The organism is Paraglaciecola sp. IT1134 (assembly GCF_058068185.1).
Window position 1 is genome coordinate 1,960,340 of record NZ_CM176486.1, and the last position, 230,686, is coordinate 2,191,025.

183 protein-coding genes and 3 pseudogenes are annotated in these 230,686 nt (G+C 44.5%); 100 read left to right on the forward strand and 86 right to left on the reverse strand.

What is annotated here, in order from left to right; genetic code table 11:
* Window positions 1-352 precede the first annotated feature (352 nt).
* Window positions 353-1,210, forward strand: a complete 858-nt coding sequence (locus AC3RV5_RS08660; RefSeq protein ID WP_489731525.1) for a helix-turn-helix transcriptional regulator — start codon at window positions 353-355, stop codon at window positions 1,208-1,210.
* A gap of 406 nt (window positions 1,211-1,616) precedes the next feature.
* Window positions 1,617-4,469 carry a TonB-dependent receptor gene (locus AC3RV5_RS08665; protein WP_489731526.1) on the forward strand — a complete coding sequence of 951 codons (2,853 nt, stop codon included), beginning with the start codon at window positions 1,617-1,619 and terminating at the stop codon, window positions 4,467-4,469.
* Window positions 4,470-4,921: 452 nt separating this feature from the next.
* Here the strand turns inward: AC3RV5_RS08665 and tnpC are convergent.
* Window positions 4,922-6,398: pseudogene (gene tnpC, locus AC3RV5_RS08670) on the reverse strand (IS66 family transposase).
* Between the two features lie 360 nt (window positions 6,399-6,758).
* On the opposite strand from tnpC, the gene AC3RV5_RS08675 reads away from it, so the two are divergent.
* The 5 genes from AC3RV5_RS08675 (at window position 6,759) to AC3RV5_RS08695 (ending at window position 17,497) form a co-directional block, all read left to right on the forward strand.
* Window positions 6,759-9,893: an FG-GAP-like repeat-containing protein gene (locus tag AC3RV5_RS08675; RefSeq protein ID WP_489731527.1), complete on the forward strand. Its 3,135-nt coding sequence runs from the start codon at window positions 6,759-6,761 to the stop codon at window positions 9,891-9,893.
* Between the two features lie 91 nt (window positions 9,894-9,984).
* Window positions 9,985-12,540, forward strand: coding sequence for a glycoside hydrolase family 2 TIM barrel-domain containing protein (locus AC3RV5_RS08680; protein ID WP_489731528.1), 2,556 nt, complete (start codon window positions 9,985-9,987; stop codon window positions 12,538-12,540).
* 263 nt (window positions 12,541-12,803) lie between these two features.
* Window positions 12,804-15,110, forward strand: a complete 2,307-nt coding sequence (locus AC3RV5_RS08685; protein ID WP_489731529.1) for a carbohydrate binding domain-containing protein — start codon at window positions 12,804-12,806, stop codon at window positions 15,108-15,110.
* Window positions 15,111-15,201: 91 nt separating this feature from the next.
* Window positions 15,202-15,780, forward strand: coding sequence for a hypothetical protein (locus tag AC3RV5_RS08690; RefSeq protein ID WP_489731530.1), 579 nt, complete (start codon window positions 15,202-15,204; stop codon window positions 15,778-15,780).
* A gap of 112 nt (window positions 15,781-15,892) precedes the next feature.
* A complete protein-coding gene (locus AC3RV5_RS08695) occupies window positions 15,893-17,497 on the forward strand; it encodes an alpha-L-fucosidase (RefSeq protein ID WP_489731531.1) in 1,605 nt (534 codons plus the stop codon).
* 13 nt (window positions 17,498-17,510) lie between these two features.
* On the opposite strand, the gene AC3RV5_RS08700 is transcribed toward AC3RV5_RS08695, so the two are convergent.
* Both AC3RV5_RS08700 and AC3RV5_RS08705 read right to left on the reverse strand, forming a co-directional pair.
* On the reverse strand, window positions 17,511-19,844 hold the full coding sequence (locus tag AC3RV5_RS08700; protein ID WP_489731532.1) for a beta-galactosidase: 2,334 nt from the start codon (window positions 19,842-19,844) through the stop codon (window positions 17,511-17,513).
* Window positions 19,845-19,899: 55 nt separating this feature from the next.
* Entirely contained in the window at window positions 19,900-22,185 is a 2,286-nt protein-coding gene (locus AC3RV5_RS08705; protein ID WP_489731533.1) for a CRTAC1 family protein, read from the reverse strand.
* 508 nt (window positions 22,186-22,693) lie between these two features.
* Between AC3RV5_RS08705 and AC3RV5_RS08710 the strand changes: the two genes are divergently transcribed.
* Together AC3RV5_RS08710 and AC3RV5_RS08715 are read left to right on the forward strand one after the other, a co-directional pair.
* Entirely contained in the window at window positions 22,694-26,023 is a 3,330-nt protein-coding gene (locus AC3RV5_RS08710) for a TonB-dependent receptor (RefSeq protein ID WP_489731534.1), read from the forward strand.
* Window positions 26,024-26,245: 222 nt separating this feature from the next.
* Window positions 26,246-26,722 (forward strand): hypothetical protein, encoded by a 477-nt coding sequence (locus tag AC3RV5_RS08715; RefSeq protein ID WP_489731535.1) that lies wholly within the window; start codon window positions 26,246-26,248, stop codon window positions 26,720-26,722.
* A 50-nt stretch (window positions 26,723-26,772) separates the two neighbouring features.
* Here the strand turns inward: AC3RV5_RS08715 and AC3RV5_RS08720 are convergent, their stop codons facing one another.
* From AC3RV5_RS08720 to AC3RV5_RS08740, 5 genes are all read right to left on the reverse strand, one after another.
* Window positions 26,773-28,029, reverse strand: coding sequence for an NAD(P)/FAD-dependent oxidoreductase (locus tag AC3RV5_RS08720; protein WP_489731536.1), 1,257 nt, complete (start codon window positions 28,027-28,029; stop codon window positions 26,773-26,775).
* Window positions 28,030-28,039: 10 nt separating this feature from the next.
* A complete protein-coding gene (locus AC3RV5_RS08725; RefSeq protein WP_489731537.1) occupies window positions 28,040-28,348 on the reverse strand; it encodes a 2Fe-2S iron-sulfur cluster-binding protein in 309 nt (102 codons plus the stop codon).
* Between the two features lie 47 nt (window positions 28,349-28,395).
* On the reverse strand, window positions 28,396-29,553 hold the full coding sequence (locus AC3RV5_RS08730) for a cytochrome P450 (protein ID WP_489731538.1): 1,158 nt from the start codon (window positions 29,551-29,553) through the stop codon (window positions 28,396-28,398).
* A gap of 114 nt (window positions 29,554-29,667) precedes the next feature.
* Window positions 29,668-30,471: an alpha/beta hydrolase gene (locus tag AC3RV5_RS08735; RefSeq protein ID WP_489731539.1), complete on the reverse strand. Its 804-nt coding sequence runs from the start codon at window positions 30,469-30,471 to the stop codon at window positions 29,668-29,670.
* Window positions 30,472-30,477: 6 nt separating this feature from the next.
* Window positions 30,478-31,596, reverse strand: a complete 1,119-nt coding sequence (locus tag AC3RV5_RS08740; RefSeq protein WP_489731540.1) for a Zn-dependent alcohol dehydrogenase — start codon at window positions 31,594-31,596, stop codon at window positions 30,478-30,480.
* A gap of 156 nt (window positions 31,597-31,752) precedes the next feature.
* Here AC3RV5_RS08740 and AC3RV5_RS08745 point away from each other — a divergent pair, with 156 nt between their 5' ends.
* The 3 genes from AC3RV5_RS08745 (at window position 31,753) to AC3RV5_RS08755 (ending at window position 33,897) form a co-directional block, all read left to right on the forward strand.
* A complete protein-coding gene (locus AC3RV5_RS08745) occupies window positions 31,753-32,610 on the forward strand; it encodes an AraC family transcriptional regulator (RefSeq protein ID WP_489731541.1) in 858 nt (285 codons plus the stop codon).
* A gap of 857 nt (window positions 32,611-33,467) precedes the next feature.
* The gene (locus tag AC3RV5_RS08750; RefSeq protein ID WP_489731542.1) at window positions 33,468-33,716 is read left to right on the forward strand and encodes a type II toxin-antitoxin system Phd/YefM family antitoxin; all 249 of its coding nucleotides are present in this window, start codon (window positions 33,468-33,470) and stop codon (window positions 33,714-33,716) included.
* Window positions 33,703-33,897 (forward strand): type II toxin-antitoxin system RelE family toxin, encoded by a 195-nt coding sequence (locus AC3RV5_RS08755; RefSeq protein WP_489731543.1) that lies wholly within the window; start codon window positions 33,703-33,705, stop codon window positions 33,895-33,897. Before AC3RV5_RS08750 ends, AC3RV5_RS08755 begins: the two co-directional genes overlap by 14 nt.
* 32 nt (window positions 33,898-33,929) lie before the next feature.
* Here AC3RV5_RS08755 and istB read toward each other — a convergent pair whose 3' ends face one another.
* The 3 genes from istB to AC3RV5_RS08770 all read right to left on the reverse strand — a co-directional run bounded on the left by istB (window position 33,930) and on the right by AC3RV5_RS08770 (window position 38,686).
* Window positions 33,930-34,706 carry an IS21-like element helper ATPase IstB gene (gene istB / locus AC3RV5_RS08760; protein WP_489728390.1) on the reverse strand — a complete coding sequence of 259 codons (777 nt, stop codon included), beginning with the start codon at window positions 34,704-34,706 and terminating at the stop codon, window positions 33,930-33,932.
* On the reverse strand, window positions 34,699-36,192 hold the full coding sequence (gene istA / locus AC3RV5_RS08765) for an IS21 family transposase (RefSeq protein WP_489728391.1): 1,494 nt from the start codon (window positions 36,190-36,192) through the stop codon (window positions 34,699-34,701). The genes istB and istA overlap by 8 nt, the downstream gene beginning before the upstream one ends.
* Window positions 36,193-37,190: 998 nt before the next feature.
* A protein-coding gene (locus tag AC3RV5_RS08770; protein WP_489732115.1) for an IS3 family transposase occupies window positions 37,191-38,686 on the reverse strand; the annotation gives its coding sequence in 2 pieces (ribosomal slippage) (window positions 37,191-38,266 and window positions 38,266-38,686; 1,497 coding nt in all).
* A 727-nt stretch (window positions 38,687-39,413) separates the two neighbouring features.
* On the opposite strand from AC3RV5_RS08770, the gene AC3RV5_RS08775 reads away from it, so the two are divergent.
* The 3 genes from AC3RV5_RS08775 (at window position 39,414) to AC3RV5_RS08785 (ending at window position 40,112) form a co-directional block, all read left to right on the forward strand.
* Complete coding sequence (locus AC3RV5_RS08775) at window positions 39,414-39,659, forward strand: type II toxin-antitoxin system ParD family antitoxin (RefSeq protein ID WP_489731544.1); 246 nt, start codon at window positions 39,414-39,416, stop codon at window positions 39,657-39,659.
* Complete coding sequence (locus AC3RV5_RS08780) at window positions 39,652-39,942, forward strand: type II toxin-antitoxin system RelE/ParE family toxin (RefSeq protein ID WP_489731545.1); 291 nt, start codon at window positions 39,652-39,654, stop codon at window positions 39,940-39,942. Before AC3RV5_RS08775 ends, AC3RV5_RS08780 begins: the two co-directional genes overlap by 8 nt.
* A 104-nt stretch (window positions 39,943-40,046) precedes the next feature.
* Window positions 40,047-40,112 carry a hypothetical protein gene (locus tag AC3RV5_RS08785; RefSeq protein ID WP_489732122.1) on the forward strand — a complete coding sequence of 22 codons (66 nt, stop codon included), beginning with the start codon at window positions 40,047-40,049 and terminating at the stop codon, window positions 40,110-40,112.
* A gap of 171 nt (window positions 40,113-40,283) precedes the next feature.
* Here the strand turns inward: AC3RV5_RS08785 and AC3RV5_RS08790 are convergent, their stop codons facing one another.
* The gene (locus AC3RV5_RS08790) at window positions 40,284-40,571 is read right to left on the reverse strand and encodes a HigA family addiction module antitoxin (RefSeq protein WP_489731546.1); all 288 of its coding nucleotides are present in this window, start codon (window positions 40,569-40,571) and stop codon (window positions 40,284-40,286) included.
* A gap of 8 nt (window positions 40,572-40,579) precedes the next feature.
* Window positions 40,580-40,795 carry a type II toxin-antitoxin system RelE/ParE family toxin gene (locus AC3RV5_RS08795; RefSeq protein ID WP_489732123.1) on the reverse strand — a complete coding sequence of 72 codons (216 nt, stop codon included), beginning with the start codon at window positions 40,793-40,795 and terminating at the stop codon, window positions 40,580-40,582.
* A 247-nt stretch (window positions 40,796-41,042) separates the two neighbouring features.
* Here AC3RV5_RS08795 and miaE (AC3RV5_RS08800) point away from each other — a divergent pair, with 247 nt between their 5' ends.
* The 9 genes and pseudogenes from miaE (AC3RV5_RS08800) to AC3RV5_RS08840 all read left to right on the forward strand — a co-directional run bounded on the left by miaE (AC3RV5_RS08800) (window position 41,043) and on the right by AC3RV5_RS08840 (window position 46,035).
* Window positions 41,043-41,195 (forward strand): tRNA isopentenyl-2-thiomethyl-A-37 hydroxylase MiaE, encoded by a 153-nt coding sequence (miaE, locus tag AC3RV5_RS08800; RefSeq protein WP_489731547.1) that lies wholly within the window; start codon window positions 41,043-41,045, stop codon window positions 41,193-41,195.
* Between the two features lie 108 nt (window positions 41,196-41,303).
* Complete coding sequence (locus tag AC3RV5_RS08805; protein ID WP_489731548.1) at window positions 41,304-41,534, forward strand: type II toxin-antitoxin system CcdA family antitoxin; 231 nt, start codon at window positions 41,304-41,306, stop codon at window positions 41,532-41,534.
* Window positions 41,531-41,830 (forward strand): putative type II toxin-antitoxin system PemK/MazF family toxin, encoded by a 300-nt coding sequence (locus tag AC3RV5_RS08810; RefSeq protein WP_489731549.1) that lies wholly within the window; start codon window positions 41,531-41,533, stop codon window positions 41,828-41,830. Before AC3RV5_RS08805 ends, AC3RV5_RS08810 begins: the two co-directional genes overlap by 4 nt.
* Before the next feature lie 21 nt (window positions 41,831-41,851).
* Window positions 41,852-41,980: pseudogene (gene miaE, locus AC3RV5_RS08815) on the forward strand (tRNA isopentenyl-2-thiomethyl-A-37 hydroxylase MiaE); the annotation flags it as partial.
* A gap of 159 nt (window positions 41,981-42,139) precedes the next feature.
* Window positions 42,140-42,397, forward strand: a complete 258-nt coding sequence (locus AC3RV5_RS08820) for a type II toxin-antitoxin system Phd/YefM family antitoxin (protein WP_489731550.1) — start codon at window positions 42,140-42,142, stop codon at window positions 42,395-42,397.
* A gap of 668 nt (window positions 42,398-43,065) precedes the next feature.
* A complete protein-coding gene (gene miaE, locus AC3RV5_RS08825; protein WP_489731551.1) occupies window positions 43,066-43,824 on the forward strand; it encodes a tRNA isopentenyl-2-thiomethyl-A-37 hydroxylase MiaE in 759 nt (252 codons plus the stop codon).
* Between the two features lie 82 nt (window positions 43,825-43,906).
* Window positions 43,907-44,623, forward strand: coding sequence for an ABC transporter permease (locus AC3RV5_RS08830; protein WP_489731552.1), 717 nt, complete (start codon window positions 43,907-43,909; stop codon window positions 44,621-44,623).
* A gap of 116 nt (window positions 44,624-44,739) precedes the next feature.
* Window positions 44,740-45,360 (forward strand): HvfX family Cu-binding RiPP maturation protein, encoded by a 621-nt coding sequence (locus AC3RV5_RS08835; protein WP_489731553.1) that lies wholly within the window; start codon window positions 44,740-44,742, stop codon window positions 45,358-45,360.
* A gap of 123 nt (window positions 45,361-45,483) precedes the next feature.
* Window positions 45,484-46,035, forward strand: coding sequence for an NAD(P)H nitroreductase (locus AC3RV5_RS08840; RefSeq protein ID WP_489731554.1), 552 nt, complete (start codon window positions 45,484-45,486; stop codon window positions 46,033-46,035).
* A 127-nt stretch (window positions 46,036-46,162) separates the two neighbouring features.
* Here the strand turns inward: AC3RV5_RS08840 and AC3RV5_RS08845 are convergent, their stop codons facing one another.
* The 3 genes from AC3RV5_RS08845 to AC3RV5_RS08855 form a co-directional block, all read right to left on the reverse strand.
* Window positions 46,163-47,491 (reverse strand): DEAD/DEAH box helicase, encoded by a 1,329-nt coding sequence (locus AC3RV5_RS08845; RefSeq protein WP_489731555.1) that lies wholly within the window; start codon window positions 47,489-47,491, stop codon window positions 46,163-46,165.
* Between the two features lie 77 nt (window positions 47,492-47,568).
* Entirely contained in the window at window positions 47,569-48,225 is a 657-nt protein-coding gene (locus tag AC3RV5_RS08850; protein WP_489731556.1) for a 3-oxoacid CoA-transferase subunit B, read from the reverse strand.
* Window positions 48,226-48,234: 9 nt separating this feature from the next.
* Complete coding sequence (locus AC3RV5_RS08855; RefSeq protein ID WP_489731557.1) at window positions 48,235-48,951, reverse strand: CoA transferase subunit A; 717 nt, start codon at window positions 48,949-48,951, stop codon at window positions 48,235-48,237.
* A gap of 113 nt (window positions 48,952-49,064) precedes the next feature.
* On the opposite strand from AC3RV5_RS08855, the gene AC3RV5_RS08860 reads away from it, so the two are divergent.
* On the forward strand, window positions 49,065-49,949 hold the full coding sequence (locus AC3RV5_RS08860) for a LysR family transcriptional regulator (protein WP_489731558.1): 885 nt from the start codon (window positions 49,065-49,067) through the stop codon (window positions 49,947-49,949).
* A 21-nt stretch (window positions 49,950-49,970) separates the two neighbouring features.
* Here AC3RV5_RS08860 and AC3RV5_RS08865 read toward each other — a convergent pair whose 3' ends face one another.
* Together AC3RV5_RS08865 and AC3RV5_RS08870 are read right to left on the reverse strand one after the other, a co-directional pair.
* Window positions 49,971-50,738, reverse strand: a complete 768-nt coding sequence (locus AC3RV5_RS08865; RefSeq protein ID WP_489731559.1) for a hypothetical protein — start codon at window positions 50,736-50,738, stop codon at window positions 49,971-49,973.
* A gap of 85 nt (window positions 50,739-50,823) precedes the next feature.
* Complete coding sequence (locus AC3RV5_RS08870; protein ID WP_489731560.1) at window positions 50,824-51,519, reverse strand: sensor histidine kinase; 696 nt, start codon at window positions 51,517-51,519, stop codon at window positions 50,824-50,826.
* Window positions 51,520-51,738: 219 nt separating this feature from the next.
* Here AC3RV5_RS08870 and cysB point away from each other — a divergent pair, with 219 nt between their 5' ends.
* Entirely contained in the window at window positions 51,739-52,713 is a 975-nt protein-coding gene (gene cysB / locus AC3RV5_RS08875; RefSeq protein ID WP_489731561.1) for an HTH-type transcriptional regulator CysB, read from the forward strand.
* Window positions 52,714-52,806: 93 nt separating this feature from the next.
* Here the strand turns inward: cysB and AC3RV5_RS08880 are convergent, their stop codons facing one another.
* The 3 genes from AC3RV5_RS08880 to pabB all read right to left on the reverse strand — a co-directional run bounded on the left by AC3RV5_RS08880 (window position 52,807) and on the right by pabB (window position 56,335).
* The gene (locus AC3RV5_RS08880) at window positions 52,807-54,180 is read right to left on the reverse strand and encodes an L-serine ammonia-lyase (protein WP_489731562.1); all 1,374 of its coding nucleotides are present in this window, start codon (window positions 54,178-54,180) and stop codon (window positions 52,807-52,809) included.
* A 156-nt stretch (window positions 54,181-54,336) separates the two neighbouring features.
* Entirely contained in the window at window positions 54,337-54,906 is a 570-nt protein-coding gene (locus AC3RV5_RS08885) for a CoA pyrophosphatase (RefSeq protein WP_489731563.1), read from the reverse strand.
* Window positions 54,899-56,335 (reverse strand): aminodeoxychorismate synthase component I, encoded by a 1,437-nt coding sequence (gene pabB, locus AC3RV5_RS08890; protein WP_489731564.1) that lies wholly within the window; start codon window positions 56,333-56,335, stop codon window positions 54,899-54,901. The genes AC3RV5_RS08885 and pabB overlap by 8 nt, the downstream gene beginning before the upstream one ends.
* A gap of 162 nt (window positions 56,336-56,497) precedes the next feature.
* Here pabB and AC3RV5_RS08895 point away from each other — a divergent pair, with 162 nt between their 5' ends.
* The 11 genes from AC3RV5_RS08895 (at window position 56,498) to pnp (ending at window position 69,903) form a co-directional block, all read left to right on the forward strand.
* Complete coding sequence (locus AC3RV5_RS08895) at window positions 56,498-58,024, forward strand: fumarate hydratase (RefSeq protein ID WP_489731565.1); 1,527 nt, start codon at window positions 56,498-56,500, stop codon at window positions 58,022-58,024.
* A 126-nt stretch (window positions 58,025-58,150) separates the two neighbouring features.
* A complete protein-coding gene (gene rmuC / locus AC3RV5_RS08900; protein ID WP_489731566.1) occupies window positions 58,151-59,623 on the forward strand; it encodes a DNA recombination protein RmuC in 1,473 nt (490 codons plus the stop codon).
* A 301-nt stretch (window positions 59,624-59,924) separates the two neighbouring features.
* Window positions 59,925-60,326 carry a hypothetical protein gene (locus tag AC3RV5_RS08905; RefSeq protein ID WP_489731567.1) on the forward strand — a complete coding sequence of 134 codons (402 nt, stop codon included), beginning with the start codon at window positions 59,925-59,927 and terminating at the stop codon, window positions 60,324-60,326.
* 154 nt (window positions 60,327-60,480) lie between these two features.
* Window positions 60,481-60,927: an HAD family hydrolase gene (locus tag AC3RV5_RS08910; RefSeq protein ID WP_489731568.1), complete on the forward strand. Its 447-nt coding sequence runs from the start codon at window positions 60,481-60,483 to the stop codon at window positions 60,925-60,927.
* A gap of 408 nt (window positions 60,928-61,335) precedes the next feature.
* Entirely contained in the window at window positions 61,336-62,364 is a 1,029-nt protein-coding gene (locus AC3RV5_RS08915) for a DUF2157 domain-containing protein (protein WP_489731569.1), read from the forward strand.
* An 18-nt stretch (window positions 62,365-62,382) separates the two neighbouring features.
* Complete coding sequence (locus AC3RV5_RS08920; RefSeq protein ID WP_489731570.1) at window positions 62,383-62,961, forward strand: dienelactone hydrolase family protein; 579 nt, start codon at window positions 62,383-62,385, stop codon at window positions 62,959-62,961.
* A gap of 466 nt (window positions 62,962-63,427) precedes the next feature.
* Window positions 63,428-63,790, forward strand: coding sequence for a DUF4398 domain-containing protein (locus AC3RV5_RS08925; RefSeq protein ID WP_489731571.1), 363 nt, complete (start codon window positions 63,428-63,430; stop codon window positions 63,788-63,790).
* A gap of 24 nt (window positions 63,791-63,814) precedes the next feature.
* Window positions 63,815-64,726 (forward strand): OmpA family protein, encoded by a 912-nt coding sequence (locus AC3RV5_RS08930; RefSeq protein ID WP_489731572.1) that lies wholly within the window; start codon window positions 63,815-63,817, stop codon window positions 64,724-64,726.
* A 143-nt stretch (window positions 64,727-64,869) separates the two neighbouring features.
* A complete protein-coding gene (locus AC3RV5_RS08935; RefSeq protein ID WP_489731573.1) occupies window positions 64,870-65,541 on the forward strand; it encodes a pseudouridine synthase in 672 nt (223 codons plus the stop codon).
* Between the two features lie 454 nt (window positions 65,542-65,995).
* On the forward strand, window positions 65,996-67,438 hold the full coding sequence (locus AC3RV5_RS08940; protein WP_489731574.1) for a pectin acetylesterase-family hydrolase: 1,443 nt from the start codon (window positions 65,996-65,998) through the stop codon (window positions 67,436-67,438).
* A gap of 353 nt (window positions 67,439-67,791) precedes the next feature.
* Window positions 67,792-69,903: a polyribonucleotide nucleotidyltransferase gene (gene pnp, locus AC3RV5_RS08945; protein ID WP_489731575.1), complete on the forward strand. Its 2,112-nt coding sequence runs from the start codon at window positions 67,792-67,794 to the stop codon at window positions 69,901-69,903.
* Window positions 69,904-70,061: 158 nt separating this feature from the next.
* On the opposite strand, the gene AC3RV5_RS08950 is transcribed toward pnp, so the two are convergent.
* Both AC3RV5_RS08950 and gap read right to left on the reverse strand, forming a co-directional pair.
* Window positions 70,062-70,901 (reverse strand): D-hexose-6-phosphate mutarotase, encoded by an 840-nt coding sequence (locus AC3RV5_RS08950; protein WP_489731576.1) that lies wholly within the window; start codon window positions 70,899-70,901, stop codon window positions 70,062-70,064.
* Window positions 70,902-71,023: 122 nt separating this feature from the next.
* Window positions 71,024-72,019 (reverse strand): type I glyceraldehyde-3-phosphate dehydrogenase, encoded by a 996-nt coding sequence (gap, locus tag AC3RV5_RS08955; protein ID WP_489731577.1) that lies wholly within the window; start codon window positions 72,017-72,019, stop codon window positions 71,024-71,026.
* A 203-nt stretch (window positions 72,020-72,222) separates the two neighbouring features.
* On the opposite strand from gap, the gene malQ reads away from it, so the two are divergent.
* From malQ to msrB, 5 genes are all read left to right on the forward strand, one after another.
* A complete protein-coding gene (gene malQ, locus AC3RV5_RS08960; RefSeq protein WP_489731578.1) occupies window positions 72,223-74,418 on the forward strand; it encodes a 4-alpha-glucanotransferase in 2,196 nt (731 codons plus the stop codon).
* 52 nt (window positions 74,419-74,470) lie between these two features.
* Window positions 74,471-76,657: a 1,4-alpha-glucan branching protein GlgB gene (glgB, locus tag AC3RV5_RS08965; RefSeq protein WP_489731579.1), complete on the forward strand. Its 2,187-nt coding sequence runs from the start codon at window positions 74,471-74,473 to the stop codon at window positions 76,655-76,657.
* Between the two features lie 8 nt (window positions 76,658-76,665).
* The gene (gene glgX / locus AC3RV5_RS08970; RefSeq protein ID WP_489731580.1) at window positions 76,666-78,747 is read left to right on the forward strand and encodes a glycogen debranching protein GlgX; all 2,082 of its coding nucleotides are present in this window, start codon (window positions 76,666-76,668) and stop codon (window positions 78,745-78,747) included.
* A 226-nt stretch (window positions 78,748-78,973) separates the two neighbouring features.
* Entirely contained in the window at window positions 78,974-80,500 is a 1,527-nt protein-coding gene (gndA, locus tag AC3RV5_RS08975) for an NADP-dependent phosphogluconate dehydrogenase (protein WP_489731581.1), read from the forward strand.
* 88 nt (window positions 80,501-80,588) lie between these two features.
* On the forward strand, window positions 80,589-80,978 hold the full coding sequence (gene msrB / locus AC3RV5_RS08980) for a peptide-methionine (R)-S-oxide reductase MsrB (protein WP_489731582.1): 390 nt from the start codon (window positions 80,589-80,591) through the stop codon (window positions 80,976-80,978).
* A gap of 98 nt (window positions 80,979-81,076) precedes the next feature.
* On the opposite strand, the gene AC3RV5_RS08985 is transcribed toward msrB, so the two are convergent.
* Window positions 81,077-81,868 (reverse strand): DUF2989 domain-containing protein, encoded by a 792-nt coding sequence (locus tag AC3RV5_RS08985; RefSeq protein ID WP_489731583.1) that lies wholly within the window; start codon window positions 81,866-81,868, stop codon window positions 81,077-81,079.
* A 188-nt stretch (window positions 81,869-82,056) separates the two neighbouring features.
* Here AC3RV5_RS08985 and AC3RV5_RS08990 point away from each other — a divergent pair, with 188 nt between their 5' ends.
* The 7 genes from AC3RV5_RS08990 (at window position 82,057) to AC3RV5_RS09020 (ending at window position 91,174) form a co-directional block, all read left to right on the forward strand.
* Entirely contained in the window at window positions 82,057-83,508 is a 1,452-nt protein-coding gene (locus AC3RV5_RS08990) for a glyceraldehyde-3-phosphate dehydrogenase (protein WP_489731584.1), read from the forward strand.
* Between the two features lie 347 nt (window positions 83,509-83,855).
* The gene (locus AC3RV5_RS08995) at window positions 83,856-84,989 is read left to right on the forward strand and encodes a M14 family metallopeptidase (protein ID WP_489731585.1); all 1,134 of its coding nucleotides are present in this window, start codon (window positions 83,856-83,858) and stop codon (window positions 84,987-84,989) included.
* 68 nt (window positions 84,990-85,057) lie between these two features.
* Window positions 85,058-86,731 (forward strand): alanine/glycine:cation symporter family protein, encoded by a 1,674-nt coding sequence (locus AC3RV5_RS09000; protein ID WP_489731586.1) that lies wholly within the window; start codon window positions 85,058-85,060, stop codon window positions 86,729-86,731.
* An 88-nt stretch (window positions 86,732-86,819) separates the two neighbouring features.
* Window positions 86,820-87,146, forward strand: a complete 327-nt coding sequence (locus AC3RV5_RS09005) for a zinc ribbon domain-containing protein (protein ID WP_489731587.1) — start codon at window positions 86,820-86,822, stop codon at window positions 87,144-87,146.
* Window positions 87,146-87,427: a YeaC family protein gene (locus AC3RV5_RS09010; RefSeq protein ID WP_489731588.1), complete on the forward strand. Its 282-nt coding sequence runs from the start codon at window positions 87,146-87,148 to the stop codon at window positions 87,425-87,427. The genes AC3RV5_RS09005 and AC3RV5_RS09010 overlap by 1 nt, the downstream gene beginning before the upstream one ends.
* Window positions 87,384-90,218: a DUF349 domain-containing protein gene (locus AC3RV5_RS09015; RefSeq protein WP_489731589.1), complete on the forward strand. Its 2,835-nt coding sequence runs from the start codon at window positions 87,384-87,386 to the stop codon at window positions 90,216-90,218. Before AC3RV5_RS09010 ends, AC3RV5_RS09015 begins: the two co-directional genes overlap by 44 nt.
* 173 nt (window positions 90,219-90,391) lie before the next feature.
* The gene (locus AC3RV5_RS09020; protein ID WP_489732124.1) at window positions 90,392-91,174 is read left to right on the forward strand and encodes a pseudouridine synthase; all 783 of its coding nucleotides are present in this window, start codon (window positions 90,392-90,394) and stop codon (window positions 91,172-91,174) included.
* 111 nt (window positions 91,175-91,285) lie between these two features.
* Here the strand turns inward: AC3RV5_RS09020 and AC3RV5_RS09025 are convergent, their stop codons facing one another.
* From AC3RV5_RS09025 to putP, 7 genes are all read right to left on the reverse strand, one after another.
* Window positions 91,286-93,013: an SLC13 family permease gene (locus AC3RV5_RS09025; protein ID WP_489731590.1), complete on the reverse strand. Its 1,728-nt coding sequence runs from the start codon at window positions 93,011-93,013 to the stop codon at window positions 91,286-91,288.
* 18 nt (window positions 93,014-93,031) lie between these two features.
* Window positions 93,032-94,441, reverse strand: coding sequence for a sulfate adenylyltransferase subunit CysN (gene cysN / locus AC3RV5_RS09030; RefSeq protein WP_489731591.1), 1,410 nt, complete (start codon window positions 94,439-94,441; stop codon window positions 93,032-93,034).
* Between the two features lie 3 nt (window positions 94,442-94,444).
* The gene (gene cysQ / locus AC3RV5_RS09035) at window positions 94,445-95,233 is read right to left on the reverse strand and encodes a 3'(2'),5'-bisphosphate nucleotidase CysQ (RefSeq protein ID WP_489731592.1); all 789 of its coding nucleotides are present in this window, start codon (window positions 95,231-95,233) and stop codon (window positions 94,445-94,447) included.
* Window positions 95,233-95,829: an adenylyl-sulfate kinase gene (gene cysC / locus AC3RV5_RS09040; protein ID WP_489731593.1), complete on the reverse strand. Its 597-nt coding sequence runs from the start codon at window positions 95,827-95,829 to the stop codon at window positions 95,233-95,235. Before cysC ends, cysQ begins: the two co-directional genes overlap by 1 nt.
* Window positions 95,829-96,743, reverse strand: coding sequence for a sulfate adenylyltransferase subunit CysD (gene cysD / locus AC3RV5_RS09045; protein ID WP_489731594.1), 915 nt, complete (start codon window positions 96,741-96,743; stop codon window positions 95,829-95,831). Before cysD ends, cysC begins: the two co-directional genes overlap by 1 nt.
* A 133-nt stretch (window positions 96,744-96,876) precedes the next feature.
* Complete coding sequence (locus AC3RV5_RS09050) at window positions 96,877-98,097, reverse strand: EAL and HDOD domain-containing protein (protein WP_489731595.1); 1,221 nt, start codon at window positions 98,095-98,097, stop codon at window positions 96,877-96,879.
* Window positions 98,098-98,153: 56 nt separating this feature from the next.
* Entirely contained in the window at window positions 98,154-99,671 is a 1,518-nt protein-coding gene (putP, locus tag AC3RV5_RS09055) for a sodium/proline symporter PutP (protein ID WP_489731596.1), read from the reverse strand.
* 95 nt (window positions 99,672-99,766) lie between these two features.
* On the opposite strand from putP, the gene AC3RV5_RS09060 reads away from it, so the two are divergent.
* Entirely contained in the window at window positions 99,767-100,219 is a 453-nt protein-coding gene (locus AC3RV5_RS09060) for a GNAT family N-acetyltransferase (RefSeq protein ID WP_489731597.1), read from the forward strand.
* 60 nt (window positions 100,220-100,279) lie between these two features.
* On the opposite strand, the gene AC3RV5_RS09065 is transcribed toward AC3RV5_RS09060, so the two are convergent.
* The 8 genes from AC3RV5_RS09065 to AC3RV5_RS09100 all read right to left on the reverse strand — a co-directional run bounded on the left by AC3RV5_RS09065 (window position 100,280) and on the right by AC3RV5_RS09100 (window position 108,762).
* Window positions 100,280-100,987 carry a DUF3379 domain-containing protein gene (locus AC3RV5_RS09065; protein ID WP_489731598.1) on the reverse strand — a complete coding sequence of 236 codons (708 nt, stop codon included), beginning with the start codon at window positions 100,985-100,987 and terminating at the stop codon, window positions 100,280-100,282.
* Window positions 100,980-101,537 carry a sigma-70 family RNA polymerase sigma factor gene (locus AC3RV5_RS09070; protein WP_489731599.1) on the reverse strand — a complete coding sequence of 186 codons (558 nt, stop codon included), beginning with the start codon at window positions 101,535-101,537 and terminating at the stop codon, window positions 100,980-100,982. The genes AC3RV5_RS09065 and AC3RV5_RS09070 overlap by 8 nt, the downstream gene beginning before the upstream one ends.
* 142 nt (window positions 101,538-101,679) lie before the next feature.
* The gene (locus AC3RV5_RS09075; RefSeq protein ID WP_489731600.1) at window positions 101,680-103,416 is read right to left on the reverse strand and encodes a BatD family protein; all 1,737 of its coding nucleotides are present in this window, start codon (window positions 103,414-103,416) and stop codon (window positions 101,680-101,682) included.
* Between the two features lie 2 nt (window positions 103,417-103,418).
* Window positions 103,419-105,350 carry a vWA domain-containing protein gene (locus AC3RV5_RS09080; RefSeq protein WP_489731601.1) on the reverse strand — a complete coding sequence of 644 codons (1,932 nt, stop codon included), beginning with the start codon at window positions 105,348-105,350 and terminating at the stop codon, window positions 103,419-103,421.
* Window positions 105,350-106,351 carry a vWA domain-containing protein gene (locus AC3RV5_RS09085; RefSeq protein WP_489731602.1) on the reverse strand — a complete coding sequence of 334 codons (1,002 nt, stop codon included), beginning with the start codon at window positions 106,349-106,351 and terminating at the stop codon, window positions 105,350-105,352. The genes AC3RV5_RS09080 and AC3RV5_RS09085 overlap by 1 nt, the downstream gene beginning before the upstream one ends.
* Window positions 106,344-106,847, reverse strand: a complete 504-nt coding sequence (locus AC3RV5_RS09090) for a DUF4381 domain-containing protein (RefSeq protein WP_489731603.1) — start codon at window positions 106,845-106,847, stop codon at window positions 106,344-106,346. Before AC3RV5_RS09090 ends, AC3RV5_RS09085 begins: the two co-directional genes overlap by 8 nt.
* A complete protein-coding gene (locus tag AC3RV5_RS09095; protein ID WP_489731604.1) occupies window positions 106,847-107,794 on the reverse strand; it encodes a DUF58 domain-containing protein in 948 nt (315 codons plus the stop codon). The genes AC3RV5_RS09090 and AC3RV5_RS09095 overlap by 1 nt, the downstream gene beginning before the upstream one ends.
* An 11-nt stretch (window positions 107,795-107,805) precedes the next feature.
* On the reverse strand, window positions 107,806-108,762 hold the full coding sequence (locus tag AC3RV5_RS09100; protein ID WP_489731605.1) for an AAA family ATPase: 957 nt from the start codon (window positions 108,760-108,762) through the stop codon (window positions 107,806-107,808).
* Between the two features lie 367 nt (window positions 108,763-109,129).
* On the opposite strand from AC3RV5_RS09100, the gene fadI reads away from it, so the two are divergent.
* The gene (gene fadI, locus AC3RV5_RS09105) at window positions 109,130-110,440 is read left to right on the forward strand and encodes an acetyl-CoA C-acyltransferase FadI (RefSeq protein WP_489731606.1); all 1,311 of its coding nucleotides are present in this window, start codon (window positions 109,130-109,132) and stop codon (window positions 110,438-110,440) included.
* A 10-nt stretch (window positions 110,441-110,450) separates the two neighbouring features.
* Window positions 110,451-112,598, forward strand: a complete 2,148-nt coding sequence (gene fadJ, locus AC3RV5_RS09110; protein ID WP_489731607.1) for a fatty acid oxidation complex subunit alpha FadJ — start codon at window positions 110,451-110,453, stop codon at window positions 112,596-112,598.
* 345 nt (window positions 112,599-112,943) lie between these two features.
* Here the strand turns inward: fadJ and AC3RV5_RS09115 are convergent, their stop codons facing one another.
* The 3 genes from AC3RV5_RS09115 to AC3RV5_RS09125 form a co-directional block, all read right to left on the reverse strand.
* Window positions 112,944-113,090, reverse strand: a complete 147-nt coding sequence (locus AC3RV5_RS09115) for a hypothetical protein (protein ID WP_489731608.1) — start codon at window positions 113,088-113,090, stop codon at window positions 112,944-112,946.
* Window positions 113,091-113,312: 222 nt separating this feature from the next.
* The gene (locus tag AC3RV5_RS09120) at window positions 113,313-117,827 is read right to left on the reverse strand and encodes an EAL domain-containing protein (protein ID WP_489731609.1); all 4,515 of its coding nucleotides are present in this window, start codon (window positions 117,825-117,827) and stop codon (window positions 113,313-113,315) included.
* A 191-nt stretch (window positions 117,828-118,018) separates the two neighbouring features.
* Complete coding sequence (locus AC3RV5_RS09125; protein ID WP_489731610.1) at window positions 118,019-120,712, reverse strand: insulinase family protein; 2,694 nt, start codon at window positions 120,710-120,712, stop codon at window positions 118,019-118,021.
* Between the two features lie 197 nt (window positions 120,713-120,909).
* Between AC3RV5_RS09125 and sixA the strand changes: the two genes are divergently transcribed.
* Together sixA and AC3RV5_RS09135 are read left to right on the forward strand one after the other, a co-directional pair.
* Window positions 120,910-121,383: a phosphohistidine phosphatase SixA gene (gene sixA, locus AC3RV5_RS09130; protein ID WP_489731611.1), complete on the forward strand. Its 474-nt coding sequence runs from the start codon at window positions 120,910-120,912 to the stop codon at window positions 121,381-121,383.
* Window positions 121,384-121,444: 61 nt separating this feature from the next.
* Complete coding sequence (locus tag AC3RV5_RS09135) at window positions 121,445-121,627, forward strand: hypothetical protein (RefSeq protein WP_489731612.1); 183 nt, start codon at window positions 121,445-121,447, stop codon at window positions 121,625-121,627.
* A gap of 89 nt (window positions 121,628-121,716) precedes the next feature.
* On the opposite strand, the gene AC3RV5_RS09140 is transcribed toward AC3RV5_RS09135, so the two are convergent.
* Both AC3RV5_RS09140 and AC3RV5_RS09145 read right to left on the reverse strand, forming a co-directional pair.
* Window positions 121,717-123,006 (reverse strand): HlyC/CorC family transporter, encoded by a 1,290-nt coding sequence (locus AC3RV5_RS09140; protein ID WP_489731613.1) that lies wholly within the window; start codon window positions 123,004-123,006, stop codon window positions 121,717-121,719.
* Window positions 123,007-123,117: 111 nt separating this feature from the next.
* Window positions 123,118-123,906 (reverse strand): cytochrome C assembly family protein, encoded by a 789-nt coding sequence (locus tag AC3RV5_RS09145; RefSeq protein ID WP_489731614.1) that lies wholly within the window; start codon window positions 123,904-123,906, stop codon window positions 123,118-123,120.
* A 255-nt stretch (window positions 123,907-124,161) separates the two neighbouring features.
* Between AC3RV5_RS09145 and ffh the strand changes: the two genes are divergently transcribed.
* The 4 genes from ffh (at window position 124,162) to AC3RV5_RS09165 (ending at window position 129,007) form a co-directional block, all read left to right on the forward strand.
* Window positions 124,162-125,538 carry a signal recognition particle protein gene (gene ffh, locus AC3RV5_RS09150; RefSeq protein WP_489731615.1) on the forward strand — a complete coding sequence of 459 codons (1,377 nt, stop codon included), beginning with the start codon at window positions 124,162-124,164 and terminating at the stop codon, window positions 125,536-125,538.
* 205 nt (window positions 125,539-125,743) lie between these two features.
* On the forward strand, window positions 125,744-126,955 hold the full coding sequence (locus AC3RV5_RS09155; protein ID WP_489732125.1) for a GAK system CofD-like protein: 1,212 nt from the start codon (window positions 125,744-125,746) through the stop codon (window positions 126,953-126,955).
* A 71-nt stretch (window positions 126,956-127,026) separates the two neighbouring features.
* Entirely contained in the window at window positions 127,027-127,581 is a 555-nt protein-coding gene (locus AC3RV5_RS09160; protein ID WP_489731616.1) for a GNAT family N-acetyltransferase, read from the forward strand.
* Between the two features lie 427 nt (window positions 127,582-128,008).
* Window positions 128,009-129,007, forward strand: a complete 999-nt coding sequence (locus tag AC3RV5_RS09165; protein ID WP_489731617.1) for an NADP-dependent oxidoreductase — start codon at window positions 128,009-128,011, stop codon at window positions 129,005-129,007.
* A gap of 64 nt (window positions 129,008-129,071) precedes the next feature.
* Here the strand turns inward: AC3RV5_RS09165 and AC3RV5_RS09170 are convergent, their stop codons facing one another.
* The 4 genes from AC3RV5_RS09170 to AC3RV5_RS09185 form a co-directional block, all read right to left on the reverse strand.
* The gene (locus tag AC3RV5_RS09170) at window positions 129,072-129,965 is read right to left on the reverse strand and encodes a LysR substrate-binding domain-containing protein (protein ID WP_489731618.1); all 894 of its coding nucleotides are present in this window, start codon (window positions 129,963-129,965) and stop codon (window positions 129,072-129,074) included.
* A gap of 83 nt (window positions 129,966-130,048) precedes the next feature.
* A complete protein-coding gene (locus tag AC3RV5_RS09175) occupies window positions 130,049-130,747 on the reverse strand; it encodes a pirin family protein (protein ID WP_489731619.1) in 699 nt (232 codons plus the stop codon).
* Window positions 130,748-130,773: 26 nt separating this feature from the next.
* Window positions 130,774-131,223: a DoxX family protein gene (locus tag AC3RV5_RS09180; RefSeq protein WP_489731620.1), complete on the reverse strand. Its 450-nt coding sequence runs from the start codon at window positions 131,221-131,223 to the stop codon at window positions 130,774-130,776.
* A 329-nt stretch (window positions 131,224-131,552) separates the two neighbouring features.
* Window positions 131,553-132,944, reverse strand: coding sequence for a M28 family metallopeptidase (locus AC3RV5_RS09185; RefSeq protein ID WP_489731621.1), 1,392 nt, complete (start codon window positions 132,942-132,944; stop codon window positions 131,553-131,555).
* 665 nt (window positions 132,945-133,609) lie between these two features.
* Between AC3RV5_RS09185 and AC3RV5_RS09190 the strand changes: the two genes are divergently transcribed.
* Complete coding sequence (locus tag AC3RV5_RS09190) at window positions 133,610-138,148, forward strand: EAL domain-containing protein (protein WP_489731622.1); 4,539 nt, start codon at window positions 133,610-133,612, stop codon at window positions 138,146-138,148.
* 35 nt (window positions 138,149-138,183) lie between these two features.
* On the opposite strand, the gene AC3RV5_RS09195 is transcribed toward AC3RV5_RS09190, so the two are convergent.
* On the reverse strand, window positions 138,184-138,849 hold the full coding sequence (locus AC3RV5_RS09195; RefSeq protein WP_489731623.1) for a DUF4097 family beta strand repeat-containing protein: 666 nt from the start codon (window positions 138,847-138,849) through the stop codon (window positions 138,184-138,186).
* A 352-nt stretch (window positions 138,850-139,201) separates the two neighbouring features.
* Between AC3RV5_RS09195 and AC3RV5_RS09200 the strand changes: the two genes are divergently transcribed.
* The gene (locus AC3RV5_RS09200) at window positions 139,202-140,032 is read left to right on the forward strand and encodes a phytanoyl-CoA dioxygenase family protein (protein WP_489732126.1); all 831 of its coding nucleotides are present in this window, start codon (window positions 139,202-139,204) and stop codon (window positions 140,030-140,032) included.
* Here AC3RV5_RS09200 and AC3RV5_RS09205 read toward each other — a convergent pair.
* Both AC3RV5_RS09205 and AC3RV5_RS09210 read right to left on the reverse strand, forming a co-directional pair.
* A complete protein-coding gene (locus AC3RV5_RS09205) occupies window positions 140,029-140,304 on the reverse strand; it encodes a peptidylprolyl isomerase (protein WP_489731624.1) in 276 nt (91 codons plus the stop codon). The two genes, AC3RV5_RS09200 and AC3RV5_RS09205, sit on opposite strands and share 4 nt — an antisense overlap.
* A 14-nt stretch (window positions 140,305-140,318) precedes the next feature.
* Complete coding sequence (locus AC3RV5_RS09210) at window positions 140,319-141,428, reverse strand: Gfo/Idh/MocA family protein (RefSeq protein WP_489731625.1); 1,110 nt, start codon at window positions 141,426-141,428, stop codon at window positions 140,319-140,321.
* Between the two features lie 194 nt (window positions 141,429-141,622).
* On the opposite strand from AC3RV5_RS09210, the gene AC3RV5_RS09215 reads away from it, so the two are divergent.
* The gene (locus tag AC3RV5_RS09215; RefSeq protein ID WP_489731626.1) at window positions 141,623-142,390 is read left to right on the forward strand and encodes a class II aldolase/adducin family protein; all 768 of its coding nucleotides are present in this window, start codon (window positions 141,623-141,625) and stop codon (window positions 142,388-142,390) included.
* 51 nt (window positions 142,391-142,441) lie between these two features.
* Window positions 142,442-143,617: a mandelate racemase/muconate lactonizing enzyme family protein gene (locus AC3RV5_RS09220; protein WP_489731627.1), complete on the forward strand. Its 1,176-nt coding sequence runs from the start codon at window positions 142,442-142,444 to the stop codon at window positions 143,615-143,617.
* A gap of 86 nt (window positions 143,618-143,703) precedes the next feature.
* On the opposite strand, the gene htpX is transcribed toward AC3RV5_RS09220, so the two are convergent.
* From htpX to AC3RV5_RS09240, 4 genes are all read right to left on the reverse strand, one after another.
* Complete coding sequence (htpX, locus tag AC3RV5_RS09225) at window positions 143,704-144,579, reverse strand: protease HtpX (protein WP_489731628.1); 876 nt, start codon at window positions 144,577-144,579, stop codon at window positions 143,704-143,706.
* A gap of 261 nt (window positions 144,580-144,840) precedes the next feature.
* Complete coding sequence (locus AC3RV5_RS09230; RefSeq protein ID WP_489731629.1) at window positions 144,841-147,096, reverse strand: acyl-CoA dehydrogenase; 2,256 nt, start codon at window positions 147,094-147,096, stop codon at window positions 144,841-144,843.
* Between the two features lie 262 nt (window positions 147,097-147,358).
* The gene (locus AC3RV5_RS09235) at window positions 147,359-148,177 is read right to left on the reverse strand and encodes a M23 family metallopeptidase (protein WP_489731630.1); all 819 of its coding nucleotides are present in this window, start codon (window positions 148,175-148,177) and stop codon (window positions 147,359-147,361) included.
* Window positions 148,178-148,320: 143 nt separating this feature from the next.
* Window positions 148,321-150,327, reverse strand: a complete 2,007-nt coding sequence (locus AC3RV5_RS09240; RefSeq protein WP_489731631.1) for a sialate O-acetylesterase — start codon at window positions 150,325-150,327, stop codon at window positions 148,321-148,323.
* A 324-nt stretch (window positions 150,328-150,651) separates the two neighbouring features.
* Between AC3RV5_RS09240 and AC3RV5_RS09245 the strand changes: the two genes are divergently transcribed.
* The 6 genes from AC3RV5_RS09245 to feoB all read left to right on the forward strand — a co-directional run bounded on the left by AC3RV5_RS09245 (window position 150,652) and on the right by feoB (window position 156,598).
* The gene (locus tag AC3RV5_RS09245) at window positions 150,652-151,149 is read left to right on the forward strand and encodes a low molecular weight protein-tyrosine-phosphatase (protein WP_489732127.1); all 498 of its coding nucleotides are present in this window, start codon (window positions 150,652-150,654) and stop codon (window positions 151,147-151,149) included.
* Window positions 151,150-151,213: 64 nt separating this feature from the next.
* Window positions 151,214-152,122: a FecCD family ABC transporter permease gene (locus AC3RV5_RS09250; protein WP_489732128.1), complete on the forward strand. Its 909-nt coding sequence runs from the start codon at window positions 151,214-151,216 to the stop codon at window positions 152,120-152,122.
* 1 nt (window position 152,123) lies between these two features.
* Window positions 152,124-152,864 (forward strand): ATP-binding cassette domain-containing protein, encoded by a 741-nt coding sequence (locus tag AC3RV5_RS09255; protein ID WP_489731632.1) that lies wholly within the window; start codon window positions 152,124-152,126, stop codon window positions 152,862-152,864.
* Window positions 152,865-153,028: 164 nt separating this feature from the next.
* Window positions 153,029-154,375 (forward strand): class II 3-deoxy-7-phosphoheptulonate synthase, encoded by a 1,347-nt coding sequence (locus AC3RV5_RS09260; protein ID WP_489731633.1) that lies wholly within the window; start codon window positions 153,029-153,031, stop codon window positions 154,373-154,375.
* A 79-nt stretch (window positions 154,376-154,454) separates the two neighbouring features.
* Complete coding sequence (locus AC3RV5_RS09265; protein ID WP_489731634.1) at window positions 154,455-154,688, forward strand: FeoA family protein; 234 nt, start codon at window positions 154,455-154,457, stop codon at window positions 154,686-154,688.
* A 92-nt stretch (window positions 154,689-154,780) separates the two neighbouring features.
* A complete protein-coding gene (gene feoB / locus AC3RV5_RS09270) occupies window positions 154,781-156,598 on the forward strand; it encodes a ferrous iron transporter B (protein ID WP_489731635.1) in 1,818 nt (605 codons plus the stop codon).
* 76 nt (window positions 156,599-156,674) lie between these two features.
* On the opposite strand, the gene AC3RV5_RS09275 is transcribed toward feoB, so the two are convergent.
* Window positions 156,675-157,148: an NYN domain-containing protein gene (locus AC3RV5_RS09275; RefSeq protein WP_489731636.1), complete on the reverse strand. Its 474-nt coding sequence runs from the start codon at window positions 157,146-157,148 to the stop codon at window positions 156,675-156,677.
* 356 nt (window positions 157,149-157,504) lie between these two features.
* On the opposite strand from AC3RV5_RS09275, the gene AC3RV5_RS09280 reads away from it, so the two are divergent.
* Window positions 157,505-157,672, forward strand: coding sequence for a hypothetical protein (locus AC3RV5_RS09280; RefSeq protein ID WP_489731637.1), 168 nt, complete (start codon window positions 157,505-157,507; stop codon window positions 157,670-157,672).
* A 146-nt stretch (window positions 157,673-157,818) separates the two neighbouring features.
* Here AC3RV5_RS09280 and AC3RV5_RS09285 read toward each other — a convergent pair whose 3' ends face one another.
* Both AC3RV5_RS09285 and AC3RV5_RS09290 read right to left on the reverse strand, forming a co-directional pair.
* Window positions 157,819-159,408, reverse strand: a complete 1,590-nt coding sequence (locus tag AC3RV5_RS09285; protein WP_489731638.1) for an ABC-F family ATPase — start codon at window positions 159,406-159,408, stop codon at window positions 157,819-157,821.
* 336 nt (window positions 159,409-159,744) lie between these two features.
* Window positions 159,745-162,930, reverse strand: a complete 3,186-nt coding sequence (locus AC3RV5_RS09290; protein ID WP_489731639.1) for a response regulator — start codon at window positions 162,928-162,930, stop codon at window positions 159,745-159,747.
* Between the two features lie 589 nt (window positions 162,931-163,519).
* Here AC3RV5_RS09290 and AC3RV5_RS09295 point away from each other — a divergent pair.
* Window positions 163,520-163,756 carry a hypothetical protein gene (locus AC3RV5_RS09295; RefSeq protein WP_489731640.1) on the forward strand — a complete coding sequence of 79 codons (237 nt, stop codon included), beginning with the start codon at window positions 163,520-163,522 and terminating at the stop codon, window positions 163,754-163,756.
* Window positions 163,757-163,844: 88 nt separating this feature from the next.
* Here the strand turns inward: AC3RV5_RS09295 and AC3RV5_RS09300 are convergent, their stop codons facing one another.
* The 4 genes from AC3RV5_RS09300 to nadK all read right to left on the reverse strand — a co-directional run bounded on the left by AC3RV5_RS09300 (window position 163,845) and on the right by nadK (window position 169,923).
* Complete coding sequence (locus tag AC3RV5_RS09300) at window positions 163,845-166,163, reverse strand: methyl-accepting chemotaxis protein (RefSeq protein ID WP_489731641.1); 2,319 nt, start codon at window positions 166,161-166,163, stop codon at window positions 163,845-163,847.
* Between the two features lie 646 nt (window positions 166,164-166,809).
* Entirely contained in the window at window positions 166,810-167,166 is a 357-nt protein-coding gene (locus AC3RV5_RS09305; protein WP_489731642.1) for an outer membrane protein assembly factor BamE, read from the reverse strand.
* Window positions 167,167-167,280: 114 nt separating this feature from the next.
* Window positions 167,281-168,954, reverse strand: a complete 1,674-nt coding sequence (gene recN / locus AC3RV5_RS09310; RefSeq protein ID WP_489731643.1) for a DNA repair protein RecN — start codon at window positions 168,952-168,954, stop codon at window positions 167,281-167,283.
* A gap of 93 nt (window positions 168,955-169,047) precedes the next feature.
* A complete protein-coding gene (gene nadK / locus AC3RV5_RS09315; RefSeq protein ID WP_489731644.1) occupies window positions 169,048-169,923 on the reverse strand; it encodes an NAD(+) kinase in 876 nt (291 codons plus the stop codon).
* Window positions 169,924-170,114: 191 nt separating this feature from the next.
* Here nadK and nagZ point away from each other — a divergent pair, with 191 nt between their 5' ends.
* The 4 genes from nagZ (at window position 170,115) to AC3RV5_RS09335 (ending at window position 174,925) form a co-directional block, all read left to right on the forward strand.
* Window positions 170,115-171,125 carry a beta-N-acetylhexosaminidase gene (gene nagZ / locus AC3RV5_RS09320; RefSeq protein WP_489731645.1) on the forward strand — a complete coding sequence of 337 codons (1,011 nt, stop codon included), beginning with the start codon at window positions 170,115-170,117 and terminating at the stop codon, window positions 171,123-171,125.
* 131 nt (window positions 171,126-171,256) lie between these two features.
* On the forward strand, window positions 171,257-172,633 hold the full coding sequence (locus AC3RV5_RS09325; protein ID WP_489731646.1) for an SLC13 family permease: 1,377 nt from the start codon (window positions 171,257-171,259) through the stop codon (window positions 172,631-172,633).
* A 336-nt stretch (window positions 172,634-172,969) separates the two neighbouring features.
* Complete coding sequence (locus tag AC3RV5_RS09330) at window positions 172,970-174,337, forward strand: rhodanese-like domain-containing protein (RefSeq protein ID WP_489731647.1); 1,368 nt, start codon at window positions 172,970-172,972, stop codon at window positions 174,335-174,337.
* A gap of 261 nt (window positions 174,338-174,598) precedes the next feature.
* Window positions 174,599-174,925, forward strand: coding sequence for a YunC family protein (locus AC3RV5_RS09335; protein ID WP_489731648.1), 327 nt, complete (start codon window positions 174,599-174,601; stop codon window positions 174,923-174,925).
* 4 nt (window positions 174,926-174,929) lie between these two features.
* Here the strand turns inward: AC3RV5_RS09335 and AC3RV5_RS09340 are convergent, their stop codons facing one another.
* Window positions 174,930-175,928 carry a LysR family transcriptional regulator gene (locus AC3RV5_RS09340; RefSeq protein WP_489731649.1) on the reverse strand — a complete coding sequence of 333 codons (999 nt, stop codon included), beginning with the start codon at window positions 175,926-175,928 and terminating at the stop codon, window positions 174,930-174,932.
* 286 nt (window positions 175,929-176,214) lie between these two features.
* Between AC3RV5_RS09340 and AC3RV5_RS09345 the strand changes: the two genes are divergently transcribed.
* From AC3RV5_RS09345 to AC3RV5_RS09360, 4 genes are all read left to right on the forward strand, one after another.
* Window positions 176,215-177,804 (forward strand): flavin monoamine oxidase family protein, encoded by a 1,590-nt coding sequence (locus tag AC3RV5_RS09345; RefSeq protein WP_489731650.1) that lies wholly within the window; start codon window positions 176,215-176,217, stop codon window positions 177,802-177,804.
* Window positions 177,794-178,408 carry a c-type cytochrome gene (locus AC3RV5_RS09350; protein WP_489731651.1) on the forward strand — a complete coding sequence of 205 codons (615 nt, stop codon included), beginning with the start codon at window positions 177,794-177,796 and terminating at the stop codon, window positions 178,406-178,408. Before AC3RV5_RS09345 ends, AC3RV5_RS09350 begins: the two co-directional genes overlap by 11 nt.
* Before the next feature lie 17 nt (window positions 178,409-178,425).
* Window positions 178,426-178,917 (forward strand): RidA family protein, encoded by a 492-nt coding sequence (locus AC3RV5_RS09355; protein ID WP_489731652.1) that lies wholly within the window; start codon window positions 178,426-178,428, stop codon window positions 178,915-178,917.
* 100 nt (window positions 178,918-179,017) lie between these two features.
* Window positions 179,018-181,618 carry a TonB-dependent receptor plug domain-containing protein gene (locus AC3RV5_RS09360; RefSeq protein WP_489731653.1) on the forward strand — a complete coding sequence of 867 codons (2,601 nt, stop codon included), beginning with the start codon at window positions 179,018-179,020 and terminating at the stop codon, window positions 181,616-181,618.
* A 60-nt stretch (window positions 181,619-181,678) separates the two neighbouring features.
* Here AC3RV5_RS09360 and AC3RV5_RS09365 read toward each other — a convergent pair whose 3' ends face one another.
* From AC3RV5_RS09365 to AC3RV5_RS09380, 4 genes are read right to left on the reverse strand one after another with little or no spacing between them, the layout of a single operon-like run.
* Complete coding sequence (locus AC3RV5_RS09365) at window positions 181,679-182,203, reverse strand: cob(I)yrinic acid a,c-diamide adenosyltransferase (RefSeq protein WP_489731654.1); 525 nt, start codon at window positions 182,201-182,203, stop codon at window positions 181,679-181,681.
* A 15-nt stretch (window positions 182,204-182,218) separates the two neighbouring features.
* On the reverse strand, window positions 182,219-183,583 hold the full coding sequence (locus AC3RV5_RS09370; RefSeq protein ID WP_489731655.1) for a CsiV family protein: 1,365 nt from the start codon (window positions 183,581-183,583) through the stop codon (window positions 182,219-182,221).
* Window positions 183,583-187,065, reverse strand: a complete 3,483-nt coding sequence (gene mfd / locus AC3RV5_RS09375; RefSeq protein ID WP_489731656.1) for a transcription-repair coupling factor — start codon at window positions 187,063-187,065, stop codon at window positions 183,583-183,585. Before mfd ends, AC3RV5_RS09370 begins: the two co-directional genes overlap by 1 nt.
* Before the next feature lie 2 nt (window positions 187,066-187,067).
* Window positions 187,068-187,667, reverse strand: a complete 600-nt coding sequence (locus AC3RV5_RS09380) for a PilZ domain-containing protein (protein WP_489731657.1) — start codon at window positions 187,665-187,667, stop codon at window positions 187,068-187,070.
* Between the two features lie 275 nt (window positions 187,668-187,942).
* Between AC3RV5_RS09380 and AC3RV5_RS09385 the strand changes: the two genes are divergently transcribed.
* The 4 genes from AC3RV5_RS09385 to AC3RV5_RS09400 all read left to right on the forward strand — a co-directional run bounded on the left by AC3RV5_RS09385 (window position 187,943) and on the right by AC3RV5_RS09400 (window position 192,349).
* Window positions 187,943-189,151 carry a lipoprotein-releasing ABC transporter permease subunit gene (locus AC3RV5_RS09385; protein ID WP_489732129.1) on the forward strand — a complete coding sequence of 403 codons (1,209 nt, stop codon included), beginning with the start codon at window positions 187,943-187,945 and terminating at the stop codon, window positions 189,149-189,151.
* Between the two features lie 157 nt (window positions 189,152-189,308).
* On the forward strand, window positions 189,309-189,866 hold the full coding sequence (locus AC3RV5_RS09390) for a phosphoribosyltransferase (RefSeq protein WP_489731658.1): 558 nt from the start codon (window positions 189,309-189,311) through the stop codon (window positions 189,864-189,866).
* 335 nt (window positions 189,867-190,201) lie between these two features.
* The gene (locus AC3RV5_RS09395) at window positions 190,202-191,815 is read left to right on the forward strand and encodes an FMN-binding glutamate synthase family protein (protein ID WP_489731659.1); all 1,614 of its coding nucleotides are present in this window, start codon (window positions 190,202-190,204) and stop codon (window positions 191,813-191,815) included.
* 174 nt (window positions 191,816-191,989) lie between these two features.
* Window positions 191,990-192,349, forward strand: coding sequence for an MmcQ/YjbR family DNA-binding protein (locus tag AC3RV5_RS09400; RefSeq protein ID WP_489731660.1), 360 nt, complete (start codon window positions 191,990-191,992; stop codon window positions 192,347-192,349).
* 36 nt (window positions 192,350-192,385) lie between these two features.
* Here the strand turns inward: AC3RV5_RS09400 and AC3RV5_RS09405 are convergent, their stop codons facing one another.
* Window positions 192,386-192,946, reverse strand: a complete 561-nt coding sequence (locus AC3RV5_RS09405) for a hypothetical protein (protein ID WP_489731661.1) — start codon at window positions 192,944-192,946, stop codon at window positions 192,386-192,388.
* Between the two features lie 266 nt (window positions 192,947-193,212).
* On the opposite strand from AC3RV5_RS09405, the gene AC3RV5_RS09410 reads away from it, so the two are divergent.
* The 6 genes from AC3RV5_RS09410 to AC3RV5_RS09435 all read left to right on the forward strand — a co-directional run bounded on the left by AC3RV5_RS09410 (window position 193,213) and on the right by AC3RV5_RS09435 (window position 199,436).
* Window positions 193,213-193,338 carry a hypothetical protein gene (locus AC3RV5_RS09410; protein WP_489731662.1) on the forward strand — a complete coding sequence of 42 codons (126 nt, stop codon included), beginning with the start codon at window positions 193,213-193,215 and terminating at the stop codon, window positions 193,336-193,338.
* A 131-nt stretch (window positions 193,339-193,469) separates the two neighbouring features.
* The gene (locus AC3RV5_RS09415; RefSeq protein WP_489731663.1) at window positions 193,470-194,267 is read left to right on the forward strand and encodes a glycoside hydrolase family 75 protein; all 798 of its coding nucleotides are present in this window, start codon (window positions 193,470-193,472) and stop codon (window positions 194,265-194,267) included.
* 278 nt (window positions 194,268-194,545) lie between these two features.
* Complete coding sequence (locus AC3RV5_RS09420) at window positions 194,546-196,873, forward strand: efflux RND transporter permease subunit (RefSeq protein ID WP_489731664.1); 2,328 nt, start codon at window positions 194,546-194,548, stop codon at window positions 196,871-196,873.
* Window positions 196,842-197,642, forward strand: a complete 801-nt coding sequence (locus tag AC3RV5_RS09425; protein WP_489731665.1) for an outer membrane lipoprotein-sorting protein — start codon at window positions 196,842-196,844, stop codon at window positions 197,640-197,642. Before AC3RV5_RS09420 ends, AC3RV5_RS09425 begins: the two co-directional genes overlap by 32 nt.
* 24 nt (window positions 197,643-197,666) lie before the next feature.
* Entirely contained in the window at window positions 197,667-198,851 is a 1,185-nt protein-coding gene (locus AC3RV5_RS09430; protein WP_489731666.1) for a hypothetical protein, read from the forward strand.
* Window positions 198,852-198,905: 54 nt separating this feature from the next.
* Window positions 198,906-199,436: a peptide-methionine (S)-S-oxide reductase gene (locus tag AC3RV5_RS09435; protein ID WP_489731667.1), complete on the forward strand. Its 531-nt coding sequence runs from the start codon at window positions 198,906-198,908 to the stop codon at window positions 199,434-199,436.
* A 54-nt stretch (window positions 199,437-199,490) separates the two neighbouring features.
* Here AC3RV5_RS09435 and AC3RV5_RS09440 read toward each other — a convergent pair whose 3' ends face one another.
* Entirely contained in the window at window positions 199,491-200,609 is a 1,119-nt protein-coding gene (locus AC3RV5_RS09440; RefSeq protein WP_489731668.1) for a zinc-binding dehydrogenase, read from the reverse strand.
* A 176-nt stretch (window positions 200,610-200,785) separates the two neighbouring features.
* Window positions 200,786-200,857 carry a hypothetical protein gene (locus AC3RV5_RS09445; protein WP_489732130.1) on the reverse strand — a complete coding sequence of 24 codons (72 nt, stop codon included), beginning with the start codon at window positions 200,855-200,857 and terminating at the stop codon, window positions 200,786-200,788.
* A gap of 322 nt (window positions 200,858-201,179) precedes the next feature.
* On the opposite strand from AC3RV5_RS09445, the gene adhP reads away from it, so the two are divergent.
* Window positions 201,180-202,202, forward strand: coding sequence for an alcohol dehydrogenase AdhP (adhP, locus tag AC3RV5_RS09450; protein ID WP_489731669.1), 1,023 nt, complete (start codon window positions 201,180-201,182; stop codon window positions 202,200-202,202).
* Window positions 202,203-202,393: 191 nt separating this feature from the next.
* On the opposite strand, the gene fghA is transcribed toward adhP, so the two are convergent.
* From fghA to rimO, 7 genes are all read right to left on the reverse strand, one after another.
* On the reverse strand, window positions 202,394-203,260 hold the full coding sequence (gene fghA, locus AC3RV5_RS09455; RefSeq protein WP_489731670.1) for an S-formylglutathione hydrolase: 867 nt from the start codon (window positions 203,258-203,260) through the stop codon (window positions 202,394-202,396).
* Window positions 203,260-204,378: an S-(hydroxymethyl)glutathione dehydrogenase/class III alcohol dehydrogenase gene (locus tag AC3RV5_RS09460; RefSeq protein WP_489731671.1), complete on the reverse strand. Its 1,119-nt coding sequence runs from the start codon at window positions 204,376-204,378 to the stop codon at window positions 203,260-203,262. Before AC3RV5_RS09460 ends, fghA begins: the two co-directional genes overlap by 1 nt.
* A gap of 15 nt (window positions 204,379-204,393) precedes the next feature.
* Window positions 204,394-204,852, reverse strand: a complete 459-nt coding sequence (locus tag AC3RV5_RS09465; protein ID WP_489731672.1) for a hypothetical protein — start codon at window positions 204,850-204,852, stop codon at window positions 204,394-204,396.
* A gap of 116 nt (window positions 204,853-204,968) precedes the next feature.
* The gene (locus tag AC3RV5_RS09470) at window positions 204,969-205,838 is read right to left on the reverse strand and encodes an amidohydrolase family protein (protein ID WP_489731673.1); all 870 of its coding nucleotides are present in this window, start codon (window positions 205,836-205,838) and stop codon (window positions 204,969-204,971) included.
* Entirely contained in the window at window positions 205,835-206,581 is a 747-nt protein-coding gene (locus tag AC3RV5_RS09475) for an SDR family NAD(P)-dependent oxidoreductase (protein ID WP_489731674.1), read from the reverse strand. Before AC3RV5_RS09475 ends, AC3RV5_RS09470 begins: the two co-directional genes overlap by 4 nt.
* Window positions 206,574-207,023, reverse strand: a complete 450-nt coding sequence (locus AC3RV5_RS09480; RefSeq protein WP_489731675.1) for a DUF2721 domain-containing protein — start codon at window positions 207,021-207,023, stop codon at window positions 206,574-206,576. The genes AC3RV5_RS09475 and AC3RV5_RS09480 overlap by 8 nt, the downstream gene beginning before the upstream one ends.
* 6 nt (window positions 207,024-207,029) lie before the next feature.
* Window positions 207,030-208,511, reverse strand: a complete 1,482-nt coding sequence (rimO, locus tag AC3RV5_RS09485; RefSeq protein WP_489731676.1) for a 30S ribosomal protein S12 methylthiotransferase RimO — start codon at window positions 208,509-208,511, stop codon at window positions 207,030-207,032.
* Between the two features lie 379 nt (window positions 208,512-208,890).
* On the opposite strand from rimO, the gene AC3RV5_RS09490 reads away from it, so the two are divergent.
* Window positions 208,891-209,466: a PEP-CTERM sorting domain-containing protein gene (locus AC3RV5_RS09490; protein ID WP_489731677.1), complete on the forward strand. Its 576-nt coding sequence runs from the start codon at window positions 208,891-208,893 to the stop codon at window positions 209,464-209,466.
* Between the two features lie 449 nt (window positions 209,467-209,915).
* Here the strand turns inward: AC3RV5_RS09490 and AC3RV5_RS09495 are convergent, their stop codons facing one another.
* Window positions 209,916-210,101, reverse strand: coding sequence for a hypothetical protein (locus tag AC3RV5_RS09495; protein ID WP_489731678.1), 186 nt, complete (start codon window positions 210,099-210,101; stop codon window positions 209,916-209,918).
* A 371-nt stretch (window positions 210,102-210,472) separates the two neighbouring features.
* On the opposite strand from AC3RV5_RS09495, the gene AC3RV5_RS09500 reads away from it, so the two are divergent.
* Window positions 210,473-211,765, forward strand: a complete 1,293-nt coding sequence (locus AC3RV5_RS09500; protein WP_489731679.1) for an O-acetylhomoserine aminocarboxypropyltransferase/cysteine synthase family protein — start codon at window positions 210,473-210,475, stop codon at window positions 211,763-211,765.
* 525 nt (window positions 211,766-212,290) lie between these two features.
* On the opposite strand, the pseudogene AC3RV5_RS09505 reads toward AC3RV5_RS09500, so the two are convergent.
* Window positions 212,291-212,458 (reverse strand): annotated as a pseudogene (locus tag AC3RV5_RS09505) (IS110 family transposase); the annotation flags it as partial.
* A gap of 176 nt (window positions 212,459-212,634) precedes the next feature.
* On the opposite strand from AC3RV5_RS09505, the gene AC3RV5_RS09510 reads away from it, so the two are divergent.
* Together AC3RV5_RS09510 and AC3RV5_RS09515 are read left to right on the forward strand one after the other, a co-directional pair.
* On the forward strand, window positions 212,635-214,707 hold the full coding sequence (locus AC3RV5_RS09510) for a cytochrome D1 domain-containing protein (protein WP_489731680.1): 2,073 nt from the start codon (window positions 212,635-212,637) through the stop codon (window positions 214,705-214,707).
* A gap of 15 nt (window positions 214,708-214,722) precedes the next feature.
* Window positions 214,723-216,912 (forward strand): TonB-dependent hemoglobin/transferrin/lactoferrin family receptor, encoded by a 2,190-nt coding sequence (locus tag AC3RV5_RS09515; RefSeq protein WP_489731681.1) that lies wholly within the window; start codon window positions 214,723-214,725, stop codon window positions 216,910-216,912.
* Between the two features lie 313 nt (window positions 216,913-217,225).
* On the opposite strand, the gene AC3RV5_RS09520 is transcribed toward AC3RV5_RS09515, so the two are convergent.
* Window positions 217,226-217,585 carry a phage integrase N-terminal SAM-like domain-containing protein gene (locus AC3RV5_RS09520; RefSeq protein ID WP_489731682.1) on the reverse strand — a complete coding sequence of 120 codons (360 nt, stop codon included), beginning with the start codon at window positions 217,583-217,585 and terminating at the stop codon, window positions 217,226-217,228.
* A gap of 618 nt (window positions 217,586-218,203) precedes the next feature.
* Here AC3RV5_RS09520 and AC3RV5_RS09525 point away from each other — a divergent pair.
* A complete protein-coding gene (locus AC3RV5_RS09525) occupies window positions 218,204-219,433 on the forward strand; it encodes an MFS transporter (RefSeq protein WP_489731683.1) in 1,230 nt (409 codons plus the stop codon).
* A gap of 358 nt (window positions 219,434-219,791) precedes the next feature.
* Here the strand turns inward: AC3RV5_RS09525 and AC3RV5_RS09530 are convergent, their stop codons facing one another.
* Window positions 219,792-220,691, reverse strand: a complete 900-nt coding sequence (locus AC3RV5_RS09530) for a LysR family transcriptional regulator (protein WP_489731684.1) — start codon at window positions 220,689-220,691, stop codon at window positions 219,792-219,794.
* 105 nt (window positions 220,692-220,796) lie between these two features.
* Between AC3RV5_RS09530 and AC3RV5_RS09535 the strand changes: the two genes are divergently transcribed.
* Window positions 220,797-221,297, forward strand: a complete 501-nt coding sequence (locus AC3RV5_RS09535) for a lactoylglutathione lyase family protein (RefSeq protein WP_489731685.1) — start codon at window positions 220,797-220,799, stop codon at window positions 221,295-221,297.
* 74 nt (window positions 221,298-221,371) lie between these two features.
* Here AC3RV5_RS09535 and AC3RV5_RS09540 read toward each other — a convergent pair whose 3' ends face one another.
* Window positions 221,372-222,256, reverse strand: a complete 885-nt coding sequence (locus AC3RV5_RS09540) for a LysR family transcriptional regulator (protein WP_489731686.1) — start codon at window positions 222,254-222,256, stop codon at window positions 221,372-221,374.
* Window positions 222,257-222,409: 153 nt separating this feature from the next.
* On the opposite strand from AC3RV5_RS09540, the gene AC3RV5_RS09545 reads away from it, so the two are divergent.
* The gene (locus AC3RV5_RS09545; RefSeq protein WP_489731687.1) at window positions 222,410-223,084 is read left to right on the forward strand and encodes a type 1 glutamine amidotransferase domain-containing protein; all 675 of its coding nucleotides are present in this window, start codon (window positions 222,410-222,412) and stop codon (window positions 223,082-223,084) included.
* Between the two features lie 80 nt (window positions 223,085-223,164).
* Here AC3RV5_RS09545 and AC3RV5_RS09550 read toward each other — a convergent pair whose 3' ends face one another.
* The 3 genes from AC3RV5_RS09550 to AC3RV5_RS09560 all read right to left on the reverse strand — a co-directional run bounded on the left by AC3RV5_RS09550 (window position 223,165) and on the right by AC3RV5_RS09560 (window position 225,636).
* Window positions 223,165-223,821 (reverse strand): energy-coupling factor ABC transporter permease, encoded by a 657-nt coding sequence (locus tag AC3RV5_RS09550; protein WP_489731688.1) that lies wholly within the window; start codon window positions 223,819-223,821, stop codon window positions 223,165-223,167.
* Between the two features lie 14 nt (window positions 223,822-223,835).
* Window positions 223,836-224,651: an exodeoxyribonuclease III gene (gene xthA / locus AC3RV5_RS09555; RefSeq protein WP_489731689.1), complete on the reverse strand. Its 816-nt coding sequence runs from the start codon at window positions 224,649-224,651 to the stop codon at window positions 223,836-223,838.
* Window positions 224,652-224,811: 160 nt separating this feature from the next.
* Window positions 224,812-225,636, reverse strand: a complete 825-nt coding sequence (locus AC3RV5_RS09560) for a winged helix-turn-helix domain-containing protein (RefSeq protein ID WP_489731690.1) — start codon at window positions 225,634-225,636, stop codon at window positions 224,812-224,814.
* Window positions 225,637-226,177: 541 nt separating this feature from the next.
* On the opposite strand from AC3RV5_RS09560, the gene AC3RV5_RS09565 reads away from it, so the two are divergent.
* The 4 genes from AC3RV5_RS09565 (at window position 226,178) to AC3RV5_RS09580 (ending at window position 229,283) form a co-directional block, all read left to right on the forward strand.
* Window positions 226,178-227,662, forward strand: a complete 1,485-nt coding sequence (locus AC3RV5_RS09565) for a dentin sialophosphoprotein (RefSeq protein ID WP_489731691.1) — start codon at window positions 226,178-226,180, stop codon at window positions 227,660-227,662.
* Window positions 227,663-227,739: 77 nt separating this feature from the next.
* Window positions 227,740-228,084, forward strand: coding sequence for a hypothetical protein (locus tag AC3RV5_RS09570; RefSeq protein ID WP_489731692.1), 345 nt, complete (start codon window positions 227,740-227,742; stop codon window positions 228,082-228,084).
* Window positions 228,085-228,107: 23 nt separating this feature from the next.
* The gene (locus AC3RV5_RS09575; RefSeq protein WP_489731693.1) at window positions 228,108-228,779 is read left to right on the forward strand and encodes a C39 family peptidase; all 672 of its coding nucleotides are present in this window, start codon (window positions 228,108-228,110) and stop codon (window positions 228,777-228,779) included.
* A gap of 21 nt (window positions 228,780-228,800) precedes the next feature.
* Window positions 228,801-229,283 carry a hypothetical protein gene (locus tag AC3RV5_RS09580; RefSeq protein WP_489731694.1) on the forward strand — a complete coding sequence of 161 codons (483 nt, stop codon included), beginning with the start codon at window positions 228,801-228,803 and terminating at the stop codon, window positions 229,281-229,283.
* A 24-nt stretch (window positions 229,284-229,307) separates the two neighbouring features.
* Here AC3RV5_RS09580 and AC3RV5_RS09585 read toward each other — a convergent pair whose 3' ends face one another.
* Window positions 229,308-230,624 carry a transporter family protein gene (locus AC3RV5_RS09585; RefSeq protein WP_489731695.1) on the reverse strand — a complete coding sequence of 439 codons (1,317 nt, stop codon included), beginning with the start codon at window positions 230,622-230,624 and terminating at the stop codon, window positions 229,308-229,310.
* Window positions 230,625-230,686 lie beyond the last annotated feature (62 nt).

The following is a 230,686-nucleotide window of genomic DNA, read 5'->3' on the forward strand; positions in this document are numbered from 1 at the left end:
GTGACTTATTTTTCTAGCAATTCAAATTCAAATTTATCATTTGTTAAATTCTGGGCCGAGCTATAGGACTAACTTACAAAAATCCCGCCTTTTTTCATCCTGTAAAATGGCAACAAGTTGATGACTTTTTCTTTGCTGGCATTATTTGATATTTCTCAGTACCTAGAGCTCATATTTAACTTATATTCATATAGTCCATTACAAAACGCGTAATTCTGCGAGGCTAATTGGAGCATTAATTTAAATCTATAAATGTTAATTAACTGGCATAAAATGTTAAATATGTGCTGTTTATTACCAATAAATCATGGTAATTGTAGGTTTAGTGTTAGATATATGTGGTGGATGGGCTATGAGAAAAGGACAGGTTTATTGCGAACCATTTTGCATTGAAGAAAGTTATCAGTTTGAAATTCATAAAGTTCAATACCAAGAAGAAGATGCCTATTCGTGTTTTATGCACTTTCATGAAGTTCACGAATTTATCATTTTTGAACAAATTGATGGGAGCTATTATTACAATCAGGGGGAATCAAAATTAGTCGATAACGACATCGTTTTCACCCCTGCTTTGGAAACCCATAATTTTGAGCTGAGTGAGCGTCCAAAGTCTTGGTATATCATTCAATTTTTACCTGAATTATTTAATGAAGCCGAATTGCAAAAAATCAGTTCGGTGTTTCAGCAGGGCCAGCATTTACGGCTACAACAAAAAGACATAGAAATCGTACAACAGCAGGTAAGTTGGTTGTATGACTGTTATCAAGATAATCCTCTAAGCGGAAAAAGCTTAACGCTGCTAAGACTGCTTATTTTGTGGATTGCTGAGCATTCCCAACCGGTGATTTTGCCGAATAGTGTGCCTATTACCTCAAGTATCGGTTATGGAAAACTGTCAACAGTTATCGATTTGTTCCGACAAAGTAAGTCGGTAGAGCTGACATTAATTGAGGCTGCCGAATTGTGTCACGTTTCACCCTCACATTTTTCGCGGATGTTTAAATCGATATTTCGCTGTAATTTTTCTGAATACAGCTTACGTCATAAGCTTTACAGCGCGGCGCGGCTTATCAGCCAAACCGAGAGTTCAATTACCACTATTAGTTACGAGTTAAATTTTTCTAGTCCGTCCCACTTTATTGCCCAGTTCAAAAAACAATTTAATACCACGCCTTATAAGTATCGCCTAGATGTCAAAAAGAGGATTTAGCCGTAGTGCTTCAGCATAAGTTAAGCCCTTAGCTGATGGGTAAATGACTCCATAAGTGGATGTTTATGGATCGGTGGCACATAGTTTAATAGTGTTAAAATCAAATAACATTTTACGCTCAATTAGTATCAAAAATTTGTTAAAACACTCATCTTTATCGCTAGGTTAGTTTCAAATTAGCATCAATAATAGCGCGTATCATTTAATTAAAGTCTATAAGATTCAGATAATTAATGGTTTTTTTCTGTCATATTAAGCACGACCCTTGTGGCTTTACCTTAGTTGTATATTTTATTTACATAAGTATTACATTAATAAAAATTATTTTAACAAATGAGTGTTAAGTGCTGTTTGTTGCTGAAATCTTGTTAGTTTCCCGCTCACTACTTCAATAGCATAGATATAAGTGCCCAGCGGCATTTGTAGTGGCATCACTCAAAAATATAAAGTCAAAACCAGTGGGATTCATATGAAGATTAATAAAAAGTTCACACTTTTATCACTTAGCATCGCCGTTTCATCTGCGCTATCTGCAAATTTTGCCGTTGCGCAAGAACAACAAGCAGGTGCTGAAAACGATATTTTGGAAGTCATTCAAGTTAAAGGTATACGCAGTAGTTTAAAAGAGTCGATGGAGTTGAAGAAAAGCTCTGCTTCCATTCAAGACAGTATTGTTGCTGAAGATATTGGTAAATTTCCTGATCAAAACGTCGCCGAGTCTTTGCAACGTATTAGTGGTGTGATGATTTCACGCACTAACGGAGAAGGTACAGCGATTACTGTGCGTGGCTTGGGTCCAAAGTTTAATACCGTAAAACTGAATAACCGTACATTGGCGACGTCAGAACGTGGCAGAGAGTTCGACTTTCAAGTATTACCTTCGGAACTGATTTCTGGAGCTGATGTAATAAAAGCCTCTCGCGCCAATATCGCAGAAGGCGGCATTGGTTCGTATGTCACCATTAATACGGCGCGTCCACTAACGAGTCCGGGTGAACATATCGCAAGCTCAGTTAACTTAAAATATAATGATTTAGCTGAAAAATTCACTCCAAAAGTTTCAGGTATTTATAGTAATACCTACCAAGATAACAGCATTGGATTTTTAATTGGGTTTTCACAGATAAAAACTGAAAACCGCATCGATGCACATGAAACAGCCTTTTGGGATAACGTACAAGCAGATGATACTCAACGGGCACCTGGCCCTATTGTTGATGAAAGTGGTAATGCGGTTACGTCTGGTACCCTATGGTATCCAGGTCGTGCGCAATTTATGACAGATAACGAAGACCGCACAAGAACCAGTGCTAATGTCACTCTGCAATATGCACCAACTGAAGATACTACCCATACATTAGATGTTTTTTATACTGACTTTGAGCGGGATGCCTTTAGTAATGGTATGCAGGCGCCATTGCATCGAGACGGCTTTGAAGATGTCATTGTTTCAGCAAACAATACTATTTTATCAGCGCGTAAAAGTGCAGATCCCCTCGATGGTTTATTTCAAACTCGTGCCGAATCCTCTAAGACATTGGCGGTTGGCTATAATGCTTTTATTTATAAAGGTGACTGGACTTACGAAGCGGATGTTGCATATTCAAAAGCTGAATCTGCGCCTCGCCTTGAGCAATATGTTCCTAATATTATCAACGCGGCCGGTTTAATCGATTCAGACTACATCGCATTCGATAGCCGTGGCTCTGATGTTATTAATATCGACTCGAGTATTGCGTGGAATGATCCGGCTGGGGTAAAAGCCCATTGGAATCGTCGCTCACGTGATGAATTAGAAGATAAAGTGTTAGAAACTAAATTTAATGCAAGTTACGAATTAAATTCAGGGTTAATGCGTAGTGTTGATTTTGGGGTGTCATATACTGACCGCACAAAATCATTACAGCAATATAATTCAGATAGTACCCAATGCGGTTCTGTTGTTAATACCTGCGGCACATTGTTAGATATGGATGATAGTTTATTCTCTATTAATAAAAACAGTGATTTTTTATCTGAGGTCAGTGGTAACTTTCCGCGTAATTTCATTTTCATCAATAGTGTGGCTGATTATACAGCAGCAATGCAGAGCATTTCTCAAGATAACGCTTGGGGAGCAAACGAATTAGTGCCCAATGCCTCGGTAGAAAATAGCGAAAAAATAATGGCGCTTTATTCTCAGTTAAACCTTGAAGGTGAATATGCCACCTTTACTTGGGCTGGTAACGTTGGTCTTCGTTATGTCGACTCAAAAAACACTTCCGAGGGTTTTGCCATACAAGTGCTTGATATTGAGATGGATGACTCAGTCCAAGATGATGGAGAGTTAATTAATATTACCACTTCAGATCCTGTTCACACCGATGCTAAAACCTCTTCTCAAGAGTTATTACCCAGCGCTAATATTAATTTAGATTTCAATAACGGATTTTTTGTTAAAGGCTCAGCTGCAAAAGTATTAACTCGTCCCGCGTTGGAAGATGTTGGGGTTAATATGTCAGTCTCTGGTGTTCGTTTGACGGAATATAGTAGAAGCCAAGGGAACCCTTATTTAGAACCATATTTAGCGACTCAATTTGATTTGGCCTTTGAGTATTATCAAGACAATGGTAATACCTACAGCCTTAACTTTTTTAACAAAGACTTTAGCAGTTGGATTTCAACTCAAACCTTTGCACAAGATTCAGGCTTTGATGTTGACCGTAATTTTGATGGCACCAACGATTGGGATGTTAAAGAAACCGTCACCCAAAAGAGCAACCGTAGCGGCGTTAAATTAAATGGTGTGGAACTAGCGGCACTGCATTATTTTGACTACTTGCCAGGCTGGATTAGTGGTTTGGGTATCCAAGCTAACTACACCTACACAAACAGTAGTGACAGTGATGCCGATATATTTGAACAGCCAGGCGTCACAGCTCCAGGCAGCGGTGTTGAAGGTTTCTCAAGTAATGCCTATAACATCATCGCTTTTTACGATAGAGATGGTTTTCAAGCACGTTTAGCCTATAACTGGCGTGAAGCTTTCCTCATGCAGCGTCAAAGTGATGTGGGTGGTGGTTTACCTAAACATGCTGATGATTATGGCCAGTTCGACTTCAGTACCTCGTATGATATTAATGACAATTTTACGCTTAATGCTGAAGTGATTAACGTAACCAATGAAAATATCCTCGAGTACGCCGACGTACGTGAACGTGTGACTAAACTGCAATATACGGGTCGTCGTTTCCAAGTGGGGGTTTCTGCTATATTCTAATATTTGGCCGGTTTAAGCACCGCTCAGTAGCAATGCAGTGATAAATATAAAGCGCGCTTATTGATAAAATAAGCGCGCTTTTTTGTTTGCCCAGCGAAGCTGGCAAACCCGTCCACTTGAAAGATAGTGGAGTCACCCTGACTAAGGGGAAGATAATCTGAATGGCAAGTGCGCCACTGGCTAACGGTGGGGTGTGAAGGAAGCCATAGGAAGTTAGAGGTACACAACTAACCGTAACCTGTTTCGGCGGTATTGGTGGGTAAGCGTCCAAAATAGCGCGAAGCCCAATACTTAGTCAGACCAATGCTGTGATTGAGGGTGGGATTTCTAACAGGGAGTCAGTGCAGTAACTGGGGAAGCCTGGCATCTAAACTTACTGTAAGTAAGTGGTCTAAATTCAAGGGGAAACCCAAGGTTTATGGTCGGTGTGAGGGTAACCGTTCACCGGGGAGCTATTGACTTAAGGCCGTTAGTTCAGGCAGTGCCGGATATTCCGAGCGAGTGATGACCCCGTGGACGATTTGCCTTAGCCAGTCCAGAGGATTGGCCCCCAGCTTGCGGCAGCTTTCTACAATGGTGAGAATGCGTTGCCGAAATTGCTCGCCCCGGTGTGAGTACACGCCATAACTGCCTTTGCGCCACAGTACATAGCTGCGCAAGGAGCGCTCTGCCTCGTTGTTGGTCAGAGGAATATCCTTATCCGTCAGAAATGTCCAACAGCTTTCATCGTGTTTGAGCAATAATCCGCAGCGGTTTCGATACCGCGGGGTAACACAAGCTTCGGTGGCATGTTCCAGGGTGGCTTGCCAACGTTTGCGTAGTTTACCCATACGCTTTTGATACAAATAAGGCGATAGCTCCCCTCGCTCAAATCGGTGGCGGGTACGAAAGATAAGATGGATCAAGGTTTCTAATCGCTGCCCTATGGGTTTATTCGGCCCCCAACTATCTGCTATTGCCCCCACATTACGTAAAATATGGGCCCAGCAAAATTGCCGCTGAGATGGGGGGAGATAATGGTAGCCCGCATATTGATCGGTAACGATCACGGCTTCAGTGACGTCGCCTAATAATGCCCGGGCGGCATGTTGCGCCCGGGAGTAGTGGATCATAAAACAGGATAATTCATCGGTGCAGGCCAGCCACATCCAGCGGTTTTCGTTCTCACGCTTGTGCCGGGTTTATTCACCTCATCCCTGAGGCTCACCGTTTCACGGCACGCTGAAGCGGTTCAAATGCTTTCCCGAAGCATTTGTCGTCAGCGTGGACAACGGTAGGATCCTGGACTAGCTGTTTGATCTGCTGATGAACGGGCGTGAGCATCGCGCTGACCTTGCCTTGGGCTTCAGATATGGCACCTCGGCTAAAGTACACCCCGAAGTTCTGCTGCAACTGTTGCTGGATTTGGCTAATACTCTGATGGAACTGCCCGGCCTGTATGGCGATAAAGGCCAACATGTTGGCCCCCATCTGACCATTGTTGACGGTTTCGGGCAACGTCGCCTGAACAGCCTCCCCACAGCGGCAACAGCTACCTTGATAAAGCGGGTGCTCCGTCACGTTGTAGGCTTGTTGAGGGATATCAAACACCTGATGACGATAATAAGGCGTGGCATTGGATACCACTTTCCCCCCGCATGCACATTCGCCGGGAGGATAATAGGACAGTGTCACATCCACCTCATCTACTCGCGCGCGATTGCTGCCCTTATGCCCCGGCTGGGCGCCTCGCGGTTTGCCGCTACTTTTACGCGGGCGATCTACAGCCGCTGGGCCATCGGAAGAAGGCGGGCGAGAAGAGTTGCGACTGGATTGTTTCAGCCGGTCTTCAATGTCATTGAGCCTATCCCATAACGACTGAATAAGCGCATTGGCTTGTTCAAGCGTGTCGGCTTTAGGGGCGGCTGGACGGGATTTTTTGCGTGTCATGTTGACACCATGCCACATGGGCGGGATCGCGCAATAGGATCATCGGGATCATGCAAAATAAATATTTTTACATGTCAATACCTGTCCGGTGAACGGTTACCTAAATGAGCTGCATAGTAATACCGATATTAAGCCAGATTTACCCATTATTTATTCTCTTATTTTTTTACAAAGCAAAAGTGCTTATGGCTGTAGTCTAATAACTCATTATTAGAACCCTATCTGATTAACATAGATCTAACCTGTAAAGTGTAAATTGTCAACAAAGTAACGTTAACAATATTGTTTTGCTCAAACTTTCATGCTAAATTTTCATCTAACCTAATGCCGTGTTTTTTAAACTATGCTGGAATCTTTAATATGGAACTTAATATTGGTAATCGTCTATTTGTCACTCTAACTCGGTTTGCACTTGGGATATTTTCGATACTTTATTTTGTGGGCTGTTCTGAATCTGATTTCTTTTCGGGTCCCACTAAGGTTGCTTCAGCGCAACCCGTTAACTTTGAGTATGTAGTGACTGGAACACTTATTAAAAAATTGATTATTGATGTAGATAATCCAAAAAGTTATGCCCGTTTGAGCGTGTTTTCTAATGAAGAAATTTTAGTTGATAACCTGAATGTATCGACACTTGGTCCCCAAACAGTCAGTACATTGGTGCGTTTTAAGGAGTTGGGGAAGGTCAAATTAATTATCAAAGCGATCGACGCAGACTTAAGCATTACCGGTTTTACATTTGAAGACATTACTGATTTAGATATTCCTCAATATCAGGACATTTCGGTTATGGCTGGTTTGGATAAAGTGAATTCCATTAAGTACGGCGGCCCAACTATCGCTGATTTGGATAACGATGGTGACTATGATTTTATCGTAAACAACCACAACGAAGCAGATAGTAAGTTGTATTGGAATAATGGCGACGGCACGGTTACCGCTCATGATAAAAACCTTTCAAGGTGGTTTATGCATGACTTACACGGTACTGCGGCAGGTGATTATGATAACGACGGTGATCTTGACCTTGTAGTCACCCAAGGCGGCGGCAACGGCGAAGATCCCTCTACCGCTAATTTTTATCAAAATAACAATGGCAAATTGGTATTAATGACCGGTGACGTTGGCATTGACAAGGGCGGTCGAGGTCGGGGCGCTCGTTGGTCAGATATGGATTTAGATGGTGACCTTGATTTAATGTTAATTAACGAACTCGGCCTTAAAGGTGAAAAACCACAGCATTTTTTCTATGAAAATCTCGGTGACAGCACATTCAAATATCGGCCTATTATTGGTTTGCAGGATGTCCATCCCTCACGGGCACTGGTGACCGATATCAATAATGATCACATTGACGACATTATTCTTTATGGTCCACTTTCTGTGTGGATAGGTAACGGTGATTTCACTTTTACCGATATATCAGCACAATTCCCAGCGGATATTTTAGGGCTTGCAAGTATCATGGCAGTTGCCGATATTGACATTGATAATGACGGCGATCTAGATCTCTATCTTGCCAGAGGTAAAGAATTTGAGGGGGGGAAAGGAGAAACGCCATCGATGGATTTTGATCCCATTAGCAAAGAATTTTCAATTAAGCCAAGGGGCTTTAAAGGGGTCGACAAGTTTGATTTTAGTGCTGATGGAGCGATTAGACTGCATAGCTACACATTTTTAGCCCAAGGCATTTATCGCGACAAAGATTATCCTTTATTTTTAGGCTCAGCAAAGTCTGCAGCGGTATTGACTAGTGGCGACGAAATGGATATTCAACCTGCAAAGGCAGAAGGATGGCCTGAAGATATCTCCGCTAATGGTATGTATTTTGGTCATCTAGGTAACGGGCAGTGGAAGGCTGCGTTGGTGCGTGATGGGGATATATTCTGGGGCTTTAAATTTAGCCTATCAGGCGTCAACGACGTCGAACCAGCGTTCGTGCCGCAAAACAGAAATGAAGCCGATGTACTGCTGCGAAACGATGGTGGTAAATTTACTGATGTGTCTAAACAATGGAATATTCAACCTGGCGCTAACTCTTTAGGTGTGACAGTAGGGGATTTTAACAACGATAGTTTCCAAGATATCTTTGTATATCGCTGGGGCTTAATTGGTGCAAAAACTTCGGATTATATGCTGCTTAATACCAGAAAAGGGCAGTTTGAAACAGTCACAATGCACGGTGCTAATGATATTGGCGGACCCGGTAACGGCGATATGGGGCAAGCGTTTGATTTTGATTTAGACGGCGGCGTTGATTTACTCAATGGTAGTGAAGGTGGGCAGTGGTATCTGTATGCAAACAAACAGCCAGAACAAAGTCGTTACGCTTTAATTAGAGTTGGCTATTCTCCGGATTCACATGTTGATGCTATCTCGGCTGAAGTGATTGTTAAGACAGCCAAACATACCTATCGAAAACGAGTCGGTTCAGCAGGTGAAATATTCTCACAAAGCTTACTCAATATTGTACATTTTGGCCTTGGTGACGAACAACAAATAGAGAGTATTAACGTTAGATGGCGTGATGGCACTTCGGTAGAGTTTAAAGATAAGGTCGCAAATAATCTCTACGATACCGATAAATTTGATCCTAGCGATCTTACGTTTAACCCAGTTATAAACGTCATAAGGCAAGGTACGTCAGTACAGTTCTTAGCGCAAGTTAGTCCAGACAAGGCGGATAGTACACTGATTTGGTCAAGCACCGATGAGTCAATATTAACCGTGGATGAACAAGGAATAGTTAGCGCGGTTGGTGAAGTTAATCAAAGCGCTACGATCAGCGCGACAAGTCAAGTAAATGGCGTAGCAGCGTCAAGCCAAGTGACAATTGGCGAGTGGTTTGCGCAGCCTATTGGATCAATTTCAATTTCTACAAGCACTAGTGAATTGATAGCCGGTCAAAGCTTAGTCTTAAAAACCAACATACAACCTGCATTGGCAGATGACAAAGGCGTAATTTGGTCGATTAGCAACCCTGTTGTGGCAAGTGTTGATGCTAACGGAATGGTAAATGCCAGACAGGCAGGCAAAGTCCTAATCAAGGCAGTATCCCAAACTAATCAGGCAGTTGGTGATGAAATTCCATTAATTGTTAAACCTTTAGTAAAGCCGTTTATTCAAATTGCTGATGCAGAAAAAATTGCTAATACCGAATTTACTGTTGGTGACAGCATTACCCTAAATGTTAACTATCATGCTGGCACCGGTAACAAAGTGATTGCTTCTGATGAAGGTGGGATTCGGTTCTGGTTCCGTCATTTCAAAAACGAATGGATCCCAGCAAAAGATGTAGTTTTAACCGACGCTAGCGCTCTAAAAACCGAATCAGGTTCATCATCGATGACATTTTCGCTAGACGGCGTAACACCGACGGCAGAATTACCTGAAAATCACTTTTATTACTTCCGTGCCTCTTTTACTTCTAGCAACGGCGATGCCTACGAATCAGCGGTATATCCTATCAATATAGTGGCTAAAAAAACTGATTAGAAAAAAGATTACGAGATTAGTGAGGCACCTTGATACTAAAGCGCAAGGTGAACCACGCAAAAACTTAACGCAATTCAGCAGGCACCAAAGAATGAATAAAAAAACACTTATTGTCTTAGTCTTGGTAATTTTTAATATAATCCCATACACGGCTATTTCTAAAATAGACGAACTAACAGAACCCGCTGTGACACGTGAAAGTGACTTCAATTTTGACTGGAAATTCACCCTTGTTAGCGAAACTACATTACCCAATCAAATACCACTAAATGACACCGGATGGCGCAGTGTTCGGCTCCCTCACGATTGGAGTGTAGAGCATTCTTTCAGCGAGTCTTTAGAAGGTGCAACAGGTTATCTTCCTGGTGGCGTAGGCATATATCAAAAGCATTTTAGAACGCCAGTCGCCCCATCAGATAAGAGTACTTTTATACTTTTTGATGGTGTTTATAACAATACTACATTATGGCTCAATGGTCAGCCGATTGGCGAAAACCCCTATGGCTATTCACCATTCTATTTTGAATTGACGGATTTTTTAAAAACGGATGATACTGAAAACGTATTGACGGTGCATGTTGACCATTCACGTTATGTTGATAGTCGTTGGTATACCGGTAGCGGTATTTATCGAAATGTGACACTGGTAACCGTTGATAAATTACACATTCCAATTTGGGGGACATTTGTAACAACACCCGAAGTCTCGGAAAAAGAGGCGAGAGTTAAGTTAGAAATTAATGTGCTTAATCAAGCCTTAAGCGCCAGAGAATTTCAATTATCGACGAAAATATTTGATGCGACTGGCAATGCCGTTTCCCAAACTAAACAATCTCTTTCAATGCCAGAATTAGGTGATACGACTTTTACCCAGAAACTTAAGGTTACTCATCCTAAGCTTTGGGATATTGAAACGCCCAATTTGTATAAAGCCGTCACAACCATTAGCTATAACGACCAAATAGTGGATAGCTACACCAGTACATTCGGGATCCGCGATATCAAATTTATCAATAATAAAGGGTTTGAATTAAACGGTAAGCTTACTCAAATTAAAGGAGTCAGCCTGCATCATGATGGCGGCTTAGTTGGGGCTGCAGTGCCAAAAGGTGTTTGGAAACGTCGCCTACAAAAACTCAAAAATGCCGGGGTGAATGGCATACGCACTGCCCACAATCCCTATTCCCAAGAGTTTTTAGACCTATGTGATGAGATGGGCTTTTTAGTACAAAACGAGTTCTTTGACGAATTTGATTACCCCAAAGACAAACGCTTAAACAAACATGAGCGCCATGATGATTATATTAGCCGAGGTTACACCGAGCACTTTCAAAAATGGGCGAAAAGTGATCTGACTCGAACCATGCTACGAGACCGTAACCATCCCAGCATAGTGCAGTGGAGTATTGGTAACGAAATTGAATGGACCTATTTAAATTATCGCGAAGTCACAGGCTTTTGGGATCCAGATGCAGATGATATTTCGGGGAATTTCTGGGGCGGAGAGCCTAAGTTTAGTGTTGTGGAACTTAGACAACGCTACAATGAAATGCCTAAAAAAGAGTATGTTCTAACTGATACTGCAAAAAGATTAAGTGAATGGTCACGGGCATTAGACTCAACTCGCCCAATCACTGCAAATATGATTATTCCTCAAGTGAGTTTAGTCAGCGGGTATGCTGATACTGTTGATATTGTTGGTTTTAGCTACCGCAATGTAACCATTCCATGGGCACTCAATAACTTTCCCGAGAAGCTAATTACGATTAATGAAAATCCCGGAACTTGGGATGACTTACTCTATGTGTATCAATATCCAGAAGTCTTCAGTCAATTCATGTGGACAGGTATAGATTATATGGGAGAGCGCCATCAAAAATGGCCTCACAAGAGCGGCTGGGGCGATATTCTTGACCTAGCGGGTTTTGAATTACAAGGGTACAACTACTTCAAAAGTGTGTGGGTAAACGAGCCACATCTTTCGCTAGGGACATTGCCATTAAGCCAATCAGGTTTTTCCTTAGATAAAAAAGCAGGCTTTGCGCTTGCAGACAATGACAGAAGTTACTGGTGGCGTGACTCCAATACGCATTGGAATTATGAAAAAGGCGAGCCAGTTTTGATTGAAGTGGCAGGTAACCACGCCATGGTTGAATTATTGCTCAATGGGCGTTCTTTAGGTTTTCGAAGTTTGACGAAAAGCCCTGATCGCTTACTTCGTTGGGTAATACCTTTTGAAGAGGGGGAGTTAGTCGCTCGAGCCGGTTTTAATGGGCAAGAGCAAAGTGCAAAAGTAGTGACGGTCGATAGAGCAACCATTTTAAATATATCCACTGATAAAACTGAATTGCTTGCAGATGGTTATGATGTGGCACATATAGTTGTTCAACTGCAAGATGATTTGCACCGCAACGCCACTACTGAAAATTTTCGAGTAACGTTTAATATTGAGGGAGAAGCACGTTTGCTTGGTGTCGACAATGGTGCACCAGATAATATCCAAGACTTTCAATCTGCAAGCCTAGTTACACATAAAGGTCGTGCCTTGGCAATTTTGCAATCTATTAAAGGAACATCAGGAATAATAAAAGTTACTGCTAAAGCCAATAGCATTTATGCTGGCGAAGTCAGTATCAATCTTAAATAACCCTAGTACGGGCTGAGTTTCAAGTAAAAAATCACTCCTAAGCAGAGAAGCATCATTCAGTATTATTGTAAACAATATGCATTTAATGATTTACATTATGTGTTAGGTGTAGGATTATTGTCTCATTAGAATGTTGATTCGAATATTTTTTTCGTTTGATAATATATGAATATAGTTAATTTTCTATCGAACGTTTGTTTGTCTATTTAAGTCATCGTTTTGATATTTGTTTAATATTTAGCCAAACGAACGTGAGAAAATTAATGAGTAAAAAATATAAGTTTTGTAAGGCGGTTATGTTAACTATGACTGCAACTATTGCTGCAAATGTTTTTGCCGCTCCTCCAGAGCCTGAACCAGGTAAACGATGGGTAATTAATCCATTATTTTCAGATGAATTTAATAGTGATGAACTAGATAACTCTAAATGGTTTGATCATCATCCATTATGGAAGGGTCGAGCACCTGCCAAGTTCGATCCATCAACTATTTCTTTAGTAGATGGTAATTTACAAATTCGTAATAAATTGCTTGAGGAAGTTGATGGTGACTTTACTATCGGCGGTGGAGCCGTGCGATCAAAGAGTGATCAAGCCTCATTTGGTTATTATGAAGCAAAATTCAAAGCCTCACAGCTAACAATGTCAACTACATTCTGGTTATCTAACCCAAGAACTAAACTTGTTGGCTCTAATAATGTTGGTGCTGATTGTGAAAGTGATACTTGGTCAATGGAATTAGATATTGCTGAACAACTTGGAGCGTTAGTTGATGCAAATTGGGCCAGTAGTTTCATCAACGCCCAGCAGTATAATACGCACTTCTTTTATAATGATTGTGATGGTGCGTTATCTGACTATAAAGCAGGCGTAAATGCTGCAGAGGGTAACGGTGATGTTGGTGTTGATAACTCACTACCTAATGGTACTGAGTCATGGGAACAGTTTAATACATATGCAGCTTGGTGGAAGAATGAAAATGAAGTTGAATATTACTTAAACAATAATTTTTCGGGCAAAGTACAAGTTGCCACAGATGTTCTTGATAAGCCATTTAATAGAACAATGTCAATGAACATGGTAACTGAAACCTATAATTGGGGAACACCATATCCTACGGCTGAAGAGTTAAATAACGAGAGTAAAAATACATCTTACTATGACTGGGTTAGGTCTTATATATCGATTGATGTGGATGCAGATAAACCTAGCTTTGGCGAGAGTGAAAACGAGAATGAACAAATCGTTAAAAATGGAAATTTTGAAACGGGTGATTTTAGTAGCTGGGTTGGATGGGGCCCAAATACACGAGAAGTTTCAAATGTAAGTGCTAATACGGGTGGGTATGCTGCTCACCTTATAGGCCCAGGTGCACATGAACAAGCGATTATCTTAGAAAAAAATACGGACTACCGACTTACTGCATACTTGAATGTTCTATCAGGTGCGGTTCGTTTAGGTGCCAAAGTTAATGATAGCGTAGGTACTGTTTATGGTAATACTGAACAAGGTTTAACTGCTGGAGAATTCACTAAAGTAGAATTTGTATTTAATACTGGTGATCAAACCAATATTAAAATATTTGCTTGGGGACTCAACCCTTCTGAATATTACTTAGATGATGTTTCTGTTGAAGTCATCAACTCAATTGTTAGTAATGGAAATTTTGAAGCGGGTGATTTAAGTAGTTGGGTTGGATGGGGTCCAAATACAAGAGAAATTACAGATGTAAGTGTTAGTACGGGTGAATATGCTGCCTATCTTGTAGGGCCAGGTGCACATGAACAAGTGATTAACCTAGATAGAAATACTGATTATCGTCTAACGGCTTATTTAAATGTACTCTCTGGAAATGTACGCTTGGGCGCTAAAGTTAATGATAATGAAGGAGCTGTCTATGGTTACACTGAGCAAGGATCAACTGCAGGGAAATTCGCTAAAGTAGAATTTGAATTTAATACTGGCGAACAAAATAGTATTAAATTATTTGCTTGGGGTCTTAACCCTTCTGAATATTATTTAGATGATGTTTCTGTAAATGCGCTAAATGTGAGCAATGAAGACGAAGGAGATGTCATTGCTGCTGATATTTTTGATGATTTAGTGACATTCAAATCTCAATCTTATGAAGATAACATTTTAAATTTTGCTTTCTTGTATAGCACTGACGAAGATCGCAACGCAAATGTAGTGTTGTTGGACGGTGATAGTGTTGTAAAAGTTGAAGCTATTTCGTTAAAGGCAGGTTATGGACATATGTTAGCCGCTATAAATATTGAGCAAGCTAACTCATATGGTGCACTAGCCATTCGTATTGACTTATTGTCTGAAGATGGCGTAACTGTGGTCAATACTACAGAGCTTACATCAATCGACCTTGGTGGATTAAAAGGTGACTGGGATGGTGATGGTGATATCGATATGGATGATGTTAGAGCTTTGGTCGGCGCTATTCAGACACGCCAAAATATTGATTTAGCTTTTGATATGAATAGTGACGGCGTGGTGAATATATTTGATGCCCGCGCGATGATGGCTGTTTGTACTAATGCACGTTGTGCTGTTCAATAAACATTTATATTCAATCTCAGTTCTGGAAAACCGCGCTAATGAGAGGCCGCACTTATCCAGAACTGAGGTTATTTAATTTATAGGAAAAAATATGAAAATTTTAGTCGCGTCATTATTCTTTTTACTTAGCATTCAGGCATCGGCCGGTATTATTAGTCTTGAACTTGATGATACTAATTTAGCTATTGGAGATAGCCTACAGGTGAGTGTTTTAGGGACTGGATTTAATGCTTTTGATACGTTGGATCTTTCTATTGAGTTTGATACTAGCTTATTCTCTTTAGATTTATCTTCTGTTAGAGGTGCTTTATTTGATGTGCCAGGAGCTTTTTTCTCTGTAACAGAGCAAAGCTATGGCGTAGCCGTTTCATTTCTGGACTTTTTTCTTTTTTCTGGAGGGGCATTTTCAATTGCGACGTTTAATTTGAATGCAATAGCAGAAGGGGGGTCTTCCTTTGAATTGGTAAACATTTTGGCAGGAGCCTTTGAGCCACTCACATTAACTACTAATACAATTGTGGCTACAGCAGCAAATATTGATGTTAATGCATCAGTTACTTCTGTTTCTGCTCCACCAATATTAGGCATCTTTATAATGTCAATTTTGGTAATTATGGGCTTTCGTCGTAAGGCACAGTTTAAGATAAAATTAATAAAGGAGGTGAACTAAGCCCTCCTCCTTTTTATCCAATGGTTATATAACCATTTTTTATGTAAATAATAATTCCATTGTTTAGCGCGAATTAAATAAACGCCAATCCTCGCTGGAGAAAATTGAAATCATGAAGTTAATTCAGAAAAACACCGTATCCTTCATTGTATTATTAAGTTTAATTTCCTGCGTCGATAGCTCTGATAGTGCTTCAAACATTAATATGCTCAACTTAGATACAAAGCACAAGGGGCAGAAAACGGCAGATGATCGCAATAAAAAGCTAAAACAGATTGAACGCGTTGCCAATTCAGGCCCGTTCGCACCTAATTGGGCGTCTCTTGCCGATTATAAAATTCCTGCTTGGTACCAAGACGCAAAATTTGGCATTTTTATTCATTGGGGTGTGTATTCGGTACCTGCTCACAATGGAGAATGGTACCCACGCAAAATGTACATGCAAGATGAAAAAGAGTTTACCTATCACAAAGAGAATTTTGGTGATCAACAGTCCTTTGGCTACAAAGATTTTATTCCTCAATTTAAAGCTGAAAATTTTGATGCCGAGACTTGGCTAAAAATAGTCAAAGATTCAGGTGCAAAATATGTTGTTCCAGTTGCCGAACATCATGATGGATTTTCATTATATGACAACTCATATACGCGCTGGGATTCAGTTGAGATGGGGCCAAAACGGGATGTCATAGCAGAACTAAAAGCCGCCGCCGAGAAAGCCGATATTTATTTTGGTGTTTCAAGCCACCGCGCTGAAAACTGGTGGTTTTTTGCAGGAGGGCGAGAGTTTCCTTCGGATGTTCAAAATGATGAGTTTCGTGACTTATATGGCCCAGCAGTAAATCGAAAGTCTTCTGAAATTGGTATTACAGCTCCTTCAAAAGCATTCATGGATGATTGGTTGTTGCGCACTGTAGAGATTGTCGATAAATATCAACCTGATCTTATTTGGTTTGATTGGTGGATGGCTTCAGAGCCGTTTCATGAACATGTTCAAAAATTCACCAGTTATTATTATAATGACGGTAGTAATAAAAGCCGAATGCCGGCGCTAAACTATAAAGATTTAGGTGATTTACGTTCATTTAAGCCTGGCAGTGCTGTTCTTGATATTGAACGAGGACAAATGTCTGAGACTTACCCGCATTTCTGGCAAACAGACACCTCGGTATCGCTTACTTCCTGGGGATACGTTACTAATCATAGCTATAGAGATGCCAACTCACTGGTTGACGATTTAATTGATATTGTCAGCAAAAATGGTTCTATGCTGCTGAATATTGGGCCTAAATCTGACGGCACGATCCCGCAAGCTGAAATTGATTTATTAGCCGAAATAGGTACATGGTTAGCATTAAATGGTGAAGCTATTTATGATACTAGACCTTGGGTTACATTTGGTGAAGGCTCAACTGACGTTGTTGATGGCACCCACTCAAATGATGGTGAAAAACATCGCACAGACTTTAATAGCAGTGATATCCGATTTACCAAAAATGGTAAGACCCTATATGCCATTATGATGGCTTGGCCAAAAAATCGAAGCACATTAATTATTAAAAGTATTAACCAGCAGAATCAACCTACCAAAATTAGACGAATTACCATGATAGGCAGTGATGAAGTCATATCCTTTGTGCAAACTAAGCATGGATTAGAAATATCACTGCCCTCTGTCTCCCCCTCTAAGTACGCTCAGGTAATTAGAATAGAGCAGTAAAACTACTTATTCATTATTGTTTAGCGTTTGCGCCGCCAAACCGGCGAGGGTAAAGCGTTTTATTGACCTCGCGCGCTGCCTCAACCATTTCATAATAGGGTACGTCTGCGTTAGTCACAAAACCTACGTTGTAGTTTTCACCATCGTAGGCGCGCCCGGTAACCGGTGAATCAGTATATTGAAACCAATGTGCACCGACCATATATGGGTCATCAATCACTTTTGCCATGTAGTTTTTGTACATGCGAGCGCGATCTTGTTGGTCAGCAGAATGAATCAAACCAGGGTGATATAAGCCCGAGTCGACTGTTCCAAAATGGTATTCGCCTATTATACTGGGCATATCCAATTCCGGTAATATATGCCATGTAGAGTCGTGCATACCTTCTCGGTAATAGTTGTAACTCATAACATCTACATATTTTTTGGCGGCTCGAATGCCTTCAGGATTTATACTCCATGCTGCCATGCGTACACCCATATACAAATGATTAGGCATGACTTTTTTGAGTTCACCCTGCACCACCTTAAAGTACTGGGAGGTGTATGCTTCTAATATTGCCGATAAGTCTGGCACCATTTTTTCTTTCACATTTTCGATTTCAAATGGTTTAGCAAACGCTTCCCAAGAGGGTAAATTCATATTCCAAGCTCTATTAAGTTTGTCGATACTGGTATATTTGTCTTTCATCATGCCCATGAATATGCGTTTTGCTGGGCTGGTGTCAGCATCCATCATAAAATTTTGTACCGGAATACGATAATGAGCATTCAGTGAGTCGGTAGTTCCCCAGCTTTTTTCATTATCGATAAATACACCAATACACCAGGGATTGTTTTGCACTTCTTTGGCAACAACCTCTACCGTTGCTTTAGCTCGTCTTGCAAACTCAGGGTCGTAAGGGTCGGGCATAGGTGACCAACCGTGGCCATCGGCGGTTACAGTTTTAAAATCACCAATAATCCAACCGTTTGCAAAGTAGGGAAACTGATTTTTTTGGTAAAATTCTACATCAACCCAGTTACCAAAAGATGTCATTCCCCAGCTTCGCATGCGCTTAATAGTCACATCTTCCCAATCGTCAATAAAAGATTCTGGATAACGTTCACCATATCGTCGTTCTAAATTTGCTTGGTAAAAGCTATAGGTTTCGCCATGACTTAATGGCCCTATGTGGGTGCTACGTCGATAGCTGTAATGGTTACCTAGTTCATCGTCATATTCAGGTAGCCAATTAAACATGTTATGCCGAAGGCTTGATGAAATATAACGGGTTTTCTGCGCTTGTTCAGAAACCGGGCGTATGCCTAGTGAATCCTCGGGCGTAACATCTTCTGGATCACGGTAACGAACCGAGTCATCTTTAAAATCAACACCGGTTAATGTAGTGGTATTGGCAATGCGAATATTGGCTATTCCTGAGGAGAAAAATAAGTATCCTTCGGGATCAACTAACGCCCATTTACCGTCCACTTTTTCGGTTCTAAAGTATCCTGTGGCATTTAATTGAGGTCCATTTTTCCAACCTCCAAACTTAGAGCGGTCATCTAATACAGGGTTAGCGTTGAGGTCAGCGAGTTCTTCGGTAGCTAGTTGTTGCAGATGTGCTAGGGATTTTACTTTATTACGATAGTCAGTTTTGGCAGGTTGACCAAACTTATCGACTAAGCCAAGCAAAAACGTAGGGTCAAGCGCTGGGTTTGTGCGTGCCTGAATATTGTCGAGGATCAGTTCTTTATCGACTATATTGGTTGATATAAAGAAGGAAATCCCTTGGATACCCGAGAGATCTAGTAATTTCGCACCAGTCATATATGGCATTCTATATTCGTCGGAAGACCAAGCGGCAGGATCGGCCCTTAGACCACTATCTACGCTAATTTGTTTACCACTCAAATCGATATAATAAGTCTGCTGTGTGCCAGCAGGTATACTGATACTTCTGTTTTGCAATTCACCATGTATGTCTGTTATGCGCACATATAGTTGGACTGACTCGCCTCCGGTATTGGTCGCGTCAAACGCAATATTCATTTCACCAAGATTAGTAAAATCCCAAGGTGAGTTTGGCGATAAATCAAGTGCAGAATATTCATATTTAGCATTAAAATGTAATTTAAGTGCGGTATTGCCTTCTGTTACTCCTAAGCCATTAACCAGCGAAGCTTTTATATTTCGCTCGTTAGCATCTGAGGGTAATGAGTCGGATTCGAAACTATAAAGAATTCTTGTTTCTTCTCTGCTGATAGGTGAGTCGGGCTTGGCAAGGGAAGCACGATTGTTACAAGCGCTAAGCGTTGCTAATACTGCCATAGCTGACACAATTACAGATAAGTATTTTGACATGATAAGCATACCTTTTTATTAAAAAAATGAGCTGGGTTCGAACTTGGTTTTACCTTTACTGCTTTTTAGTGCTGTGCATTTTATTCGCTTCAATATCAGTTAAGACAACGGTTTCACCATTTCTCCATCGAACTTCAATTCGTTTAATTTGGGATTCTTGACCAAGACCAAAATGGACTTTATTGAGCATGCTTTGCGAAAAGGATTCGCCCGCTGAGCCCACCCGTTTTTTGTATTGTTTACCTAAAGCTGTGGTTACTGTGACTAGCGCAGAATACGCGTCAACTTTGCTCACAGGGCTATAATTAACATCGATTAATACAAAATTATTATTGTTATCGGTTACGTTTTTATATAGATACCAATGACCTTCTTCTTCACTGCCATTAAGCATGTCGAGTTGACCATCTAAGTCAAAATCAAAGGCTTGACCCATATCGCCATGCCCGGGATCATTTGGAGTTAAAGCGCCATGTTGAGTGGTCATTTCAAAGCTGTTGTTACCTGTATTGAGTAAGACTAAATCTGCGATGCGTTCTTTTAAGAATCCATAACGATATAAAAATACGTCTTCAAAGCCGTCATTGTTTAAATCTCCGTGGGTGACTCCCCAGTGATCTCCTCCAGGAGGTAGATTCCAATCTTCAGAGGAATCAACAAAATGATCCCCTTTATTGATTAACAACACATCTTTTTCGTTACGGTAGTTAGGTGTCCAGTCGTGACTCACATTACTTATACCCGTCAATGAAAAAGATATTCCCCAATAAACATTTTGATCCCTAACCCATTCAGCTTTCCATTTTCCGTTTCCTAGGTAGCCAATGTACATGCCATTGATTTCTCTTTTTTCTGGCCAACCTTTAGCCATTTCTGGACTAATACGTAGAGTTTTGTTTGCCGATTTCATTTCTTCTGGGCGTTGGTGATTTTGAAAGCCTTTTGCGTTGACGATTTTACGCTCTTTGTTTTCACCTAAAAAGATTGCCCATCCACCATCATATAAACGATAAACAAGCTCCATATCAGATAGGGTAATATCGCCGTTGGCTGCAAAGTCGATCAGTGTTTTGCCGGTTTCACCGTCGTCACGAATGTCGAGCTTTTTGTTTGTAGGGTTAAAATCGATGGATTTTCTTGAAAGTTGATAATGGGTTTTGCCACGGGCAAAATATAAATCAAATAAGCCGTCGTTATTCACATCAAGTTGCGCCGCATTGATAATGTGGTTTTGCCCATTAACATGTTCAGGCAACCATTGTTTTGAAACGTCGGTGAAGGTCCAATCGCCATTATTGAGCCACATTGATGCAGGTGAGAATAGCAAAAAATCATCCTTGCCGTCGTTGTTAATGTCGGTCACTAAGGCACGTTCAGCATAAGCATCTTCTAAACCAACAATATTTACGTTAGTAAAGGTGCCTTCTCCATTATTTTTATAAAAAATTTGTATTGGCCCATCATAATTGGGTCTTTGAGCATTGAATAATGCAATATCTAAATCGCCATCAAGATCAATGTCAACCCACCTAGGCGCTCGTCCCCTTGAAGGAATATTAATGCCCGCCGCAGTGGATACATTAGTAAATTCACTGTTGTCATTTCTATACAATTCATAGGAGGTTGGGTTACTGCCACTTCCTCCCCCTAGTGCAACTAACAAATCTAAATCGCCATCATTGTCATAGTCACCGAAGCTCGAACCGTGTAAATCTCTAGGACTGGAAAATAGGCGTTTGATATTAACATTACCTTTGTTATTGGTAACAATTTGAGTGGGGACATGATTATGATTGTTAAGGGCAAAATCGTAATCACCATCTTGATCATAGTCGGCAATAGCAGGTCCGCCGTATTTGTAAGTTTCTTCGGTATCAAGGCCAATTTCTTTGGAAATATTCTGGTAACTAGGCAAGCTAAGTCCGTTTATATCTTCAAAGTAAGCACTGTTAATAGTGATGTTATTGCTTCTGCCGGAAAATTTTAAATCATATTGGCCTAACGCCTTAAAGGGTACCAATACATTTAGCGTATGCTCGCCTGCGCTAGGAATATCGATATTGTCTACCACTAATTCGTCGTTTGCGGACAAACTTAAGCTACCGTAATGTTTGTCTAACGTTATCTTTAACGTTAGCTTTTTAAGTAAGGTACCTTTTACCAGATACACGGTTTCAAAATCTTTTTGACTATTAAGCAATACGGCGTGACTAATTAAATCATGTGTTTGCAACACGTATTGTGATGAAAGTTTATCTGTAGAAGTGCTGCAACCATTGACAGCGAGGATGGCTGCTAGGCCTATAGCGCATGTTTTGAGGGCGAAGTTTAGTTTTTTCATGACTAATTGTTCCTTTATCGTAACTAAGGTTGATTCACTCCAACTATATAAGTTAAGCGTTAAGACTAACGACATTATTAAGCGAAAGTTCAAAAAAATGTTTCTTTATTGTATGTTGTAGGTTGTATATTGTAAACAATATGTTGTTTCATTAGTTAAAACTTATGTCATACCCCTATATTTTAAAACGCTAAATTAACAAAGCCTGTAGACAGGTTGCCAATGTTTAACAACGTGTATTGCAGACTGTTCCAATTAATTTCAATCTGTTTCGATATGTCTTTACACATTTCGATTTACGTATTTACTGCCCTTTATTTTCTGGATATTTCTAACAATGCTTAATGATTGAATGTTAATTGTTGACAATATGGCCAAAGTGTCGCATTGTTAAGGGAATGTAACAAGAAGTAAAATTGCACTTATAAATGACGATCAATCACACTGCTGTCGATGACATGGTTTACTTGGCTTAACATAACGATGGCGCAGAACAAAGGATCCAAACATGCCCAATCAATTTAAATTACGACCTATAGTTATCGCTATGATCCCAGCGCTTTTCATGGCGCATTCGAACCTAGCTCTTTCACAAGAGGATAAGTCAAACTCCGAAAATGAAGAGTTAGAAATAATAGAAGTCACGGGTTTTAAAGGTAGTTTACTGCGGTCTTTAAATAATAAACGTACTGCTGATTCTGTTACTGACTCAATATTTGCAGAAGATATTGGCAAATCGGCTGACCAAGATATCGGTGAAGCATTGCAGCGAGTAACTGGTGTATCAATTCAACGCGGCGAAGGCTCTGGAGAAACTGAAGGTACAACTATTACCATTCGCGGTGCTGGGCCAAATCTTAACAATATTTCATTAAATGGTATTTCGTTAACCAGCAATACTGAAAACCAAGCCGTTGATTTAAGTGCTTTCTCATCAGATATTTTAAGCTCTTTAGAGGTGATGAAAACCTCAAGTGCTGACCAAGATGAAGGCAGTTTAGGTGCCAATGTTGAGTTAAGGACCTTCAAACCTTTAAATGTAAGTAAAAACAGACGAGTACTTGAAGTTCAGGGCCGTTATGATGACTACGTTGAAGGAAATGACTTTAAAATATCTGGGTCGTTTTCGGAAAAACTTTTCGATGACAAACTCGGTGTCTACATGACAGCGTTTAAAGAAACACAAGCTTCTCGTCGAGACATGTATTCAACCAATCAACTTGTAAAGTTCAATGCACCCGACGCTATTGACTCGCTTACTGGGGAAAGAACTGGGCCAGTTACCGGTTTTATGAATGGCCAAAATGGTTTTACGCTTTTCCAGAACAACTTGGAGCGCCAAGGTCTTACCACTACGGTACAATGGGCCATTAGCGATGCTAGCGAATTAAACCTCAATCTCACGTATTCAGACCAATTAAGACAAACTGACGACAACAGTATTGTTTCGATTGGTGACCAAGAACCCTATGCCGATCAAGATCTTGCGAGAATATATAATCCTGATGATCCTTGGATTGTTTATGATTCACAAAGCGAAAGATTCATTAAAAAAGTTGATCGCGGAGCACGTGGTCGCACTACCAGCGAACAATCGGGTATTAATACTAAAAATACGATTTTAAACTTAGAATTTAGCCATTATTTTACTGATGATTTTAGTATGAGACTTCGTTCAGGCTATTCTAAAACTGTTGCTGATGACGAATATTTTACACGCTTTAATACCAACAATTATCGAAATGTGCCAGACGATTTACTTGCTGCAGTAGCACCCGAACTCATTCAACCAGCAGGATACGACTGTACTACAGGTGTATGTTACAGCGTAACAGGCACTGGATTGGTTGATTTCGGCCCAGATATTGATGGTGTACCGCAAACCGGCGTAGGCACTGAACCCAATGGTGATAACATCGTTGTTACTGCATATAATCCCGACGATTTAGCGGCTATACACTTACAACAAGCATACACTCGCGACAGAACCTTAGAAGACAAACAAAAATCGATTTATCTCGATTTTGATTGGAATGTCGAACTAGGTCCAATTACCTCATTTGAGTTTGGTGGTAAGTATCAAGAACGTGATAAAGATGTATTTAACCAAGAGTTCTTCTGGCAGGGAATTCCGCAACCTCAAGGTGTTGAAGCCTTAGGTATTGCGATTGACTCAATTCGATTAACTGATGTTACCGACGGCGAAACACCTTATGGTGATAATTTCTTAAAAGACTTAGGTTATGACCGCACAAATACTACTGATGGTTGGTTTACCTTAAATGCGCGAAAAGCACTGGATGCCGTATTTGGCAATGAAAATATAGTGGGTGTGCCAGATTTATCCAACGATAGGGTTATCGGCTTAAAAAATTCCGCTTTTTATATTAAATCAAATTTCGAATTTTTAGATGGTCAATTAACTGGTAATGTCGGTTTGCGTTATGTTGAATCAAAAGTAGAAGCCTTAGGTTATTCATCGGTTAATTTTCAGAATCTCAATTTAGTGTCGTATGATTTACTTAAAATCGCTACCGATAGTACTTTAGCGACCTGTACAAATGAGCAGCTATGGATAAATGGCACACCCGGTGGTGGTACAGGTAACGTCAATCTTGCTGGTGAAATTGATGCAAATGGAAATGTTGTACCGATTGCTAGCCAAAGCTGTTTTGACCCAGGGTTTAACGCTAATGGCGTATCACGATCGCGTTATGTTGATAATTCAACCCCTGCTGACCCCGATCAATTTAGTTCAACAGCAAGCAATACAGAAAAAAATTGGTTACCGAGCTTTAGTTTAAATTATGCATTAAACGAAGATACCGTAATACGATTTGCCGCTTCAAAAACCATGGCAAGACCAAGAATCGATTCATTAAAACCAAGTTACAAATTTAATGAAACGGTGTTTGGCTCAGGCGATTCGTTTGCGACAATTAGCAATCCATTCTTAAAGCCACTTGAATCCAAAAACTTAGATTTATCTTACGAATGGTACTTTAACGAAGGAGGTGCACTAACGGTTGCGCTATTCAACAAAGATATGAGTAACTTTGAAGAAAGTGCATCAATCAGTGCGCATTGGCAAGACCTGCGGGGATTAGATGCCGATGCATTATCAAAGCTAGACCCTTTTACCGACATACTTATTGAAAAACCTAGCGGCGAAACGATAAGACATGATGCCTCACAAGCTGACGGTTCAAATTGTATTATAAATCGTCTACATAGATTCCAAAGTAACGCGATAGATCTGCAAGGAGATTGTGACACCATATCCGTAACGTCAATTCGAAACGGTAGTGGTGGTAGTAATAGAGGAATTGAAATTGGATATAACCAAAATTTTGATTTTCTACCAGGTGTTTTTAGTGGTCTAGGTACAGCAATTAACTATACTTATTCAGACTCGAAAACAGAAGAAGAAATGGGGCAATTGGGTAGCACCCTTGCGGCCTTACCATTAGAAAATATTTCTAAACATATCTACAACATTTCTACTTTCTGGGAAAACGAAGGAAACCTAATCCGTTTAGCTTACAACCATCGTACAGACTCACTAGCCCGACGTTCATTTGAATCAGGTGCTCTATGGAATGAAGGTGGTGGACAGTTAGACTTATCAGCAACCTACAAGATAAATGGTAACTTTTCTTTAACCTTTAATGCGGTGAATCTAAACAATAGAGAATACCGCCAGTATTACACTAACTTACAAGACTCTGATTTCGCGATTGAAGGCAACGCGCTAGAAGGTGAAGCGAATAAATCAAGAACTATTCGCCAATGGGTTTCTGGCACTATTTACCGCGTAGGTATTAGAGGTACTTTCTAACACTTCATGCTATGTCTCAAATTTGCGTGTGTTAAATACTTTAATTGGGAATACATAACAGTACCTTAGACGAAATCTAATTATTACCCCCGCTAAATAGCGGGGATTTTTTATGCCTCAACTAAAGCTTATATGACAGTTTCTCTTAGGTGAATTAATACCAAGTAACGAGCATCCTAATAATATTTTTTATACAATGGACGTTCATTAGGTTACTGAAGTTTGACTGAGAGTTCCGATCGTTTGCTTCGCTGGATTGCACACTTTGAAGAAGGTGAATTGATTGCTCGCGTAGGCTTTAAGGGCCAAGAGCAAGAGGCAATATTGACCACAGTTAGCAAAGCGGTCGCTTTGAATCTATCCACAGAGAAAACTGAAATGATTGTAGATGGATATGATGTGGCACACCTAGTTGTTCAACTCCAAGATAGTTTAGGTCGTTTAGTCAACACAGAAAATACTTGGGTGACCTCTAGTATTAAAGGAAATGCGCGTTTACTTGGCGTTGACAATGGTGCGTCAGATAATATTCAGCACTTCCAATCTAAAAGTTTGGTAACAGATAAGGGGCGCGCGTTGGCAATAATACAACCTTACAGAGGTGCATCAGGAACAATAAATTTTTCTGTTATGGCAAATGGATTTGAGACGACAGAAATGACAATTAATCTTAATATAGAATGTTTGCGCACTTGTTAAATACATAGCTTGTGCGCAATTTTGATAGGTTGGAGTTAACAGGTTTGGGATTAAACAAGACTAACTGGGTGTAGGGTAATGGTGTTATCAATAAGCTTGTTTTGATCAATAACAGCACCGCTTTTAATTAATTTGGTGCCAATAACATACGCTTTTGCATTGTTAACTGCATCTACGGCCAATAAGCGCTCATCGTTAAAATACCAGATTGAAAATTTGTGCTCAGATTCGGACACTGGCTCTTTTCGCACAACAACATTATTGAAGCCTGTTGATAAACCAACCATCTGCAGTTTGACATCATATTGATCTGACCAAAACCATGGCATGGTATCGTAAGTATGGTCCTTACCACATATCGAGGCTGCCGCTACCTTCGCCTGATCAACTGCATTTTGTACAGATTCCAATCGAATCATTCTATTGTAATGGGGGTTGTGATGATAACTGCAATCACCGATTGCATAGATATCACTATCATTAGTGCGTGCGTTGCCATCAACAACGATACCATTTTCAATCTTTAGATCAGCCGCAGAGGCCATCTCAGTATTTACCAGAATGCCCACACCCACTATGATTATGTCCGCTGGATATTGTGTACCATCGGCGCAAACTATGGTGTTGCTGTTGTTGTTCGATTCGATAGCAACAACATCTTTCGCGGTAAAAACATCTACTCCATGTTCACTATGTAATTGTTCGAAAAAATCGGACATTAGGGGCGCTGTTACCCGGGCCAAAATTCGCGACTCACGTTCTAATACGGTAACGCTGGCGCCCATTTTTCTCATGGATGCGGCGGTTTCAAGACCAATATAACCGCCTCCAATAACGACCACTCGTTTGCTATCACTTTGCAGCAACGCTTGACGTATATGATTGACATCTTCTGCAGTGCGCAAGGGATAAAGCTGGTGGGCAGAGTCGATACCGCTAATGGGCGGAATAAAAGGCCGGGCACCCGTGGCGATAATCAACTTAGTGTAAGGGTGCTGAACGCCGTCATTGGTGCTGACTGTTTGTTGTTTTCGATTAATCGATTTAACGTTGATCCCCAGATGCAGGCTGATATCACTTTTTTGATAACTCTCTGCAGATTTCAGTAGGTTTTTTTCAATTCCATCATTACTGGTTAAGTATCCTTTCGACAAGGGAGGTCGGTGGTAGGGTAGGTTGACGTCTCCATCAATCAGTTTTATTTCACCCTGCCAACCTTCTTTACGTAAGGCAAAAGCGGCATTGACGCCAGCGTGACTGGCCCCAATGATAATGCAACAACCATTAAGATAATTATTTTCGGACATCAGCTTAACCCTAATTGGCAACAGTTAAAATCAGGCCATCAAGATCGTCACTGATCTCGATTTGGCAACATAAACGGCTGTATTCGTTGACATTATCATCCAGTTCTAACATGTCCTTTTCAATTTCACTGGCTTCACCAGTTTTGCTTACTTGGTCTGGATTAACGTGTACATGGCAAGTAGCGCAGGAACAAACACCACCGCAATCACCGTCGATGCCGCTGATGCCGTTTTCTACAGCAAGCGCCATTACAGAGCCTGACTGGCCTTCGAGTACAATATTGTCGTTGTCTTGGGTGATAAAAGTAATTTTTGCCATGTTATTTACCTCGTTTTTAGGGATGTTATAATTTGCTATGCATAGACTTATGCAGGGTTGAATCGAACATTTAAGCTGCGGTAACCAACCTTACGTTTGAATTCATCCCACTCTTCAATATTCTCTTCGCTGTCAAGCAAATCGATAGACTGTACTTTTTCACATAGCACATTGATTAACGTGCTTAATATTTGTCTGGCATGAGTCGCCCCCAGGCAATTATGGTGACTAAAACCAAAACCCACATGTGGATTCATTTTACGGTCAAGCACAACTTCATTGGGATTTTCAAATACCGTTGCATCGCGATTGGCCGAAGCCCAGCACAGAGAAATGCGCGAATCGCCTTTGACGGCGTGTTCACAAACTTGGGTATCTTCAGTCACTACCCGGCCCATATGGGTTAAAGGTGAGAAATAGCGTACAAACTCTTCAATGGCGCGGCCGCGTATTTCGGGTTCCTCCCGTAAGCGTTGCAGAGATGCCGGATGTTCGGAGAAATAGGCGATAGTATTAGTGACGGCATTGATAACGGTATCGCGGCCGCCGGCAAAGGTAAGGATCATCACGCCCTTTACTTCTTCTTTGCTCATGCGTTTACCATTAACTTCTGCGGCCAATAACATGGAATACAAGTCATCACTTGGATTGGCAATGGCGTTGTCTATTTGTGTTTCAATGTAGTTATATAGAATTGCCGCTTTATCGCCATCGAGCGCCTCACTTTCACTGCGAAATACATGCGTACCCCATTTGATCCAGGTTTCTGCTTCGGAAAAAGGAATATTCAATAACAAAGTTAGCGCTCTGGATTGCAGAACTAAGGCAAATTGCTCAACAACTTCAATATTTTGACCCTGCAAAAAACTGTTAGTTAAATTGCTGATTTGCGCATTTAACTGTTGCTGATACTCACTTTGTAATGGGCGCTTAAACCAAGGTTCCAATAACGAACGATACTCTTTGTGCAACGGAGGATCGACCTCAAAGGGGATTTGCCGGGTACTGCGAATATTAACTTCAGAAGGGACAACAATTCGGCCAGGTACAGCACCAGATTGAAATGTTTGCCAATTATGGGCACACTTTCTAACATCTTTGAGCCTTAATACCATAGTAACAGGATCATCTTGATCACTGACTTGTGCATAGCCTTGCTGAATTCTTGTCTGCTCAAAAGGGTCATTAAGTTCACTTTTTTTCACGTCATTTCCGCCGTCAATTGAAATTAGGTTTCAAACATTTTTTAATAATGTTATTTTAATGCGTATTAATTGTAATTAATGATAAAAAAACGGGTAAAAATGGCATATTTATGCTCAATCTAAGCCTCGTTCAATGCCATTAAAAAAGCCTAATGTGGTACTTAAGTGTTGGTGCCAATAGGGCCATTCGTGACCACCATCATATATGTCGAATTGATGGGGAATCGATGACCTGGTCAAAGCGGCGGCTAAGTTTTGGTTACTGCTTAACAGTTCATCTTTGTTACCACAGTCGAACCGCAGGGGAGGAAGCTTGGCTCTATTGTTTTCGCACCAATAAATGATGTTGGTCTCGTCTTGATCTTGAGTCTGATAATTGCTCAACGGCGTTGTAGTAAATTGCGCCATATCTGCAATTTGGGTGATAGATGAATGAGCTGAAATGCCGCTAAATTTTTCGGCATATTTGCTGCCAAGACGCAGGGCCCCATAACCCCCCATCGATAATCCGGTTATATACAGGTTGCTCGCGCGACTGACTGAAGGAACTGTTGTCCCAATGGCACAGATAACATCCTCTATAATCCAGCGTTCGAAATCACCGTTATCTTGTAGTGGCAAATAGGCCGAGCCATCCCAGATGCCGCCATCGGATGGCATCACCAAAACAAACTCAGATAGCCCTTGCTGGCGTAATTGTTCATAAACAAGGTGGGCGCCACCGAGATCCATCCATACCCAGTTATTCCCATAAACCCCATGTAATAAAATAATCACGGGTAGATCCCTGGCTTGACTATAAGGATTGTAAACCGTGACATCCTGACGCCCGCCAAGATGAGTGGAGTTCAGGGTGAGCGTTAAAGTATTTGCTCGCGCATACTCTGGGTTAGATTGTTCTATTCGAATGATGGTCATAATGGCTTATATCTCACAGTGGTCGAAAATTACCACGCCTTTAGCTATACGGCCGTTTAACAGGTCGTCGAAGCCTTCAGCAATATCTTCAAGGCGATAGGTTTTGGTAACGAGTTCTTCCAGTTTGAGTTCGCCTTGCTGATGAAGGTCGAGGATGCGTGTAAAATCACGTTCGGGATTACACATGCCATAAAGAGGGTTAATGTAAATTTTGTCCCATTCAAACAACTCGCAATCAAAATCAATGCGTTGCTCAATACCGCTGACTTGTACGGCTGTACCCGCACTTCTGATCAGGGCTAAAGGGGCTGAACCCAAAGCCGGTATTGCTGTGCACTCAAATGCATAGTCGGCTCCTCTGCCATTGGTTAAGGCTTTAACTTGTTTTTTTACTTTAGTAAAATCAATATCATCTTTGCTGGCAATAATACCGTGAGTGGCGCCGAATTCTTTTGCCTGGGCTAATCGATCATCACTAATATCAATAGCAATAATTTTTGCGGCACCAGAGTTTTTAGCCCCTTGGATTGCGTTTAAACCTACACCACCACAACCAATGACACACACAGATGAACCGGCTTTCACATTGGCCGCATTGATGACAGAGCCCCATCCGGTCATCACACCACAGCCGATAATGGACGCGGCTGCAAAGGAAATCTCATGCTCTAATTTGACTACCGCCGCTTGTTTTACCATGGCATATTCACTCATGGTGCCTAAATGAAAAGAGCGTTCGATAGGTTGGTGGTTATATGTGGAAGATCCGATTTTTGCATGACCGGCTAATCCGCAGCCAGATACTGGGGAGTTGATTTCACAGATGTGTAAATTGCCTAATTGGCATTGGAAACATTCACCGCAGGGGATCGCCCAGTTCAAAATGACTTTATCGCCGACGGCAACTTGGGTTACTTTGCTGCCAATCGCATATACCCAACCGGCACCTTCGTGACCGACAATAAAAGGTTTGTTCCAATTTTGGATAGAATCCCAATCGGTATGGCATATTCCTGCGGCGGCTATTTTAACTAATACTTCATCCTCAGCACATTCGCCTACCTCAATATTATCAACGTGATAGTGCCCGTTTCCGTCTGAAATTACCGCTTTAGATCTCATCATGTCTATAACTTCTAGTGTGTTAAATAAAAGTTAAATTTAAACGTAAAAGCAGCATCATTACTGTCAGTTATCTATCAAGAAATAGCATTTATATGCTGATGAATCGAACTTTATTGTGATAAATTACGGAATTAGTGTCATAAATGAGTGATTTGTATGAAAGGTCAGCAAGCTTATTGTGAACCATTTTACATTGAAAAAAGCCATCTATTTGAAATTCATAAGGTTGGATACACTGAGCAGGATCCTTATTCCTGTTTTATGCATTTTCATGAGGTGCATGAGCTCATTATTTTTGAAAATATCAGTGGTCGTTATTTTTATAGTCAGGGGGAATCTCAGCTGTTGAATAATGATCTGGTATTTACACCGAGTTTAGAAACTCATAATTTTGAATGTGTAGAAGGCGCGAAATCCTGGTATATCTTGCAATTTTTACCGGTTTTATTTGAAACAGAGGATATGCAAAAAGTGGCTGAAATGTTTGCGCACGGTGTCCATCTGCGCTTGAATCAGGAGCATATCGCTATTGTTCAACAGCAAGCGAAATGGCTGCACCTATGTTTTGAACAGGATCCCCATAGCCCACTCAGTATGAGTTTGTTAAAAACCCTTATTTTGTGGGTTGCAGCGCATGCTCAGCCGGTTAATGTACCTAATAGTCGGCCTATTGCCGTTAGTTTGGGCTATGACAAGCTCAAACCCATTATGGATGTGTTTAGACATCAAGCCTGTGTCGGCTTGTCATTAAATCAGGCGGCGGATAAGTGTTTTATCTCACCGGCGCATTTTTCCCGGTTGTTTAAGCGGGTCTTCCGTTATACCTACTCAGAATATAGCCTCAGGCATAAACTTTACAGTGCTGCTAGATTGATTACTCAAACGGATAAAAGCATTACTGAAATAAGTTATGAGTTAAATTTTTCCAGTCCATCGCATTTTATTGCTCAATTTAAAAAGCAGTTTTTAACGACCCCCAAGAAATACCGTAACGAAATACAAATTTCAGGTTAAACATATTGGCAGGGGGATATTTCCAGTAGAAGTAATTATTTGTGGGGATAAATAGGCATGATGAAGAGCAAGGCGCATTGTAATCATATACAAAATATTGTTAACAATGAGTTGGTGAGGTAGGTTCTTGGTTGTTTTTGTTACCAGTAACGGAATATCTCTTTGCAAAATCCATTTCTGCTCATATTGGTTGCGTTGTTAACGGCTTGTTCCTCTAATCTACTTTTTACGCAAAGCATCTCGTGGGAGTGTTCACTTAAAGTGTCCGGTTGGAGTTGACCAGAACAATTGCCAGTGGCTGCATATTAGTTACTAACAATACTAATGAATTTGAACGTGTGACTGATCTAATTATTGAAGATTGGACGCAGTTATAATTGGAAAAAACAGTTTGAACAATCTACTTGACCCCATTAATGCATTCTTACAATGTGAAACACCAGCAAAGCTGGATTGATGAGGCGATTAAACCAGACAAACTCCCCAATTTGTTACGGTATCACTGTAATTGTCAGCTGAAGGCATAGGTGTGCAACTGTATAAAAAATCAGGGCTTGAAGCCGTCGGTCTAACTTGCCAGTCAGCCATCGCTATAAGATTAAATGTGCCATTGGACGTCAGTGAAATCGTACCTTCATCTCAAAATTTGAAAAAGCGGTTGTCCGAAATCTAACCCGAACTATGACTCCTTAAGCTAAAAACTATTTAGTAACCTAACGTCAATGTTTTTTATATCTGAGGAAAATAACGAGCAATATCAATAGTTATACTGCATTGATGTATTTATTTTTCTTGATTATTAAATTATTGAGACCTAATATTAGTGCTTTATAAAGGTCTTTCTTGGAGTGATGATTATGATTAGACCAATATTGGCGGACAATGCAACTAGTATTTCTGAATTGAAAAAGAATCCTATGGCTGTCGTTGATCAGGCTGATGGCTTTCCTGTTGCAGTATTAAACCGAAATCAACCTGTATTTTACTGTGTCCCTGCTGCCGCATACGAGGCTATGCTCGATAAATTAGAAGATATCGAATTGGCACAAATTGTCAGGGAACGTCAAGGGCAGGAAGAAATCGAGGTAAACATTGACGACTTATAAACTCGTATTCAAACGTGATGCTGAAAAAGAGTGGCGAAAGCTTGATGGGGCGATTAGGGAACAGTTTAAAAAAAAGCTAAAAGAAAGAGTAATTAATCCTCGTGTCGAATCCTCACGACTCAGCGGTATGGAAGACTGTTATAAAATAAAGCTACGGAGTGCAGGATATAGGCTTGTATAGAGCGTCAACTACTTTGACCGGTTGAGCGTCAATTAACTTGACCGGTTACTTCTGCTTTCTTCGTCTTCTTTCATGGCCGCTTTTCTTCTGTAACTTTCTCCTACTAATTGAATAATGTGTGCATGATGAACCAGCCTATCTATGGCGGCTACGGTCATTGCGGTATCGGTAAACAGCTCATCCCAATCTTCGAATGATTGATTTGAGGTGATGATTAGGCTGTGTCTTTCATAGCGGTGGGCAATTAGTTCAAACAGAACACTGGTTTCTTGTTCGGTTTTTTTAATATAGCCGATATCGTCAATGATAAGTGCTTGGTATTTATCGAGCTTGTTTAATGCATCCTGCAATTTCAGTAGTTGTTTTGCTTCTTGCAGATGCTGTACAAGGGCTGTGGCTGAGTAAAATTTGATACGGATACCTGCTTCAATCAGGCTATAACCTAGACTACTGGCTAAGTGTGTTTTGCCAACGCCACTGGCACCGAACAATAATAAATTGGCTCCTTGTTTTACCCAGTCATGATTGTCGGCCAGCTCATACATACGCGCTTTATTCACCCCTTCGATGGCAGTAAAGTCGAAGCCGCCTAAGTGCTTTCCTGATGGCAGGTTCGATTCTTTTACATAACGTAATTGTCGCTTGTCGGTGCGACTCGCCAGCTCTATGTGGCACAACTCGCTTAAGTATTGTTCTGGCCGCCATTGGTCATGTAACGCTTTTTCTGCGATGGTTTCCCATTGCTCTCTAAACACACTTAGGCGGAGGCTTTTTAGCATCAACGGTAATGAAGCGGTTGCACTATTCATGATGACTTCCTTGCGATAGCGATTGATATTGGGATAGTTTGTGTTGCATCACGTTGACTTGTGGAATGTCTTTGGGCTTGGTGCTAAAGCGTTCTTGGCAGTCAAACAAGCTGGGTAAACGGCTTATGCTTAACTGGTGAGTAATAAAGCGACCTAGCCGCATTTCATTATCTGCTTTACTCGCTAAATGCAGTATTCTAACCATGTAATGGCTGGCATCATCGGCTTTCATTGTCGCCTCAACATACTGCCATATCGTTCGGTAGTCTTCGTTAGGCAGTAACTCATCTCGCCATTGTGAACATCTAAATGCTCTGGGCTTTTTAACGAGCGCGTCAATAACATGTTTGTAATTGACGCTGCGTTTACGTGAAGAGCCTGGCGCGTAAACGCGCTCTAAACGGTAGGTGAATTCTTGGCCTAAGAGTAAATCGATATGATCATCATATACATGCACTTTCAGTCGACTATCCACCAGTCTAGACGGCACCGTATACATGACTCGTTTGATATTGACCGTGCTTGTGCGCGTAACCCGCACGTATTCTTGCGAGTAATTGACGCTCTTATAGGCAGGTAAGGTGTGTAATTGTCGCTGCTCTTGTGCGAACTTGGCCGCAATGCGTTTGTTGCGACGACTGGTCACGCCTTCAATGAAGGTCTCGTAATCGGCGCGACAATTAAAATCGAACGAGCCTCGCACTCTTAGTGCCTGTTCAACTTGCGATTTAATATGACGGTTGGGCGATTCAATGGCACCATTTTCATGAGCAACACCGGTATTATTTCGTGTGCCAGCAAATCCATAATGCGTCATCAACTCTTGATAGCGCTGAGTAAAATCCTCAACCGTACCATTATTCTTGTATGCCGCGCTTAAGCTGTCGGTGCGCACCTCAGCAGGTACGCCTTTGCTTTTAGCGAATGCATTTTGCAAACCATCGGAGAATGCCGCGAAGCTTTCACCACCATAAATAACTTGCGAGAATGTCCAACCACTAGCGGGTAGCCGGTAATTAAACAGCATATGTTTAAAGGGTTTTGCATCAATCGTGACGGGGCTTGTAACATGTGTGAAGTCGCATATACCTAGCTTTCCAAGCTCATGATGTTGCATAAACATCACGTCCTTAGCTGCGCCATGTAAATGACGCCATTGCTTGATCCTGCGCTCTAGCGTGCGTCTCGATGAAGAGCTAAATACATCCGCATGAAACTCGCACAAATGATCAAACACGCCAACAGGACTTATTTCGGCGTCTTGTTTTAACAATGGCAACACAATGAGATCCCATATTGGTGCAAGCGGATCTGCTCTAGTTCGCCAATCTCGTTTATCTTTTTTAGGTTGGTGCCGTTCTTTTTCAATTCGGTGTCCGGTGCTAACTGACATGCCGACTTTTGCTGTAGCCACTTCTTGGGTGAAATCCTTACGTAACTTCATATATAACCTGATTTGTCTTTCTGTGATGTGATTACCCGACACTAAATCCCCTCCGAATTTCAGTGTCGAACCTTAACAGAACGACCGGTCAAGATAGTTGACGCTCAACCAATCAAGTTAATTGTCGCTTAATAGGCTTGTTTATCAAGTTCGAGATTTAGAATTAATCGTATCGGTTGTTGCGGTTGGTAAGCGCGAACGAAACCAAGTCCATAAAGCAGCGGTCAAGCGAATATAACGAAATACAACAGTTGTTCTTTGGGGGTAACTTAAGCCGTATTCGAGCGGACATATTGTACCCATCGAGCTAATACCACATATCCTCTTGGTTAATCGCATATTTTCGAATTCCAATATTCAACATACGAGTAATAAGCTTTTTTATCAATCAGAAAAGGCAAATGTTTTTCGACAGTTAGTTTATAGCAAGTTAGCGTTCTTATACCCACTCGTCTCGCTTTCTCTACCCTATGGTTTCCATCAATAATATTATACCTATTCGGTGCAATTTCTGAAATTATGACTGGTTTATTGACATCAACAGAGTCAATATGAGATCCGTTAATTTTGGAGGAATCGGTATGGAATGTCGCTGACATTCATGATGCTTAAGGCTGTATCTGAACTTTCTGAATCCAAATGACAAATGAGCTTCGATATATTGAATTAGAAGATTCCATTTCTAAATATTTAATCGCCACTAGAGACCTCACAGGGGATAAGCGTTTTGTTAAACTTCAATTTTTTAGCCCATGCTCTTTCTCTTGACAAAGTTAACGGTTAATTACCCTGACTTCTCGATAAATTCAAGATACATTTCAAGTTTTCATGCTGAACCCCCAGCTTTTCTGGGATATTTTACAAAGAAATTGAGGTATGTGTAATTAAGATTGTTTACTTATTTTTTTGATGGAATACTACGCTCAGTATAGCTGTTGCATATTCCGGCGAAGCTGAACACCTATTCCCCCGCTATGTCAGGATAGTTGTTCACGTTCGTCCGGAACGCCATTTTTCAAGGTAGTTGTCGCATTTTGTTGCTAAGCAACGTTCTTACTTTCAGGATTTAAAAACACTTCATCAATATAGTCCCAATTTCTAATATTATTTCGCCATCTAGATGGATTTGCTTGCTGTGCTTTCAAATATGTTTCTTTTCTATTTAGTAGTAACTGGGTATCTAGCCCATTGTGCCGCTGCTCGGGTGTGACGTATTTAATGCCACTATGTTTGTGAATTTTGTTGTACCAGTTAACGAAGTTTGTGACCCACTCCCTTGCTTCTACTAAACTTTTAAAGCCATCTTTAGGCCATGAGTGATGATATTTAGTGGTTCTAAACAGTGATTCAGAATACGGGTTGTCATTGCTTACTCTTGGCCTTGAGTATGAGCTGGCAACGCCTAAATCTCGCATTTTTGCCTGCATAGTAAAACTTCTCATTGGTGCACCGTTATCAGAGTGTAAAACAGTATTTTTGTTGATACATTTCTCACTCCAAATGGTGCGCTGAAGAAAGTCTGCGGCAAGCTCACCCAACTCTTGCTCATATACATCTGCGCCCACAATTTTACGACTAAATATATCGACAATCATATATAAATAGTAATGCTGCCCCCTTGTTTGGGTGGCTAAATAACTAATATCCCAAGTCCACACTTCATTGGGTTTAGTGGCTATCTGAGCACCTGGTTTTGTTCGTTGATGCTGCGATTTAGTCAACGAACGGTCAGCTAGTTGCCCCGCATTCTTAAGTGTTCTATAAAATGTTGATTCAGAGCCAATATAACAACCGTTATCAGCCAGTGTAGGCACAATATAACCTGGTGGGTAACTGGCAAATTCAGCTTCGCTACAGGTCTTAAGGATAAGCGCAGTTTCCTCGGATGATAGTTTATTTGTAGGTGTCGGCCTAATGGCGTTAGGTCTTGCATCTTCAAATAATTGTCCGCTTTTCTCGTGATACCAACGCTGAATAGTGCGCACGGATAATCCAAGCGTTTTGCACGCTATCGCTTTTCTAGCGCCGCTTAATACCGCTGAATCAATCATCTTAATCATTTTATGCCGCTCTAAGGGAGGAGTTAATCTTCCTCGCTGTTGTCCCAGAGGGCATTGTACTTTTCCCGCAGTACCAACAATGCTGCGGTTTCCGCCAGTGCTTTATCTTTTCTATTCAACTCTTTTTCTAACGATTTGATTTTCTTCTTATCAGCTCGTCGAGCAGTATCTAGCTTATATTGGCTATCCTGCGAAGGTTTGTGAGCAGCGATAGATAAAGCCTTCCACGATTTAATTTGCTCTACAAACAAACCATGTTCGCGGCAATAACTTGCTAATTCATGTTCAGACATAACGGCCGTTGCAATGACGGCTGCAAACTTCTGGTCGGCTGAATAACCACTGCCCTCTGATTTATCGCTTTCAAATTGATGTCCATTATCAACCAATTCCTGTCTCCACTTTTGAACCGTACCTAAGCCAACATCTAATTCACTTGCGATTTGCCTAAGTGAATAAGAATAAGGCGGTAACAACCACGTTTGACCTTGTTGTTTAGTGTCCAAGTCTACTGCATGTGCCGGCATTATTGTCTCCATTGATTAAAAAATGAGGCGACAACTACCCTGACATAGCGGGGGAATAGGTGTTCATGTTGGGCCAGAATATGCAAGTGATACCCGACGTGCTATTTCGCTACAGCCTTTGGCACAATAGCGATGACCGCGATCACAACGATGACAAATAATGACTTGCGCATGACAACGAAGGCAATGGTAGAGACGACTGGATGTTTGCATCGACAGTAAAGGTCGATGAGGGCTGGATTAAATCCCAAAACGTGTAACAATTAATGGGTCGTGCACCTGCACGGTTTTCTGGGGGGATGGCGTCAGCTTAGACCGTCAAATCAGTGGTGGCGTCATACCTTTCTCAAAGACACTCTTTTTATAGCTCTAGCATAACGATCTTGCTTGGTTTTTACTCACGGTCACTTAAATACACAGTTTCAATTGAGCTATTTCTCATGAAATGTTGATCTGAGAATAGATCTGATTATTTCAATATTCGGCAAATAACTGCACTTTTATAGTGGTGTTTACAATTAGCGATATTTAGCTCGCTACTCCTTTCCGAAAAGTATTTCTGCTCAAGAATCCAGAATAAAATCAATTGCATACTTGATATCGGCATTGATTTAACGGTAAAAAGAGATCTATACTCTCATCAATAGTATGAATATTTCATATTTTTGGAGCTGTTATGTCAACAATCCGTAAAACTATTACTGTTACAGACCAACAAGATGAATGGATAAAAAACCAAATTCAATCTGGACGCTACACAAATGATAGCGAATATATTCGTGCATTGCTTCGTCAGGATCAGGAACTCAATAGCTACAATGATGCTATACGAAAAGCACTTATAGAAGGCGAGGAGAGTGGTGAAGCGAAACCACTCAATGCTAATGAATTCAAACAAAGAATGGCAGCTAAGCATGCCTGAATTTCGCCTTGCACCAAAAGCAGAGCAAGATTTGGAATCAATTTGGGTTTATTCATTTGAACAATGGGGTCAAGTGAAAGCCGACCAATACACCGATAGTTTATTTTCAGCATTTGGTGCTCTGACGAACTCTTCTAAACTGGCAATTTCATGTGACTATATTAGGGTAGGGTATCGATTTTGTAGAGAAGGTAAGCATGTTATCTATTTCAAAGTAACTGATTATGGCATTGCGATTATCCGAATTCTGCATGAGCGCATGCTACCTTGTCTTCATCTTTAACTTTTAAACTCACACTGGAAACGCCTTCTTGAATATTTCAGAACTACTTTCTCCGATAAACTTTTTTTCTACAATGTGAAACCTCACAAAGCTGGATTGATAAAGTGATCAAGCCTGAAAACTTCGCAGCACTAATTATTGAACATGCTAATTGCGAGGCAAAAGCATAGGTGTGCAACGGTAAAAAACATACTGCACTTAGCGCTCTGAATTTACCCACGCAAATAATGGATTAATCGGATTTGCTAAGCTCTTATCAATATTAAAAGACTTTCCAGTCGCACTTTGGGAAGAATGTGTAAAGTTCTAGGCTAATGGTTATCATATTCTTTTTATATGCCTTATGTAGCACAAAGTGGCTTAACTTGCAGTTCACTGCGATGAGCTTCTGCTTGCCATAAATCATATTGGGTTTGTTGATTTAACCAACTCTCAGAAGAGGTGTTAAATGCAATGGATAACCTTACCGCCATTTCAGGACTAATCCCTGCTTTTCCATTAATAATGCTTGATAAAGTTTTTCTACTTACACCCAGAGCTTTGGCTGCTGCCGTGACACTTAGTTCAAGAGGCTCTAAACAAAGTTCTTTAATAATTTCACCCGGATGCGGGGGATTGTGCATAAGCATATGTCACCTCAGTGATAGTCTTCATAGTTAACGATTTCTGAATTCTCCCCGTCAAAACGGAAAGTCACTCGCCAATTACCGCTTACCCGAACAGAGCATATGTCGGCTCGATTATCAGATAGTTGATGCAAGTACAGACCAGGTAGATTCATATCACTAGGCGCTGAAGATGCGTTTAATCGACCCAAAATCAGCTTAAGTTTCTTAGCATGTTTAGTTTGAATACCTAAAGTTTTGCCAGTCTTAAAAAAACTTCGAGACCTTTATGTTTAAATGACTGAATCATGGAAAAACTGTAACCTGTAACCACTCAGGTGTCAACTGGCGAAGGAGAAAGCTAATGGTAAAACGGGTCTAGCAAGGCAACATGCTTCGACAGGGCACGACCGAAGTCGATTTTAGATAATGGTGCACAATCATCATGAGATCAGATAAAATCCTGCGCAGACTATCTGAACCCTTCTTTTTAAAGTGACCAAAAATTTGAATGTAGCTACGTTACTCAAGCCAATCCACCAATTCCTTAAATGCCAAACCCCACAAAGTTGGATATATGAGGCAATCAAACCAGAGAACCTGCCAAATTTGCTACGGGATCACGCTAATTGCGAGCTGAAAGCATAGGTGTGCAACTACATAAATAAATCGATTACATGTGACAGGAGAAATTAATACTTGTTTGCGCATGAAAAGTGCGCATAATTAAGGCGTGTATTGTATCGAGGAAGTCGCATGTCAGTTAATCACAAAATATCTTGTAATACGTCCATTAACGCACAACTAATAAGTGACGCAAAAGAACTTAAGTTAAGTCCGTCTGCAATTTTAGAAGAGGCATTAAGCAAAGCTGTGAAAGTGGCTAAATATGAGCGTTGGCAGCAGGAAAACAAACATGCAATAGCAGAACATAATCGTAGAGTTGAGGAACAAGGTACATTTTCTGAGAAAATTGGACAACTATGAGTTTTCAGCAGTTTTCAGTATGTGAAGCATATGGTCAAAAGCTTGTTATTCTTACTAATACTTTGTTTAACGAAGTAGACAGTATTCTAGTTGCAACTATCCAAACTTGTTCACAGGAAAGTCTCATCAAAGGTCTGCAAATTCCAATCATGCTTGACGAAGAGGCTTATTACGTTGACCTACTAGACATAGCTACGATCTCTAAAAAACAAATCAAAACACTCTCCAAAAAAGATTTGCAGCTTTATCGTTCTGAGATCAAATCGGGGTTGGATTTATTAATTGATGGTTTTTAAGTGAGTGCCGTTTTGAATGTTATGAAGTTATTAGATCCAATTAATTATTTTCTTAAATGTGAAACCCCTCAAAGCTGGAGCGATGAAGCGATCAAGCCTGAGAATCTGCCAACTTTGCTGGTGGACCATGCTAATTGTGAGCTGAAGGCGTATGTGTGCAACTATATAAAAATGCAGGAATTAGTCGAAGAAATTTATATCTTATAGGTCTTTTTTAGTTGTTGCATAAATGGCACTCATTAGAACCCCACTTGCAACAGGTCTATACTTGGTCTATATTTGGACCAAGAAAAGTTCGGAGAAAAAGTCATGCGTATAGAAACTATTAGCTTTATCAAGAAACATGTAGCTGATCTACCTGTCGAAGAACCTATTATTGTTACTCAGAACGGTTCTCCTGCATATGTAATTGAAGATTATGCGCAACGCAAATTTCGAGATGATGCTATTGCAATGCTAAAATTAACTAGCTTCGCAGAGATTGAATTAAAAAGAGGGAATGGAGTCACTAGTGATGAATTAAAATCCCGTCTAGTGAATCGTCTCAAAAAAGCAGAAACTAAGTAGTCATTATATGCATTTCTGCCCTCATTATGACAGAGCTTACCATTCTTGATAGTTAACATGATCTACGCGTCAACATTTGATAACTTAGTTGACTTGAGCATTGACTATCTGTCCCCTTTTTCTTCCGAAAAGCTCGTAATTAAGCGCGTTCTTGATATCATTAATAAGTTTGAAAAAGCCGTCAGTGAAAACCCTAAATCACTGCATATATCACCCCACCTGTCTTCTTTAGGGATGACGAATTATCGCGAATTCACTGCAAACGGCTTCAGGATATTGTACCGTTTCGAAGAGGCTTCAAATACCATTAACGTAGTTGTATTCTGCTCTCAAAAACAAGATCTTGCTCAAATTCTAATTGATTATTGTCTTCTTTATAAGTGATTTAATATTCAGTCAACTATTCGTCAAGAATCATAGTTAGTCCAAGCGCCGCGTTATTTTTAACTAAACGCAAGCAATTCATCGTGATTGCAATCATCACTTACAGCATTCAATTGATCATTTTCTATATGGCACTGATGCTGGTCTAATTTGTGTAGAATTTTTATTAGGAATTTGAAGCACAGGAATTAATTTTGTTCACTCTTTTTTTGATAGAATATTACGCTTAGTATAGCTGCAATTAATTTCACTTATTTTAACCAAATTGAAAAGAGAATCGATAGTTGAACGAACTTTTAAAACCAATTAATGCTTTTTTACAATGTGAAACCCCGCAGTCTTGGATTGACGAGGCCATCAAGCCAGAAAATCTTGAAAATCTACTCATAGATCATTGCAATTGCGAGCTGAAAGCTGCGCAGACGGCAATGCTGCTTATTCGTAAATATGCAGTGGATAAAGTCAATGCAGCCGAGTTACTTGCCTGGCTAAAACCATACGAAGACTTTGTGTATCGCCGGGATTTTGTCGGTAGCTTTAATGGTAAACACGCAGGTTTGAGTAAAGCCTTAGTAGCCCGGGACGATGTCAGTTTCGGTGCTGAACTGGCAGATAAGATGGTGTTGCTGATAAAAGAAGAGTTGCATCATTTTCAGCAGGTACTGGATATTATGACGGCCAGAGGCATCGAATACAAAAATGTCAGGGCAGGGCGCTACGCCAAAGGCATGATGAAACATGTGCGCACCCATGAGCCTAAGAAGTTAATCGATACCTTAATTTGCGGGGCCTATATTGAAGCCCGTTCATGTGAGCGTTTTGCTAAACTGGCACCTAATCTTGATCCTGAATTAGAAAAATTCTATATCTCGTTATTACGTTCGGAAGCCCGTCATTATCAGGATTATTTATCCTTAGCCCAAATTATTGCCACAGAAGATATTAGTCCCAGGATTAACTATTTTGCTGAAGTGGAAGCACAACTTATTCAGGTAGTCGACCAAGAGTTTAGATTTCACAGCGGTGTGCCGCACGAGTTGTAGGCCGTTCTTAATGTTTTGAAATTATAAGTATAGGCTGTACTCTTTTGTTCAGACCTGAAACGAAAGATGCACGTGCCACGCTATGCAAACTATTCCCCTAAGTAATTTAGTGATAAGTGCTATTCCAGCCTTGCTGGTGATCGGCATCATGCTCAAGTGGTCATTAGACGCTAAAAATGCGGCCTGGGCCATAGTGCGCATGCTCACTCAATTGCTCTTCATTGGTTATTTTTTGGCTTACATTTTTGCATCGGACAGCGCTATGATGGTGTTGCTTGTGCTAAGCGTGATGTTATGTGCGGCGAGCTGGATTGCCCTGGGTACTGTTCGCAAATTGCGCAGGCATTTATTTTTCTATGCATTGCTTGCCATATTGCTGGGAGGCGGCCTGAATTTGCTGATAGTCGGACAGGGGGTTTTGGCATTGTCTCCCTGGTACTTACCGCAATCCATCATTCCCTTGGCGGGCATGATTTTCTCTAGTGCGATGAATGCTGTTAGTTTAGCGGCTGAACGCTTAGTCAGTGAACTCAAACATGACATTGGTTTCGTTCGAGCACGCAATCAGGCATTTCAGACATCAATGATCCCCATGCTTAATTCGCTTTTTGCGGTGGGTTTAGTTGCGCTTCCAGGCATGATGACAGGGCAAATTTTATCTGGGGTATCGCCGCTAATTGCAGTGCGTTATCAAATCATGGTTATGTTTATGACCTTCGCGGCCGCAGGTATTTCATCAGCACTATTTCTGGTTTTAAGTCAAAGGATCGGCTTGGCAGAGATGGATTATAAACCTTAAATAGTCTAGGGCGGGTAGCAACTTATGCTTATCAGGTTTTTATCGTTGTTAGGGTTTTGAAAGTTTTTCCTTATATAACCTATCTATAGAGGAATGGATCTATAGATGGTTGTAATATGAGCATTGTGAAACTTTCCAGGGACTGTCAGGCCTTACTCAATAAGACGTCTGTGGTAGACGGTATAGCGCCATTATTATTGCGCTTGTATCTGGCACCTGTAATGATCCAGGCGGGCTGGACCAAGTTGGGCAGTTTTGATAATACCGCGGACTGGTTCGGTAGCCCGGACTATGGTTTAGGTTTACCCTTTCCTGCATTCATGGCTTCCTTGGCTATTGCTGCTGAACTGTTAGGAGGGATCTTGATTTTAATTGGTTTGGCTACTCGCTGGGCTTCGATCCCTTTAATGATCACAATGTTAGTCGCAATATTCTCCGTGCATTGGCCCCATGGCTGGACAGCCATTGCCGATGCTTCAAGTTGGTTTTCCGACGGTACACTATTTTTAAATGAAAACGTGATGAGCGCGCCGGAAAAATTATCCGCTGCCAGAAATTTATTAGAAGAGCATGGCAATTACACTTGGCTGTCCTCTAGTGGCAAATTTGTTGTGCTCAACAACGGCATTGAATTTGCGGCGACCTACTTTATTATGCTGCTGTCGTTATTTTTCACCGGCGGGGGCAGGTATACCAGTTTTGACCACTATATTAAACAGAGGTTTATGCCTGCTTAAAATTATAATGGTCAGATCCTGATTAACAAGGGCGCACAGTGCGCCTTTTTTTATTGCTCAAGGAAATAATTGTCGCCATACTGGATTGCAAATCGTCATTCTAAACCGAGGTATTGTTATTCAATGGACGCCTTAAACTTATTGCTTAACCGCAGTTCTCAACCCAGATTAAAAGCACCAGCCCCTGAAGGTGAAACACTGCAAAATATTATGCAAGCAGCGCTGCGCGCACCGGATCATGCAGGGTTAACCCCCTGGAAGTTTATCGTTTGTCAAAAAGCAGGCCTGACACGTCTAGGTGATATATTTGAACGGGCGGCCATCGATGCCGATATGTCAGAAAAAGAAATAGAACGTGCACCGCAGCTAACCACGCGGGCCCCTATGGTGATCGTGGCAATCAGTAAATTTGTTGATCATCCTAAAGTGCCGTGGATAGAGCAGATTTGTTCTGCATCCTGTGCGGTGCATGCCATGCAAATGGCTGCTGTGGCTCAGGGGTTTAGTGGCATTTGGCGCACCGGCAGCTTCGCCCAGAATGAAGGTGTGAAATCTGCATTTGATCTTAAAGAGCAGGACGAAATTGTTGGGTTTTTATATATTGGTACCCCCGTGACACAGGCCAACCCTAAACCCGAAAAAGCCATAGATAACTATTTCGAATTCTGGTTCTAAAACGAATTAAATGATCGTATTTGAGCTGTTATCAAAAGCCAGTCAGTGTGCCTGGCTTTTTCATTTTGAGACGGAATAGTCTGTCAGCTTCTTTTGACTTAAGCGTCGGGCCGAGCGTCTGGTGTGTTTATTCGTCTTCGTCATTTATCACCACACGCGGCTTGCGTTTCATAGGCCTATCACCCACATCTGTACCTTGCATGGGTTTGATTCTGCTTGGCGCCGCTGGCGTTGCAGTGGCACCCACCTTGCGTTTATGCGAGCCTGTTTTAGCCGGAGCAGTAAACTTAGGCTTAGGTGGACGTAATCCTTTAAATTTAGCAGCTAAACCGTCGATGATGCTAAAGCTGATTTCCTGCTGTAAAAAAGATTTAATCGATAAAAAGCTGGCCCAATCTTTGGGACCAACAAAGGAAATCGCCTCGCCTTTATTGCCGGCGCGACCAGTGCGGCCAACCCGGTGTACGTATTCATCGGCAAGTTTAGGTAAATCAAAATTCACCACCAGGGATACATTTAGTAAATCTAAGCCACGGGAGGCAATGTCAGTGGTAACCAGTATATGCTGCTGACCCCGGCCAAATTCACTCATAATATTATTGCGCTGGCCCTGGGTTAAATCTCCACTTAAAGCAATACTATACAGACCTTGGTCTTTGAGAATAGTCGACAGACGCTCGGTGTCCGCCCGGGTGGCAGTAAATACGATGATTTGCCGATGTTCTTTTTCGTTGATGACCGCTGCCAGCATTGCTTCTTTGTGCGTAACATTATCGGCGAGATAAAAACGTTGGTTAATGTCCTTATGCTCTTCACTTGAGATACCAATGCTGATGCGCTGGGGTGCCTTGAGCATGGATTGGGTTAAATAATGTAGGGCTGCGTTATCCAAAGTGGCCGAAAACATCATGGATTGACGTTTTCGATGGTCCGCCGCCGCATTGATTTGTTTGAGCTGAGCAGAAAATCCCAGATCTAACATGCGATCCGCCTCGTCCATGATCAGCAGTTCCAAGCCATTTAAATACAAAGACTTACCGGTCAAATGATCGGCTATTCTGCCGGCCGTGCCGACTACAAATTGGGGAGAATGGCGCAGGGCTTTTACCTGATCGTTAAAATTCTCGCCACCCAAAATAAGTGCTGCTTTAAGTTGTTGTTTGGATATTAACCATTTAAGTTGTAAAAATACCTGTTTGGCTAGTTCCCGGGTCGGTGCCAGGATCAGCACTCTGGGGTCTTTGCGGCTCAGAGGTTGTTTGGTTAATACGCGATGTACGGCTGGTAACAGAAACGCCAGCGTCTTGCCTGAGCCGGTCTTGGAGGAAGCTATAAGATCCTTGCCCAGCATAGCGTAAGGAATGGCTTGGGCCTGAATGTCGGTCGCTTCACTAAAGCCTTTAATTTCTAGGGCTTTACCAAGACGATGGTCTAAGGGGAGATCGCTGAATTGCAAAAAAGAGTACTCAAAAAACTAGATTAACCCATTATACAATTGCAGCGAATTTTATGGAGGTTTATTTTACGTCCAGGCTAAAACTGCATTTCCGGGATTTCTCCTTCGGCCATAAGTTTACCGGCCGTTTTGTCGATGATTTCATTTACCGAAACACCTGGTGCTCGCTCTACTAGATGAAATGCGCCGTCTTTTACCTCGATAACGGCCAAATCGGTAATGATGCGATTGATGCAGTTCACTCCGGTCAATGGCAACGTACAGTCTGTCAACAACTTGGAATGCCCGTGTTTATCGGCATGGGTCATAGTGACAATAATGTTTTTGGCTCCTGCCACTAAGTCCATTGCGCCGCCCATGCCTTTGATTAATTTACCCGGGATCATCCACGAAGCGATATTCCCGTGGCAGTCAACCTCGAATGCACCCAACACAGTAACATCCACATGGCCACCACGGATCATGGCAAAACTTTCTGCCGAATTAAAAATAGACGCCCCCGTGGCTGCGGTGACGGTTTCCTTACCGGCGTTGATCATGTCGGCATCTACATGCTCTTCAGTGGGATAAGGCCCCATGCCTAACAAACCGTTTTCCGATTGCAACATGACTTGCATGTTGGATGGCACATAGCTAGCTGCCAGGGTAGGGATACCTATGCCCAAATTAATATAATCACCGTCGTGAAATTCCTGGGCCACGCGCATGGCGATTTGCTCTCTGGATAATGCCATGGTTATCTCCTATTTTTGTTCGTTAGCGGATTGAGACAGAACTTTGCGTTCGATACGTTTTTCAAATTGTCCAAGTATGACGCGATCCACGTAGATTCCCGGGGTATGGATCTGACTCGGTGGTAATTCTCCCGGTTCGACTATCTCTTCCACTTCTACAACGGTTATTTTACCGGCAGTGGCCGCCATAGGATTAAAATTTTGCGCAGTATGGCGATAAATACAGTTACCGTAACGATCGGCTTTCCAAGCTTTAATTATGGCAAAGTCGCCGGTTATAGATTCTTCCAATATGTAAGGGCGGCCATTAAATTCGCGTACCTCTTTACCCTCACCCACTGGGGTGCCATAACCTGTGGCGGTATAAAATGCCGGGATACCGGCTCCGCCGGCTCGCATTTTTTCTGCCAGCGTACCTTGAGGTGTCAACTCAACTTCTAACTCACCGTTAAGCAATTGTTTTTCAAACAGGGCATTCTCGCCGACATAAGACGAAATCATCTTTTTAATTTGTTGCTCTTCCAGTAATAAACCCAAACCAAAACCATCTACGCCGCAATTATTTGAAACCACCGTCAGTCCGGTGGTGCCCATAGCCTTTATTTGCCCTATCAGGCCCTCTGGAATACCGCACAGGCCAAAACCCCCGGCGATCACTGTCATGTTATCTTCTAACCCCTGCATTGCTTGTGCATAGTTGGTGACAACTTTATCAAAACCCGCCATAAGACTTCCTCGTTTACCTTTAGTTAACATTAATATAGAGACTATCTTTTCATAGTAAAATTGAATTAATATCTGAATTGATAAATAAAATTTATGAATAGGTTGAAAGTTGCATGCCAAATGTTTCCTATAGACAGCTGTTAGCCTTTATTCGCGTGGCGCAGTCGACAACGTTTGCCGAAGCGGCGGAAAAAATGTGTGTATCACAACCGGCCTTGTCCACTGCGATTAAAAAAATGGAAGGGCAACTTGGAGGGGCATTGTTTTCCCGAACCACACGTAAAGTGCAGATGACGCCGGAAGGAAGGGAATTTTTGCCTGTTGCCCAGCGCTTACTCAATGATTGGGACGACGCCTTTAGTGATTTGCAAAACGTGTTCTCTATGGGCCGGGGGAAATTGTCCATTGCCGCCATGCCATCTTTTGCCGTAGGTCAGTTACCGGGAATTTTGCATCAGTTCCAGTCACAGTTTCCAAATATCAAAATAAGTGTAGCGGACATCGTAATGGAGCAGGTGATTAAATCTGTTTCCCAGGGACGAGTCGAATTAGGTTTTACCTTCGAAACGGAACAATTGGACGGTATCGACTTCCATCCTATGTTCACCGACGAGTTTATCGCGGTATTGCCGACGAGCAGTCCGCTGGCAACACATAAATTTCTTCACTGGCGAGAGCTAAATACCCGCCCTTTTGTGGCGATGAACAGAGGCTCCGCCATACGTGGCTGGGTAGATGATTATTGTGGCCAACTGGGTTTTAGCCTGAATATTGTGGCCGAAGCCTCGCAGCTTGCCACTCTTGGCCAGTTTGTGGAGCACGGGCTGGGGGTGTCTGTGGTGCCCGGGTTATGCCGGGCGCAAATGACTCGCCTGGGATTAGTCTGTTTACCCATTAAAAATGCCGAATTGAGCAAACGCGTGGGAATGATAAAACAGACCCGTAGCAACATGTCGGTGTCGGCTCAGTCGCTTTGGGACTGGGTAGTGAGTCACTAATGGCTCAGCAAACGTCGTGCTTTACCATTTTTTCTTTTCGGCAAACAGTTCATCGAGTTCATTGCGCTCCGATTCTTTACGTTTGTTCACATCTTCGGTATTGGCCGATTTCAAACTATCCTGGATGACGCGTAATTGTTCTTCAAGCTGTTGTTTGCGCATGAGAATATATTCGTCAGGCTGTGATTGAGTCGCCAAAGCCGTTAAGGCTTTTTCTACGCATTGACGTGCAGAGCCCATTTGGTTGGCCTTTAGGGCTACCTCCCCCCGGCGCATCAGGGTTTCAACATTGGCACGCAATTGCAGGCGCTCCAGATACTTGTCTTCAAGTGAATAGGCACTGCTGTCTACTCGGCCTTTAGAATATTCAGAGCGCAACAAACTACGCATTTTCTTAATCGATTTAATAAATTGAATCACTTGCTTGTCATTACCGGGTAGCAAAAAAGTATCTTGCGAGGGAGCGTCCTGGTTGACTGCATAGCTTTTTAGTTTTGTTGCGGCGGTTTGGATCCTGTTGCGTATATCCAAAACACTAGGATTAACCTGAGCCATAATTTTTAGGGCACTTAGGATGCGCTGTTGCAGAATAAACTGTAAACGCTGGCTGATTGGGATGTGTTCGGTGGTCAGCAAAATTTGTTCGGTTTCATCAATTACCAATTTTTGTTTGGCGACTTCAGCGCGTTTTTCCCCTTCAACTTTGTTCTTGTGCTGCTGCACGGCATTAACAATTATCGCTATGACAATTAGGGATACTATTAATACAATTATTATCGGAAAAACCATTTTTTATCTTATCCTACTGGCCATATTTGTGGGCGTATACATTGTGTACAAACGATTGTTAGCAACATTTATTTGAAAATATTGGTTACACGGGTAATTTTAAGGTAAAAACACTTCCGCCTAATGCACCACCGTTGGCTAAGGATATTGATCCATCACTATTTTGGGCTGTGTGTGCTTGGGCAATTAATCTAGCAAAAAATAAGCCAAGTCCCGTCCTCCCTTGGCTTATATCATAGTTTTGCATAGTGATAGTGTGTGCATCCAGCATACTTTGCGGGTAGCCCGGACCGTCATCCTCTACTTGAAAAACCAAGAAATTATTTTGCTGAAAGACTCGTAATAATATTTTGTGATTGCTGTAACGCATGGAATTTATCAACATATCGTTTAATAATAAACTCACTAAATCTGCGTCGAAGTATCCCACTAAGTCAGGCTCTTGCTCAACCTCTAGGGTGATTTTTTTGTGGGTAATGTAATTTTCGTTGGCAGCCAGAATTTCATCCACTACATCTTCCACATAATGTTCATCAACGTTCAACGGCAAACTGTCCATACCTGCCCGATAGAGTGAGAGTAATTGCACTAAACCCGTATTCAGGCGAGAGGCCTCATAATGAGCAGAAGCAAAGTGTTCTGCTGACGCGGTATGTTCAGCCGGTAAAGTATGCCCCAAACTTTCAATTGACTGGATCAGCAGGCATAGTGAGTTTTTCATGTCATGCACGGCCGAAGCCAGCACTGTGGCGAAGTCAATTTGACCCTTGTCGTTATTCATATAAAACCATGGTGTTTGCCGGTACTCGGATACACTAGCATAAAATTATAGTATCCTTTAATTTACAATGATTTACTGACCACGTCACATCATTAATGGAAAAGGTATAACCGTAGACAAATTTAAATAGTTTTAAAAATGTTATGGAATTAATTCCCCTCTCGGTATATAAGAAATTAATATATATACATCTTTGAATATAACAATCAAGGCTTTGCCATGAAATTACAACAGCTTCGTTACATTGTTGAAGTGCTCAACAACAATCTTAATGTGTCGGCGACTGCCGAGAGTTTATACACATCACAACCGGGGATCAGCAAACAAGTGCGTATGTTGGAAGACGAACTGGGTGTGCAGATTTTTGGACGAAGTGGCAAACATCTTACCCATGTCACCGATGCTGGACAGGATGTGATCAACATTTCTCGGGAAATTTTGGCGAAAGTGGAAAGTATCAAAGCCGTTTCCCGAGAGCATACCTTACCGGATCAGGGCAAACTGAATATCGCTACCACGCACACTCAAGCTCGCTACGCGCTGCCGGATGTGATCAAGGGCTTTATGCGCAAATATCCTAAGGTGTCATTACATATGCATCAGGGAACGCCTTCACAAATCAGTGATCTGGCGGCCAAAGGAGAAGCGGATTTCGCCATTGCCACTGAAGCTTTGCATTTGTATAACGATTTGGTGATGCTGCCTTGTTATCACTGGAACCGCAGTATCATCGTTAACCGTGATCACCCCTTGGCAAAAAATACCTCTATTACCATAGAAGATATTGCCCAGTATTCGCTGGTGACCTATGTATTTGGTTTCACCGGACGTTCTGAGTTAGATCAGGCCTTTAGTCGGGCCGGTCTGGAGCCTAAAATTGTTTTTACCGCCACAGATGCAGATGTAATTAAAACCTATGTGCGTCTTGGTGTGGGGATTGGCGTGATTGCCTCAATGGCAGTCGATGACAAGCTGGATGGGGATTTGGTTAAAATTGACGCTAGTCACTTGTTTGAATACAGCACCACTAAAATCGGTTTCCGTAAAGGATCCTTTTTACGCAGTTACATGTACGATTTTATCGAGCGCTTTGCCCCGCACTTAACCAAGCCGGTGGTTGAAAAAGCCATGATGCAGAAAAACAATGAAGAAGTTGAGAAATTGTTTAAAGGTTTAACCTTACCGGTTAAATAAAGACTTTTACTTTGTCAACGAATAGCAAAAAAGAGGCAAATGATTGCCTCTTTTTTATTACTACCGGTAATGTTCGTGCAGCGATGTGCGGTTTCAACACTCGATAATATTAACCGCCAAGCCGCCTCGGGCTGTTTCCTTGTATTTTGATTTCATGTCGTTGCCTGTATCCCACATGGTCTTGATCACTTTATCTAACGATACTTTGTGTTGGCCACTGCCACGTAAAGCTAAACGAGAGGCGTTGATGGCTTTAATCGCCCCCATGGCATTGCGCTCTATACAAGGCACTTGGACTAAGCCTCCCACAGGGTCGCAGGTTAACCCCAGATTGTGTTCCATGCCGATTTCAGCTGCATTTTCCACTGCATCAACTGAGCCGCCGATAATTTCTGTCAAGGCACCGGCTGCCATCGAGCAGGCTACTCCCACCTCACCCTGGCATCCCACTTCGGCACCGGAAATCGAGGCGTTTTTTTTGTACAATATGCCAATAGCTGCGGCGGTCAGCAGGTAGCGACAAACTATATCTTCATCCACAGGGCGCACGAACTTGTCGAAATAACACAATACCGCCGGCAAGATCCCTGCCGCGCCGTTGGTCGGGGCGGTGACCACTCTGCCGCCAGCGGCGTTTTCTTCATTAACCGCCAGGGCAAACAAGTTAACCCAATCCATGGCGACCATAGGATCGGCATTTTTTTCGCTTTGCAGGCGTCTATATAAATCTGGTGCGCGGCGGGTCACTTTGAGGCCACCGGGTAAAATACCTTCGGTGCGAATGCCGGTTTGCACACACTCTTGCATTACCTGCCAAATATGCCAAAGCTTTTCTGTAATGTCTTTTTTGGGTTGGAAGACCTGTTCATTTTTAAACATTAACGCACTGATGCTAAACCCATTTTCTTTACATAAACTGACCAGTTGATCCGCGCTTGAAAAGGCAAAGGGAACGGGTTTTTCCACTAGATTCAGGGCGGCAGTTTTTTGGGTGAGAAAATCTTCGGCGCGGATAATAAATCCTCCGCCGATAGAATAATACGAATGTGAGGCAATGATTTCACCGCCTTTTAATGCATGTAAGGTCATGCCATTGGCGTGATGGGGCAGGGTTTTACGCCGGTGAAAGATTATGGCGTCTTTGTTGGCAAACCGAACGATTTTCTCGTCGTCCAATAACAGGCTTTGCGTGTCATGCACCCCGGCTAATATTTCATCTACTGTACTGGCATCTATACTCTCGGGGGCGTGTCCGAGCAACCCCAGAATAACCGCTTTACCCGTGCCGTGGCCTTTGCCGGTTTGCCCTAAAGATCCAAATAATTCGGCGCGCACTTGGGTTGTTTGTTCGAACAAATTATCTGCTTTGAGGCGTTGGCAAAATTCCTTGGCGGCGCGCATGGGTCCCACTGTGTGGGAACTTGATGGGCCAATACCCACACTGAACATATCAAAAACACTGATCATAAAAATGGATGCTAATTATTTGTTAACTTAGTGGTTGATTGTGCAGGTTTGCACGGGGTTGAACAACTGATTCTTTGGAATATTTAACCAGGGGAGATGTAAAGATTTATTGCAACGGGTCAGAGGATCCCCAGACTGACCTACACAAGCGGCTTATTACAGTAGATGGTTTGACAGGGTGCGCACAAAAGCGGCCGTCGCTCCCCAGATGACGTTGCCCTGCCAGTTCATAAAGTAGATCGGATGTTGCATGTTGTCGCGTTTCACCCAGTGTATAAAGTGGTTGCGCCGCTCGAGCAGAAAGGTCAGGGGCACTTCAAAGACCAATTCTACCTCATTGGTATCCAGCTTGAGGTGCATAGGCTGTTGCACAAAACCGATAAAAGGGGTTACCTCAAAGCGACTCACTGTGCGGTAGCGGGGCAGGTTGCCAATAATGTCTATGCTGGCTGGGGTCAGTCCAATCTCTTCATGGGTCTCCCTTAATGCTGTGGCCAGCAGATTGTGGTCATACGTTTCCTGTTTACCGCCAGGAAAGCTGACTTGTCCCCCATGGTGTTTTAGATGCCGAGCACGCAGGGTAAACAACATACTTAAGACACCGTTATGTTCAGTGATCGGCAGTAACACCGCCGCTGGTCTTCCCGTGGCTTCAAGAGGGAAATCTCGCTCGGGGGTGATAACCCGCGCATGATGGAAGCGGGCCAAAAACTCGAATTTAGTCATCGTTCGTCATCTGTCGATCGCTTAGCAGAGGTAAAATTTTGCATACCTTATCCAGGCTTTCCTGATACTCTTCTTCGGCTACTGAATCCATTACTATGCCTCCCCCAGCCCAACAATAGATAGTGTGGTTTTCACACAATAAGGTGCGAATGCAAATACTGGTGTCCATATCGCGATTTAATCCCAGGTAACCGATACTGCCACAATATATAGTGCGTCTGTGGGGTTCAAGTTCTTCGATGATTTCCATGGCGCGGATCTTTGGTGCGCCGGTTATCGAGCCCCCGGGGAAGGCCCCGCGTAGTAAATCGACCAGGTTAACATTTTTGGCTAGGGTGCCGGTCACTGTACTGACTAAATGATGCACTGCGGCAAAACTCTCAATTTGGAACAATTGTGGCACATCCACTGAGTCTGGTTGGCAGCTTTTACTCAAGTCATTGCGTAATAAATCGACTATCATCAAATTTTCTGCCTGGTCTTTTTCAGATACTCGCAACGCCTCTTTATTTGCCTGGTCCTGGGCAGGATCTGCTGACCGGGGACGGGTGCCCTTAATGGGTTTAGTTTGCACCTTATTGTCTTTTACGGCTAAAAATCGCTCCGGTGAAATGCTCAAGATCACGTGATCCGGAATGCGCACAAAGGCGGAAAATGGCGCCCGATTGGCGAGACGCAAACGCAGGTAAGCCTGATACTCGTCCCCCCGATATTGCGCCGCAAAGCGCTGAGCCAGGTTTACTTGATAACAATCCCCAGCGCGCAAATATTCACTTATCCTGTGCAGTTTTTGCATATATTCAGCTTGCTGCATGTTTGCCTGCCAATGACTGAGTAAGGCAAAACTATCTGCACCCTTGTTCATGCCAGCCAAGCTGTTCATAAATTCAGCACCTGGGCCTGTGGTAGGGTCAATGGAGCAATAATAAAATAACCCGCTGTGGTTGTCTTTGATCACCGACCAGCTATAGATGCCAAACGCCATGTCGGGGACTTGTAGATGATCATCTGCGGATCGCGGTAAAATTTCAAAACGACGTCCTAAATCATAAGCAAAATACCCCATGGCACCGGCTTTAAAGGGTAACTGCACATGGGGATCTGGCTGAGGCTTGTTGTCGTTACTTTCGGTCGGTGGAATAAGGTCCTCCACTAATTTGTGCAGCAAGATAAGTGGGTCGGCCGTGCTGGTATGCCGGCGGTCATCTTGTCGATACCAGATGGAACTGGTGTCGCCTCTTGTTATTAAGGTGGCGCTAGGGGCGGCTACCATAATGTCAAAACGACCATCCTGATGCTGGCTATTAGCCGAATCGAGTAACATAGCCCAGTCTTGGTCTGCGTAATGCTGAAATAATGTGGCCATATCGTAATCGCCAGGCAGGGATAACAGAGTGACGGTGAGTTCGCTTGATACTGGGTTATTCATCGAATTGGGCTTTTCGTTATTGTTATAATTTTGTCGCCCAGGTGACTTTCATTGGCGACCCGGGTAATTTGTCATGGAGCAATTGGGATCCGCAGGTTATCATAGCGGTCAATACCGGACGACATTTGTCGTTACATTGTGGATCATCTGAAAGAGGCAACTATGGCTGTTATCCGTCAGCAGGACTTTATCGATAGCATTGAAGACTCATTGCAATTTATCTCTTATTACCATCCGTTAGATTATATCAAAGCAGTTGAAAAAGCGTACTTCAAAGAACAAAGTCAGGCAGCCAAAGATGCCATGGCGCAAATTCTCATAAACTCTCGTATGTCGGCTGAGGGTAAACGCCCACTTTGCCAGGATACAGGTATAGTGACCTGTTTTGTCAAATTAGGCATGGCTGTGCAGTGGGACAAAACCGATATGACGGTGCAGCAAATGGTGGACGAAGGCACCCGTCGCGCCTATGGCAATACAGACAACCCGCTGCGGGCCTCTATTGTTTCTGATCCTGCCGGTACCCGTAAAAATACCAAAGATAATACACCAGCCGTGGTGCATATAGACACGGTGGCGGGGGATCAGATTGACGTGATGATTGCGGCAAAAGGCGGCGGTTCTGAGAATAAGTCGAAAATGGTGATGCTTAACCCCAATGACAGCATTGCCGATTGGGTAGTTAAAACACTGCCCACCATGGGTGCAGGCTGGTGTCCTCCTGGTATGTTGGGCATTGGTATAGGGGGCACGGCGGAAAAATCTGCGGTGCTGGCCAAAGAAAGTCTGATGGATCCTGTGGATATTCAAGAGTTGATGGACAGAGGCGCGCAAACTACCGAAGAGAAACTGCGCCTGGATATTTTCAAGCGGGTTAATGATTTAGGTATAGGTGCCCAGGGCTTAGGCGGATTAACCACAGTAGTAGACGTGAAAATTATGTCGCTCCCCACTCATGCGGCTTCGTTACCTGTCACCATGATCCCCAACTGCGCCGCGACGCGCCATGCCCATTTTCATCTGGATGGTAGCGGGGCGGCAGAATTTACGCCTCCTAGTCTTGAAGATTGGCCAGAAGTCACCTGGGAAGTGAGCAAAGATACCCGGCGGGTAAATCTGGATGAGGTTACCAGAGCCGACATTCAACAATGGCAGGTCGGCGAGACAGTATTATTGTCAGGTAAGATGTTAACAGGTCGGGATGCGGCCCATAAACGTATTCAGACTATGCTGGATAACGGCGAAGGTTTACCGGATGGCGTGGATTTAACCAACAGATTTATTTACTACGTGGGGCCAGTTGACGCCGTAGGGGATGAAGTTGTGGGGCCTGCAGGCCCCACGACAGCCACACGTATGGACAAGTTCACCGATATGATGTTAGAAAAAACCGGCTTGATTGGCATGATAGGTAAAGCAGAGCGTGGCCCCGAAACGGTTAAGAGTATCGCCAAGCATAAAGCGGTGTATTTGATGGCGGTGGGCGGCGCCGCCTATTTGGTATCTAAAGCCATTAAAAAATCTCGGGTAGTGGCGTTTGAAGATTTGGGCATGGAAGCCATCTATGAATTTGAGGTGCAGGACATGCCGGTCACAGTAGCTGTGGACAGCACAGGCGCTAACGCCCATGAAACAGGCCCGGCTATTTGGAAAGTAAAAATTGCCGAACTCAATGTTGAACCAGTATAAGCCGACTCAGCAATGATACCGTTAAAAGGCGCTTAGGTTTTGAGCGCCTTTTTTACATGAGTTGGCAATACATGAAAAATCGTCACATTATTGTCAATTATTTTAGCAAGGACATCCAGTAGCGATATGAGCCAATTTGACGATCCGAAAATGTTAGGCCTAGCAGCAGGTCTGTTTATTACTGGCATGTTACTAGGCTGGTTCTGGGCCAAACTGCGGGGCGCAAGGCAATATAGTGCAGCGTCACAGCGGCTTCAGGATAGTTTTACCCAAACCGAGACTTACCTGCAACAGCAACTCCTGGATACCAAGGTCGCCTTACAGGAATCAAATGGCGAAGCCTATCGCCTGCGGGAGAAACAGCTTGAAAGCCAGAATCGACTGGGGCAATTGTCCCAACAAGTTGAGCGAATTGCCCATATCGAACAAGACAGCCGTCGTTGGCAGCAGCATTATCAGCAAGCTCAACAGCTAATCATAGAGTTGCGCACCCAAGTGGCAAGGTTTGAGCAAGAGCAACTGGCTAGTCGTGAAAAATTGGCCCTACTGGAATCATCTGAACAACGTTTGCACCAGCAATTTGAAAACTTGGCAAATAAAATTTTTGAACAAAAACAGAGCGCTTTTGCCCAGTCCAGCAAAGCAGGTCTGGATGCCTTGTTATCCCCATTGAAAGAGCAGATCGAAGGGTTTAAAAAACAGGTTAGCGATCAATATGTGCGGGAGGGCCAAGAACGTGCATCCCTTAAAACCGAGATCATGGGCCTAAAGGAACTCAACCAACAAATCACCCATGATGCAGCGGCGTTAACCAAGGCTTTAAAAGGGGACAACAAACAACAGGGCAACTGGGGCGAAGTGGTACTGGCCCGGATTTTACAGGACTCGGGGTTACGGGAAGGTCATGAATTTGATACCCAGGTGGCACTTAAAAATGCCAACGGCAAAAGCTATCAGCCGGATGTGGTAGTGCATCTGCCCAATGACAAGGATGTGGTGATCGACTCCAAAGTGTCTTTGGGTGCCTATGAGCGCTATTTTAACGAAGAGGACGAGACCGCACGCCAGGTGCACCTCAATCAACATGTTAGTTCGTTGCGTAATCATATTAAAGAGCTGGGCAAAAAAGACTATCAAGATCTAAAAGGCATCCGTACCCTAGATTACGTATTGATGTTTATTCCTATTGAACCGGCCTTTTTACTCGCAGCGGAACAAGCCCCGGAGCTGGTGAAATTGGCGTTTGATCACAACATCATGCTAGTTAGCCCCACCAACTTACTGGTGGCCTTGCGTACCATTAACAATATCTGGCAATACGAATACCAGAACCAAAATGCGCAGAAAATTGCTGAACATGCAGGCAAGTTGTATGACAAATTTCATGGTTTTGTCAGTGACATGGAAAAAGTGGGTAAGTCTTTGGAGTCGACCCAGAAAAATTTTGACGGGGCGATGAATAAATTAACCACGGGCAAAGGTAATCTGGTGCGTCAGGTCGAACAGTTTCGTAGCTTGGGGGTACAATCCAACAAAAAACTAGGAGGCGCATTGCTGGACGTTGCCGGGTTAGAACAGCCCAATGAGCAAAATGAATAAGATGTCGCCCAACTTTGCGCCAGCACATTTTGCCTAGAGGAATAGATAGAATCGACCGATATTTATGTCTCCGTTGTAAACAGGCGGGGGCAGCAAATGGCAAATATCGGTAAATAGCTGAAATGATATTTCCAATATGACTTTAACATTCGGGCCATGTTACTTGTCTGATTATAAAATTATCAATTGATGGTCTTGGTATCCGATTTTTTTGATTTATTGAGAGTTTAGGTAATCAGTTGGGGATAGGGACGACAACGTGCGCTCTTGCATCGGTTGCAGAAATGAATGAGGTTTTCCAATGAATGAGGTTCAACATATAAGCATCTATATTGCTCGCCAGCCCAGTGATATCTACAAATTCGCATCCAACCCAAAAAACCTGACTCTGTGGGCAGCGGGATTAGCCAGCTCTGAGGTTAAAAAGCATGGAGATACCTGGGGCGCTGAAGCACCATTTGGTATGGTAAAGATCCGCTTTGCCCAGAAAAATACATTCGGCGTTCTGGATCACACGGTTGAATTTGATTCAGGGACCGTCGTTTATAACCCTATGCGAGTTGTGCCCAACGGTAATGGGAGCGAGTTCATATTTACGTTACTGCGGCAACCGGGAATGTCCGACGAGCAATTCAAAGTAGATAAACGGGCAGTTGAAAAGGATTTGAAAACCTTAAAAGAACTCCTTGAAAGTCGTTCTTAAATGGGCTCTATTGAGAACTAACAGCGCAGACAAAACCTGAAACTGCGATAACTTTTTTCGCTGTTGCTTTGCCAACGCACCTCTTAAGGCGAAGCGTTATCTGTATGGGGGCAATATGGGAAAGGTTTATCTGTTTGATTGGGGGGATACCCTGATGGTTGATTTCCCAGATGCACAAGGCAAAATGTGTGATTGGCAAACGCTACAAGCTGTAGATGGGGCGAAAGAAACGCTAGCTGCTTTATACCTAAAAGGTTATGCGTTATATGTTGCAACAGGGGCTGAAGATTCTAGTGTGCAAGATATTCAATTGGCTTTTGAGCGAGTAGGGCTTGCCCAATTTATATCAGGTTATTTTTGCAAATCGAATATTGGTATATCAAAAGGCAGTGCTGAATTCTATCGACGGATAATAGCTAAACTGGACGTACTGCCAAGTGAAGTCACTATGGTTGGTGATTCATTTGAAAAAGATATTGTTAACGCACTAGAGGCTGACTTAAATGCGATTTGGTTTAACTCTCAGGCGTTGAAACATGCACGTCGCTCTGATGTAAAAACGATCACTGAGCTTAATGAGTTAAGTAGCAAAAATTACTAGCTAAACAGACACCGCATAGCTAAAAATTTGTCCAACCGTAGCGGCAACGATCTCGGCTGCTACTGATTAGTTTTTCATTTAGACTATGATGGTATTAGTTTGAGTATTGACTTCAAAAAAGATAAATCTGGTCAGTCAATCTAGCACTATGTCTAAAAAAATAAGCAATAGCCCCTACCTTTTTGGCAAGGGGCGTCGTTGGAACAGGTATTTTAGCGTTGATATGGAGAAGTGCATACTATCTTTATGGTCTACTATCATTGCTCACTCTGTAGCTAATTCGATTGGTTTTATCTCAACCTTTAATCGTTAATAATTTACATCCCTAATCAACATAAACGGCAAGCCTTGCTATCTCTAGCCGTTTAAAGTGGCTGCGGATGCATTCAAAGGACAAAAGGGCACAGAATGAGAATAACCAGAGGATCTCTGCAATCTGCGGTCGATCAGGACATATTATCTTCTGAACAAGCGAAAAATTTAATTGCGCATCTGAAACGTCAGCCCACCACTGGCCCGACGTTTGAATTAACCCATGTCCTATATTATTTTGGTGGCCTAATAGCCATTGGTGCCATGACTCTGTTTATGGATCTGGGCTGGGAGTCATTTGGCGGGTTTGGCATAGTCGTTATTTCATTAATTTATGCTGGTATTGGTATTTTACTGAGCAACAAATTTCAAGTAAAAGGATACGCCATACCTGCGGGTATTTGCGCTACCTTTGTTGTTGCATTAACACCACTTTGTATTTACGGATTGCAACAAACACTTGGTGTCTGGCCTGATGAAACTACTTATCAAGAATATCACCGTTATATTCAATGGCACTGGTTGTATATGGAGTTGAGCACATTGGCGGTAGGCGCCATCATTGCCTGGAAATACAAATATCCTTTTCTAATCCTACCCATCGCAGTAACGCTCTGGTATCTAAGCATGGATATTAGCGCAATGCTTGCCGGCGGCGACGTCACATGGGACTTACGTAAATTGGTCTCTTTGTACAGCGGCCTATTGATGGTTGGTTTGGCATTCTGGGTCGATGTTAAAACAAAGCAGCGTGCAGATTATGCATTCTGGCTCTATCTGTATGGCGTATTCGCCTTCTGGTGCGGGTTATCTCTGCAGTATTCTGACAGCGAAGTGTCTAAATTATTGTATTTCTGTATAAATCTCATCATGATCGGAGTTGGGCTTCTCTTAGTGCGACGTGTATTTGTTATTTTTGGTGCCCTAGGATGTTGTGCTTATTTGGGCCATCTTGCAGCAGGCTTGTTTCAGGATAGCTGGCTTTTCCCCATTGCTTTGACTGCGATAGGTTTGTCAGTCATCTATCTTGGCGTGCTTTGGCAAAAAAATGAGCAGGCGTTTACTAGAAAAATTCGCAGTTTGCTGCCTATGGCTTTAAGAGAGCTGCTTGAAGGCAGATCATGAATATAAATGTATAACATTATGCATCGCATCATAGTTTCAGATATTTTCGGAAAGACAAAAGCATTAGAAAAAATCGCTGATAGGATTGCCGGAATTGTGCAAATATTTGATCCCTACAACGGTAAAAACATGGAATTCAAAAGAGAGGCGGATGCCTATGCTTACTTTTCTTCCGAAATTGGAATTGATACCTATGCCCAGAAGCTATCAGAAAAAATAAAGGCTTTAACTGGGCCGGTCGATCTTCTTGGTTTCAGCGTTGGTGCTTCGGCAATTTGGCAAATATCCCAATATAGTGACTTGAGCAATATTGTTGGTGCCACATGTTTTTATGGCGCGCAAATACGGCACTACAAAGACGTGAGCCCATTATTTCCAGTGTTATTAATCTTTCCAATAACGGAACCACATTTCTCAATTCCAGAGCTAATTGAAGTTCTCGAAAAAAAAGAAGAGGTACAAATTATAAAGACTGCTTTTTTTCATGGTTTCATGAATACTCTTTCTCAACATTTTGATCAAGATGCGTACTGCGAATTTATGCAGCTACTACACAATACGCCTTTAAACAGGCCCATTCATGTTGCCTACGTATAGATGTTTCAAAATTCTCCTTAAAATGTCTTACTGATCTTATTTGACCCGGTAAATATTACCGGGTATGTAAACAAGTTTCTCAAAGTAAAGTGCCCACTCAAAGTTCCCTGTTAGTCTTGCCGGCAGGATTGGCTGAGCCAATGCATATTTTCTTGCGGATCGCTTTCTGATGCCTACACAGCACTGTTTTGGAACGGCATTTTATCTTGCAAAGCCCAATATCATTGGCCTACACAGCCCTTGTAGAAGCAATGTTCCTGCGCGTACGACCAAGTAAGGTTGTCAATCTGGCTAGCTAGTTTCAAGCAATTAGGCTTGTGAACTGAGTTTTTTGGTGACCCCCAAGTTGAAACTTACTCGTGGCGCAAATCTTGCTTTTACCCGTTGAAAGCATTCGAACCCTGATTTTTCTATTAGCAATTTACTGCTGAAAAATCACCACTCATACCAGTTTAAGGAGAGCATTATGATTAAACGTTGGAGTTATATACCCATAGCCGTGGTTACGTCGATAATCTTGGCCGCCTGTTCTAGTAGCCAAAAAGCCCCGACTTTACTGATGTCCCAAGCTCAGCAAAAGATCGAACAAGCCCAGAGCCAAGGAGCACCAGAAGCTGCTCCGGTAGCGTTTAAAGCGGCTGAGGAACATTTCCAGCAAGCACAAGCCGCTAATAATAGCGGAGACTACAAAAAAGCCACTTCTTTATTGCAGGTCTCTATGGCTGAGGCGGAATATGCGATCGCCAAATCTGAAGCTGATCAAGCGCAAGAGGCTGCCGAGCAAATTTCCCAAGGGCTGCAGCAACTTGAGCAAGAAGTGAATAAATAATTTAACCAAGGGACAGAAATAATTATGAAAAACTTACAACTAACAATTCTACTTTCGGGTGTCTCACTAGTGACGGCCTGTGCTACTGCCCCCGACAACGTGGCCATGGTTGACCAGTTACAGGTGCAATACGACAGCCTGGCGCGTTCTGGCGATGCCCGTGAATATGCACCTGTTGAATTAAATGAAGCACAAAGTTCTTTAAACCAAACCCAAGCCCTGGTAGCTAAAGGCGTGCCCCTTGAAGACATCACACTTTCTACCCAGATCACCAAACATAAGTTGGGCATAGTCGAAGAAAAAATTCGCAAGGGGCAGGCTGAAAAATTGGTCAGTGGCGCCGAACTCAAACGTAAAGATATTATGCTCGATGCACGCACCAACGAAGCAGAGCGAGCTGAATTCAATGCCCAGCAGGCCTTGTTAGCCGCAGAGATGGCGAAAGACGAAACCCAGTCGATGCAGGCTAGAGCCCAGAACGCTGAACAGCGCGCCCGCGACATGGAGGCCAAAGCCACAAAATTAGAACAGGAAGTGACAGCTATATCTGCCAAGAAAACTGATAGGGGACTAGTGTTGACCCTGGGGGATATTCTATTTGAATTTGGCAAGGCACAGTTGCTATCTGGGTCTGAGCGTAGCTTGAAGCAAGTGGGTGACTTTTTAACCAATTACCCAGAGCGCACAATCGTCGTCGAAGGACATACGGATTCAGTGGGAGATGCATCCTTTAATCAGAATTTGTCAGAACAACGGGCACTTTCGGTAAAAAATGCATTGATAGCTAACGGTGTGGCATCGGGCCAGATACAGAGTAAAGGCTTGGGGGAAGAATTTCCCGTTGCTAACAATGAAACGGATGCAGGGCGTCAACAAAATCGTCGGGTCGAAATCATCATTGAAAATCCGGTAGAAAAAGGCGACGCACAAGAGTAATAGTCGTTACTTACTTGGCTATCCCCCCAGCTAATCTTGCCATAGGGCGGGGGGATATGAACACTATAGTGTAAGAAGAATTGCTGCGGTTGTTTTCCCTTAATAACAATAATCTGCTGTTAGTTTAACCGAGGAAAGCCTCCATGAGCGGTGTCTTCGATACCTTTGTTGCGTCCTTTTGTGAAGAGCAAATAGAAATCCTCTATCAGGATCCACATCTATTGCTAATTAACAAACCCAGCGGCTTGTTGAGTTTGTCGGGCAAAAATCCTTTGAATCGGGATTCAGTGCATTTTCGGCTGGTCGCACAATTTCCAAATGCGCTGATGGTCCATAGACTGGATTTTGGCACGTCGGGTATTATGGTCGTGGCTTTAAACAAGGCGGTAAATCGCGCGCTGACCAAACAGTTTCAGGAGCGTCAAATAGTTAAAACTTATGTCAGTTTGTTGGATGGTCATCTTGAGTTAGATGAGGGAGTTATCGATATTCCATTGGCCAAGGACCCACCGAATTTTCCGTTGCAAAAGGTCTGCTTAGCCACAGGAAAATTGGCCCAGAGTCACTATGAAGTTCTGGCAAGGTTAGATAATCCACCACGTAGTCGGGTGCTTTTTGAGCCTATTACCGGTCGCACCCATCAATTACGAATTCACAGCCGTGAGTTGGGGCACGCTATTTTAGGCTGTGACTTGTATGGCAGTCCGCGCACCCAACATATGGCAAAACGTTTGCTATTGCATGCGCTGACGCTGGATTTTGAACACCCAGTAACCGGCGAGCATATTAGTGGCTATGCCCCTTGCGCGTTCTAGCGGCCAATATTAGGTTGTAAGCCCTTTTATACCTTATCGAGGGTTTATAAGCTTGGCGATAAATAGGGTTTTATGCCTCAATAGCAAAAGTTTCAAGGCTACGTTGAGGTTTTCTATCTGTTATCGGCTATTAAAATATTTACCGGGCATAACGAGGTCCATAGGGGGATCGCAGCGGTACACCGTTTTAAGGAATGTTAGTGAAAGGAGAATCAAAATTGTAAAAATTATGAAGAGGTTTGTATCTAATGCGCTACAATTATTTGGGGTATTTAGTTGCCGCATTATGTTCGTCTGAGGCAGGTTTAGTGAGTTAATTAACCGGCTTTCTTCGCAATTCGCAAAGTGTGTAATGGATCCTGGGGTCGTTTTAGTGCAAGGCGACTAATCCGTTAGTTCTCAAATAATATAAATTAATAGTTTACATATAATTTTTAAACATGGAGTACAGATAATGAAAACAAAATACCTTTTATGCGGTCTTTTGCTAGCCAGTTCTTTACCGCTAATGGCCCACAATCAGGAGGGGGAGTGGCAAACCCAAAATGGGGAGTGGCAAAACCAAGATGAGGAGCGGGAAACCGAAGATGATGAGCGGGAAACCGAAGATGATGAGCGGGAAACCGAAGATGATGAGCGGGAAACCGAAGATGATGAGCGGGATAACGAAGATGATGAGCGGGATAACGAAGATGGGCAGTGGCAAACCATCCCGGTCGCTGCACAAATGCAAATAACAGATGATCAGGGGCAACCAAGAACGATCAACCCGGCTTGCGCCTTTGATACCGTGCCTAACCCTGTAGATGGTACACCGGTGGATAACTCCTACCAGTTCTATTTCAAACAGGGCGAAAGTAAAAACTTACTGGTGTATTTCAACGGCGGCGGCTCGTGTTGGAACGATGCCACCTGTGTCGCTTCCCTGGGGCTTGCCAACGTCCCCGGCGCTAGACCAACCTATAATCCATCGATGTTAATAGAAAACTCCCCAGTCGGAGCGGGTGGGGTGTTTGATGATGGCAACAAAGAAAATCCATTTAAAGACTGGAGTAAGGTCTTTATTCCCTATTGCACCGGTGATCTTCACTCTGGATCAAAAGACGTTGCCTATACCGATGTAGATGGATCGATAACTGGCTATCCAGGTGCGCCTGTGGTGGTGAAACATCGCGGCTTTGACAACTTTATGGCGGTGCGTGAATGGATGAAAAACAAGTTTTCGGATAAAAAATCCAAAGTCAAGAAATTGCTGGTCGCTGGTTCAAGTGCCGGAGGTTATGGTGCGACCCTTAACTTCCCTTATGTGCAAGCGGCCTTTCCAAAAGTCGATGCCGCTTTGTTTTCCGATTCCTCGGCTTCTATTGGCACAGAGGGGTTTGTGAATGACGTATTTGTGTTAGGCAGTAACTGGAACCTGGAGAATACACTGCCGCCTATTTTCGCCAGTACCTTAGGTACCTTCTCTGCAGCGGGATTAAATATTGATTTATTCCAACGTTTAAGCCAAGCCTACCCCCAAAACCGCTTTGCCCAATATAGCACCGCACAAGATGCGATCCAGGTGTTCTTCCTGAAAATAATGGATCAAATGGACCAAGGCAATACCAATCCTTATAGTTGGGATCTTGGCCCGGCTGATTATCTGTATTTTGCCGAGTGGAATGCCAGGATGACGGCATCTTTTGATTATCTGTCAGACAACACGAACAACTACCAGTATTATATTGGCGCTGGCAGTGTGCATATCGTACTAAATGATGACTTTGCGACTGCAGCGTTCCCTCATCCGTTTTACGATCAACATAGTGCGCAAGGGGTTGTTTTTAGTGAATGGCTGGCAGAATTTGCTAATGCCAAAAAATTCAAGGACCAGAGTGTAAAATATGTGCAATAGCGGTACTTGTTGCTTGGGATAATCAACTAAGCAGGAGACCTTAGCTACAACCTAAATACAAAAAGCTCAGTTCACAACTGAGCTTTTTTTTGTCTTTTCTACAATTGCATACAGGTGATCTGGTATTGGTTCCCTGTGGTAGGGCTACTAATGAGTTCTCTGTAAGACAGAGCACGGCGATGTAGGCTTTGGGGCGGGTATATTCCTATTTAGAATTTTTTTGTTAACGCTGTCAAGGCAAAATGAATTTCCAATTTTATCAGGCCTCATGCTGTTCTTAGGGTGGTGTAGCCGCTATACTATGCGCCGCATTTGAAAGCGATATAGAAAATAAAGCTAAATAAAGGAAAAAAATGACTCCTATTACTAAATCATTCCAGTATGGTCAACATACTGTCACGCTAGAAACCGGTGTAATTGCTCGTCAGGCCACAGCGGCTGTTATGGCCAGCATGGACGACACCGTGGTACTGGTTACCGTTGTGGGTAAAAAAGATACTAAATCGGGTCAAGATTTCTTCCCGCTTACGGTAAATTACCAAGAAAAAGCCTATGCTGCGGGTAAAATCCCCGGTGGTTTTTTCAAACGTGAAGGCCGTCCCGCTGAAAGCGAGACGTTGATCGCCCGTTTGATCGATCGTCCTATTCGTCCGTTGTTCCCTGAAGGGTTCATGAACGAAGTACAGATCATTATCACGGTAGTTTCGGCTAACCCGGAAATCCCTACTGATATCATTTCTCTTATAGGTACCTCTGCTGCCCTTGCCATCTCTGGCATACCCTTTAGCGGTCCTATTGGCGCTGCGCGCATTGGATACATCGATGATCAATATGTGCTTAATACGCGCAATTCTGAGCTTGAAACCAGCAAATTGGATTTAATTGTTGCCGGTACCCAAAGCGCAGTACTGATGGTTGAATCAGAAGCTGAGGTGTTATCAGAAGAAATCATGCTTGGTGCCGTAATGTATGGTCATGAGCAAATGCAAACCGTGGTTAACGCGGTATCTGAGTTTGCTGCTGAAGTGGCTACTCCTAAGTGGGATTGGCAACCAGAGCCAGCTAACGTCGAGCTTAAAACCAAGATCAAACAATTAGCTGAAGCCGGGATCACCGAAGCGTACCAAATCTCCGATAAAATGGAACGTAAAGACGCTATCACTGCTTTGACTGATAAAACAGTTGCCCAGATTGTTGCTGCCGATGCTAATCAAGATGCTAAAGAAGTATCTGAATTGTTGCATGAAGTGGAAAGTGATGTGGTTCGTTCACGCATTCTTGCCGGTCAGCCGCGAATAGATGGTCGTGATCCAGCGATGATACGCGCACTTAATATGGCTACTGGCCTGTTGCCACGTACTCACGGTTCGGCAATATTTACCCGTGGTGAAACTCAGGCAATTGTGGCTGTCACTTTAGGTACAGAACGCGATGCCCAGATGATCGACGGTTTGAATGGCAAAACGGACAGCCGTTTCATGTTGCATTATAACTTCCCTCCTTATTGCGTCGGGGAAACCGGTTTTATCGGCTCACCTAAACGTCGTGAAATTGGGCATGGTCGTTTGGCAAAACGTGGTATTCAAGCGGTCATGCCGACTGAAAAAGAGTTCCCGTATGTGGTACGCGTGGTATCAGAAATCACTGAATCAAATGGTTCGTCTTCCATGGCGTCTGTTTGTGGTACATCTTTGGCATTGATGGATGCTGGTGTACCTATTAAAGCTTCTGTTGCGGGTATCGCCATGGGCTTAGTCAAAAACGAAGATAACTTTGTAGTCTTGTCAGATATTCTGGGCGATGAAGATCACTTGGGCGATATGGACTTTAAAGTGGCCGGTACCACTGGCGGTATCACTGCTTTGCAGATGGATATCAAAATTGAAGGTATTACTCAAGAAATCATGCAAATCGCCCTTAAGCAGGCTAAAGAAGCACGTTTGCATATTCTCAACGTCATGGATCAAGCGATCGGTGGCCACAGAGAAGAAATGTCTGAGTTTGCCCCGCGCATTTATACCTTGAAAATAGATCAAGACAAAATCCGTGATGTAATCGGTAAAGGTGGCGCCATGATCCGTTCGATCACTGAAGCTTCTGATACCAACATCGAAATCGAAGACGACGGCACAATCAAGATTTTTGCTACCGAGCGGGCCAAGGCCGATATCGCCATCAGCAAAATTGAGCAGGTAACGGCCGATGTTGAAGCAGGAAAAACTTACCAAGGTAAAGTGACGCGTATCGTTGATTTTGGTGCCTTTGTGGAAATATTACCTGGTAAAGAAGGCCTGGTACACATTTCTCAAATCGCCCACGAGCGTGTAAACAAGGTTTCTGAGCATTTATCTGAAGGTCAAATCATCGACGTGAAAGTAATGGAAATCGACCGTCAAAACCGCGTTCGTTTGAGCATCAAAGAGTTGCTTGAAAAACCTGAAACCGGTGCTGAAGGTAACGAATAAGGTTAGATAACCTGCTTTAGGTTGTTACAACCGTGTTTTACAACCGTGTTTTACAACCGTGTTTTACAACCGTGCAGTGATACTTAAATAAAAAGGGAGCCTCGGCTCCCTTTTTTAATGGCTGGATTTTGTCCTGACCCAGGTATTAAGCCTGTTTGTTATGCAATAATTTGTTGTAGGCTGTGTGACTTGCCAGGGTTAACGACTTGCCCCTGGGTGATCGCGGTTTCCACACATAACATATTTTTGTAGCCGTCACTCTGCATGTCTCGCATGGCCTTAGCGTTATCTGCCCAAGGATTCCACACTACTATACTGTCATGGCCGCTTGAGAGTATCTCGGTATTGCCTACATCTTGTACTATGCACAATTTGTCCGGGGTAACCAAATGCACCCGGTCGGTTTCAGCGCTGAATTGGTAGGGGGATGGGGTAGGGAGCAAGGCATAATCTTGCAGCTTGTCTTTGTACTTGCCGGATAATCCTGTTAGTTCACAGGTTTTGATATCGTCCACCTTAAAATAGCTGTGCAACGCCCCGTTATAGGTAAAGGCAGTCTGGCCAATATTTTGTGTCACCAGGCGGATCTCAAGCTTGTCTCCCACTGTGATCACTAATGTTAGTTGGGCCTGGCCATTAAAGCCGCCCCCTTGGCAGGTTCCAGGCTGCAAGCGTATTACCGTTTTTCCGGCAATATCTTCACAGTCGAGGATATGCCACTGCTGAGTGCGTACGTAACCATGGGAGGGATGGGCCGCCCCTTCACTATGTGCACCAAACCAGGGCCAACATATCGGCACACCACCGCGAATAGCATGTTTGGCATCCAAGAAGGCATTTTCACTTAGCCACAAGCGTGGACGTTTATCCTGTATGGGCATAAAACTCAGTACATGCCCCCCATACAAAGAGATAGTGCTATGGGCATACTCATTGTCGATGATGAGAAGTTGCAAGGCGTCTTGATTAATAAGCGAGGCGGAATGTGACAGCTGCATAGGTATCCTTGGGATCAAAAAAGGCGGTTATCTACTGTAGATAACCGCCTCGTTAGCATATTAGATTAACATTAGCCAAGCTAGCGCAACATGTATGTTGCATTAGCTAATTTAATGATTAACTATTTGCTGATGTGTGCTACCAAATCCAACACTTTGTTTGAGTAACCAATTTCGTTGTCGTACCAGGATACCAATTTGACAAAGGTGTCAGTCAGTGCGATCCCGGCGGTGGCATCAAAAATGGAGGTGCGAGTATCACCAATAAAATCTTGAGACACAACTGCATCTTCGGTGTAACCCATAATGCCTTTCAACTCACCTTCAGAAGCGGCTTTCATCACTGCACAGATTTGTGCATAGGTGGCGGGTTTAGCCAAGTTCACCGTTAAATCCACTACCGATACGTCTGCAGTGGGGACGCGGAACGCCATACCGGTTAATTTACCGTTCAATTCAGGAATGACTTTGCCAACAGCTTTCGCTGCACCCGTTGACGAAGGAATAATATTCTGTGACGCGCCACGACCACCGCGCCAATCTTTGGCTGAGGGGCCATCGACGGTTTTTTGGGTCGCTGTAGTTGCATGCACTGTGGTCATCAAGCCGTCTACGATACCGAAATTATCGTTCAGTACTTTGGCCAAAGGGGCCAGACAGTTAGTGGTACAAGAAGCATTGGAGACAACCGCTTGTCCGGCGTAGCTTTTATGATTAACACCCATTACAAACATAGGTGTGTCATCTTTAGAAGGGGCAGATAACACTACCTTGCTGGCGCCAGCCTGAATATGTTTACGGGCAGTTTCATCGGTCAAAAACAAACCTGTGGCCTCGACCACTACCTCGGCTCCGATGTCGTTCCATGCCAGGTTGGCCGGATCACGTTCAGCACTCACCCGTATGGTATTACCGTTTACGATAAGTTGACCGTCTTTAACTTCTACCGTACCTTTGAATTGACCATGGGTTGAGTCGTACTTGAGCATGTACGCCATATAGTCTGCATCTAGCAGGTCGTTAATGCCTACTACTTCAATGTCGTTACGTTCGCATGCGGCGCGAAAAACAAATCTGCCGATTCGGCCAAAGCCGTTGATGCCAATTTTTATAGCCATTACTAAATCCTCTAAGCTGATCGTATTATGAAATATAATTACAAAATTATGGACTAAATAGCCAAATAAGGCAAAATAAACCCTCAAAAATGTCATTTAATTACATTTTAATTTAATGCAAACGTATTCAACTTCGCCTGCCTTAAACTTTGCTTAATAATAGCCGATCAAAATATTGTTAAATTTATAGGAATCAAACGTTAATGACTTCATCACTGATTGACCACCTCGTCGAATATCGTGGCATCGAGTCAAACTATACTGACGCTTGGGGCAATCCAGCGACCATAAACCCCGATACCAAAAGTAAATTGCTCGGCGTAATGGGTTATCACGTTGAAGATCCACAGCGCTTAGAGGAACAGGTCAAACAAAGTGCAGCCACAAATTGGTCAACGCCTCTGGATCCAGTTCAGGTAACACATGTTGATAAACCGCTACAATTTACCCTACGGTTGCCAATCGAACTTGTCACGGATCAATATATTTGCCAACTAAGCCTGGAGAGCGGCGAAGTATTTACCCATCTATTTGAGCCGCTCGATGGTCAACTAATTAATGTGACCCATATTGATGAAGTGGAGTTTCAGGAGTATTTAATTGATGTTCCCCAATCCCTGCCGCTTGGATACCACAACCTCGATCTGATTATTGACGACGAAACCTTGTCCAGCATGCGTCTGATCATTGCACCCAAAGCCTGTTATCAGCCCCAAACCCTCCTGCAAGGGAATAAGGTCTGGGGCTTGAGTGTGCAGCTTTACTGCCTGCGCAGCGAAAAAAACTGGGGAGTAGGGGATTTTACTGATCTTGCCTACCTAACCCGGGAGGCGGCCCTCAATGGCGCACATTTTGTAGGGCTCAACCCTATTCATTCTTTGTATCCCGCCAACCCTGAAGCCTGCAGTCCTTATGGCCCCTCATCCCGTCGTTGGCTAAACTTTATTTATATCGATGTCACAGCAGTTGATGGTTTTGACTCGCCACAGAGCCAAACCTTAGTCAACAGTGATGAATTTCAAACTACGCTGGGGGCCGTGCGCAGCGCCGAGTTAGTCGATTATCCCAGAGTAGTCAAACTTAAGTTGGATGTCTTAGGCAAAGTATTTGACTATCAAAATAAACAATATTTGTCGAAAAATACTAAGGTCAATAAAACGTTTAAAGTCTTTGTAGAAGAAGGTGGGGAAAGCCTGCAGACGCTGGCCGTATACGATGCCTTACAAGAAAGTTTAGCTGCAAAAGGCAAACCCTCCTGGGGCTGGCCGGTCTTTCCAAAAGAATATGCCGATTTTCATTTGCCAGCAGTGGCCAAGTTTGCCAAGGCCAATGCCAAGAGAATTAAGTTTTTCCTGTGGTTGCAATGGCAAGCCGCGCTGCAATTGGAAAAAGCCAATCAGGTTGCCCAAGAATACAAGATGAGCATTGGTCTGTATCGCGATTTGGCAGTGGGGGTGAGTGAAGGCAGCGCAGAAATCTGGGGGAATAAGGAATTATATTGCACTGAAGCAAGTGTTGGCGCGCCACCAGATGTATTGGGCCCTCTTGGTCAGACATGGGGCTTACCGCCTATGGACCCTATTAAATTATTTGAGCAAAAATACCAGCCTATTATTGATTTATTCAGTGCCAATATGCACGCCACCGGCGCCTTACGCATCGACCATGTGATGGCGTTGTTGCGATTATGGTGGGTAACTAAAGGTGACACCGCCAAAGAAGGTGGGTATGTTTATTATCCGGTCGATGATTTGTTGGCTATTTTAGCCCTTGAGAGTCACCGTAATCAAGCTATGGTAATCGGAGAAGACTTAGGTACTGTACCAGAGGAAATTCGCAGTAAATTAGCGGACAACGGCGTATATTCCTATCGGGTATTCTTTTTTGAACAGGCTGAGGATGGCGGTTTTTTCGCTCCCTCACATTATCCGGTGCAGTCAATGTCTACTCTGACAACCCATGACATGCCGACGTTGAGCGGTTTTTGGCATTGTTATGATTTGCAGTTGGGACAGGAATTAGGCTTGTATCCAACTGAAGAGATACTATCTGTACTCTATGAGAGCCGACATGACAATAAGCAGGCGATTTTAGATACTTTGCATGGTCATCATTCTATCCCTGAACATATTGGCCATAATGTGAATGATGTAGGCATGAGCAAGGAGCTTAACTATGGCATGCAACTACATATGGCCTCTGGTTCCAGCGCGCTATTAAGTCTACAGTTAGAAGATTGGTTAGAGATGGACAAACCGGTTAATATTCCAGGTACGTTCAACGAATATCCTAATTGGCAACGTAAGTTAAGCCGCAATTTGGAGCAAATTTTCAGTGACGCTGATACCAAAAATCTTGCTCTTAGGTTGACTGAGGCACGGCAAAAAGCTAAACAATAATGCAGACTAGGGCGGTTCAAAACTTGAACCGCCAACACCGTAAGGCGACAACATGCAGCTAGCCCAACAATTACAACAAGCAAAATGTGCTTTTCCCTTCTCTCATCTAGGTCCACATTCAACTCAGGACGCCATAACGATTACCGCTTGGGTACCCAATGCCCTGGCTGTTGAGGTAATCGATCTCGCCACGGGTAAAAAGGTCGGACAGTTACGCAAAGACCAGAGCAGTGATCTTTTTAGCGCTGATTTTAAACTTAAACACCCGTTGTTGGCTTATGCCCTTGATGTTTCAAATGCCCGAAGTGAATATAGAATCATCGACCCTTATCAATTTCAGGATCAAGCGTACCACGGTGTGCATTTTGTCGAACACGCCCCAGAAAACATATACAAGCAACTGGGTGCTCAGTTAGTTAGTTTAGACCTTGGCTTAGCTGACACTATAGCGGCTACACGCTTTAGTGTCTTTGCTCCCAATGCCAGTTCTGTGGCGTTAATTGGCGATTTCAATTATTGGGACGGCTCCTGCATGCCGATGCAGAAAACTGATTCTGGTTATTGGGTATTAGTTGTGCCGGGCATTGAAGCTGGAGCCAAATATAAGTATCAAATTAAGGATTCGTCGGGCAGTGATTTACCCCATAAAGCGGATCCGGTTGGCTTCTATGCCGAGCAATATCCTTCACATGCTTCAATTGTCTACGATCATCAGCAATACCAATGGCAAGATCAACAGTGGCAGCAGACAGTCAAGCAAGACAAATACAGCCAGGCCATGAGTATCTATGAATTGCATCTTGGTTCATGGAAACGCCCAGATAGTGGTTCTGCTCAACAATTTTTGACTTACCACGAGTTAGCCGAACAACTTATTCCGTATATCACAGACATGGGTTACACCCATATTGAATTATTACCCATTTCCGAATTTCCCTTTGACGGCTCTTGGGGCTATCAGCCCGTTGGTTTATTTTCACCTACCAGCCGTTTTGGTACACCGGATGATTTCAAGTATTTTGTCGATCAATGTCATCAAAATAACATCGGCGTTATTATCGATTGGGTACCGGCGCACTTTCCGGAAGATGGCCACGGCTTGGCCAGATTTGACGGTAGCCATGTATATGAATATGAAGATCCACGCAAAGGCTGGCACCCCGATTGGAATTCCTGCATTTATGATTTTGGTAAAGATACGGTTCGCCAGTTTTTAGTGGCCAATGCGTTATTCTGGTTGGATAAATACCATATAGATGGTCTGCGGGTAGATGCGGTAGCCTCTATGTTGTATCTGGACTATTCCCGTGAAGATGGGGAATGGATACCCAATGTCGATGGTGGCAACCATAATTATGAATCTATCAGTTTATTGCAGTGGATGAACAAGGAGGTTTACGCCAAATACCCCAATGCCATGACCATAGCAGAAGAGTCCACTTCTTTTCCCAAAGTATCACGCCCAGTATTTGAAGGCGGATTAGGGTTTGGCTTTAAATGGAATATGGGCTGGATGCACGATTCCTTGCATTATATTTCTAAAGATCCGTCATATCGTCGTTACCACCACAATGAGATCACGTTTAGCATGGTGTATGCGTTTGATGAGAGTTTTGTGTTACCTATTTCCCATGACGAAGTGGTACATGGGAAAGGCTCCTTATTACGTAAAATGCCCGGTGATGAATGGCAACAAGCAGCGAATTTACGTTGTTATGCCGCCTTTATGTTTGGCCACCCTGGAAAGAAACTCAATTTTATGGGCAACGAAATCGGCCAGGTAGCAGAGTGGAATCACGATAGCTCGATCAACTGGCATCTGCTTCAGTTTGATAAACATCAGGGCATACAAAACCTGTACCGGGATTTGAATCATCTCTATCAGGATCACCCAGCGTTACATGAACTGGACCATCAGCCCAGCGGATTTGAGTGGATCGATCATGGTAACGCCGGCCAGAGTGTATTGTCGATGTTACGCAAATCCCAAAATGGCGCACAAAAAGTCTACATGATCAGTAACTTTACCCCGGTTCCCAGAACTGATTTTCGCCTGGGCGTACAAGACAAGGGTGAATATCAAGTCATTCTCAACACCGATGATAAAAAGTATTGGGGCAGCGGTCTTGATGCCAGTGCTAACTTGCATGCTGACGCGCAACCTACCCATAATCAAAACTATTCTATTAGTCTGATGCTGCCGCCTTTGGCGAGTGTATTTATCTTGTTTAAGGGGTAATCAAGTTAGTGGAAAATTTACAGGTGACGACAGGCTCTGGGATATATTTGGGGGCCATATTGGATACTCAAGGATGCAATTTCGCTGTGCATTGCCCCAGTGCCGTTAGTGTGAGTTTGTGTTTGTTTGATCGCAATACAGAAGAGCAAGTGACTGTTATTCCTATGCCGGCTAAAACCGGTAAGGTTTGGCATTGTTATGTGCAAGGTATTAAAGCCGGACAGCTATATGGTTACCGTACCAGTGGCGAAAACCAGTCGCATATGGGGCTAAATTTCGATGCTAATAAGTTATTAATCGATCCTTATGCTAAGGCGATCAATCGCCCTTTGGTATGGAATGCCAAGCAATACGCTGGTGACAGTCAGTTTATGATTTCCAAATCTGTGGTGGTAGAAAATACCCCCACCACGCAACGCCCGTTCAAACCCAATACTTTGCTTGAAAATACTATTATTTATGAAGCTCATGTTAAAGGGGTAAGCCAACTGCATCCTGATGTGCCGGCGGCTTACCGGGGCAAATTTTTGGGGCTCTGTGAGCCTGCAATAATTCAACATTTACTGACCTTGGGCATTACTGCCGTGCAGTTAATGCCGGTCGCCGCCTTTATGCCCGAAGCCTATATTAGTCAGAAAGGATTGACTAATTACTGGGGATATAACCCGATCAACTATTTTAGTCCGGATCCTCGATATGTGGTCGCAGACGGGATCGGCGAATTCAGGACTATGGTGGATTGTCTGCATGAGGCCGGGATAGAAGTGATCCTGGATGTGGTCTATAACCATACCGCTGAAGGTGGCCAGGACGGTCCCATGTTGTCTTTTAAAGGTTTTGATAATTCGTCATTTTATCTATTTGATCGTGACGAATACGGAGCGGTGGATTACCACAAATATGTCAATAATTCCGGTTGTGGCAACAGTGTCAATACGGCTTTTCCTTATGTGTTGAAAATGGTCATGGATGCGTTGCGTTATTGGGTGCAGGATATGGGCGTTGACGGATTCAGGTTTGATTTGGCCGCCAGTTTGGGCCGAGATCCCTATGAGTTTTCTTCATTGTCGGGTTTTTTCAGAACCATACGTCAGGATCCCGTATTAACGGGTATCAAGTTAATTGCCGAACCCTGGGACATCGGACACGGTGGATATCGCCTCGGACAGTTCCCGTCAAATTGGTTGGAATGTAATGACAAATACCGGGATACGGTTAGAGAATTTTGGCGCGGCGACAAAGGCACAACCAGTGATTTTGCCACCCGGTTGTTAGGCTCCAGGGATGTTTTTCCCAAAGAAAGCCGCTCCATTTTAACCTCAGTGAATAATATCAGTTATCACGACGGTTTTACCTTACAGGATTTAGTCAGTTACGCAGAGCGTCACAATGAAGCCAATAGAGAGCAAAATCGTGACGGCCACGGGCATAATTTATCCGCTAATTATGGTGTGGAAGGGCCCACAATCGATACGGCTATTTTGGCCATGCGAGAGCGTCAGAAGCGTAACTTGTTTAGCACTTTGCTTTTTTCTCAAGGCATTCCGCATGTTTTGGGCGGGGATGAATTAAGTCGTACTCAGCAAGGCAACAATAATGCCTACTGCCAGGACAACGAAATAAGCTGGTTAAATTGGGATTTAAATCAGAGCAAACAGGATTTTTTATCTTTCTGCCAAAATATAATCAGCATTCGCAAACACAGCATGCTACTTAGGCACTTACAATTACAGGACGATAACTTCGATCTTGTCCATAATGTGGCAAAAATCTATTGGTATCGCCCAGACGGTGCACGCAAATTGGAAGATGATTGGCACGACAATAATAATCAGGCTTTCGCGGTTGAGTTGCGAGGTGAAGAGTCAAGCACAAAGGAGGCCACAGAACACTGGCTGTTAATATTTAACGCCAGTGATCATGACGTACAATTTGAATGCCCTTCTTATGCTCAGGACCAGCAATGGGAACTGCTGGTGGATACTCGTTATGCCAAACTTGACGAACAACCGAAAACCCTGGTGACTGGCAGCTATCAACAAGCTCACAACAGTTTTTGTTTATTTCGGGCCGTAGAGAACATCAGTTAATTAAGCCCGCCAAACATCTACTAGGCACATGGAAGTGCGATTCATGGATGGGAAACCCGCAAAGCTCCTCCCTACATTACCCATATCTCTATACTCTGCAAAGGTCTCACAAGCACAATAGGTCTGTCTGTTAGCAAGAGAATTAATGCACGGTACATGCAATTTCAAGGCGATTGGGTATAATCGCCCAGTATTAAATAATCTTGGTTTTTATTAGGACGTCTCAATGGCTAACGCTGAAGTAATGTGTGATATCGGGTTTATCGGGTTAGGCGTGATGGGCAAAAATCTGACATTAAATCTTGCTGACAACGGATATAAAATAGCCTGCTACGATTTAGATCGTCGAAAAATCGACGATCTATTAAGCCAGGATCAAGCTGAACGTGGAGCAAAAGCACCACGAGTGATCATGTGTGACTCTTTTTCTGACATACTTAAGCAAACCCAGTCCCCCAGGTTAATCATTTTATCCATACCTGCGGGCGATCCCGTGGTACAAGTGTGTGACCAGCTAATTGAAGCCGGTATAGAGCCACAGGATATAGTAGTCGATACGGGTAACAGTTTGTGGACCGATTCTATTGCCCGAGAAGCACACTACCGAGGTAAATTCATTTTCTTCTCTACGGCAATTTCCGGTGGTGAAGTAGGGGCCAGATTCGGACCTTCCTTGATGCCTTCTGGTGATCGACAGGCCTGGGAGCGTATAGAGCCTGTATGGAATGCGGTTGCCGCAAAAGTGGATGCCAAAACCGGTAAGCCTATCGAAACCTTCACCCCAGGTGAGCCCGTGTTGGAAGGCGAATCGTGCTCGACTTATATTGGCCCGATCGGCTCGGGACATTATGTGAAGATGGTGCATAACGGCATTGAATATGCCGATATGCAATTGATCTGTGAAGCATATCAGGTTATGCGCCAAGCACTGCATATGAGCCCAGCCGAGATTGCGGTTATTTTCAGGCTTTGGAATAAAGGCGAGCTAAATAGCTATCTGATCGAAATCAGCGCCGAAGTACTGGATGAAATCGATACAGAAACGGGTTTGCCCGTAGTCGATGTGATCATGGATAAAGCAGGGCAAAAAGGCACCGGGCTGTGGACAGCAGTGGCAGCTTTACAAGTAGGCAGCCCGGCACAAACCATTGCCCAGGCGGTGTTCGCCAGAAGTCTCTCCAGTTTGAAAAATGAGCGGGTTGTGGCGAGTAAAATTCTAACCGGCCCCACACCGCAAATTTTAACCGACCAACAAAAGAAGGTGGCCATAGACGCTCTGCACGATGCGCTATATTGTTCAAAAATTTGTGCTTATGCCCAGGGGTTTCAACTATTGCAGATGGCGTCAGTTGAGCAGAAGTGGCAACTGGATTTCGCGGAAATCGCTAAAATTTGGCGCGCTGGCTGTATTATCCGTGCGGCCTTTTTACAATCCATTACCAGCGCTTACCAGCAGGATCAACAATTAGCTAACTTGCTTCTTAACCCGTTTTTCTCCGATAAGATTAATCGCTACCAAGATCACTGGCGTCAGGCCATTGCCAGCGCTACATTAAATGGTATTCCGTCACCGGCCATGTCATCTGCATTGAACTATTATGATGCGTACCGGGCTGAGACATCGGCAGCCAGTTTGTTACAGGGACAACGCGATTTCTTCGGTGCTCATACTTTTGAGCGAGTTGATAAGCCTGAGGGGGAGATGTATCACATTGAGTGGAGTCTACCGGGACGGCCACAAGCTAAGTTATAATATTGTGGCTAGCGGGTGTACAGGGGGATCTCCTGGTCCCGAAAAGCACTATACTCGTTAATATTAGTTCTGACCCAGAGGCCAATATATGAAATTAACCGAACAGCAATGGCAAGAAAAACTGTCCGCAGAAGAATACCGAGTAACAAGGTTAAAGGGAACTGAGCGCCCTTTTAGCGGCGAACTATTGGACAATAATGCTCTGGGCGAATATGTCTGCCGTTGTTGTGGTGAAAAATTATTCGACTCCAAAGACAAATTCGATGCTGGCTGCGGTTGGCCATCCTTTTCTGCGGCTAGCCCTGAGCAAAATGTTGAATATCATAGTGATACCAGCCATGGCATGCAGCGTATCGAAATTGTCTGTCGGCATTGTAATGCTCATTTAGGCCATGTGTTTAATGATGGACCCACGGCTAGCGGTCAGCGCTATTGTGTAAACTCTGTGTCGCTACAATTCACGCCCAAACAAAAATAATCGCATTAAATGCTGAGCTTAGGTGTTTAATGCGGCAAACTGATAAAAAAATCATTTAATTTCTGAAAGTTTGTTTCACTATTTGTTTGTTTTTTGCGCTATATAGGTGCTTTGAATTCCCTGTCCTGGATTTGTTCAATGTACCTTTTGGCCACTTTTTCCAAGGTTTGTATCTTATCTGTGGACTTAAGCCTTCGGGTGATCTGACCCAAATCAATGTCCGCAACATCGAAATCTTTGGCCACATAAGCCCAAATGTAGGCATCCTTATAATTATCCTGTTTCATGTTGATGGTGCTTAGACTGCTGAAAATCTCACTATGCATTTCAGTCTTTGCAGGCGTGAGTTCTATTGCCTTGTATAGGGCCTGTTTGGCCTTGTGCTGATTAAACTTCACATAATAAGAAGCTAATCCTAGCTGCAAGCTGGGGGTATTAAGCTTGTCTTGGGATTCCAGGGCCAGAAATTTTGTCAATGCAGTTTTATCCCCATAACGTGACCAGTGGTACAGTAATAGGTGGGGTTCGGATGAATGCCGGGTTTTGCGGGTTAGTCGTTTCAGCTCACGCTCAGCTACCATAACCGCTTGCATACGCCTGGCCTGTTTGTCGTTTTGACTAATATGTTCGATTTGTGCGGCCCTACTAATGCAAACCTTATACCTCTCAAAATCCTCCAGTAAATAATAATCCAGCAACTCACTCGGGGCCAGCTGGTACTGGTAGCGATGTTTGATGATTTGGCTTTTCTGAGCCAGACACCAACCATCCGGATTTAGGTCGGAACAGAATTGCACATGTTCATCACAAATTCTGGTGGCGGTCATGGGGAATAATGAATCGCAGCCACCTAACATCGCTAATAGGGCAAAAAGTGCAATACAACGCATAAATTTCCTTGTAGTTAAATTACTAATATATCGTCTGTTTTTACCGCAAAATGACTTAATCAGTAAATTTTCAACAATTTGGCGGGAGTAGGTACTTTGATTAGAATACCGGCCAATTTGACTGGATCCAAGTAATCTTGTCACTTTTTATGACCTAACCCCCCCAGACACAAGAGTTTAAATAGATTATGAATGAGCAATCTGAACAAGCATTACTAACCAGTTGGCAAGAAAGACAAGAGTATGCAGAACAAATGTTGCCACTGTTGGGCAACCTGTATCGCAATAAAGCGGTAGAGGTATCTGTATACGGTAGACCGCTATTGGGTGCAAGTACGATTGATATCATTAAGGCGCACCGCACGGTTAGATTAAAAGAAGGAAACAAATTACGGTTGCGCGAAAGTTGGCCCTTACTCGAACAGCTCAGTCAGCTTACATTAGCACCGGCCCACGTCGATTTGGGGAAACTGGCCTACGCCTTTCACTACCAGGAGCAACACAAAGGTAAGAGTATCGAGCAATACTTGCGTGAAGAATTAGTGGATATAGTGGATATTAAGGATGAACATCCGACTCAGGATGTCGTATTATACGGTTTCGGTCGGATCGGTCGCCTGTTGGCCAGATTGTTAATCGAACGCCAGGGGAAAACCAATAAGCTCAGGTTAAAAGCCATAGTCGTTCGGGGCGGCAAAGAAGGGGATCTGGAAAAACGTGCCAGTCTGTTACGCAGAGATTCAGTGCATGGACCCTTTAACGGCAGTATTACCGTGGATAAGGAGCGTAACGCCATCAAAGCTAACGGTTCCTATATCCAGGTTATTTACGCCAACTCACCCCAAGAAGTTGACTACACCCAATATGGTATCCAAAACGCCATAGTAATTGACAACACGGGCATGTGGCGGGATGAAGAAGGGCTGGGCCAGCACTTGTCTTCCAAGGGAGTCAAAAAGGTCCTATTGACCGCGCCGGGCAAAGGACATATTAAAAATATTGTTTACGGCGTCAATCATCAGGATATACACGGGCAAGACACAATACTGTCAGCCGCTAGCTGCACCACTAACGCTATAACCCCGGTACTGAAGGTTCTGGATGAACAGTTTGGGATCAACAGTGGTCATGTAGAAACGGTACATTCGTTTACCAATGATCAAAACCTGATCGACAATTTCCACAAGGCCGATCGCCGGGGGCGAAGTGCGGCACTGAATATGGTGATCACTGAAACAGGGGCGGCCCAGGCGGTAGCCAAAGCTTACCCATTGTTGGAAGGAAAATTAACCGGCAGTTCAATACGTGTTCCAACGCCCAATGTCTCTTTAGCGATATTAAATCTGCATCTGAAGCAGACCACAGATAAGGCAACGATTAATGAATTCTTGCGTGATGTTTCGTTGTTCTCACCCTTGCAACACCAAGTGGATTTTACCGCGTCCAAAGAAATAGTCTCCACGGATCTGGTTGGCTCCCGGGCATCTTCGGTTGTCGATTCCCAGGCGACGATTGTGGCAGGCGATCGGGCAACCTTGTATATATGGTATGACAATGAGTTTGGCTACAGTTGCCAGGTTTTGCGCGTCGTGCAGGATATGGCCGGATTACGTTATCCGACCTTACCCCTGAGTAAATAGTTGCCCTTAGGCAAAGTCCTGATGTTAAACCAGACTTTGCCTAGGCCACTTTCGTAAAGTGTTTTTGTGGCGGTCAATTTGTATATCGTTTGGTCACGTAACCCCTTGGTTTCACCATCACCCTAAGCTAATTGACCGCCAGAAATTATTTTTCTGGCGCACAAAGGTCACCTGCGCCACCCTTTGTTGTGCTGTCTTAATTATCAGAGCTCTTTGCTCCAAACAACCACGATTTGAAAAGTCTAAAGGTAAGTTACAAAAAAATAACAGTAATAGCCCGGCAGCTTTAGCTTTTTATCAACACATTATGCTAAATTGTCGACGGTAAAATATCACGGGAAATAAAAGTGAGAATTAGCAGCAATTTTGACGGCGGTAACATCCAGGTTATTCGCGCAGTAAACGAATCCGACATTCAATTATCTATTCAAAAAGACAATCAATCAGATTTTTTTCAGTGGTTTTATTTTAAGTTAGATACCACTGCTTTAATGGCACATAAACTTACCATTACTGATTTGAAAAACTCAGCTTATCCCGATGGCTGGCAAAATTATCAAGCCGTTGCTTCCTATGACAGACAAGAATGGTTTAGGGTGGAAACCCGCTATGATGGCGACAACCTATTGATCGAACATACGCCAGAACTGGGGCATATCTACTTTGCTTATTTCGCCCCTTATAGTTATGAGAAACACCTTAATTTATTGGCCTGGGCGCAGGAACATTACGATTGCAAACAAGTGTTTTTAGGCAATACCCTTGATAATCGGGACATGTCGTTATTACAAATTGGCGAACCCGCCACAGGTAAAAAGTCTATTTGGATCATTGGCCGTCAGCATCCGGGCGAAACTATGGCCGAATGGCTGATTGAGGGGCTGCTGGAACGTTTGCTCGATGAAGATGACGGGTTGGCGCGCTTGCTGCTCGATAAAGCAGTGTTTTATGTGGTGCCCAATATGAACCCTGATGGCGCTGCCCGTGGACATTTGCGCACCAATGCAAAAGGTACAAATTTAAACCGTGAGTGGGCCCAGCCTAGTATGGAAAATAGCCCGGAAGTCTTTTTGGTTAAACATAAAATGCAACAAACCGGGGTGGATTTGTTTTTGGATATTCACGGCGACGAGGCGCTGCCGTATAATTTTGTAGCTGGCTGTGAAGGCAACCCTAACTACAACACGCGTTTAGCCAAGCTTGAGGAGGATTTTAAGACCGCGCTACTTGTTGCCAGTCCCGAATTTCAAGATACCTATGGTTATGATAAAGATGAGCCGGGCAAAGCCAATATGACAGTGGCAACTAATGCCGTCGGTCACCAGTTTGATTGCCTGGCCTACACCTTGGAAATGCCATTTAAAGATAACATTGAGTTGCCGGATACGGCCTATGGCTGGTCACCTATGCGCTGCAAACAATTAGGTGATGATATGTTGGTGGCGATAAGAGCTGTGGTTGACAAGCTACGTCAAATTTAACTGCCAATTGAACGCTCCAATTTACAAAAAAGCAAAAATAATAAAACAATAAAGTTAAGGGGATTACAGTGGAAGTCTTTCATGGTTTACTAAAATCGTTAGATGGGATGTTAGGGGGAGCATGGTGGTTCCCTTATCTGTTGCTTGGTACAGGCTTGTTCTTCACCATTTATTTGAAGTTTCCTCAGGTGCGTTATTTTGGTCATGCCTGGAAAGTAGTGACAGGTAAATATGATAAAAGCGACTCCCCCGGCGACACCAGTCATTTTCGCGCTCTGACTACTGCATTGTCAGGTACAGTAGGCACCGGCAATATAGGTGGGGTAGCGTTTGCCATCTTTTTAGGTGGACCCGCCGCTCTTTTTTGGATGTGGGCTACGGCATTTTTTGGCATGACGACCAAGTTTGTTGAAGTGACTTTGTCTCACAAGTACCGGGTAAAAACCGCTGATGGCACTATGGCTGGTGGTCCGATGTACTATATGGACAGGCGCCTTAATATGAAGTGGCTGGCCGTTGCCTTTGCAATTGCCACTGTTGTCAGTTCATTTGGCACAGGTAACTTGCCGCAAAGCAACAATATAGCCGCAAGTATGGAGTCAACTTTTGGATTCGATCCTTTAGTGGTCGGTTCTATCTTGGGAGTACTACTGGGCCTGGTGATTCTAGGTGGGATCACTCGCATCGCTGCCGTAACGTCTAAAATTGTGCCCCTGATGGCGCTGATTTACCTGGTTGGCGCCTTGGCGGTTATATTTGCTAACCTTGAAAATATAGGCCCAGCATTGGCCTCCGTGGTGGGTGACGTATTTACCGGCTCGGCTGCAACAGGTGGCTTTTTGGGTGCGACTATCGCCTACGCATTTAACCGTGGGGTTAACCGGGGTTTATTCTCTAATGAAGCGGGGCAGGGCTCAGCGCCCATTGCTCACGCCGCGGCAAAAACCGATGAACCGGTATCTGAAGGCATGGTATCCATATTAGAACCTTTCATCGATACCATTATCATCTGTACGCTAACCGGCCTGGTAATTTTATCGTCCGGTGTGTGGAAAGAAAAACATCAAAATGTATTTGATCGCACAGATATGACTATTATTGCCGGGAACTACAACGATACCAATGAGCAGGATCGTCAGCATCTCTACGCTTATTTAAATAATTTGGATACCAATGAGGTCGAATCCTTTACCGGTGAAATAGACATAGTCAACGGTAGGGCCGTCAGCACGGGGTATACGGTACTTAATGCCCGTTCGGTAGCTGAGGACGTTAAGTATGCCCTGAATAATGAAGATGACTTATACACCGGGCGTTTAAAAGTGCTGGACGGTAATTTAGTCAAAGAAACGATTCTGGTGTCCGGTAAATCCTTAATTCATTCAGCGAGTCTGACCGCGTTGGCATTTACGAAGGGATTTTTTGGCGAGTCAGGTAAATATATAGTATCAATTGGTTTACTATTGTTTGCATTTTCAACGGCTATTGCCTGGTCGTATTATGGTGACCGCGCCATGACCTATTTATTGGGGCCGCGTTCGGTCATGCCTTACCGGGTCGTTTATGTATTCGGCTTCGTATGGGCTGCTGTGTCTGATACGACCTTGGTATGGACCTTGTCAGCCGTAGCTATTGTGATAATGACATTACCTAACCTATTAGGTATATTCTTGTTACGTAAAGAAATGAAAGAATCAGTGGCCAAGTACTGGATTGATTTCAAAAAAGAGCATGATTCCTAGAGTATTGTCGAACGACAAAAAGCGCGGCTGGTACCGCGCTTTTTATATTGTGTTAATCCATTCGTGTGTAAAATAATTGGAGTGAAAAATGGCATTAGTTGATTGTCCATCCTGTAATAAAAAAATATCGGACAAATCCCCTTCGTGTCCGCACTGTGGTTTTTGTGTTGGAGAAGCAACAAACGAAGACATTTCGCGCAAACGCAATTTGCAAAAATATCTGAAAAGCCAGAAGATCCAAACCCAGTCATTGATCGCCATGTTGATGTTTGTTACCGGTTTTGGCTTTATGTATTGGGGCGGGGCACAACCTGGTGATTTACAACACAATATCGCCATAGGCATAGCAGTGATCGGTTTTGTGTGGTACATCATAAACCGGGTTCGATTAATCATAATAAAGAAATCTAATTGATGAACGCAGATAGCTTGGTTGCATCTATGACCCTGGATATTTATCTAAAACTGTCACAGGCAATCGAAACCGGAAAATGGCTCGATGGCCAACCTCTCAGTGATGCCCAGCGTGAGACTACCCTGCAGGCAGTGATGTTATACCAGGCCAAAGTACTGAAATCGGATCAACATATGACGGTGGGTCAAAACGGCCAAATCGTGCAAAAAAGTCGTCAACAATTTAAACAAGAATTCAGTGAAGACAATACTATTGCGCGGTTTAGCCAACATGATATTTAAACATCTCTTTCGTTCCAAACATCAAGATCCTAATCCCCAGGTACGTATAGCGGCCATCAACAAACTCGACTGCGACATCCCGGAACAAAAATCTATCTTACATGAGCTGGCATTTAACGATGCCGATGTGAATGTCAGCTTGGCTGCCTTAATCAAGCTGGACAGTTTTGCCCTGTGGTATAAAATGGCCGGTATCGCTAAAAATGAGCGGGTGGTTAAAAAAGCCCAACAGATGGTAGACCACGTTTTATTTAGTGATGAGACCGGGTGCATGAGTGCGCCGCAAAAGCGCCAATTTGCCCTTGAATGCAAAGATCCCAAGTTACTGGAAAAACTGTTAAGACAAGATTGGCTGCAAGCGGAGCCAGAGCTGGTAGTACAGCTACTTAATATTATCGCTAAACCGGCACTGGCCTTATCTATATTGCTCTGGTCAGACAACGAAGTATTGCAATTGAGGTTACTGAAATTTGCCGATAACGAAGCGGCCTTGCAAAAAGTCATCAAAAAAATCTCGTCGCCACAGGTTAAAGCTTTGGCTGAAGATGCATTGACCAGCTTGCAGTTTAACAAGACTCAACCGGTAGAGGTTGAGAAAAAAACCAGATTACTACTCGCTCGGTTGTTGGCGTTAAGAGATAACAAAGACTATTTGCAGCTCAGTGTTGCTCGACAAAGACTGCTGACTGATTATGCGGCCCTTGAAAGCCAATTCACCTGCCTAACGGCGCTTAAGCAGCAGGAATTTAGAGGGAAATTTTCCGAGATAAACAATAAACTCTGTGCCCTTCTGGCGGAAATGGCCCCTGTGTGGCAATCACAGCAAGAACAACTGGCGTTGGTGCAAAAAGTAGCACAGGTCAGTGCCGATACCCAAGCCTTGTTAGTGTGGTTAGCCGGCATGTTGGATGGCGATATTTCACTGATCACCCTGGCGCAAACGGAACAGGCGCAAACGGAAATTCAGGCCAGGTGTAAACGTATCCTAGACTTGAAGAGCGACTTAGCGGTTAAGGATAGTGCCCAATCGAGTTTACAACACTTGCATGACCAGCTAACCCAGCGTCAGCATACTTACAACCATCTACCGGCATTTCAGCAGGCAATCAACCAAGCCGATATTTTATTGACTAACTTCCGGGCACTGCCTTTGCCCAATGACGTTAAGGCAGTACTGCAGGCCAAGGAGCAGCACAGAGCATTGATGCACGAGTGGAATGCCCTACGCAGCAACTATACTGCTAGTTGGCCAGTTGGACTGCAAGCCGCCTGGCAGCAGCAGTCAGCCATTTGGCAGAAGTCGCTCAAAACCCTTGCTAGCAAACTGACTCAGGATGTAAGTCGTTGTCGCAGTAAAATTAAAGCCGCAGAGACCTTGATTGAGCAAGGAAAATACCGGGCGGCAATGGGGCTTTATCAAAGGGTGGCACAAAGCTATCAGGCGCTGCCAAGTGCCCAGCAAACACAGTTAGCTCGCGCCTTTGAAAAATTAACTGCTGAAATAGACAATTTGCAAGAACTGCAGGCTTATATCGCTCAGCCCAGAAAGCCCGCATTGTTGGCACAAGCCAAGACATTGGTCGAGCAACCCTTAGGCGTAGATGAACAGGCTAATCAGATAAAAGATTTACGTCGTCGTTGGAATAGCTTAGGTCAGTTGGGCACCACTGAAGATGATGTGTTTAACACTAACTTCGATGAAACACTTGAACAAGCTTTTGCACCTTGCCGTCAGCATTACGACACCCAGCAACAATTACGGGCCGCCAGTTTAGTTGCAAAATCCGCGATTATTGAATGTTTGCAAAATCTTGAAACAGAATCTGCTTCTGAAGCCGAGCTGGCGAAAAAGTTACGCCAATTACAACAACAATGGCAAGGTTTGGGGGAAGTAGATTATAAATTACGCGATACACTCAATGCCCAGTATCGTGCGGCTAAGTTTGCACCTACAGCCAAAGTCGCACAATATTATCAACGCAATACGGTATACAAACAGCTACTTATTTCCCAAGCTGAAAACCTGCTCGAATTGGAGGATGCCATTGAAGCTATTGAACAAGCAAAGATACTGCAGGAAAAATGGAATAGTGCAGAGCCAACTGAGCGGAAAGCCGAAAATCAATTGTGGTCTCAATTCAGGCAGGTAAACGATCGGATTTTTGCCAGACGTAAAGCTCACAATGCGCAACAAAAGCAGCAGCAGGACCTGCAAATTGAAACTGCTCAACAAGATTTGACTGAGATGTTAAACAAAGTCGACTCAGCGCAAACCAGAAGTTTACTGGACGCAGTCACAGGGGATCTCGATTCACTAAATGCTCAGCTGCGCAAATTGCCGCCAAAAGTACGAACGGTTTTACAACCTCAGTTCAACGCTATTGTTGAGAGGCAACAAAACAAGTTAAGTCGCTTGGTTGTGAAACAAAAAGAGCAAAAATTTGTCGATTTGTTCGCCGTACTGCAACAGTGGCAAAGTGTCTCCTTACCGGAAACGGCCCATGGCTTACCTGGGGTCTGGCAGCAGGCCTTTAAAGCTTATGGGTCTGATGATCCTCTAGGGCGTCACGAACTCACGTTGATGCTTGAAGTAATATCAGCTTTGCCATCACCTGATAGCGATAAAGCTAAACGCCAAGAGATTCAATTGAAATTAATGGCGGATAAACTGGAAAATGGCCAATTGGCGGATAAGGCGAACTTGTTACAACGCTGGATTGCTCAAGGTCCCGTAGCGAGCAATGACGTGTCGTTATTGAATCGAACGGAACGCTGTTTTATAAAACAATAGAAGAACGGCCTTAGCGACGGGACTTCCCCGTTGCTGGATAGCAGAAGCAGTAGCACAATTTGCTGCTGTCTTATTTAGCCTTAGCCCGGGTTGATACCCGGGGAATACTTCAATAATGGTAAGTTTTGAACTCAGATAATAATGAAATCAGCAGCACACGACTAAATAAATTTATCAGTGACTCGGGCTATTGCTCACGTCGGGAAGCGGATAAGTTAATCGAACAAAACCGCGTGACTATCAATGGTGCCATCCCTCAATTGGGCACTAAGGTGTTGGCCAATGACGAAGTCCGGGTAGACAATATCCTGATTAAACCCAGTGCCACTAATAAATCTGACCGAGTCTATCTGGCCTATCATAAACCAGTAGGTATCACCTGCACTACGGAGCGGCATGTAAAAGGAAACATCATTGATGCTATAGGTCACCCTCAGCGGATTTTCCCTATTGGGCGTTTGGATAAACCCTCAGAAGGTCTGATTTTTTTGACCAGCGATGGTGACATAGTGAATAAGATACTGAGAGCTGAAAACGTCCATGACAAAGAATACATAGTCACAGTTGATCGACCCCTTACTGAGCGTTTTATTCATGCCATGGGGGCCGGTGTACCTATTTTGGATACCCTAACCAAACCTTGTATTGTTACCATGCAGAGCCGTATGGTATTTCGCGTTATATTGACCCAGGGCCTGAATCGGCAAATCCGCCGAATGTGTGAATATCTAGGTTACAATGTCACTAAACTTAAACGCAGTCGCATTATGTCTATTCGTTTAGCTGGCCTAAAAGTGGGGCAGTGGCGTGATTTGACGGCACAGGAAATGGCCGAAATAAATGCAGCGGTGGCGCAGTCCAGTAAAACCCCGGAAGACAAACCAGGCTTAGAGCTAGGTGAGGAATCGCCAAAGCCGGCTTCAAGACCCCAGCGAACCACAAACCGGGATAGATAACTATCTCTCTCGGTTCGGTTTGTGGGGTGTGCTAAGTACGACCTTCGACCTGCGCCCTTTGAGGCCCGACCTACGAGGCCCGACCTACGAGGCCCGACCTGCGAGGCCCGACTATAGTTGGTAGCTGTATTTAAGTAGCAGCAAGACGATCGTTGAGTAGCAGATAGACACGGGCAAGCCAAGTTTGAAAAAGTGACTTAATTTATAATTACTGGCACTAAATACTAGCAGATTAGTTTGATATCCATAAGGGGAGATAAAACTGGCGCTGGCGGCAAATGCGACGGCCAGGGCAAACGGCATCAATGGTACTCCCAATACTTCCACTAACCCGTAGGCGAAGGGAAACATCAGTGCCGCCGCAGCGTTGTTGGTCACTACTTCAGTGAGCAGTAAAGTGACCAGGTAAACGGTCACTAGTGCGATAAAAGGGCTGTTTCCGGAGATATAAGGATAGAGTAAGCCGGTAACGTGTTTGATAACCCCGGAGGTTTCCAGCGCGGCGGCCAAGGAAAGGGCACCGACTATCACTGTGATTAAATCCACCGGCAAGTGGCGCTTAATTTCGTTACTTGAGGTGACACCGGAGGCCACCAATGCCGCCAGAAAAAATAGTAGGCCAGTGGCTAGTGGCAATACTGAAAAGGCGGCTAATGCCACTGTCAGTAAGAAACCACCTACGGTGATCCACTCCTGTTTTTTCAACAGTTTGGTGGCGACTTTTTTCTCAGACAAGATAAAGAAGTTTTTGGTTAAGTTGTGGCGCTGCACAAAATCTGGGCCTGTGGCCAGTAACAAAAAATCCCCCGCTTGTAATTTCACTTCGCCCAACTTGCCTGACAGAGTCTCACCGTCTCGGCGTACGGCCACCACCGCGGCATCAAACAGTGCTCTAAAACCCAAGCCTTTGAGGGTTTTTCCAATGATTTGCGCACGATTAGAAATAATCACTTCGGTCAGGTTTTCCCGCAGTAACCCATTTGATTCGGCGAATAAGGTCAACCCTTTGATATGGCTGAGATTATCGACCTTATGAATATCACCGGAAAAAATCAGTTTATCTCCGGCCCGGATCACTAGGTCAGGCGTGACCGGGCTGATCAGTTTACCATCCCGGGCGACTTCGACTAAAAATAGTTCGGGTAAGTTACGTAGATGATTTTTTTCCACACTCTTGCCGACCAATTCAGAAAAATTTTCAACCTTAGCTTCGATTAGGTAGCTATTGTACTGGCGGTTCTTATTCTCAATTTTCGGTAACAGAGGGCTTAACAAAAACATTAATAAACCACAGCTTAAACCTGCAACCAAGCCATACAAGGTAAAGTCCCAAAAATCAAAACCCGGATGACCATGCTCACGTAAAAAACTGTCAACAATCAGATTGGTCGAGGTACCTATCAAGGTTACCGTGCCGCCCAGTATGGCCGAATAGGACAACGGGATAAGCAATTTGGATGCGGGATGATATTGATTCTGCTTGACCGGGCCGATAAGGCTGGCGACTACTGCTGTGTTGTTTAGCAGGGCAGAAGAGAAAAATGTTAAGCCAAACAGACGCCAATAACTTTTATTAAAGCTAGCGGTGATCAAGGTGCGGCCGAGGCGTTTAACCAGGGATGTCTTATCCACGGCCGTACTGATCATCAGCAATAAAATTAAGGCGATCAAGCCCTGATTGGTGAAGTTGCCAATAATTTGCGCGAAACTTAACTGCTGCCCCGCAACTAATGCCAGCATTGTGCAGGCAAAGATAGCAGACGGGCGCTTATTGGTACCAATAAGCGCCACTAATGTGCTGGCAAATATCGCTATTACCAGTAACTGGTTAATGTCCATATTGTGTGGTTTTCGCGTCTACAGCTTTGATATATCTGCAGCATTCCAATGAGGGAAATGCTTTCTGACCAGTGAATTAAATTCCATTTCAAATTCTGAAAATTCGCTATTGGCTGAACCATCTTCGGCAACGTCAATGACCATACCGGCGCCCACGGTACTATTTGTCAAACGATCGATAATGATAAAGGCACCGGTTTCCCGGTTTTTGCTATAAGGATCACAAGCGACCTGTTGGGTGAGTTTGATTTGACCTACGCCTATTTCGTTTAAGTTCAAACGAACCGCATCTTTGTGCTCCATGGTATTCACATCAATCTGATATTCCACGCTGGTCACGCTGCCGGGCACAAACTTGGTGGCAAACTTAAAACCATATTGTTTATTAGGCATCAGAGGATTTTCGTCCATCCAAACCAGATTAGTGCGATAAGCGCTGGCTTGCAGAGGTAAATTGTCCGATTTAACAATCATGTCGCCCCGAGAAATATCGATTTCATCTTCCAGGGTCAAGGTTGTTGTCAGGGGGGTATGGGTCATTTCCTGCTCACCTTCGAAATTGACGATGGAGCGCACAGTGGATTGTTTACCTGAGGGTAAGGCGGTGATTTTGTCGCCAACTCTGATTTGACCTGAAACTACGGTACCGGCAAATCCTCTGAAGTTCAGATTGGGCCGGGTAACGTATTGTACCGGAAAGCGGAAGTCATCTAGATTTAAGTCATTACCAATTTGGATATCTTCGAGCATTTTCATCAAGGTATCCCCTGTGTACCAGGGGGTATGCTCACTTTTGTTGACTACATTGTCACCGTCAAGGGCGGAAAGAGGCACAAATTGAATATCAGGAATGTCCAGTTGTTTGGAAAACTCCATATAGTCTTTTTGAATGTTGTTATAGACTTCCTGACTATAATCCATCAAATCCATTTTGTTGATGGCCACGATAACGTGTTTCAGTCCCAACAAAGACACCAAAAAGGAATGACGGCGAGTCTGGGTTTTTACTCCTGAGCGGGCATCGACCAAAATAATGGCTAAATCGCAAGTGGAGGCCCCAGTTACCATGTTACGGGTATACTGTTCGTGTCCAGGGGTGTCGGCAATGATAAATTTACGTTTGTCGGTGGAGAAATACCGATAGGCAACATCTATAGTGATGCCTTGTTCCCGTTCCGATTGTAAACCGTCAACCAACAAGGCCAAATCGACTTTATCGCCTGTGGTACCAGACTTTTTGCTATCTTTGGTAATGGCCGCCAATTGATCTTCATAGATCATTTTGGAGTCGTGCAATAATCGACCAATTAAGGTGCTTTTACCATCATCTACGCTACCGCAGGTCAAAAAACGCAGCATGTCTTTTTGTTCATGCTGTTCTAGGTAAGCTAGGATATCGGATTGTAATAAGGCATTTTCGCTATTCATGATTTAGCAACTCACTAGAAAATAAGGGTTTAATACGGATTCTTTTTGGTTGTAACTTAAGGCTTTGGCGTTTTTATCAAACACATTGGTAACATCTTCAATAACAGTAACTTTGCCGCCTGCGGCATTTACCACTGCATGTGCGGCGCCAGTGTCCCATTCGGACGTCGGCCCCAAGCGTGGATACAAATGAGCCGCGCCCTCTGCTACCAAACATAATTTCAACGAACTGCCCATGGCCACAAGCTCGGTTTCGCCTTCCAGACTATCCAGCAAGGCTTGAATTTCTGGGCTCTGGTGTGAGCGGCTACCCACTATGCGCCAGTTTTCAGCGGCTTGTTTGGTCTTGGGCGTAATCGTATGGCGGGTGCCGCCTTCGAGCTTGTATGCGCCCTGACCAAGGATACCGACATAGGTTTGTTTTAACACAGGTGCGAATACCACACCAAATACGGGAACACCGTTATCGATCAAGGCGATGTTTACGGTAAATTCACCATTTTTCTTAATGAACTCCTTGGTGCCATCTAACGGATCGACAAGCCAGTATTGGTTCCAGGTCTGTCTTTCTTGCCAAGAGATGTCTGCTGACTCTTCTGACAATATAGGTAGATCTGAGACTTGTTTGAGTCCATCAACGATGCAATTGTGGGCGGCCAAATCCGCCTCAGTTAACGGGCTTTGATCCGATTTTTCATATATCGCGAAGTCCCGCTGGTAAATTTGCATAATGGCGTGACCAGCTTGATGAGCGATGTCGGTGACACTTTGAATAAGCTTGGGGTCTAACATCAGTCTAAAAATCCCTTCTGTTTTAGCTGTTCAAAAAGCTGCTGAGCAGACTCTTCTGCACTTTGACCGGCAAATTCCAGGGTGATCTCAGGGGACAGGGGGGCCTCATACGGGGAATCTATGCCGGTAAAATCTTTGATATCCCCTGAACGTGCTTTTTGGTACAAACCTTTGGGGTCACGTTTTTCACACTCTTCTATCGGGGTATCGATAAACACTTCGACAAATTCGTTGTCTGCCAGCAGATTGCGGCAGTAATCTCGCTCCCCTTTAAAAGGTGAAATAAAAGCAGTCAACACTATCAGTCCCGCATCCACAAACAACTTGGCCACTTCGCTGATGCGTCGAATATTTTCGACTCGATCTTTGTCACTGAAATCCAGGTCACCATTTAGGCCATGACGCACATTGTCACCGTCCAAGAGGTAGGTATGTTTGCCATTGTCGGCTAATTTTTTTTCCAGCAAATTAGCTATGGTAGATTTACCCGAGCCGCTAAGACCGGTTAACCATATAACACAAGGTTTTTGATTTTTTGCAGCTGCGCGGCTGTTTTTATCCACGTCGTGTTGATGCCATACAAGATTGGTTGCCATTAGAAATAACCTTCCATTTTTTTCTTTTCCATGGAGCCGGACGAGTCATTATCAATAACCCGGCCTTGACGCTCGGAAGTTTTGGTTAACAGCATTTCCTGAATTACGGCTGGTAAAGTATCAGCAGTGGATTCCACGGCGCCTGTGAGAGGATAACAACCCAAAGTTCTAAAACGCACAGAACGCATCTCGGCTTTTTCACCCTCTTTGAGTGGCATACGTTTGTCATCGACCATGATCAATAGACCATCGCGCTCAACTACTGGACGAGGTTTAGCCAGGTATAATGACGGGATTTCTATGTTTTCCATATAGATGTATTGCCAGATATCCAATTCCGTCCAGTTCGACATAGGAAATACACGAATACTCTCGCCTTTATTTACTTGGGAGTTATAAATATTCCACAATTCGGGGCGTTGATTTTTAGGATCCCAGCGGTGGTTTTCATCTCTAAATGAATACACCCGTTCCTTGGCGCGAGATTTTTCTTCGTCTCTTCTGGCACCACCAAAGGCAGCGTCAAACTTATATTGGTTGAGAGCTTGTTTTAGACCCTCGGTCTTCATGATGTCTGTGTGTTTGGCGCTACCATGTACGAAAGGACTGATGTTCATGTCCAGTCCGTCTTGGTTGATATGTACCAGCAGGTCCAAATTATGTTTCTTGGCCATTTTATCGCGAAATTCAATCATTTCGCCAAACTTCCAAGTGGTGTCCACATGTAACAAGGGAAAGGGAATTTTACCCGGCGCAAAGGCTTTGCGTGCAAGGTGTAATAGTACGGATGAATCCTTGCCCACTGAATAGAGCATGACAGGATTATCAAATTCAGCCGCCACTTCACGAAAGATATGAATACTTTCCGCTTCAAGCTGCTTAAGATGGGTAACGGTGGGTATGGTCGCAGTCATAGAAATTCTCAAGCTAAGTTATAAATTAATATACTAAAATGTTATATGCATAGAACAATAACATGATATTGTAATTTATTGCTATATTTTTTAAAAATATATCATGCCTAAATGACACTAGCTTGAAGATGTTTTAGGCCAATGCTGCTTGCCGCTCAGTTGCCCAAACTTGTGAGTGCAGGAAGAGCTCAGCGGCCCCGTTCACGTCGATTTCAAGTTTTTGGCATAACTCTTCAATTCGTTGCCATTGACCTTTTTCAAAAAACTCACTTAATGCCAAATACTGCGCCTGCTCACCTTGACGTAACACTATCGAATCTTTAATGGATTGGGACAGGGGCAATTTATCCATTAATTCATTGATATCGGCATCTAACATGGCGTCAAGTAACGACAATAAACCAACCAAAAATGCCGAAGGTACAGTGTTTCGCTGGTTATAATCTTTAGTTAATTGTTCACAAAAGTACGCCCGGGATAATGACATCAAGGTTAACTCTGCAGGTTTACCGTCACTAAATTGGGCGGTAAAGAGCAAAGAAACAAAACGTCGTAATTCGTTTTGACCTAACAAAACGATGGCCTGTTTGATGGTCTCGATCTGACGGGGGCGTTTGAATATTGGTGACTGGGCATAACGCAATAATTTAAATGACAAGCTGACGTCAGATTCAAATGCCAGCGTTATGTCGGTAATGTTGGGTTCTTCTTTGGCCATTTCCCCCATTAGCTTGGCAATCGCCAGCTGAGAGGGGGTTAAGACTGTGCTTTTAATCACTTCAGGTTTGCTGAAAAAATAGCCTTGAAAATAACAGCAGCCATAGGCTAATGCCTGTTGGAATTCTGCATGGGTCTCAATTTTTTCGGCCAACAGTTTAATGTCAGGGAAATCTTTAACTGCGTGCACTATCTCAATTATTTGTTGTTCTGTGGATGCCTGGTAGTCGATTTTTATGATGTCGATGTAAGGGTAAAAATGCCGCCATATCTTTTCATGAACATAATCATCCAGGGCAATGATATAACCTTTTTGTTTAAGTTCGATACAGACATTGAGCAGCTTTTTACCTGGCGTTACTGTTTCCAGTATTTCCACCACAATTTGCTCTTTGGGCAACATTAGGGGGTAGCCCTGAAGCAAGGAATCGTGGGTGAAATTAATAAACGCCAAGGTATTCTGAGTCAGTGTTTCTAAGCCTAAATTAAACTGTAAGCCGTCCACCATTTTAGCGGTCGCTTCGTCGTCATTAATATCAGGAAATGAATTTTCCAAGCTATCTCGAAACAGCAACTCATAGGCATACAGGGTTTTATCTGCACACAATATGGGTTGACGAGCGGCGTAAAAACTCATTAATACGTCCTGTATTTAGGGTTCAGTACTTGGTCAACTTTAGCATTAGTCAATGTTTAATGCGTTCTCTCACTTAACGCCTGTTTTACTTCAGCGAAGGTGATTAACACTGACGGGTCTTCTTGTTTGGACATTAAACTGACGATAATTATGGTCAGGCTTGAAGCCAAAAAGCCCGGCACTATTTCGTATATCCATTCGCTTAACAGCAAACCGTTGATGCTCAGAGGCGCGTAAATCCAAAACAATACGGTTACGGCACCTACCAACATGCCTGCAATGGCGGCGTTACGAGTCATGCGTTGCCAAAATAAGCTGATCAGTACCAGTGGACCAAAAGCTGCGCCAAAACCCGCCCAGGCATTACTCACCAAAGATAATATACTGCTATCTCGGTCATAGGCCAGATAAATAGCTACCAAGGCCACCAATACCACAGATAGTCGTCCCACTATGACCAACTCGTGCTGACTGGCATCTCGCCTGAAAAAGGCCTGATAAAAATCCCCGGTTAACGAGCTGGATGTCACCAGTAATTGCGAGGAAATGGTGCTCATAATGGCCGCCAGTATGGCCGCCAGTAAAAAACCACCGATTAAGGGATGAAATAACAGTTGAGAAAGATAAATAAATATCGCTTCAGGGTCACTCAATTGACTGTCATGGCCGGTCACATAGGCCAGACCCAGCAGTCCTGTGGCCAGGGCACCGGTAATGGCGACTAACATCCACGTCATACCTATATACTGGGCAGTTTTGATATCATTGACAGAGCGGATGGCCATAAAACGTACAATAATATGTGGCTGACCAAAATAACCTACGCCCCACGACAACATGGATATTATGGCGATGAGAGTCAAAGGTTGTCCTGTTGCGGTGTCAACCAGCATGTCCAGATAATTGCCCGGCAAGCTATTAAGCTCAGTGCTGGCGCCACTGAAACCACCGAGATCAAATAACACCACCACCGGCACCAAAATCAGGGCAACGAACATAATACAACCTTGTACAAAGTCGGTAATGCTGACCGCTAAAAACCCCCCAAACAGAGTATAGGCGACCACTACTCCGGCGGTAATATATAAACCAAGCTCATAATCCAGGCCAAAAGACGTTTCAAATAATTTTCCGCCGGCTACCACACCTGACGAAGTGTACAGGGTGAAAAACAACACTATCACTATGGATGAAACTATACGTAATATGTGACTGGTATCGTTGAAACGATTTTCAAAGTAGTCGGGTATGGTGATTGCGTTTTTAGCCAGTTCTGTATACACCCGCAGCCTGGGGGCAACCAGGATATAATTTAAATAAGCACCGATGACCAAACCAATAGCGATCCAGGCGCTCGACATACCGGATACATACATGGCCCCGGGTAACCCCATCAGCATCCAGCCACTCATATCCGATGCACCGGCGGATAGCGCTGTGACTTGGGGGCTGAGGCTACGCCCGCCCAGCATATATCCTTCGATGTCGGTATTAGACTGTTTAAATGAATAAAGACCAATACCGAGCATTGCGATAAAGTATAGGCCGAGAGATATAAAGGTGGTTGCTTCCATGGGGATCCTTGGGTTAGTACGTACAACTAAAGACTGTTGCCATTTAGCATCAATTTTTTTTTAGCCATGCTAACAAGCTATATAGGAATACACTAGTGACATCAGCTTTTAATATTGAATGTAGGGTTTTTAGTGACCTGAGTCTGGCGCAGTTATATGAAATATTAAAATTGCGCCAGGACGTCTTTGTGCTTGAGCAACGCAGCATTTATGCTGATGTGGACGACAGTGATCAGGTGAGTTTGCATCTGTGTGTATACGACGATAATACGTTGGTTGGTTACACTCGGCTGCGAGCGCTGGATAAGGAGCATTACAAAATTGAACGGGTTGTGTGTATCAAAGAATATCGCGGACAGGGGGTGGGGCATAAGTTAATGCAAACATCCCTTAGCAAAATCTCTATCTTGGCACCGCGCTGTGAAGTCATATTGTCAGCCCAAACGGAGGCCCTGGCTTTTTATCAAAGTTACGGTTTTGTCGCTCGGGGTAGGGCTTATGATGATGGTGGCGTTGAACATATGGATATGTTTTTGCAGCTAAAATAGCCTCCCGGAAAAAACCGCTTAAAAACTTTTCTTTCCGGGCCCTGCAAGGATGTTTCGGCTTTAAGCATTAAACAACATCTGTTGTTTAAGCTTGTTTTTAATCAACTCCACATCGTGGGTATTTTCCCCCACCACCACTAAACTTGCTTCTTGCATCTCAACAGACTCAGCGGTCAAAAAGCCGTCACTTAGGTTATCTTGAGTTTTATAACCTTTGTGGTGTGGCACCACAAAAACAGTTACTCGGCCATTCTCACCTTGCATGACGAGGTGTAAGCTTTTCACCTTCTCAAAATCACAATGATTAGCGTAATACACTTTTCCTATGTCCCCGGACAAACGGCCGCCATATTGGACCAATTTGGCGTTAACCTGTTGGAGTGTGAAGTTTTCGTTTGCTTGCAACGCATGGGAGCCTTCATGGTATACATGGGCCAATGATTGGGCGGATAGATCGATATAACTTGTTTGTTGCCATAGGGTAAAACCAACGCCTACCACAAAAGCAAGAGATGCGGCCATAGCCAAGTGCAAACGATTACGCTTGGTCTGTTTGTTATGGGTTTGAATATTCTGACGAAGAATTAATTTATGGGCTAAATCATCCGGTACAGAAACTTCCAGTGCCTTTTTTATATTGGCATCGGTTTTTCTTAATTCAGACCAGAACTCTTGTTTGCTGCTATCTTTTTGGGCGGCATCCCATAGGCGTTGATCATCGCAATTCGGATCAGCATAAATGGTTCTGCGAAATTCTAAATCATCCATTTTTACATCCTCGGTTGTCATTATTTTTTTCTAGCGCCTCTTTAATTTGGTTTCTGGCCCGGAATAAACGGGTCATGACGGTGTTTTTGTTTAAACTTAACTGCTCGGCTATTTCGTCTCCGCTATAGCCAAACATGACTTGCAACATCAAAGGCTCCCTATATTCTTCATTGAGAGAAGCCATTATCTTACGCAGTTCCCTGTGCTCAATCTCCACCTCGTTAGACAACTGCTCGTCGGCAATCACCACGTCATCCAAGTCGACCAAATCAAATTGTTTACGTTCGAAACGCCGGGCGTTTTCCCGTCTTAATATCGTAATCAGCCAGGCTTTGGCTGCCTTTTCATCTTTTAATGAATCAAGAGATTTCCAGGCGCGAAGAAACGTCTCCTGGACTATATCTTCGGCGACCGCTTTATTTTTTACCAGCCAATAGGCATAACGATAAATATCGCCGTGTAAGGCATACACCAGGGTCTCATAACGTTTTTGTTTATTTAGCATGTCACTAGAGACCGCAGCTTGCTTAAATTGCTTTCGCATATTCATGAATTATTATCCGTCTCACCCTGTGCTGGTGATTATTCGTGATTGTTGTGAAATGTTCAATCTAATCTCTTGAGCCTGTGTTAGCTAAACCCAGGAGTCGGCATTTTCCTTCTGCCAACTGCCCTCCGCTCTTACCTAAGCGTCAAACTGATTTAGGATACAGCGGTTTGAGCGCGTTAGTGCTAGCTTGCGTTGTGTGATTATTGTCTCGCATTTTTCTCAGTATTTGCTGCAAGCCAGTGGCACTCCATTGTTCTTGTGAGCTGCCAAAACGATGAGCAAATAGCTGATTTATTTCAGTATTCAAGTGGGGCTGGTTAATATGGGTTTGCAGCGCTGCCAAGTTGGCCTGGGGCATGTGGAAGCGGATCTGCAACCATTGAATCAAGGCGGGCGTAATCTTTGTCTGATTGCCCTGGTTCAATGCCAATTCCAGGTTTTTCCAGGCCTGTTTTTCCGAGTTAGGGGTAAAAGATGTTTTCTTCACTCCGTCAGCTGGTTTTGTACGATTTTGCCAAGCCCATGCCAGCATAGTGATCAACCACAAGATCAGTAGAACCCAGCTGCTGACTGACCAATAGGAAGGGGCCGATTGAGTTGCTGCCAAGTCGGATTGAACACTATTTTGGGGGATAAGGTTCTGGGAACTACCGTTCTGGGAACTACCGTTCTGGGCAGGTACACTTATGCTGGGCGTCGGGGGCGATATAGGTTGTGCGCTGGGGCCCACTTCTATGGTCCGGGCAGGTAATTGTGCGTACTCAACCTGTTTGGTGAGAATATTAAACCAAGGTACGCTCACTGCTGGTATCTGTACCTTTCCCGACTGGCTAGGAATGATGGCTATGGTCTCTTTGCGCTGGGCGATGAGGGTGTTGTCTTTTTCAACTGTGGTCGTATTGGCCTGATCTGGGTACACCTTAACATCATCGGGATAATGGCTGGCGATTTCGGGAAGTTGCTCTTCGCTTACGCCCACGGCGGTCATAATAAGGGTACGTGTTATGGGTTCACCGACGGTAAATTTCCCGCCTTTGGGCTGCCACTCCTCACTCAGTTCCACATAATCGCTGGGCAGCCAGGTGCCAGCATAATCACTGGGAATAGGCAATACAGTGATGTTTTGGTCGGGGCCAACCCGGCTGATGGTTTTACTTCGATTGAAAAAGCCGAAACTTTGCTGTCTGTCCTCTATCACTTCCCCTTCAAATAATGGCCCACGTATGGTGAAAGTCCCACTTTTTTGCGGGATCACGGCAAAGGTACGCTCGATTATCCGGTAGCGCTTACCATCGACAATATCCGCATATTCTGCATCCTTACCTATTTGGCGGATTTCACCATTTTCCAGGGTGGGGGCTGACAAGCTACCCCTTTGGAGGTCTCGGGCCAGATGTAATTTAACCGTGTATTTTATCTGCTGCTGCAAATAGGCTTGGGCCATATCAACGTCAGTGGTGACAAACACGTCTCGCCCACCGCTGTTATTGCTGGCAGATACGGGCAGTACCATTAAGGTGATCGCTTGGGAGCTTTGGCCTTCAACGGTAAAAGCCGGAATAGTGAAACGGCCTTTGTCGCGGGGGATGAGGATAGTATTCCAGATAGTCGTGCGGGTCGTATCAAAGTTAATCATTTGGGTTTGGCTACTGACTGAAGTTCTGCCAACCACAAAGTCTTTATTTAATATTGACGGGTCGAATGCATCTCGTGATGCATCTCCCTTGGCGGTTACACTGAGCACCAAGGACTCATCCAACAAAACCGGGTTTTTATCCACACTGGCCGTCAGTTCAGTGACCTGTGCGCTAACAGCAAAGGTTGCCATGCTAAAGGTTAACAATGCGCGAATGAAAAATGTGCTGTGAAACTTTATCACGATCACCAGTTCCTCTGTAATTGGGTTGGTATGCGTTGGCGTTTACGTTGTTGGTTTTCGATCTGCATTTTACGTTTGAGTAAAAAAGCAGGATCATCAGGTACTTTGTTCAACAAGGTCTGCATGCGTTGCATTTGTTCTTTTTCCTGGTCTGATAACTCCGCTGGTTCTGCGGTTTGTTGCCCTTGTTGTGACTCTGGTTCAGATCCGGGGCCCTGTTCAGCTTGCTGATTTGGCAGCGCGTCATCCTCTAGGGGATCGTTTTGGTCAGATTGACTTTCTGGAGGCAATGCATCCGCCTGCCCTTGACTGTCTGGGTCTGATTGAGCGTCGTTAGCTTGCTCCTCTCCGGGTGACGCCTCTCCGGATGACTCCTCAGGGGCTGACTCCTCACCGGGTGACGCCTCACTGGGTGACTCCTCACTGGGTGACTCCTCACCGGGTGACTCCTCACCGGGACTGGGTTGTTTTTGATCTTGGTTATCACCTTGGCCATCTTGCGAGTCACCGCTATCGTCACCTTGCTGTTGTTTATCTTGCTCTTGCTGTTCCTTTTGTTGTTGCTCTAACAGTGCCTTATTGGCCTTGGCATCCTCATGAGCAGGGTCCCGGGCAAGCACCTTATCGTAGGCGGCCATAGCTTGTTCTAATTCCCCCAGTTGGGCCAAGGCATTACCCTGATTGTAAAGGGCATCAGTGCTATCTGATTGGCTAAATGCGTCCAGAGCTGCTTGGTAATCCTGGTTTTTGTAGGCGGCAGTGCCGCGCCACATGGGGTCGTCAAAAGTTTGGGCGGCTGTGGCAAAATCTTGTTGGTGCATCGCCTGTTGACCCTGTTGATCGGCGGTTTGCCACATGTCTGTTAACCAGTTTGCATTGGCTGTGGGGCTGTAAAGTGGTGACAGCATGGCCAGCAAAAACAGACTAATCATTCCCCGTCTAAAACCATAGGCGGCCAGTGGTAATATAAGTAGCAGCAAATAGGGACCCATTTCCTTCCATTTATCCCCGAAGTTATCAGCGGATTGTTCCTCTTGCTGCTCAGATTGTCGTTCAAGCAAAGACTGGTTTTTCAGATAATCAATATCCCCATCGTCTGAACGCATGGCTATGTAACGACCGCGGCCGACTTTGGCCAAAGTACGCAGGTTATTGACGGACAATCTTGGCAATACAATCGCGCCGCTGCTGTCTTTCATAAAATCGCCATTTGTCAATTGAATAGGTGCGCCGTCTTCGGTACCCACTGCTAACACAGATAAACGAAAAGGGGAGGTACGGATCAGCTTGTTGACCTCGTTAACCTGATTATTTTCTATGCCATCGGTGATCCAAAAGATGTCACCTTGTTGATATCCAGCGTTCGTCAGCAACTCAATGGCGGTCTGTAAACCCAGATAGGGTTCACTGCCTGCAACCGGCATGATTTCCGGAGTCAAACTGGGAATAAGGGTCGTCAAGTTTTGCGCGTCTGTACTGAGGGGACTAATAGTAAAGGCGTCCCCAGCATAAGCCACCAAGCCGGTCTCACCCTCGGCGATAGCGTTTACCAGATCGATCGCCTTGTATCTCGCCCTGGCTAACCGGTTTGGCGTTACATCGGTAGCGCGCATCGATAGTGACATATCGATCACCACCACCTTGCCGCTATGCAATTGATAGACAGGTTGGGGTAATCTTTCCCAAGTAGGGCCAGCCAGGGCCATTACCACTAGCATCCAGCCTGTCGCCAATAAATATAAAGGCGGTTTTGTGCGTCTGGCATTTTTACTGGAGACCAAATGCGGGTATAGATGCCCAGCTAACACCGATTGCCAACCTGATTGCTGTTTATGTAGGTAGCCGATCCATGCCACCAATAGTAATAGCGGTATTATCGCCATTAACCACAAAGGACGTAGAAAATGAAAATCCGCCAGATTAACAATATCCATTAGCTAATTCCTCCCTTACGGTTTATTAACCAGCTAAAAACTGGCCGTAATGACAGGCACAATGTTAAAAACAGTGCTAGTCCCAGAGGATAGAAATACAGGGCTTGCAAGGGGCGCATTTGGCGACTTTCCCGGGCAATGGGTTCAAGTTCGTCGAGTTTTGCATATATTTGTTGCATGGACTGGGCATCTCGGGCACGAAAATATTGCCCACCCGTGGATTGGGCAATCTGGGTCAACATGTCTTCATCCAACTCTTGGGATGGATTGATTTGGCGATTGCCAAAAATACTTTGAACCAGCATTTTGTCAGCGCCAACGCCTATGGTATAGACTGTGACGCCATTATTAATGGCCAGTTCATTAGCCTGTGTAGGGGTGATGTTACCCGCTGTGTTTTGCCCATCGGTGAGTAATATCAATACCTTGTTGGACTCTTTTTTAGTCGCAAAACGCTTGATTGCCAGGCCAATAGCATCGCCAATAGCGGTTTGTTCACCCACTAAACCAATCATGGACTCATTTAACAATTGATTCACCGTCTGGCGATCGTAAGTCAAGGGAGCCTGTAAATAGGCAGTATCGGCAAATAATATTAGTCCCAAACGATCACCAATGCGTCGTTCAACGAAGTCGCTTAATACATATTTAATCATTGCCAACCGGTCGACTTGGCGTCCCTTGACCTGCATATCATCAATTTTCATACTGCCGGATAAATCTACGGCTATCATCAGATCCCGACCCTCGGCAGGAATGCTGACTGGCTCGCCCAGCCATTGCGGGCGCGCACTAGCGCCGACTAACGCTATCCAGGCAAGGATGGATATGCTTAATAAGAGCCAACTTATAGTGGGTTTTTGGCTGGTGCTCTCTAATCCCTGGGTCAATTGGGGAACACGCAAAGCTCCAGACTGTGCTTGGATCCTAGGGGGTAAAATGTAAGCGAGTAAGGGCAGGGGCAGGGCGAACCACATCCACCACCAGGCAAATTCAAACATCCGGCAGTTGTTCCTTTAATTGTGTTTTTTTATTGGGTGGAACGGCGTGTTTTATCCAGCTGCGCACCTGTTCAACACAGCGTTCAAAATCAGGTTGAGTGCGCGCTGAACTGCGATAAAAATTGGCCTGCAGCATACTGAACTGCTCGGCGAACTGTGTTTGTTTTTTTATCGGAAGCTGGCTGACCAAAAAAATACGCCATGCTTTACCGTGCAGATTGGCGACTTCATGTTTGGGGAAATACGCCATCGCCAAGCGTTTTAGCAGGGTATTAAGTTCTCTGGGCCAGGTTTTTTCGGTGGCATCGATGTTTGATAGTAGAGACAGTGCCTGGCGCTGCGCCAGGGCTACCTGGGATTTTTTGCGCCACAGGATTATTCCCCAACCGGCACCCAGTAGAACAAGGAGCAGCAATACCCACCAACCATAGGCTGGGGGCCAAAGCCCGATAGTCTCTGGCAAGTGAATGTCTTTTAGTTCACTAAGCGGCGCCATTAGAGTTTTCCTCCGCTAAATTTACCTAACTGCATTTCCAAAGGCAGAGCAGCGGTGATGGGAACGACCTGGGCTCGGCACTGTTTCAAGGTTTCGGTGATCCCGGCAAAATGGCGTTCATACTGTTGGCGGTAACGTGTGGCGGTATTTTTTTCGCCTAACATAATCTTTTGCTGTGCCACCCCGTCTGTCAGCGTAACGGTCTGGGAAACCGCGACACTGGGCAGGGCATGTTCAAAGGGATCACTTATGGGATAGGCAATGATTTCGCAATGCCGACTTAGTTGGCTAAGGTGTTGTTGGGCCACTGTGTCCAGATGACTAAAATCGCTCAGTAAAAATATAAGGCTGCCTGGATGAGCCAAACGCCTGAGGCGGGCACAAGCTTCAGAAAATTGCACCCGATTGGCGTGAATGGCCCCTGGATCTTGCAGTTTTACTAGACCATTGATCAGAGATAATACCGCTTTTTGGCGAGTCAGGGGTTTAAATTCTAGATGTTGACTTTGGTTATAGATTAACCCGCCTATTCTATCCCCACGTTTGCGTGCGGCCCAGGCAATTAAGGACGCCAGATGGGCGACTTGCACTGATTTAAACAGCAACTGGGTACCAAATTGCATGCTTGAAGATAAATCCGCCAATATAAATACCGGACGTTCCTTTTCTTCGCGAAAGACTTTGGTATGGGTTTTCCCCGTTCTGGCGGTCACCCGCCAATCTATGGCGCGAATGTCATCCCCTGGCTGATAGTGCCGGGCTTCATCAAATTCCATGCCCCGGCCTTTAGTCTTGGCCAGATAGCCACCGGAAAGCTTGGCCTGTGCGGTTCTGCCCGGGGCTAGGTTCAATAAACTGGTCTTGGCCTGATAATAAAGCAGTTCTTTTATGCCCAGGTTGACCCCATCGCTGTGATGATCCCTTAACCATTGTGTTACATCTCGCATGCAGCTTGGCCCTACGGAACAGGGACGAGTTGTAAAATGCTGTCCAGTACCTGATTGCTGGTAACCCCTTCGGCTTCCGCTTCGTAACTCAGCAATAAACGATGACGTAAGACATTGTGAAATACTGCCTGAATATTGTCTGGTCCAACAAAGTCACGTCCCATCAACCAGGCATGGGCTCGGGCACATTTATCCAGGGCAATAGTTGCCCTTGGGCTGGCACCGAATTCAATCCAACTGGCTAACTGCTCACTATATTCTTTGGGCTCTCTGGTGGCGATAACCAGTTGCACCAGATAACGCTCCAGCGCTTCATCCAAGTGGATTTCAAGCAAGGCTTTACGGGCACTGAAAATATCGGCTTGGCTGAGGCTAGGTGGTTTAATAGGATCGAGGTTTAAGGCTTCATTGCGGGTTAAACGCAATACCGCCAGTTCTGTTTCTACCCCGGGATAATCAATTTCCAGGTGCATCAAGAAGCGGTCGAGCTGAGCCTCGGGCAACGGGTAGGTGCCTTCTTGCTCTATGGGATTTTGCGTTGCCATAACCAGAAACAATTCAGGCAGGGGATAAGTGGTATTACCCACGGTGATCTGTCTTTCAGCCATGGCCTCAAGTAAAGCCGATTGCACTTTTGCCGGCGCCCGGTTTATTTCGTCGGCCAAGACCAAGTTATGGAACAGCGGGCCTTTTTGAAAGGCAAAGCTGCCGGTCTCGGGACGATAAATATCTGTACCGGTTAAATCTGCGGGTAACAAATCCGGGGTGAACTGCACTCGATGGAAGTCGCCTTCGAGACCTTTGGCTAGCGAATTGACGGCGCGGGTTTTAGCTAATCCCGGCGGGCCTTCGACCAGTAAATGACCATCGGCCAACAGGGCGATCAAAATATTCTGGGTGAGTGTACTTTGCCCGATCACCTGTGAATCTAAATAGCTTTGTAATTGCTTAAATTGTGAGGCTGCCATATTGCTAATAAATTTCCTATCTCTGCGGGAACGGGCATCTGCGCCCGAATACGAATCAGTTAACAGACAATGCTAACCTATATAGGGTTCCGTTGGTGAAAAACAATGTTACAAAAGTCCATCAATGGTTAATCTTTTATGCTTAATAAATAAAAGATAACAAATTGTTTTATATAAATAATTAAATTTCAGCCAAGGGAAAAATTGCCGAGCTTAGACATACTCAATACAATTTCTCCCCTTTAGGGAAAAAGTTCTCGCTACACTAAATATTGGCTAGACTTTAAAATTGCTCATTCTCCCTGTACAATCAGCTCAATATTACAGGTCAGACCACTTAGCGTCGACTCAACTTAAAGGTTAAATCATGACGTCAAAGCAAACAGTTACAACACAACAAGGTGATCGCATCGCCATAGTCGCAGGTTTGAGAACCCCATTTGCCAAAATGGCTACGTATTTTCACGGCGTACCGGCTGTGGATCTAGGCAAGATGGTGGTCAATGAGATGATGGTGCGCAACAACCTCGACCCTTTATTGGTTGAGCAACTGGTATACGGCCAAGTGGTGCAGATGCCTGAAGCACCAAATATTGCCCGTGAAATAGTGCTGGGTACCAACATGAGTGTACACACCGACGCCTATAGTGTTTCCCGAGCCTGTGCGACCAGTTTTCAATCGACAGTTAATATCGCCGAGTCCATGTTGTTAGGCAATATTCAAGTTGGTATTGCCGGTGGTGCAGACTCCACATCTGTTTCTCCAGTTGGCGTGTCCAAAGCATTAGCCAGGGCATTAACGGATTTGCAGAAGACCAAAACCCTGGGACAGAAGTGGCATGTGCTTAAAAAGCTTGGTTTGAAGGACTTGCTGCCGGTAGCACCAGCAGTTGCAGAATATTCAACTGGTTTATCCATGGGGCAAACCGCCGAACAGATGGCAAAAACTCATCATATCAGCCGTGCAGATCAAGATGCACTGGCCCACCGCTCGCACAGCCTGGCAGCGAAAAGCTGGAATGAAGGTAAGCTTGCCGGTGAAGTAATGACAGCTTATGCAGAACCTTTTAAAGGTGCGCTGGAACAAGACAATAATATCCGCTTCGATTCAAATCTTGCGGGTTACGCTAAGTTACGCCCGGTGTTTGATAAAAAACATGGCACAGTTACTGCCGCTAATGCTACCCCCTTGACGGATGGTGCCTCGGCGATATTGATGATGACCGAAAGTCGCGCGAAAGCCTTGGGTTATCACCCCATAGGTTATATCAAGAGTTATGCATTTTCCGCCGTCGACGTATGGCATGACATGCTAATGGGCCCCTCTTATGCTACGCCAATTGCATTGGAGCGCGCGGGTATGACCTTAAGCGATCTAACTCTGATTGAAATGCATGAAGCATTTGCCGCCCAGACTCTAGCTAATCTTAAAATGTTTGCCAGTGATAAATTCGCTCAAGAAAAACTGGGCCGCAATAAGGCGACAGGTGAAGTGGATATGGATAAATTCAATGTGATGGGCAGTTCGTTGGCTTATGGTCATCCGTTTGCCGCCACAGGCACCCGTATGATCACCCAGATGTTGAATGAACTAAACCGTAGAGGTGGTGGCACAGGTTTATTAACCGCTTGTGCTGCTGGTGGTTTAGCCGCAGCAATGATAGTTGAAACTGAGTAAGGGCTTTAAAATGACTGATAAACAAACCACAGAAGATCTCGCCCACAGCGCATTTACTTTGGCTACCCGGGACGACGGTATAGCCATTTTAAGTATGGATGTGCCAGGTGAGAGCATGAACACGTTAAAGTTAGAGTTTGGTCAGCAGGTCAACGACATGCTGGATAAAATTCAGGCTGATAGCAGTATCAAAGGTGTGGTCATTATTAGCGGTAAAGACAATTCGTTTGTAGCCGGGGCGGACATTAGTATGTTAGCCGCTTGTACCAGCGCCGAAGACGCAGAAAATATAGCTCGAGGAGGCCAGCAGCTATTCCAACGTATCGAAGATATGTCAGTCCCGTTCGTGGCGGCTATTCATGGTCCGGCCTTAGGTGGTGGGTTGGAGTTGGCACTGGCTTGTCATGCTCGAGTTTGCAGTGACGATGACAAAACCCAGCTTGGTTTGCCAGAAGTGCAGCTAGGTTTGTTGCCGGGTAGTGGTGGAACCCAGCGTTTACCAAATCTGATTAGTGTGCAACAAGCTATGAAAATGATGTTAACCGGCTCTTCGGTGCGCGCCAAACAAGCTAAACAATACGGTATTGTTGATGATATGGTGCCTCGCTCCATATTGCTCGAGGTAGCGATAAAGATGGCGAAGCAGCCTAAACCAATACGTCAGCCAGCAAAACTGGATGTGATGGGGAAATTTCTTGAACACACCTCCTTTGGTCGTAAGACCATGTTTAAACAGGCACGCAAACAAACCTTTAGTAAAACCCAGGGGAATTATCCGGCACCTGAGCTGATCATCGATGCGATTGAAACGGGATTAGAAAAAGGCAAAGGTCGTGGCATGGCCGTCGAAGCCAGTCACTTTGGCAAGCTGGTTATGACGCCTGAGTCTAAAGCATTGCGCGGTTTATTTTTTGCCACCAATGAAATGAAAAAAGAAACCGGTGTGGCAGGCGTTAAACCTGCAAAACTTAACAAAATAGGTATTCTCGGTGGCGGTTTGATGGGCGGTGGTATTGCTTTTGTCACGGCAACAAAAGCCGGTCTACCTGCACGGATCAAGGATATTCGCCCCGATGGCATAGCTCATGCGATAAAATATTCCTACGATATCTTGAATAAAAAAGTAAAACGTCGTTTTATGCATAAATCAGAAATGCAGAAACAGTTATTACGTTTAACCGGCTCATTGGATTATGTTGGTTTTAGCGATACCGATGTGGTGATCGAAGCGGTCTTTGAAGATCTATCCCTTAAACAGAAAATGGTGGCGGATGTCGAGGAGCATTGCAACGAACAGACAATTTTTGCATCTAATACATCGTCTATACCTATTGCACAGATCGCCGCCAATGCTAAACGGCCGCAGCAGGTCATTGGCTTGCATTATTTTTCACCTGTTGACAAAATGCCGCTGGCAGAAGTCATTGCCCACGAGACTACCTCTGATCAAACGATTTCAACGACGGTTGAACTGGCCAGAAAACAAGGCAAGACCCCCATAGTGGTTAAAGATGGCGCGGGTTTTTATGTGAACCGCATTCTCGCTCCTTACGTGAATGAATCCGCAGAAATTTTATTGGCTGGCGAGCCTATCGAACACATCGACAAATCTCTGGTGAAATTTGGTTTTCCTGTGGGTCCAATAAAATTGTTGGATGAGGTAGGCATTGATGTCGGTACCAAAATTTCGCCAATTCTCCAGGCGCAATTTGGCGATCGCTTCAAATCAGCTGAAGGTTTCGTCAAAATTTTGACGGACGATCGTAAGGGTAAAAAGAATCAACGAGGATTTTACGACTACACGGGTAAAAAACCCGGTAAAGAGGTGGATGACAGTGTGTATACCTTGCTTAATATTACACCTAACCGTAAGTTGAGTCATGAGCAGATTGCTGAGCGCTGTGTATTGCTTATGTTAAACGAAGCCGCTATGTGTCTGGCTGAGGGTGTGATACGCAACCCCAGAGATGGCGACATAGGTGCCATTTTCGGCATAGGCTTCCCACCTTTCCTAGGTGGTCCATTTCGCTACATGGATACCTTGGGTATCACTCATGTGGTGGAAAGACTTGAATACTATCAGCAACTACTGGGTGAGAAATTCAGCCCGGCGGACAGTTTGAAAACCATGGCCACAGAAAATAGCAATTTCTATTAATTGTTTTAGCTAACGAGTGAACGAAAAAGCCGGGCCCAGCTCGGCTTTTTCATCAAAATGATATTTCAACAACGGTGCGCTGGGGGACTGGGAGCAAGGTGTTTAGTGTAGTACGAGTCTATATTGTTATGTGCAGGCTTTTAAATTTGCCCTATGGGCTAAAAAATGGGCGCTAATGGGACTTATTGCCGGACCTGTTATGTTGCCATTATTCAATGTGCATAAACTCATGGTAGTACGCCGGGCCAGGGGCCTTCACACAAGTTTATTTCAGGCATAAAAAAAGAGAGGCAACCTCTCTTTTTTGACATCTTTCGATGTGAAAATTTTTATTATACGAAGTACTTAGAAACGAACTGACGCCGGTCTCCACAACTGGGTATTGGTAACCGGTGCTTTTACGGCTTCTGGCGCTTGAGCACTCTGAGCTGCATTAGCGGCAACGGGCGTGGCGGTGCTTAATACAAGGGCTACTGCATAGGCTTTCAACATTGAATTATTCCTCTTAATATTTTTATTATTAACGTTGTGCTGACATTATGTTGTCAGTCGAGGATATAAGTGCTTAGACCATGCCAGTTTTGCTTATGAATAAAAATTTAATCGATTGATGTGTTTGATATCTTCTGACCGCTGATGATAAAGCCAGACAACTCCTGTCCAGTTGTGCGCCACCTGGGCCTCTGGAGGCCCTGATAACTCTTTGTTCGTGCGTTAGGCTTCACTACTGCGGATCAAGCGGTTTAATTCGTAGTTCTCTTTTAACAAGCGTTCAAATCGCGCCGAGCTCAAAGGCTTGCTATACAAATAGCCCTGGAGCATTTCACACTCAAAACGACGTAAAATTGACATCTGCTCTTCGTGCTCGACTCCTTCGGCGACCACTTTTAGCCCCAAATTGTGTGCTATGGTTATGATAGCGGCTGTCATGTGCCGGTCTACGCTGCTGGTGGCTATATCGTCAATAAAAGCTTTATCTATTTTTAAGGTATTAAGGGGGAAACGCTTGAGGTAGGCAAGAGAGGAATAGCCTGTACCGAAGTCGTCCAGCGCCAGGTGAATGCCGCGCTCACGCAGCCTGGTCATCATCCGAAGTGCATTTTCCGGGTCCTGCATCAGGGTGCTCTCAGTAATTTCGCATTCCAAATGCAGAGGCGACAAGTCGGCGTTACGTAAAATCTCTTCGATTGTTTCATCCAGATCTGGCAGTTCAAATTGACGTGCCGAAATATTGACGGCAACCCGACCGGAAAACAGCCCTTGGCTTACCCAGCGTTTGGTATCTTCACAGGCTTTGCGCAGCACCACTTCGCCTATTTCCACTACCTGGCCAGTTTGTTCGGCCAGGGGGATAAATTGGGCGGGACTGACTATGCCCTTTTCCGGGTGTTCGAAACGTACCAGGGCTTCCATGCTAACCAGCTTACCAGTGGCGATATCAATTTTGGGTTGATAATAAACGGTAAATAAGTCTTCTTTTAACCCGTGACGGATAAGGTTTTCGATTTGCAGCTGCCGGACAGCATTTTGATTCATTTCGCCACTAAAAAACTGGTACTTGTTGCCACCGGCGTTTTTGGCGAAATACATCGCAGTGTCGGCGTTTTTCAGTAACTCCTGGGGAGAACTACCATCCTCGGGATAAAAGGCGATACCGATACTGGCCCCTAATACAAACTCCTGATTATTGATCAAAAACGGCCTAGCCATATCGTCTAACACAGTTTGCGCGAAATGGGTGACCTGATGCACATCTGTGTGTTTGTCTACCAGGATACTGAACTCATCGCCACCCAGGCGGTAACACGTTGCATTCGTACCGGCAATTTTTTGCAGTCTCTTGGCAATTTGTTTAATTAAAATATCACCAGTTTGGTGCCCTAATGAGTCATTGATTTTTTTAAAATTATCCATATCCAGGCAAATCAGGGAATGCTGGGTGCCACGCCTGACTATATTGTTGTGGCTGGCTTGAAAAAATGAACGATTGGGCAGGTCAGTCAATGGGTCGGTGTTTGCTAACTTAAGCAGTTCTTTTTCGGTACTTTTACGTGACGTGATATCCGAGAATACCCCCACATAATGACCAATCCGCCCGTCTTCATCATTGATGGCATCGATGTTTAGTTCCATTTCGTATTTTTCACCGTTGGCGCGGCGCGATTCGACTTCACCTAACCAATTGCCTTTTTGGCGCAGGGATTTTTTCACTTCTTCAGTAAAGGCCCCAGGGTATTGGTGGAACGTCAAATAACTGGCCAGGGCTTGCTCACGGGTCTCTCCCGTATATTTGCAATAAGCTTTGTTTACGGAAATAAATTTAAAACCCATATCGGCAATAAATACCCCGTCAGATATGGTTTCTATGGAGCGTTTAAAGAGCTTTAACTGCTCTTCGGCTACTTTTAAATGGCTGATGTTTTTTAATGTGCCTGTCATTCGCAGGGGTTGATTGTTGTTATCGCGATTGACGACTTTGCCTCTATCTAATATCCACAACCAGTCACCTTTAAAGGTTCGGGCGCGGTAGGTGACCTCGTAATGTTCACTTTTATCTTGCAGATGTTCGTTTAATGAGTCTTGCACTCGTTTAAGATCATTTTGATGGATATTGGCCTGATAGGCGCTATTGATCCGAATATCATCTTGGGGGAAATCCAGCACACCCCAGGTATTGGATCTAAACACCTGACTTTTATAAATATCCCAATCCCATAATTCGTCGCCGCTACTCCACAGGGTCAATTTCAAGCGTTCTTCACTTTCGGTGATCGCCAAGCGAGATTGGCGCCTGGAGCGATACTGCTTAAACATCAGCAGTAAGATCATTATGGTTAAGCCAACATATAAAATAATGGCATTTCTGTGTAACCAGATAGGCGGCTCGATGTTAATTTTTAGCTGCGCTGATTCTGACCATGGGCCCAGATTGTTTCTGCTTTGCACTAAAAACTTATATTCGCCAAAATTTAAGTTGGTGAAGACGGCTTCACGGGTTCGTTTATCGGCATCCAGCCAGTTGTGCGAGGCACCGATCAGTTTATAACGGTAGGAATAGGCTTTAGGTTCAAGGGCATTTAATTGCCCAAAGGTCAGGCTAATAAAACTGGCGTAATTCGGTAGGGTGATAGAGGTGGTCAAGTGTATGGGTTTGTCTAACGGGCTGCCGATACTATGTACGGAAATTTCTCTATTAAATATACGAAGTTGGCTGATGATCGGTGCTTTAGGTGGTGGCACGGTGTCCTGGTTAAACGGGCCTTGATTGGGCGTGTGGGCTATCAACTCCGGGTCAAATATATGAAAACCCTTTGAACCGCCAAACAAAACCAGGTTGTCATGAGTGATTAATCCCGAGCCTTCGTTAAACTCGTTAAACTCCAACCTTTCTGAGGATATATGCTGGACTACTTTGTTATTGTTCAAAGTGATTTGATCTATCCCACCACCCATAGTCGTGATCCACAAACTGTCCTTACTGTGCACTGCCATCAGAATCTGGTTGCGGGACAAGCCGTTGTTGGCATTTAATTGCAGTTCAACTTCAAAAGTCTTTTTATTGAGCTTTAATAATCCATAATCTACCGAAGCTAACCAAAAACTGTCTTGTGTTTCGATTATAGAACTAAGGTGACTCTTGGCTATTTCACTGTCAGGAATTGGTTCGAAAATTTTCTCCGTTTTTAGATTATAAAGTGACAAGCCGCTATCACTTTTTAGCCAAAGATTGTTTTTGCTGTCTAAAAAAGTCGGCTCGATGCTTTTAAATAATTTTTTGGGTAATGGGGCGGTTTGCAACTCGAAGGTGGTTTCGTCTATCCAGCGCAGGATATTGTCTTTGGATTTTAACCAGATGCGATTACTTGCATACAGCACCTTATCAATAAACGCTCCTTCAAAAATTTTCGTTACCTGGGTCAGTGATGTGCCGGTGTTTTGAGAATAGATATATATTCCGCCGCTACTGGCTATCCATAACCGGTCGTGGCTGTCTATGGTCAAATCCCAAATACTGTGTTCGAAGTCTTGCAAGTAGTGCTCGAATTTATAGTCCTTGCTGTTAAATTTATTCAGGCCGCCGGCTTGGGTCGCTAGCCATATCGCACCTAAACTATCCGCTTTTATCGCCCAAATCACGTTACCTGATAAAGAGTTGGCGTCTTCTGAATCAAAGGTGAAATGTGTGATCCGGGCGTCGATTTGATTGTATCTAAACACCCCATTAGAATGACTGCCCAACCAAATAGAGTCTTTACTGTCTTTATACATTTTTAAAATGTATTTGTTTGCTTTGCGGGTGGGATCGTCATCGGCCAAAACAAAGTTAGATGTCTGGTGCTCGGGGTCTAATATGCTAATACCGGTGGACGAGCCTAACCAGATGTTTCCTTGCAGGTCACGTTCGATACTGCGTATTTCATTACCCGCCAATGCGGGTGTCGTATTAGTGGAATACTGGATTAAGCTGTTGCTCGAGCTATCCCAAGAAAATGCGCCCATCTCAGTAGCAAACCAGTATTGCTCGTTGTATTTTTTTACCTCAAATAAATAATTGGCGGGCAGGGTCAAATTCCACGGATTGGATGTATTGAGGTTATACAAGGTATTAGTTTTATGTTCTAACAGATAAATACCGTGACTATAGCTACCTATCCAGGTTCTTTCCGCTTCGCTTAAAACATATTTTATCTCCGGGGGCATAGGGGCCCCATTTACCTCCAAAATAGTAAAATCATTGTTATGTTCATCGAAGATATACAGGTTCTGCTCGTCAGCGACCAACAGATTATTGTTATGATCCAGGCTCAGGGTACCGATAACGTTGCCAACCAGACGACTATTTTGTTGGTTATAACGAATGAAGTTGTCTTTTTGATCATCGTATCTAGCCAGACCATTTTGGGTGCCTACCCATAATATACCTTTGGCATCCACAAATAATTTGCGGATAAAGTCATGGGGGATGGAGTTACTATCATTAGCATTATGCAGGTAATTAACGAAATTATAGCCATCAAAACGGCTAAGGCCGTTGGCGGTAGCAAACCAGATAAAACCTTGTTTATCCTCAATAATATCCGTTATGGTGTCTTGGGGTAAACCATCGGCTTTGGATAGCTTATCGAACGAAAAAGATTGCACACTGGCTTGACTTGCGCTGCTCACACAAATAGTAGTAGAAATGGTTAATAGGCACCAGAAAACGAGTTTGGAGATTGGGATACGCAAAGCACACCTGTTAGCAGTTTACCTGCTTTATAATTATTAAATTTTTCAGGTGCAATTCCCTAGCGCCTTCTTACCTCAATATGCCTAAAATACGGGGGCATCACAAGTCTTAATCGGCCTAATTTACGCTTAAGGGGGCAAATTCCCGTCAACTGTCTGTTTTTTGTATTGTTCCTCATACCTGGCCCTTGTCATGGGACCCATTGAGCCTGTTTTTTAAACAAATCTACGTTAGCTATCTCTGTGGCGTTTAAGTCGTCTGTGATAACAAAAGCCTCGTCGCTGCATAAAATTAGCTGCCCGAAGTTTGTTTTTGTTGCCATATCACCAATGAATTCCTGCAAATCAGTGAAATTTAATAACGCCAATTCACTCATCATGGTCTGGTCAACTTGGAAGTTTACCTCTTCGGTGCCAATGGCTGACCAAAAGCGTTGGCTTTTCATGCTCAGGTTAGTATCTTTTGCGGTGAGCTGTTTCATGACGCCGTATTTTAAGTCCTGCCAGTCATTTGCATACAAAGTCAGGGTAGCTACAAATTCCCGCATGAAGGTGCGGATCGCTGTAATTAGTTTTTGCGCTGAATATTTGGGTGATTGAATGTAAAGACTTATTCCGGGATGTTGATTGTAGGGAACATAACCACTACCCACTAAATACCCCAATTGCTCTTGGTGACGAGCGTAATTGAAAAAAGCCGGAGCCAAAAGTTGCTCTGTCAATATGCTTAGAATGGTGTTGCGATAAGAAGAACTTGGGGCCTGATAATAGATCACCACCGCTGATTCAGGGTGATCACAGCTTAACTGATGTAATTGAGTCGGAATATTGCAAAGATTCACCACACCTCGGGACAATCGTTTGTTTGCACCGTATCGACTTGCGCAGGTGGTTAAATCGCCAGCAAATCGCTGAGCATCTTGAATCCGCCAGTTTCCATAACTCAATATATCAAGATGGAAACTTTGGAATAAAGCGTCTTTGGTGGTGAGCAACTGGCGCAAATCTGCTTGTTGCATGATTTCAGACATGCTCAATGGTGTATGGTTATGTTGCTGCATCAGTACGGATAAGCGAGTAAAAAGCCGATTGATGGGTTTATTTAATAAATTATTACGTAGACTCTGCCATTGTTGGTGTTTTATTTGCTCGAAGTAAGGCTCGAATGAGTCGACCCCCTCTATCTGCTTGATTAGGTCTGTACACAAACCGAGCTGTTTTGGGCTGAAGCCACTGGTATGCAATGTAAAACCACATTGATGTGAATACAACTGAAAGTGCAGACCAGCAACGTTCGCTTGATAGTATTTTCTGTGTAACGATTCATTGAGCAACGCTATCCATAACTTTTTTAACGTTGCCGTAAACACGCCTTGGGTCGTTGCGGCGCAATCAAACGAGACATAACAATCCCCTCTGGGATGGTTAAATTTAGCATCTTGTCCGTACCAGGCATCGACCTGCTTGGTGCTGGTTATTTTACCGGGAAAAGTGAAGCGACTGTCTACAGGAAACTGTTGATACTCAGTAGTTAAATATGGATTTTCCTGGGGTAAGGCTAATGCGGGAACCGGATGTGGTGTTTCAAGCGCTCGCAATAGTGATGGGGCCAAGGGCGAGATAGAATAAGGGGTGTGATACCATTTTGCTTGGTAATTAGTTTTGACGTCTGGGTGGATCAGTTTCAGGCGCATATTAGTCGCACAAAAATACCCCAGCAATGTTATTACTGTTTGGCTATCCGGTTGATCTAAAATATATTCTCCTGCGATTACATGTTCAGGTGGGTACTGGAACATAGCATTAGCTATTCCGATGGCTTCATCTGTGGATTTTGCGGCGTCGCCATAATTCCATATTAGTTGATTTAGTTTTTGTTTTTCGACAAAGCGCCACTTAAAGGAGTCTTGTTGCCTGATAAGTTGAATAAAATAAAATAGGGCGTTAAGGATAATATTTATATGTGCAGTGCCATTTTTGGTTAATTGCAAATTGATATTGAAATCTCTGAAGTTACTTCCTTCTATGCCTCCTCCTGCACTGAGGTTGGTAGCCAGATTTTGCTGTTTTAAATAAGTAAGCAAACTGCCGCCCCCTTCGTCACCGATTAAGTCGCTAATCAAACCTAGGGGTTTACCCCGATAATAAGACTGCACATTTGGCAGTGCAAATGTGACGATTAAACGTGTGGTATCGGAAAGCGACTGTATATCAATTTTCACTCCCAATTGTTGAGGTAGGTAAAGTGCTGGCAAGTCGGGCAGTGTTGGGCAGCCCCCGGAAGCTAATTCCGCAAAGTGCTGCTCTAGCATTTTGACGCTTGCCTGCAATGGGCGGCTGGTGATGATGCAGATGCAAATATTGCCAGGGAAATACCTGGTCTGATGCATTTTTTTTAACCGGTTTTGCAATTCTTCCAGAGAGTGTTCACCTAAGGTTTGTTTATTACCCACGGAAAACTTGCTAAAGGGATGGTCAGGGTTAGATGTCTCTTTGTGAACCTGGTATAAACGCCGCAGATCATCTTTGACCTTGAGGGAAAACTCAGCATCTATGGCTTCAATTTCTCCTGCGATAGCCTCTTTATTAAATAGCGGCAGAGTCAACATCGCGGCAAAGTGTTCAAGACAATGGGGTAATTGCTGGTCAGATACGCCGAAATAGTAGTTACTGTGTTCACTACCTGTGGTTGCGTTTAGGTCACCCGAATGCAAGCCCAAATAGCCAGAAAACGCATCTGGATTAGGGAACCGCTTATTGCCTTGAAACAACATATGCTCTAACAAGTGACTAAGCCCAAGGCAATCTACGGGATCATTGAAATGGCCGTTACTTATAGTGGCGGCAACGGCAGCATGATCACAGTTATGGTCTTCTACAACCATAGCGCGTAATCCATTTGTTAGTTTGACATATCGATACTGGCGATAATCACTCTTATTTGTTAGCAAAATGTTAAATCTCGCGAGGAATTTACACCCATTTCTAGCATAACGTAAAAAAGTCTCAACTCTCAGATTTTTAACTGTTTTATTTGCTATATTGAGTAATAATTAGTTTGTTTACCGTTTAGTAGTACTTTATGCACGTTATAATCATGCGCCACGGGGATGCAATACCCGTTCATGTTGAAGATAGTCTTCGGGAGTTATCCCCTTTTGGTCACAAACAAGCCCAGGCGGCAGGTCAGTGGCTACATCAAAGGTATCTATCTGAGGGCATAGAAATGTGTCTGGTCAGTCCCTATGTGAGGGCCAAAGAGACATTGGCCGGGGTCACCAGTAAAGTAAAAATTAATCACCAGGTAGTTTCTAGTGACATTACCCCTGATGGCAGTGTTTGGTTAACACATGATTATATTGATGTCTTAATCGCTGATAACAAAATAAACCACTGTTTACTCATTATCAGTCATATGCCATTTGTCAGCTATCTAGTTGATGAGCTAACCGGTTCTGAGCAATCAATGTTTTTTGATACATCCAGCATAGTGACAATTGATTATTGCCAAAAAAAATCTCGAGGAAGCGTACTTGAGATTTATCATCCCCAATAAGCTAAAGTTAATCTTAGGTTTTGACGTTTATAACCGATAACTCTTTTGAGGGGTTATATTCATGTCTGGTAAAAGTTTGCCTGCTTATCTGCAGCAGGCCTTAGAGCATTATGTTTCAAATGCACAACTGACTCACGATGAGGAGCTTCAGGATATACTCGATCGTTTAAAAACCTTAAACGATAAAGTTGAACAGGCCAAAGCCAAAATTCAAAGTAACCGCCAATCTAAGCTTAAGAAATAAACTGCGATGTTAAACGGGACCAGGATAAAGGGTACACCTTTAATTCCTTAGATAACAAACAAAACCTATCACGACAAACCTGGGGAAAGCTAATCTACGCTTACCGGAACAGGAGCTTTATAATACTCAGGCATAATACGTACAGTTTTCACCATATTGTCTTTCATTTCCAGAATTTCAATAGGATATCCCGCCAAACGTAAACTGATATTGGCTTGGGGAATGTCTTCCAAATACTCTAAAATTATACCGTTTAGTGTTTTAGGCCCCTCAGTGGGAAACTGCCAATTCATTTCTTTATTCAATTCGCGCACGTTAGCACTACCATCTACTACCACGCTACCGTCTTGCTGGGTATCGGTTTCTTTGCTGTGATCAGGCAAGATGCTGGTGGTAAAATCACCTATTATCTCCTCCAAAATATCTTCCAGAGTCACCAGTCCCTGAATATCGCCGTACTCATCTACCACTAAACCAATACGCTCCTTTACGGCCTGGAATTTATACATCAAGGTATGCAAAGGCGTGGATTCAGGGGTGAAGTAAATTTCTCGTACAGCACGTAATAGGCTGGATTTGGTAAATTGATCCTTGGATAATAAACGCAAGGCATCCCGTACGTGCACAAAGCCGACTGCATCATCGATGCTGTCCCTGTACAATAACACCCGGGTATGCTGAGAATTGACTAACTGTTTTTGTATGTCTTTCCATTCATGGTTAATGTCAATAGCCACTATTTCCCCGCGCGGCACCATAATGTCTTCAGCGGTAACTTTTTCCAGGTCAAGAATACCTACTAACATATCCTGGTGTTTTTTGGGGATCATGGCACCAGCTTCGTGTACAACGGTGCGTAATTCTTCGCGGCTCAAGCTGTTATCGTCATTGTCAGCTGTACTAATGCGTAATATCGATAGAATAATATTGGTGATCCCATTGACTAAAAACACCAGGGGATAGAGGATTTTTAGCATAGGCAGCAATATGAAAGAAGCAGGAAAAGATACTTTTTCCGGATACAGGGCGGCAATGGTTTTTGGAGTTACTTCTGAAAATATCAGGATAACCAATGTCAGGACTATGGTGGCTATGGCAATGCCCATATCACCATATAGTCGCAATCCAATTACCGTTGCCACAGCCGAGGCTGCAATGTTAACCAGGTTGTTTCCTATGAGGATAAGACCGATGAGCCTGTCTGGGCGTTCTAATAATTTTTGAACCCGCAGCGCACCTTTATTACCTTCATTTCCCAAATGTTTGAGACGATAACGATTTATCGACATCATGCTAGTTTCAGAACTTGAGAAATACGCGGAGAGTAAAACTAAAATGCCAAGTAGAATGAATAAACTACTGGTTGAGATATCGTCCAACTATTTGGATCCCTATATAATGTAGAACGCAGACTTTAAGTGCATTTCGATTATGTTTCAAGCCAACTGAGGCACTATGAGGCTATTGTAGCAAAAATAAAATGCGACAAATCAATTCAATAAGATTTCTTTTACAAAACGGCTACCAAAATAGGCCAGACTTAATAATATTGAACCTAATATAGTTGCAAAAATAATCGGTTTTCCCCGCCAACCAAATTTGAAATGGCCAAACAGTTCTATGCTAAATACGAACCATGCCAAAATGGCTAATACTGTTTTGTGGGCTTGTTCACGAGCAAACATATCTTCCAAAAATAAAAAACCACTGATTAGCGATAGCGTCAGCAGTATGGTACCTACTGTCAGCAGTTTAAATAAAATGTCTTCGACCATCATTAAAGGGGGTAAAGATGAGTGCAATATCGACGCCTGCTTTTCTTTGAGACGCATATTGATATATGACAATTGCAAAGCGTAAAGTAGGGCAATCCCCAGGCAGGCATAGGCAAACAACGCGAGGCCAATATGTAGCATTAATGCGGGTTGAACGCTGACTTGCATGATGTGCGCGTCTGGAATTAATAGATTGAGCAGTACTATTAGCCCGGTAAACCCAAAAACGACCGGTAATAAGATGGTGTTGGTCATGGTAACCGCGGCGAGTAACATGGTTAAGCTGATTAACCATCCCACTAACGAAGCCACGTTAAGCATGCTTAAGTTTTGCCCAGGTAGGACGAAAATATCTTCTTTTAGAACCCATATATGTAGCACTAATGCAATTGCCGCTAAGGCATAGGACAATTTGTTATTTGGGCCCTTATTGTCAAATAGCCGCATTAAAATAACGCCTGCCGCACCGGCGTATAAACAAAAGCATACTAGGGCTAACAACATGATCTAACCTCGAATTCCTTATATATATGGGACGTGTTCACAACTACAGCCTTTATTTTTTTATGCATTATTTACAAAAAAACAGTGCCCTTTGGGGGGCTGAGTATAACCATATTGCTGAGGCATACCTAGTGTTGCATGGTAATTCTGCACGAAACTGGCAAAAGCGACCGCTGATTATCATTCCATTGGTTCTTATCTGCTAGCAAATTAGATATAATTACCCTATCCAGAATTAATATTGCATCGATTCCTATGTTTGAAAATCTCTCCGAACGCCTAGGTAAAACCCTAAAAGACATCAGCGGCCGAGGCCGTTTGTCTGAGGACAACATTAAAGATACGCTGCGCGAAGTACGTATGGCGCTGCTTGAGGCAGATGTTGCCTTGCCTGTGGTTAAAAGTTTTATCGCACAGGTGAAAGAGCGGGCTGTGGGTACAGAAGTATCAAAAAGTCTGAATCCTGGGCAAGTGTTTATCAAAATAGTCCAGACAGAGCTTGAATCTGTCATGGGTCAAGCCAACGAGGGTTTGAATTTAGCTGCTCAGCCACCGGCTGTAGTATTGATGGCTGGTTTACAGGGGGCAGGTAAAACTACCAGCGTAGGTAAATTGGCGTTATTTCTGACCGAACGTGAAAAGAAAAAAGTATTAGTGGTCAGTGCCGATGTATATCGCCCTGCGGCGATTAAACAATTGGAAACATTAGCCAATGATGTTGGGGTGGAATGTTTTCCGTCCAACATAGAACAAAAACCTATCGATATAGTTAACGCCGCTGTCGATTATGCACGTAAGCAATTTTTTGACGTATTACTGGTTGATACCGCGGGTCGATTGCATATTGATGGTGAAATGATGGGGGAAATTCAAGCCCTGCATCACGCCGTTAAGCCCATTGAAACGTTGTTTGTAGTTGATGCTATGACAGGTCAGGATGCAGCAAATACCGCTAAAGCATTCAATGATGCTTTGCCTCTGACGGGTGTGATTTTAACCAAAACTGACGGTGATGCCAGAGGAGGGGCGGCTTTATCTGTACGTCACATCACAGGTAAACCCATCAAGTTTTTAGGTATGGGCGAAAAGTTAGACGCGCTGGAGCCTTTCCATCCTGAACGGGTTGCTTCACGAATTCTCGGAATGGGAGATGTACTTAGTCTCATCGAAGAAGTTGAGCGAAAAGTTGATAAAGACAAAGCGCAAAAACTTGCCAAAAAAGTACAAAAAGGCAAGGGCTTTGATTTGCAAGACTTTAAGGAGCAACTAGAGCAAATGCGTAATATGGGCGGCATGATGTCGATGATGGATAAAATGCCGGGCATGGGTAATATGACGGCGCAAATCAAGGATAAGGCGAACGATAAATCTTTCAACCAAATGGAAGCGATAATTAATTCCATGACAACAGGGGAAAGAGAAAAACCTGAGGTTATTAAAGGTTCGCGTAAACGCCGGATTGCCTTAGGTTCAGGTACCCAAATTCAAGATGTAAACCGCCTGCTAAAGCAATTTACCCAGATGCAAAAAATGATGAAAAAAGTCTCAGGGGGCGGCATGAAAAAAATGATGAGAAGCGTGAAAGGTATGATGCCTCCTGGCGGACCAAAAGGCATGTTTCCTCCTCGTTAATCTGCTCTAAACATTAGGGGCACTTATCGGCCTTGCTAAGTGACATTGATGTTACTCATCAATGTCACGTCAACCTATACAAAACGATAAAGTGTTGCCGGCACGTATAACGCAAATAGCTGTATAGAAACCCTGAAGGGGAGCCTGCTGGGCAGTTCGATAATAATGTTATGGGGCACAAAGTCGTGGTATAAACTTGGGTATTATGATGATTACCCGCTTGAGCAGCATGTTATCTATCCCTGATCCAACTCAGTTAAGGTATTCTCATACCTTAGCGCATTTAGGGCCGAAATTACTTTTTTTCAGTGGTGGCACTGCATTAACCGCTTTTAGTCAGCAACTTAAACGCTTTACCCATAATTCCATACATCTAGTGACTCCCTTTGATTCTGGCGGTAGCTCAGCCAAATTACGTCAGCATTTTTGTATGCCGGCCGTGGGTGATTTACGCAGCCGCTTACTGGCTTTGGCAGATGATAATTTGCCAGATGGCTCCCGTATGGCCCAGTTGTTTGGTTACCGACTGCCCTGGAATGCTTCGCAACATAGCTTGATGGAAGAACTGCTATTTTTACTTAGCGGCCAGCATTCCCTGATCGTTCATATATCTGCACCGTTGCGCACGATAGTGCTAAGTAATCTGTCTGCATTTTATGCCAATATGCCAGCCTCATTTGATTTGCGAGGCGCGAGTATTGGCAATTTGGTTTTGGCTGGAGATTATATTGAACATGATGCTAAGTTGGAATCTTGCATTTCTCGATTTTCCGTCATGGTGCAGGTACTCGGTATAGTGTGGCCCGTAGTTGACGACAATCTGCATGTGGGGGCATTGTTGCAAAATGGGCAAACCGTATTAGGCCAGCATAACCTGACCGGTAAAGAAGTGCCGGAGTTGAGCAGCCCAATAGCCAAGATATTTTTAACTGACGATCTGGCAACTGGCAACGCAGTAGATTGCTACCTGGGTGAGCGTAATAGTAAATTAATAGCAGCTGCCAATCTGATCTGTTATCCACCTGGCAGTTTTTACTCTAGCTTGTTGGTGAATTTGCTTCCAATAGGCGTGGGCAGCGCCATCGCTAAAAATAACGCACCCAAGGTGTATGTACCCAATCTGGGTCATGATCCCGAACAACTCGGTATGTCACTTACTGAATTAGTGAAAACCTTGCTCGCACACTTAATGCGAGACGATAACAGCCAAGTTGCAGCCAACCAGGTGCTGAATTACCTATTGATTGACAGCAAAAATGGGGGGTATTCTGGGCAGGTGCCCTTTGATTACCTACAAGAGTTGGGCATAGACGTCATCGATAGGCCGTTAGTATCCCTTAGTAGCGCGCCTTATTATGACAATCAGTTATTGGTTGAAACACTGATGTCATTACCATCACATCAAGCAGTTCGATAACGACAGGCACAGCAGGGACAGTTTCGCTACCTGATGTATGCAAATCATACGTTATGCTAATTGAGGATCTAATGCATTGTTTTTTCAAAACCAGGCGCTTTAACCTTAGAGCCTTGAGCCATTGCGACTTGAGGGCATTTGCTGACTACAGGGCAATACCATCAATTGCCAAATTTCAAAGCTGGACAGATTACTGTTACTCCCAAGCCGTTAACCTATTGGCGGGTATGGATTACGCTAGTTTTGGTACCCCGGGGAATTGGTATCAATTGGCTATTGCAGATATTCATGACTCGACTATCTTGTATGGTGATCTGGCCTTACATTTTATCGATGAATACCAAGTTGAACTGGGCTTTACTGTGGCACCAGAATTTCAAGCTCAGGGTGTGGCCTACGAGGCACTTCGAGGAGCGCTGGATTATCTGTTTGATAGTTTACATAAACACAGAGTTATTGCCATTACTGACAGTTGCAACTTACCCGCAACTAAGCTGTTGGAAAAAACGGGTTTTAGACGAGAAGCTCATTTCCGCCAGAACATACTATTTAAAGGGCAGTGGAAAGATGAGTATCTATATGCCCTATTAAAACAAGAATATTCTCATCAGGTGGCTAATAGCTAATAGGCCATGGGAGGATTAGTGTTTTTGGGCTTTAAACCCGGCGACAAAAAAATCCACTGTCGCTTTGACTTCAGGCACCCTGTAGCGCTGCTTTTGATAAAGTAAATACACACCAAAATCGGCAACCCTGCGAGACAAAGAAGAAGGAGGCCCAGAAAGGGGCAGGGCAGCTTAGGTAAAGCTGCCCGTTTCGACCACTTTATTGAAATAACGAAGTGCACGACGCTGATCCAAGTTTATTCCTAAATCGTAAAATCAGTGATTAGTTAGATTCTGATACTATTGTCTAAAAGACAATAAAGTTTGGTCTTTTGGGTTATATATCCTCGCACTATATTATAGTAATAATAGCGTCACCATTTATCTCACAGGGTAGTGGGATCCCGAGCCCTGTGTATTGTTTTCTATGAACAAGGAGAAAACCACCATGAGTACTTATACCGCGATTACACTTGCCCAGCGCCCTGAACCAGGTCCAATAGGCCGCGAAACCTTCAAAGTTATACAAAAGGTTGTGCCTAATGCAGGCCCAGGTGAAATATTGGTATTGCAAACTTATATGTCACTTGATCCGGCAATGATTGGCTGGATGAGTGCGGATACTAAAAGTTATATTCCCCCCGTCGAAGTCGGCGCTGTGATGCGTTCGTCAGGTTTGGGAGAGGTCATTGAAAGTAACCATCCTGATTTCGCCATAGGCGACCGGGTGATGGGCATGATGGGCTGGACCGAGTATTTTGTCAGCACCGGCCAGGGTTTGAACAAGGTGCCTGCAGGTATAGACGAAGAACAAGCCTTATCAGTATTCGCTTTGCCTGGTTTGACGGCCACCCAAGGGCTTTTCAATGTGGCTAAACCAAAATCCGGTGAAACTATCGTTGTCAGTGGTGCTGCCGGATCGGTAGGCTCGATCGTGGGGCAATTGGCTAAAGCCGATGGCTTGCATGTCATTGGTGTGGCTGGCGGCGCTGAGAAGTGTCAGTGGATAGTGGACGAGCTCGGTTTCGATGGCGCTATCAACTATAGAACCGATGATATAGGGGCTAAATTAGGCGAGCTGGCACCCAACGGAGTGGATATCTTTTTTGAAAACACAGGCGGCCCTATTCAGCTGCATATTTTTGAGCATATGAATGCCCACGGCCGGATAGCGGTTTGTGGCATGATCGCCGATTATGCTACTTCCACCCCTAGCGCCGGACCAAACTGGATCCCCATCATTAAAAAGCGGTTAATGATCCAAGGTTTTACTATGCCAGATCATTTCGCCAAGGTGCCTGACTTACTGGCTAAACTGACGCCTTATGTGATGCAAGGAAAAATCAAACACAGAGCTCATGTCTTAGAAGGAATAGAGTCCGCCGTTGATGGTCTGAACATGTTATTGACCGGTGCCAATAAAGGTAAGTTGATGGTTAAGCTGTGATTGTATGGTCGTAGTGAATATTTAATAACGGGTTCGTCTTATGATGAACCCGTTTCGTCGCTGATTAAGTAAACCAGTCGTCACGTTTCAGCTTTTCGCAGAACCAGTCAATGGCTTTACCGGTTTTGCCTTTTTCCCAAGCAAAATAGACCGGAATGGGTGGGCGTGGCATAGCAGTGGATTTGGCCACAAGTGCGCCGCTATGCAGGTGAGGTAGAGCCAAATGTAGGGGCAGAAAGCCTACACCCAAGCCTTGCAACTGGGCTTGCACTTTACTGTGCATGCTGCTGACTCGAATTTGTTGTTTGCTGTCAAACAGCCCACTTGATCGCCCAGGCAAGGTACGAGAGCTGTCAGCTACCACAATATAGGGATATTGACGAATGTGTTGGTTTTCAATAAGACCCACAAATTCGGCTAAAGGGTGAGCGGCACTAACGGCAAATACAAACTCTACTGTGCCCATTTGTTGGAGCTGAAACTGGCCTTTGGGTAATTCTCCTGTTAGTCCCAGAGCGATATCCGCACGTTTGGTGTGGAGTGCATCCCACCCTCCACCAAGTGCTTCTTCTATGACCTGTATCTCGACGTGTTTATCCAGCTGGCAAAACTGCCCGAGAATGTCGAACAACGGGCCATCGGGCACAATGGTATCTTTGGCAATAACAAGCGTAGACTCCCAACCCGATTCTAACTGTTTGACCCGCTCTTCAAGGTTGCTCGCCGCCAGCAGTATTTCCCTACCTTCTTGCAATACCAGATTCCCACCCGGGGTCAAAGTGGCGCGCTGTCCTTTACGATCGAACAGTGATACCCCGAGATCGGCTTCGAGTTTTTGAACGGTATAGGTCAACGCCGAGGGTACTTTAAATAACGCATCTGCAGCTGCGGCAAAACTGCCCTTAGCATCAATCGCTTCTAACACCCTAAGTGCATCCAGCGTCACTGCGTGGCGCATAAATCCTCCAGTAAATTAACAATAAAACAGCACCTTAGCCAAGGCGGTGTTTTAGCTTGTATCACGTAAGTTGTGTATTGATATTAAGGTAAATCAAATATTAATGCAGTGGCGGCGTTTTCTGTGTCTTCGTTACTCATTGTGAAACTATCAAGTTGACTGATTTTGGCTCCGTCACCTTGAAGTAATTGTTGTTGGTTAATACTCAGCTCACCGGCGACTTGATGTACATAGCTGTTGCGAGCACTGTCAGTCTTAACCTTTACGCTGGTTCCTGGTGCCAGAATTACTTGGCTAACGGTTGCGTCCTGTCTGATCTTCAGGGTACCATTTTTCCCCGTGGGGGTAATGATAGGGGTCAACCCTTGAGCCTGGCCAAAGTCCTTCTGTTGGTAGCCTGGTATTCCTCCTTCGCTGTCTGGCACAATCCAAATTTGCAAAAAAGTCAGTATTTCTGTATCAGACGCATTGTACTCACTGTGCGTTACACCTGTGCCTGCGGACATCAACTGAAATTCACCTTTTGGTAACAGTTTGACGTTACCCATGCTGTCCTTGTGGGCAATCTCGCCCTGAGTGACAAAGCTAATGATTTCCATATCTCGGTGACCGTGGGTTCCAAAACCAGCCCCTGGTTCAACTTTGTCGTCGTTAATCACCCGCAATGCTGAATGACCCATGTGTTTTGGATCGTGGTACGAGCCAAATGAAAACGTGTGTTTGCTGTCGAGCCAGCCAAAATTTGCGCTGCCACGAGCGCTTGCTAAGCGGATATCAATCATCTTATTTCTCCTGATTAATGTGGACGTTATTTAGACAAAAGCGCAGCGATCCGAGAATCAAAGGCGAGCTTACCCGCACCCGAGAATACCAGTGATACACAAATGGTCAGCAACGCTAAGGCGAATTCATAACCGTTATTTGCCATAAATAACCCGTTGGCAACATGCACACTGAAAATGGCGACTAACATAGTGACTGCCAACACTGCAGCTGCTGGACGGGTAAACAGTCCAATCAGAAGGGCTATTCCGCCAAAAAACTCAGCGCTTCCCGCCAGTAATGCTAATACATAACCTGGCTCTAGGCCGATAGAAGCCATCCACTGTCCTGTTCCTTCTAGGCCGTAACCTCCAAACAAACCAAACAGTTTCTGTGCACCATGAGCAATAAATATAATGCCAACAGGGATCCTTAAAGATAGCGCAGCGAACCCGCCTTGTGATCTAAACAGACTTTGCAAATGAGTGTTTTTCATGATTTTTCCTCAATATTTTTGATGTGTATCAAGCGCACTGCGCTTTGTTTCTTTTTCCAGCGCTTTGCTGTTGGATTAAATGTAGATGTTTCAGAACGAATAGAAAATCGGAACGTTTTGAGTTTTGGGTTCAAAAAATTTGAATGTTTAGATCTGAAGCGGAAACGGTACCGGGCGAGGCAGAAACCACATCCAATTTTAAGGAGAAAAGAAGTCGTTTCTAAATAAGGGGTTTTAACAATGCCAGTTTCACAAAAATAGCCCAATAGTCGCGACCATTGGGCTAGAGGTAAGTCATGTCCCTGCTTATTTTAGGCAGCCAGCGATTATTATTCTCCAAATGCTCCAGCGGCGCCGGGAAAGACAATGGGGCTTTCGAAGCCATCTTTACTGACGCTTGCGACACCAAAAAAATAATTGTCGATAACGATATTTTCCAGGGTAAATTGCGTGACATCGCCGACGTAACGGCTAAATTGCCATTGAGGGGCGTCGGTATAGCGCCAATAGATTTTGTAGCCTTTGAGCTGCGGGTTTTGTTGTGGGTCACCCGCCGCCCAAGACAAAGTGGTACGGGGTTGAACTGCACCCGCTATCGTCACTTTTGCCGGTGGATTTGGGGCCCAGGCCATACCAGCAAGTGATACCGCATTGAGGGCTGTTAGTTTGGCAGCATAGGCAAAGTTCACACCTTCTATGGTATCCCCATATTCGATGCCATTTTCACTACGTATATCTTGGTGTTGACGATTATAGTTCTCGTTAGTTTCCATGATACGCACACTTGGGTAGCCCAAATCGTTAAAGGGTTTATGGTGTCCACCCCGACCAAACCTGTCCAGACGATAAATAACCATAGTATCCAGGTTCTTTATGTAGCGGTCCGCCATCCAATCTATGTACCTGGCTAGATTGCGACTGGGTGAGTCGACCTCACCTCCGGTGAAGCGGCGAGCTTTAGCTTCTTCAGGTGTTTCAGTGTGCCTTGTACCTTCGGCAAATATACGGGCAGTGGTATTGTTAATCACACCGTTTACGCCTTCGATATTGCCTATCATATCGTTATTGAGTACAGCTTTGATGCGCCAGCCTTGCTGCTGTGCAATTTGGGCTAATATTTTACCGCCAAACAAGCCTTGTTCTTCACCGGCAAGGGCGGCGTAAACAATGCTGCCTTGGAATTCATATTGACTTAACACCCTTGCCGCTTCTAATGTTCCCGCGATCCCGGACGCGTTATCGTTTGCCCCAGGAGATATCGATGTGGCGTTCATTACATCTGACACGCGCGAATCTATGTCTCCTGACATCATCACATAACGATGCGGATCGGTGGACCCGTGTTGAATGGCGATAACGCTAATCACCTCCGTGGGATTGGGAATCCGTTTTTCGCCGCTTACTGTCTCGCTTTGAAAATAAACCTCTAAGCAGCCTCCACAATTTTTGCTGATTTGTTCAAATTCACTTTTTATCCAGCGTCTGGCCGCACCTATCCCTTTCATATCAGATTGGGCAGCAGACAGGGTGTGGCGCGTACCAAAACTGACGAGTTTACGTATATCACGTTCGATATTTTGCGCAGACACCTTAGCGGCTATTTCATGCAGATTTTGCTGATCAACATAGGTTGGGGCAGCTTGTCCGTAGCCAGTGCTTGGTACTGTTAAAAATGCTGCACCGAATAATGCTAGGGCAGTAGCTGACAAAACTTGTTTCATATGAACCTCTAATACTTATGCTTGAAAAGATATCCCGATAGAGATACTAACCTGATTTACCCTCAGGAGCATGTTTGTGATTACGTTCTTGGGTATACACTTTTACGTATCACCGATACAGAGGATCATAGCTGCCCCACCGGACATCGTGGGTAATTTAACGGCGAAAATGACCGGTGGGATATTTCACATTGATATTGCTCCGGCATATTTGACCTCGTCTAATGGATAATTACTCAGGCTGATTTTTTAATTGATTGGGGTCAATTGCTGCGCATATTTGCTGTATCCGAAACATAAAATACTTACTTTGACGTATTTTCCACAGGTCATATTTTTTACTTTGTTTCTATTAACCTTTAGTCTGAATTAACGGGTGACAGCTATCTTTTGACTATGAGATTCGCTATATTCGTGTAAATATACCTCCCCTTTTAAACAACATACATTTTGGTTTGACCTGAAAAGTCGTTGATTTGTAATCCGTTTTTCAATTAAAGTGCGGGCTAGCCAAGTGCTAAACAGGTGAAATTAATATTGTTCAGTGCGAGTAGTTGTTTGAAAGCGGATCAGGAGTTAACAATATTTTGAAGCGGTATGTTGAAACGCATTTTACAAAAAGTTGTTGTGTTGTAAACAGATCCGCTTTTCTTTTTTGTTTGTTTTTGTTCTCTTCAGTTCATGTACACGCCAATCCACAAATTAGCGAACCGATTTTTGCTCAGCTATCGACTGAGCAGGGATTGTCTCAGGATACAGTGAACGCTATTTTGCTCGACCAAGATGGTTTTTTATGGCTAGGTACAGATGCCGGTCTTAATCGTTATGACGGTTATCAAGTTGTTAATATAGCGGGTCCAGACAAGCAACTCTTGGACCAACCAATCCAATATTTATATCAAGACTCATCCGGCTGGTTATGGATCAGTACCTTAAATCTTGGGGTTTTCAAGATGGATTTGAAGACTGGTAAACTTGAATTGATATTGGCCATTGCGTCGCAAAATCAGCTTGAGTGGCTGCAATATGCCAGCTCTATTAGTCAAGACTCTAATGACTTTTTATGGTTCGCCATGGACCAAAGTGTTGTGCGTTATACAATGCAAACTGGAGAAATAACTGAAGTATATGCACTCACTCCTGAGGCATTAGATAACGGACAAAGTATCCGATGGGTGTGGGGAAGCAAAGACATCGTTATTATCGCCACCTCCCATGGTTTATTGGGGCTGGATCTGGCCAGCCAAAAAATAACTCAGATTGATTATTTACAAAGCTACGCATCCAAACAAGACCGTCTCAATGCAAAAGTGCTGTATCTGGACGAGTTGGACACTTTTTGGGTCGGCACAGTAGAAGGTTTGTACAGTCTACCTTACAAGGCGCTTAAAGCTTTTATTCAAGGTACTGGACCGTTACCTGGATCCTCTGTGAGGGTAGAGCTGCGCAACATTTGGCGTATTTTGCCCTACTCAGATCAGCAGTTATATCTGGCAACCGATCAGGGGCTATTTAGTTATGCAGTCGTTGATAGCAAGCTGACACATATATTCAGGCCAACTGATAGTCGTGATTCGTTATCAAAAGACGGAATCTATAATCTGGCGTTTGATGCAAATAGTAACCTGTGGGTGGGTACACGCTCTGACGGTGCCATTTATTGGTCTGCCAGTTCGACCTTATTTCAAAACGTGTTCAATATCCGTGGGGGACGGGAACATAAAATCCTCAGTGACAATAATGTCTGGAGTACCTACCAGCAAGACCAACAAACCCTGTGGATAGGCACGGATAATGGCTTGAATGTCTATAATTTACAAAATGGTAAGAGTCGCAGTTACTTAGTTTCTGTGGACGATAAAGCCCAATATTCCTCTGCGACCATTAATCAAATATTGCCCGCTAGTGACAGTTGCTTATGGCTTGTTACGGGAGACGGTTTACGCAGATTCAATACACACAAAGGCGTAAGTATGCCCCTTAAGGTGACTCACGATAATGAGCGTGAAATACTATCCCATCCTATGTGGGGTGCTGACGTGGACGAGAGCGGCGATGTGTGGTTTATGTCAGGAACTGGATTTTACCGCTACTCCTGGGACGCTCAAAGGGTCACTAAAATAGCGCAACTCAGTAAGCTGATGCCTATGACTAAAGCCCAGGCTTTCCTCGGTCATCGCGCTGGCCAGCCCAATCAAATGATAGTCAGTTTAATTGGTGGCTTATATCAGTGGGACACCAAAATCAAGGTGTTAACGGCTATCCACCAACTAACCGAAGAGCAACATCACAATAGTGTGTCACCGGATAGCTGGCTTATCGATAACAACAATATCATGTGGATCAGTTACCCTGGCTACGGTCTGGTAGGACTGGACAGTGATAGTTTTGAACAGAAATTTTTTTACAACAATGACAATTTATTGCCCTCGAATACTATCTATAGTCTGCAAAAAGATAGTATGGGTAGTATTTGGATGAGTTCCCATAATGGGTTGTTGAAATTTGACCCGAGCCATCATGTGCTTCAGCGTTTTAGTCACGCTCAAGGTGTGGGCAATGACGAGTTCAATCAAGGCGCGAGCCAAATGCTGCAAGACGGGCGTTTAGTTTACGGTTCCCCCAAAGGTTTTACCCTTTTTCACCCTGACGAGCTCCAGCAAAAACAGCCGGTAACCCGGGTACCTAAGATAACGGGAATAACCTTATCTACAAAAAAACTCAATTTACCGCCAAAAAATTTGTCCGGTGAAAAAATCATTCTTGAACATGACGATTTGAGCCTCACCCTGTTTTTTTCTACCCTGGGATATGAAGATCAGTCCAGCACTAGATACCACTATCGCTTAAGTGGAGCTGCCAACTTAGATTATCCGCTTACGACTCAGGCCAATGTTAACTTCCCCAAATTATCCCCAGGGCAATATTTATTCGAAGTCAGTGCACTTGATGCTGCTTTGGGCAAAGAAAGTAAACCAGCAAGTATTACCATTATTGTGCATTATGCCCCCTGGTCGTCGCCTTTGGCTTACAGCCTGTACGGGGGCTTGGCGTTTTTGGTGATATTTTTGCTTTGGCGAAATCGCCAAGCAGAAGGGGGACGTCTGCGTGAGGCCCACAAAGAAGTGCTTAAAAGTAAAGAGCGATTATCGTTGGCTCTTAACGCGAGCAATAGCAATGTGTGGGAGTGGCAAGCCAGTAATAATTTGATTTTTTCACCGCGTATCAGCACAGAGCTTGAATATTTAGAGCTACCAGACACAGTTAACCTTGAGCAGCATATTGCTTTGATCCATAAGCAGGATAGGGGGTTTTATGAATCTAGCTGGCAACGGTTTTTAGAAAATCGTGAAACCTTGTTAGACGTTACCTACAGAATGCGGGCTAAGAATACTAGCTGGTTGTGGTTTCGCGATGTAGGCAGTTTCGTTGACAATACCAGCAATACCAGCAATACCAGCAATACCAGCAATACCCTGACCGTAGCGGGCACCTATACCAATGTCACCGAAACGATTGCAGAGCGCGAAAAATTGCGTCTGTTTGGTGAGGCCTATAAACATGCCAGGGATTGGGTATTAGTGTGTAACAGTCGACGAATACCTTTGGCGGCAAATAAGGCATTTTGTGATGCATTTGGCATAGTCGACGAGATTAATCTGAGGACTCAGCTAAACAAGCTCTATCGCAAGCAGCCAGAGGGTAACCTGAAGTTCTGGGGGATATTATCCACCCTAACAGCCAATGAAGACTGGCGAGGGGAAGACAAAATATTGGCTAAAGGTCAACGACTTTGTGAAGTGTTAGTGTACATCAAGGCAGTTGCCAGCCTACATGATGCAAACAAAATTGACTCATATCTGGTGATCCTCTCTGATATCAGTGTTCAAAAAGAGGCTCAAAAAGAATTAGTCAAATTGGCGAATTTCGATAACTTGACTGGACTGCCTAATCGCACTTTACTGCTTGACCGTATAAATCATGCTATTGACCACGCGGTTCGCAACCATACTACTATCGCGTTATTTTTTATCGATTTAGATAAATTCAAACAAGTTAACGACAGTTTGGGGCATAAAGCTGGGGATACGCTTTTACAGGAAATATCCAAACGTTTGTTAAATTTACTCAGGAAAGACGATACGGTTGCACGTCTGGGTGGTGATGAGTTCGTGGTCATGGTTGAAAATGTGCAAGATGTCGATAAGCTTTGTAGCTTGGCTAATGAAATTATTCGTGTCATTGACGCGCCAGTCCAATTAGATAATCAATCTGTTGGAGTATCTTCGAGTATTGGTATCGCATTGTTTCCTGGGGATGCGACTAACTCCCAAGAATTACTGGAAAATGCCGATGTCGCCATGTACCACGCCAAAGAACTGGGGCGGAGCAATTTCCAATATTTCACCTCTCACATGAATATATTGGCCCAACAACGCCTGGCCCTTGAAAGTGACTTAAAAGAAGCCCATCAAAACAATCAGCTGTGTAATCATTATCAACCTATTGTCAGTTTTAGTAGCGGCAAGGTCATTGGCTTTGAGTTATTGATGCGCTGGTTTACCCCTACGGGCAAGGTTTCACCCGCAAGATTTATTCCCGTTGCCGAAGAGCTTGGACTGATTGAAAAAATGACCCAAGACGCTATGAACCGAGCGTTACCCATGCTTAAACGTTGGCAGAAAATTGGTTTTAGCGGTTATCTCTCCATAAACCTTTCTGCCAGACATTTTGAGCGGCATAGCTCTATCGATAACATCATTACATTTTTAGCGGATAATCAGTTGCCAGTCACCTCAATTCACTTTGAAATCACCGAGAGTGCATTGATGAAAGATTATGAAAAAGCATTGGCTTACATGCAACAACTCAGAACTCGGGGCTTCATTATCGCCCTTGACGATTTTGGTACCGGCTATTCTTCATTAAAATATTTAAAAGAATTTCCCATTCAGTTTATCAAAGTGGATAAAAGTTTCGTCGACGGCATTGGCGTTAATAAAAATAATGAAGCACTTATTGTGACCACCTTGCGCATGGCGGAGAGTTTGCAGATGAATTGTGTGGCAGAAGGGATTGAAACTGCTGAGCAAATAACCTTTTTTAAACAGCACGGATGTGACTTGTTGCAAGGCTATTATTTCTCTATACCTGTTCCGCTGGACGACACCTATGCATTACTCGAGAAAACCTGGGACATCTGATTTATCGTCTCTCAGGTTTAGTTGGTTTGGGTCAGTTATTGTGAGTGTGGGTAACGCCTGATCACTTGAGTTTGTATATCCTGGTTACCAAAGTTTAACGAAACTTCGCGCTCCAATATAATATTTCCTTGTACGGATGAGCTGGCATCTACGTTTAACACCGGCACACCCCGATCCCATTTCCATGAATCTTGGTCTTGTTGGTGAAATACGAGATCCCCTCGTATCAAGCTGTTATTTGATAGGGATATATTGCCATTTTGCGTTTCTACATCTCCACCCACAGTTACGTTATCGAGTAAGATATCCCCATTTATGGTTTCGATGTTTTGGGCGATGTTTGAGTCAAATTTAAGGTTCACGTTGCCGTTAACTGTGCGTACATCTTGGCTAACGTGCAGATTATCTCCCGCTTCAATATTACCATTGACAGTTTGCAGGGAATCGACCGATACAAACTCACCCGCTACTATATTTCCGTTAACTGAATCGACGTTTTGCGCTTGGACATAATCATTAAGCGCTACCCCACCATTAACCGATGATACATCTCTGACTGTTTTTCCCTCAGATACCTCAAGCTGGCCAAAAATACTGCTAACATTTCCTTCTCGCTCGGCGCCGCCGACCTGGATAACGCAGCCGGAACTGCCAATAATGCACAAGCTGATGAAAGTTGAAAGGGTGAATTTGTTAGACATGTAAACCTCTGGTGTGTTTTTTAGTTATATGAATAGTTCAACAGCACTTGTTATGCCACATAGGTAACTATATGAATTTATAGTGTTTATTTTTTTGTATACAGCAAGGCGATGTACAATCTGAACACGCAGTAGGGGAATTCGTTAAAATTTAGTCAATATCACAAAAGGGTTGTCGAATGTTTGCATGAAGTAACAAGACGCACGCTAAACACTTGGTTTAGTATCGAACGACAAACAAAGGCGTTTAGATGTTCCAAGCTGTACAGCCGGGAAAACTGTTGCGGTTCATTATTTTGTTGCATACTAACTAAATGATTGTAAGTGGTTTTTAATGAATAGAGCTTCCCGCATGTTATCCACACAGCAGCAACAACGTTTTAAAAATCAGGGGTATGTTGTATTTGATCAACTCTTTACGCATGCAGAAATGCAAGTACTGCAGCTTGAAGCTGGCAAAATAGTCGAATCATTCGATCAGCAATCGAGCCGGTCTATCTTCTCAACCGTGGATCAGAGCAAGAGCCGTGATGACTATTTTTTAAACTCAGGGGATAAAGTTCGCTGCTTCTTCGAAGAAGAGGCTTTTGATAGCCACGGTCAACTCAATCAAGCCAAATCTCTAAGCATTAATAAAATAGGCCATGCTTTACACAACTTAAATCCGGTATTTAAGGCTTTTAGTCGTGATCCGCGAATTGCGGCAATTGCTCGTGACCTCGGGGTAGTTGAACCGCAAATTCGCCAATCTATGTATATTTTCAAGCAGCCCAAAATCGGTGGGGTGATCCGTTGGCATCAGGATGCTAGCTATTTTTACAGTCAGCCGCTATCGGTAATTACCTATTGGTTGGCGGTGGAAGATGCCACATTGCAAAACGGCTGTTTGCAAGTTAAGGCGGATGGCAGTGATACTCCGTTGCGAGAGCAATTTATTCGTTATGCTGATGATCGAACTGAACTTAAGGTATTAGATACCACCCCTTGGCCAAAAGATGATGAGGCCAAACCGTTAGAGGTCAAGCGCGGTACCTTAGTGGTATTTGATGGTTTGTTACCCCACTTCAGTGCGCCTAATCGCTCGCAAAAATCCCGGCATGCCTTTACCTTACATATCACCTGCGGCTGCAGTAAATATGACCCTGGCAATTGGTTACAGGCCGCGCCGAGCAACTTAGGTTAATCTCTATATAAGGTTTTTATCAGATGGAAACCAAATTGGGTTTTTATTGGCCCATGCACGACTAACGTATCTTGTTTAAACACCACATTATCAAAGGCTTTGACCATAGTGCCAGGACGAAACTCGCCTAAGTCACCGCCCTTTTTGCCTGATGGGCATAGGGAGTGTTTTTTTGCCAATTGATGAAAATCCCCACCTTTATCCAGTAGCGCCTTGATTTTATCCGCTTCTGGTCGAGTTTTAACTAAGATGTGACAGGCACTGGCTTTCATATTTATTACCTTATTTATAATAGTACGCGTTTGCCGCTAGCGGCAGATGCAAAGATGGCCTGTACGACATGAACGTCTCGTAAACCTTCACTGCCCGGCACCAGTAACCGGCCCTGACCCAGCACTGCTAGGGCATCATCATCCATTTGCAGTGCCTGTTGCATACCCTTGATGGCAGGAAAAGATTGACCATCGCTAGTATACCCTGTTACCCCAGAATATTCTGACATGGGTTGCAGTTTGTACCAGTCGTTTTCACATTCCATTTTAAGTTGGCTGAATGACTTGACCACACTGGTTGCACACTGGGCGATGACTCCCGTGGGAAATTCCAGGGTGAAATAGGTGCTTTCATCCACTTCTTTAAATATGTGCGGGTGGGATTTTTCATGTCTGGCGGTGACCGCTAGGGGCTCTAGCCCCACCATAAAGCGCGCCCCATTTAACGGATAAACACCCATATCGTACATGGCACCGCCGCCCATGGCTTTTTGCATGCGCCAATTGTCAGCGGGCAGTCCATTGCCACCATAACCGGCTTGAGCAATGATATTGGTGAGTGGTCCATAGGGGAGGCTGTTTTTATAAGCCATAAAACGCCGGGTATTAGGTTCGTGCTGCATGCGATAGCCAATACTTAGCTGCACTTTGTTGCGCTTACAAACATCGATTATTTTCTGACATTGTTGTGTGGTCATGGCCATGGGTTTTTCGCACCATACATGTTTGCCTGCGTTTGCGGCTATCTCACAATATTTAAGGTGTAAGGCCGTAGGCACAACCACATAAATCACATCAATATCCGGGTTATTGGCTATTTGATGCATGGTGTCGTAGGAATAGATATTTTTGTCCGCTATGGCATAACGTTGTTGCCACAGGGGGAGTTTGTCAGGGCTGCCGGTCACTAACCCTCTTAACTGACAGTGCTTGGTCATTTCTAAGGCCGGCGCCAGTAGCCCGCGGCTGTAATTTCCAAGACCAACTAAGGCCACCCCTACTTTTTTCGCAGATTGACCTTGTGTCGTGAGCGGCCAACCAGCCGTTGCTGAGAAGGCTAGACCTGCTCCGGCCAGTTGCAGAAAGTCTCGGCGTGACAAATGTGTGATGGTTAACTTGCCCATAGTGAACTCGAAACGTCAATTAATTGATAACCATAGGTTTAGCAGAATAAAGCTATCCACATCATAACTAATACGCATAACGGTGGAATGTTTTCTATCGGTTATTTATCCTCAATACTGTATTATTTAACCTACAGTAGGGCGGATAAAACTGCCTGAAATCCTAATGATGGTTTTGTGACAAGTGAGGCAAGGTGTTCGAATTAACTAACATAAGTTTAAAAGATAAAGTGTCAGCTGCTGAATGGCAAACCCGAGTCGACTTGGCCGCTTGTTATCGTTTGGTTGCTAATTTAGGCTGGGGGGATTTAATTTACACCCATCTCTCGGCGCGGGTGCCGGATACGGATGAGTATCTGGTTAATGCTTTTGGTTTGACTTTCGAAGAAGTAACGGCATCTAACCTAATCAGAGTCGATCTGGCCGGTAACGTACTTGACGGCTCGCCTTATAGTATTAACCCAGCAGGTTTCACTATCCATAGTGCTGTTCATCAAGTACGCCATGACGCCCAGTGTGTTATCCATCTGCACACTAAAGCAACTATCAGCGTCGCTAGCTTAGCGGGGGGATTACAGCCATGGAGTCAGTATGCAATGTTTTCGCTGTCGTCGTTAAGTTATCATGGTTATGAAGGGCTGGCGGTAAACGCCGATGAGAAACAGCGTTTACAAGACGACCTGGGCCAAAATAATCATATGTTACTACACAATCATGGCGGTTTAACTGTTGGTCCAAGTGTAGGTGATGCCTTTATGCGTTTTTATGATTTACAACGGGCCTGCGAAATTCAAATAGAATTATTGCAAACCACAAAGCCAATCATTGAAATTCCTCAGACTATTGTAGAAGGTATTTATGCCCAGGCTAACGTCGTGCACAGCGGCCAAAGCGGCGGCCAAAAAGCCTGGCCGGCTATGTTACGCAAAGCCTATAAACTTGATCCAAGCTTTTGCCAATAGAGACAGCACTATAGCATTTACCGATATAACTCTTATTCAGGAAACCTAAAAATGAAAATTACCCGCGTCGAAATTTTTGATATCGATTGCCCGAAACGCCCAGCATGGAACCCGGTATTTGTGCGCATTTATACCGATGAAGGTATCACGGGTGTCGGTGAAGCCGGTTTAGCTTACGATCTCGGTCACAGCGCTGCGGCCCATATGATCAAAGAGATCGCCCAGGCCATGTTGATCGGATTCAACCCCATGAACACTGAACACTTGTGGAGCCGGATGCTACGAGAAAGTTTTTGGGGGTTGGGCGGGGGGCCGATTATTTATGCTGCCATGAGTGCTATAGATACTGCCTTGTGGGACATTAAGGGCAAAGCCCTTGGGGTACCAGTTTATCAATTGCTAGGAGGCAAAACTAACGCTAAATTACGTACTTACGCCAGCCAGTTGCAATTTGACTGGGATAGCGAAGTTACCCGTTTAAACGATCCTGCCGACTATGGACGGGCCGCCGAGAAAGCCGTTGCCCAAGGCTATGATGCGGTCAAAGTTGATCCCATAGTCTACGACAAGACGGGCGTAAGCCACTTTGATCGTACCAAATTATTTACCCAGCCAGAAATACGATTGTTTAAGGCACGCCTGCAGGCAATCCGTGATGCGGTAGGGGATGATGTCGATATAATCTTTGAATGTCACAGTCTACTTGGGGTCGCAACGGCTATCCAGCTTGGGGAAATGGTCGAAGATATTGGGTGCCTGTTTTATGAAGAACCGGTCAATTACCTTAATTCCAAATTACATGACAAAGTGGCTAAACGGGTCAATGTGCCTATTGCCGGGGGCGAACGACTATATAATCGTTGGGGCGTAAGGCCTTATTTGGAAGATCAAAGCCTGGATGTGCTGCAGCCTGATATTGGTTTGTGTGGCGGGTTTACTGAAGCGAAAAAGGTTTGTGATTATGCCGATGTATACGATGTACGTATTCAGGCCCATGTTTGTGGTGGTCCGGTCGCGACCGCTGCCAGTTTGCATCTGGAAACTGCTATTCCTAATTTTTTAATCCACGAACATCATACTTACGCGATTAAAGACTGGAACCGTGAGCTGTGTTTACAAGACCCCCAGCCGGTAAACGGCTTTTTTGAAGTCACAGAAGTACCAGGCCTAGGTATTGATTTAAACGATGAAATCGTTTACCGCTCGCCCCATATGGAAGTTAAATAAGGCATTGTGGATACCCTTATTAGGCCCGTAATTTCGGGCCTAAGCTAAAATATCCTAGCTGCCTGTGGCGGATACGGATTGAGATGTCATGAAGCATCTTGCAGTGCTTTAATTCTGGCTGCAAGAGGAGGGTGGCTGGTGAAAAGGCCATGAATTTTGCCAGCGTCTATGGCCAAAGCCGCCATTTCGTCCGGTATGTTAGGGGTGTTCTTTACTTGCCCCAAGCGTTGCAAGGCAGCAATCATGTTTTGCCGTCCGGCAAGTCTGGCACCACCGGCATCAGCTCGAAATTCTCTGTATCTGGAAAACCACATGACCACCATCATGGCCAGCATCCCCAACAACAGCTCGCTGACCATGGACACTATCCAAAACGCCGGCCCGTGACCGCGCTCTACCTTAAAGACCACACGGTCAACTACATGACCGATAATCCGGGATAAAAACACCACAAAGGTATTTACCACTCCTTGAATAAGGGTCATGGTGACCATATCGCCATTGGCCATATGACTAATTTCATGGGCCAATACGGCTTCAACTTCATTTCTGCTCATGGACTCAAGCAGGCCGGTACTGACGGCGACTAGCGCATTATTTTTCTGCCAGCCAGTGGCAAAGGCATTAGGTGAGGGGTTAACAAAAATCCCCACTTCAGGCATACCAATACCGGCTTGTTGTGCCAACTTACCAACGGTTTGCACCAGAGCGCGTTCAGTGTTGTTCTGTGGGGTGGTTAATACATGTACTTTCATGCTGCGTTTAGCGATAAATTTTGATAGAAATAGTGAAATAAAGGCACCGCTGAAACCTATGACAGTAGCGTAAACCAGCAACGCCTGAAGATCCAAATCAACACCGTTTTGTGCTAACAGTCCTTGGAAACCAAACAGGCTGAAAATTAAACTTATCAAGGCCAAAATAGCGATATTGGTGCCTAAAAACAACAATACTCTAAACATATTCATTACCCCTTTTTGTCAATTATTTTTGCCTACGCTGGCTATAACGTTGCCGCCGAAATCGCCCGCTATAAAAACCGATAGTAGCTGGTAAAGATGATTTGTTGATGATTTATTTTATATGTAGCCTCAGATAATTGTGGCGCGTGAAAAGCGCCGCAGTAGCAAAGGCATCAAACAAAAAAACGGGCCCCGATAACGTATCGAGGCCCGTTTTTGAGCTGCCGTTTCAATGGGAGACTGGCAGTATTTTAGTTGTCTTTACGCTGCGTCAACCTGACTTTCTTGTTTAGGGGTCACCAACTGCTGATTGGTATCCAATAATTCAAGGTCAAAGGTGTATTCGTCAACCCGTATTGCCAGTTTACGTTTTTCGTTGTAATCCAGTATCAAGGCAAAATCATCGGCGCTTAGCTCTCCTTTTTCATGCATTTTAGTCACAGCATGTTCGAAGGAGATAAAAGGCACCACCGGATTTTTACGCAAGGCTTTTTGGATGGTTTTCAACAATGGCATAACCGCATGTTTGGCAGCAAATGCCTGCTGGTTGATATCGTTGGCATCACCAGGGATCACTCTGACAAGGTGAGTAAGTTCACTCATGATACTACTTTGCGCCATCGTGGCATCTGATAACTCACGTTTTAAGTCATCAGAAATACCCTTAACCGAAGTTGAGTAAGTATTGGTTAAGATTCTCATCATGGCGCGAGTGGCGGTATTTGGGAAGTTAGCAATAAAGTCGACCAAAGCTTGCTCACCCTGCTGTAAACACCACTGAATTGCATATTCAAAATAAGGTTTGGCTTCGCTGCGACTGGATACTTTTTGTTCGTAAAAACGCACAACAGCCATTGCAGCATATAAGTAGCTCATCACGTCGCCTAACCGAGCGGATAACATTTCAGCTTTTTTCAAATCGCCGCCTAAAATCAACAGCGATAAATCTGCTAATGGTGCTAACTTGGCTGACAAGGCATTCATACGTTTTTCGTAGGGTTTTACTTCCGGTAGCGATGAGCCTGCGCCGCGGGTAAAGGGCAAATAGCTTTTCGAGAAGCTACGCAGTGAATTTTTCACACTGAAACTGATCGTTTTGCCTAATACCTTATTAAAAGCTTTATCCGCTTTAGCATCATCGCTATGGATAAGCTCAACCATTTCTTTGAGGTGAGGGTGACAACGCATGGCACCCTGACCGAAAATCATCAAACTACGAGTGAGTATATTCGCACCTTCCACGGTAATGGCAATAGGTTGCGCCGCATAGCCATTAGCCAGGTTATTTTGCGGGCCACGTTGAATTGCTTTACCCGCTTGGATATCCATGGCTGTGTTACACACATCACGACCCAGCTCGGTCATGTGGTATTTTGCCATTGCAGTGACAACTGAGGGTTTCAAACCCAGCCCCAGGCCTTCAGTGGTCAGTACCCGCATAGATTCGAGCACAAAAGTTTTACCGGCGATATCAGCCAGCTTTTCCTGGATCCCTTCGAACCGACCAATTGGCACGCCGAACTGCTCACGTACAAATGAATATTCGGCAGTGGATTTAAGAGATGACTGTGCTGACGCTACGCCCATCGCAGGTAGTGAAATACCGCGTCCAGCCCCCAGGCAACTTACCAGCATCTGCCAACCACGGCCGATGTTTTTCTCGCCGCCAATGATAAAGTCCATGGGGATAAATACATCATTACCACGCGTTGTACCGTTATAAAAACGGATACCCATAGGATCATGACGGTTTCCTAGTTCCACACCAGGATGAGATTTAGGAATAAGCGCACACGTAATGCCTAACTCAAGTTTGTCACCTAAAAGTTGTTCTGGGTCGAATACTTTAAACGCTAAACCCAGCACGGTGGCGATGGGTGCCAGGGTGATGTAACGTTTGTCCCAGCTCACACAGAGACCGACGACTTCTTCACCGTTGTACATGCCTTTAGTCACTATCCCCGCATCCGGAATAGCACCGGCGTCCGAACCCGCTTCGGGGCTCGTCAGGGCGAAACATGGTATTTCTTTTCCAACGGCTAAATCAGGTAACCATTGCTCTTGTTGGGCAGTGGTACCGTAATGCATAAGTAATTCGCCTGGGCCCAATGAATTCGGGACCATGACCGTCACAGCGATCGCACTGCTTTTTACTGCAATAGTGGCCACTATGGTTGAGTTGGCGTATGCAGAGAACTCTAAACCGTTAAATTTCTTTGGAATGATCAAGGCAAAAAATTTATTTATCGACAAAAAATCCAGTATTTCTTGCGGCAAATGTTTGCCGTTTTGCAAAGCAAAATCATCAACCATCTCTAATAATTGTTGTACCGGTCCAGCGAGGAAGGCTTGTTCGTCCGCAGTTAAGGTCGCTCTGGGAATGGCTCTAAGTGCCTGCATATCGGGCTTACCTTGATATATCGAAGACTCTATCCATACATCGCCTGCGTCTAACGCTTCTTGCTCGGTTAACGAAATTGGGGGTAACACTTTTTTAAGACTTGTTCTAATACTCATAGTTTTTACTCATCCGCTCATCTGACCAGTTGCAATGTATATTACTCATTTTTGCGAATAGATCAAATTTTCTACCGTTTTTTCTTAACAGCCAGCACACTTAAGGCCTATCTACAAAGTGGTTTTCCATCAATACCTGATTTTCAACACGTTAAAAATAATGAAAGCCAACGGGCAGTTCTCGGCCTAGTAGGCATAGATTAAATTCCACTATATGAGCTTGGATAATGCTGAAATCTCCTTGCCTGGTTGTTGTTAACTTTCACCATCTGGGCTGGCGCAATGAAGAGCTAAACCTAATTGGAATTGAGGCATATTTGCCATGACTTTTGGCTTGGTATACGGCGAAATGCAGATGGGGCAAAGATGAAAAACCTGTGGTGCCGGAATACCCTATGAGTTGACCACGCTTTATTATGTCCCCCAAGGCCACAACCACACCATTTAGTCTTAGGTGGTAGTACTCACCCGTTGTGCCATCGTCGTGCAAGATAGTAATAAAGTTGGCATAGCGCGAATAACGGCGACTAGCCCCGCCACGGTTATGTTTTTGTTGTAAGTCAATCACCTGGCCTTCTCGGGCGGCATGCACAGGTGTGCCTATTGGCATGGCAAAATCAAGGGCGTAACGTGACGCGCCACTATGGCTGTAACCGCCACCAAATCCCTGCACCAATCGGTAGCGTGCACCTTGGGCGTAGGGCAGTGCATAGCGATAAACATCATTATGTTTGGCGTTGAGGATCCCTGGTGTCCAGTAAAACTCATCATTGTAGTGAATGGGTTTGGCCGGATCGCTAGCGGTAAGGCTTAATACCAGGGTGCGCTGGGCGCCCGTTAACACCCTGGTTGCGCTGTATTGATTGTGTTTGCCTTGGGCGCTGCTGAGGTTTTGCCCCTGGATCTCTAACGTTGCGGTGATGGGGTAAGGCTTTTTATTTATGAGCCAAAACTCTATGTTATTGGCTTGTTTGACAACATCAAAACAGGCCCAGTTGTCGATACAGTATGCACTTGCAACGGTCGAAAGCAGGGTACAAAAGCCTAATACCAGAACCCGGATAAATGTAAAAAACGGCAATTTCATGCTCCCGTACAGTAAGTAGTTAGCCTCATACAGACCAGAAACTAATTATTTACACTCAGTGGATAAGCCCAATACCCATATTTATGCGGTAAACGTCAGGTCAATACGATGTTTGCCAATGGTCACTTATGCCTGAGCTATTCAACCTTGGCGGCAAAGGGCAAAGCTGGCAATCTGGCCTGATTATACAAATTAGCCTCGCTATAATCCGCCCAAGCATAACGTAAACGTCTAGGTTGTTTGATTTTCGGTGACCACACAAATATCTGTTGGCCCAGGATTATCGCTTGGGCATTAACAAAACTCCCGTCATCTGCAGCCAACGCAAAACCCTTCAAGGAAGATGAACTGGCCTGTAAACCCTGCTGGGCATGATCATATTTCACTAATAACCCTGCCTGGCCGTCGTGCTCAAACTCAGTTACATCGCGCATTTTTGGCCCAGAAAAGACGACGTCCTCACCAAAAACCAGATGTTTTGCCGCTAACCACAGTCTGTTGCCTACCTCTTTTTTATTGCGCGGATGGATGTCTTCTGTATTACCTAAATCGATGGTCACAGCCATGGCGGTATTGGTCAAACTTAATGCTTCCGCCTGGGCTGCGCGTAGTTCTGCCCAGGCGCTTTCTCGTGGTTGCGCCTGAGGTTGACTATAACTGGCAAGCTGGACAAATAAAAAGGGTAACTCCTGGACATCCCACTTTGCGCGCCAATCGTTTATCAGCCCCTTAAACAGCTCAGGGTAGAGCTGTGCAGTGCCCACGTTATTTTCACCTTGATACCAAATTACCCCACTGAGGGGGAATTGGATCAGGGGGTGGATCATGGCGTTATACAATACCCCCGGCTTCCAGTTGTAATATTTAACCTTGGGTACAGGAGGCTCGATTTTATTAGAGAATTTCCATTGGCCTGACAAATCGTAATCGGTGTCATCCAAGCGCAGCTTGAACTTATTTTTTTCGCCGACTAGCACCTTGTTGTCCCAGCTACTGGTCACCCTTATTACTATGATGTTGTCACCTTGATGCAGGGTGTGCTTATCTAGTGGTACATCAGCGACGACGTCGTATCCCGTTTCTTGGTACACCAGTTGTCCGTTAATAAATATTTGACCAAGTTGGTTAAGCGCACCGAGTGCTAATTGCGCTTTCTGCGGCGCTTGTGGTAAATGAATGACTTTGCGTAACCAAACAATATCCGTCAAAGGTTTAATGGTCGGATTAGGCAACTCAACTTGCTGCCAAGACGCATCATCGTAATCATGACTGAGGATCTTACCGTCCTGGTAGGCGAGGGTACTTTTGATTAACTTTGATTTTTGTTTTTCCAGCAAGTCATTCCGAGCAAATTCCTGTTGCCATTTAGCCGTGTTTTGGCGTAGATCTTTGGCCTCGTCTTGATAGCCTTTGATATGCTGTAATGCACCCAGGGACGTCCAGGCTTCGGCTGGGGTCCCGCCCCAAGTGCTGTCAATTATCCCAACAGGGACCTGTTGTTGCAGATGATTATTTTTGGCAAAAAACCAGGCGATAGCGGAAAATTCCGGACTTGTTTGGGGAGATGCCTGCTGCCAGCCAGTTGAGGGAGTGGTTGTTTGCTCGCTTGCAGCGAAGTTATTGTCAACATTAAAAAAACGTATATTAGGAAGTCCGCTGGCGGCTATTTCTGCAGGGCCACCTTCAACGTTCCACCCCAGTTTCCATTCCATGTTGGATTGTCCTGCGGCGAGCCACACATCTCCGATTAATACATCTTCGACATTAATCTGGCTTACATCGTCCTTTATGGTCAACTGATAAGGACCGCCAGCGGCTTGTTGGGGCAGGGTGACCTGCCAGTGACCATCTGCTGCACTGACCTCCTGGCCGGATACCCGTTTACCATCGGCTAAATTTAAGGTGACCGTTACTTCTTTTCCGCCTTGGGTAGTACCCCAGATATTCATAGGTTTATTACGTTGCAGTACCATATGCGGTGCAAAAATGGCCGGCAGACTAAGTGTGTTTGGCATGGATGATGGACTCTGTGCTGCATAGACCTGCAGCGTAACGCCAATCAAACTATTTGTAATCAAACCCAACAGCAAAATTAAACTCAACCTTATTTTGTTTAACCATTTTTGCATTTTTTTTTCGTCCATTTATGTGTCTACATGTTGAGGGGATGAGCATACTCTGTCTGGTAACGAGAGAGCCAAGAAAGGATAGTTCAGTTAACCCGTTAGGTGAATAACCATATAGTGACAAGGTAAGTTTTCCAACCAGCAGGTGTGTCCACTAACCTCGACAGACACTTTTTTTGTTTAAGTAAACGTACGTTTGCTCAATAAAGCTATTTAACTCACCTATAAAATGTGGCGTAATACTCACTTGTTTCAAGATGCACATCAATGGCTGACTTACTTCATGTCTTTGGTGTATTGCCAGTAAGCACAACCCAATTTATTCCAGCGGATGTTATTCAAGTGTTTGATAAAAAAAGTGGAAAATCAATAACGTCCGTGCTTTTTGTGTGCCTGGGAAATATTTGTCGTTCACCCACAGCGGAAGCTGTATTCAGGCAAAAGGCTAAAGATTACGGGCTTAGTATCGTTATTGATTCCGCGGGCACCTTAGGTTATCACGACGGAGCCTCGCCGGATAAACGGGCCCAAGCGGTAGGTGGTGACAGGGGGTACGACTTTTCAAAAATCCGCTGCCGCAAAGTGGTGGCGGAGGATTTTGCAAGCTTCGATTATATCATCGCGATGGATAATAAAAATTTGCAGCATTTAATGGAAATGTGCCCTGCGGAGCACCAGCATAAAGTGTCTTTATTTTTAGCCCACACTAATGCTCATGAATCCGAGGTTCCCGATCCCTATTATGGAGGCAAGCGGGGATTCGAATATGTGTTGGATTTGATTGAGCAGGCTTCAGACGGTTTGCTTGAACACATCAAGGCCCGCTTTGCGACAACTTAGCAGCACCCCAGGTTTTCAGCGTGGCAGCCTAATAGCCTTGGGCATAGTGTTATTTCTTTGCGCTATGCTGGTGGTGTTTGCTGGTTTAGAGCAGCCCATGTCGGATCCCATTGAACAGCAAATCATCTGGCAACTCAGATTACCCTTAGTCGTGACGGCTTTTATTGTCGGAGCAGGTCTGGCGGTAAGCTCGGCTACATTACAGGTTTTATTACGTAATCCTTTAGCGGATCCGGGGATCATTGGTATCACTAGCGGAGCCAGTTTAGCTGCCGCCCTCTTTTTGTTACTGGGCAGTAGCCTGCCGTTTGCCTATTTACAGTATTTTCTGCCTTTGTTTTGTTTCATTGGTGCCATGCTCTCTACCTGGATTATTTACGCCATATCCAAGCGTCTCGCCGGGATCAGCTCAGGGGTGATCCTGGCAGGTATCGCCATCTCTACTCTAAGTGGTGCGGTGATAGCCTGGTTACATTTATTGTCCGATGCCCAGTCGATGCGCAACTTGACTTTTTGGTTGATGGGCAGCTTGCACCAGGCCGACTGGACCATTTTGACAATTGCCGGGCCGCTAATGCTGATCTTGTTAGCCTATATGTTGCGCCAGGGCCAGCAGTTAAATTGGTATTATTTTGGTGCTAATACCGCTCAACTCGCCGGACTGGATATCAAACGTTTTAATAAAACCGCACTTTTGGTGTGTGCGTTAATGGTCGGCATAGCCGTGTCTATTGCCGGTTCTATCGCCTTTGTCGGCTTACTGGTACCTCATTTGTTGCGCAACGTTGCCGGTTACGATAATAGATTCATTTTACCCGCTTCGGCATTACTTGGCGGTATCCTGTTAATGGCAGTGGTACTGGTTACCCGCAGTATGGGCGGCATCAGCATTCCCGTGTCTATGTTGACCGCTACCCTGGGCGGGCCTGTTTTTTTATATTCTATTATTCGTTTAACCAGGCAGGGTGTATGACATGTTGCAATTTTCGGCTCTGACATTGGGTAAGCGACTGGTGCAAGTCAGCGGTCACGCTCAAAGTGGGCAATTTGTGCATGTATTGGGAGCTAACGGCGCGGGTAAATCTACCTTGTTGGCAACACTGTCTGGATTACTGGGGATCGAAAGTGGCTACATTACTTTGCATGGGTGTCCGTTAGCGGATTATTCATTGCATCAGCAAGCGCAAATCAGGTGTCTGCAGGAACAGCAACAAAACAGTGTCTTTGCTATCTCGGTCAAAGAGTCGCTCGCTTTTTTTGCGCCGGGGAACGACTTTCCTGCTGCTTTGGAGCAAGCACTGGAAATTAAACCGTTCTTGTCACGATCACTGGCTGAGTTGTCAGGGGGAGAGAGCCGCAGGGTACAAATCGCCCGGGCTTTGTGGCAAATATGGCCAGCGATTGAAAACGGTAGAGGGATCATTTTACTCGATGAGCCCACTCAGGGATTGGATTTTCGCCACCAACATTTGTTACTACAAATGCTGACTGGGCTGGCCTCGTTGGGCAACGTGATCATTATCAGTCACCATGATCTTAACTTGTGTCAGCAATATGCCCAGCAGGTTTGGCTGATGCGCAGTGGCACCATGGTTAGCCAAGGCTCCCCTGAAACCATCATGACCATAAACCAGCTTAGCGCGGTGTTTGACTGTGAAGTTCGCAACTTTGTAGATGATGCAGGCAATAAGTTATGGCAAACTTATCTAGGGTAACCCCGATAATGATGCTTATTTTTTGTAAGTTGTGGTGCCTTATTGTTATGCAACTGGGGTATTATAGCTGTTTGGCGGTATCATAAGACGGACCGTAGCGGATTTAACCGCAGCCGATAAACAGCCGCCAATATAACCCAATTTTTGATAATTAAGGATCTAATGTGAGCCAGTGGCAACCCGATGATTGGCGTCAAAAGCCAATATTGCAACAACCTCATTACGAGGATCACCAGCACTTAAATAATGTGGAACAAAAACTGAAGACTTATCCGCCTTTGGTGTTTGCGGCCGAAACCCGTGATTTGTTTAAACAATTGGGCCAAGTTTCTGAAGGCAAAGGTTTCTTATTGCAAGGTGGCGATTGCGCCGAATCTTTTGACGAATTTAACGCCCCGAAAATTCGCGATACCTTTAAAGTCATATTGCAAATGGCCATTGTTCTGACCTTTGCTGGACGTTGTCCGGTTACCAAGGTCGCCCGCATGGCTGGGCAATATGCCAAACCCCGATCCGGAGATTTTGAGACCATAGATGGCGTGTCATTACCCAGCTATCGTGGTGATATTATCAATAGCATTGAGTTTACCGAAGCGGCACGCTTTCCCGACCCCCAGCGTATGCTCGACGCTTATCATCGTAGTGCTGCCACCTTGAATTTGTTGCGTGCCTTTGCCCAAGGCGGCTTGGCTGATTTACATCAGGTTAATCGCTGGAATATGGCGTTTCTGGAAAATAATCCCTTGAAAGAGCGCTATCAGGATGTTGCCAGCCGCATTCAGGATTCCTTGGAATTTATGGATGTCATGGGGATCAACATCAGCAATACCCCTACCTTGCATGAAACAACACTCTTCACTTCTCACGAAGCCTTGTTGCTCAATTACGAGCAAGCACTAACCCGAGTCGATACCCTCACGGGCAATTGGTATAATTGTTCGGCTCACATGTTATGGATTGGTGAAAGAACCCGTCAGCTGGATCATGCCCATGTGCAATTTTTCAAGGGGATCCATAATCCCATTGGCGTCAAAGTGGGGCCCAGTATGCAAGGTGATGAGCTTATTCGCTTAATCGATGCTTTGAATCCCGACAATACGGCAGGCCGCTTAACCCTGATCACCCGTATGGGAGCCGATAATTTGGAGCAACATTTGCCGGCCTTGTTACGCAGAGTAAAACAGGAAGGGCGTAAGGTGGTATGGAGCTCGGATCCTATGCACGGCAATACGTTTAAGGCATCAAGCGGCTACAAAACCCGTAATTTCGATGCTATCTTGCGTGAAATTCAGCAGTTTTTCTCGGCCCATCGCGCCGAAGGCACACATGCCGGGGGGATCCACTTGGAAATGACCGGTCAACATGTAACTGAATGTACCGGTGGTGCCTATCAAATCAGTGACGACGATTTAGCCCAAGCCTATAAAACTCAGTGTGACCCCAGGCTCAATGCCGATCAGGTACTAGAAATGGCGTTTTTAGTGGCTGACCATCTCAAGAAAGCCCAGTAATTAACATTGCTTTTGCTACCCCATATAGGTATATTAAATGCAAATAGTTTTCATTTGCATTATGTGGATAGGAGAGGCAATGACACTTTGGGATATCAAGGCTAAACAGTCAGCTTTAATCGAGGCGGTGGACACTACATTGGTTCCTGCGGTAATCAATCGCTTACTTGAAATGGGCATTACTGCAGGGCAATCTATTCGATGCCTAAGACGCAGTCCGTTAAGAGGGCCTTTGGTAGTGCAAATTGGTGATTGTGTTTACTCCCTCGAGCAGAGCATTGCCAATAAGGTCGCAGTAACAACTGATGCCTGATCCTTCTTGTTGATTGCCTTTTGGGGCGGTGGCAACTTATCATTTAAATACCGTCTTGTAAGGTTTACACGACGTGCAAAACAAGCATTTTAATGAAAAATATCATCTTAGTAGGTAAACCCAATTCGGGAAAAAGTCTGTTGTTTAACCAGTTAACGGGCTTACGTCAGAAAGTAGCAAATTTCCCGGGGGTGACAGTTGAACTAAAAAGCGGCACATTAGGCAAGTATCAGTTAGTAGATTTTCCGGGCACTTATTCTCTAAGTTCTTTGTCCCGGGATGAAGAAATCGCAGTTGAAAAGCTGCACGAAGCTATGCACAGCGATGATACGGCATTAATCGTATGTAATTTGGATGCGACCCGGCTAGAACGAAGTCTGGTTTTTGGCATACAGGTTAGGGAGCTTGCTAGAAAACATAATAAACCTCTGGTTTTCGCCCTTAATATGATTGATGAAGTTCAGCGTTTCAGCCATTCAATTGATACCGCGGCGCTGAGTAAAGAACTGGGGTGTGAAGTCTTTGCGTTGTCAGCCAAAACCTTGACCGGTATTCATGAATTTAAACTAGCGATCCAGGATATCGCTAGCCAGGGACAAACCTATATCCCCAGCGTCAGTCAGGCCCTAGACGAAAATGTTTTTCAGACTAGTCGAAAATTCTCAAAAAAATACGGTATCAACGCCGATATTGTCCTTAAAAGACAAAACAAGATTGACGGTTTTCTGCTGAATAACCTATTCGGTGGCGTGGTATTTTTGCTCATCATGTTTCTGCTTTTTCAAAGTATCTTCACTTGGGCGACGCCTTTGATGGATGCCGTTGAAAATTTCATTGCCGTGATGGCTCTGTGGGTATCGGATTTTGTTGGTCCTGGTATGCTCAACGACTTCTTGCGGGATGCAATATTTGGCGGGGTAGGGTCGTTCCTGGTCTTTGTGCCCCAGATAATGGTATTGACCTTTATTATTGGTTTACTCGAAGACAGTGGTTATTTAGCACGGGCGGCATTAATTTGCCATAAGCCGTTGAGTTATTTTGGTTTGTCCGGACGCAGTTTCATTCCCTATTTATCCGGCCATGCCTGTGCTATTCCGGCGATCATGGCGGCACGAACCATAGAGTCACCACGCAAGCGTTTGATCACCATGATGACTATTCCGCTGATGTCCTGTTCGGCTCGCTTACCTGTATATGCTTTATTAATTGCGGTGCTGATCCCCGATACCCGTTATTTCGCCGGACTGATAAATTTGCAAGGCACTGCTTTTTTCTTATTATACTTTCTGGGCATTGTCACTGCCTTGCTGGTCAGCGTGTTATTAAACAAATTTACCGACAGGGAGAGTGACAAGGCGGATATGCCCTTTATATTGGAATTACCAACTTATCGTTTACCCCACTGGAAACCTTTGATGTTCAGGGTGCTCACTAGCGCCAAACAGTTTATTCGCCGGGCGGGGCCGGTCATATTTATGGTCTCTGTGGTTATCTGGTTCTTAGGATATTTCCCCAATGAAAGCCATCAGTTGCAGCAATCCTACTTAGCCATGTTGGGTCAATGGATAGAACCGATTTTTGAACCTCTAGGGCTTGACTGGCGCTACGGTGTGGCGATATTGGTGTCATTCCTTGCCCGTGAAGTCTTTGTTGGTGCGTTGGGTACCTTGTTTGGTATGGAAGGCGCCGATGAAAACATTGCAGGCTTGGCCGCCAATATCCAGGCTGACGGTTTAGCTTTTGGTGCAGGGATTGGCTTGTTACTGTTTTATGTGGTGGCGCTGCAATGTGTGGCCACAGTGGCGACCCTCAAAGGGGAAACCGGCAGTCGTAAAATTGCCTGGGGATTGTTTGTCGGTTACGGCGCATTGGCCTACGCCCTGGCTTTTATTGCCGTCAGTTTATTATAAGTATTCGCTTCGCTAGTAGGCAAGAAACATTGCCTGCTAGCTATCTCTCTCAGTTAAGCTGAATTAAAGGAGCCGTTTAGAGTAAGAGCTGTTGCTCTATTTTAATAAACTCATCCGTGGCGTTAAGCAGGGAGTTAGCCGTTAACTGGGGGACACCATATACCAAGGTTCGAGTCTGGTATGTTTGGCTGATTTTAGTCAGTAATAAATCAAAATCTCCATCCCCCGAGAGTAAAATTACCTTATCTACTTGAGGGGCTGCATCTAACACGTCTATGGTGATACCCACATCCCAATCACCTTTAGCCGAACCGTCACTGCGCTGTATATAGGGTTTGAGTTTTATATCAAAACCAATATGTTGCAAAGCACTTTGGAATTTTTGCTGTTGCTCATCGTTACGATCAATGGCGTAGGCCTTGGCTACTACAATTTCCCCTAGCTGACTCACCTCGTGCCATAGTTTACGGTAATTAAATTGCCGCCCATAGGCTTGGCGACAGGTGTAATAGATGTTCTGCACATCTGCAAATATGGCAATTTTATCCAATTAAGAAGCCTTGTCACTGAGTGATACCCTAGTAGGAAATGATAACACCGATAAGCTATTGCTTTATAAATTAATCCCTTATATAATCGCCGGCAGTTTGCAGAAAGTCCTCCTTCAAGCAAACTGTCCGTCTTAAAGATGGGTATTAATGTCTTGTCTTACCTTGATCCAGTCAGCCTGCATTTAAAATAAAAATATTAAGCTGAATTATTGAACGGCGAATTTTGCAAGCGATGCTTGCCATTTACCACTCCTAGAACCTGGTTCAGGTTCCCAAAGTAATCGTCAAATCTGTAGTGAAGCTTCTGTTAAATCCAGCGTGAACTGAATTCACGCAATTTATAATGAGTTTTATTATGTCTTATTTATACAACGGCTCACAGATCCGTATCGTGCACCCAGTGCATTCAATTTCTGTGAATAAACAAAGTGTTGCCTTTGCCGACAAATTAGGTCGTAAAAATACCAAGTTTGCTAATGCCAGCGAAGCGAAACAATTTGTGCAATGGCTAATCAACGCCTAGTCTGCATGCTCCATATGATGTGTATATAACTAATCAAAGAGCGCGCCAGATACAAAAAAGCCTGAGACATCTCAGGCTTTTTTGTATCTGTAAGCTAGGCGATGCAGATGCTTGATATTACAGTACCCGCGCCGGCGTAGATCAGCTTAAACGGCGCCCTGACTTTCCAGGTAGCTTTCGTAGTTGCCTTTGAAGTCCACTATACCATCAGCGGTAATATCGATGATACGTGTGGCGATAGACGAAACAAATTCCCGATCATGGCTGACAAACAACAAGGTACCGGCGTAGTTTTCCAGTGCCAGGTTTAATGCTTCGATAGATTCCATATCCAAGTGATTAGTCGGCTCGTCCATCAGTAAAATATTAGGCCGTTCCAACATTAACTTGCCAAACATCATACGACCTTGCTCACCACCAGATATGACTTTCACCGATTTGGTTATCTCATTTTGCGAGAATAATAAGCGTCCTAAGGTGCCGCGCATGATCTGCTCATCATCGCCTTCTCGTGCCCACTGGTACATCCAATCTACCAGGGTCATGTCTTGCTCGAAATCCCCTGAATGATCTTGTGCGTAGTAGCCCAATTGCGAGTTTTCAGACCACTTCACTTCACCGGACGTCAGTTCAGTATCGCCCACCAGGCATTTTAACAAGGTGGTTTTACCCACACCATTTTGCCCGATTATCGCTACCCGTTCACCTACCTCAACCATCAAGTTCAGATCACGGTATAACTCGTTGTCATAACTTTTGCTCAAACCCGTTACTTCTAACGCCAGGCGATGCAGTTTTTTGTTTTGCTCAAAACGAATATAAGGGGTTTGGCGACTGGAGGGTTTAACATCATCCAGTTTGATTTTATCTATTTGTCTGGCTCGCGACGTAGCCTGTTTTGACTTAGAGGCGTTAGCTGAAAAGCGGCTGACAAAGGTTTTAAGTTCGGCAATTTGGGCCTTTTTCTTGGCGTTATTGGCCAATAACAGCTCTCTGGATTGGGTAGCAGCTGTCATATATTCATCGTAGTTGCCTGGGAACAAACGCATCTCGCCATAATCCAAATCTGCCATATGGGTACAGACACTGTTTAGAAAGTGACGGTCATGGGAAATAATGATCATGGAGCAGTTGCGTTGGTTTAGCACCTCTTCCAACCAGCGAATGGTATTGATATCCAAGTTGTTGGTCGGCTCATCCAGTAACATGATGTCCGGATCGGAAAAGATAACCTGGGCAAGCAATACCCTGAGTTTCCAGCCTGGGGCTATTTCACTCATAGGTCCAAAGTGTTGCTCAACAGGAATACCTACACCTATAAGTAATTCACCGGCGCGGGCTTCAGCGGTGTAACCGTCCATCTCGGCAAATTCAGACTCCAAATCGGCTACCCGAATACCGTCTTCTTCGGTCATTTCGGGATTGGAGTAGATAACATCCCGTTCAACTTTAACTTTCCATAGTTCACCATGCCCCATGACCACAGTATCGATGACACTGAATTGCTCATAGGCAAATTGATCTTGTTTCAGTTTACCAATGCGTTCACCTGGATCCGTAGAGACGTTACCAGCTGATGGCTCAAGGTCGCCACCGAGGATCTTCATAAACGTTGATTTGCCACAGCCATTAGCGCCAATCAGGCCGTAACGATTACCGTTACCAAATTTAACTGAGACATTTTCAAAAAGTGGCTTCTCGCCGAACTGCATCGTGATATTAGCGGTCGTTAACAATGTTTTCTTCCGAGTGTAGAGAGTAAAAAATACTGGCCCCCAAGCCTACGCTTATGCGTAATATTGCCAGGGAAAATTCGGCGCATATTATGCCATAGATATAGCCACTGGGGCTAATTTAAACAACACTTGGCTTACCCAAGGGTCTGTGTGTCTTTGCGCAGACAGTACAATGGCAACAGCCATCAAATATATGTTGAACGCAAGCCCCGTTAACAAGCATTTCTCCAGGGGTAATGCTTGATAACGGCCTCAGGTAACAAACACTGTCTATCACTTCAGTAACCCGTCATGGTACTTGTTGTTGTGTATATGCTAGCGCCTGGTATATTCCGATTAATCCTTTGGCAACCAGAACTCCAGTATTTGCTGAAGTTTCTGTGCCTCCACCGGCTTAGAGACGAAGTCATTCATACCTGCAGCAAGACATTTTTCACGGTCGCCCTGCATGGTGTTGGCTGTCATGGCAACGATTGGCACTGCATTATCACGCACCTTAGATCGCGGATCGCGAATGTTACGGCTGGCATCAAAGCCGTCCATCACCGGCATTTGACAATCCATGAATACCAGCTCATAGGGTAAATTCTCCAGGGCTATCAACGCTTCTTCACCGTTAGCAGCCAAGTCGGCGTGTATGCCGAATTTTTCAAGCATTGATTGGGCTACCATCTGGTTGATGATATTGTCCTCTACTACCAGCACTCGGGCATTGAACTGGGGTATTACACTGGCGCTGTATGCCGTAATCAGAGGCGCATCATCAGTATTTAGCCCCGCTACTCTTAATAGCGTGTTGTAAAGAATGGATTGATTGACAGGTTTATTGAGATAAGCGCTAAATCCCGCCGTCTTGAGTTTCTTTGCATCGCCCCGTTGTCCTTGGGATGTGAGCATCACCAGGTGGATGTTGGTCAGGGCGTTATCGTTTTTGATCGCTGCTCCCAACTGGGCTCCATCCATTTCCGGCATCTGCATATCGACTATCGCGATGCTGTAGGGACGTTTGTCCACAGCCGCTGCGCCAAGGTTTTCGAGGGCCACCTTAGCACTGTCGACCAAGGTGTGTTCTACCTGCCAGTTGGTTAACAAATGCCCAAGCAAGGTGCGGTTGGTATGGTTATCATCCACTACCAAGATCTTCTGTCCGTGCAGATCAGCCACAGAATCGTTCTGTACCTCGGGCTTAGCATTGGCAAGATCCAGAGTGAACCAGAAAGTCGTACCTATACCTTCAGTACTTTTAATGCCGATTTCACCCCCCATCAGTTCCACCAGTTGTTTGCTGATTGCCAATCCAAGCCCTGTGCCGCCGTGCTTACGGGTGGTAGAGCCATCAGCCTGGCTGAAGCGTTCGAAAAGCCCGGCCTGCTGTTCAGCGCTCAGACCGACGCCTGTATCGGTGACTTCAATGAGAACTTTTGTATGTGTGTCAGTCTGCTGTTGCACACTATAATATACCGCTACCTCGCCATGTTCAGTAAACTTGATGGCGTTGCCAACCAAATTATTGAGAATTTGACGAATACGTCCGGGGTCGGCGCTGTACCAATGATGTTGTATCGGATTCGCCGGACAGATTAACTCCAGCCCTTTCTCATGGGCGCGCACAGCAATACTGCTGCCAAAATCGTTCATCAGCAAACCTATGTCGAATTCAATGGCTTCCATCTCCAACATACCTGCCTCTACTTTGGAAAAGTCAAGGATGTCATTGATGATGGCAAGCAGCGATTTGGCGCTGCTTTTGACAATTTTGGCGAAGTTGAATTGCTCCTGGTTTAACGGTGTGTCGAGCAATAAGTTGGTCATGCCGATCACCCCGTTCATCGGCGTGCGGATCTCATGACTCATATTGGCAAGGAATTCGCTCTTGGCCAGGTTAGCTTGTTCTGCCGTGAGTTTGGCCTTGTTTAGAGCCGCTTCGGCATGGCGGCGCTCAGTGATGTCTCGGATGATGCCGACAAAATGCCTGACATTGTCAACACTAAGTTCACTAATGCCTAACTCCATGGGGAAAGTTGAGCCATCCTTGCGCTGGCCGATAACTTCGCGTCCGGCCCCGATCACCTTTTTCTCACCTGTATTGCGATAGTTATCCAGATAACTATCGTGCTCTGTATGATGAGCCAGTGGCATCAGTATTTTGAAATTCTGACCAATGACCTCTTTGTCGCTATAGCCGAAAATTTTTCTTGCGGCGGGGTTGAATGATTCGATAATGCCGTGCTCACTAATGGTAACAATGCCGTCCACAATATTATCGATAACGGCTGAAAGTCGCTTGGCCTGCACAGCCATCTCATTCTCCAGCAGGATAGTCGCCTGCTGCTGATTTTCCACAAAGGTGTTGATGCCCTGATACAAGGTAAGAATTTCATCACTAACGGATGCCGTATCAAGACGAACCGTTAAATCGCCGGCTTTAAAACGTTCGTACACTGCCGCCATGGTCACTACCGGGGTCAATATTTTTCGTGAAACAAACCAGATAATAAATACAATGGATAAAATGCCGATGAGTAAACTGAACATCAGTATTCTTTGCAGGGAGGTGGTGATGTCGGAAAATACCAGCTTTTCAGGGATATGGAAGGTCAGCACCCAGTAACGGTTGTGATCTTGTGGTGAGAAAAATATTTTTTCAAATCCTTCCAATTCTTTTTCGTTTTTATCATATCTAATGAATGAATCCTGACCGAGAATGGTTTGAGCCATATCAGGTTCATCAGTACTTAATTTATAGTCGAGACCCAGGTCATGACCAAAGGTTTTCGACGCATCGGCACTTTTGATGAAAAACCCCTGATCATCCACGATATCTCGCAGCACTCCCTTCTCCCCGGATGTGATGCCTGCAAAAAGTCGCTCTGTAGATAAATTCAATACGATCACACTCGATACTGAGCCGTCGGCAGCAAAAACGGGCGTCGCCATTCTTAATACCGGAAGATAAGGGACCTGAATGGCACCATATTCCCGGTTTAGGCTGACATCAGAGTAATAGGTTTCTCCAGCTCTTAATTTGATTGTTTCTGTGATATAAGGTGAGTCAGCCTTGTTCTGTAGGGCATTCTCTGGGACCACTCCTACGTCACCATCCACGAAGCGCTGAACTCGCACCAATTCATCACCCTTTACATCGATGAACCTTATTTGCTGATATTCGTGATGGTTGTTCACAAAGGCTAACAAAATTATCGTCAGACGCTGACGCCACTGGTCTAGCGTATTGCCACTTATGGGATCAACGCCGTTATTGGCACGGGCTCGTATGATGGCTTGGATAGGCGGCACATCACGCAGCGCTAACAGGTTCTGATTTTGATTTTCCAACGCCACTTCAATGGCATTTTTGAGCACAAAAGACTTACTCTGCTCCAGTTCAAGAACTTTGGTTTCGGCCAGATGTCTAGACTGCCAGTTGCTGGTATAGCTGATGACGACCAGCACAATGGCTATCAGCCCACCTAAAACCAGTGTCGTTTTCGCGCGAAGTCCAAAAGTAAAACTTTTAGCCATAGGTGAAGTCCTTAGTTATACCTTAACAACCCGCTTGAAAAGCAGTACCGTTGGCAGCATTTCGCGGCCCAGTATAAGTGAATTGCAGCTGGCAGGTTGAGCCGGGCTGAATGAGTTTAAATTTATAGGCTTCACAGCCAGGTCCCGTAAATCTGCCGTCTCCAGGTCCAATGTATTGATCAGGTGGCCAGATTATATTTACTTCTTTGCCAAACAAATTAATAGACGTTGTGAAACTTGTTTAGCTACTTTCATCACTGCCTTTTATTTTTGATTCAATTCAGGCTACCTTTGCCATTTTTTAATGTCTATTAATGGTTATATTGGCAGCCAACTTAATGCAACGCGGCAGTTTGTGCGCAATGAACGGTTAATAAATTACCTATTCATTGGGCAGGGTTGACCGTGCATACATATATTAATGATGCAAATGTAGAATCAAAAAAACATCATTTAGCAACCTGGCACCGTTTCGCGTTAACATTCTGACACTGCGCCTCATATTTTCCTTAGGCAATGCCTAATGGCTGTCCTATTTATTGCTTTAAAGCCCGTTATCGGTGCCGTCCTCCAGAATTAATGGTTGATAATGTTGACGTTAATTGGAGGTTTAATGTCTTGGCTGGCGGCCGTGAGGGAAAGGTATTTTCTAGGTATAGCCGAACGCGTCAAGCTTGGCTTATCCGAGAACATGATCCCTTCTGTTGATTTTGCCACCCAAACATTACCTATGATCCCCAGCTTAGCTGCAAACCATCGCCCTAAAAATATTATCAACAGAGGTCATCAACTGTATCTGAGCTTGATGCTAATTCAGCAAACCTAGCATTTTATTTTGATTAACCCCTGTAAACTCAAGGTTTATAGAGACATCTACTGCAAAATGGCTGAACATTGTGAGTAATCAGGAACAATTAAACTTTAAATTGGCTAATTTGACTCTGTAAATCACTCGCCAGACGGGCAAGCTCTTCACTTGCTGAAATCGTTTGTGCAGCGCCAACTGCAGTTTGCTCAGAGACTTGATTGATATTGATAATATTGCGGTTCATCTCTTCAGTTACTACGCTTTGTTCTTCCGCTGCACTTGCAATTTGAGCGTTCATATCATTTATTATCGCCACCGCAGTCGATATTTCAGTCAGTGAGTCTGCAGCTTCAGATACCTGTTCAACACCTTTTTGCGCCTGATTTCGACCATTTTCCATCACTGATACTGACTGCTTGGAGCCTGCCTGAAGTCTTTCGATCATCTCCTGAATTTCTTGCGTGGATTGCTGAGTTCTACTGGCAAGTGTCCGCACTTCGTCGGCTACTACAGCAAAACCTCGACCTTGCTCACCCGCACGGGCTGCTTCTATCGCCGCATTTAATGCCAACAGGTTAGTTTGTTCAGCGATGCCTTTAATAACGTCCAGCACACTGCCGATATTGTCGCTATGTGACTCTAGTTCATGCAGCGTATTTGCTGCACTTTCAACATCACTAGCCAATTGTTTAATTGTATTTGAGGCAGTCTGAACTACCTCCATACCCTTGTCTGCTTCTTCATTAGCATTGTGCGCAGCGTCAGCCGCAGAATTTGCACTACGTGCAACATCTTGAACGGTTGTTGCCATTTGGCTCATAGCAGTGGCTACCTGTTCAGTTTCACTAAGTTGCTGATTAACATTTCTACCACTATCAACCGCGACAGCGGAGACTTGTTCTGCCGCGGCTGCCAGTTGTAAGGACGATCCGTTGACCTGCCGAATCAATTTTTCAAATTTTGCTAACATGCTGTTAAAAGTACTGGCCATAGTACCGATCTCATCTTTTGACTGATTGGGGCTGCGCAATGTTAGATCATTATTTGTCTCAACTTTAGACATAACGTTACTTAAAGCCACAATAGGGCCTACAAGGCCTAAGGCAATATAGACACTAATTGTTACAGCAACCGCTGCAATAACCAAACAAATAATAACCGCAGTTGTGAGCATACTAATGGCCAATTCACTCGTTGCTTGAAAGGCCTCTTGCTCATCAATTTCAGCAATCATTCCCCATTTCATGCCTAGAATACTGACTGGCGTATAAGCTGATAATACTGGTACGTTACGATAATCCTCAATTAGGTGGTAACCACTGGTACCGTTAATGGCCTGTTTTACTGATTCACTGTCTATCTTTTGCAGTCCAATACCTGTGTTTTTACTATCAATCTCATCCAGAACGTTTCGACTTACTCCCGCACTTTTCAACGCGGCAAGATACGCGGGTTTATCTTCAATAAAAAAGCGACTTTGACTGCGCAGTGTCATATCTTCACCGACCAGGTAGGTTTCACCAGACACCCCCAAACCCGCTTCTTGCCAGTTTTCACCGTTCGTCATTACCGAATTAATGCGGTCAATAGGCATCTGGAATATCAATACCCCAATGTTTTTGCCATTTTCGATAATGGGTGAGGCGATAAATGATGCAGGCGCTTCATAAGATGGTGTATAAGAAGCAAAATCGGTCAAGGTAAGCGAATCACTCTTGCTTACTTCGCGTACAGAACGGAAGGCTTCACCGATACCGGAATTGGCATAAGGCCCATCGAGCAATGACGTTGTGTAGTCCAATTCCTTATAAACTGAGTAAACAATATCTCCTGTCTCACTATCAACTAGAAAAATATCGTAGAAACCGAATTTTTCGAGGAACTCGCGGATCGGTGGATGGTATATTTCATGCAACCGACTGTAGGCAGAACCGTCACTAGCGGCATCTAATTTGTGCTTGTTACCTAATGCATGCAAGTTGTGCTGAATATAATAGTACTGAAGGACAACCGATTCATCGTCAATCCGGCTAAGCAATTCTTGGGGACCCGCCGAGACTCCATTGTTCAATTTACTATATTTAACACCGAATTGTTTGGTGTAGTATTTAGCAAGTTCGCCGCGCATATGGTCGATGTCTGCATCTTGGCTAATTGTTTTGAAACTTGTCTTAAACTCACCCATTGCATTAACAATCATAGTACTTGAAGAAAGGGTCTGCACCTGAGCACCAATCGTATTAAAATAATCCTCAATCTGATTCTTTTTAATGTTACTGATCGAAATGAGCTGTCGACTAGCCGCATCTTCAATGGCGTCAGAGGCCTTGTTTATTGCTACATATTCGAGAATAGCTGTTGCAGCGACTAAAGGAAGGATGGCCAGAGCTGAACACACCGTTATAAGTCTTGATTTAATTCCCACATTCTTCACCTATTTAAACGTAACCGACTATACAAAAAGCCCTTAACAGAAAAGGTTCACATATCAATCTAAGTTTCGGCAATTATCGATAAAACTTGAGTCTTAATAGACGAAATCAAACAGTGAAGAAACCGCCAAATACTGCCCTGGACCAACAGTACAGGACAGGTTACCTCTGAGAGTGAGTAAACTCACAGCGATGAAAGTGGAGTGTTATGTTAAACTGTTTTTAATAAATATAGAGGTACTTCAAATGCTTAAATGGTATTGAATAAACAATCAAGATCAGGGGAATAATACAGTACGCCACTATTTGGATATCTAAAATTTGAGCTCGTGCTGGTTAATAATGCCGTGCCGCAGAGGGTTGCATTAACATTGTTTTATTGCCAAGCGCTATAACGTGTGCTGTAAATCTTGTGCTTAGTGTGGCTTATAACAATTAGCATGCGTTTGGCGTTTTACTGTTGAAGGTAAAACGGGGGGAAGCCAGGAGGTTTACTGAGTAAGGTAATATAAGTACCAGCGCCTTGTGGCTGATTGTGCTGATGGGAAAGCTCAACGCCAGTGGTGCATATTTAAATAAGCAGGAACAACCAGATAAAAGCATGAAGGCCTGGCAAGTCAGCCAAGCCTGAACAATATTTTATTGATCCAGCGGGGTATTAAAATCTTCTGACAATTCGAAATCGCCTGCGATTTCACTGACTTTGTCGTCAACAAAGCTGATTTTAAGCTCTTTGCGGAAATCCTTGCCACGTTTTGCCATACCGCGTTTCATTTGATATAGGTAATACCAGGTATCGTGATCAAATGAATCTTCAACTACCGGCTTGCCAAGAACATAAACCACCTGCTCTTTGGTCATGGCGATGCGCAATTTTTTTACGTCTTTTTCATCCAAAAAGTTACCTTGGGGAACGTCAATGCGATAAATCCAGTCGGCACAGGCGGACAACGTACTTATGGCCAGGATCACTACCAATAAATTTCTAAACTTCATTCTTATCTACTATCTCAGCTGTAAGGTAAATTATGACTCTGCTAGCATTTGGCTAGTGGGCCAATAGGCGAAGCATCCTAACCCAGCCCAGACAGGCTAATCAATGCATAATTGTTAAGAATTACTTATTTGTAGTAACTCTCTGGCATTGGCAATGGCAGAATCCGTCAGTTTGTCTCCAGCTAGTAGACGTGCCAACTCCTCAATTCGTTCATTTTCCTGCAAAGAAATCATATGGGTTTCGGTGGTTTTGCCGTCACTGAACTTGGTGACAAACATCTGATTATGGGCCCTTGCCGCTACCTGGGGTAAATGCGTCACACAAATGACCTGGGTTGTTTCCCCCAGTTTACGTAGCAAGTGACCCACTACTGAAGCTGTAGAGCCACTGATCCCCGTATCGACTTCATCAAAAATCATGGTCGCCACCTGATTGTGGTGTGAGCTAATCACTTGTATGGCTAGGCCTATACGCGACAACTCTCCCCCTGATACTACTTTTTCAATTTTATCTATAGGCTGGCCCTGGTTGGTCGATACTTTAAAGTGCACGCTGTCCAGGCCCGACTTTTGTGGTATTGACTGGGCTAAATGTTCAACTTCAATCTTGAACACGGCGCCAGCCATGTTCATTTTATGGATTTCCACTTCTACCTGCTTGGCCAACTTGTTGGCGGCCAGGGCGCGGGAATGGCTAAGTTTTTCAGCGCTTTGATAGTAATATTGTTCGCATTGCACCAGCTCGTGTTTTAACTCTTCAAGCAAGCTGTCATCGCCTGCCAGTTGTGAGAACTCTTGGTTAAGCTGGTGGTGAAAGGCATATAATTCTTCTGCCTGAATATGATGTTTACGAGCAAACTCCAGGGCCAAAGAATAGCGCGCCTCGACTTGCTGCATTTTCATGGGATCAATTTCAAGCTGGTCAGTGTAAGCGCGTAATTCCTGGGCCGCTTCATCTATCTGGATCGAGGCTTCATTTAACAGCCCCACTATGGGGCCCAGGGCCGGATCATGCTGTTGCAACTCGGTCAAACGCTCCAGACTATTTTGCACCGCAGATAACGCATTAAAATCATCGGCTTCGTACAATTGATAAAAACTCAGTTGGGTTTGTTCCAACAAGGTCTGACTGTGGCTGAGTTTTTTATGTTCGTTTTCCAGCTCTTGAAATTCCCCATCCCCTAGAGCGAATTCATCTAATTCACTGACCTGATAGGCTAACAGCTGTCGTCGATCAGCGCGCTGTTGCTGGCTGGCCAGCAGTTGCTGATATTGTTTTTGCTTTTGTTGTAGCTGGCTATAACACTGGGCAACCTTGGTCAATAAGGGGCTGTGCTCGGCAAAATTATCCAGTAATTCGCGCTGGTTCTCGCTTTTTAAAATTTGCTGATGGGCATGTTGGCCATGAATACTGAGTAGGAACTGGCCGAGTATTTTTAATTGTTGCAAGGCCACCGGGGTACCGTTTATGTATGCTTTGGAGCGCCCTTCGCTCGAGACAAGCCGGCGAATAAGGCATTCGTTTTCATCATTTAGATCATTTTCGATCAACCACTGCTTGGCAAAAGGCAAATTTGCGACATCGAACGTCGCGCATATTTCTGCTTTGGCTGCGCCGTTACGCACCAAGCCAGCCTCCGCTCGGTCCCCCAGGCACAGCCCCAAGGCATCCACGGAAATAGATTTCCCGGCGCCGGTTTCGCCGGTTACAGCTGTCATGCCTTTGGCCAAATCTATGTCTAGCGATTTGACCACCGCAAAATTACGAATTGATAAATGAAGTAACATAGGCAACACATGTTTATATATACAGTAGCTGTAAATATATACATATTTTTCAGGCTGTCCAGTGCTGGATGAAAAATAACGGTGGGCTAGGCCTTAATAAAGTCTGCTGCCCCAGCCCAGCTTTGTACGTAATACGTTGAAATAATTATAATCTTTAGGATGAATAAGGGATAACCTGGCAGGGTTTTTCCGGATCACTATTTCATCGCCGGGTAACACGGTCAGCACTATATGACTGTCACAACTAACTTGCAGGTTGTCTTTGTTATCCGGTGATATTTTCATGCGCACTATACTGTTGGCATCCACCACTATCGGCCGGGAGCTTAATGTATGGGGGAACATAGGCACCAAGGTTAGGGCATCCAGGTTGGGCGTGAGAATGGGGCCGCCGCCACTTAATGAGTAGGCAGTAGAGCCTGTAGGGGTGGCTACAATAAGGCCATCTGAGCGTTGGCTATAAACAAAGTTTTCATCCAGATAGACTTCAAACTCCATCATGTGCGCTACCTTGCCGTGGTGCACTACTACTTCATTAACTGCCGAATCTGTACTTTGTAACGTGCCGTGGCGATAGACTTCTAATTCAAGTAAAAATCTTTGTTCAATCTGGCAGTCACCGCTGAATATTGAGTCCAACTGAGAGACAAAATCATCTGGATTGATATCCGTCAAAAAACCTAAGTTGCCGCGGTTAATGCCCACCACAGCCACATTGTATTTTGCTAATATGCGGGCTGCGCCAAGCATATTACCATCGCCTCCCACGACTATGGCTAAATCGGCTTGGGTACCAATAGTGTCCAGATCGGCGATTTCAAAACCGTTGCCAGGCAACTGCGACGAACTGCTTTGTTCAACAATGATCCGGCAGCCTTTTTCTGTTAAGTATACAATCAGGGCTTGTAAGCTCAAATTAGCCCCTTGATGGGCTTTTTTACCTATCAATCCAACGGTGTGAAAGTCCATATCAACTCATCAAAAAAACAACTTACGTTAGTATAATCATGCTAACTGCACAAAGTCATAATTTTCGTTCATAGCGTGTCTGCTTTATCTTAGAGGTCGTCCTTGCAACCGGGTGTTGAAAATCGCGCTTTTGTTCTGTGTAGCCTTCTTTTATAGTGTCTTTTATTCGCTTTATTTTAAGAACTATATACATGGGTCCGTTGATGTTAGATGTATCAGGTTGTGAACTCACGCCTGAGGAAAGAGAGTTACTGGACCATCCCTTGGTAGGCGGGCTCATTTTGTTTAGCCGCAACTACCATGATCAGCGTCAACTTACTGAGCTGATCGGCCAAATTCGCCAGGCTGCTCGCAATCAACTCCTCATAGCGGTGGATCACGAAGGGGGCAGGGTACAGCGTTTTCGTGAAGGCTTTAGCCGCATTCCAGCCATGGGCGCTATTTATCAGGGCGCAGAGCAGAATATGGATCTGGCATTGCAATATTGTGACTCCTTCGGCTGGTTAATGGCGGCGGAATGTCTGGCGTTTGATATCGACATCAGTTTTGCCCCAGTATTGGATCTCGATGGCATTTCCCAAGTTATAGGTGATCGCAGCTTTCACGGGCAACCGCAGATTTTAATTCAGCTGGCATCCGCTTTTATTAAGGGCATGCACCGAGCAGGCATGAAATCTACCGGCAAACATTTTCCCGGTCATGGCAATGTAAAAGAGGATTCACATGTTGCCATGCCGGTAGACAAACGTAGCCTGGCAGAAATTTCGGCCCTGGATATGCGGGTATTCAAAGAGATCCATCAACAGGGTTTACTCGATGCTGTTATGCCTGCCCATGTGGTTTATCCCGAGGTCGATTCCATGCCCGCAGGATTTTCCAAAATCTGGATAGAGCAGCATCTGCGCAAAGATCTAGGTTTTGAAGGGGTAGTATTTTCCGATGATTTGTCGATGCAAGGCGCAGCCTTTATCGGTAATTTTGCCGCCCGGGCAGAAGCCGCCCTTGAAGCGGGTTGTGATATGGTTTTGGTGTGTAATAACCCCCATGGTGCAGCCCAAGTGATAGACAGTCTGCCAAGCCAGTATCGGGCAAATCCACGTTTATTAACCTTGGCTAAGTCCCCCTTTGATAATTTCAATACCCTAAAAAACAGCCCACAATATATTGCGGCTCAGCGTGTACTCGACACCTTTTATGTTTAGTGCCTGGGGCAACCGACTGAATAATCCCCGTTGCCGTTATTAAGCGAATATTGTGTGGCCAACTAAGGGTGTATTAAGCGCTTGGTGTTAGGCTGAGCGCGTTTTAATTTTTACTAATAATAAGAATCCATATGCAATTGAATCGGCAGCACTTTATCCTCATTGGGCCACTATTAGCGCTGGCATTTTATTACTTTTTGCAGGCATACGAGGTGGCTTATCTACCTGGGATTACTGCGGCTATTACATTATTGACGGTAATTTGGTGGGTAACGGAAGCCATTCCCATTCCTGCAGCCTCTCTCATACCCTTTGCGCTGCTGCCTATGTTTGGTGTAATTGACCATGGAGATGCTGCTTCAGCTCTGGGAAGCCATGTTATTTTGCTGCTTATGGGCGCATTTATGCTCTCTACTGCACTTGAACGCAGCGGCGCCCATGAGCGTTTAGCGGTTTATATGGTGCGTATGGTGGGGGTCAGCAGCGCACAGCGATTAGTATTTGGTTTTGTGATCGCCACAGGCTTTTTGAGTATGTGGATCTCTAACACCGCGACTACCCTGATCATGTTGCCAATGGCCTTGGCGATATTAAGCCATGTTGACAACCCAAAGTTAAAAGTCGCTCTTGTATTGGGTATAGCCTATTCCGCCAGTGTTGGCGGATTAGGCACACTCATTGGCACACCACCTAATGTGATCTTCGCCGGTATTTATGAAGAACAAACCGGTCAAGAATTTGGTTTTTTAGCCTGGATGAAAGTAGGGCTGCCGGTGGTAGCCATAAGCTTACCTATTATCGCATTGTGGTTAACCCGTAATGTCACCTTGGAACATGATATTGAGTTGCCTAAACTTGGGCAGTGGCGTAAAGAAGAATCCCGCACTTTGTGGGTATTTGGTCTGACGGCATTGGCATGGATCACTCGCAACGAGCCATTTGGCGGCTGGAGTGGCATTTTGAATATTCCCTATGCTGGTGACAGTACTGTGGCGCTCACTGCTGCGGTGGTGATGTTTTTAATCCCCAACGGCAAAGGCGGCCGTTTACTCGATTGGGACACAGCGAAAACTATCCCGTGGGGTATTTTATTGCTGTTTGCTGGCGGTATTGCCCTAGCCAAAGGGTTTAGCGCATCGGGTTTGAGTCAAATTTTAGGGCAGTGGTTGCTCGGTTTAACCCATTTACCTTTAGTGATGGTGATTTTAGCGATTTGTTTGATTGTCACCTACCTCACTGAAATCACCAGTAATACGGCAACGGCCACCTTGTTGATGCCTATCTTGGCAGTGGCGGCGGTGTCATCTGGTAATGAGCCGGCCTTATTTATGATCCCCGCGGCCATGGCGGCCAGCTGCGCCTTTATGTTGCCGGTTGCCACCGCACCCAACGCCATTGCTTATGGCACCGGGGCTATTGAGATTAAAGATATGGTAAAAGAAGGGGCCATTTTAAGCTTTTTAATCTCCGTTATTGTCGGCCTGACCTGTTTCTTATTGTTAGGCTAAATTGCGAACTCAGACATTGCGCACCAGGAATTCGTCACCCGCTTGATTTTCAAGTGCTCGACACTTTATGCGCTTTTATGATCCTGAAATCTGGGAAATATTTTCATATAGAGGCACTGGTTTTGCTCGTTTCGTCTGACTGACAGAGCCTCACTTACCCACGTTTTCACGCACTACTTCTAGTCACATACTATTTACCAAGCCACTATTTAGCGCCTGCAGAGGTTTGCCACTAGCGGTGACTCAGGGTAATCGTAAATAGGCATTTTTCTTGCTTTACCTAAAGTTCATCGAATTGGACGTTATTATTTTATATTGAAAGCGAGGAGATTTTTTATGTTTCTAAGAACTATCAAAACACCTGGATTAGCGCATCTATCTTATATTCTAGCTTCAGGGGGCAATGCGGTTGTCATCGACCCGCGTAGGGATATCGATATCTATGTTGATATCGCCAATCAAAACGAATGTCGCATAACCCATATTTTTGAAACTCATCGCAATGAAGACTTAATCAGTGGGGCCCCCATACTTGCAGAACTCTGTAAAGCAGAGGTATTACATGGGCCCAATGCTGATGGCGACATTAAATATGCTGCAACGGTCAAACAGGGGCACCAGGTCAATATTGGCAGCTTAACCTTGGAAGTATTAGAAACCCCGGGGCATACCAAGGACAGTATTTGCATATTAGTATTTGATAATGATTTCGACGATGGACCGGTTGGTATCTTTACGGGTGATACCTTGTTTGTGGGCGATGTGGGGCGGACTGACTTTTACCCACAGGAAAGTCAGCATGTTGCTGGTTTACTTTACGACAGTTTGCAAAAAATTAAAGCTCGCGCAGCTGCGGCAATCATCTATCCAGCCCATGGAGCAGGTTCAGTTTGTGGTGATGGTATGGCCGAACGTGAGTTTTCAACTGTGCAACACGAGATAAATAATAACCCCTTAATGGGCATTGCCGATCGCGCCGAATTTATTCAAAAAAAAGTTGCTGAACATCATTATATTCCGCCTTATTTTGCCGAAATGGAACGGCTCAACATGCAAGGCGCCTCTGCCTATGCAACTCCGCGGATTTTGTCACCGTTGCAGGCCAAACAACTTGCTCAGATGTACCAGCAAGGATACACATTAGTTGATGTGCGCAACATAGAGTCGTACCTTGGTGCGCACATACCTAAGAGCTTTAGTCTGCCAGTTAGTATGATTACCGCCTACGGCGGCTGGTTATTTGATGCCAAAGATAAACTAGTTATCATCGCTGACGATCAGAACATGGCAAGTTGCGCGGCATTACATTTCGCTCGAATTGGCTTTGATAATTGTGTTTATTACTTTTCAGGAAATCTGGCTGAAGTTGCGGCCAGCGGTGGGGATTTTGCGACGCTAAGCGTAGTTAATGCGCCACAAGTAAAGCATCTTATCAAAGAAGATTGGACTGTGCTGGATGTCCGAAAAGTGACAGAGTATGAGCAAGTCCATATAGGCGACAGTAAACATGTTTTTCTGGGGCACTTAGCGGATAAACTCAGCGGGCTTTCAGAGCAAGACAGCTATATCACTATGTGTGCCAGTGGCATGCGGGCAACCGTGGCCGCAGCGTATTTACAAGCCAATGGCTTTACTCATGTAAAAGTGTTTATGGGCTCCATGGGCGCATGGCAAGCACAGGATTATCCCGTTGAAAAAGCGTAAATAGGCAGGATATGGTAAAAGAAGGGGCCATTTTAAGCTTTTTAATCTCCGTTATTGTCGGCCTGACCTGTTTCTTATTGTTAGGCTAAATTGCCCATTCATGCCGTAACCCGTTTCTGTGCGTATCCCCCAATTTGGTGCAGGTAAAATCCTGCATTTGCTCCGCCGGCCTTATCAATCTTGGCACGTATTGTTGGCATTAATTCTGCAGTTCCGTTAGCTAACTTTTGTTATGTTCATATTTTCGGGGATAAATAGTCTATGGTTAAAGCATTGACAGTGATGGTCAGTCTGTTAGTTGCGCCTAATTTGTACGCAGGATCATTTGCCTGGGGGGCGTTAAAACGTGAGCGTATTGAACTCCAGTTGCCTTTGTTAATAGTGCAAGGAGAGAAAGGGGTACTCGCCTGTGGTTATGTTGATGTCAACACCTGTAACAAAACAGGGGAAGCCTGCGCCATTGTATCAGGGGTTTACAATCACACCGATATGTTGGCTAAACCAGTTCTTGGCGTGTCCCAAGCCGCAAGCCTGTTGGGGATAGAAATAGGCATGAGCGGTATGCAAGCTCTTGAACTGATGCGTTAGCGGCTTATCCAGTCGCCATGCCTACAATATCGAGCCGCGCGGGGTGACGGTACTTGGCATCTAACAGTGTGCCTCGCCAATTATGCTGTGCATGCAAATTGGCGGTGGTTTCACGGATAAGCTCATACACTGCAGTGACGGGGGCACTTTGACGTTTTCGCTGTGACATACGTAAATAGACCTCGCGCTGCATTTGCGGTTGAATGATATCTATCGCTCTTATTTGCTTGCTGGTTTCTAAATGACACGTGGCAGAGGAAGGATAAATAGCTAAGCCAAAGCCCTGAGAAACATAATGCAGAGTGGTCATTAACTGACCAAAGGCATTTTTGGTTTTTAGTTTAATACCTAATTTGTCGGCTTGTTCAAATAACAGCTGGGGCAGGGCGTCTCTCCTGTCAGGCATGAATATTTCGTAATGTTGCAGCGCTTCAAACTCAATAGAGCCATACATCGACAGTTCACTGTAGGAAGGGTTTTGCGGCCGCGGTGAAATGTATAAATATAACTTTTCGCTGATCAACGCCAAGTTATTTGATGGGGTTTCATCAATTTGTGGGTTGTAACACAGGGCAATATCAACTTGCTCTTCTGCGAGCCAATTCTCTACCATATAGGATGGCCCAACCCGAAAAGACAATTCTATGTTGGCAAAACGATGCTCTAATTCAGTCTGTAATTGGATAGACAAGACATTACAGATAGATTGGCTCAGACCAACCACCACCTTACCGCGGTATTCTTTTTGCTGGCCAATTAGCTCTATTTTGGCGGTGTTGATCTGGCTTAAAATAATGCGTGCATGTGCCTCAAATTGGCTACCGGCCTCGGTGAGTTCGACACCGCGAAAACTACGTTCAAATAGCTTTATTTTCAGTTCATGCTCTAGGTTGGCCAGTTGTAAGCTGATCGCGGGCTGCGCCACATCCAGGATTTTGGCTGCGCCTGAGATGCTGCCTTGTTCGACTGTGGCTAAAAAATATTCTAACTGTTTGGTGTTCATTAACTACCTAAAATGATGTTGTTACAACATAAGTCATTTTGCTAATAACCCTGTAAAGCAAATTTGATGCCGCCGCGCTTTACCAGTGCGCTTTCATACTCTCCAAGTTGTCCTGTACGTGCGCTTTTTTCACTTGTTTGGCTGCCAAACTAACTAGGCTATAAAAAAAATATGGGGCCGCACAACATTATTGTGAGTTCTGCCTTGGCGTTCGTATCGTTAGCATAAGCGCCTGATTTTATTTTGTTTTAAGCAGCACTCACTTAGGAAATAAGTCACAACATTTATGCTAAATATTACGCGAAGACAATTTCTAAATTATGTAGGGGCCGCCGGTGGAGCATCGGCATTACTTAAAACCGGTTTAGCCTTAGGTTTAATGCCTGATGATAGCTACGGCGGCCCGGTTAGGATTAAGCCTGCGGCCAACGATCAGCAGCAAACTGCGCTTATTCTCGGGGCGGGAGTGGCGGGATTAGCCACGGCACTTGAATTAGAAAAAGCCGGAATTCATTGCACTATTCTTGAAGCGTCATTTCGGGTGGGCGGCAGAAATTTAACCGTTCGTAATGGCGATAAAATTGATGAAATGGGTAACCCGCAAATTTGTCAGTTTGATAAACAGGAAAATCTTTTTTTTAATTGTGGACCGGCACGTATACCCGGCCACCATAGACGATTACTGCACTATTGCAGGGCACTGAATGTGCCATTACAGATCAAAGCCAATAGCAGCAAGATGGCGTATTTTCACGATGATAAATCCCTGGAAGGTAAACCTAAACGCATCATCGAATATCACACGGATGTGCGTGGTTTGATGTCAGAATTGCTATGGAAATCCGCTGACTCCCGTCATTACGACCAACTTTTAAGCGAAGATGATGTTGCCAAATTAATGAAGTTTTCTCAGACCTACGGCGACCTGACAGAAAACGGAAAATACATAGGCAGTGGGCGGGCAGGGTCAATTAGCGATCGCATGCTTGAGTTCCCTATACCCCATGCGCCCATCGAATTAAAAGCCATGCTCGATAGTCAATTTTGGTACGGCGGCTTATTAGGTGCAGAACTCTATGATTGGTGCGAACCGCTTATGGAGCCAGTAGGTGGAATGGATGGTGTGGTGAAAGGTTTCTTGCGCCATTTAAAGACTGAGGCGGTGTTAAATGCCCAAGTCAAAAAAATCTATAACCGTGAGCAAGGGGTAGAAGTCACCTACGAACAAGGCGGCAAACTGCATACCGTGCAGGCGGATTATTGTTTCAATAATATACCAGCCTATTTTATGGCGGGCATCGACAACAACTTCACACCGACTTATCAATCGGCGTTGAATAGCATCAAGCGGGGGCATTTGTTTAAAATTGCTTACCAAATGAGTGAGCGCTTCTGGGAGCGTGACGGCATTTACGGTGGCATCAGTTACACCACAGAACCTATCTCACAACTCTGGTACCCGTCTCACGACATCCATGCGCCCAAAGGCATCTTGTTGGGTGCGTATACCTGGGATCCCAAGGTCAGTGCCATGTTTGAAAAGATGACACCAGCAGAGCGCCTGACCGCAGGTGCCTTACAGGCCGAAAAAATTCATCCGGGTTACAGCAAATACATCGAAAACGGCATCAGTATTCCTTGGGCGCGTATGAATCATCAAATGGGCTGTGGTATGCACATGAGTCCAGAAGATTTCGATCAATATTATCCGTTGCTGCAAAAACCTGACGGCCGTCACTTTATGATTGGTGACCAGATCAGTCACCACAGTGGCTGGCAAGAAGGGGCGCTGGCATCCAGTGAGCAAGCATTACAACAATTTAATCGCTTAGTTAATTCTAAAAATAGCAGTGGAGAAGCCAGCCATGTCGTTTAAGTCTACTGTTTTCACCCTTATATTTGCCGGTGCAACAGGTACCTTGCAGGCCTCAGAAGCACCTACACCAGTGGGCTTGGAGTACTGCACTGTGTGCCATGGCAGTCAATTGAAAGGAAATGCCAACATAGGTGCCCCAAGATTGAGCGGTTTATCCCAATGGTACGTTGAACGTCAATTGTTGAACTTCAAACTAGGTAGGCGTGGTGCCCATGTGAATGATTTACCAGGTGGCGAGATGAAGTCGATGGTGGCGCACTTATCGGATCAGGATATTACCGCCATTGCCCAGTGGATAGCTCAAACAGAATCACCCAAACCCAAAGCCACCATAGGCGGCGATATAACAGCTGGGAAAAGCTTGTATCAGGGATGTGCAGCCTGCCACAACGGTGATGCATCGGGTAATGAAACCCTTGGTGCACCCAGTTTACATGGTCTAAACGATTGGTATTTACTGACTCAAATCAATCATTTTCGTTTAGGCATTCGCGGCTCCGAGTCTGGGGATGTCTACGGGCAACAAATGCAAGCAGCGAGCAGTTTGGTGAAGTCAGATCCCGATGCGGCGGCTCTCGCCGCTTATATCAGTCAACTTAATTAATATTAGGAGTTACACATATGAAAAAACATATTTTAGTTGCCGCAGCGGCGTTATTCAGTGTCAACAGTTTTGCTGATGTTACCCGTCATGCTTTGGCAAACAATAACCCGTTTCCCATTTCACGGGCGGTTGAAGTGACCCCTGATACTACCTTGATATTTCACAGTGGCATGACCCCCGGTCCGGTAAATGCTGAGGCTGAACGGGGAAGTCGGGAATATTATGGTGATACCGAAACTCAAGCGTTAAGCATTTTTAAACGTTTTGAAGACTCGTTTAAAGAGTTGGGCGTAGGGTTTGCTGACGTAATAAAAATGCAGGTCTTTATGGTAGGTGATCCATCAATGGATGGAAAAATGGATTTTGCCGGCTTTATGAAAGCCTATACCCAATATTTTGGTACCCAAGAGCAGCCCAATAAACCGGCGCGCTCAGCCTTTCAAATTGCAGGTCTGGCCGGTGGCCCGAATATGTTAATCGAAATTGAAATGGTGATTGCAAAACCATAGTGAAAACGAGTTCTGATATGGAGCAGCAGGCGGTGTAATAAGGGAATTTTGTCTAGTTAATTAGCCCATGTAAATTAAAATAAGAAAAGGTGAACACACAATGCTTAAGCAAAATAAACTTAACCAAGCGATTAAAACCGGTCTGGTGACCTGGGCAATTAACACAGTTGTTTTAACATCCGCAAATGCACAAGAAACACCCGCTCCCGAAGTCGGCGTGGGTGCCTATGAAAAAGTGGTGGTTACAGGGTCCCGGGGCGCTCCACGCTCTTTGGCTGATTCGCCGGTACCAGTAGATGTATTAAGTGAAGACGACCTGGCAGGCGCACCTTTTACAGATACCAACGACATTTTAAAAACCTTGGTGCCATCATATTCGGTACAACGCCAACCTATTTCTGATGGAGCCTCATTTATTCGCCCGGCGACCCTGCGCGGTATGCCAACGGACAAAACCCTGGTGTTAGTCAATTCTAAACGTCGACATCGTTCTGCCTTGGTGGAAATTGGCGGCTCTGGTACTCAGGGGCCAGATATCGCTACTATCCCATCGTCAGCTTTAAAAGGGGTTGAAGTACTGCGTGATGGCGCCGCAGCCCAGTATGGCTCAGATGCCATTGCCGGGGTGATTAATTTTGTTTTAAAAGACAATGATGAAGGCGGTTCTTTTTCGTTAGAGGGCGGCCAATATTACGAAGGTGATGGTGAACAGCTGACTATGTCAGGTAACATGGGTTTTGCCCTGGGCGATGATGGTTTTGTAAGTGTCTCAGCTGAATACGCTGATTCCAATTCCACCTCCCGTTCAGAACAGTATTGTGAAAGTTGGTGGTGTTTAACCGACCCGGCCAACCCATATTTAAGTGATCCGGATTTTGTCGCCGGTCTTGAAAACGCCAATCAAGGGGGAGAAGATGTTGTGCAACCTTGGGGGCAACCTAACAATTCGGGTACCCGTTTGTTTGTCAATGCGGGCTACGAAATTAACCATAAAATGAAATTGTATGCTTTTGGTAATTACGCTGAAAGTGAAGGGGATGGCTCTTTTTATTATCGGTACCCTGGTAACGGTACCATTATGGATTTACGTGAACAGGACGGATCTATCTACAATCCACTGGAAAAATTCCCGGGTGGTTTTACGCCCCGATTTTTTGGTGAGATTAGTGACTATTCACTGGTAAGTGGGCTGGAAGGTGAATTTGCTAATGACATGACTTATGACTTCAGTGGGCGTTTTGGTTCAAATAAAATTGAGTATACCCTTAAAAATACCATCAACCCATCTATGGGCCCTGATTCTCCCACGTCCTTCAAGCCTGGTAATTTGATCAACGAAGAATTGCAATTTTCCGCAGATTTCACCAAATATCTTGAAGTGGGTTTTTACTCAGACGTGCTGATAGCTTTTGGTTTAACCTATATGGAAGAAAGCTATGAGTTAAAAGGCGGCGACGAAGCGTCCTATTCGGCGGGTGCCTATGCTTTGCCTGATCCCTGGGAGTTTTGTGACGCAGGTCTTGCTACAGCGACTGGCCTTGGCGTTATCGCTGGTGGTTCGACCCTAGACTGCGCTAACGACAGTGATCCGGTTTACCAGGTCGTGGGTGTGGGTTCAAATGGTTTTCCTGGGTATTCACCACAATACTCAGGCAAATATGAGCGGGATATGGCCGGTGTGTATCTTGATCTGAGCTCTGATATCAGTGAGACATTGTACTTACAAGCAGCCATGCGTTATGAGGACTATTCAGACTTCGGTTCAGAGCTGGTGGGTAAAGTGGCCTTTAAATATACATTGAGCGATGACTTCAATATGCGCGGTTCGGTGGGTACGGGATTTCGTGCACCTACTCCTGGTCAGCAAGGTACTACTAACGTATCCACGCGTTTACCCGATGGTTTGCCTGTTGCTACGGGTTTGTTTCCCGCATTGAGTCCGGTTGGTGAAGCATTAGGCGCTGCCCCCTTAAAACCTGAAACGTCACTTAACTATAGTTTAGGTGTAGCAGGTAACTTGGATGACCTTAATATCACCCTGGATTTTTACCGTATAGAGCTCGAAGACCGTTTTTATGCGGTGTCTACCTTGGATGTATCAACGGATCCTGAAAGTGGTGAGGCCTATGCCAACTACCTCAAACTTGATGTAGCAGGGGTAGCGGGTGCAAATTCAATAGGGGGGGTTAACTACTTCCAAAATGCCTTTGATACGGTTACCAATGGTATGGACTTTGTTATGACCTATACCATGGGAGATACCGTATTGACGACTTCGGTTAACTATAACAAAACTGATATTGACTCAGATGCATCTGAGTATTTGAATGCTGAAGACCAATATGACGTAGAAAATGCCATTCCTAAGTGGCGTGGTGTCGTGACAGCCAAACATAACTTTGATTTGTTATCCATATTAGTACGTGCCAATGTTTATGGTTCTTATACCAATGCTATTGATTCAGATGCCACCTTCAAACAAGAATATGGTTCCAGTGTTTCTTTCGATTTGGAAGCTAACTATCAAGTCACTGATCAATTAAGTATTGCCGCCGGGGCACGTAATATCTTCGACCAGTATCCTGATAAAGATGGGGTGGATGGTCAAAGGGACGATTGTTGTGGTGTGGTGTACTGGTCTGGCAACACTGTTGACTGGCAAGGGGGGTATTATTACGTGCGGGTGAACACGGTTTTCTAGCCCAAGGGAGACTTAAAATGAACAAAGCGGCTTATGCCGCTTTTTTTATGAGCAGGTATTTTAGACTTTGCTTTCTGTTACACCTTGCTGGTAATTTAACCAGCGCGCGAAGACAAACAAATAGTCTGACAAGCGGTTTAAGTACTGTAAACACAACTCAGGTACAGGGTAGTCATTAAGTAAGGCGACCATTGTACGCTCGGCGCGCCTGGTTACTGTGCGGGCCACATGAGCCTGGGCGGCCGCTTGGCAACCACCAGGTAAAATAAAACTGGTCTGGGCTGGGATTTGCTGCACTATGGCATCAATTGCCTGTTCCAGGGTGTGAACATCAGCGTCAGCCAGTGTGGTAGTGGCGGAAATGGCAAAACCTATCTGGAACAAACGTTGCTGGATTGTGGCCAGCAATGTTAATTGTGATTGCTCCTTTGGGTTTAACAAACTGGCGAGTAACCCCAGGTGCGCATTTACCTCATCAAGGGTACCGTAACATTCAACAACCGGCGCATCTTTAGGCATACGCACGGCTTTGTCGGTGTAAATCTGGGTTTGGCCTTTATCGCCGGTTTTGGTGTAAATCTTCATGATTATCGGTACCCCCTAGTTACTGTTTGTAATGGTTTTGGGTGGTTCATAACGGTTAATTTGCACCACCATGCCAAATAACGGATGATCGAAATAATGCAATTGTTTGCTGATCACCCGGCGTAACTGGTTGAAGTTATAACTTTGCAAAAAATCGCTTTGGGTCTCGCTGGTAGATGTTTGCTGCTTAAGTCTGATGGGGATACGAAAGTCCAGATCACTGTCGATATGCAAATAGGGGGTGCGTCCGACGTTTTGCAGGTAAATCTTCATGTCTCCTTCGAGTTGCCACAGGGGTTTCTCTACCACAGGAGCGAAAGCCTGCGGGGAACTTGCCCCTTTCTCATCTGCAAGCTGCGTCATAGGTATATTCAACGCATCCAGCTTGAGGGGGGTTGTATCTTGAAGGGCTAACTCAATTTCTTTGAATAGATCCTTTGGTGCCACAGCGCTTGCGCTATGTGGCTCTTGCCCCGAGGTTAATGACAGCAAACCACTATTGTTGCTTGGTTTAGGAGACTTACGCCAACCGCTTTGGGCAAATTCAGATGCATAATTTGGCCCGGCAATTAACTTCATAGGTACGGCTTTACTGCGTCCAAACACTACAGGTTGACGCCAGGTCAGGTGTAGAATTGGACTAAGATCCCTTTGCCCGGCTATGCGCGCTAAAAGCGCGTCCAGTTTGGCGTTATCCTTGGGTAACAAATAGGGGCTCAAACGCTCTGGCCATAATACACCATCTATTTCAACTGGTACTCGTTTTGGCATGGGGCTGGCTACGGGGGTGTCGTAAGGACCCCGAAGAAGCACTCTTTCCTGGGCAAATATGCAGGGCAGGTGGATGGGCAACTGCCAGTCAACTCTGCGCACGCTAAAAGGTGCCAGGCTTGAGGGCGGCAATTCGTTTCTTGCATCTTCTTCTTCGTCGGCTGCGCTGTAGGTCCCAGGCCGTGACAGACCCGATGCCGGGCTCTTTGTAAACGTCGCGTCCGGCGCCAGTTGCTTACTTTTTTGAAACACTGAATTTTCCAGCAGCAGTTCATTACTAAGCTTACTGGATTGGCTATGGTCCTCAGGTGTAACACAGACAGTCAAACCCGCATTGAGATAATCCAGGTTGGGCTGCACATAATCACTTAACAGATCCAGGGCATTATTAGCGGCAAATTTAGGCGCGGTATGGTCGAATTGCTCAGCAATAGTGTGCACATCTATATTACGTTTAAATATCACCACTTCGATGTCAAACCACCAGTCATTGTCTTGAGCATAGACTTGGCCAGAAACACAAAATGCCACTAGCGCCGTAAAAACACATTGTTTCAAGCGGGCCAGTGTAAAGCTTGTCGGGTAAGAATGGGTGGGGTTCGGAGACATTAAGCGGCCCTTATTTTCTGGCTGAATTGATCTAACATATCGGTGACGAGTTGCAGTCTATCCTTGGCGGATTCGGTTGGCACATTAAATTTCAATTTCTGCGGGCCATCTAGTCGGTAGATTTTCGGCTCAGACTGGATCAAGCGAATAATAAAACTCGGGTCTATATTGGTGGTAGCGGCAAACTCGATAACTCCACCCTGATTAGAAGCTTCGATTTTACTGATACCCACCACTTTCGCCTGGAGCTTGAGCATGGCGATAGCGATCAGGTTTTTCGCCGCGTCGGGCAAGAGACCAAAACGATCGATCAGCTCAATTTGCAATTCATTGATTTGTCGCTGGGTTTTACAACTTGCCAGTTTTTTATATAAAGACAAACGGGTATTTACATCTGCAATGTAGTCTTCTGGAAATAAAGCGGGTAGCCGCAGTTCGATATCTGTTTGGGTCGCCAGTACGGCATCCAAAGAGGGTTCTTTGCCTTCTTTTAAGGCTTGAACCGCCTGCTCCAGCATCTCCATATACAAATTAAAACCTATGCTGGATATTTGCCCGGTTTGATCATCTCCCAACAATTCTCCTGCTCCGCGTATTTCCAGATCGTGGGTGGCCAGGGCAAAACCGGCACCGAGATCTTCCATTGATGCTATGGCATCCAGGCGTTTCACTGCATCTTTGCTCATACGTTTTGGGTGGGGTGTGAGCAAGTACGCATAGGCCTGGTGATGGGAGCGGCCGACTCGGCCCCGTAACTGGTGTAACTGGGCCAGGCCCAGATGATCAGCTCTGTCCATGATAATGGTATTGGCCGAGGGCACATCTATGCCAGTTTCAATAATAGTAGTGCACACCAGCACATTATATCGCTGATGGTAGAAATCGGACATGACCTTTTCCAGCTCACGCTCGCGCATCTGACCATGGCCGATGGCGATGCGAGCTTCGGGTAATATCTCGGCTATTTCCTGGGCGGTACGTTCGATAGTGTCCACTTCGTTGTGTAAAAAATAAACCTGCCCACCACGTAAGATCTCCCGCAATATAGCCTCGCGAATGAGTTCCTTGGAGCTTTGGTGTACAAAAGTTTTGATGGCCAGACGTTTAGCCGGCGGGGTGGCGATAATCGACAGATCACGCATACCCGACAGCGCCATATTCAGGGTACGGGGAATAGGTGTTGCGGTTAGCGTGAGAATGTCGACATCCGAGCGCAAGGCCTTGAATTTCTCTTTTTGACGCACCCCGAAGCGATGTTCTTCATCGATGATAACCAGACCCAGATCGTCAAATTTGATATCATTTTGCAGTAACTTGTGGGTTCCGACCACTATATCAACCTTGCCGTCGTCTATGCCGCTCAATACCTGTTTTTGATCCTTGGTACTGACAAAACGTGACATCACCTCAATCTTGAAGGGCCAGTCGGCAAATCTGTCTTTAAAGTTTTCGTAATGCTGCTGAGCAAGCAGCGTTGTGGGTACCAAAATGGCAACTTGTTTACCCTGGTTCGCAGCCACAAAGGCGGCACGCATGGCCACTTCGGTTTTACCAAAACCCACGTCACCACATACCAGGCGATCCATAGCGTTGGGGCTGCCCATATCCTGAATTACGGCATTAATGGCCTGTTGCTGATCCAGGGTTTCTTCAAAAGGAAAGCTGTCACTGAAGGCCTGGTACTCGTCCCAGTCCAGTTTGTAGGAAAAACCGGGTTTTACGGCGCGCCTGGCATATACATCCAACAGTTGGGCCGCCACGTCGCGCACCCGCTCGGCGGCTTTACGTTTGGCTTTACCCCAGGTTTCTGTGCCCAGGTGGTGCAAAGGGGCGTGTTCGGTATCGCCACCACTGTAGCGGCTGATCAGGTGTAAAGAAGCCACCGGCACATAGAGTTTGGCTGCTTTGGCGTATTCAATACATAAATACTCCGTGGTAATACCGCCGGCATCCAGAGTTTGCAAACCCAGGTACCTGCCCACGCCGTGGTCCAAATGCACCACTGGCTGACCAATGGCCAGCTCTGCCAGGTTGCGGATAACGGCGCTTTCGTCCGTAGCCTGGCGCTTGTCGCGCAAACGACGCTGGCTTATCTTATGCCCCAACAATTCGGTTTCGGTGATAAAGGCCAGCTCACCCTTTAGTTCACTGAGCACAAAGCTGTGTTCAGCCATGCCTATGGTGATACCCAGCTGTTCTTTGCTGCCCACAAAGATATCGATATTATCGACCATTTTGGGTTTGATATCCGCCTTGGCCAACAGTTCAAGCAAGCTTTCTCGGCGGCCTTGAGATTCGGCGCTAAACAGCACTTTGCTGCCACGCTGTAACCAGTTTTTTACCTGTTGTTTGAGACTGGTCCAGGGCACCTTATTTTGCGATTTAATCGCGATGTCACCGATGGCGCTGGTAGCATAATTGATCACCCCTGCTTTGAGTTCTTTTGGTTCATGGTTGACGGTGATCCGCGGCCATTGTTTAATGGCTGCAAACAGTTCTTCATGGCGCATAAACAGATCGCTGGGGGCCATCAGCGGTCGACTCAGGTTATAGCGCAGCTGCTCATAACGCTCATTCACGTCTGTCCAATAAAACTCGCAGGCCGAGGCTAAATCGCCGTGCAGCATGAGCGTGGTGTCCGGGTGCAAATAATCAAAAAGGGTGGCACTTTGTTTAAAAAACAGCGGCAAGTAATACTCGATCCCCCCGGGCATCAAGCCTTTTCCAACCTGGTAATACAGGGACTCTTTGGCGTTGTTGGTCTCGAATTTTTCCAGGTATTGCTGGCGGAACAACTGTAGAGCTTCTTTGTCGGTGGGGAATTCCCGGGCAGGTAGCAACTTGATTTCCTCGATCTTCTCTCCCGAGCGTTGGGTATCAGGATCGAACAGGCGGATGCTGTCTACCTCATCATCGAATAAATCGATGCGATAAGGGTGTTGGCTGCCCATTGGATACAAATCGATAATGCTGCCACGTATGGAAAACTCGCTGTGCCCCATAACCTGATTGACGTGCTGATATCCAGCGCGCTCTAAACCTGAGCGAAACTTGTCAATATCCAGAGTTTGTTTGACCTTGAGGATCAGCAGGTATTTGCTCAGGTAATCCACTGGCGCCATGCGCAACATCAGGGTATTGACCGGCACGATAAATACGCTGTTTTGGGCCTGGGTCAGGCGATAGAGGGTTTCAAGGCGTTGGGATACGATGTCTTGATGGGGTGAAAAGTTGTCATAGGGCAGGGTTTCCCAATCTGGAAACAATTGCGCTTCTATGCCTTTGCCCAATAAAAAGTAGGCCAGTTCTTTTTCAAGTTTAATCGCACTTGGGGTATCTGCTGTGACTAACAGGACGGGTCCCTTGGCAACTTTGGCGGCGTTAGCGATAGACAACGCCATACTGCTACCTTGTAAATTTCCCCAATGGATAGAATCGCCTTTGCCTGAGGCTAAGGTCGGGGTATAAATGCTGACTGTCATTACTATTTTTCGTTCTTTAGTTGCTTGGCGCGTTTTCTTAATTGCAGAGTTTGCAAATGTAAGCTGGCACGCACTAGAAGATCCTGATCCTCTTCGCGGATCCGGGTGAAAATAAGGGATATATGGTACGAGTCTGCCACGCGCTGGCAAGCGATAACTTCGCCAAAACAGAAAATCGCCGAGGCTTCTTCTTTAAGAAAGATTTTTAATTCGACTGTTTGCCCCAATTCTACTGGGCTGTAGCAGACCAAGATAATGCCGCCACCGCCAAACTTGTATGACATAAAGACCTGACTGGGATCGTCTTGTTGTTGCAATACCAGTGACATCAACAGGTCTATCTTACGAGATTGGGCATTCAGAAAATCTGCTAATTCAACGGCATGTTCGCCCATATTGCGCAGTGGGCGCAATGCCTTGGCATCAATTGTCGACACTTCGCTGGCGACCTTAAAGGCATAAGGCATATGTTCCCCTAGGTCTTCAATATCGGGTAACTGGAAATCTGCTGCTACACATGCCATGTTGACCCGCACGGGATGTTCAATGGTGAAAAATTCGGTAAATTGCTGTTGTTTTTGTTCCAGGCTTAACCTATCCATATTTTCTCCGCTTGGGCGTATTCACCCTGAGTGACATTGCTCGCTTGTTTGCAACTTGGCCAAGGCGTATTATTCAACAACTGTTTTACTTATACCAATGCTTATAAGCAACTTCGTTGCAATTGTTCGTAAACCACGTGGTAGTCGGTGTTCTAAGACTTGTTACGATTGCATGGATACGAACATTTGAGAGTAACGGACAAGGGTAAACCTAGTGATTATCAAGTTCTACTGCGGATTTGCCTTCAACCCCTGACAAAGAGACGACTTTGAGCATGTTTCACCCTGTTTCCGCCTTTATTGGTTTACGATACGCAAAATCCAGTAAGGGTAACCATTTCATTGCCTTTATCAATGCCTTCTCGGCTATCGGCATCGCCTTGGGGTTGTGTTCATTGATCACTGTGTTGTCTGTGATGAACGGTTTCGAAAGTGAGCTTAAAGATCGAGTATTGGGGATCACTCCCCAGGTGGTGGTTGACACTCGGGACAGCGAAGATCACGTTAAACAATCACTGAATACTTTGCCTGGGGTGATTGGCAGCAGCCAGTACATTGAATCCGAAGGGGTGATCCAGTCACCAAAGGGGCTAGAAGGCATCATGATGCAAGGGGTGGACCCCGGCATTATGCAACAGCATTCAATTATCGCTGACAAAATGTTAGCTGGTGAGTTAGGCGCGCTTCGAACCGGTGAATACGGCGTGGTAATAGGCCGGGCTCTGGCGACCAAACTCGGTTTATCAATGGGGGATCGAACCCGTTTAATCGCCGCTGGGGCAAGTGTTTTTGGGCCTTTTGGACAGATCCCCAGCCAGCGCCTGTTTACTGTAGTGGGGGTGTACGATGTGGGCTCAGAGCTGGATGCCAAGGTGGTGCTGTTAAATATAGATGACAACGCTAAGTTGCTGCGTAGCCGCACCAGTCAAATAGCCCAAACTCGCTTGTTTTTACGTGATGCCTTTGAATATCGGCAAGTGATACAACTCCTGGTTCCATTAAAGTTGGCCAGCGACGACTGGCGTACCCGGCAAGGGCCTCTATTTGACGCTGTGAAAATGGAAAAAAACATGATGGCCTTGATGTTATTACTGATCATCGCGGTGGCGGCATTTAATATAGTCTCAGCGCTGGTTATGGTGGTAACCGAGAAAAAAGGTGATATCGCCATTTTGCTCACCCAGGGAATGGACCGTGCAGGCGTGCTGCGTATCTTTTTGTACAATGGTTTGTATAACGGTTTGAAAGGCACCTTATTTGGTGTAGTAGGTGGGGTGCTGCTCGTTAGCCAGTTAAACAATTTGTTGGTGCTATTTAATGTGCCTTTAATGGCCGCCACGGGGGAAGGCTTACCCGTGGTATTAGAGTGGCAGCAGGTGGCGTGGCTAGTGGTATTTTCTTTGTTGTTATGTTTTGTGGCTAGCTTGTACCCCGCTTATCGCGCCGTTAAAGTCGATCCGGCCAGCGCCTTGAAATATGAGTAAAACCATATAGTTGTAGGGTTTGTTCAGGGGGCATCCGGAGGAGTGAAATACAATATTTTCAACCTTTTCTCGGGTTTTTCGGTATATAATGCCGGATGATTTTGATTGGCTAACCAAGTCTGACCTGGATTAGCGCATTAGTTTTAAAGGGTTTTTGATGGAAAAAACATTTATCACCGCTCAGCAACTGCTGGAAGATTCATTTCGCTTGGCCTCAAAAGTATATGAAGATGGTTTCAGACCGCAGTTCATTATAGGTATCTGGCGTGGTGGTGCCCCCATAGGGATTGCCGTACAGGAATATTTTGATTTTAAAAAGGTCGAGACAGATCATATAGCCGTGCGTACTTCGTCCTATTACGGCATCGACCAACAATCGAAAACCATCAAGGTGCACGGTTTGCACTATCTGATTGAAAATGCCAACGCCGAAGATGATCTTTTGATTGTGGATGACGTTTTTGATTCAGGGCGCAGTGTGGAAGCTTTGATCAAACAAATCAAAAAATTGTCACGGGCCAATATGCCGAAAAACATCCGAATTGCCTGCCCTTATTTCAAACCGCAAAATAATAAAACCGATATAGTGCCGGATTATTATGTGCATGAAAGTGAAGAATGGTTGGTCTTTCCCCATGAAATTTCCGGTTTGACCCCGGACGAAATCATCAATGGCAAAACTGATTTGGCAAATGTTCGCCATATTTTGCTCTAGCAACATAGAGACTGGTTACATACATTAGATACAAGGGAGCGTTATCGCTCCCTTGTTGTTTGTAGCTATAACGTAAAAATGATATGGCTTATATGCAGCCCCTCAACGGCAATGAGGAGTCAATCGATGGCCAAGTAGCAAAAAGGCCTGATATTACTACCCTCGCCAAGCATTGCCACGAATTACGTTTACATCGAGTATCGCCTTCCTAATAATGACTAGGTTAAGGGTGGAAGAAATGTTAAATGCACTGCGGTTATTGCCGAGTCGTCAAACCCAGCTAAATTATCAACCCCAACCACATTGAATGCATTCACCATAAGGAATCACTCCCCATGCTGCAAAGGTACGCTGTTTGGCTATGTTGTATCGCACTAACCGCTATGTTTGTGTTGGCAGGCGCTTCTATATCCTCAGAGTTTTATTGGTTTGGCGGTGTTTTTATGCTGCTTAGCGTTATTGGCATTTACGATTTTTTTCAAAAGAAACACACCTTGTGGCGTAACTATCCGGTGATGGCCCGCTTTCGCTGGCTTATGGAATATATGCGCCCCTATCTGCGCCAATATATAGTAGAAAGCGACCTGGATGGCAGACCCTACAGCCGGGATGAACGGGCGCTGGTGTATGCTCGGGCTAAAGGCGATGAGGATTACCACCCCTTTGGCACCGAGCTTGATGTGTACAGCAGTGAATATGAATGGATAGCGCAAACCATGATGCCTTGCGCTATACCTCAAGGGGATTTACGCATTGACATAGGCGGCCCCCAATGCCGACGGCCCTATTCGGCCTCGGTGTTAAATATCTCTGCCATGAGTTTTGGCTCATTAGGCGCGCGGGCCATCGAAGCGCTTAATTTGGGTGCTAAACAAGGCAATTTCTATCACGATACAGGCGAGGGCGGGATAAGCCTACATCACGAAAAACACGGAGGAGATCTCGTCTGGGAGTTGGGGACGGGCTATTTTGGTTGTCGTACTGAGGAAGGTAAGTTTGATGCTGAACAGTTCAAACAGAAGGCCCGCCTGGAGCAGGTTAAAATGATCGAAATCAAGCTCTCCCAAGGTGCTAAACCTGGTCATGGCGGGGTGTTGCCCGGCAAGAAAGTGACCGACACCATTGCCCGGGTGCGGGGTGTTGAAGTTGGTAAAGATGTAATATCCCCATCGGCGCATTCAACCTTTTCCACGCCGGTGGAATTGCTGCAATGGGCAGCGCAACTACGTGAACTCAGTGACGGCAAACCGGTTGGGGTAAAACTTTGTGTCGGACAGCCCCATGAAGTATTTGCCTTGGTTAAAGCGATGCAAGAAACTGATATTTTGCTCGATTTTATCGTGGTCGATGGTGCGGAGGGAGGAACAGGTGCCGCGCCACAAGAATTTAGTAATCATCTAGGCATGCCGCTGCGGGAGGGATTGATTGTGGTACGAAATGCCCTGGTAGGCGCCGGTTTGAAAAAACACATTCGCCTCGGAGCAAGTGGCAAGGTCCACAGCGCTTTTTCTATCGTATCCAACTGTGCCTTAGGTGCCGATTGGTGCAATGCCGCGCGCGCCTTTATGTTCACCGTAGGTTGTGTGCAATCCATGAAATGCCACACGGGCGAATGTCCCACCGGGGTGGCCACACAAGATGAAGGCCGCCAACGGGGCTTGATCGTGCCAGACAAAGCCGAACGCGCGGAGAAGTTTCATAATCGCACTATTCATACCCTAAAAGAAATTTTATCCGCCAGCGGTTTTACCCATACCAGCGAGCTGCGACCCAGCCATTTTTACCAGCGTTTGAATTCAGTCGAAATAAGTACCATCAGGGATGTTTTTCCATTTTTAAAAGAAAACGAACTTGGCGATAACATGGACAACAAACGCTATCGTCAGTGGTGGCGTATGGCCAATGCCCATAGTTTTAAAGAAAATCGAGACCCTAATGATGATACCTGATCCTATGCTAATGGCGATGCGCTAGCGGGTGTGAGTAAGTCTATGTTTTAGACATTAGGCCAATAGCGCATAATTCGGCAAAGCACCAAAGCTCCCAAGCAAAAAAAGAATAATGGCTCTAGAATATAAGGGTTATTATTTTCCCGCAGCTTAATTTAATTAAAGTAATACACTATGCAACTTGAAGCGCTTCAAACATATTTACTCGACAAACCACAGACCATCCGAAGCTTTCCCTTCGGCAAGGATGTCCAGGTATTCAAAGTCAATCACAAAATGTTTGCTTTAGTTAGCTGGCGCAATGATTTGATGATGATAAACCTTAAATGCGACCCCGATGAAGCCGTCGCTTTACGGGATATTTTCCCGGCTATTACCCAAGGCTATCATATGGATAAGAAGCATTGGATATCGGTATATTTCGATGGCACTGTGCCAGAAGATGAAATAAAAAGGATCATCGATAATTCGTTTCTGCTGGTAGTGAGCAAAATGACCAAGAAAGATCAGCAATCAATATTGGTGCATTTGTGAGCTAAAGATTTGCTGAGTCACTGACCATGCTTTTTGTTAATTTGACTGTCTGCTCGATGTTATCTTTTTTACACCTAACCAAATAAAGTGGACTAAAAAATAAACAATGGCAGATGACAAGGCTATCAGAGTGCCAAATATTGTTGACAAAACCGCACCAAAAGTAAAACTCATGCTAAGAATAAATCCAAGTATAAACTCTTCCCTATAAACCCTGAAAAAGATCGCAAAAAATAGGATCCCGGGAAACATCACCGAAGTCACTTCTGAATAACCGTAAACGAAAAATAATGAAAGCATTGCACCATACAAGAGTGAAATATAAAAACTGATTGAGACCTGCCTGAACAGCAATGGCTTATTCTCTGGAGGCGATTTCAGTATGCGTTTCTGAATACGTGCTAGCGCTAACCATGATAATACTGGAAGTAATACTCCACCCCACCAATTTGAAATAGCTGGTAAATCAGCACGCTGTAACAAATGGTGGTTTGGTACACCTTCGTGCAAGTACTGCCAAATAAGCGTTGCCCAAATTGTTAAGGTGACAAAGCCGACAAAATACCATTTAATTTGCGAAAACTGTTGTTCGTTCATGCATAAATCCTTTTTATTCGTTACTAACCCCTGTGAGTAGAGCAATTTATATTCCAATCAAAGCGATAAGCTATCTATAACGGCTGTAGAAGATCTTGAATAAATTTTGAAGATTAAGTTAGCCAAAAAGTGACGAAATTCGCCATTTGTTAAAGGTTATTACAGGTTTGAGAAAGCCGCGCTAACGTTTATATAATTAATGACATCGTAATTATTCAGCCCATTAAAAAATAAAGGTAAGTATTCAGACCTAAGTGTTCGACAGTATGGCCCCGCCAAGTGGTGCCGGCGAGATGGCCTTTCCGCCCTTATCTGCAGCGCTGGCCAATGCAATAGTCGCGGCTGTGGGAAAGCGCATTCGCCAGCATCCTATGCGAGTCGAAGTAAATTAGCTTAGCGCTTAGTTGAATAACAGCGACCTGACTTTGCTTGTTGCATAAACTGCCCTATGCTTTTTGCATGTTATCATTATAGGCTAAGGCTTGTGCCCAGCCTTAAAATAGACAAGTAAGGGGCAGAAATTGTGGTTAAAAAAATAGGTTTAGTGATCTTGTTGTTGGGCGCTATTCACCCTCAGGCATCTGCCGCTTGTGGCTATCAGCAGTGGGATAGCTACTTGGATACGCTGTTATTGAAACATCCAACTGGTAAGGCGTATGTCTATGTGACCAAACATGTGGGCATTGATGCAGATGGTGCGCCTAATGCTTATCACCCCGACGATGTTGGTTTGCATTGCACCCGTGGCGATGGCTTCAAAGGTCTTGATTGCCCCGCCAATGCGGGTTATCCCAAAACAGATTGGTGGCCCAGTGTGCTGGTGGCGGATCCCGAACATAACAAACAAGCTTATGTGCAACCAGAAGGTGATTATGCGGGCTTTTTTGTCACTCAAACCACACTTTACGATCCTCAAAAAAAGCCCACCGATCCAGGCAGATATGTTAATGCCAACCAAATTCCTTATATAGTGTTCCCCGGTCAGTTTCACAAAATGTCCGGCACCGGATTGATGGGGGATCTTGGTATGGCGATTAATCTGACAAATAACCAACAATCAGCTTTTGTGGTCGCCGATAAAGGCCCGTATAAGGCCGCCTTGGGAGAAATATCGATAGCCCTAGCACAAGCCCTTGGAGGCGATAGCCCAAACCCACGCACCGGGGCCGGCAAGCCAGAGGGAGATATCATGTATATTGTTTTTCCCTATTCGTCGCGTAATGCGCCATGGCCATTGACTACAAGCGAGATAGAACAGCATGCTAAGAGCCTGTTGACCAAGGTGAATGGTGTTGATGCCGCGCTGAGCTGCAAGGAATGAGGTTTAGGAGTAACCTTAGTACATTCGACCCAACTCCGTTTAACATTGATACTTGGACTAGGGCATTTAGCAGCTGCCCAGATATAAAGTTCAGATCCCATGGATAATAAAAGAACCAATTGACTACCAGCCAGTGCATAGATTAGCTTGGCGCCTTGAGTTATTGGTCTCTTTGCTGTTGTTGAAAAAACTGAACATTTCAGGCGAACTGCCCGGAAACGTTATAATTTATGCTAGTTCGAGCGGGACTGTAGTCGATTATGTATGGGAACTGTGAAATGAAGAAAATGTGGTTAAAGACAATTTTGCACTATCCGTGGATAGTGTTGTTGCTTGGGCTAACCCTTATTGGCGCGGCCACCGTGGGCAGCAAAAATCTGTATTTTCGCGGTGACTACAAAGTATTCTTCGAACAAGACGATCCCCAGCGTCTGGCGTTTGAGCAGATGCAGGGTATGTTCAACAAAAATGAAACGGCCAATATCATTATTGCCTCGAAGTCAGGGGATATTTTTAATCTGCGAACCCTGACCCTGATCAAGCAACTGACCGATGACGCCTGGCAGACGCCTATGTCTACCCGAGTTGATTCTGTGACCAATTATCAACATACCCTGGCTGAGGACGACGATTTGATCGTGGAAGACTTGGTCTTAGAAACAGAAGATTTAAATCCACAGACAATCGCCCAAACTAAAGCCGTAGCCCTAAGCGAGCCCAACCTGGTAGGCCGCCTGGTTTCCAGCCAAGGTCATGTGGCGGTAGTGGCGATTACGGTGAATATGCCAGATACAGATAAAACCGCCGCGGTAAAACAAATTGCCGACCACGTTAGGGCGTTAAGCGCCAAGTACCAAGCGCTTTACCCGGATCACGCGTTTTACCACACTGGTATGGTATTTATGAATGACGCCTTTGCCAGCGAAGCGCAAAATGATGCGAAAACCCTGGTGCCGCTGATGTTCCTGGCGATTATACTGGTGCTTTGGCTGTTGTTGCGCTCCTTTAGCGGCACGTTGGCTACGGTGATCGTGATCATAACCGCTATTAGTAGCACTATGGGGTTGGCGGGGTGGCTCGGATTCTTTTTAAGTACCGCGACGGTCAATGTGCCCACCCTGGTGATGACCTTAGCCGTAGCCGATTGTGTGCACGTGATATCTTCGATGTTATATGCTTTGCGAGCCGGCAAAACAAAACAGCAAGCCGTGAAGTACGCCATGGAGCTAAACCTGATGCCCGTGTTTATCACCAGTGTCACCACCGCTATTGGCTTTTTAACCTTAAATTTCTCCAACGTGCCGGTGTTGGCTGATTTAGGTAATTTAACCGCCATAGGGGTGATGTTAGCGTTCGTATTTTCGGTGACTTTATTGCCGGCTTTATTGACTATTTTACCCATGCGCGTGAGCCAAGCGGCAAAACCGACCAGCGGGCGCATGGAGCGTTTTGGTGAGTGGGTGATTACCCATCACCGGCGCATATTGCCCTTCACCGTGATTTTGGCTATCGCCGCAATTGGCGCCTCGTTTTTAAACGAGATCAATGATGTGGCCACCGATTATTTCGATGAGGCCACGGCGTTCAGACAATCGACAAACTTCCAACAAGCCAATGTGAGCGGTATGTCGACCATCGATTTTGCCTTGTTTAGCGAGCAAGAGTCAGGCTTAAATGATCCGCAGATGATTAACGTGGTGGGGGATTTCACCCAATGGCTTAGAGCACAGCAGGAAGTGGATCATGTGTCTAGCATCAGCGACACCTTTAAGCGGCTGAATAAAAACATGCATGGAGACGACCCCGCCTATTACGCCTTGCCAGAGCAGCAAGACTTGGCGGCACAATATTTGCTTCTATACGAAATGTCTTTGCCCTATGGCCTGGATTTAAGCAATCAGATTAACTTCGATAAATCCGCCACTCGGATCACGGTGATTTTACAAAACCTGGGCAGCAAGGAATTTACCGCATTCGAACAGCTGGTTATGCATTGGTTGACCAAGCGCGCACCCCAGATGAAAGTAACCGCCGGTAGCCCGAATTTGATGTTCGCCCATATAGGCGAGAAAAATATGAGCAGCATGTTGCGCGGCACGGTGCTGGCCTTGGTGCTGATCTCGGGGTTGTTGGTCTTTGCCCTGCGCTCCTGGCGGATGGGGGCCATTAGCCTGATCCCCAATTTGTTACCGGCGGCTATAGGTTTTGGGATCTGGGGCGTATATTCCGGTGAAATCAACATGGGCTTGTCGGTGGTATTGAGCATGGCGCTGGGGATCATAGTCGATGATACGGTGCATTTTCTCAGCAAGTATCGCTATGCGCGTCTGACGGGCGATAGCGCCGAGCAAGCCGTGCGCTACGCCTTTGCCAGTGTGGGCCGGGCCCTGTGGATCACTACCTTGGTACTGGCTATTGGCTTTGGTGTGTTGAGTTTGTCGTCTTTTGCCTTAAATGCCGATATGGGATTATTGACCGGTATTATTATCGTGGTTGCCCTGGCTGTAGATTTTCTATTTTTACCGGCATTTCTAATCGTATTTGACAATAAAAACCTAATTGAGGGAAACAAAGATGAAACGGGGAAACAAACACAACCTGCTTAGTATCTGGTTGGTAATAAGTCTGTTGAGCGCAGGCCAAGTGTGGGCCCAAAGCGCTGAAGAAAAAGGCTTGAATATTGCCCAAGAACGCAAAGCCCGAGATACGGGGTGGCAAGATTCCACCTCCCAGATGGATATGATTTTACGCAACGCTCAAGGGCAAGAGTCAGTGCGTAAGATACGTTCTCGCTCGTTAGAAGTTAAAAACGATGGGGACAAAGGCCTGACTATTTTCGACCAGCCACGAGATGTCAAAGGGACTGCGTTTCTGAATTTCTCCCATGCCGTTGAGGCTGACGAACAATGGATGTATTTACCTGCCCTGAAACGCGTTAAACGCATTTCCTCGAGAAATAAATCCGGGCCTTTTATGGGCAGCGAATTTGCGTTTGAGGATATGAGTTCGTTCGAGCTAGAAAAATATCATTTCAAGTATTTGCGTGATGAAACCTATCAAAGCCAAGAGATGTTTGTTGTTGAGCAAGTGCCAGTGGATAAATATTCCGGTTATACCAAACAAATCGTATGGTTAGACAAATCCCGTTATCTGGCCTACAAAGTCGAATTTTATGATCGTAAAGACACTCTGCTAAAGGTATTGACGCTGGATAACTACCATCAATATTTAGATCAATATTGGCGTCCGCTGCGCATGGAAATGCGCAATCAGCAAAATGGTAAAAGTACGGCACTTATCACCCATGAGATTGAGTTTCAGACCGGGCTGGATGAGAGCGACTTTGACAAAAATAGCTTGAAACGGGTGCGTTAACCTTTGGCCATGACAGGAGCGAACGTGAAAATATTGATCTTAGGTTTATTGGCCCTGCCGTTTGCGGCTAACGCCGAACTGGAGTTGACCGGTGTTGCTGGAGTAGAGCAGCGTTATTTCTTACAGGACGCCTTGTACACCCAGCAGCCAAAACGCCAGCTTTCCGCTTATTTTGAGCCACAGTTCTATAACCAATGGAACGACGGTAACGACAGCCTGCTGTTTACCCCTTTTGTGCGCCTGGATCAGCAAGATGACGAGCGAACTCACGCAGACATCCGCGAGCTGGTGTTGCTGCAAGTTGGGGAGGATTGGGAACTGAGAACAGGCATAGCTAAAGTATTTTGGGGCCAAACTGAATCGCTGCACCTGGTAGATGTGATTAATCAGACCGATGAGGTGGAAGCTTTAGATGGTGAAGACAAGTTGGGACAGCCAATGATTAGTTTAGCCCTTATTCGCGATTGGGGCACCGTATCACTTTTTGCCCTGCCATATTTCCGCGAACGCACCTTCGCCGGTATTGACGGGCGTCTGCGCCTGGATATGATCGTTGATGCCGACGCTGCTGTGTATGAATCGAGCGATGAGCAACGTCACCTCGATTGGGCCGCACGCTGGCAACAAAGTGTCGGGAATTGGGAGTTAGGTTTATCCTATTTCGATGGCACATCAAGAGAGCCTGACATACAGCCCTTTGTCGATACTGATGGGCAAATGAAGTTGCGGCCTTTTTATGCCCAGATGCAGCAAACCGGAGTGGATGTTTTAGCGGTGGTCGGTTCCTGGCTGCTTAAATTTGAAGGTATTCATCGAGAAACCAGTTTTGATACGTTTAATGCCCTAGTGGGTGGGTTTGAATATACATCGGTAGGTGCATTCGATTCCGTTTACGACGTCGGCTGGTTGATGGAGTATCAGTATGACGAGCGGGATGAGATGGCCCGTAGTGGCGGGCAAAACGATTTGATGCTGGGCAGCCGTTTGGCCTTTAACGATATTCAAGGCAGTGAAATTTTAGTGGCGTTCATCCAGGATCTTGACTATTCATCGAGCCGCTCGGCTTATATCGAGGCTAGTAGTCGCATTAATGATAATTGGAAATGGCGACTGGATGCGTGGTTTTTCACCAGCGAGCAAACCGATGAGCCAGTTTATATGATGCGCCGTGACGATTTTCTGCAATTTGGCCTAGAATATTATTTTTAGAGTCTTGTTCGTCATTTACCAGTATCCGCTAGCCTAGCCACAAGCAGGATCTAAATGTTAGGTAACTACGCTAAGGCATTGACGATGAAAGTTGGTTTGGGTGGCAGTTGCCACTGGTGTACCGAGGCAGTGTTTCAATCATTGCTTGGGGTAGGGAAAGTGGAACAGGGCTGGATTGCGGCATTAGCGCCTGATGATGGGTTGTCTGAGGCGGTGATAGTGCATTTTGACGAAACCAAAATTGCATTGCGAGCCTTGATTGCGGTGCATCTTCATACTCACAGTTGTACCGCCCAACACAGTATGCGCGAAAAGTATCGCAGTGCGGTCTATGTATGCGGCAATACCCCACAAACTGATACCCAGCAGCAAGAATGTTGGGCTATTTTGGCCGCTCTACAAGCTGAATTTAGTCTACCTTTGGTGACGCGAGTATTAGTTTTCAATCAGTTCAAACCCTCAGCAGAGCGTTACCAAAATTATTATAAAACAGACCCATCGCGACCATTTTGTCAAAATATTATTGCACCAAAGCTACGCAAATTACAGCTTAAATTTGCCACTTTATCTAATCCGACTCACTAGATTGCCGCTATTAAGCTGGCCCAGAGTTGGCTCCCTGGCCAGCCTATAAATGATCTATTTCTGAGGGTTGATCAAATATTTGGCGCCGGTTTTCTTGGCGTTGTATTGCTCTATAAATGAAGGGGTCATGGCTTGTTCGAAGCTGAGTTCTTCGCTGAAGTCCAGGGCGAAGGAAGTATTGATTTCGTCAGCCACACGCTGATGTAACTCGGCAATTTTATCCGTGCTTAATTTGCCAAGAAAACGCATCAGCAGCCAACCGCCTATACCCCAGGTCATGCCATAGGCGCGGTTAAGGATAGTCGGAGAAAAATCCAGTCCACCGTAAATATACACCTGTTTATTGGCTGCCGAGCCATAAGTATTGAAGCCCCTGGCATCTTTACTGCCGACTTTTTCCATTGCCGCTAAAATGTCACTGGCTAACTCGCCACCACCTATAGCATCGAAGGCCAGAGTAGCGCCTGTTTCATCGATTGCCTTGTACAAGTCAGCTTTAAAGGCATCGCTGGAAGAATTACACACATATTTTGCCCCCAATTTTCTCAACATATCTACTTGCTCTTGTTTTCTGACAATATTGACCAAAGGCACGTTTTCTTTGAGGCAAATTTTATTCAACATGGTGCCAAGGCTAGAAGCTGCCGCCGTGTGTACCAAGGCACTGTGTCCTTCCATGCGCATGGTTTCAACCATGCCTAAAGCGGTCAATGGATTGACAAACGAGGAAGCTGCCTGGCGAGGTGTGGTGTTGTCATGATGAACTAAACAAGCCTGAACAGGAACGCAGCAATATTGCGCATAGGAGGCCCCTGATAACACGCCTACGGTTTTGCCCATTAGAGCCTGGGCTTGCTTGCTTTCACCCGCGGCCACCACAACACCAGCACCTTCATTACCAATGGGCAATACCTGATCCAAGCGTGATTTGATACGTGACAACATGCCTTGATGGATAGGGGCTGTCAGTTTTTGCTTGTCGTTACTAAGTTTAGCTTCGGCTAAATTGCCAGGACCAAACATCGGCCACATGTCTGAAGGATTAATCGGAGCCGCTTCAATGCGTACCACTACTTCATGTGCTTTTGGCGATGGCACTGCCACTTCGCTTAAGGTAACTTCGAGTTGGCCTCGTGAAGTAATTTGACTAAATAATTGTTTAGACGATTTCATTTTTTGGCTCTTTTAAGTTGTGCTTCGAACACCCGGTAAATGAAAGTGACTCGAAGGAAGTGGGATCCAGAAAAATTAACATGGGGACGGCGTGTATGCGAGTCAATAGAAATGTTAGATGATCATCATTGTTATATATTAACTGTGGCAAACAGTGGATAAGCAGTTACACAAAATTAGTTACAGTCTCGGGTTAGCTGCTTCCATACCTCGTCGCCGGCACTGTGACCATGTTGATCGTTGACCAATTTAAAATGTCCATATCAATCATAAACAGTACGACATCCGCTTGGCTGGGTCGTTTGCACTTACCAGCACGCCAATCTTGATATACCCGAAGTATGTGTTTTTCAATAACGCTACCTAACCTATATAAAACTTCTGTCTCAGTTAAAACTTCGAAAAATCTTAAGGTTATATTGATCCGGATCATCTCGATACGTTGCAATAATAATAAAATAAACGTTCATTTAAACCAGGTATAGTCGGATGAGCGTCTTGCTGCCTAATGTCACTCCTAGGGGTGATACACCGGCCTAGCTCAACTGATGATTAGGAAGGAATAATACTGTGAAAGCAGCGATTGTTGATAAGTTTAAAGATAAACTCGAAATAAAAAAGGTACCGATTCCCCAAGTAGGCGCCAGAGATGTATTGGTAAAAATACATGCCTGTGGTGTATGCCACACAGATTTACACGCCTGCCATGGTGATTGGCCGGTTAAACCTAAATTACCCTTAATTCCTGGGCATGAAGGCGTGGGCGAAATCGTTAAATTGGGCAGTGAAATTCACCATTTAAAGGTTGGTGATCGCGTCGGCATTCCTTGGTTGTTTTCCGCATGTGGCCAATGTGACTATTGTCTGGACGGTAAAGAAACACTTTGTTTGCAGCAACAAAATACCGGTTATTCAGTCGATGGGTCGTATGCAGAATATTGCCTGGCAAACGGCGAATATGTGGTGAAAATCCCTGATGAAGTGAGCTATGTTGAGGCCGCACCTCTGTTTTGTGCCGGTGTAACCACCTATAAAGCGCTTAAAGTAGCCGACGTTAAACCGGGACAATGGGTAGCTATTGTTGGGGTCGGTGGGTTAGGGCATTTAGCCATTCAATATGCGGTAGCTATGGGAATGAAAGTGATTGCTGTTGATACGGGGGCAGATAAAATGGCACTTGCAAGAGAGTTAGGTGCACTTCATTGCATCGACTTTAAACAGGCCAAACCGTCTGAAAAAATCCAAACGTTAGTAGGTGGTGTGCACGGTGTGGTCTGCACTGCGGTATCTAAGGCCGGTTTTGAAGAATCTTACCGGGCACTGCGTCGCGGTGGTACTTTGGTGCTAGTGGGTCTACCACCGGAAAACATGCCTATCCCTATTTTTGACACGGTACTAAACGGGGTGAAAATAGTCGGCTCCATTGTTGGCACACGAAGAGACCTCAAAGAATGCCTTCAATTTGCAGCAGACGGTAAGGTGAAAGCGAAAATTGAGGTAAAACCATTAGAGCAAATCAATGAAATATTCGCTGATATGCTAAAGGGTGACATCAACGGGCGTATCGTTGTGGAAATAGTTGGCAAAGATTAATTTCACAAAGTGAAAACCTAGTAAGAGCTCAATACGACCTATCTAAGAGATGCGCTGTTAATGACAGCCTAATCATTCATCTACTGGGTTAGGCTGTTACGTTAAATTGGCGCACTTTTTAGTTCGCCGGTGTTTTGTAAACAATAGGGCGAAGAGGGATCCTGATTGCCCTCTTCGCCATGGGTATAGTGTTATTGCTTGGTTAAATGCTCGGCATGAAAACGCAGATGATCTTCTATAAAAGTGGCGATAAAGAAGTAGCTGTGATCGTATCCGTCGTGATAACGAAAGGTTGCTGGATAATTGATGTCCTTGGCGACGTCTTCCAGAGGAGACGTTAATTTTTGCTCGCGGTAAAAATCGTCTGCCAGGCCTTGGTCAACTAACATCGGCAGATGTAAAAATCGACCCTGTTGGCGCATCAAGGCGCAGCTGTCATACGGTTGCCAGTCACTTTTGTCATTCCCTAAATATTGGCTAAAGGCTTTTTCACCCCAGGGACAATCCATAGGATTAACGATAGGCGCAAAGGCGGAGACAGAACAGAAACGTTTAATGTTTGACAGAGCAATCATCAACGCGCCATGACCACCCATGGAGTGCCCGGCAATGCCAGCTTTAGGCAAAACGTTAAAGTGGCTGCTAATTAAGCCCGGCAGTTCGTCCACTATGTAATCATACATCTGGTAGTGAGATTTCCAGGGCGCCTGGGTGGCGTTAACATAAAAACTGGCCCCCAGGCCGAGATCGTAGGCGCTATCTTGTGCATCGGCTACCACATCCCCTCTGGGGCTGGTATCCGGCATCACCAGCATAATTCCCAATTCGGCGGCGATGCGCTGGGCGCCAGCCTTGGTGACGAAATTTTCATCGGTACACGTTAGGCCGCTTAACCAATACACAACCGGTAGAGGTTCACCTTGGGTGGCCGCCCCAGGCAAATACACACTGAAATGCATATTACAATCCAGCACACTTGAGTGATGACTAAAGCGTTTTTGCCACCCGTTAAAGCAGCGGTTGGCGGCGGTTTCGGTTATCTCATTTACCCCAGACATTAGTAATGCACCACCGAACGAATGGATTTTCCCTCATGCATTAAATCAAATGCCTTGTTGATATCTTCAAGTGGCATGGTGTGGGTAATAAAGGTATCCAGTTCAAATTCGCCATCCATGTAGCGCTGCACATAATCGGGCAGTTGGCTGCGACCTTTTACACCGCCAAAAGCGGTGCCGCGCCACACCCGGCCGGTAACCAGTTGAAAAGGACGGGTGGATATTTCCTGGCCTGCACCGGCCACACCTATAATGACCGATTCCCCCCAACCTTTATGGCAGCATTCCAGCGCCGAACGCATCACGTTAACGTTGCCTATGCACTCAAATGAATAATCAACACCGCCGTCTGTCATATCGACTATGACCTCCTGAATAGGTTTGTCATAGTCTTTGGGATTCACCACGTCCGTGGCCCCTAGCTGCTTGGCTATTTCGAACTTATCTTCATTGACATCTATGGCGATGATACGCCCGGCTTTAGCCATTTTTGCGCCAATTAATACCGACAGACCAATACCCCCTAAACCGAATACGGCGACTGTATCGCCTTCTTTTACTTTAGCCGCATTGGTTACCGCACCCATGCCTGTAGTAACACCACAACCGAGTAAACAGACTTTTTCCAGGGGGGCTTCTTTAGGAATTTTAGCCAGGGCAATTTCTGGCACAACAGTGTGTTCGGCGAACGTTGAGGTTCCCATATAATGATAAATAGGTTTACCATTTTTGGAAAAACGCGTGGTGCCATCGGGCATGACGCCTTTGCCTTGAGTGGCACGAATAGCCTGACATAGGTTAGTTTTCCCTGATTTACAGTAGGCACATTCACCACACTCTGGGGTGTAAAGCGGGATCACATGATCCCCCACTTCAACTAAGGTCACACCTTCTCCAATAGCTTCTACTATGCCCGCACCTTCGTGGCCTAAAATAGCCGGAAATATCCCCTCAGGATCATCTCCCGATAGGGTGTAAGCGTCAGTGTGACAAACACCGGTGGCGATGATTTTAATCAGTACTTCACCTTTTTGTGGCGGCATCAGATCCACTTCTTCGATTGACAGTGGTTCGCCGGCAGCCCAGGCGACAGCAGCGCGGGTTTTAATACTTTGCATAATAGTTAGTCCTTATTAATTATTTGAGTGGGCGCGGTTAGTCTCGCACACACCCATAAGACGAATGCGTTGATATTCCCAAACAACTTGTTCAACTTTATATCCATGGGGGCAGAGTTGGTTTTTTTCCAAGGTTTTTTGCAGATTTCTTGCTGCTTTGTCTTCCAACTCCAATTTACTTTGGTTATTTGGTTGCTGATTAAAACGACCTCCGCGGTCTTCAGAAAAGCGCCCTTGGCGAGGACCGTTGCCACCGTCATTATCACGGCTTTGGCTGCCGCGTAATGGCTGTTGAGGTCTATCATTTAGCCATTTCAGACCAAAGGCAAACTCCACTTCACCTTGGGCATTTAATTGGCTGGTAAAATGCTCGGTGGTTTCTATGGGCTTTGGCTCATTGTTGGCACAGGCTGACAGTAACAGGATGGAAAATGCCAGCGCTGGGTAAATCACAAAAAGGTATGGCTGGGTCACGATGGGTGTCCTGTTGGGTTTAATATTAGTGGCTAGTCTACACATAGCATTACATACAACGCAATTCCGGCTCGAGGAACCAGGCCCGTTGACGAGGTTGAAATTGGGTCTTTCATTTAAAATCCGTACCAATTTGCAGCATTTTGATACACCAAACGCTGGCGTAATTTTACATCCACACCCAGCTCCTGGGTATATAGCTGCCAAAGTTGTTGGTATGAGCGGGTAAAAGTACACAGGGGGAAATTGCTAGCCAACATGACGCGTTTGGCGCCGAAACTGGATAAACACTGGTGTAATACCGGTTGAATGTTGCTCACAGAATATTTCCTGTTTGGCATCTCCCAGCCAGATAATTTTATCGCCACGTTAGGAAATTGAGCTAGCCGGTTCAGATTTTTGCACCAGTGTTGCCAAACCACCTGTTCTCCGGTGTTTGGCGGCCAGCCTGCGTGTTCAATAATGACAACTAATTCAGGTAAGTGTTCGAGTATGGCCGCCAGAGCCGTTACGCCTTGAGTGTCAGTTAACGACAACTGGGCATCAAAACTCAGGTTTTGGGTAGCCAAGGTGTGCAGATGGGTTTTCGTCATGGTACGGGCGAGAATTGCTGAGGCTTGTTCATCCAGAATATGTCGCACACCGACTAACGAATTATGGCAAAGCAGCTTGTTGAGCTGACCTTCACACTGCCTGCTCGTCAAGTCGAGGTTGGCCACGCTTCTAAAAGTTAAGGTGCAGTGTTGTTCAAGCCATTTAAGTTCACGCCAGGGGTGCTGGTTGTCAAATCCCGCTTCTATGTGCACAAAACCCTCTAGCTTCAATGGGGTCTTAAGGGCCAAATCTTGTTCGGTATAATTTCGGTTTATTAGTGATTTGTCGGGCCAAAACGGTGGTTCTTGGGATTGTAGCCAGCTATATTGGCCATGCGCAAGGTTAAATAAGTGCAGGTGAGAGTCGATGATTTCGACACCGGTTGCACTCACTGAGTCGTATAACCGCCGTCAATAACCTGCAAACTGCCGGTTATAAATTTGGCTTTGTCGCTGGCTAAAAAATAACAAAGGTCGGCGACTTCCTGGGGCTGGCCTAGTCGGCCTAGGGGTTGTAGGGCGGCTTCTTCACGGTGGATTTCGGCTACATCACGGCCGGATTGCGCCACGTACTTGGCAATGGCCTGATGATACAAAGGGGTCTCAATGGTTCCCGGGCATACGGCATTGGCGCGAATATTATGTTTGGCGTAATCCAGGGCAGTGGTTTTAGCCATGGATGCCAGGGCCGATTTGGTCAGGCAGTAGGCAAATGAACTGGGTTTAGCGATAAGCGCCTGATCCGAGGCCATCAAGATGATGGCACCAGCTTGGCGTTTTACCATAGCGGGCAATACACCGCGAATAGCAGCGTAAGCACCTTTGACATTAATGGCAAATATGCGGTCTAACTCGTCTTCTGAGGTTTGCTCTATGCTCGCCGAATAATGCACTCCGGCATTAGACACTAATACATCGACCTGGCCCACTTCATTCACGATGCTGTGTATAACACTTATAAGCTGATTAACGTTGGCTACATCACATTCATGCCAGGTAATATCCGCTTCCTTAGCGAGCGGGGCAGTGATATCCAAGTTAAATACCCGGTAACCGGCTTGAGAAAATGTTTGGCACACGGCTAAGCCTATTCCTAAACTCCCACCGGTTACTATGCAAACGCTCTGGCTATTCATCAGCAAACTCTTTGCCCATCTGTAAGGTTCGAGTGGCTAGCTGCACTTCTTTTAAAAATGAGATCAACGCAACTATGAGTAAAAACAGCGCGATGATAAACAATCCCACGACCACCTGACTTAAGTTGATTAATAAAAATTCGCCTAAAAACAGGCACACCACCACCGCACAAACAAACAGGGCCGATGCAGTGCACATGCCGATCGAGTGGTTAATGATTTTTATTCTGCGCCATAAATACTTCAGTTCGATCTGGGACACTTGCAAGTTTTCAGGATTTTTAATGATCGCCACGCGCCTTTCCATAACACGCGCCCGATCGACAATGCGCCCCAAACGACCAGACATAACATTTAGAAAGCCGGCAATACCGGTGAGCATAAATACCGGCGCCACCACTATCTGGATAACTTGGGCGAGATCAGAAACGGAGTTTTGCATAGGTTTTTAGGCACTCATATCAGATAGGTCAACGCGACTGGCCCACAAGTCATATTCATCGGCGTGTTCAATCTTGACTGTCACCAGATCGCCGGAATTTAGCGTTACATCACCATTGAGATATACCAGGCCGTCAATTTCCGGCGCATCGGCGTAGCAGCGGCCAATGGCTCCCTCGTCGTCAACTTCGTCTATCAATACCTGTATGGTTTGGCCAATGCGGCGTTGTAATTTGGCGCTACTGATCTGTTGCTGTTTTAACATAAAACGTTCATAACGTTGTTGTTTTAATTCGTCGCTGACCGGATCGGGCAGGGTATTGGCTTTGGCACCGTCTACATCAGAATATTTGAAACAGCCAACTCGGTCTAGCTGGGCTTCGTCGAGGAAATCCAGCAACATTTGGAAGTCTTCTTCAGTTTCACCTGGAAAACCGACAATAAAAGTCGAACGAATGACCAAATCTGGGCATAGCTCACGCCATTTTTTGATCCGCTCCATGGTGCGTTCAGCCGCAGCCGGGCGTTTCATCAATTTCAGAATGCGCGGGCTGGCGTGTTGAAATGGGATGTCCAGATAAGGTAATACTTTTCCGGCGGCCATCAACGGCATCACTTTATCAACTGAAGGGTAGGGATAAACATAATGTAAGCGTACCCACATGCCCATTTCTCCGAGCTTTTCACACAGTTCGGTCATGCCTGTTTTAACCGGCATGCCATTCCAGAAGCCCATTTTATTTTTAACATCCACCCCGTAAGCGCTGGTATCTTGAGATATCACCAACAACTCTTTTACGCCGGCGTTTTTCAAACGCTGTGCTTCATCCAAAATTTCACCTATGGGACGGCTGACTAACTCACCGCGCATAGAGGGAATAATACAGAAGGTACATTTGTGATTACAGCCTTCGGAAATCTTTAAATAGGCATAATGCCTTGGGGTTAGCTTAATCCCGATATCCGGCACTAGGTTGAGGTAGGGGTTATGTTCAGGCTGGGGTAAATGTTCATGTACCTGTTTCACCACGTCTTCATACGCGTGAGGCCCGGTGATCGCCAGCACATTAGGATGCACTTCACGAATTTCATCTTCCTTTATGCCCAAACAACCTGTAACGATGACCTTGCCGTTTTCTGCCAACGCTTCACCTATGGTATCTAATGACTCTTGCACCGCTGAATCGATAAAGCCGCAGGTATTAACAATAACCAAATCTGAGTCGTGGTAGGTGTTGACCACATCGTAACCCTCAGTGCGCAACTGCGTTAAAATCCGTTCTGAATCCACCAGGTTCTTCGGGCAGCCTAGACTTACGAAGCCTACCTTTGCAGCGCGATTTGAGTCTTGGTTTGTATTAGCTGAGTTATCAACAGCTTGATGCTGCGCTCCAATCATTTTAGATGGAATGTCTAACGTGGTAGTTTGGCTTTCGGCTGAATTACTGCTTTTTTTAGGTGCTTGTGGGTCGAATTGTTCTACGGTCATGTGTTGTCTCAACTTACTCAATACAATGTTACTGATGCTTTTACTAATAAAGAGCAGCGCGATAAATGGTGATTTAACTGCCTTTATCGCAAATTCAATGTCTTTGCTAAGGTAGTTGTTTAATGCGCGGGATTATACAGGAATGTAGTTTAACGTGGTAGCTATTGCGTTTGTTAAACTAAAGTACGTAAATTCATAACGTCCGACCATAATAAGTGTCTGATTAATTTACATATCACACTTTAAGCATTTTACATATGTTCATAAGCTACTGATAATAAATGTATTTTTTATTTGGCATATTTAATGCTTTAAATTCAGTAACAACAAATAAAATACCATTCTACCTTCAAAGCATTTATTACAAAGGAAAATAAATATGAATATAAAAATGTTAAAAGCGGCTTTTGCTGGTTTGGTTTTGTCTGTAAGTGGTTTGGCAAATGCTGGCCTAATTAATATTAAATACATTGAAATAGAAAATGCTCTTGATTTGAATCTGCAAGTTTCTGAATTTATCGCTTGGGGAACTGATACAAATACTGATTTAGCATTAACTGGAACTGCAACAGCAAGTGCAAATGATTATTATGACAACTCATGTAGTGGTAATTTTGCTGCTTGTGTATTAGACGGCTTAGGACCCTTGGATTTTCCAAACATCTATCATGGCGCTGGAGGTTCTACTACCTCATTATTAACAATAACTTTTACTGCAGCAAGTAATATAAGTTGGATAGAAATTCTTGGTCGGGATGGTTGTTGTTCAGAAAGAGATGTTTACAATATTAGATTTTTTGATGAACAAAGAACTCAATTATGGGCGGCTTCTGACCTTAGTGCAGCCAACAGTGCACATTCAACAGGTCGTGTTGAAGTCCCCGAGCCTACCACTCTTACAATCTTCGCATTAAGTATTATGGGCTTAGCATCACTTAGATTCAAAAAACAGTAATCTAATCTGTTTACACAACTATTTACTTATTAAAGATGAGTAAAACATAAAGCACCATATGTATGGTGCTTTATTATTGTCTGAAATTCATGATTTTTAACGTCAGCGGTTACTAAAACAAACATTCGACAACGTCTAACGCTAAGGAAGTGATACTTTATGTTATTAGATAAACCAAGGATATTTGACGACAGTTTATAGCGTGGTAAAGGGGGATTTAACTGCCTCTATTATTGGCGTGCTTCGTTAGTGCTGGAGTGCACCGTTAGAGTTTAGCTCGAGTGGTTAGTATGACTTATGAGCGTGAGCATTTGTAAATATCATTTGCTGTGTTTGTTTCATCATCAGGAACAGCTGAAAAATCATAGAATGCCCCGGAAAAAGGGGGCGGAGTAATTTTCCGAAAATAAGCTTTAAATCCCCTTTCAAAATCTTTTACAACCTGACGCTCAACCAGTACTCTGGCAAAATGCGCTCAGGTGGTTTGCCCCACGCCGACTAACTGTTTTGGCATCACGCAATACGTTTTCGATCTTGGTCATGGCTAATTTGTCTGACATTTTTTGCGCCCGGGCTTCTGGCTCTTGACTTTGACCGGCCAGACTTTGCAAAAATAGCGGATACTGGTAGTCCACATTCAGCCCCAGAATATCAATATTGACATTGTGCCAAACGTAGGTAGGCGTATCCCCCCCATTTTTATGGCGGTGTCTACCGTGATATTCGGTTTACTCCCGGGCATTTATGCTTTGGGTACGGGGCCAGATAGCATGTGTCGATTAGCTGCGCACATGGTCGCAGGCATATTCAGTGCTCTTTACTATTGTTAATTTTAGTGCCTGTTGTTTATATGCTTTGGCGGCAAATTCCAATAAAAAGTACTAAAGACACTAATACCAAACCTTAGATATCTAGACGTCCAAATGCTATGGTTTTTTGAACTTTCAAAGTGCGCTGAGTTTAACAGGTGTTAATACCAGTGCCATTTTTACATTATGGAGCGATTATGAAACTTGAGTCATTGGCATTGCATCACGGATACGAATCAGAGGCGACTACTAAAGCTGCAGCGGTTCCTATTTATCAAACCACCTCTTATACCTTTGATGATACTCAGCACGGTGCAGATTTATTTGATTTGAAAGTAGCGGGGAATATCTACACCCGTATTATGAACCCAACCACCGATGTGCTTGAACAACGCTTAGCTGCCATTGAAGGCGGAGTGGGTGCATTGGCTGTTGCCTCTGGAATGGCTGCCATCACTTACGCCATTCAAGCCTTAACCCAAGTGGGCGACAACATCGTTAGCACCAGCCAATTATATGGTGGTACCTACAATTTATTTGCTCATACTTTGCCCCGTCAAGGTGTTGAGGCACGCATGGCGGCCTCTGATGATTTCGCCGGTTTAGAAGCTCTCATTGATGACAATACCAAGGCACTATTTTGTGAGTCTATCGGTAACCCCGCTGGCAATATTGTTGATCTTCAACGTTTAGCCGACATAGCACATAAACATGGCGTGCCACTGATAGTGGATAATACCGTCGCCACACCCGTATTGTGCCGGGCTTTTGAGCATGGCGCCGATATTGTTATTCATTCACTGACCAAATACATTGGCGGCCATGGCACTACTATAGGTGGCGTAATCATCGATTCAGGTAAGTTTGATTGGGTGGCTAATAAAAAACGTTTTGCCATACTTAACGAGCCTGATCCTTCTTACCACGGCGTGGTATATACCGAAGCCTTTGGACCAGCCGCCTATATTGGTCGTTGCCGGGTAGTACCCTTGCGTAATACTGGTGCGGCACTTTCTCCGCAAAGTGCGTTTTTGCTATTACAAGGCTTAGAAACCCTTAGTCTTCGCATGGAGCGCCATTGCAGCAATGCCCTAACTTTGGCTCAGTACCTTGAGCAACATCCCAAGATCAGTTGGGTCAACTATGCGGCTTTGCCAAACAGTCCCGATCACGCCAATTGTCAAAAAATCACTGGCGGTAAAGCCTCTGGGATCATTAGTTTTGGTATCAAAACCGACTCACCTGAGCAAAGTAAGGTGGCCGGAGGCCACTTTATCGACGCCCTGCAAATGATTTTACGTTTGGTGAATATCGGCGATGCAAAGTCTTTAGCCTGTCACCCAGCAAGCACCACACACCGCCAATTAAGCCCGCAAGAATTGGCTAAAGCTGGCGTATCGGAGGACCTAGTGCGGATTTCGGTAGGCATTGAGCACATTGACGATATTATCGCCGATGTCAGTCAAGCCCTAGACAAAGCAAGCGCGTAATTACCCCACAAATTCAACGCCATCCGCAGATGGCGTTGAAAATATACCTATCTTACTGATTAATAATGCCTTTACGCCATCTGCGTATCAAAAGAATCAACGCCATTTATGATCTATAAAACAGACCTGGATTGTGACAATACTGACGTAACGTAACGTTACGTAGCTGGCAGGTTGTTATTGAGGGGGGAAAACAGGGACTAATTGCTTGACGAATTTAGCGAACTAAGCCCCCAGCCAAAGGCTTGTTGGGGTGGCGCGCATATGGGTGTAGTAAGTTAGGTGATGGCGAAGCTTTTTTATCTTGGTTTGACAGAATTGTCCAAATCACCGCAAAGACGGCAATTCGCACATTTTGTTTGTTACATGTTACATGTTACATGTTTCATAGTCAGTGAATTCGATTGGTTATGATGCTTATAGCAACCTCACCTATGAATCATGCGAGCCTTATTTTTATTCCCATGAGATCCAAAGCGGTAGTTTCATCGGCTATCACCCCACAGATTTTTGTTCCTACAGGTTTTCAGGCACATAAATCGGCGTTATGTCTTCGGACTTCAGTCGCTTGGCTAACATCATGGCATCGCGTTTATCGGTTTTGATTTGATTGCCTGACTTTATACAGATAAATGATGGCGCCACCATATAACAACAGTGACCTAAGCTGGTGAGTAAAAGGAAAATCCAATAACTATTCCTGAATTCGTTACCATTATCAAATGCATTTAAACAAGATAATTCAAGAATAGTTAAAATTGTAATAGCAACGCTATTACAATTACTTGTCCTAGATCAGTGCTTTACCACCCAGTGAATATAAAGTGAACTGGTTATAACGTAAGAAGAATTTCACAAAGGGGTTCGTAATGAGTCACAAAATACCTAAAAAATTAGTATTATTGGGCTCCTCACTGGGTTTACTGTTTTATACAGGAATAACTCAAGGTGAGGACATTAACCAAGGCAAGAACTCATATGCTCAAAACTGTCAAGCATGCCATCAACCCACTGGTAAAGGTTTAACGGGTGCGTTCCCACCTTTAGCCGGTAACGATAATCTAAAGAATAATAAAACGTATATCATTAAAACCATTTTAGCAGGTAAGTCCGGACCACTAGAAGTTAACGGGCAAAAATACAATTCCATTATGCCATCTATGCAACATTTGGCAGATGATGAAATCGCAAAAATAAGTAACTACGTCCTAAACTCATGGGGTAATGACATGGGTAAAGTTTCTGTTTCAGACGTTAAAAATATACGTAAAAAAGAGCACAAAGAAGACCGGGCGCAAGGTGAACCACACCCTGGAACAAGCGCTGCCGTAGCGCACTATAGAGCGGGTTCTTCGCCTATAGAAAATGCTAAGCAAGTAATATCTCCTGGTGCACCAAATATGACCGAAGACGAATTTGCGTATGCCCAACAAACATACTTCCAACGATGTGCTGGTTGCCATGGTGTTTTACGAAAAGGAGCTACGGGCTTACCATTAACGACCGATATTACGCAAAAGAAAGGTACTCAATATTTAAAATCTTTAATTGCATTTGGGTCACCTGGTGGCATGCCAAATTGGGGAACTTCAGGCGAATTGAACGATAGTCAAATCGATATTATGGCGCGCTTTTTACAACATGAACCACCAATACCTCCAGAGTGGGGTATGCGAGAAATGAAAAACAGTTGGAAAGTTGTGGTAAAACCTGAAGTTCGCCTCAAAAAACCTGAACATAACTACAACATTGATAATATTTTTGCAGTAACACTAAGAGATGCCGGCGAAGTTGCCATTATTGATGGCGATAGTAAAAAAGTATTAAATTACGTGCCGACTGGATACGCCGTTCATATATCAAGAGCATCTAGTTCAGGACGCTATTTCACCACTATCGGTCGTGACGGGAAAATAGACTTAATCGATTTGTATATGAAAAAACCCGATGTGGTTGCAACAATTAAAATAGGACTTGAAGCTCGTTCAGTCGAAAACTCACGTTACAAAGGTTACGAAGACAAAATCGCCATAGCGGGTGCATACTGGCCTCCACACTTTGTATTAATGGATGGTGAAACTCTAGAGCCTAAGAAAATTGTCTCTACTCGTGGCATGACCGTGGATACTCAAGAATATCACCCAGAACCTCGTGTCGCCGCTATCGTTGGATCACATAAGCACCCAGAATTTATTGTTAACGTTAAAGAAACAGGGCAAATCAAATTAGTGGATTACTCAGATATTGATAATTTACAAATTACCACGATTGACGCAGCACCATTTCTACATGACGGTGGTTGGGATAGTTCTCGTCGCTACTTTATGACTGCAGCGAATGAGAATGACACAATTGTAGTGGTCGATGCTGAAGAACGTAAATTAGAAGCACTAATCCCAGTGGATCGCATCCCGCATCCAGGGCGAGGTGCAAATTTTGTAGATCCTAAATATGGTCCAGTTTGGGCAACTAGTGCCTTAGGTAATGAAAACATCACGTTAATTGGAACCGACCCTGAGAATCACAAAGATCAAGCTTTCAAGGTTGTACGTATTCTCAAAGGACAAGGTGGAGGGTCACTATTCGTTAAAACTCATCCTAAATCAAAAAACCTATGGGTTGATAGCCCGTTAAATCCAGACCCTTCTATCAGTCAATCAGTTGCCGTGTTCGATATCAATGACCTTGATGCAGGATACAAAACACTTCCTATTGCACAGTGGGCAGATTTAGGCACTGGGCCAAAACGCATCGTTCAACCCGAATATAACAAAGCAGGTGATGAAGTATGGTTCTCTGTATGGAGTGGCATGAAAGAGCAGTCTGCTATTGTTATCGTCGATGACAAAACACGTAAATTAATACATGTCATTAAAGGTGAGAAAATTGTAACGCCTACGGGAAAATTTAATAACTACAATACTCGAAATGAAGTGTATTAAGGTCACTATACTAGTATGCATAAACCTTATTTATTGGTAGCAATATTGCTTGCAGGAGTGCTACCAACAACGCACGCCTCTGAGCAAGACAATGATATCAATACGGATATGCAAGAAGAACCTATTGAGATAATTAGCATCATTGCCAACCGGCAGCCCCGCAATATTTCTCAGGTTGCCGGTAGTGTCACCATCATTAATCAAGAAACTATTCAGCAAAACATTGCTTTGAGCATTGAGGATATAGTTCGTTATCAACCTGGAATAGAAGTCGACAGCAGTAGCACTCGATTTGGTAGCAATGGTTTTAGAATTCGAGGAATTGGCGGTAATCGAACGCTTACCGTTATTGATAGTATTCCCGTGTCGGATAACTTTTCAGTGGGTAACTTTAGTAACTCTGGAAGAGGATTAATCGAACTTAACCTAGTTAACAACGTAGAAGTTTTGAGAGGCCCAGCATCTACCTTATACGGCAGTAAAGCACTCGGTGGCGTGGTTGCGGTTAAATTGTTAGATGCTAGTGATATACTCTATGACTCTGATAGTAACCATAGACTAAATCTTGCTTACAATTCTGACAGAAACCGTTTTGCGACAACAATTGGGAGCGCCTTTTCTAGCAAAAACACAGAAACATTATTGGCAGTTGCTTATCAGCAAGGTCAAGAAACTAAACCTGCATATGTTCCTGTTGGAACCGTACTTGACTCACAAGATAATAATAACCGCGCGTTATTGTTTAGAACCTCTTATCTAAGTGACTATGGTAGATTCCGATTAACGCTTAATCGTCAGATTGAAAATCGTGATACTGATATTAAAGCTATGCTTGGCACTGGACGCTTACGTAATACCAACAAACTATTGGCAGACGATAAGTTAACGCAAAACCGCTTGGTTGTTGATCATAGTTTTGAAAAGTTAGGTATTATAGACCGTGGCAGTTGGCGATTATGGCATCAGCAGACAGAAACAGAACAGTACACTTATGAAGAACGATTAACGGCAGTAAGGCCTATCAGTTTGTGGCGTGATTTTAACTTTTCACACAAATCAACAGGATTAGCAGCTGATTTTGAATCAACCTTTACCTTGAGTGATATAAAACATCGTTTGGGTTACGGTTTCGAATTAATTAAGAACCAAGTGTCTGATGTGCGTAATGCTGAACAAACAAATCTCATCACGTCAGAAACCACCAATACATTGTTGGGTGAAAATTTTCCGTTAAGGGACTTTCCGCAATCCAACGTCAATGAGTATGGCATATACTTACATGATGAAATATCGTTGTTACAGGACCGATTAATCATTAGTCTTGGGATCAGATTTGAGCATTATGCGCTGCAACCAAAATCAGACCGCTTATTTGACCAAGCATTTCCAAACGCACAAAAAACAGCGTTAACTACAAATTATTACTTACCTAAATTAGGATTGCTTTACGCAATTACAGACAGCGCAGAATGGTTTGCACAATATGCAAAAGGGTATCGTTCACCGCCTTTTTCTGATGTAAATATTGGTCTTTATTATCCACAATTCAACATTATTGCGATTTCAAATCCAGACCTTAAACCTGAAAAAGGTAATACGTTTGAAACTGGATTAAGATGGCGTAGTAAAGATACCCAGTTTTCAATATCGCTATTTCATAATCGTTATAAAGATTTCATCCAAAGTAGAGCGCCTATAGGAGTTGATCCAGATACAGGAAATTTATTATTTCAGTCAATTAATCGTGATCAAGTTGTGATTAAAGGCAGTGAAATACAGCTAAAACATTTTTGGACGAATAATATTTCAACAAATATTAATTTAGCTTGGATGCAGGGTAAAGACGACAAAAAAAAACAACATTTGGCTTCTATTACACCGCCATCTGCTACGGTAGAGCTTAATTATTATTCTGAGTCTTCTTTGTGGCAAACCCGGTTATTAGGTACCTTTAGTCAATCTCAAAAAAACATACAAGATAATGAAGAGCCTTTATTTTCTGCTCCCGGTTATACTCGATGGGATATCTTGACGCAATGGTATTTGAGTGACTCTATGAATATTAATTTTGCTATTTACAACATTACTGATAAAAACTATTGGCAGAATAGCAACATTTTGGGTTTTACTGAAGGTGACCCGACGCTCCCGCTTCTTGCCGATGCTGGCCTAAGTGCGGCGATTAGCTTAAATTATTCCTTTTAGTTATTGTTATATTGGGTGATGAGATGGACGCTCCCTAATATGGCGTCAATGCGCCAAAATAGTTGTGTTGACCAAACTATTTACATAAAGAGCGTCCAACATGAAGTTTAAAAAAATTTGCGTAGATTTGGCAAAAAATGTCTTTCAGGTTTATGGTGTGAATGAGTACATCAAGGCGCAGTTTAATAAAATACTTAAGGTAATCTGTTGCTTGACTTTATGCGTCAACAAGCCTCTATTACCGTCGTTATGGAGGCCTGCTACTCATCTCATTATTGGCCGTAAGATAGCGAAGCTTGGTCATGAGAATAAGCTAATTCCCGCCCAACATGTCACGCCTTTTGTGCGTGGTAACAAGAATGATGATAATGACACCTTGGGAAATCCATAGGCGAGCCAACGCGCGCATATCCGTTTTTATGCCAATGAAAACCGAGCAGCGACAAGAAATCAACTGTTTGCGCCGTATTCGAGAGCGTTTAATCAAAAATTGCAATCCTGATAACGTGGCATTGAAGATATTCAATGTGCCTTGTTCGACCAATGCTATCTGAAATTGCCGCAAATCCTCTGATGTCGTTTGTGCAGGCGAAGGTTTGAGGTACTTGGCAAGCTTCGCCACCGCTCGAATATAGCCAACCTGGGTTTTAGGCCTGAGTTTACACATATTCATATCGTCTATCATGCGTTGACGAACGGGACTAACGGTTTGAATAAGTTAAATCGTAACAATACTCCTTGTGAGTTAAGGGCGAAATGCCCTTTATTAAGCTTAGAAGCGGGTCTGTAAGTGTGGGATTTTTACGAGGTCCAAAATAGCAACCCTACGGGCGAGAGCGGTTTAGTTCATTGGCACGAATACGCCATAGGCTGTCCTACTGATGCGAGTGCTCAACGTACAATTTTTTTATCGTTCAAATACTACTTCCGTGCTGAAAACGGATATTTAACACCGCGCTTACCAGCGAATGTGGAGCATAGCGGGACAGGCTTATTTTAAACTTTATGAAAAGGAAAATTATTATACTTAAACTAGGGAGTAATAGGCATCGATGTAAGAACTAATGGCTGCAGATCTGATTCAAAGACTCCCCCTTTACGCTGGCGACAAGATACTTCAATATTTTGGTGCGTCGAAGATCATTTTTTTAGATTTTTTATCAATTACTGACATTGGTAGAACGCTGCGTATAATCGCGCGTTTGGTGGCTGAATCACTGATCCACCTATTAGATTGATTGAACCAGCGTTTGTGCCTTTGGGCGCAAGCGCACCTAAATTGGATTGACTTATGCCGACCTTATTACTGTCCATGTTTTCGTTACTGTTGTCGGCCGCCATTTTGTTGGTGGGCCATGGCCTGCAGCTTACCCTGGTGCCCCTTTATGCTGTAAGCCTGGCATGGGAACCGTCGCAGATAGGTTTTATAGGTTCGAGTTATTTTCTCGGCTTCGTATTGGGCTGCCTGACTGTACCCCAGCTTGTGGCGCGGGTCGGTCATATCAGGGTGTTTACGGTACTGATTGCGCTTACTACTGCGTCGCTGATGCTTATTGGCCTGGTGGAGCATTTCGCACTTTGGCTGGCGGCACGCTGCCTGACGGGTTGGGCGTTGGCGGGGATTTATATGGTGATCGAAAGCTGGCTCAACGACAAGACTACGGTTGAACATCGGGGCGGTGTCTTGTCGGTGTATATTATCATTACGCTGTTAGCTATCTGTGTGGGTCAATTGTTAGTAGGCTTTGATCTTGGGTTTGAAGGGCTGTTCATGTTGGCGGCTGGGCTGCTGGTGCTTGGTATCGTACCTATTGGGCTAACCACAAGCCCAGTACCTCATCCAATTCCGGCCGTGCGCTTTAGTTTTAGTCGTATCTTCGCTGTGTCCCAGGTCGCGATGGTCGGCGCTTTCTTCGGTGGACTGGTAACCGGTGGTTTCTGGGCGCTAGGCCCAGTAGTGGCCAATGCTAATCAGCTGAGCGCGGGGCAGGTGGGTATTTTCATGGCTGTAACGATACTCGGGGGGACCGCGTTGCAGTTTCCAGTGGGTCGCCTGTCAGATCGCATCGATCGTCGCTTTGTGATTACTGGTTTGGCGGTACTGGCGGTTTGCACCAGTGTTGTGGCTATTCTGCTGGACAGTCGCAGTCCCGGGTTTATCTACATCACTATGTTCGCGTTAGGGGGCTTGACCTTTCCGTTGTATTCGCTGTGTTTGGCTCATGCCAATGACAATACCGACTTATCCATAATGGAAGTGGGCAGCGGTGTGCTAATGATGAACAGCATCGGCAGTATTATCGGCCCGCTAATCGTCTCTTTTCTGCTTAGTTACACCCATCACGCTTTGTTTATCGTGTCAGGGACTGCCTTGTCACTGCTGGCCTGCTGGACTCTCTATCGAATTCGGTTCCACGACGTGACGCGAGATCACTATGCGCCGTTTGTCAGCATGCGCAACACAACGCAGGAGATAGTTGAGGTGGGTCTTGAGGGCGAGGAGCAGCGTAGCGCTACCTAAGCGTCAAGACTTTGTGAAACCACTAACGCGTCATCAAACTCGATACCCAAATATCTGACGGTACTTTCACGTTTGCGGTGATCTATCAATAATTGACACGTTAATTTTTTTTCTTGTAAATCAACGAAAGCTTGATTCTGCGTACGAGTGTGCCTTGTTGGTCAAATCCTCGCTACCCAAGGGTTGGACTTAACTAAGCAGCCCGCGTCCTAATGGGCATACCGAGTCATGATTTTTTTCACTGTATCGTTTCTTGGATGGTCATCCTTCCAATACTCAGCGTTGTTTCTTGGTGCAATAGTCGTCTTGCAACCTTTGCGCTAAAGCAGTTTGGTTTGACAACCTGTGGTGGATCTCTCTACCTAGTTTTGGACTCGTAGGTCTCACTCCCCAATTGCCCGCCTATCTGGTTGGCTACGTAGCGCACTCGCTCACTTAATACCACCTGGCTGTGGTGACATAAATACAAAGTCTGGTGCACAGGGTGGGTCAAACTGTGCAGCCGGATTTTGTTTTGCCCAACAAAAGCCTTAGCGGCGAGCAGTGGCAATACCGTAAAGCCTAACCCTCGGCTAACTGGTTCTAAGATTAAGTTTATCTGGTTAGAAAAACCTTGGTGCTTAAACTGATCAGGGTGTTCGAATTGCGGGAAATTTTTGCCCAGTAAACCCTGGCAATGGTAATTACCATCGGGATGGGAAATAAAGCCAAGTCTTACCAGGGTGTTCCAGCTGACTTGCTCAACTGCCCGGGGCGTGACTAACACTAAGGCTTCACTGGCAATCGGTCTGCATAAGACCTGAGCGGTTTCGCTTGGCTGGGTCATTATGCCCAGATCAAACTCACGCTGGGCAATATCACGCTCTATACTTTTATTCGGGGCGAATACGTGGTCGATGGTTAATTGCGGATAGTGTTGTTGGATGTCGAGTAAAAAAGGGTACAATTTTAAGCCCACACTACCCGGGGTGGCGATACTTACCCGGCCACTGTAAGGCTCATCCTGCTTAATATCTTGTTCTAATTGCTGGGCGGTGCGTAATAATTGCTGGCCCTGTAGATGCAATACTTTACCGGCTTCGGTTAAGGTAAATGATTTTCCGTCTCGCACCAATAAGGACGTGGTTAGTTGCTGCTCTAACTTTTTAACTTGCTGGCTCACCCCCGACTGGGTCATATGTAACAAATGTGCGGTGCGGGTAAAGTGCCCCGTGTCACATAAGGTGCAGAATGTTTGCAACCAAACTGGGTTCATCATTACGTTTTGTACTTAATTTGATTTTAAATGATAATTTTTCATACTTTATCATGACAGTTAAGCTGTCGTCACTGAATCGTTATCTAAACAACCTTGAGAGTCACAATGTCTAAGCCTTATCCCCGCACGTTTTCACATATAGGTATATCCGTTCCCGATTTATCTAAAGCCGTGGAATTCTACACCCAAGTTTTGGGCTGGTATTTAATTATGCAACCTACGGAAATAGTCGAAGACGACAGCCCCATTGGTCTGATGTGTACCGATGTATTTGGTGATAACTGGGGTAAATTCAAAATTGCTCATCTGTCTACCGGTGACCGGGTAGGGGTCGAGTTATTCGAATTTCCCCAACAGGAAAATCCAGAGAATAACTTTGAATACTGGAAGACCGGGGTGTTTCACTTCTGCGTACAAGATCCTAATCTAGAAGAGCTGGTCGAGGTTATCGTTGCCGCCGGTGGCAAAAAGCGGATGCCAGAGCCACGTTACTATTACCCGGGTGAGAAACCTTATCGGATGATCTACATGGAAGACCCATTCGGTAATATTCTGGAGATTTATAGCCACAGCTATGAACTGACATACGCCGCTGGGGCATACTAAACCCAAGGCCCTGCATGATGCGGCATGGCCGAGCTAAACCGCTGAAAGTAAGGGGCTAATAAAATTGCCCCTACCTATTCTTGCCAATGCTCGAATCGTTCTAACAAAAAATTAATCGCCAACCGGGCTTTTGCCGGTAAAAAGTGGTGATTGGCGTAGACTATCCAGGTGGCAATATCTTTGTTCCAGTAAGGGGCTAAAATAGTTTGCAAGCTGCCATCGTCCAGCGCTCCGGCAAAACTAGAACGGGGTAAATAGGCTATACCCAAACCACGTTTACAGGCTTTTACTATGCTTCTACCGCTGTTGGAACGCCAGCGGCCCTCAAGTTTGATCGCTAAACTTCGTTCCGCCTGATTAAAATACCAAGTATCATTGTTAGTTAATAAGCAATGATGCTGAGGTAGTTCACTGGGAAAGATTGGGGTACCGTGTTGCGCCAGGTATTCATGGCTGGCAGCGGCAACCAGTGAGCGGTCGGTTAACTTGCGGGCGATCAAATTTGAATCTTGCATGGGGCCATAACGAATTGAAAAATCGAAGGCTTCATCGACAAAATTAACCATGCGTGAGTTAAAGTCCATTTCTACAGACAGACCCGGATGCAGTTGGGCAAACTCGATTAATAGTGGCGCAATATGCTCTTCGGCAAATTCGCCGGCGGCCGATACTTTAAGTATCCCAGTTAATTCTACCTGAGTATCAAACAGGGTCTCGTTGGCTTCTTGTAAGCCATACACTAGCACCTTGCAGTGGGTAAAATAGGCCCGGCCTGCATCGGTCAGGCGCACAGTACGGGTACTGCGGGCTAAAAGTGAGACACCAAGTTCTGCTTCCAATGCCGCCACCTTGCGGCTTACATGGGAAACGTTAACCTTTAATTTACGTGCCGCCGCCGAAAACCCCTGAGTTTCAGCCACAGCGACAAATTCAATGATCCCATTAAACGATACCGCCATATACTTACCTGTCTAGATAAAATAAAAATGATTGTCGCATATATGCAATAATCATTTGCATATTAAGGGGATTATCTTTGATATTGCTAGGTATTATACTGACCCTCGTTCAAATCCAATCACTTTTTGTTTATTTAAATAAGGATGAGTAAAATGAAGAATGTTTTAATTTTAGTAACCAATCATGCGACTCTCGGCGATACCGATGAAGCCAACGGCACTTACGCACCTGAATTGACCCATGCGGTACATGAGTTTAAACAAGCGGGTTTTAGCTATCAGATTGCTTCCATCAAAGGTGGTGCTGCACCACTCTACGGTGAAGACACTGAAGATGACGAGGTCAATGCACAGATGTTTAAGGATCAAGACTTTACCCAGAAAATTGCCCATACAGCAAAAGCCGCTGATATTGATCCGAATAACTTTGATGCGGTCTTCTACCCCGGTGGCTTTGGATTATTATCCGACTTGGCCGACGATCAAAATGTGGCCAAATTGACCGCCAGTATTTTCGAAAAAGGCGCGGTAGTGGGCGCGGTATGCCATGGCCCAGCTGGGTTATTACCAATAAAATTATCCAATGGCAAATATTTGATTGAAGATATTACGGTGACCGGCTTTACCCGTGAAGAAGAAGTGGAATATGACACCATCAATAAAATCCCCTTCTTGTTGGAAGAAGCCTTGACCCGTAAAGCCGGGCAATACACCAAAATTGCACCTTGGGGAGTCAATGTGATCAAACAAGATAGGGTGATAACCGGGCAAAATCCGGCGTCAGCCGGCGCGGTAGGCCAAGCCATCGTAGAGCGAGTTAACCGCTAGATATTATAAGCAACAGTCATTAAAAATACCTGCATACTGGTAAGCAGCCACGGCCTAAAATTGTTTAGACCGTGGTTTTTTTATTTTTTATCGATATAAAACTTATCGTAAAAGGTATAAACCCAATGTGGTTTGTAGATAATCATCAAGGTCATCGTCATACCATTTAACATGCCTTCCGGGAATAGTAGCAGCCATATAAGGACCAAATAATTGTCATCTATAGTTAACCAATCGTATTGATTGTCGACAAAAAAATAGCCTCCTAACAGATACATTTTTATGGCTATCATCATAGCCCCCGGTAAAAATGCGCAGATGAAAATGTACACAAATACATGCCGGCTTAATTTATGAAAAGCAAAACTGTAAATCAAATAACTTAATGTCAGGGGCACAGTTACCCCAATCAAACCATTGACACCAAACATGCTCCAGCTTTCTTTGCCAATAATAGTGACACCCAATAATGCTAGCAGTGCACTGACCATTGCCCAGCGAAAGCCCAATACCAATAGTAGGGCCGTTAACCATAAAAAATGCACGTTCAGTCCCGGGTAGATCCCGGCACGAAATATCCATAAGAAAAATACACTGGCGGCACAACCAAATACCAGGTGTTGGATTTTTTTATCATGGGTAATACTATGGTAAGAAAGGGTTCTAAATATAAAAAACAGGCAGGTAATATAGCCCGCCCAAGCAACATATTGTAGATTGGTGGTGTATTCTAACACGCCTTGGCTCCAGGCTAATCTTGACAGCTATACACGGCCCAAATTGGCGCATGATCTGACGGTTTGTCTGTGCCGCGCAGATCATAATCGATACCGGCGCTGGTTAATTTGGCATGTAATCCTGAGGTCGCTAAAATAAGGTCAATGCGCAGCCCCCTATTGTCTAAAAAGCCTTTGGAGCGATAATCAAACCAACTGAAGTGCTCGTTAGTGTCGGGGTACAGCGCACGGAAACTGTCACTAAAGCCCCAGCTGACCAAGTGGTTAAGCCACTCCCGCTCTTCGGGTAAGAAACTGCATTTTCCCGTTTGTAACCAGCGTTTACGATTCGCTTCACCTATGCCTATATCCAAGTCAGTATGCGAAATATTCACATCACCCATCACTACTACATTGTCTGTAGGGCTATGAAATTTCGTTAAATAGGCTGATAAATCCTGATAGAACTTACGTTTGGCTGGGTATTTAGTTTCGTGTGCCTGGTTTTCTCCCTGGGGGAAATAGCCATTTAGTACGCGTAAATTTTCACCGTTGGGTAACGGGTAACTGACCATGATCATACGTCTTTGGGCGTCTTCATCGTCACCGGGGAAGCCGTATTGCACGTCTGTTGGTTCATTTTTACATAACATGGCGACGCCATAATGACCTTTTTGACCGTGAAAATACACCTTGTAACCCATAGCTTCTACGTCCTCCACCGGAAACATATCGTTGTGTACCTTAATTTCCTGTAGACCTATGATGTCTGGTTGATGTTTGTCGATAAGCGCCTGAAGTTGATGAAGGCGAGCGCGTATTCCATTGATATTGAATGAGATTATTTTCATAAGAAACCAAGAGTAAAATGCAGGAAAAGTAAGGCAACCATATTAGCAGACCGGGCAATTAGTTTACTAGGGAGTTTGCTAGCGAAATACTGGATTGTGCCTAATCCTGTGTCTACTGACAGTGGCTGATGAGGCAAAATAAGAGTCCAGGGATGAGACGTTAAGTTGCAGGCTCACTTGTATTGAGTCTGTAGCCTACGCCTTTAACCGTTAATATCCACTGAGGATGATCTGGATCCCGTTCCACTTTTTTACGTAAAAGATGCATATATTGATACAAGTCAGATTTATTCGCTCGTCGTGTATTTGGCCATAATTGTTCAATTATTTTTTCAGTACTACACACATGCTCACGGACATCGGCCAATAACATGAATAATTTAAATTCCTTGCCGGTTAATGCCAGATTTTGCCCATTTCGATGCACCGTTTGGCTGTTTTTGTCAATTTCAAATTGACCTAAACTAAATCGTTCGTCATCTAATTTAGCACCGTTACAATAGTCACTATTGTGATCATTCGAAGCGAGATTATACGCTGCAGATAGCGATCGCCTATCGGGTACTGCTCGTCGGTTCTTGTTTCGTCTCTCACTATAAATATTTTGTGTACCAATAATAAACTGCGTTATGTAACTATCCAATTGTGTTAATAAATCAACATCTTTAAAGTGTTTCACCCACGAAAGGCTAGGATTAAATGCATTGTCGTGTTGATTGTGAACCGCGCAAATCGTGATCCCGTACTCTGCATTGACCTGTTTAAGTGACTCGAAATGAGATTTCATCAGTAACGGAGATAACGAGCGTAAGTCGATGATGATAACTCGAAAAATCCTATCAGCGTTGTTAACGAATAATGGTTTAGAGCTTGATACACTGCGAAAAAAAAAGTTATTGGCCACACTATAGCCAGTTAATAAGCCAATGAGAAAACTATCATTTGATATTATCAGCATGCCGTTCTGTGATTGAGCGCAGGTCATAGCTCCATCCTTTAACAATGCATAATCAGACGGCTTTTACTCGCCACAATCAGCATGGATTTTGAAATAAAAAATAGAATCCATTAGCAAGCGTTACTTTCTGATTAATTTACACTCTAAAATTTAACCGAGTAATTCATCATTTTAGTAAAGACTAAAGCTTAATTCAATTTTTAATAAATAACTTACTAATAATAAGTGGCCAATAGTGGCACGCGCAATTAAGTTACCGAGTATGGTGAGTGTAAATATTTAGTACCAATTTTTAGTCGCCCAGTTAAGTTCTATTTTCAAATTAGAGTAAACCTCATTCAGGTAAAGTTGGAGGTTATACAAAGTCTTGGGGAAAATTTTTAAGGTGGTTTTAATGTGTTATTGATGGAATTTTTAGTTAGCACTTAACTACAGTTGATGCGGGAGCGTTGTTACTGAATAAAAAGCGCATACGCACTCCCGTTAGATTTTGAGTATTTTAGCGTTGCTATTTTTCAGAGTGATCTATGTGAATGGTGACAAATCGTTTTTTAATGGAGCATAAAAGATGAAATTATTTAATAAAAATTTACTAGCAGCAAGCGTGGCGATCATACTTGGCTCAGCAACCAGTGTAATGGCAAACCCAACTAACACTGCAAACGAAATTGCTGACTCTCAAACCGCCACTGCTAGCGCTGACAGCACTGGTGATTCTTCAGCAGCGGCAAACGAAAACTCCTCCGCCACAACTGATAATAGCACTGACTCTTCTGACAATAGCGATGGTAGTGATAATTCCGATAACAGCGACAACAGTGATGGTAGTTATGCAACTGCAACTGATTCCGGAGCAAACAATGGCAGCACGGCCATGAGCGATCGCTCGGATAATTCAGATGACAGCGATAATTCAAACAACAGCGACAATTCAAACAACAGCGACAATTCAGATAACAGCGATGCCTCAGATAATAGCGACAACTCAGATAACAGCGACATGAGCGATGGCAGCTATGCATCTGCAACTGATTCCGGAGCAAACAATGGCAGTACGGCCATGAGCGATCGCTCGGATAATTCAGATAACAGCGACAATTCAGACAACAGTGATGCCTCAGACAATAGTGATAACTCAGATAACAGCGACATGAGCGATGGTAGCTATGCATCTGCAACTGATTCCGGAGCAAACAATGGCAGTACGGCCATGAGTGATCGCTCGGATAATTCAGACAATAGCGACAATTCAGATAACAGCGATGCTTCAGATAATAGCGACAACTCGGATAACAGTGACAATTCAGACAATAGTGATGATAGCGACAATAGCTACGCTTCAGCGACCGACTCAGCCGCCAACAATGGTAGTACAGCCATGACGGATCGCTCAGATAATTCAGACAATTCAGACAACAGCGACAGCAGCGTGGCTACAGGTACTGACGCCGCCGCCAACAACGGTAGTACAGCTATGAGTGATCGCTCTAATAACTCAGACAATAGTGATAACTCAGATAACAGCGACAATAGTATGGCACAAGCTAGTGCTATGGGATCTGCGGCAGCTAACGGTGGTAGTACTGCAAGTAGCGATAATAGTGATAATAGTGACAACAGTGATAGCAGCGACAATAGTTACGCTAACGCTGCCGAAGGTGGGGCGTCGGCTAATGGTGGTAGCACCGCCAGCGTAGATAATAGCGATAATAGCGATAATAGTGACAACAGTGACAACAGCGATAACAGCGATAACAGCGATAACAGTGATCAAAGCTCAGCTTGGTCGGATGGTTGGGGTACATCTGCCGCAAACAACGGCGGTGTTGCCACTGCAACCTACAGTGTTAATGAATCAAATCTAACGGGTTCTGTTACTGGTAACTATGTCAATTATAACTTTGACAACCAGTCTACGATTACAAGTAACAACAACATGTCTGATACGTTCAATGGTACTGCTGGGATTAACCAAAACGTGCAAAATCTTGGCGATAATGCGTTAACTCAACAACAAGTATCGTTCCAAGGAAATGTGAACGTAAATCCATAAATAGTTGGTTTCATTTGGAAGGAAATAAATAAGTTGCTGACCTAGTAGGTCAGCAACTTATTATAAGGATACGGGCCATGAAGAAAATATCTAAAGACACCAACATATTTATTCTATTTTCCTTACTCATTTTTATCTCTGGCTACGCAGCTGCCGAAGAAAATATCGATAACTTCTCTCCTGTTTTGCTGGAAGCCTTAGACCAGGAAAGAGGCATGGGAGGAATACTTGATGTAACCAATAATACTCATCTGGAAGCCGTATTAACAGACAACTCCACGTCAAATAGTGTCACGGGTAGTAACACTATTGATGAAGGTTCATTTCATGAGGCAAGTGGTATTTTCTCGATCATTCAAAACACCGGTAATAATGTCATCATTCAAGATTCCACAATTATTACCGTAACCATTACCCCCTGATTAAGGGATGCAAAGGTGTAAATATGAGGTCCTGTTTGTATATAGCGATATTACTAATTACATTTCCGGTTTTTGGTGGCCTCGTTAGTTTGGGCGAACATTACTCAATTAAAGTAACGAGTATTGTCGAACAGCGTTTTAAGACGATTTATAAACAAAAGTATGACTTTAGCTGTGGATCAGCAACGCTAGCGAGTCTCCTTACGTTTCATTATGACGATGTGGTCAACGAACAAAGTGTATTCAAAGATATGTTTGAAAATGGTGATCAGGAAAAGATAAAACACCAAGGATTTTCGTTATTAGATATGAAACGTTATTTATCCCGTCGCGGGTATCAATCAAACGGTTTTAAAATTAGTTTGGAACAACTATCCAGCGCTAAAATTCCCGCTATCACCATTATTAACAACGGCGGGTATCTGCATTTTGTTGTGGTTAAAGGCAGTACCGATAAAAAAGTATTAGTAGGTGATCCCGCTATCGGTTTGAAATCAATCGAAATAAATAGATTCAAGGAAATGTGGAACAAGCGAATTTTCTTTGTTATTCAAGATAAAAACGATATTGCAGTTAATCACTATAAAAAAAATCAAGAATGGGACTACCAGGTAAAAGCACAGTTAGGCTTGGCAATTGACCATTCGAGTCTCGGTTTATTTAATGTATTGCAACCATCCAGTGTGGATCTTTAGCCTTAAGGAAAAGAAACTGAAATGAAACATTGCGACTTACATCTAACCACCTATTTTATTTACGCAGTCACGTCAACACTGCTAATTATGTCGTGTGTGGCAAAGGCAGACGAACATACATTAGAGCATAATTTGTTAAGTTTAGTAGAATGGCAGCCGGTTTCGGAAGCTACATTGTCTTCACTTCGAGGTGGTTTTGTACTCAGCAATGGGTTAGTAGTTGATATTAACGTTGAGAAAAGTATTTTTCAAAATGGCGTACTGACATCCCACTCTTATTTTCAGTCACCACAAAACATTAATCTTGATAAAGGTGAATTTAATTTTAATTCGGTATTACCGGACTCAACGTTTAACACTGTTTTACAAAATACGTTAGATAACCAGACGCTTTCAACACTCAAAAACATCGATGTAACGATCAAGCACTTGGAGCATGCACAGTTGGCGTTTGCACGTGACGCGTTATATAACAATTTTTTTGAAGCGCGCACACATCAGTAGATTACCCATCATCTGTGCCCCCGGTTAGAACGTGACAGGTAACCTAAAGTTAAGTCGGGTGTCTTGTGCATCATCTGTCACGCCTATAGCAAGAGAGAGGTTAATATTTGTTTGCTCAGAATACCTAAATGAATAACCGATTATCAACTGGCCGATGTCTAATTGACTACCGTCTATTTTCATATCATTGATTTTTGATTTCAAAACATGTTTATGTGAATAGCTAAGGCTCATGGATGTTCTTTCATTAAGCGATACCCCAAGCCCAAAACTAATACCCGCGCTATCCCCAGCATCCACATTACCCACGTCTTCATCGTCAATATCCTTATTGTAGCCGTAACTAATATTGCCGAAAAATACGCCAGGATCTGTAGGATAAATAGCAGTTAAACTAGGTTGAATACTCACATACCCAGACCCAGTAGGCAATTCTGTTGGGAATACTGCGCCAGGGGTGGATTGTATAAACTCAACCTCAAATGGACTCGTTCCGGTCGGTATAGTCGCTACCAAGTTTGCCACGTAAATTGGCCCGCCATCATTAGCGGAATTCAGTTGGTAGCGAGTCGACAGTTCAATATCACCAAGACCATGGCCACTTGCATTGAAGATTTCATCTTCACTCACTCCGACACTTACCGGGCGTGAACGTTGACTATCACTTCGTCCGATATAAGGGATCCTTATATCGAACTCCCATCGATCCGTTAGACCATATCTAGCAGAAATACTGCCAATAAAGCTGTGGCGCTTTATTTCGCGAAGATCAATTAACCCGACAACGAGTGCGGGAATGAACGAAAACGCATCGAGATAAACACGATTATTATCTGTATAGGCGTACCCGATAGAAGGCTCTAACACTAAATTTCCTTTACCGGTTAATACGCCACTAACGTTATCATTCAGTTTAGGTATGGCATTTACATCGATCGCATTAGCAGTTTTAGGTGGTGCTTGACCAACCGGTCTTGTCGCTACGGCTGTCTGATTCACCGCTGGATAAGGCTCGTTAGTGTCTTTGACAATAGTCTGTTGAATTGAACGCTCGATTTTTGTACTTTTTGTATTTTTTGTATTTTTTGAATTGTCGTTAGCAGCTTTATTATCTACCAGTGTTTGAACTATGCGTTTGAGTTCTTTAATTTGTTTACCTTGGTCGGTGATCATTTTTTGTTGACGCTCAAGTTCTGCTTGGTACTGATTTTCTACTACGCTACCTTGTGGTATAGATTGCGCACCGTGGGAAAACTGAGATGTTACCAATGAAACTGCAATAGCAATGACTGATAATTTAGGAAGATAAACTGGGCGTAAGATGGTAATCGCATTTTTCATAACTAGTCCTTTTATTTTTTGTATGAAAACATCCAAGCTGTAAAAAGTTAAGAAATGCGTAT

Excerpts from the sequence above, each read along its gene's own strand:
- AC3RV5_RS08660 (WP_489731525.1), top strand. The coding sequence starts at position 353 with ATGAGAAAAGGACAGGTTTATTGCGAACCATTTTGCATTGAAGAAAGT.
- AC3RV5_RS08675 (WP_489731527.1), top strand. The coding sequence starts at position 6,759 with ATGGAACTTAATATTGGTAATCGTCTATTTGTCACTCTAACTCGGTTT.
- AC3RV5_RS08680 (WP_489731528.1), top strand. The coding sequence starts at position 9,985 with ATGAATAAAAAAACACTTATTGTCTTAGTCTTGGTAATTTTTAATATA.
- AC3RV5_RS08685 (WP_489731529.1), top strand. The coding sequence starts at position 12,804 with ATGAGTAAAAAATATAAGTTTTGTAAGGCGGTTATGTTAACTATGACT.
- AC3RV5_RS08690 (WP_489731530.1), top strand. The coding sequence starts at position 15,202 with ATGAAAATTTTAGTCGCGTCATTATTCTTTTTACTTAGCATTCAGGCA.
- AC3RV5_RS08695 (WP_489731531.1), top strand. The coding sequence starts at position 15,893 with ATGAAGTTAATTCAGAAAAACACCGTATCCTTCATTGTATTATTAAGT.
- AC3RV5_RS08700 (WP_489731532.1), bottom strand. The coding sequence starts at position 19,844 with ATGTCAAAATACTTATCTGTAATTGTGTCAGCTATGGCAGTATTAGCA.
- AC3RV5_RS08705 (WP_489731533.1), bottom strand. The coding sequence starts at position 22,185 with ATGAAAAAACTAAACTTCGCCCTCAAAACATGCGCTATAGGCCTAGCA.
- AC3RV5_RS08710 (WP_489731534.1), top strand. The coding sequence starts at position 22,694 with ATGCCCAATCAATTTAAATTACGACCTATAGTTATCGCTATGATCCCA.
- AC3RV5_RS08720 (WP_489731536.1), bottom strand. The coding sequence starts at position 28,029 with ATGTCCGAAAATAATTATCTTAATGGTTGTTGCATTATCATTGGGGCC.
- AC3RV5_RS08725 (WP_489731537.1), bottom strand. The coding sequence starts at position 28,348 with ATGGCAAAAATTACTTTTATCACCCAAGACAACGACAATATTGTACTC.
- AC3RV5_RS08735 (WP_489731539.1), bottom strand. The coding sequence starts at position 30,471 with ATGACCATCATTCGAATAGAACAATCTAACCCAGAGTATGCGCGAGCA.
- AC3RV5_RS08740 (WP_489731540.1), bottom strand. The coding sequence starts at position 31,596 with ATGATGAGATCTAAAGCGGTAATTTCAGACGGAAACGGGCACTATCAC.
- AC3RV5_RS08745 (WP_489731541.1), top strand. The coding sequence starts at position 31,753 with ATGAAAGGTCAGCAAGCTTATTGTGAACCATTTTACATTGAAAAAAGC.
- AC3RV5_RS08750 (WP_489731542.1), top strand. The coding sequence starts at position 33,468 with ATGATTAGACCAATATTGGCGGACAATGCAACTAGTATTTCTGAATTG.
- istB (WP_489728390.1), bottom strand. The coding sequence starts at position 34,706 with ATGAATAGTGCAACCGCTTCATTACCGTTGATGCTAAAAAGCCTCCGC.
- AC3RV5_RS08775 (WP_489731544.1), top strand. The coding sequence starts at position 39,414 with ATGTCAACAATCCGTAAAACTATTACTGTTACAGACCAACAAGATGAA.
- AC3RV5_RS08780 (WP_489731545.1), top strand. The coding sequence starts at position 39,652 with ATGCCTGAATTTCGCCTTGCACCAAAAGCAGAGCAAGATTTGGAATCA.
- AC3RV5_RS08790 (WP_489731546.1), bottom strand. The coding sequence starts at position 40,571 with ATGCTTATGCACAATCCCCCGCATCCGGGTGAAATTATTAAAGAACTT.
- AC3RV5_RS08805 (WP_489731548.1), top strand. The coding sequence starts at position 41,304 with ATGTCAGTTAATCACAAAATATCTTGTAATACGTCCATTAACGCACAA.
- AC3RV5_RS08810 (WP_489731549.1), top strand. The coding sequence starts at position 41,531 with ATGAGTTTTCAGCAGTTTTCAGTATGTGAAGCATATGGTCAAAAGCTT.
- AC3RV5_RS08820 (WP_489731550.1), top strand. The coding sequence starts at position 42,140 with ATGCGTATAGAAACTATTAGCTTTATCAAGAAACATGTAGCTGATCTA.
- AC3RV5_RS08830 (WP_489731552.1), top strand. The coding sequence starts at position 43,907 with ATGCAAACTATTCCCCTAAGTAATTTAGTGATAAGTGCTATTCCAGCC.
- AC3RV5_RS08835 (WP_489731553.1), top strand. The coding sequence starts at position 44,740 with ATGAGCATTGTGAAACTTTCCAGGGACTGTCAGGCCTTACTCAATAAG.
- AC3RV5_RS08840 (WP_489731554.1), top strand. The coding sequence starts at position 45,484 with ATGGACGCCTTAAACTTATTGCTTAACCGCAGTTCTCAACCCAGATTA.
- AC3RV5_RS08850 (WP_489731556.1), bottom strand. The coding sequence starts at position 48,225 with ATGGCATTATCCAGAGAGCAAATCGCCATGCGCGTGGCCCAGGAATTT.
- AC3RV5_RS08855 (WP_489731557.1), bottom strand. The coding sequence starts at position 48,951 with ATGGCGGGTTTTGATAAAGTTGTCACCAACTATGCACAAGCAATGCAG.
- AC3RV5_RS08860 (WP_489731558.1), top strand. The coding sequence starts at position 49,065 with ATGCCAAATGTTTCCTATAGACAGCTGTTAGCCTTTATTCGCGTGGCG.
- AC3RV5_RS08865 (WP_489731559.1), bottom strand. The coding sequence starts at position 50,738 with ATGGTTTTTCCGATAATAATTGTATTAATAGTATCCCTAATTGTCATA.
- AC3RV5_RS08870 (WP_489731560.1), bottom strand. The coding sequence starts at position 51,519 with ATGAATAACGACAAGGGTCAAATTGACTTCGCCACAGTGCTGGCTTCG.
- cysB (WP_489731561.1), top strand. The coding sequence starts at position 51,739 with ATGAAATTACAACAGCTTCGTTACATTGTTGAAGTGCTCAACAACAAT.
- AC3RV5_RS08880 (WP_489731562.1), bottom strand. The coding sequence starts at position 54,180 with ATGATCAGTGTTTTTGATATGTTCAGTGTGGGTATTGGCCCATCAAGT.
- AC3RV5_RS08885 (WP_489731563.1), bottom strand. The coding sequence starts at position 54,906 with ATGACTAAATTCGAGTTTTTGGCCCGCTTCCATCATGCGCGGGTTATC.
- pabB (WP_489731564.1), bottom strand. The coding sequence starts at position 56,335 with ATGAATAACCCAGTATCAAGCGAACTCACCGTCACTCTGTTATCCCTG.
- AC3RV5_RS08895 (WP_489731565.1), top strand. The coding sequence starts at position 56,498 with ATGGCTGTTATCCGTCAGCAGGACTTTATCGATAGCATTGAAGACTCA.
- rmuC (WP_489731566.1), top strand. The coding sequence starts at position 58,151 with ATGAGCCAATTTGACGATCCGAAAATGTTAGGCCTAGCAGCAGGTCTG.
- AC3RV5_RS08905 (WP_489731567.1), top strand. The coding sequence starts at position 59,925 with ATGAATGAGGTTCAACATATAAGCATCTATATTGCTCGCCAGCCCAGT.
- AC3RV5_RS08910 (WP_489731568.1), top strand. The coding sequence starts at position 60,481 with ATGGTTGATTTCCCAGATGCACAAGGCAAAATGTGTGATTGGCAAACG.
- AC3RV5_RS08915 (WP_489731569.1), top strand. The coding sequence starts at position 61,336 with ATGAGAATAACCAGAGGATCTCTGCAATCTGCGGTCGATCAGGACATA.
- AC3RV5_RS08920 (WP_489731570.1), top strand. The coding sequence starts at position 62,383 with ATGCATCGCATCATAGTTTCAGATATTTTCGGAAAGACAAAAGCATTA.
- AC3RV5_RS08925 (WP_489731571.1), top strand. The coding sequence starts at position 63,428 with ATGATTAAACGTTGGAGTTATATACCCATAGCCGTGGTTACGTCGATA.
- AC3RV5_RS08930 (WP_489731572.1), top strand. The coding sequence starts at position 63,815 with ATGAAAAACTTACAACTAACAATTCTACTTTCGGGTGTCTCACTAGTG.
- AC3RV5_RS08935 (WP_489731573.1), top strand. The coding sequence starts at position 64,870 with ATGAGCGGTGTCTTCGATACCTTTGTTGCGTCCTTTTGTGAAGAGCAA.
- AC3RV5_RS08940 (WP_489731574.1), top strand. The coding sequence starts at position 65,996 with ATGAAAACAAAATACCTTTTATGCGGTCTTTTGCTAGCCAGTTCTTTA.
- pnp (WP_489731575.1), top strand. The coding sequence starts at position 67,792 with ATGACTCCTATTACTAAATCATTCCAGTATGGTCAACATACTGTCACG.
- AC3RV5_RS08950 (WP_489731576.1), bottom strand. The coding sequence starts at position 70,901 with ATGCAGCTGTCACATTCCGCCTCGCTTATTAATCAAGACGCCTTGCAA.
- gap (WP_489731577.1), bottom strand. The coding sequence starts at position 72,019 with ATGGCTATAAAAATTGGCATCAACGGCTTTGGCCGAATCGGCAGATTT.
- malQ (WP_489731578.1), top strand. The coding sequence starts at position 72,223 with ATGACTTCATCACTGATTGACCACCTCGTCGAATATCGTGGCATCGAG.
- glgB (WP_489731579.1), top strand. The coding sequence starts at position 74,471 with ATGCAGCTAGCCCAACAATTACAACAAGCAAAATGTGCTTTTCCCTTC.
- gndA (WP_489731581.1), top strand. The coding sequence starts at position 78,974 with ATGGCTAACGCTGAAGTAATGTGTGATATCGGGTTTATCGGGTTAGGC.
- msrB (WP_489731582.1), top strand. The coding sequence starts at position 80,589 with ATGAAATTAACCGAACAGCAATGGCAAGAAAAACTGTCCGCAGAAGAA.
- AC3RV5_RS08985 (WP_489731583.1), bottom strand. The coding sequence starts at position 81,868 with ATGCGTTGTATTGCACTTTTTGCCCTATTAGCGATGTTAGGTGGCTGC.
- AC3RV5_RS08990 (WP_489731584.1), top strand. The coding sequence starts at position 82,057 with ATGAATGAGCAATCTGAACAAGCATTACTAACCAGTTGGCAAGAAAGA.
- AC3RV5_RS09005 (WP_489731587.1), top strand. The coding sequence starts at position 86,820 with ATGGCATTAGTTGATTGTCCATCCTGTAATAAAAAAATATCGGACAAA.
- AC3RV5_RS09010 (WP_489731588.1), top strand. The coding sequence starts at position 87,146 with ATGAACGCAGATAGCTTGGTTGCATCTATGACCCTGGATATTTATCTA.
- AC3RV5_RS09025 (WP_489731590.1), bottom strand. The coding sequence starts at position 93,013 with ATGGACATTAACCAGTTACTGGTAATAGCGATATTTGCCAGCACATTA.
- cysN (WP_489731591.1), bottom strand. The coding sequence starts at position 94,441 with ATGAATAGCGAAAATGCCTTATTACAATCCGATATCCTAGCTTACCTA.
- cysQ (WP_489731592.1), bottom strand. The coding sequence starts at position 95,233 with ATGTTAGACCCCAAGCTTATTCAAAGTGTCACCGACATCGCTCATCAA.
- cysC (WP_489731593.1), bottom strand. The coding sequence starts at position 95,829 with ATGGCAACCAATCTTGTATGGCATCAACACGACGTGGATAAAAACAGC.
- cysD (WP_489731594.1), bottom strand. The coding sequence starts at position 96,743 with ATGACTGCGACCATACCCACCGTTACCCATCTTAAGCAGCTTGAAGCG.
- AC3RV5_RS09050 (WP_489731595.1), bottom strand. The coding sequence starts at position 98,097 with ATGAGTTTTTACGCCGCTCGTCAACCCATATTGTGTGCAGATAAAACC.
- putP (WP_489731596.1), bottom strand. The coding sequence starts at position 99,671 with ATGGAAGCAACCACCTTTATATCTCTCGGCCTATACTTTATCGCAATG.
- AC3RV5_RS09065 (WP_489731598.1), bottom strand. The coding sequence starts at position 100,987 with ATGGATGATTTAGAATTTCGCAGAACCATTTATGCTGATCCGAATTGC.
- AC3RV5_RS09070 (WP_489731599.1), bottom strand. The coding sequence starts at position 101,537 with ATGAATATGCGAAAGCAATTTAAGCAAGCTGCGGTCTCTAGTGACATG.
- AC3RV5_RS09080 (WP_489731601.1), bottom strand. The coding sequence starts at position 105,350 with ATGGATATTGTTAATCTGGCGGATTTTCATTTTCTACGTCCTTTGTGG.
- AC3RV5_RS09085 (WP_489731602.1), bottom strand. The coding sequence starts at position 106,351 with ATGTTTGAATTTGCCTGGTGGTGGATGTGGTTCGCCCTGCCCCTGCCC.
- AC3RV5_RS09090 (WP_489731603.1), bottom strand. The coding sequence starts at position 106,847 with ATGGCGCCGCTTAGTGAACTAAAAGACATTCACTTGCCAGAGACTATC.
- AC3RV5_RS09095 (WP_489731604.1), bottom strand. The coding sequence starts at position 107,794 with ATGCGAGATGTAACACAATGGTTAAGGGATCATCACAGCGATGGGGTC.
- AC3RV5_RS09100 (WP_489731605.1), bottom strand. The coding sequence starts at position 108,762 with ATGGCAGCCTCACAATTTAAGCAATTACAAAGCTATTTAGATTCACAG.
- fadI (WP_489731606.1), top strand. The coding sequence starts at position 109,130 with ATGACGTCAAAGCAAACAGTTACAACACAACAAGGTGATCGCATCGCC.
- fadJ (WP_489731607.1), top strand. The coding sequence starts at position 110,451 with ATGACTGATAAACAAACCACAGAAGATCTCGCCCACAGCGCATTTACT.
- AC3RV5_RS09115 (WP_489731608.1), bottom strand. The coding sequence starts at position 113,090 with ATGTTGAAAGCCTATGCAGTAGCCCTTGTATTAAGCACCGCCACGCCC.
- AC3RV5_RS09125 (WP_489731610.1), bottom strand. The coding sequence starts at position 120,712 with ATGGTTGTAGAAGACCATAACTGTGATCATGCTGCCGTTGCCGCCACT.
- sixA (WP_489731611.1), top strand. The coding sequence starts at position 120,910 with ATGCACGTTATAATCATGCGCCACGGGGATGCAATACCCGTTCATGTT.
- AC3RV5_RS09135 (WP_489731612.1), top strand. The coding sequence starts at position 121,445 with ATGTCTGGTAAAAGTTTGCCTGCTTATCTGCAGCAGGCCTTAGAGCAT.
- AC3RV5_RS09145 (WP_489731614.1), bottom strand. The coding sequence starts at position 123,906 with ATGTTGTTAGCCCTAGTATGCTTTTGTTTATACGCCGGTGCGGCAGGC.
- ffh (WP_489731615.1), top strand. The coding sequence starts at position 124,162 with ATGTTTGAAAATCTCTCCGAACGCCTAGGTAAAACCCTAAAAGACATC.
- AC3RV5_RS09155 (WP_489732125.1), top strand. The coding sequence starts at position 125,744 with ATGATGATTACCCGCTTGAGCAGCATGTTATCTATCCCTGATCCAACT.
- AC3RV5_RS09160 (WP_489731616.1), top strand. The coding sequence starts at position 127,027 with ATGCATTGTTTTTTCAAAACCAGGCGCTTTAACCTTAGAGCCTTGAGC.
- AC3RV5_RS09165 (WP_489731617.1), top strand. The coding sequence starts at position 128,009 with ATGAGTACTTATACCGCGATTACACTTGCCCAGCGCCCTGAACCAGGT.
- AC3RV5_RS09170 (WP_489731618.1), bottom strand. The coding sequence starts at position 129,965 with ATGCGCCACGCAGTGACGCTGGATGCACTTAGGGTGTTAGAAGCGATT.
- AC3RV5_RS09175 (WP_489731619.1), bottom strand. The coding sequence starts at position 130,747 with ATGATTGATATCCGCTTAGCAAGCGCTCGTGGCAGCGCAAATTTTGGC.
- AC3RV5_RS09180 (WP_489731620.1), bottom strand. The coding sequence starts at position 131,223 with ATGAAAAACACTCATTTGCAAAGTCTGTTTAGATCACAAGGCGGGTTC.
- AC3RV5_RS09185 (WP_489731621.1), bottom strand. The coding sequence starts at position 132,944 with ATGAAACAAGTTTTGTCAGCTACTGCCCTAGCATTATTCGGTGCAGCA.
- AC3RV5_RS09195 (WP_489731623.1), bottom strand. The coding sequence starts at position 138,849 with ATGTCTAACAAATTCACCCTTTCAACTTTCATCAGCTTGTGCATTATT.
- AC3RV5_RS09200 (WP_489732126.1), top strand. The coding sequence starts at position 139,202 with ATGTTATCCACACAGCAGCAACAACGTTTTAAAAATCAGGGGTATGTT.
- AC3RV5_RS09205 (WP_489731624.1), bottom strand. The coding sequence starts at position 140,304 with ATGAAAGCCAGTGCCTGTCACATCTTAGTTAAAACTCGACCAGAAGCG.
- AC3RV5_RS09210 (WP_489731625.1), bottom strand. The coding sequence starts at position 141,428 with ATGGGCAAGTTAACCATCACACATTTGTCACGCCGAGACTTTCTGCAA.
- AC3RV5_RS09220 (WP_489731627.1), top strand. The coding sequence starts at position 142,442 with ATGAAAATTACCCGCGTCGAAATTTTTGATATCGATTGCCCGAAACGC.
- htpX (WP_489731628.1), bottom strand. The coding sequence starts at position 144,579 with ATGTTTAGAGTATTGTTGTTTTTAGGCACCAATATCGCTATTTTGGCC.
- AC3RV5_RS09230 (WP_489731629.1), bottom strand. The coding sequence starts at position 147,096 with ATGAGTATTAGAACAAGTCTTAAAAAAGTGTTACCCCCAATTTCGTTA.
- AC3RV5_RS09240 (WP_489731631.1), bottom strand. The coding sequence starts at position 150,327 with ATGGACGAAAAAAAAATGCAAAAATGGTTAAACAAAATAAGGTTGAGT.
- AC3RV5_RS09250 (WP_489732128.1), top strand. The coding sequence starts at position 151,214 with ATGCTGGTGGTGTTTGCTGGTTTAGAGCAGCCCATGTCGGATCCCATT.
- AC3RV5_RS09255 (WP_489731632.1), top strand. The coding sequence starts at position 152,124 with ATGTTGCAATTTTCGGCTCTGACATTGGGTAAGCGACTGGTGCAAGTC.
- AC3RV5_RS09265 (WP_489731634.1), top strand. The coding sequence starts at position 154,455 with ATGACACTTTGGGATATCAAGGCTAAACAGTCAGCTTTAATCGAGGCG.
- feoB (WP_489731635.1), top strand. The coding sequence starts at position 154,781 with ATGAAAAATATCATCTTAGTAGGTAAACCCAATTCGGGAAAAAGTCTG.
- AC3RV5_RS09280 (WP_489731637.1), top strand. The coding sequence starts at position 157,505 with ATGTCTTATTTATACAACGGCTCACAGATCCGTATCGTGCACCCAGTG.
- AC3RV5_RS09290 (WP_489731639.1), bottom strand. The coding sequence starts at position 162,930 with ATGGCTAAAAGTTTTACTTTTGGACTTCGCGCGAAAACGACACTGGTT.
- AC3RV5_RS09295 (WP_489731640.1), top strand. The coding sequence starts at position 163,520 with ATGTTGACGTTAATTGGAGGTTTAATGTCTTGGCTGGCGGCCGTGAGG.
- AC3RV5_RS09305 (WP_489731642.1), bottom strand. The coding sequence starts at position 167,166 with ATGAAGTTTAGAAATTTATTGGTAGTGATCCTGGCCATAAGTACGTTG.
- recN (WP_489731643.1), bottom strand. The coding sequence starts at position 168,954 with ATGTTACTTCATTTATCAATTCGTAATTTTGCGGTGGTCAAATCGCTA.
- nadK (WP_489731644.1), bottom strand. The coding sequence starts at position 169,923 with ATGGACTTTCACACCGTTGGATTGATAGGTAAAAAAGCCCATCAAGGG.
- nagZ (WP_489731645.1), top strand. The coding sequence starts at position 170,115 with ATGGGTCCGTTGATGTTAGATGTATCAGGTTGTGAACTCACGCCTGAG.
- AC3RV5_RS09325 (WP_489731646.1), top strand. The coding sequence starts at position 171,257 with ATGCAATTGAATCGGCAGCACTTTATCCTCATTGGGCCACTATTAGCG.
- AC3RV5_RS09330 (WP_489731647.1), top strand. The coding sequence starts at position 172,970 with ATGTTTCTAAGAACTATCAAAACACCTGGATTAGCGCATCTATCTTAT.
- AC3RV5_RS09335 (WP_489731648.1), top strand. The coding sequence starts at position 174,599 with ATGGTTAAAGCATTGACAGTGATGGTCAGTCTGTTAGTTGCGCCTAAT.
- AC3RV5_RS09340 (WP_489731649.1), bottom strand. The coding sequence starts at position 175,928 with ATGAACACCAAACAGTTAGAATATTTTTTAGCCACAGTCGAACAAGGC.
- AC3RV5_RS09345 (WP_489731650.1), top strand. The coding sequence starts at position 176,215 with ATGCTAAATATTACGCGAAGACAATTTCTAAATTATGTAGGGGCCGCC.
- AC3RV5_RS09350 (WP_489731651.1), top strand. The coding sequence starts at position 177,794 with ATGTCGTTTAAGTCTACTGTTTTCACCCTTATATTTGCCGGTGCAACA.
- AC3RV5_RS09355 (WP_489731652.1), top strand. The coding sequence starts at position 178,426 with ATGAAAAAACATATTTTAGTTGCCGCAGCGGCGTTATTCAGTGTCAAC.
- AC3RV5_RS09360 (WP_489731653.1), top strand. The coding sequence starts at position 179,018 with ATGCTTAAGCAAAATAAACTTAACCAAGCGATTAAAACCGGTCTGGTG.
- AC3RV5_RS09365 (WP_489731654.1), bottom strand. The coding sequence starts at position 182,203 with ATGAAGATTTACACCAAAACCGGCGATAAAGGCCAAACCCAGATTTAC.
- AC3RV5_RS09370 (WP_489731655.1), bottom strand. The coding sequence starts at position 183,583 with ATGTCTCCGAACCCCACCCATTCTTACCCGACAAGCTTTACACTGGCC.
- mfd (WP_489731656.1), bottom strand. The coding sequence starts at position 187,065 with ATGACAGTCAGCATTTATACCCCGACCTTAGCCTCAGGCAAAGGCGAT.
- AC3RV5_RS09380 (WP_489731657.1), bottom strand. The coding sequence starts at position 187,667 with ATGGATAGGTTAAGCCTGGAACAAAAACAACAGCAATTTACCGAATTT.
- AC3RV5_RS09385 (WP_489732129.1), top strand. The coding sequence starts at position 187,943 with ATGTTTCACCCTGTTTCCGCCTTTATTGGTTTACGATACGCAAAATCC.
- AC3RV5_RS09390 (WP_489731658.1), top strand. The coding sequence starts at position 189,309 with ATGGAAAAAACATTTATCACCGCTCAGCAACTGCTGGAAGATTCATTT.
- AC3RV5_RS09395 (WP_489731659.1), top strand. The coding sequence starts at position 190,202 with ATGCTGCAAAGGTACGCTGTTTGGCTATGTTGTATCGCACTAACCGCT.
- AC3RV5_RS09400 (WP_489731660.1), top strand. The coding sequence starts at position 191,990 with ATGCAACTTGAAGCGCTTCAAACATATTTACTCGACAAACCACAGACC.
- AC3RV5_RS09405 (WP_489731661.1), bottom strand. The coding sequence starts at position 192,946 with ATGAACGAACAACAGTTTTCGCAAATTAAATGGTATTTTGTCGGCTTT.
- AC3RV5_RS09410 (WP_489731662.1), top strand. The coding sequence starts at position 193,213 with ATGGCCCCGCCAAGTGGTGCCGGCGAGATGGCCTTTCCGCCCTTATCT.
- AC3RV5_RS09420 (WP_489731664.1), top strand. The coding sequence starts at position 194,546 with ATGAAGAAAATGTGGTTAAAGACAATTTTGCACTATCCGTGGATAGTG.
- AC3RV5_RS09425 (WP_489731665.1), top strand. The coding sequence starts at position 196,842 with ATGAAACGGGGAAACAAACACAACCTGCTTAGTATCTGGTTGGTAATA.
- AC3RV5_RS09435 (WP_489731667.1), top strand. The coding sequence starts at position 198,906 with ATGTTAGGTAACTACGCTAAGGCATTGACGATGAAAGTTGGTTTGGGT.
- AC3RV5_RS09440 (WP_489731668.1), bottom strand. The coding sequence starts at position 200,609 with ATGAAATCGTCTAAACAATTATTTAGTCAAATTACTTCACGAGGCCAA.
- fghA (WP_489731670.1), bottom strand. The coding sequence starts at position 203,260 with ATGTCTGGGGTAAATGAGATAACCGAAACCGCCGCCAACCGCTGCTTT.
- AC3RV5_RS09460 (WP_489731671.1), bottom strand. The coding sequence starts at position 204,378 with ATGCAAAGTATTAAAACCCGCGCTGCTGTCGCCTGGGCTGCCGGCGAA.
- AC3RV5_RS09475 (WP_489731674.1), bottom strand. The coding sequence starts at position 206,581 with ATGAATAGCCAGAGCGTTTGCATAGTAACCGGTGGGAGTTTAGGAATA.
- AC3RV5_RS09480 (WP_489731675.1), bottom strand. The coding sequence starts at position 207,023 with ATGCAAAACTCCGTTTCTGATCTCGCCCAAGTTATCCAGATAGTGGTG.
- rimO (WP_489731676.1), bottom strand. The coding sequence starts at position 208,511 with ATGACCGTAGAACAATTCGACCCACAAGCACCTAAAAAAAGCAGTAAT.
- AC3RV5_RS09490 (WP_489731677.1), top strand. The coding sequence starts at position 208,891 with ATGAATATAAAAATGTTAAAAGCGGCTTTTGCTGGTTTGGTTTTGTCT.
- AC3RV5_RS09500 (WP_489731679.1), top strand. The coding sequence starts at position 210,473 with ATGAAACTTGAGTCATTGGCATTGCATCACGGATACGAATCAGAGGCG.
- AC3RV5_RS09510 (WP_489731680.1), top strand. The coding sequence starts at position 212,635 with ATGAGTCACAAAATACCTAAAAAATTAGTATTATTGGGCTCCTCACTG.
- AC3RV5_RS09515 (WP_489731681.1), top strand. The coding sequence starts at position 214,723 with ATGCATAAACCTTATTTATTGGTAGCAATATTGCTTGCAGGAGTGCTA.
- AC3RV5_RS09520 (WP_489731682.1), bottom strand. The coding sequence starts at position 217,585 with ATGAATATGTGTAAACTCAGGCCTAAAACCCAGGTTGGCTATATTCGA.
- AC3RV5_RS09525 (WP_489731683.1), top strand. The coding sequence starts at position 218,204 with ATGCCGACCTTATTACTGTCCATGTTTTCGTTACTGTTGTCGGCCGCC.
- AC3RV5_RS09530 (WP_489731684.1), bottom strand. The coding sequence starts at position 220,691 with ATGATGAACCCAGTTTGGTTGCAAACATTCTGCACCTTATGTGACACG.
- AC3RV5_RS09535 (WP_489731685.1), top strand. The coding sequence starts at position 220,797 with ATGTCTAAGCCTTATCCCCGCACGTTTTCACATATAGGTATATCCGTT.
- AC3RV5_RS09540 (WP_489731686.1), bottom strand. The coding sequence starts at position 222,256 with ATGGCGGTATCGTTTAATGGGATCATTGAATTTGTCGCTGTGGCTGAA.
- AC3RV5_RS09545 (WP_489731687.1), top strand. The coding sequence starts at position 222,410 with ATGAAGAATGTTTTAATTTTAGTAACCAATCATGCGACTCTCGGCGAT.
- xthA (WP_489731689.1), bottom strand. The coding sequence starts at position 224,651 with ATGAAAATAATCTCATTCAATATCAATGGAATACGCGCTCGCCTTCAT.
- AC3RV5_RS09560 (WP_489731690.1), bottom strand. The coding sequence starts at position 225,636 with ATGACCTGCGCTCAATCACAGAACGGCATGCTGATAATATCAAATGAT.
- AC3RV5_RS09565 (WP_489731691.1), top strand. The coding sequence starts at position 226,178 with ATGAAATTATTTAATAAAAATTTACTAGCAGCAAGCGTGGCGATCATA.
- AC3RV5_RS09570 (WP_489731692.1), top strand. The coding sequence starts at position 227,740 with ATGAAGAAAATATCTAAAGACACCAACATATTTATTCTATTTTCCTTA.
- AC3RV5_RS09575 (WP_489731693.1), top strand. The coding sequence starts at position 228,108 with ATGAGGTCCTGTTTGTATATAGCGATATTACTAATTACATTTCCGGTT.
- AC3RV5_RS09580 (WP_489731694.1), top strand. The coding sequence starts at position 228,801 with ATGAAACATTGCGACTTACATCTAACCACCTATTTTATTTACGCAGTC.
- AC3RV5_RS09585 (WP_489731695.1), bottom strand. The coding sequence starts at position 230,624 with ATGAAAAATGCGATTACCATCTTACGCCCAGTTTATCTTCCTAAATTA.